Genomic DNA, 230,686 nt, shown 5'->3' on the forward strand with positions numbered 1-230,686 from the left:
CGCCCCGGGGTGCCAGCCCTGCGGTACGCCCGAGCATCCGCCGGGATGCGAGGCGCGGGGCGCTGGAGTGGTCTCAAGAGCGCGTGGCGTCAGAAGGGCCGCGCGTCAGGGCGACCGGGACTTCAAGCACGCACCGGGCGGAGGCAGGCCCGGTCGCAGAGAGGTGACGAGACGTGGCGGACTGGCGTGCCGAGCGGGACCGCGCCCTGCTGACCCTGGAGCGTGAGAAGCGTCCGGCGAGCCGGGCGGAGGCGGCGGACCTGCTGTTCCACCTGGCCTCCGAGGAGCCCTCACATGCCGAGGAGTTCACGGACGTGCTGGTGCGGCTGCTCGCGGACGCGCAGCCGGAGGTGCGCCGCTCGGGCGTGAGCCTCGCGTCCGTCATCCTGCCGCCGGAGCAGCTCCCGGACATGCTCCTGCCCCGGCTGCGCGACGAGGACACCCGCGTGCGGCTGGAGGCCACCGGACGGCTGGCGGACCTGGCGTTGCCGCACGCGCGAGGGGCGCTGGCCGGCATGCTGGAGGACCCCACGCCGGAGGTCCGCTTCGAGGCCGCGCGAGGCATCGCGGCCCTCAAGCACCCGGCGGGCCTGGACGTGCTCGTGGCCGCGCTGGACGTGGACACGCTGCGCTTCCGGGCGCTGGGCGCGCTGGCGGAGCTGGAGGACGCGCGGGCGCTGCCGGCGGTGAAGCGCCTCTTCGGCAAGTGGCTGCTGCCCGCCTTCGACAAGACGCAGGCCGCGGGCGTGCTGCTGAAGCTGGGCGACCCGGAGGGCGCGGACTGGCTGATGCAGCGCACGCGCAAGAAGTGGAGCGCGGACCGGGCGCTCGCGGTGGAGCTGTGCGGTGAGTTGAAGGTCCCGGGCGCGCTGGAGCGGCTGCGGGAGATCCTCGCGGACGTGAAGGACCCGTGCCGGGGCGCCGCCGCGCGGGGGCTGGGCCGGCTGGGGGATGCCCGGGCGCTGCCCTGGCTGCTCGCCGTGCTGGAGGACCGGAGCGCGCCGGAGGACGACCGGCTGGACGCGGCGGACGGCGTGTGGCGCCTGGGCGTGGCGGAGGGCCTGGAGCGCGTGCGCGCGGCCGTGGCCACCTTCGCCTCGGAAGAGGCACGGACGGAGCTGGAAGAGCTGTTTCAGGAGAAGCCATGAAACTGGTTGATGCGCACTGCCACCTGGAGCCGAAGGACTACGCGGACGTGGCGCCGGTGCTGGAGCGCGCCCGCGCCGCGGGGCTGGTGCACGCGGTGCTGGTGGGGCAGTTCCACGGCCCGGGGGACTGGGGCCATGCGCTGGAGGTCGCCGCCCGGCACCCGGACTTCCTGTCGCCCACGCTGGGCATCCACCCGCACGAGGCCGCCCGCGCCACGGAAGCCGACTTCGAGATGCTGGAGCGCACCTGCGCCCGCCCGGAGCTGCGCGCCGTGGGGGAGGCCGGGCTGGACTACTACTACGACCACTCGCCGCGCGAGGTGCAGGCCACCGTCTTCCGGCGGCAGTGCGCGCTCGCGAAGCGCCTGGCCAAGCCGCTGGTGGTGCACGTGCGCGACGCGCATGACGACTGCGACGCGGCCCTGGCGGCCGAGGACGTCACCCACGGCGTCATCCACTGCTTCACCGGCGACACCGCCGCGGCCCGGAAGTACCTGGACCGGGGCTTCTTCCTGTCGCTGTCCGGCGTCGTCACCTACAAGAAGACGGAGGCCCTCCAGGACGCCGTGCGCTTCGCGCCGCTGGAGCGCCTGATGGTGGAGACGGACAGCCCCTTCCTCGCGCCGGTGCCCCACCGAGGCCGCAAGAACGAGCCCGCGCACGTGCTGGAGACGGCGAAGAAGGTGGCGGAGCTGAAGGGCGTGTCGCTGGAGGAGGTGGCCCGCGTCACCACGGCGAACGCGGCCCGCCTCTTCCAGCTCAACCTGGGCTGAGCGCGCTGGCCAGGACCTCCAGCTCCTGATCCAGCTGCGGCATGTCCAGCAGCAGCGCGTCCGGGTCGTAGACGAAGTCCGCCTGCTTCAGCTTCAGCAGGGCCTGCAGCGCGGGCTCCCCCGCGTGGCCGCCGAACGCCGCGTGCACCACGCGGCCGCGCTCCAGGTGCAGCGAGCCCTCCAGCGTGTGGTGACGCAGCTGGAGCTTCCCGCTCTTCTTGCCGCCGCCCAGCGTGCGCAGCAGCTCCTTGGGAGGCAGCTCGTCGAAGCTGCCGCGCACCACCCGGCCCGGGCCGTTGTGCTGCACGCGGTCCTGGAAGAGGGACAGCACCGCGCGCGCGACCTCCGCCTTGTCGCTGGGGGAGAGCACCGCCGTCGCGCCCGCCATGAGCAGCCGCTCGCGGGCCTGGGCATCCGGCTCGCCCACCACGGCGATGGGCAGGCCCGCGCTCTCCGGCATGGAGCGCACGGCCTCCAGGAGGCCCAGCACCTCCTGCTGGCCCAGCCGCAGGCTCACCACCAGCACGTCGCAGTCCTGCCGCGCCAGGCCGTCCAGCGCGCCGTCCAGCGTGGACAGCGCGTGCGCCACCAGCTCCTGCTTGAGCACCGCCTCCAGCAGCTCGCCGCGCGTGGCCTCGTCCGGCTCCGCGATGAGGACCTGCCGGCCCTCGCTGGCCAGCCGGTGCGCCAGCAGGGCGCCGCTCTGGAGCTGCCCGACGATGTCCGCCACCACGGGGTCGTAGAGGACGCCCGCGTACTTCTGGAAGTGCTCCAGCGCCTGCGGCTTGCTGAAGACGCGGCCGAACGCGTTGCCGGGGTTCTTGGTCAGCTCCAGGAAGCTGTCCACCGCCGCCAGGATGCGCGCGCCCAGGGTGATGTCCTCGCCCTTGGCGCCCTGGGGCGTGCCGGAGCCATCCCAGGCCTCGTACAGCTGCGCGAGGATGGTGTTCACCTGCGCGGGCAGGTGCACCGTCTCGAAGAGCCTGGTGGGCGCGCGGCAGCACGCCTTCGCCTGGGCCTTCCACTCCGGGTTGGCCGCGTTGCTCGCCAGCGAGTAGTGCCGCTCCGGCGGCTTGCCCAGGTCGTGGAGGTACGCGGCGATGGACAGCGCCGCCAGCTCCTTGTGGGGCATGCCCATGCGCTGGCCGACGATGCCCGCCTGCCGCGCCAGCTGCGCGGAGTGTCCCCGGTGCCGGGGCCGGTCCTGCTCCAGCAGCCCCACCATCAGGCTCAGCGTCTCCACGTAGTCCGAGTCGCTGATGAGCCCGCGCGGGCCGCCCGGCTCGCGCCGCTGCGTGGAGACGCGCGCCACGTTGGTGCCGCTGCCGGGGCGCTGCAACCGCAGCCGCGCGTCCGTCTCCAGCCGCATGCTCAGGCTGGTGGGGCTCCGCCCGGTGGAGGTCCCTCCGCGCCCGGGCTCCGCGCCCACGTGCGTGTTCGACGGGGTGTCCGGACGGCGGGGGCCGCCGTTGGGGGAGGGGCCCTCCAGCAGCGTGGTGAACGCCGTGGGGTCGCCGTAGTAGTGCTTGCGGATGGCCGCCGCGATGGCGCTGCGCAGGCCGATGTACGCGTAGACCTCCGACATGCCGGTGACGAGGGCGATCTCGTCGAGCAGCGACTTGTTCTGCGGCTCGGCGGCCACCACCGACAGCAGCTTGCGCTCCGGATCCACGGCCAGCGGGAGCACGTTCTGCGCCTCCGCCAGCCGCACCGGCAGCTTGTCCAACACCTTCGTGTCGATGCGCGCCTTGGCCAGCTTGTCCGCGGTGACGAAGCGGGTCTGGAACTCGTTGGCCAGGAGCCGCAGCAGCGCGGCCTCCTGGAGCAGGCCCAGCTCCACCAGGCAGTCCCCCAGCTTGTGGCCGGTGATCTTCTGGTGCTCCAGCCCCTGCTCCACGGCCCCGGGTGCCACGAGGCCGGCCTCAATCAACCGCTCTCCCAGCCGCTTCGCCATGGACTTCAGCCCTCCGAGGAGCCACCGCCCTCACCACCGCCCTCACCACCGCCCTCACCACCGGCCTTCGCGGCCGGCGCCGCCAGCGCGCTGAACGGCTTGAAGGTCAGCTCGCCGGGCAGGCTCTTGGGGTCGCGGGGCGGGCGGTCCTCGCGCGGAGGCCGGGGCGGGCGGTCCTCGCGGTGGCGGTCCTCGCGAGGCGGCCGCTCGGCGCGGGGCGGCCGCGGCGGACGCGCCTCCTGGGACGGGGTCGCGGGGGCGGCGGTGCCCTCGCCCGCGGGGGCGGACGGGCCCTTGTCGGCGCGCGCCTTGCGCTTCTCCTCGCGGTGCTTGCGCCGGCCGCCCTCCACCGGGGCGCGGCCGCGGCCGGTGGGCACGAAGCCCTTCCAGAGCGACCGGTCATACGCGCGCAGGTGGTCCGTCCAGCGCTCGTTCGGATCGCGCTGCATGGCCTCCACCCACCCGGCGATGCGCGCGTCGAGCGAGCTGAGCGTGTCGATGATCTGCGCCTCCAGCGTCACCGGCGCCTTCGCGCCGGGGGCGCCGGCCGGGCCCTGCTGGGAGATCGCCAGGTGCGTCAGGTGCTGCTCCAGGAGCGGCGGGAAGCCCGGGATGCCCAGGGCCTTCTCGCGGATCTTCTGCGCGGCCAGCACCGCGTGGCCCACCAGCCGGCCCTCGTCGGACGTGTCGAAGCCCTTGTCGGACGCCGCGTCGCCGGCCTTCATCACGTCGTGCAGGAACGCGCCCGCCAGCAGCAGGTCGCGGTCCGCCATGGGGTAGTGGTCCGCCACGCGCAGCGTCAGGCGCATCACGGACAGGATGTGCTCGGCCAGTCCGCCGCGCCACGCGTGGTGCACGCCCTTGGCCGCCGGGGCCACCGGCAGCGCCGCGGCCACCTGCGCGTCATCTAGGAGGGCCAGCAGCAGCTGCTTCACGTACGGGTCGTTGACGCGCTCGGTGACGAGCTCGCGGATCTGCCCCACCGCGCGCGGGCCACCGCCGCCGCCCTCGTGGCGCTCGGCCTTCGCTTCGCCGGTCTTCGCTTCGCCGGGCTTCGCGTCGCTGGTCTTGGCCTCGGGCTTCGCGTCGCCGGCCTTGGCCTCGCCGGCCTTGGCCTCGGGCTTCGACTCGGCGGGCGGGGCGGGGGGCGGCTCGAACTCCTTGGGGTCGAGCGGCTCCGGATCCAACCGCTCCACGCCCTCCACGACGACCTGGGTGCGGCCGTGGAAGACGATGACGCTGCCCTGCACGAGGACGTAGTCACCGCTCTGGAAGGCGGGCTCGAGCGCGTCCACCTTGTCGAACACACGCGCGTCCACCGTGCCGCTCTTGTCGGCCAGGGACAGCGACAGGAACACCTTACCGCTGCGCGCGGTCACCTTCTCCTTCTTGGTGACGCGGAAGACGGTGTTGACCCGGTCCTTCTCGCGCAGGTCCGCCGCGTACACCTTGCGGACGGTCTCGACGGAAGCCTCCGGGGTGGAAGAGGTCGCGGCCTGGGACTCGTTTTCGGTTGTCATCGCGGCGCGGACACTAACACCGAGGCGGCCCGTCGAGGGCGAAACAACACCGGCGGCCGCTTCAGCTCACCTCGAGCGCCACCGCCTCCAGGTACTCGGCCCCCGGGGAGCCGACCGGCGCCGGGTGGTCCGGCGGCAGTCCCATCCGTACCAGCCGGAAGGCGATGCGCGCCTCCTGCTCGCACGCCGTGGCCACGCACTCCGTGAATGAGCCCAGCGCCAATGGTGGGTGGTAACCGACCACGAGCAGCCGTCCGCCATGGCGGGTGCGCCGCAGGGCCAGCCGCACCTGGTCGATGAAGGCCTCCTCGGACATCCCCCCCAGCGTGTCCAGCAGCACCAGGTCGAAGGTCTCCTTGAGGGCCCGGAGCACCGCCAGCGGCTCGCCCTGTTCCACCGTCACCCGGCCGAGCAGCCCGTTGGCCTCCGCGTTCTCCCGCGCCAGGTCCGCCGCGTCCGCGTTGCCGTCGAAGGCCAGGATCTGCTTCGCGCCGTGGCGCCCGGCGTGGACGAAGAGGCCGCCCACGTTGCACGCCACGTCCAGCACCCGGTCCCCGTTGCCGGTGCGCGCCAGGAAGCGGCGCAGCTCGCGGTGGTCGTACCCGTAGCCCGTGCCCCGGCCGTAGGTGAGGTCCACGGTGAAGCGCGCGCCCATCTCCAGCAGGCGGCACCAGCGCGGCGGCGTGCCGTACATCACGTGCGGGCGCTGCGCGGGCAGGCCCAGCGCCTGGCGCCGGGACGTGTCGTTGCGGAGCAGCACGGAGGCCGCCCCCGTCACCTCGCCCAGCGTGCGGGTGATCTCCTCCTGCCGCGCGTCCATGGAGCGGGTGAGCGTCTGGACGACGAAGTGCTGATCATACCGATCCACGATGAGGCCCGGCAGGCCGTCCCCGTCGTCGTTGACGATGCGGCAGAAGCGCGGGTCGTCCACCAGCCGGGCGCGCCGCTCGAAGGCGTGGCGCACGTGGCGGGGGATGAGCCCCTCCACGGACTCGTCCGGCATGCCCAGGCGGCGCACGGCGTAGGAGGCCTCGAGGTCCACGTCCCCCAGCCCCAGGACATGCCCGTCCTCGTCCTTCAGCTGCATGGGGGTGCCGGGCTGCGGCTCGCCCTCCATGGAGACGATGTCCTCGCGGCGCAGCCAGGGGGCGCCATGGCGAAGCTTGCGGGCGGCCTCTCGGGACAGGTAGGTGCTGAGCAAGGTGCGGTCCTCCTCCAGCGCGATGGGGGCACCTTCGCGGGGTGCCTCCCACCAAACATGGGCCGTGTGGGGCCTGCTGGCGGCGAGGGCCGTGCCGCTGCCCCGGAGGGCAGGGGAGGAGGCGGCCTCAGAGGACGGGCGGCGGCCGCTTGTATGCCTTGAAGGTCACCCGGGTGAGCATGCCGCTGACCACCAGGGCGAGCGCGATGCCCAACATCCGGATGTTCCAGCTCGTGCCGGTGAAGAGCAGCACCAGCGCGAGCACGCCCACCGCCACCGCGCCCGCCACCGTGAGCGTCTGGGCGCGCCTGGCGGTGTCCGTCGCCTGGGGCCTCGCCCGGGCGAGCGCCGGCAGCGAGGACGCCTTGCGCCACAGCTCCGCGCCCTCCTCGCGCACCTCGTCGTCCGGCTCCACCAGCCCCTGCACGTAGGCCCGCTCGATGTCGCCCAGCGAGGGGAACATCAGCTCACCATCCGGAGTGCGCACGCGGTACGCCATGGGTCTTCCTCCCTCCCGGCCCACCCTGCCCGGTGGGGGCGGGGACCTCAAGCCAGCTCGGTGGCAATCTGCTCAGCGGCGCGCAGTCCATCAATGGCGGAGGACACGATCCCGCCCGCGTAGCCGCAGCCCTCGCCGACCGGGTAGAGGCCGCGCATGGACACGGACTGGAGGTCGTCACCCCGGGTGATGCGCACCGGCGAGGACGTCCGGCTCTCGATGCCGATGAGCTTCCCCTCGTCGCTGATGAAGCCCTTCATCTTCCGGTCGAAGGTGCGCAGCGCGGCCTTGATGGACTGGGTCAGCCGCGCCGGGAAGAGCCTGTTCAGATCCACGTGCGCCAGGCCCGGGCGGTAGCTGGTGTCGCCCGGGTCCTTCTTCACGCGGCCGGCCAGGTAGTCCGGGATGGTCTGCGCGGGCGCGAAGAAGCGGCCTCCGCCCAGCTTGTAGGCCTCCGACTCCCAGTGCCGCTGGAACTCCAGGCCCGCGAGCGGCCCATGGAAGCCCTCGCGCGCGAAGTCCTCCACGGACACCGACACGACGATGCCCGCGTTGGCGAACCTCGCGTTGCGCCGCGAGTTGCTCATGCCGTTGGTGCACTGGAGCCCCTCCTCCGTGGGCGTGGGCACCACGATGCCGCCGGGGCACATGCAGAACGAGTAGACGCCGCGCACCTCGCCGTCCACGTCCAGGTTCTCCGCCAGCTTGTAGTCCGCGGGCGGCAGCTTGGAGTGCTTCGCGGCGGAGCCGTACTGGATGCTGTTGATGAGCGTCTGCGGGTGCTCCGCGCGGAAGCCCAGCGCGAAGGGCTTGGCCTCCACGCTCACGCGGCCGTCGGCGGCGAAGCGCTCGTACAGCTCGCGCGCGGAGTTGCCCGGCGCCAGGATGACGCGGTCGCTCTCCAGCGTGCGCCCGTCCGCCATCTTCACGCCCGCCACGCGGCCGTCGCGGTAGAGCAGGTCGTCCACGCGCTGCTCGAAGTGCACCTGGCAGCCGCCCGCGATGAGCTCCTCGCGCAGCCGGGCCACCGCGCCCGGGAGCAGGTCGGACCCGATGTGCGGCTTGCCCTCGATGAGGATGTGATCCGGCGCGCCGTACCTCGCGAAGGCCTCGATCACCTTGCGCACCATGGGGTGGTTGATGCGCGTGGACAGCTTGCCGTCCGTGTACGCGCCCGCGCCGCCCTCGCCGAAGTTCATGTTGCTCTCGCGGTCGAGCGTCCCGTCGCGCATGAGCTTCGCCACGTCCTTGCGGCGGGTGACGACCTCCTTGCCGCGCTCCAGCAGGATGCTGCGCACGCCGCGCTCCAGCAGGCCCAGCGCGCAGAACAGCCCCGCGGGCCCGGTGCCGATGATGAGCGGCAGCTTCTCCGGCTCCTTCACGCGCGCCGGCGCTTCCGGCGGGGGCGGGGCCTCGCCCACGTCCGGCGGCAGCCGCGGCGCCTTGCGGCCCGGGGCCAGCTCCACCTCCAGCGTGTAGATGTAGCGCGGGCTGCCCTTCTTGCGCGCATCCAGCACCGAGCGCACGACCCGCACGGAGGCGAGGTCGCTCCGGGTGACCCCCAGCTTCTCCGCCGCGCGCTGGCCGAGCAGCTCCTCCGGCTCGTCCAGCCACAGCCCGATGTTGTTCACCCGGTACGCCATTGTGTTCTGACTCCTCGGTGGGGGGCGCGTATGTGCTCCACCCCCCGGAGGGAATGCAAGCACTTGAAAAGACGAGCGGGCCTGTCAGCGGGGCGCCGGGGTGGTGCGTACCCGGTGATGCACCCTGCGCGGCGTTTCAGGCGGAGCGGACGCCCGGGTGCGTAACCCCCTTCGCACCATCCACGTTCCGTGCCGCCCCTCTCCGGCCTCCAACCCCTGAGGACTGCTGGGGAATCCGTTCGGAAGAGAACGGCTGGCACGGAGGTTGAACACCGGACTCCCACGCAGACGCGGCGGCCGGCCATGCGGCGCCGATTCCGGAGGCAATTCCTGTGAGCACCGACCAGAAGGGCACCCGCATCCTCGCGCGCACGTTCTTCAACCAGCTGCGCGCAAGCGGTTACACGCCGCACCAGGTCATCGGCATCGCCACGGAGCTGCTGGAGCTGGTGACGACCGACCTGAAGGAGGGAGACAAGGCCGTCGCCGCAGCCCAGGCGACGTCGCCCTCCGACGCCGGGGCGGGCTTTCAGCAGCGCGCGTAGCGCGTTAGGATCCACCACATCGACCCTCCGCGGGTGAGCGGGCTCCGGACCGGTTCCGGGGCCCCCTCCCGCGAGGTGATGGGAGCAGACCGCGCCGACTGCCAGGGGGTGATGGCGGCCATCGTGCCAGCGGGCTCCCGGCCCCGACGAGCTCCGTTCCCGCCGCGCGCTTCGAACGTCGAGCCGAATCCGCAGCACGCCGTCGCTCTCCGAAAAGCGCGCTCGTCGTCACGGTGAGCCCCCAAAGAGGGGTGGCCCGACCCAGGAACAAGTGAGAGCGAGAGCCGGCCGTTCCTCGATGCAGCGGACATGGCCGAGGCGCTGACGCCCGATGCCCGGACGCGCGAGAAGCTCGGCGTCGCCTGAGACTGGCGGCCGCCGGCCGTTGTGCCCGCGACGCACCGTGTCGTCCTCGGGCCTTCAAGGCTGGGGGTGGCGGCGGCGCTCGCGGGCGGCGGCCGCGGCGATGACGAGCAGCGCGGCGGTGAGGGCGGTGAAGACGAGGCTCGCGGACGCGGGCGCCGTCAGCGCGAGCAGGCCCATGGCCAGGAGGAACGCGAGCACGTCCACGGCGAGGGGGCGCGGCTGGGGCAGCACGAGCACCGTGGCGCAGCCGGCCAGCGGGATGCCCAGCGCGACCTGCCGGAGGATGGCGTCGGTGCTGGTGCGCACCGTCTCCCAGTAGTTGATCAGGATGGCGGCGAAGATGACCACCGTGCCGCCCGCGAGCACGAGCACGCCGGCGGCCGCCGCGTCCTTGGTGAGGCGGGCCTTCTCGTCGAACTGCTGCACGGCCAGATCCACCAGCTGCTCCAGCGCGCTGTTGAGGATCTCCGCGAAGAAGATGAGCAGCACGCAGAAGATGAGCGTGACCTTCTCCGCGAGCCCCAGCGGGATGCCGCTGCCCACCAGCCCCACCAGCACGCCGGAGATGAGGTGGATGCGCATGTTGCGCTGCCAGGCCACGGTGTGGATGAGCCCTGCCCACGCATGACCGAACGACGCGAACAGCCCGTTGCTGCGGCGGGAGGGGAACTGGGGGCGGGAGGGTGCAGGAACGGTCATCGGAGGGTGAAGAGGTGGGCAGGCTAGCACCCACGGGTTCGATTGAAGCGGGGGAGTGAAGGGGTAAGGTCGGCGGCGTGATGCGAACGCTCCCCCCGTCCTGGTCGCGCACGCTGGCGCTGACCCTGCTGTGCACCTCCGTCCTCGCGCACGCGCAGGAGGCCCCCCAGCCCTTCGAGGGCGACGACCTGGGGCTGGAGCCGCCAGGTGTTCAATACCTGCCAGCTCCGGCGCCCCGGGCCCACGAGCAGCGCCGCCTGTCGTCGGACGCACCGGCCGTGGTGCGCCGCGAGGCGCGCGACGCGAAGTCCAACCTGAAGACCGCGGGGGTGCCGCAGACGCGGCGGGGCGAGGGCGCGCTGTCCGGCAAGGTCATCTACCTGAGCCCGAGCCACGGCTTCTATCGCGACAACGCGCTGAAGCGCTGGGCGACGCAGCGGCCCAACAGCTGGGGCGTGGTGGAGGACCTCATCTCCGCGGAGGTGGTGTCGCAGGAACTCCAGCCCATGCTGATGGCCGCGGGCGCCACGGTGGTGTCCGTGCGTGAGTCGGACCTGAACCCGCTGCTCGCCATCGTGGACGACGGCGGCACGGGCTACGCGGAAGAGGGGGACGCAGGCCGCTTCCACGCCTCCGAGCAGAACGGCTGGGCCCCGCCGCCCGTGCCCATGGCCAACGACGTGGAGCCCTTCACGCTGGGCACCACGCGCACGCTGGACACGGCGGCCACCTCCACCGCGCGGGCGACGTGGACGCCGGACGTGCCGGCGGACGCGGCCTACAACGTCTACGTCTCCTATGGCTCCGACCCCACGCGCGCGACGGACGCGCACTACGTGGTGAAGCACGCGGGCGGGGAGAGCCACTTCCGTGTGAACCAGCAGCGCCACGGCGGGACGTGGGTGCTGCTGGGGCGCTTCTACTTCAAGGCGGGGCAGCGCCCGGACTCGGGCGCGGTGGTGCTGGAGAACGACTCGGCGCAGGGGGCGGGCGCGACGCTGTCCGTGGACGCGGTGCGGCTGGGCGGTGGTCGGGGCCTGCTGGGCGACGCGGCGCAGGGGCCGCTGCTGCGTCCGCGCTTCGAGGAGAGCGCGCGCTACCACGTGCAGTACAGCGGGGCGCCCTTCACCGTGTACGCGCCGACAGGGGCGAACGCGCTGTCCAACGAGCGCAACGCGGACGTGACGGCCCGGCCGCGCTTCGCCGCGTGGCTCCACGAGGAGGGCGAGGACGCCGTCTACGTCGCGTGGCACACCAACGCGGGCTCGACCGGCACGGTGCGGGGAACGGAGGCCTACGTCTACGGGCCCAACCCCGTGGACGGCACGCTCAACTTCACGGGCGTGAAGGACAGCGACGTGCTGGCGCGCGCGCTCATGGCGCAGATTGAAGTGGACCTGAAGCGCGAGGTGGATCCGAACTGGCGGGTGCGCAGCCTGCGCTCGGCGAACCTGGGCGAGGTGAACCCCACGCACAACCCGGAGATGCCCAGCGTGCTGCTGGAGATGGCGTACCACGACAACACGACGGACGCGGGGTTCCTCAAGGAGGCCCGCGTCCGCCACGTGGCCGCGCGCGCCATCGTGCAGGGGTTGATCAAGTACTTCGCGGCCCGCGACGGCACGGCGGCGCACCTGCCGCCGGAGGCGCCCGGCGCGGTGGTGGCGCGCAACGCGACGCCCGGCGCGGTGGAGGTGAAGTGGACGGCGCCTCCGCAGGTCGCCTCGGAAGAAGGGCGCGACGCTCCCGCAGGCTACCGGCTGTACCAGAGCGCGGACGGCTTCGGCTGGGACGAGGGCTCGGATGTCCAGGGCACGACGGCCACCGTCACGCTGGCGCCGGGCACGGTGCGCTACTTCCGCGTGGCGGCGGTGAACGCGGGCGGCGAGTCCTTCCCGTCCGCCACCGTGGGCGTGCGGGTGGGGGACGCGGCGCCGGTGCTGCTGGTCAACGCGTACGAGCGGCTGGACGCGACGGTGACGTGCGGCGAGGAGCTGGAGACGCCGTACGATCTGGAGGCCCCGCTGCGCGTCTACCTGGAGGCGATGAACGACGGCAGCTACCTGCGCCAGCACGGCGCGGCGTTCGCGCAGGCGGCGGTGGCGTTCGACAGCGCGACGGGCGACGCGGTGGCGGCGGGGCTGGTGTCGCCCACGGGCTACCGGCTGGTGGACTGGTCCACCGGGCGCGGAGGCGTGGCGGGCGCGGGCCCCACGCGCGCGGAGCAGGACGCGCTGCGCGCGTTCGTCTCCGGGGGCGGGCACCTGCTGCTGTCGGGCGGACGCACGGTGTCCACGCTCGCGGCGGGCAGCGCGGACGACAAGCTGTTCCTCTCGGACATCCTGCGCGCGTCCATCGCTGCGGGGGCTCCGGCGGCCCGGGTGGAGGGCTCGGCGGGTGGCATCCTCGCGGACCTGCCGGCCACGCCGCTGGCGGATGGGACGACGCCGGGCGCCTACCCGGTGGGGGTGACGGACGTCCTGGCGCCCACGGGCGGCGGCGCGGACGTGCTGCGCTACACCGGCACGTCGCTCGGCGCGGCGGTCGCCTCGGCGGGGGCGGCGCCCGCGGGGCAGGTGCTGGTGCTGGGCTTCCCGTTCGAGGGCCTTGCGTCCAACCGCGAACGGTCGCGGCTGGTGGGCGCGTTCCTGGTGCGCTCGGGAATCCTGGCCCAGGCGCCCGCGCTGCCCGTGGCGGACGTGCCGCCCGCGGTCAGCCCCTGGCCGCTGTCGTCCTGCGTGGCGGTGCGCGAGGTGGATCCGCATCCGCCGGTGAAGCCGCCGCCGGTGGACCCGCCGCCGGAGCCGACGGTCGTCCCGGCGCTCCCGAGCGACTATTCCCCCAAGGGGGACAGCGGCTGCGGCTGCGGGGCCGGGGCGGGAACGGCCTCCGGGCTCTGGCTGTTGGTCGGGGTGATTGTTCAGCTCCGGCGTGCGCGAGTGAAAGCAGCCCACGCGAAGCGTTGACTCGGCGGGGGCGCCTGCCTACGGTCGCCCGCCTTCTTTTTACGTTACGAGATTCACGACGGTGGGCCGCGAAGGCCCACGCCTTCAAGGAGACGGAGAACACCATGGCCATCAAGCTCGCCATCAACGGCTTCGGTCGCATCGGTCGCTGCATCCTTCGCGCCGCGCTCAGCCGCAAGGAAGACCTCGAGATCGTCGCCATCAACGACCTCGACAAGCCGTCGGCGCTGGCCCACCTGTTCAAGTACGACTCCGTGCACCGCACGTGGCCGGGCGAGGTGAGCCACACGGACAAGGGCATCGTGGTGAACGGCAAGGAGATCGCCGTCACCGCGGAGAAGGACCCCTCGGTGCTGCCGTGGAAGAGCATGAACGTGGACGTCGTGCTGGAGTGCACCGGCCGCTTCACCGCCCGGGACGCCGCCGCCAAGCACCTGGCCGCGGGCGCCAAGAAGGTCATCATCTCCGCGCCGGCCAAGGGCCCGGACATGACCATCGCGTACGGCATCAACCAGAACGAGTACGACCCGGCCAGGCACCACATCATCTCCAACGCCTCGTGCACCACCAACTGCCTGGCGCCCATCGCCAAGGTGCTGGTGGACAACTTCGGCGTCGAGAAGGGCCTGATGACGACGGTGCACAGCTACACCAACGACCAGCGCATCCTGGACCTCACCCACGAGGACATGCGCCGCGCCCGCGCCGCCGCGCTCTCCATGATCCCCACCAGCACCGGCGCCGCGAAGGCCATCGGTGAGGTGATCCCGTCGCTCAAGGGCAAGATGCACGGCATCTCCGTCCGCGTCCCCACCCCGAACGTGTCCCTGGTGGACCTGACGGTGAACACCACCAAGAAGGTCACCCCCGAGGAGGTCATCAAGGCGATGCGGGACGCCGCCAACGGCCCGCTCAAGGGCGTGCTGGAGTTCAGCGACGCGCAGACGGTGTCCGTGGACTACAACGGCAACCCGCACTCGGCCATCTTCGACGCCACCAACTGCTTCGTGATGGGCGACAACCTGCTCAAGGTCATGGCCTGGTACGACAACGAGTGGGGCTTCTCCAACCGCATGGTCGACACGGCGAAGTTCCTCGTGTCCAAGGGCGTGGCGTAAGCCGCGCCGCACCGGCACCCCAGGCTGACCGAGACAGGCACAAGGGACACCCAAGATGATCCGCTACATCGATGACCTGCAGTTGACCGGCAAGCGCGTCTTCATCCGCGTGGACTTCAACGTCCCGCTGGAGGGGCGCCGCGTCACCGACGACACCCGCATCCGTGAAGCGCTCCCCACCATCCGGCGCGCGCTGGAGATGGGCGGCAAGGTCATCCTGGCGTCCCACCTCGGTCGGCCCAAGGGGCCGGACCCCAAGCTGTCCACGGTGCTCGTCGCGGAGAAGCTGGCGGAGCTGCTGGGCGGCAAGCACGAGGTCATCCACGCGGACGACTGCGTGGGGGACAACGTGAAGAAGCAGGTGAATGACCTGAAGGCGGGGCAGGTGCTCCTCCTGGAGAACCTGCGCTTCCACAAGGAGGAGGAGGCGAACGACGAGGCCTTCGCGCGCGAGCTGGCGGCGCTGGCGGACGTCTACGTCAACGACGCGTTCGGCACGGCGCACCGCGCGCACGCGTCCACGGCCGGCATGGTGCCCTTCGTGAAGGAGAAGGCCGCCGGCTTCCTGATGCGCAAGGAGATCGAGTACCTGGGCGACAAGGTGCTGCGCAATCCGCGGAAGCCCTTCGTGGCCATCCTGGGCGGCTCCAAGGTGAGCGACAAGATCAAGGTCATCGAGAGCCTGCTGCCCAAGGTGGACGCGCTGCTCGTGGGCGGCGCCATGGCGTACACCTTCCTGAAGGCGCAGGGCATCGAGGTGGGCAAGAGCCGGGTGGAGGAGGGCGACAAGCTGGCGCTGGCGGCGAAGCTGCTGGACACGGCCAGGCGCCTGAAGACGCCGCTGGTGCTGCCCATCGACCACGTCGTGTGCGCGGACCCGGACGGCAACGGCCCGGTGCAGGAGACGCCGGACCAGGAGATCCCCGCGGACATGATGGGCCTGGACATCGGGCCCAAGACGCGCGCGATGTACACGCAGCGCATCCGCGACGCGAAGACGGTGGTGTGGAACGGGCCCATGGGCCGCTTCGAGGTGGCCAGGTTCGCGGAGGGCACGCGGTCGGTGGCCGCGGCGATGTCCATCAACAAGGACGCCACGACGGTGATTGGCGGCGGCGACAGCGCGGCGGCGGTGGAGCAGATGGGCTACGCGGACAAGATGAGCCACGTGTCCACGGGCGGCGGCGCGTCGCTGGAGTTCCTGGAGGGCCGGGAGCTGCCCGGCATCAAGGCGCTGGAGACGAAGTAGGGCACCACCCACGCGGTACGCACCGGGGGAGACACCACGATGGCTCGTCGGAAGATCGTCGCTGGCAACTGGAAGATGAACAAGACGGTGCCGGAAGCGCTCGCGCTGGTGCGGGAGCTTCGCGGCGCGGTGGCGGCGCTGGGCGACAAGGTGGAGGTGGCCATCGCGCCTCCCTTCGTCGCGCTGCAGCCGCTGCACGTCGCGCTGGAAGGAGCGCCCATCCAACTGGCGGCGCAGAACTGCCACTGGGAGCCCTCGGGCGCCTTCACGGGCGAGATCAGCGCGCCGATGCTGGTGGAGCTGGGGTGTGCCTACGTCATCGTGGGGCACTCCGAGCGCCGTCAGTTCTTCGGTGAGACGGACGCCACGGTGAACAAGCGGGCGAAGGCGGTGAAGGCCGCCGGGATGACGCCCATCCTCTGCGTGGGCGAGACGCTGGCCGAGCGCGAGGCGAACCAGACGCTGACGGTGGTGGAGCGCCAGGTGCGGGGGGGGCTGGACGGCTTCTCCGGGGCGGACGTGGCCGGTTTCGTGCTGGCGTACGAGCCGGTGTGGGCGATTGGCACCGGCAAGACGGCCACCACGGCGCAGGCGCAGGAGGTCCACGCGGCCATCCGGAGCCTGCTCGGCCGGATGTACGACGAGGGGACGGCTGGCCGGGTGCGCATCCAGTACGGAGGCAGCGTGAAGCCGGACAACGCGGCGGAATTGCTGGGGCAGCCGGACGTGGACGGGGCGCTCGTGGGGGGAGCGAGCCTCAAGGCGTCGGACTTCGTGGCCATCGTGAAGGCGGCCGGCTGAAGTCGTCGGGCCCGTTAGAAGTTGTCACCCGTTGACCACTTTGTGTAGGTTGCGCCCTCTTTCCACGGAGCGTCTGGAAGCCCCATGCTGACCTTCTTCACGATCGTGCACGTCCTGCTCTGCGTGTTCATGATCTTCGTCATCTTGCTGCAGCCGGGGAAGGACGCCGGCATGGGCTCCGCCCTCGGTGGCGGCGCCGCGACGAGCGCCTTCGGTGGGCGCGGAGCGGTGACCTTCTTGAGCAAGCTGACGGGCGTCTGCGCCGGCTTGTTCTTCCTGACGTCGCTGGGCCTGTCGATGGTGGGCCTGCGTTCGTCGGTGGCCGCGGGTTCGGTGGCGACGCCGCCGGCGAAGACGGCCCCGGCGACGCCGGGAGCCACCACGCCGCCTCCGGCGGCCCCGGGCGCGGTGGAGCAGGAGCGTTCCGCGACGCCGCCGGCGGAGGGCCAGGAGGCTCCCGCGCCGACGACGCCGGCTCCGGCGCCCGCGCAGTAGCCGTCAGGAAGCATCGGATTCACGCGACGGTTGAAATGGTTGTTGCGTGAATCCACGGGGTCCGGTAGATGGACCCCGCCGAATGCCCAGGTGGTGGAACTGGTAGACACACCATCTTGAGGGGGTGGCGCCGAAAGGTGTGCGGGTTCGAATCCCGCCCTGGGCACTCCGAACAAGAGCCCCCGAGTCGAAAGACTCGGGGGCTTTTGTCTTTGCAGTGCGGCTCAGCGCTCCACGTCAGGCGTGCTGAGCGGCCGGCGCTGGTGCTGTTCCTGATGCCCCGGGAACATGGAGACGAAGAACTCAGACCAGCCGCCCATGCGCACCCGGAGCACGTCGTACTTCTCCGGGTCCTTCGACGCCTGCTCGAAGGTCTCCGGGTTGGCGCAGGTGATGGTCAGGATGTTCGAGCCCTGTCCCCGGGCGAACGCGTGCAGCACCCGCTCCAGCGAGCCCACCGGGAAGTCCTCGCGGATGTTGAAGTCCGTGGGCGCTCCGCTCGTGAAGCCCTCCGCTCCCGTGCCGGTGTAGCCCGACAGCGCTCGCACGAAGCCATCCTCCTGATGATCCACTGGCTGGTCCGCGATGCTCGGTGACGGGCTCAGGTCCGAGGCCAGCGGCTCCCCGAGTCGCCGTCCATCCGCGGAGGCGCCGCAGGTCGCGCCGAACTCCACGTAGTTCTCGAAGGTGCCGGCGCCCGGTTGGATCTGGAACCCGCCGAACGGCTTCTCCGGTGTCCCGAACCTCTTCGCGAGGTCCACCATCTTCTGGGCCGTGGGCTCGGCCGGCTCCGTGAAGACTCGCACCACCGTCTCCGCCACTCGCTGGATGAAGGCATTGCCGAAGCGGTCCACCTCTTCATTTCCCCGGCCGTATCGCGGCTGCGCCAGCGCCACCTGTCGCAGGTCCCGGAAGCGCTGCGCCTTCGCCTCGATGCGCGCGGGGCCCGCGAAGGTGCTGATGAAGGGCTCGTCCATCTTGTAGCCCCAGTCGCACAGCAGCGCCTCCACCAGCTCCGGCAGGGACGTCACCGCCGTGTCCCGCTCGAAGACCATCTTCCGGATGGCGTACAGCGAGTTGATGGCCGTGGAGAGGGCCGTGATGCACGGGGCCACCATGTTGTAGCGGGCTCCACCCCCGTATAGGTCCAATCCCTTGTCGATGCAGTCGTCCACGAACACCGACAGCAACGGCGACGGGCATACGGCGCTCATTGTTCCGAAGACGCCCACCAGGCCGTCCGCCTGCTTCGCGTACATCCAGCTCAGGTGCTGGAAGAACAGGTCCTGGAGCTGCTCGAACGACTGGATGGCCGCTGGAGGAGGCGAGGAGAAGGAGACCCGCTGGCCCCGGAAATACATGGGCCCCGCCGAGCTCCAGGCCTTGCCCTGGTTGAGCGCGGCCTCCAGCGGTGACAGCGCCGTCATGCCTCCCAGCGTGAACCAGTTCTGCCCCACGATCTGTGGCTCGTAGCAGCCGTCGCAGGCGTAGTCCCTCGCGGCCTGGAGCGCCACCTCGCTCCTCCACGCGCTCCCGGCCTTCTGCGCCACCGGCGTGGCCGCCGTGGGCTGCGTGCCCTGGCCCACACGGTCACCGCTGTGCCGCATCCCGGGGATGATCTTCTCGTCGCTGAGCAGGATGGGGTGCGCGCCGCCGCTGAGGATTGCCAGCGCCGCCTCGTGCAGGTACTCAGGAGGGATGTCCTTGCGCACGCGCAACGACAGGCACGGCGCGTTGAGTGGCAGCCGCCGCGCCGCCCTCAGGCAGAGGAGGGTGACGCGGTTGTACGCGGGCCGACCCTCGCCGGGCGTCTCGTCCGCGACCGTCCCTCCCACCGTCACCTGCTGGATCCACTGGTTGTTCGCGGCGCCCTGCGGATAGTTGCCGCTCATGCCGCCCATCGCCAGGTTGCCGAAGGGCTGGTGGTCCTCCACGAACTGGCGGTTGAGCAGCACCTTCTCCCCCAGCTTCACCCAGAAGCAGTCGATGATCTCCTGCGCCTGCTCGTCATCCAGCACGCCCGCCGCCACGTCGCGCTCGTAGAACGGGTTGAGCAGCTGATCCAACCGGCCCACCGCCGTGGGCTCGCCAATGAGGTGCAGGCTCGCGTGCAGCGTGAAGAGCAACTGCGCGGCCTCGAGCATCGTCTGGGGGCGCTCCGTCGCCAGCCGCTGCATCCGCTCCTGGATCTTCAGCAGGTTGTCGCGCTCGGCGTGCTGCCCCAGGGGCAGCTCCGCGGCCAGCTTGCCCGCGAGCGCCGCATAGGCCAGGCAGTGGTCACGCACGCCCTCCAGCGACAGCACGACGCCTCGGTAGAACTGGCGCTTGCCTTCGTCCTGGGTCGCGTCGTGCCGCTTCTGGACGTCCGCCATCAGCTCGCCCAGGCCCCGGTCCAGTGCTCGCTGGAAGCCCGGCACCAGGTGGCCCACTCCCGACGCGGAGCTCAGCCCGGCGAAGAAGTTGCCCAACTCCTCGTCCTTGCGCGCGTAATCAATGACATACCGCCCCTGCCCGAGCCCCAGGTTGGGCAGGGCCCCCACGATGAGCTCCACCGGGTGGATGCGGTAGGTGTCCGCGCCGTTGTACCAGTTGCCCTGCGCGTCCTGACGGCGGCCTCGGAAGCCGTAGGCGTCGCTCGCGAAGACCTGCCCCAGGCTGACCTTGATGGTCCACCCCATGCGCTCCACGATGGAGAGCCCCATCACCTCCCGGGCCTTCGCGGGGCCGTACTGGCGCGCCACGTAGGCGCACAGGTGCTCCAGCTCCGGCTGCGTCCGGTTGACGTACCAGCTGTCCTGCCAGCGGGAGAACGCATCTGACAGCAATTGCAGCACCCGGTTGGATGGCGGCTGGTGCGTCCGGCGCTTGTCCCCGGACATCGTCGCCATCTGGAACAGGTAGTTCTTGTGGTTGTAATGCATGTATCCATTCGACGAGGCCACGTCGAAGTGCCGGTCCAGCCGGCTCCAGTCCACGCCGGGGAAGCGCCTCCAGTCCTGCTGCTCCACGCTCTGGAGCTTCACCGGGTCCAGCCCCAGGTCCGCCTGGCTGGGGATGTAATAGAAGCCTCCCAGGTTGGAGCGGACCTCGGAGAGCAGCCGGTCCCTCATGAAGCCTCGCTGGTCTCCAATCTGCTGGTTCATGATGGCTTCGAGCGCGCGGACGCTCCGGGCATAGCCCGCGAAGTAGATGCCCGCCTCGTCCCGGAGGCTGGCCCCCTTGGCGCGCAGCTCCGTGTTGTGCACCGTGTCCGCCTGCCCGAAGGGCAGTCCCAGCCGCAGCACCTGCAGCGTGTTGCCCTGGGCGTCCTGCACCCGGGCGCTCTTGATGTGGCTGCGTTGGTCCTGGCTGGGGATGAGGATGTCCTCCGTGGTGCGCCCCAACAGGTCCTCCACCTGCTGGGGGCTCATGTCCAGCAGGTGCTCCCAGTTGATCTCGAAGCGCTGTGCGAGCACGAACGAGGCGCCCAGGTGCGCGGGGTCCTCGAACCCGACCAGCGTCTGCTCCTGGATGGAGACCGGGTCGGACGGGTTGTTGAGGTTCTCCGCGAAGCGGCAGCCCAGCACCTTGCCGCCGCGCTTGTCCGGGCGCGTGGACTTGGTGGCCGCCTTCTGGTGGTCATGGGGCGTGGCGCGCACGCAGCGCGCCTGGTCCTGGAGCCGCGCGCGGATGAACTCGAAGACCGCGTCGCAGTGGGCCTCCTCATCGGACTTGATGTGGAACCACAGGTCGCCTTGCGAATCGACGAACGTCCCGTTCGAACGGGAGAACACCGAGGACCGCCAGGCCTGCGAGGACTCCTCCGGGAAGGCCAGCTTCATGCCTTCGGGGAGGTCCGTCCCTTCCTCTGCGCACCACTCCTGCCAGAGCCGGAAGCCCACGCCGACGATGGCGGTGGTGTTGGCGCTCCCGTAGCGGGTGTGGATCTCCTCGCGCACGTCCCGCATCAGCTTCTGGAGGAGCGCCCGGGTCAGCGGCTCGCCGGTCCCGTCCGGCGTGCGCCAGAACGTCGTGAACACGGCATACGGCGACGGATAGACCAGACCGCGCTGCACCAGGGACCAGAGCTCGTGGCTGAGCTGGTTGCCCTGCTGCGTGGACAGCGACTTCGCGGACGGGTGCTCTGCTGCAAGGACTGACGACGTGCGCATTCGGCGTCTCCCAGGCGGGTCGGAGGGGCATGTCTGTCCATGCTCCCCTCGGGGACGTGCCATCTATCAGGTGTGAACAATCCCTGCCATGGGGCGGGAGGCCGAAAGGCGATGTCAGGGGAACCCGCTAAGTGGTGTCCGCTATGGCAATGATTGTGGGATTTCGTTGGTCTCGGCGCATGGAAGTCGTGTGAATTTGTTTGTGTTTGATTGGACTGCCTGGGGTATGGCTGGAAATGCGTGATTGTCGATGTGTCGGGAATAATCGTGAAATTTCGGCGGGACGTCTCAGCCCTGGGGCCGATGTGAGGGGGGGCTTCGGTTTCACGGGGAGCGTGGGTTACGCTTCGGGGCGATCCGGCGGAATGGGACCGCCGGTGAGGGTCGGGGTGTTTCGTGGAAGAAGAGATCGTCTATCGGCACACGGTCGAGGGGGTGTTTCGTTCCATCGGTGACCGGCTCACTCCGGAGCTCCGGACGAAACTGAACGACGTGGGCCTGGACCTGGACACGCAGTCCCCTCGCAATACGTCTCGGACCGTCTTCGCGGACGCGCTGCGCGTCACCGTGGAGCACCTGTTCCCGGGGCTGGAGGTGAGCGAGGGCTACCGACGGCTGGGCGTGGGCATCATCCAGGGGATGGAGCAGACCGTGCTCGGCAAGTCGCTGGTGTCCATGTGGCCCATCTTCGGCCCGGAGCGCGTCGTCGTCCGCATCCAGGAGAGCTTCGACACCGTGAACAATTACATGCGGTCGGAGCTGCTCACCCAGGGGCCCGGTCACCACATCATCCGCGTCAATGAGTGCAACGGGAACCCGGGCTACCTGCGCGGGCTCATCGAAGCGGGGCTCACCAGGGCCGGTGCCCGGAACCTGCGCGTCGAGCCCTTCGACTTCGACGGCCACGCCTGCTCGTACCGCATCCAGTGGGCTCCCAATTAGAACAGCGCAGGAGCGAAGCTCCGTCGCGCTCGACACCGAGTGCTGTGTTTCACGCGGTGCGAGTCCCGCGTGCGCACCGAGGACTCCCCAGGGTCCCCCGGGGAGTCGTTCCCGGCGCATCAGGCCAGGTCGAACAGCAGGGCCTCCAGCGGCTCGGTGGCGGTGAGCACGAGGCTCGACTCGTCGGACACCGCGACGCCGTCACCGGCCTTCAGGGCCACGCCGTTGAGCGTGCCCGCGCCCCGGGCGACCTGCACCCAGGCGTGGCGCCCCTTGGGCAGCGTGTACTCCGCCTTCTCGCCCGGGCTCAGCAGCGTGCTGTGCAGCAGCACGTCCTGGTGGACGGTGAGGCTGCCTTCGCGGGCGTCCGGGCTGGCCACCACGCGCCAGTGTCCCTGTCGGTCCTTCTCCGGGAAGCGCTTCTGCTCATATTCCGGCTTCAGGCCCTTCCGGTCCGGGAGGATCCAGATCTGCAGGAAGTGGACGTCCTCGTTGGAGCCGTTCAGCTCGCTGTGCATCACGCCCGTGCCGGCCGTCATGCGCTGCACCTCGCCAGCGCGCAGGATCCCCTGGCCTCCCGTGCTGTCCCGGTGCGCGATGGCGCCGCTCAGCGGGTAGGTGATGATCTCCATGTCCCGGTGCGGGTGTGTGTCGAAGCCCTCGCCAGACTGCACGCGGTCCTCGTTGATGACGCGCAGGGCGCGGAAGCCCATGTGCTCGGGGTCGAAGTAGCTGGCGAAGGAGAAGGTGTGATGCGAGTCCAGCCAGCCGTGGTTGGCATGTCCGCGGGCTTCAGAAGGTCGAACGTTGAGCATGGTGTGTGTTTCCTTTCGCGGCACAACATGCGCCCCGGAACACCCCCTGGCCAGACGTGAACCTCGGGACACATCGTTCCATCCACGGAACGAAACGCGGCCACTGTCTCAGCGCTTCGCCCGCTTGAGTGCTCCCTGCTGCTGGGGCCAGTGCTCGCGCAGCACCTCCACGAAGGCCATCACCTTGGGCACGTGGTGGCGCGTGGGCGGGTAGACGGCGTGCACCGGCGCGCCCGCGGAGCTCCAGTCCGGCAGCACGCGCTGGAGCCGCCCGGACGCCAGGTCCTCGCCGCACTGGAGGCCCGGCAGCAGCGCCACCCCGGCGCCTTGCAGCGTCACCGCGTGCAGCATGTCCGGCTCGTTCACCACCAGCCGGCCAGAGACCTTCACGTCGACTGGGCGCCCGCTCGCGTGCAGCGTCCAGACGTTCCCCCGCAGCGAGGTGCCGAAGAAGAGGCAGTCGTGCCTCACCAGGTCCGCCGGCGACCTCGGCGCGCCCCTCGCCTGGAGGTACTCCGGCGCGGCCACGACCACGCGCTCGATGTCTCCCAGCCGCCGCGCCATCAGCGACGAGTCCGGCAGCCGTCCGGCCCGCACCGCCAGGTCGAAGCCCTCCTCCATCAGGTCCACCGCGCGGTCCGTGCAGAGCAGCTCCACCTGCACGTCCGGGTACTGCTCCATGAAGCGGGCCACCAGCGGCGCGAGGAAGCTGACCGACAGCGGCGTCGTCACGCGCAGGAGCCCGTGTGGGCCCGCCTGGAGCCGCGTCACCGCCAGCTCCGCGGCCTCCGCCTCCGCGACGATGCGCTCGCAGTGCGCGTAGTACGCGCGGCCCACCTCCGTCAGGTGCAGCGTGCGCGTGGTGCGCTGGAGCAGCTGCGCGCCCACGCGCTCCTCCAGCTCCGACACCTTCCGGCTGACGGTGGACTTGGGCATGCGCAGCGCCTTCGCCGCCGCCGTGAAGCTGCCCGCCTGGACCACCCGGGCGAAGACGAGGAGTTCGTTGAGGTCCATGGCCCGTTCCCTCGGGTGCACGGGTGACTGTTCCAGTGGTGGAACAGTGCATCCTGTCCGTCCCGTCTAATCCGGAACGTGGGGGGCCGCTACCTTACGCCTCGTTGAAACACACTGCCGCTGCCGCGGCGCCCACGACAAGGAAGACGACCATGGCCTCGACCCTCTGGAACATCGACACCACGCACACGGGCATCCACTTCACCGTCCGGCACATGGTGGTGGCGAAGGTGCGCGGCAGCTTCACGAAGTTCGGCGGCACCCTCACCCTGGATGACGCGAACCCGGCGGCGTCGTCCGTGTCCGTCTCCATCGAGGCGGCGAGCATCAGCACCGGCGTCGAGCCGCGCGACAACCACCTGCGCTCGCCGGACTTCTTCGACGTGGAGAAGTTCCCCGCCATCACCTTCCAGAGCACGAAGGTGGAGCCCTCCGGCAATCACCTGAAGGTGACGGGCCAGCTCACCATCCGCGGCATCAGCCGCGAGGTCGTCCTGGAGGCCGAGCAGCTGGGCATCGCCAAGGACCCGTGGGGCAACACCAAGGCCGCGTTCGAGGCGAAGACGTCCATCAACCGCAGCGACTTCGGCCTGACCTGGAACCAGGCCCTGGAGGCGGGTGGGGTGCTGGTGGGCGAGAAGATCGAGATCGCCCTCGAGGTCCAGGCCGCCCAGGCGCAGTCGGGCGAGAAGGCGGCCTGAACCCCGGCGGGGCTACTCGACGTCGTAGGACGTCAGGACGAAGTGCACGTCCGACTCCGCGCCCGAACCGACCGTCGCGGTCGCCGGGCGCGCGAGGTCCGTGGTGAACGACACGCCCTCCGGCCCCACCAGGTCCACCTGGTAGGTGCCGGGCAGCAGGTAGTTGAAGTCCGCCACGTAGCGGGTGTCCGTGCTGGCGCCGAAGGTCACCGTCTCGCGGCTGCCGTCGGCTGAGGCCGGCGGGAAGGCCCGTCAGGTCGCCAGCTTCGCCTTCAGCGTGATGTTCACCCCGGCGAGCGCCTTGGAGACGGGGCAGCCCTTCTTGGTCTCCTCGGCGATCTTCTGGAACTGGGCGTCGTTGGCGCCGGGGACGGCGGCCTCGGTGGTCAGCGCGATGGTGGTGATGGCGAAGCCGTCCCCCTCCTTGTCCAGGTGCACGTCCGCGCTCGTCTGGATGCGCGTCGGCTTCAGGCCCGCCTTCTCCAGCCCCACCGACAGGGCCATGGAGAAGCAGCCGGAGAGCGCCGCGCCGATGAGCTCCTCCGGGTTGCTGCCCTGCTGACCCTCGAAGCGCGTGCCGACCGAGAACGGGACGTCCGAGCCGTGGCCGGGCTTCATGGCGCCCTTGCCGTCCTTGAACCCGCCGCTCCACTGCGCACTGCCCTTGCTGATACCCATGGCGTTCGCCTCCCCATGCGTGGCGCGGCGCCCTGCCGCGTCCGGCGCGTCTTCGCGCGCAGGAAGGTAGGGCGCTCGCTGGTGCGGGGCGGTCCTGCTGGCGGATGCGCGCCGGGTTCTGCAAGGGAATGGACGCTCCCGTGCGCGAAGGCCCGGGTTCTGGACGGTGGGCGACAGCGGCGCGGCCGGAAACCGTCTGAGGACCCGCGCGCGGAGCCGCTGGAGGGCCCCGTCGTCGATGTCGGTGGCCAACCACCTGACCCGTGGGTCCTACCGCCTCCGCGAGGCTCGGCGTGAAGGAGCCCAGCCCGGCTCCACCGCGTCAGGAAATGGAACACCGCCAGCGGACGAAAGAGAGCCATTGCGAGCACTGGGGCGGAAAAGGAACAGCGGGGTCAAAGTCAAACATCCCGGTTGCGCCGGATATCGCTTTCTGCCGGACTGGGGGACGCGAGGCATTCCAGCCTCCGCCGCCTGGAGCACCCTGCATGCGAAACATGATCCGCGCCTGGGTCGTGACGACCTTCTCCGTGGGCCTCCTGACCGCCTGTGGCCCCGCGTCGGAGCCGGACGCGACGCCGCAGGCCGGTGAGGCCGCGCAGGTAGAGCAGGGCATCGGCAAGACGCCCAACTGTGCCATTGGCGAGTACCTGGCGGAGCAGGTCAGCTGGTCCTCGACCTGCGGCGCGTGTCGCGAGGTGGGCGGCGACGGAAGCTGGCACAACGGCGACTACGGCCGGAGTGGCACGCTCTACCAGACGTGCTGCGGCGACAACGGCTGCGGCAGCTGGCAGGTCATCCGGCCGGTCTGCATGGGCTGCTAGGCATTGCCGCTCCGGGCCTCGGCCGCGTTCGCGACGAAGCCCGTGAGGAGGTCCTCCGGCGGACCGGAGGGCTTCAGCGCCCGCGGGGTCAATCCGCGTTCACGCGATCGGAAGGGTCGCGGCCCAGCGTGGGAGCCTCTCCGGTCTCCGCCAGGGTCTTGAACCGGCGCAGCGCCGTCATCACCCGCTGGGTGGGGATGGCGCGCAGCCGCTGCGCCAGCGCCTCCACCAGCGCGCCTCCTGGCGGAAGGAAGCCCACGTGCAGCGTCACCTCCGTGTCCAGGTCCGCCGGGGTGGGCCGGAAGCGGACCCAGCCGCGGAGCCTCACCGCGCTGTCCTCCGTGGACTCCCAGCGGATGAGCTCCGCCGGGCGGTCCTCCACGACGCGGGAGTCGAATCGCAGCCTGCGTCCCAGCAGCTCGTGGAGCTCCCAGTGCCGGCCGTCGCCTTCCGTGGGCGTGACGTCCGCGAAGCCCGCCATCAGGTGGCTCAGGGTGGAGGGCTCACGCCACAGGCGGTAGAGCGCCTCCGCCGGACGGCCCACCGTGAGCGAGTGCTCCACCTCGATGAAGTGCCCGCGCCGCGCTCTCTCGCCCGCCCCCTCGCGGCGCGCCGTCCGGCCTTGCAGGCCCCGGTAGAGCAGGGCGCCGCCGGCCAGCGCGACCACCGTCCCCCCGAGAGAACGGCGCTTCAGGCCCAGGGACATCAGCGCCGCCGCGACCACGGCCGTGGCGGCCTTGCTCCATTGCCCTGCGCGAACCCCCTCGAAGGATTCTTCTCCCCGGGACCGGATCTCCTGCAGGGCGGTCGTCATTCGTGAGCTCTCCATGGTTCCTCCCGGCCTGACGCACAGGAGGGTGATGCAAGGGCGTCAGGCACTCCCGCGAACCTTGGGGCCGCACCGCGCGAGGACAACCGCGCCCGGGGCAGGGCCGTGGGGACCGGCGGCCCTGCGCTCCTCTCCTCAGTGAAGGGGCGCGGCGACCGGCGTGTGGATGTGCTCGGGACGGAGGCCCAGGCCCACCAGGCGCGCGGGGATGCGGCGCAGCGCGGGGATGCGCTCCACCCAGCGGAGGGCCAGCGGCAGCCGGCCGTCGCTGAAAGCGTGCTTCCGGAGCGCCGGGTCCACCACGCGGTCCTGGATGAACACCTGCGCCCGCTGGGTGAGCCGGGTGGGGAGCTCGCGGCGCCGCTGGACGCGGCGCAGGTCCTCGGTCGTGACGTGCCGGGCGAGCAGGGGCCCCGCGAGCAGGTTGGCGGCGGCCACCGCGTCCTGCACCGCCAGGTTGATGCCCACGCCGCCCACGGGCGACATCGCGTGCGCCGCGTCGCCGATGCACAGCAGGCCGGGCCGGTACCAGGTGCGCAGCCGCTCCACCCGCACGGTCAGCAGCTTCACGTCGTCCCAGCTTCGGAGCTCGCCGGCGCGGTCGGCGAGGAACGGCACGCGGCTCACGAACTGCTCGCGGAACGACTCCAGGCCACGCGCCTGAAGGGCCGCGGTGCCGCCCTTGGGGATGACCCGGCCGCACTGCCACCGGTCGCCCTGGTTGATGAGGAGGAAGAGCTCGCCGCGCTCGAAGCGGCCCAGGGGCGGGTCCGCGTCATCCGGCCTGCGCGTCACGCTGAACCAGAGCACGTCCATGGGCGCGCCCAGGACCCGCACCTCCAGGCCGGACCGCTCCCGCAGCGTGGACTTGCGGCCGTCCGCCGCCACCACCAGCGACGCGTGCACGTCCAGCGGGCCCCCGGGCGTCCGTGCGCGGACCCCGGTCACCTCGCCGTCGCCGTCGCGCATCAGCTCCGTCACCTCCGCGCGGCGGAGCAGCTGGAAGCCGGGATACAGGGCGGCCTTGCGCGCCAGGAAGTCGAGCAGGTCCCACTGCGGCATGAACGCGAGGAAGCGCGCGTGCGTGGGGAGGTGGCGGAAGTCCCCCACGGTGATGTCGTGCCCGTCGACCTGGAAGCGCAGGTCCACGACCTTCGAGTGGGGAAGCGCGAGCAGCTCGTCCAGCCAGCCCAGCTCGTGCATCAGCTCCAGCGTGGAGGGGTGGAGCGTGTCGCCCCGGAAGTCGCGGAGGAAGTCCGCGTGCTTCTCCAGCACCTTCACCTCCACGCCGGCCCGCGCCAGGAGCAGCCCCAGCATCATCCCCGCCGGGCCGCCGCCCGCGATGCAGCACTGCGTGGTGAGCGCCGGGTGGGCCATGGCCGTCCCTCCTCGATGGAAGCTTCCACCCGCCCGTCTGCGGGGCACCTGGAGGCGCGGACGATGCGGCGTGCGGTGCCCGACAATCGCACCGCGAGGCGCGGAGCGGGATGTCGCCCACCGGTCCGTTGACGTGAATGCCTTCTCCCCGCTGCGCCTGGACCCGCTTGGGTCGGGCGCCTTCCCCCAGAGCCCAGGAGCCACACGATGGAACCGGATGACAACAGCAACGCGCCTTCACGTCGCCAGGTGGTGGGCGGGCTGGCGACGGGCATCGCCGCCGCGTTCGTCACGACGCCCGCCGCGGTGGCCACTGACGCCGGGACGGCCACCGCGCCCGCGCAGCCGCTGCGGAACCCCGTCACCCTGTATCCGAAGCCGCCCTTCGAGAGGCAGTCACAGCCCTGGCCGGGCCTGGCGGGCAGGATGAACCCCCGGCCGGACTAACGACCCACGAAGTCCAGCAGCACGATGTAGTGCGTGGCGGCCGCGGCGATGACCATGAGGTGGAACACCTCGTGGTAGCCGAACACGTGGGGCACCGGATCCGGCCAACGGCGCGCGTACACCACCGCGCCCACGGCGTAGAGCATGGCCCCGAAGAAGAGCCAGCCCACCCGGCCCTGGCCCATGACCGTCGGGAGGTTCCAGAACACCGGGGCCGCCACGCAGCCCAGCGCCACGTAGAGCCCGGAGCGCAGCCCTCGCGACGCGGAGATGCCCGCGAGGGTCAGCGTGGCGCCCGCCAGCGCCGCGCCCCACATCAGCCAGAGCAGCCGCTGACTCAGGCCCCCCATGGGGTCCAGGGTCGCCAGCGGCGTGAAGCTCCCCGCGATGAGGATGAAGATGGCCGCGTGGTCGAACCGGCGGATCCGCTGGTACATCGCGGCGCTCCAGGTGGGCCAGTGGTAGCCCCCGCTCACGCCGAACATCAGCACCAGGCTGCCGCCGAACACCAGGTTCGCCGCGTACTGCATGCCCTGCACCGGCACCTGCGCCAGCCGCACGCAACCCAACAGCGCCGCCACGAACGCGATGACGTGGGACAGACCCCGCAGCCGGGGCTTCATGCTCGCTTCCATGGCGGTGCTCGTACTTCCCGCACGTCATGGCTTCGTCAGCGTCCGCGCGCCGCCGCGCCCGGACGTCGCGGGGGCGACGCATCGCCCCGGGCGAGTGTTGCCAGGTCGTCAGCGCGCGGCCCGGGATGGGACGCGGCACGCGGCGTGGCCCAGGATGACGTCCCCGTCGACGGTGCTCGTCGGCGTGGGCGTCCAGCCGGCGCGCAGCCGCGCGTCCAGCAGCTCATCGGCGGTGGGGCGGTGGTCCCACACGGAGACCGAGGTGACCCCGCCCAGTCAGGTGGTGTCGAAGACGAGGTAGCGCTCCTCTTCCCAGGGCAGCACCACGTCGTGGGTGAACTCGTCCTGGACCACCACCTCCGCCACGTCGCGCGGCGGCGTGCTCGCGAAGCCCCAGCGCACCACGTCCTGCAGCAGGGCGAGCGGCGCGAGCTGCCGCTCCAGGGCGGCGCGGCGCTCGGGCGGCAGTCCGGAGTGGTCGCTCAGGGGCACCATGGCCCGGAGTGTAGCCGAGCCGGCCGCGGCCTTCACGCGGTCTCGGGACCTGGCTGGCCGTCCAGCGTGCCCGAGCGGAGCGCGTTGCCCGCGGCGCTCGACATGACCTCCGCCAGCGCCTGCACGGCCTGGGTGACGGTGCGCGTCTCCTCCACGGCCTGCAGCGTGCGCTGCATCGCCCGGACAGCTCCTGGATGGCCAGGGCGATCTGGTGCGTGCTCGAGTCCTGCTGGGCCACGGCCTGGGTGATCTGCCGCACGCTGCCGCTGGTGTCGCCGATGATGCGGGTCAGCTCCTGCAACTGGGCGCCGGAGGTGCGGACCGCGTCCAGGCTCACCTGCACGCGCGCCTCGCCCTGTTCGCTCGTCCGCGCGGCCTCGCGCATGCTCAGGCTCACGCCGTCGAGCACGTCGCGGATGCGCTCGGTGGCGCGGATGGACTGGTCCGCCAGTCGACGCATCTCCCTGGCCTCCACAGGGCGGACGGGCCTGCGAGGGCTCGGCGTGGTGCCGCCCTCGACGGCGCGCGGAATGAAGACCGAGGCGCCTGTACCCAGGTCCCATGCGTGTCTTCAGCACAGCGCGAGCATGCCCGCCGTATCCGAGGTTGCCTGGGAACGGGAGCTGGGCCGCTCGTGGGGTAGCCGAGGTGGAGCATGGCGGGCTCCCGCCTGACTGTTCCTCCCGCGAGGGTGGGGCGGAACGCCCCGGCTGGGGCAATTCGGGCGGAGGTCTGCCCACGGGGCTCTCTCCACGGGGATGGCACGCTGGATGCTGCGTCACGTGTCGGGGGAAGCCCGGCATGTCGAAGATCCAGAGAGTCCTCACCACCGCGCTGCCGCTGTTGCTGTTGAGCGTGGCGGCGTACGTGCTGCACCGCGAGCTGTCGCACTTCCGCCGCGAGGACGTGAGCGCGGGGCTCGCGGCCGTGACGACCGGGCGGATCCTCCTGGCACTCGGCGTGACCGTCGTGAACTACGTGGCGCTCACGCTGTACGACGTACTGGCGCTGGGGCATGCGGGGCACCGGCTCCCGTACTCCCGCGTGGGGTTCACGTCCTTCGTGGGCTACGCCTTCGGGCACAACCTGGGGGCGTCGTTCCTGAGCGGCGGGTCGGTGCGCTACCGGCTGTATTCCGCGTGGGGGCTCACCGCGCTGGACGTCGCGCGCGTGTCCGCGTTCAACGCGCTCACGTTCTGGCTGGGCCTGGCCGCGGTCACCGGCACGTCGTTGCTCGTGGAGGGCGGGGGTGGGGTGCTGTCCCTGTCCACGTCGGTGGCACACGGGGTGGGGGGCGCGCTGGGGGCGCTGCTCGTGGGCTACTTCGTGGCGTGCGCCACCGTGCGCAAGCCCCTGCGCGTGCGCGGCCTGGAGTGGACGCTGCCGACGCCCGCGCGAGCCCTGGCGCAGCTGGTGGTGTCCTGCGGGGACTGGCTGCTGGCGGCGGCGGTGCTGTGGGTGCTGCTGCCCGCGGACAGCGGCGTGTCGCTGCCGTCGCTCACCGCGCTGTTCGCGCTGGCGCAGCTGGCGGGCATCGCCAGCCAGGTGCCCGCGGGCCTGGGCGTCTTCGAGACGGTGATGCTCTCCGCGCTCACGCCCCGCGTGCCCGCGCCCCAGGTCGTCGGGGTGCTGCTCGTGTACCGGATCATCTACTACCTGGTGCCGTTCATGGTGGCGGCGCTGCTGCTCGCGGGGCACGAGCTGCTCCAGCGTCGCCACCACCTCACGCGGCTGGCGAAGGTGGTGCACAGCTCGTTCGCGCCGGTGGTGCCGTGGGCCGCGTCGGCGGTGGCCTTCGTGGCGGGCACGGTGCTGCTGTTCTCGGGGGCGACGCCCGCCGCGACCGAGCGGCTCGCGTTGCTCCGTCGCCTGGTGCCGCTGCCGCTGCTGGAGGTGTCACACCTGCTGGGCAGCCTGGTGGGCGTGTCGCTGCTCCTGCTCGCGCGCGGGCTCCAGCGGCGCCTGGACGCGGCCTACGTGCTGACGCAGGTGCTGCTGGTGGCGGGCGCGGTGTTCTCCGTGGTGAAGGGCGTGGACTACGAGGAGGCCACGCTGCTGCTCGTGCTGGCCGCGGCGCTGGCGCCGTTCCACCAGCAGTTCTACCGGCACACGTCGCTGTTCGCGGAGGCCCTCAGCCCCGGGTGGCTCCTGGCCACGGTGGCGGTGGTGGGCGCGTCGGTGTGGCTGGGGTTCTTCTCCTACCGGCACGTGGAGTACCGCAATGATCTCTGGTGGCACTTCGCCTTCTCCGGGGACGCGCCGCGCTTCCTGCGCGCCAGCGTGGGCGTGCTGGGGACCATGGTCGTGGTAGGGCTCGCCGCGCTCCTGCGGCCGGCGGGGCCGCGCGCGCATCCGGCGACGGTGGAGGAGCTGCGGCGGGTGCGGCCCCTGGTGGCGAGCGCGCCGGAGTCCATGGCCTCGCTGGCGCTGGTGGGGGACAAGTCCCTGATGATCAACGACGCGGGCAGCGCGTTCCTGATGTACGGCGTGTCGGGCCGGGCGTGGGTCTCCATGGGGGATCCGGTGGGGCCGCCGGACGCGGCGACGGAGCTGGCGTGGCGCTTCCGCGAGCTGGCGGACCGGCATCACGGCTGGGCGTGCTTCTACCAGGTGGGCCCGGGCGCGCTGCCACGCTACCTGGACCTGGGCCTCACGCTGCTCAAACTGGGCGAGGAGGCCACCGTGCCGCTCCAGGACTTCGACCTGGAGGGGCCGGAGCGGCGCGGCCTGCGTCACACCCTGCGCCGCATGGAGCGCGAGGGCTGGACCTTCGAGGTGCGGCCGCGCGAGGCCGTGCCGGAGCTGCTGCCCCGGCTGCGGGCCATCTCCGACGCCTGGCTCGAGGAGAAGCACACGCGGGAGAAGGGCTTCAGCCTGGGGTGGTTCTCCCCTCGCTACCTGGAGCAGGGGCCGGTGGCGCTGGTGTGCAAGGACGGAGTCCTCACGGGCTTCGCCAACGTGTGGGCTCCGGACGCGAAGGAGGAATTGAGCGTGGACCTCATGCGCTACCAGCCGGGCAGCCCGCACGGCGCCATGGACTTCCTCTTCACGTCGCTGATGCTGTGGGGCCGGCGGCAGGGCTACCGGCGCTTCAACCTGGGCATGGCGCCCTTCAGCGGCTTCGAGGAGCGCACGCTCGCGCCGATGTGGAACCGGCTGGGCGCGCTCGTGTTCCGGCACGGCGAGCACTTCTACAACTTCCAGGGGCTGCGCCAGTACAAGGAGAAGTTCCGCCCGGACTGGGCCCCGCGCTACCTGGCCTCGCCAGGCGGGCTCGCGCTTCCAGGAGTGCTCACGGGTGTGGCCTCGCTGGTGTCGCGAGGGCTGGGTGGGATGGTGGCGCGATGAGCCGGCGCGCGGGAGGGTTCATGGTGGGCGCCGCGCTGGCGTTGACGCTGGCGCTCGTTCCGTGGGCGTGCACGTGCGCGGAGCCGTCTGGTGGCCCGACGCCCGTGGCCGGCCCCGCGCCCGAGGCCGCGCCCCGAGTGGAGACGCTGCATCCCGGAGGCCGCTTCGGTCACGTCACGGTGGTGACGCCGCCGGAGAGGCCTGGGACGGTGGTGCTGCTCCTGGCGGATGGGCCCGCGGAGCAGGGCCGCGCGCTGGAGCTGTCCCGCGTCCTGGCCTCGCACGGCGCGCTGGTGCTCGCGGTGGACGCGAGGGCGTATGTGCACGCCCTGGAGAAGGGCACCCGGTGCGCCTACCCGGCGGGAGACCTGGAGGTCTTGAGCCAGGGCTATCAGCAGCACGCGGAGCTGCCCGAGTACCTGCACCCCGTCCTCGTGGGGGATGGCGTGGGCGCGGCGGTGGCCTACGCGGCGCTGGCGCAGGCGCCGCCGGGCACGTTCCGGGGCGCGGTGAGCGTGGACTTCGCGCAGGCGCTGGAGACGTCCGCGGCCTTCTGTCCGGGCGCGGGGCTCGTGCGCTCTCGCGGGGACCGGCACACGCGGGAGCGGCTGGCGCCCTCGCGTGTGCTGAAGCAGCCGTGGGTGCTGCTCGTCGCGGACCACGATGTGGACCATCCGGTGAAGGCGGCCCACGGCTTCACCCGAGCGTTGGAGACGGCTCGCGTGTTGACGGTTCCTGGGCCGGGACTGGCGCGCATGCCGGTGGCCACCTGGCAGGGGGCGCTGCTGGCCGCGCATGACGCCGCCGCCACGCCGCTCACCGCGGAGATGCCGCAGCCAGTCGTCTCCGCGGCCGCGCCGCTTCCGGACGCGGGTGAGCGCGGGCGCGCGGGGGATGCGTCGGTGGAGGGGCTGCCGTTGGTGGAGGTCCCCGCGACGTCGAGCCTCCCGGGTGACACGCTGGCGCTCTTCGTCACCGGCGATGGTGGCTGGGCCAACCTGGACCAGTCCGTGTCCGAGTCGCTTGCCGCGCAGGGCATTCCCGTCGTGGGGTTCAACTCGCTGCGTTACTTCTGGAGGCGCCGCACACCCGAGGAGACGGCCACGGACGTGGCCCGAGCGCTGCGTCACTTCCTCTCCGCGTGGGGCAAGCAGCGCGTGGTGTTGCTGGGCTACTCGCGTGGCGCGGACGTGGTGCCGGCCATCGCCACGCGCCTGCCCGAGGAGCTACGCGGGCGCGTGCGGCTGGTCGTGCTGCTCGCGCCTGGCAAGGAGGCGGAGTTCGAGGTGCATGTCACCGATATCTTCGGCGGCAAGGGGCGGCCCACGAACGCGGTGCTCCCGGACGTGCGGGCCTTGAAGGGGACTCCCGTGCTCTGTCTTTATGGTGACGAAGAGTTGTCCGACAGCCTCTGTCCCGTACTGTCCGGCGTGCCCGGCACCCGGGCCGTGCTGCTCAAGGGAGGACACCACTTCGATGGGGACTACGCCGCCATCGCCCGGATCGTCCTGGGGGAACTCGGTATGGCATTGCCCTGATGCTCCGGGGTCGGAGGTCGAGTCGGCTGGAGGACGGGTGGCTGTCTTTGAGGTCTGATGCATTGACTTGCATGGGCGGAGCCTCTACTTCGCCCCGGCCCGGCCCTGGAGTGCCGGGTCTCGTGGGGGGCCAAACATGGTCCTGCAGTCCGCACCCGCCGTCAGCACTGTCGAAGGGCAGCTCCAAGGCGTGGTCGAAGAGGGGGTGTATGCCTTCAAGGGCATCCCCTACGCCCAGCCTCCCGTGGGCGCGCTGCGCTGGCGTCCGCCCGCCGCGGCCGTGCCCTGGAAGCACACCCGGCAGGCGTCCACGTTCGGCAAGTCCTCGCTCCAGTCGCGCGATGCCTGCATCGAGGGCGGTGGCGGGGACCCGTACCCGCTGGGCGAGGATTGTCTCTACCTCAACGTCTGGACGCCTCGCGTGGATTCCCAGGCGAGGCTGCCCGTCATCGTGTGGATCCACGGGGGTGCGTATGTGATTGGTGCGAGCGGCCTGCCCCCATACAACGGCGTACCCCTGGCGTCGCGGGACGTCATCCTCGTCACGCTGAACTACCGTCTGGGCCACCTGGGCTTCCTGGCGCATCCGGCGCTTCAGCAGGAGCCCGGGGGAGGCGCCGCCAACTTCGGCCTCTTGGATCAGGTCGCCGCGCTCCAGTGGGTGAACCGCAACATCGCCGGGTTTGGTGGAGACGCGAACAACGTTACGATCGTCGGCCAGTCCGCGGGCGCCAAGAGCGTGCTGGCCCTCTTCTGCATGGAGGCCGCGCGGCCCTACTTCCACCGGGGCGTGGCGCTGAGCGTGTACGGTCTGGACGAGATGCCGTTGGAGAATGCGCGGGTCAAGGGGGAGGCGCTGATCCGTGGCATGGGCGTGGCGGACGCGGACGCGACCCCGGAGCGCCTGCGCGAGCTGCCCGCGGAGTCCTTCTTGCAGCAGCCGCCGGAGCACTCGCTGGCGCCGGTGGCCGTGTCTGGAGACACGGTGCTACCGCAGTCCATCCTGTCTACCTTCAAGGCGCAGCAGCAGGCGCGGGTGCCGCTCATTCTGGGAAGCACCAGCGACGACGTGAGCGTGATGGAGGCCATGGGCAAGGATCCCATGGATGTCCTCTAGGCGCTGCGGGACAACAATGTGCCCATCGGCCTGCTCTATCCAGGAGTGTCGCCTGACGAGGAGCTGGCGCGCCAGGTATGCCGCGACATCGTCTTCACGCTCATCCCCCGGCAGGTCGCGGACCTGCACCAGAAGGTCTCCGACGCGTGGCGCTTCTACTTCGAGTACACAGCCGCCGAGCTCCGCCCGGAGTTCCCCGACGGCGTCCCACACGGCTCGGACGTCCCGTACTTCCTGGACACGGTGGCCCGTTGCCCGCCCACCCAGGACGTGCTCACCGAGGAGGACCGCGCGTACTCGCGTCAGGTGAGTGGTTGGGCGCTCCAGTTCGCCCGCACGGGAGCGCCCGCTTCCGAGACGGAGTGGCCGAAGCACCGGCAGGGCGAGGACCGCACCCTGCGCATGCAGCAGCCACCGAAGGTGGAGAACAACTTCATGCAGCTGCGTCTCAACACCTTCCTGCTCGCGAGCGCCATCATCAACAGCGCGGCCAGTGGCGCGGATGAGAAGTCAGGGACGCCACGCGACGTCCATCGCGCGGCCACGCCGCAGAAGAGGTCGCGGCCCGAAGGTGCGCTGTAGCCCCGAAACGAAAGAGGGGCGGCTGGCAGGGAACACTTGATGCTGGTTCTCTCCGGAGCTCAGCCGAGACCAGCCCGGGCAGGTCGCAAGAAAAGCGTTGGCAAATCCCGCGTCCCGAAATCCTCCGCGATGACGAGCACCTCGCGGAGCACACCGCTGGGCCTGATGGCGCTGTATTCGAGCAGGCGCCAACACGGCTCCACGAGCATGGACCGCCAAGCTCCGCGACGGTGTAGCCGCGAAACCGCCGAATTGGAGCTACAGGCGCAGAGGCCGCCCGGCGGGCACACTTTCCAGAAACCTGTCCGACAGTCGGACAGGTTTCACAGCCCGAAGTCCACAGCCGTTGACCCGTAGGACAGTCGAACAGGTCTGCGCAGTCTGCGACCCCGAGCGGCGAACCCGTAGGACAGTCGGATACATTTCACAACCTGCGGGGCCCCGAGCCACGAACCCGTAGGACCGTCGGACAGGTTTGTACGGCCTGGGCCCCCTACGAGCCACGAACCTGTAGGACGGTCGGAAGAGTTTGCGCGGCCTGGGCCCCCGACCCGCGAGTCTGTAGGACAGTCGGACAGGTCTTTCTCAGGTTGGGCCGTCGAACCGCGAATCTGTAGGACAGTCGGACAGGTCTTTCTCGGCTCGGGGCTCACGAGCTGCGAGCCTGTAGGCCGGTCGGACCGGGCCCGCGGTCTGGGGTATACGCTGCAATTGAATTGGATTTTCGGACGGGTCTTCACCCAATGAAGTCCGAGGCCGCGAGCGTGTCGGACAGTCAGATAGTCTTTGCAGCGTTGGCTTCTGGGGCGCGAGCATGTTTGATTTTTGGTCCGGTTCTTGCCGTATAGGGGCCGCCCGGTGAATCGGCCTGGCTGTCGGACACGTTGGCGCCGTTCGGGGCCCGGAGCTCGCGGACCTGTAGGACCGTCGGACTGGTTTTCGCCGCATGTGACCCGAGCCCGTGGGCGTGTCCGACCGTCGGACCGGTTTTCACGGAGCGGCGCTCGAGCTCGCGAACTTGTAGGACGGTTGGACAAGTTTTCCGCATGTGGCTCAGGGGTGCGCTGCCCCAACAGATGGCCTGGGTTGCGAGACCACTCGTCCATGTCAGACCCCCGTGGTTGGATGGCGATGCTGGGCCGAGGAAGGGGATGGAGATGGGACGGGGTGGACTGGTGGCGTATGTGGAAGCGCAGCTTGAACTTGATATCGCGCTGGGAAGGGTGCACCCGAGCGGGCAGTTCGGCCCTGAAGCGAAGCTGGCGCGTCGCTTTGGCGTGTGCCGGGGCACCATTCGCGAGGCACTGCGGCGACTCGCTGCGCGAGGCCTGGTGGTGCAGCACCCCGGACGCAATACGCGCGCGGTGGCGTTGGATGAGTCACTGACGCTGGAGAACCTGGGACTGGCGTTGCATGACGCACGCTCTCCGGACGCACGGTGGCTCCTGGAGGGCTACTTCAGCCTCCGGCGGCAGGTGATGGTGGAACTGCTGACCGACTGCTGCGCGAAGGCCTCCGAGAGGGACTTGAGCCAGTTGAAGGGCCTTTGCTTCCAGCTTTGGGACGCGGCCCGCTGGGAGCCGGGGGCGCGGTGCGCCCAGGTGGAGTTTGAGTTGCTGCGGCTGGCGGCAAGGGTGGCGGCTCGGCCTGGACATGTGCTCCTCGTTCAGTCCCTACAGCGGGCCTTCATGGTCGGCGCGGCCCGGCTGCTGCCCCTCTTGGGCGGTGAAGCGCTGCGCGAGTGGGCCAACTGCGCGCAGGTGACTTTGATGGAGCGTAACGTCCACGAACTCCAGCATGAGCTGCCCGCGCTGATGAAGGCTTACGACGAACAAGTCCTGGAGCAATTCGCGCCCGCCCTACGAAAGACTGCTTCCCTCGAAACCCACCGTGACGAGGAAGGCCTTGTTTGCGACACCGTGACCGCCACCTCTCCATCCGATGCGATGACGGCACGTCCCGGCACGGCGGCGCATGGTCTTGGCTGTCTCGAGCCTGTCGCCGAACCATCCTCCGCGCTGGAGACGTGCCTCGGCGTGGAGACGCCGGGGCTCGGTGTCCCTGCGCAAGCTCTTGTGCGAGACGAGGCGCTCAACACACGCCCCTGTGTGGATGAAGGAGGGCTTGCTCTCCCCTTGCCGGGTCCAACGCGGGACGCACGTCCCTCTGAGGAAGAGGAGGGAACTGTCCACCTTGCGCCGGTCGTCGAACAGGGCACGGCGGCTGCGGAACACACTCGCGTGAGAACGTGTGGCCTCGGTGGTCTTGCTCCCGTCACCGGGGACGGCGAGGCGCTTGGGGCCGCTCAGCGCCTTCGTGGCGAGGTTCTCTCGGGGGAGCCGAATGTCGCGCAGCGGCTTCTTTCCGCGTGGGGGCTCCCATTCCGTGAGGGCGGGGATTCTCCCGTCGATGCTCGCGGACACCTCCCTGGGGGGATGGCCGGGGCGGATGGACTGCTTCACGGCACATGGGGGCGCTTGGGTCGGTGGGCCATGCGCCTCTGGCGCTTCGTTGCCTGTTCCCTGGGCCCTGCGGCTTCGTGAGCGGCGGTGGTCTCCGCGTCCCGGGCACCCGTGATGCCAGGCGCGCCCTCCGTGTGGGGGGGCGCGCCTGCATCGCTGACCCTGGCGCCTCCATCCGGGCCTGGCTTCGGCGCCGGCTGGGACCGGGGACTTCTGGCTACCTGCTCAGGTGCTGAAGAGCACCAGGACGAAGGTGCTCGACTGGGGCAGTTGGAACACGGTGCCCTGGCGCAGCGAGCCCTTGAAGAAGGGCGCCGCGTCGTAGGCGGTGGCTCCCTTCAGGGCTTCACGGGTGGCCGCCGGCAGCCATCCGCCGTCATCCACCTTCACCGTCAGCCGCGTGGGCTTCAGCGTGGCCTGGAGCGCCTGGCCCTCCGCCTCCGGGTACTCCAGCACCGCGAGGAACTGCGTGTCCGTGGGCCCCAGCCCGCCCTGGATGCCTCGCGGCGACTGGCGCCACTGCACCGCCTGCGGGCGGCGCGGCAGCGTCACGGTCTTCTCCAGCGTCTCCAGGTCCGTTCCCGTCTTCGCCGCCGGCGCGGCCGTCTGTGTCGTCATGGATGCACTCCCCCCTGAGGGCTTGTCGCAGGCCAGCGAAACACACCCCGCGAGCAGGGTGGTAGCCAGCGTGCGCCTAACGGCCACCGATGGGACGCGACGTCGCATCCTCGGGGCTCCCCTGGTCCCACGTCACGTGCCGCTGCAGCGTGCCGTAGTTGGTGTACTGGTGCCCCAGGCCCGTGCGCTCCAGCCGGCCGTTGGCCGCGTCCGGCGTGCCGGTGTTGATGTCCGACTGGCCCGGGTTGAAGTTGTAGCGGTCCTCCGCGTGGAGCGTCATGTCCATCTCGAAGCGGGGCTTCCCGCCCGGCGTCTCCGGCGGATACACCGTCACCGTCGCGCTGTTCCAGATGGAGTGGCCGCCAATCGCCTTCTGCCAGTTCTCCGTCTCCGGGTACGGGAACTGCTCGCTGGCGCCCACGCCAATCTGCGAGCCGGTGATCTGGAACGTCACCGGCTTGCCGGCCAGGGACGGGTCCTGCGCGATCATCTGGTTGTACGCCGCCTCCGCCGCCTGCTGCGTGTCGCGCGTGGAGTTGGTGAGCACCGCCTGACCGGCGGGGTCCGTGCTGACGAAGCGCTCGTAGTCGAAGTGCCGGTCCGCGCCGTTGCCGTGCAGGAAGTGGTCGTACGTGTCCAGGCCATCCGGGATGTCGTTGTGCGGCACGCCCGGGATGCCCTGGACCGCGCGCGCGGCGTTGAGCTTCAGCTCCCACTCGGCCCGCGCCGCGTAGTCACCCAGCCCCGGGCTCTCCGTGGGGATGGGGTTGGGGTCGTTGGGGTCGTTGGGGTTCTGCAGGAAGCCGTTGTCGTGGTGGATGTCCGGGCGCCGGGGCGGACCCACCTGGTAGTCCGCCACCGTGGCGCCGTTCGTCTGCACCGCCGTGCCGGACGTCCCGACCGGCGTGGGCGTGGCCGCGGGCGCCTGCGCTCCCAGCGCGGGGCCCCCACGGCGGGCGGCCGGGGCGGACTCGAAGGTGTCGGACGGGCGCCGCGCGACGACCGGGGCCGGAGGCGGTGGGGGCGGGCGCACCGCCGGGGTCTGGGTCTGCTGCACACGCGCCGCGGTGGCGCCGCCAATCGACTCGCCTATTCTGGACATGTCGGGTCTCCCCCTCGAACCACCGAGACGGTGGACGTTGGTGGATTATCGACCCTTGCTGTCCGGAGTTGCGGTCCTCCCATACCTACATGTGCCCACGGTGAGAGCGGTCAGGGGGCTCCCGATAGGGGTCCACCGCGGCCAGGAGCATCTCTGTGCGCACCGGCTTGCCCAGGAGTGCCACCACCGTCCCGTGGGACGCCTGGAGGTCCGGAGCCGGGGGGCGCGCCAGCAAAGGCGGTTTCGAGGTGGGGTCCAGGCTCCGCAGCCGGGTGAGGAAGCGCGGGGCCTCCGGGCTGCGCAGCACCTGGCCGAGCAGCACCAGGGAGGGAATCCGGGGGCAGCACGTCCAGGGCCTGCGTGGCCGTGGCGACAGCCAGCACCGTGTAGCCCTCCAGCCCCAGGAGGGCCACCCGCGCCTCGCGCAGGTCGTCGTCGCTCCCGACCACCCGCGCGGTCGAGGCCTTGTCCAGGGCGTCCACCGTCAAACCCGATACCGCCCAGGTCCCGGGGCGTGCACACCCCGGGACCTGGGGACGGGGCCGCGTCTACGCGCGGGCCTTGGGGCTCAGCTGGGGCTTGAGGATGACCTTGGTGTAGCCATCCTTGCGCGCGTCGAACTTCTGGTAGGCGTCCGGCGCGTCCTGCAGCGGCAGGCGGTGGCTGACGATCATGCTGGGCCTGGCGCGGCCCGCGATGATGAGGTCGCGCAGGAAGTGGTTGTAGCGCTTCACCGGCGTCTGGCCGGTGCCCACGGTGAGGCCCTTGTCGAACACCTTGGCCCACGGCAGCGGGTAGATGCCCTGCCTGGCGTTCTCGTCCGGCGCGCCCGGATCCGGGGCGATGTAGACGCCCACGACGCCAATGGAGCCCGTGGGGTTCACCAGCTCCACCAGCTGCTCCAGCACCTGGGTGGGCTTCTCCCGGCCGCCGTGCGAGTCCGCGCCCTTGTTGTCGCGCGACTGGTAGCCCACGGCGTCGATGCCGCACATCACGCCCATGGCCTTCTCCTCGCCGGGGCGCAGCGCGCCCATGATGAGCGGGTTCTTGCGGCGCAGATCCATGATCTGCTTCACCGGGTCGCCCTTGGTGAAGTCGATGGGGGTGGCGCCCATCTCCTTCACCTTCGCCAGGCGCTCCGGGACGCTGTCCACCACGTAGACCTCCGAGGCGCCGCGCAGGAGCGCGCAGTAGCCAGCGAGCAGCCCTACCGGGCCCGCGCCGAACACGGCCACGGTGGCGCCCGGACGCACGTTGGCGAGCTCGGTGCCGTGGTAGGCGGTGGGGAACACGTCCGACAGGAGGAGGAAATCGTCCTCCAGGTCGTCGCCCGGCTGCCCCGGCAGCTTCAGGCAGTTGAAGTCCGCCCAGGGCACGCGGAGCAGCTCCGCCTGTCCGCCCCGGTACGGGCCCATGCCCGCGTAGCCGTAGCCCGCGTGCGGCGCCTCCGGGTTGGCGACGAGGCAGGACTCCGTGCGGCCTCGCACGCAGTCGAAGCAGGTGCCGCAGGCGATGTTGAAGGGCAGCACCACGCGGTCGCCCTTCTTGATGCTCCTGACGCCCGCGCCCACCTGCTCCACGACGCCCATGTTCTCGTGGCCGAACACCTGCCCTGGCTTGGAGGCGGTGCGGCCCTCATACATGTGCAGATCGCTTCCACAAATTCCGGCGGAGGTGACGCGGATGATGCAGTCCGTGGGCGCCTCCACCTTCGGATCCTCGACCTCCTCCACCTTCACCTGGCTGTTCTGCTTGTAGACGACTGCGAGCATGGGCCTCTCCCGGGTTGCGCCGTCGCGCGGCCCACCAATAGTGGGACGCAGCGCGTCCAGGGGAAGGGGGGCGGGAGAAGACGTGCCTGGCTGCCCCGTGCAGGCGTGCAGGGCGGGCACGCGGCCAAGGGCTGCGGCTGGCGCGTCCGGCGAGGGAATGCGCGGGGCCCCAGGCGGAGCTGCGGGAGCCGTCGCAGGGGACCTCGTCGTCCTCCGGGGCCATGCACCCGAGCCACACCTCCCCGTCCAGGTCGCAGCCACAGGTGGGCAGGGACTTCACCGTCCTCCCCGCGGCCCTCCCGCACCACCTGCACCGTTTCATGCGCTGAGCGTCATGGGGTGGACGTCGACGCGCTTGGGGCCGGACCCAGTGCTGCCACGGGCCGCTCGCCACGTACCGGCCGCGCCCCAGCTTGCCGCCGTCGATGAGGACGTGCCGTTCGGTACCACCCGAGGGCAACAGGCTGATGCGGGGTGGACTCCCCCTGGGGCACGTCGAAGTGGAGGATGCGCGGGCGCGCGGGCATGGCGGGGCCATCGGGGGCCCCGTGCCCGAAGCGTGTCGACGCGGCCGGCCTGCTTAGTGCGCCAGCACCACCGGCGCCTCCGCCGGGGACACCAGCGACTGGCGCTCCCACGCGCGGCTGCGCCAGCGCAGCCACATGGCCAGGCCTCGCGTCCACTCATCCGCGGCCACGGCGAGCCACACGCCCGCGAGCCCCAGTTGCAGGTGGAACACCAGGAGGTAGCCCAGCGGCAGGCTCATGCAGACCATGGAGATCATCGCCATGATGACCGGGAAGGTGGCGTCCCCCGCGGCGCGCAGCGCGTTCACCAGCACCAGGTTGAACGAGCGGCCTGTCTCCAACAGCAGGCTCAGCACCAGCACCTGCGAGGTGAGCCGCAGGATGTCGACGTCGTGCGTGAAGAGGCGGATGAGCGGCTCGCGCAGGAGGATGGCCGTCACGTCCACCGCCACCGTGATGCCGATGCTCCACTTGAGGCTCTTGAGCACCCGCGCGTACGCGTGCCGCGAGCGCTTCGCTCCCACCAGCCGGCCCACGATGATGGACGTGCCCATGCCAATGGCCAGGCTGCACAGGAACACGTACTGGGACATGGCGTTGGCGTACTGCCGCGACGCCAGCGCCACCGGGCCCAGGTACGTCACGTAGTACAGGAACACCGTCTGGCACGCGTGGTACGTCATCTGCTCCACCGCGGACGGCACGCCCACTCGCAGGATCTTGCGCACGTAATCGCGCGTCAGCGCCGCGAAGTTCCCCGGCCGCATCTTCACGTCCATCACCCGCCACAGCATCCACCCGAAGACGCCCACCGCCACCGCGCGGCTGAAGACGGTGGACAGGGCCGCGCCCGCCACGCCGTGCGCCGGGAAGCCGAAGTGCCCGAAGATGAGCACCCAGTTGCCCATCACGTGCACCACGTTCATGCCCATGGCCACGTACATGGACTGCCGCGTGAAGCCATACGTGCGGATGAGACTGGAGAAGACGTTGATGAGCGCCTGCAGGAACAGGAAGCCGCCCGCGATGTGCCAGTAGGTGCTCGCGTACGCCCGCGTCCCGGGCTCCAGGTTCATCCGCCCCAGGATGGCGTCCGCGGACAGCAGGAGCCCGCCGCTCACCGCCAGCCCCAGGAGGAAGTTCATGGTGATGGCCTGCGCCGCGATGCGCGCCGCCTCCGCGCTCCGCTTCGCGCCCAGGTACTGAGACACGACGATGGACGCGCCGTGGCTCACCACCTCCATCACCAGGATGCAGATGAAGACGTACTGGTTGACGACACCGACCGCGGACACCGCGGCGTCCGACACGCCGCTGAGCATCAGCGTGTCCGCCGTGCCCATCAGCATGAAGAGGAAGATCTCGAAGAAGATGGGCCAGGTGAGCCGGAACAGGCCCGGCTCGCGGGAGGGAGTCGTCTCGACTTCAGTGTGCATGGATGCGTCGCGTCAGGTGGCACCACTGTGCGCGCGCGATTTTTCGATTTCAACCAGAAGCACCCACGCCGCCTGCCTGGCAGGCGCGGATGCTTGGCGTTGCAAGAGTGAGGGCGGAACCTACGAAGCTGTCGGTGATGAAGGACTCGCGGATGGAGTTGTCGCAGGCGCCCTCTCTTGGGCGGGCGTGCGCCGGATGCCCCGCCGGGTGTTGCCCACAGGACGGCTCCGACGATGAAGCCGTCTGCCTTCCCCTGTCGCGCCGTCGGACGCAGGATGGTGGAGCACGTTGCGGGCCCGGAGCCCCGGCCCGGGAAGGGACACGACATGCGCGGCACCGCGGGTGAGCTGTTCGTCGATGACGGTGGAGCGGGGCAGGGGACACCGGTGGTGTTCGTGCACTCGGCTTGTGGGGACACCAGGCAGTGGACGGCGCAGCTTCAGCACGTGCGTTCGCGCCGGCGCGCGGTCGCCCTGGACCTGCGGGGACATGGCCAGTCCACGCTCACGTCGGACGCGGACTTCACCGTGGAGGACCTCGCCCGGGACGTGGCCGCGGTGGTGGAGGGGCTCGGGCTGTCGCGCGTGGTGCTGGTGGGACACAGCCTGGGCGGCGCGGTGTGTCTGGCCTACGCGGCCGCGCACCCGGAGCACGTGGCGGGCCTCTTCCTGTTGGATCCCGCGGCCGATGGCCGCCAGGTCCCGAAGGAGGCTGCGGAGGGGATGATGGCCGCGCTCGACACCGACTCCTGGGCGCAGGTGATTGCGCAGTACTGGAGCACGCTGCTGGTGCCATCCAGCCCCCAGGTGCGCGAGCAGGTGCTGGGGCAGCTGCGGCGCACGCAGCGCGCGGCGGTGAAGGCCGCCATGGGCGCGCTGCTCAAGTTCGACCCCGTCACCGCGCTGAAGCGCTATCCGGGGCCGGCCCTGTCCGTCATCACGCCGCTCAATGAGACCCCCGGTGCGTACCACATGCTCGTCCCGAGCCTTCCGTCGAAGCGCGTGACGGGCACGGGGCACTGGGTGCAGCTGGACGCGCCGGAGCAGGTCAACGCGCTGCTGGACGGCTTCCTGGCGACGGTGCCCTGAGCAGGGCATGACCTCCGGGCGGAGCCGCTGGCCGTCGTTGCTGGACCCGCTCCGCCGCGGGGCGGCGGCCCCGTCGCCGCTCCCGTCCATGACGTCCAGCACCTCGCCGAGGTGGCGCGACACCCGCCGCTAAGGCTCGTTGACCGTGGAGGGCCGTGCCTCGCGCGTGTCGACGGGCGGGGCCTCCAGGAGGCGGAGGGCGGCGGTGTGGAGCACGGTGAGCTGGCGCGTGAGGCGCTCGAGCTGGGACTGGAGCAGGGGGGCCTCGGCGCCCAGGGCCGCTCCAGCCGCGTCCGGGTGGGGGACGTTCCAGCCGATGAGCGCGTCGAAGGCGGGCAGGGGCTTGGGGCGGCGGCCGTGGTGCACCGCGTCCGCCAGGTCCTCCATGCTCGCGTCCATGGCGCGCGCGAAGCGCGACAGGGCCTCCTGCACCGCCGGGGTGGTGGGCACGGAGCGCCGCGACGCGAGCAGGGTGCAGACGGCGGCGAAGCGCCGGGTGAAGGCGAGCAGCGTCATCTGCGGCTCCACGGCCTCCGTGCGCCAGCGCGGCTCGGTGAGCAGGCGCTGGAAGGACGTCTCCGCGTTGATGGTGGCCAGCCCCAGCTTGCGGCGCACCTCCACCAGCGCCGCCGCGTCCGGCGGTCCGCCCCGCTGCCACGCGCGGGCCAGCACGCCGAAGAACTCGCGGTCCGCGCGCAGCGCGTCCGCCACCTGCGACGGGAAGCGCTGGTGCTCCGAGCGCTGCCACAGGAAGAAGGTCCCCGCGAGCGCCAGCCCGCCGCCGATGAGCGTGTTGACGATGCGCACCGGCGCCAGCGTCCAGTCCCCGCTGCCCATCTCCGCCAGCAGCACGAAGGTGAGCGTGGCGAAGATGGTGTAGAGCCCGTAGTTGAGCGGGATGAGGCTCACGCACAGGGCGGCCGTGCAGAACAACAGGCCCTGCATCGCGTGCGGGTTCTGGAGCCACGACGACACGGCGATGGCCAGCAGTCCTCCCACCACCGTCCCCAGCACGCGTTGGAGCGCCTTGAGAAAGGTGGGCCCGGTGTACGGCTGCATGATGGTCAGGACGGTGATGGTCACCCAGTAGCTGTGGTTCGGCCGGAACACGCTGGCCACATAGACCGCCACCGTGGTGGTGATCCCCGCGCGCAGCGCGTGCCGCAGCACCTCCGAGTCCAGCGTGAGGTGCGCGCGCACGGGGTCCAGCAGGGAGGCGTGGGACTCCTCGGCCAGCGCGCGCGCCGGGGGCGGGGCCTTCGAGAGCGGGCCGGGCAGCCGGCACGCGGTGTCCAGCGCCACGTCCGCGCGCTGACGCAGCTCCGTGAGCAGCCGCGCGATGTCCGACAGCCGCGCCCGCTCCAGGCGCGTCATCAGGCCCCGCGCGTCCAGGTCTCCGACCGCGTCGCGCAGCGCCCGCCCGTCCCACTCCGGCTGGGGCCTGCGGCTGCGGCCCTCCTGCTCCACCAGCCGCACCAGGTCCCGGGCCGTGTTCGCGCAGTCCAGCAGCGCCACGGCCACCGCCGCGCGAGGATCTCCCGCGGGGCCGCTCACCGGCGGGCCCAGGCTCTCCAGCTGTTCGCCCAGGGCGATGAGCCCCATGAACATCGCGTCCGCGGACTCCAGGAGCACCAGCAGCCGCTCGCCCCGGCCGCGCTCGCCCCGGCCCTGGCGCGTGGCCGCGAGCGTGGTGCGCGCCACCTCCAGCAGCTCGCGGATGCGCCCGTGCTGCTCCTGGATGAGCGCCTGCCAGGCGTCCTCGCGCGCGCCCTGCACCGTGCGCGACAGCCCCTCCGCGTAGTCCGCCACCGCGTCGAAGCACGCCGCCACCGCCTTGCGCGCGGGCCGGTAGGGGCGGATGGGCCAGAGCACCAGTGACAGCAGCATGGCCCACGCGGAGCCGCCCAGCACGGCCGCGCCGGACTCCAGCGCGGGCACGACGCCGGTCGCGGGCAGGGCCAGCGCGATGACGAAGGTGGTGGCGGCGATGTTGCCGGTGATGTTCGCCGCGGGGCCGTACACGCCCGCGAAGCTGAACGCCGTCACCCACAGCAGGGCGGCGGGGATGGCCAGGGCCGGGTGCATCCCCGCCAGGCCGCCCACCACCGCGGCCGCCGCCGCGGCCAGCGCCGTGCCGCCCATCGCGCGGAAGCGGGCGTGGTAGGAGCCGCCCTTGTCCACGAAGGACGTGTTGAAGCCGCCGATCGCGAGCCACAGGGTGCCGGGCAGGTGCAGCGCGGTGCCCACGAGGGTGGGGACGAAGAACGCGAGCGCGGCCCGGAGGCCCGCCTTCACCGCGGGCCGCACGGGCGCGAAGCGGGCCACGGCCTTCGCATGGTCCAGGAACTGACGGTGGAGCACGCCTCCCCCATAGAGCAACGCCCCTGGTCGGGCCACCGGAATCCGGGCCGGATGCCGTGAGGGCGTCACTCGCGCGCCCCGCGCCGGGGCCTGCCCGGTGCACGGCGGGGGCAGGCGCCAGGGCGGGCGCACCGGCCGTGGCGCCAGGGGCCCACGCCCAGGCCGTGGCGCCGGGCCGCGGTGTCCACGCCGCGCGGGATGCGCGCCTCGTCGCTCGGGCCGCGCGCCATGCGCCCCGCGGCCCGCCAGCGTGGTCGCGCTCGCCGGCGCTCCTCCCGGCCTCGGAAGAGGTCCTCCCGCGCGGGGCGGCGTGCCCCCACGGAAGCGCGAAGGGGACCCGGGGCGCGCGCCCCAGGTCCCCTCCGCGTGTCACTTCAGGTCACTGCCCCGCCAGCTCACTGGACGGCGAACACCAGGTCGTCGCGGTCGTTGTAGTCGTTGGGGACGCACGCGCTGGTCGGGCTGCCGCTGCTGTAGCGGAACTGCGCGCGCACGGCCTGGTTGGCGCCGGAGGGCAGCGTGTACGTGGTGGACAGCGTCTGGGCGCCCGCGACCGTCGGCGTGAGGGTGGTGAGCAGCGTCCAGGTGGGCGTCGTCGCGGTGGCGTTGGCCGTGTAGTACAGGTCCAGCCGGTCCAGCGATGGGGTCGCGTAGGCCCAGATCGTGGCCTCCACCTTCACTTGCTTGCCCGCGGCGAAGTTGGAGCCGTCCAGGGTGGACACCTTGACGGCCTCCACGGACTCGTCGCTCTTGTAGGTGCCCGCGCTGCCGTCGCCGCACGTGCCGCGCAGCGTGTTGGGGGTGTTCTTCTCCGGGCCCTTGGTGCCGCGGCCGTTGAAGAGCGTGCCGCTGTCACAGCTGGCGGCGGCCGCGCTGCAACGCACCGTCTTGAGCGTGGTGTCGTAGGTGCCGGACGTGGACACGTTGGACACCGTCACCGTGCGGGCCGTCGTGGTGGCGGTGTTGCCCGAGCCGTCATACGCCTTCGCCGCCACCGTGTGGCCGCCGTTGGCCACCGTGCGGCTGTCCCACGCGTAGCTGTACGGCGAGGAGACGACGGTGCCCTTCACCGCGCCGTCCACCAGGAACTCCACCTTGCTGACGCCCACGTTGTCGCTGGCCGTCGCGGTGATGGCGGTGGTGCCCGTCACCGTGGCGCCGCTCGCCGGGGCGGTGAGCGACACCGTGGGGGGCGTGGTGTCCGTGGGCAGGCCCGGGATGGTGCCCTTGCCCAGCTCCGCCAGGTACGCGGCGCCGATGCGCGCGAACTTCAGCGCGTTGTTGGCGTTGTTGCCGCTCTGGCCATCCGTGCTGTTGGCCAGCGTGTCGTCGGCGGAGTGGATGTAGGGGCTGTGCTGGCTCATCAGCGCCTCGAACGGCAAGGACGCCGGGTAGCCTTGCTCGTTCCACGCCGCGTGGTCGGAGCACCCGTAGCCGCACGTGATGGTGGTGCGCGAATATCCCGTGTACGTGTCGATGAGGTTGCCCAGGAACGCGTTCTGCGCCGCGTTGGTGTTGTCCGTGACGAGCGTCACCTCCCATGTGGAGCCGCGGTAGTTGGTCATGTCCAGTTGGAGCACGCCCACCACGTTGATGTTCGCGGAGTAGTGCGCCTGCGCGATGGCCTGAGAGCCTTTGAGGCCCACCTCCTCCGCCGCGTACGCCATGAACTTCACCGTGCGCGCCGGCTTGTAGCCCTTGGCCATGGCCACGCGGAACACCTCCGACAGCGTGGCCACGCCGGAGGCGTCGTCATCCGCGCCCGGCGCCGTCGCCGTGGGAAAGCTGGAGGAGCTCCCCGTGCTGTTGATGGAGTCCAGGTGGCCGCCAATCACCACCACCTCGTCCGGGTACACGGCGCCGGTGATGGTGGCGATGACGGACGGCTGCGTCCAGCCGGCGTGCGTATACAGCTGCACGCTCACGTCGTCGCGGCCGCTGGCGTAGGACGTCCAGGTGTCCTTGAGCCAGGTGGCCGCCTGCGTGCCGCCCGTGGAGTTGTTGTAGTAGCGGTTCGTGTAGCTGGACAGCTGGGTGATGATGCCGCGGATGCTGGCCTCCTGCAGGCCGGTGAAGAGCGAGTTGACCACCGGCGCGTTGTCCAGCGTGTAGCCCACCAGCGACTGCGTGGGCTGCGCGGGGGTGAGCGCCGCGAGCGCCGCCTCCTGCGTGTCGTGCGCCATGAAGCCCGCGCAGCGGTGATACCGGTCGTGCATGATGGCGGACACGTCACCCAGCTGCGACTCGGTGAGCTTCAGCACGCTCACCCCGTTCGCCTCGCGCACCAGCGTGGGCGCCATCGCCCCCACCGCGCGGAACGACGAGCGCACCGTCTCCACCGTCTCCGACCCGAGGGTGATGAACACCTCCTTGTCACGCGGCTGCTCGGCGGATGCGGTGGCGCAGCACAACGACACGACAAGGGAGGCCAGGCTCTTCAAACGCATGTTCCGCTCCGATTCCAGGCGAGGGGCGCACTGCCGGGAGGCACGACGGGGCACCCACGTCCCGGTCCGGACCAGGTGGCCAGACCTCGTGGGGCGGGGCGCATCCTGTGGAATTCAAGATGAGCCCGTCAAGCAGGAGACCGGAGTGAAACGGGATGAGACAGGTTTTTCTGCCAACCCAACGGTGACGCACGCGAGCCACGCCCGGGCGCGCCTCGGGAGGGCTCACGCGGGGGGCACGGGCTGACGCCACGTTGGAAATACGGGGGAGGCGCCGAGGGAGCGGACGGCGCTCAGGTCTGCAGGTTCATGGCCAGCGAGCGGCCGGCGGCGAAGCGGGGCTCCGCCTGGAGCTTCTCCAGCACGCGCTCCGAGGCGATGAGCGTCACCTGGGGCAAGAGGCCCGGCTCGCTCATCCACTTCACCGCGCCCAGCAGGTGGTGGGCCTTGATGAACTCCAGGACGGCGTTGTGGAAGGCCTTGCCCTCCTCGCGCCACTCCTGGGCCAGCTCCCCCCGGCCGCGCGGCTCCGAGGCCTTGGGGGCCTTGGCCGGGCGCCGCTTCGGGGACTGCTCTTCACGGGGCAGGACGATGATTTCGATGAACATCGCGGCAACCCTCCTGAAGGCAAGAACAGCGAAGTGGCGCGGACTATCGCACGAAGCTGCGTCGTCCCGCCGCCGCGCGCTCGCGCTTTTGTGGAAGTTGCTGCCGCTTTCACGACTTCCCGGGCGGGTGCACCTTGACATGCACGAATTGCCGCTCTGATGGTCGCGGGTCCGCTGCCTGCAAGACAGACAGCCCCCATCAAGTCACGGGAGGTAGACCATGGAACCGCACCACGGCCGCATGTTCGACCATGTCCACCTCCAGGTCCGGGACCTGGAGGCGAGCAAGCGCTTCTACCGCGCGGTGCTGGAGGTGATGGGCCTCCCGGTCTTCAATGAGAGCGAGCGGCACCTGGCCGCGGACGAGCTCTTCCTCAGCAACGACCGCGAGCCCACCGCGCGCGTGCACCTGGCCTTCCAGGCGAAGAACCGGGAGCTGGTGCACCGCTTCCACCTGCATTGGCCCGCGCGCGGGGACCGGGAGCTGGAGTAAAGACGGGGTGCGTCAAAACAGGAGGATGGACATGAGCCGCGTGCTGGACGAGCTGTTGGGGCTCCTGAAGCTGGAGCCCATCGAGGAGAACCTGTTCCGTGGCGCCAGCCAGGACCTGGGCTTCCGGCAGCTCTTCGGAGGGCAGGTGCTGGGGCAGTCGGTGTCCGCCGCCAGCCAGACGGTGGAGGAGCAGCGCACGGTGCACTCGCTGCACGGCTACTTCCTGCGCCCCGGGGACGCGGGCCTGCCCGTCGTCTACACCGTGGACCGCGTGCGCGACGGCGGCAGCTTCACCACCCGCCGCGTGGTGGCCATCCAGAAGGGGCAGCCCATCTTCACGCTGATGGCGTCCTTCCAGGGAGAGGAGCCGGGCTTCACGCACCAGGCCACCATGCCGGACGTGCCGCCGCCGGAGTCGCTGCCCACGGACCTGGAGCTCCTGGGGCGCCACGCGGGCCGGATGTCCGAGCGGCACCGGGAGAAGTTCCTCTCCGCCAAGCCCATCGAGATGCGCCCCGTCACGTACGTGGACCCCTTCGAGCCCAAGGCCGAGCCGCCCGTGAAGCACGTCTGGTTCCGCGCCGACGGCGACATGCCCGACGAGCCCCAGGTGCACCGCTACGTGCTCGCGTACGCCAGCGACTTCAACCTGCTGGGCACCGCGCTCCAGCCGCACGCGCAGACGTTCCTCAAGCCGGGCTTCCAGATGGCCAGCCTGGACCACGCGCTGTGGTTCCACGGCGACCTGAAGGTCAATGACTGGCTGCTCTACACCATGGAGAGCCCCTGGGCCGGCAACGCCCGGGGCCTGGCGCGCGGGCACGTCTTCACCCGCGACGGGCGGCTCGTGGCCTCCGTGGCCCAGGAGGGGCTCCTGCGCCAGCGCACGGACGCGCGCTGACGGGGCGCGGTCAGAACGGCGGGGCCGGCACCGCCCGGGGCCGGGGGCCGTCCAGGTTGATGACGCCCCCGCGGTCGTCCGGGTCCGAGCCGGTGGTGGGCTCGAAGAACATGCTCGCCACCACCAGCGACCCGAGCACCACCGCGCCGATGCCGCCCGTCAGCAGCAGCGTCTTGCCCAGGCTGAACTCGCGCAGCTGGGCGTGGTCCACCTCCGACAGGGGCACCACGAGCGCGGGCGCGGAGGCGTTGGCGGTGGAGCCCTTCAGCGGCACGCCCCGGAAGCGCTCGCCGTCCACGCCCACCGCGATGAAGCGCTGGAACTCCGCCTCCGCCTGCGCGGACACGCGCGCCAGCGCCAGGGGCGTGTCGGACGAGAACTGGTGCGGCTGGCCCTCCACGTCCCGCACCGTGCGCTTGCGCTCGGTGGGGCGGTTGAGCATCACGTCGCCCAGCTCCCGCATCAGCGCCGCGTTGTCGTCCCGGAAGCCATCCAGCCGCGCCAGCTCCGGCTTGGGAATGGCGTAGGTCGTGGTGCAGGACGCCAGCAGGGACAGCGCGGTCAGCGCGGCGCACAGACGCATGGGACGGCTCCTCCGTCAGGGACTGGCGGAAAGCCTATCCCGGGGCGGGCCCCGGCGACTACCGGGGCCCGCGGCCGGCGTGTCTCACTTCAGCTGGTAGGTGGCGTCCAGCACGTCCGCCATCGTCCGGCCCATCACCCAGCCGTCGTGGTAGACGACGCCCACCGGCGCGATGGTGTCATTCCGGTACAGGCCAATCTTCAGGTAGTTGAGCTGCCCGGAGTACTGCGTCGCGATGTTGCGCTTGGGCAGCACCAGCTTGCCGTCGTAGTACAGCTCCACGAAGCCCACGCTCGCGTTGGGGGACCACTTCACGTGGAAGATGAAGTCGTGCCACGTGTTGCGCACCAGCGGCGTCGTCCAGACGATGGTGCCCGGCGACCCGCCGATGTTGAGCCGCAGCTCCTCGCCGTAGACGTAGAACTCCACCGGCGGTGAGCCGCAGCAGCCGTCGTGGTGCCACTGGGTGAAGAGCTGCCACGTCTTCACGCTGGGGAAGTCCGGCGCGAAGCGCGTGCTCCAGCGGTACCAGTACTCGGAGCCCGTCGCCTCCTTCGTCTGCTTGAAGAGCTCGTTGCGGTTGCCGCTGGAGTTGATGGGGTCATCGCCCTGCTTCACCGTGGCCTTGAGGGCGTAGCCGCCCTCGCGCACCGGCGACGCGATGACCTGGAGCCGGTCCGCGGACATCATCTGCGTGCCGTCCCACTGGTTGCGGTTGCCGGACTCGAAGTCGCCCCGCCACACGACGCCGCTCGGGGTGGGGGACGTCGCCGCGCCGGCGCACGGACGCGCCTCCGCGATGCTGGCCCAGTCGTTGAGCGTGTTGCCCTGCACCGTGACGCGCACCCGGCGCGCGCTCACCGGCGTGAAGGTGTACGTCTCCGCCGCCGTGGTCGTGCCCTTGCTCTTGCCGCTGTAGACCTGTGTATAGGTATAGCCGTCCGGCGACACGGAGATGCTGAAGGTGTTCACGCGCGCGTTGCCTTCGTGCCAGGCCACCGACACCGCGCCCACGCTCTTGGTGGCGCCCAGGTCGTAGTCGATCCACTGGCCCTTGCCCAGGCTGCTCCAGCGCGTGGTGAGCTGATCATCCAGCGTGTTCTTCGCGATGCTGCCCGTGCCGTCGTCGCCGCTGGCCTTCACGCTGGCGGGGGTGAGCTGCGTGCAGCTGGTGGTGGTGAGGTCCTCGCCGGACGTCTCGAGCGAGGGCTGGCGGTCATCCGCCGGAAGGGAACCATCCGGGGCGCCACAGCCGACAGCGCCCAGGACGAACAACGTTTCAACCAGGAGGAGGGTTTTCTTCAAGGGGGTGGCCCGGGGGGAAAGGACAGGCAGTGAAATGCCATGCTCCAACGACAGGAGACAGGGGCATGGCCGGGGGATGTCTGGCTTTACGGCGGGGCAGTCCCCTCTCGTACTCCCGGACCTGTTCGACAGGGCCGTGTCGACGGGAGGAGAAAGACAGCGTGTCGTGTGTTCGCGTGCTCCATCCGGCAGCGTGAAAAGGCTGCCGTGCTCCAAGGTGATAAAGCGAATACCGAAGTTCTATTTCGAACACAAGCGACGTCGAGCCCGCCTGCACGCCGGGCAGGTTCGAAGGCGAAAGACAGACATCAAACTCAGACGGTCTGGGTGGAAACCTTCAGCACCCCGGCAGGGGCGATACAGCGCGTCGCGTGGGACGCGTACCGCCGGAGCACGGTGTCTCGGGCGCGCGGGCTGTGGTGCGGTGTGGGGGGCGGGTCCGTCGCATTCCGGGCAGGGCATTGTGGACCCGTGGCCAGTTGCGACGGGCCCGGGGACCTCCCCCTTTGCCGTCGACTTGCGATGACGGGAGAATCAGGCAGAACCCCCCGCTGGAATGTCCGTGGATTGCCAGGAAGCCCGCCGTGTGGCGGCCATGAGGCCGGTCGAGTGACGCACCCCATGTCGCGCCCCGCGTCCGTTCAGGTGCCCCGGAGCGAGCGCAAGCCGCTGTACGTGAAGGTGGTGACCCAGCCGGCGCTGCATGGCTGCTGGTCCGTGAACATCAGCGAGACGGGCATCGGGCTCATCGCCACGCCGCGCCGGCCCTCGGAGGGCCCGCACGAGAACGAGCCGGTGGAGATGGCCTTCTCGCTGCCGGACACGGGCGCCCACGTGCGGGTGCACGGCATGGTGCGCTGGCGCCACGACACCGCGGGCGGCGGGGGCACGGTGGCCGCGCTGGGGGTGAGCTTCGGCGCCTTCGACGCGGCGGACGGCGTGAAGCTGGCGCGCTACCTGGCCACGGCCCACCTGCAGGTGGTGGCCGCCTTCGCCTCGGACGAGGAGACCCGCGCGGTGCGTCAGGCCCTGGACGGCGTGGCCACGCCGCACTTCGCCCCCACCGAGGAGGAGGTGCACGCGCTCCTGTCTCGCGGGGACATGGCGGCGCTCCTGGTGTGCGGCCAGGACGAGTCGCGGGCGCTCGCGATGGTGGAGTCCCTGGCCGGGCGGCGCGCGGAGGTGGACCCCACGGGGGCGGGGCCGCCCAGCGACCTGGCCCCGCGCATCGTCTACTGCGCCCCGGCGGCCCCGGAGCGGCTGGTGGCCCTCTTCAACACCGGCCGCATCTACCGGGCGCTGGGGCCCTGGCCGGACCCGGACGCCGTGCGGGACGCGGTGCTCCAGGCGGGGCGCGAGCACGGCTTCCGCACGGAGCAGTGGCGCATGGCGCTGGAGCTGGAGCGCAACCTCCTGCGCGAGCGCGCGCTGGCCCAGGCCCCGGTGGTGGGCGTGGGCCGCCACGGCGAGGACGTGGGCTTCCGCAGCCCGCCCATGCAGCGGGTGATGGAGATGGTGCGCCTGGTGGCCCCCCACCGGGTGGCGGTGCTGCTGCAGGGCGAGACGGGCACCGGCAAGGAGGTGCTGGCGCGCATCCTCCACCGGCTCTCCGGCCGGGGGGACCTGCCGCTCGTCGTGCAGGACTGCGGCGCGCTCACGGAGACGCTCCTGGAGAGCGAGCTGTTCGGCCACGTGAAGGGGGCCTTCACCGGCGCGGTGTCGGACCACCCGGGCCTCTTCGTGCTGGCCAACGGCGGCACCATCTTCCTGGACGAGATCGAAAACACCACGCCCAACCTCCAGTCGAAGCTGCTGCGCGTGCTGGAGACGGGCGACGTCCGCCCGGTGGGCGGCACCCAGGTGCGTCACGTGGACGTGCGCGTGGTGGCCGCCAGCAACCGGGACCTGGGGGAGGAGGTGCGCGCCGGCCGCTTCCGCGCGGACCTCTTCTACCGGCTCAACAGCTTCACCATCGACATCCCGCCCCTGCGCGAGCGCCCGGAGGACATCCCGGAGCTGGCCCGGGCCTTCGTGGAGCAGTTCAACCGCACCCTCAAGCGCTCCGCCACGGGCGTGGCCCCGGACGCGGACGAGGTGCTGCACGGCTACGGCTGGCCGGGCAACGTGCGCGAGCTGCGCAACGTGGTGGAGCGGGCGGTGCTCCTGTCCCGGCCCGGGGAGATGCTCACCCGGCGCCTGCTGCCGCCCGCGCTCGTCAACAACACCGTGCCCCGCGCGGACCTCATGGGGGACGGCTCGCTGCGGGCCCGGCTCCAGCAGGTGGAGCGCGAGCTCATCCGCGAGGCCCTGGAGCGCCATGGCGGCGTCCTGCGCCGCGCCGCCGTGGCCCTGGGCATGGACCCCGTGACGCTGGGCCGCCGCGCTCGGCGCCACGGGCTGTGGAAGGCGGAGTAGCGCCCCTCAGCGCGCCTCCATCCACTGGAGGATGGGCCGCCACACGCGCACGCGCGCGTCCCGGGCGAGGAACAGGTCCGCGTGGCCCACGTCCAGCGCGCGCTGCGCCTCCGGGCGGCTGCGCACGATGAGGCGGGTGACGTCCGTGCTGCCCAGGAGGCGCGTGGAGTACTCCCCGTAGCTGCCCACGCCGCCCGCCGCGCCCACGTACAGCACCGGCACCTTCACGTCCTTCAGGTGGTCGTCGTAGGGCACGTCCAGGCCGCACAGCTGCGCCTCCGTCTCCACCACCTCGTTGAGGCTCTGGTAGGGCGCCGCCTGCTGGAAGTAGTCGAACAGGGTGGGCTCCGGCGTGAAGGCCGTCCTGGTGGGCCTGCCGGCGATGTCCGTGACGCTGCCCGCCAGGTGATAGCCCGGCGTCAACGGCTTGAGCGGATCGAGGAGGGCCCCGGTGTCCCCGGCGGCGATGATGGCGGCCTGCCGGTTGGTGGGGGGAGCGCCGCCCGCGAGCTTCACCGGCATGCTCGAGGGGTCGTTGGGGGCCTCGTCGGCCAGCCGGCCCAGCTCCCGCACCGGCATCCCGGGCGCGGGCCCCAGGAGGCCGCCCTCCGTGCGGCCCTCGTCGCGGGCCGTCTGGAGCGCCACGTACCGGTCGCACGCCCACTGGCGCTGGTCGACGGCGTCCGGCGCGAAGCGCAGCACCATGTCCACGGGCACGAAGCCGTCCACGCGGCGCTGTCCGCGCGGGCGCTGCGACTCCGCGTCCAGGTACGCGTAGCCGATGGTCGCCCCCCGGCTCCAGCCCAGCAGGAACATCCGGTCCTTGCCCCCGTTGCCGGACAGCCGCCGCACCCCGTCCGCCAGCGCCAGGCCCGTGCCCACGTCCTGCACGTGCGTCCCCAGGGTCCAGTCCGCCATGAACGCGAAGTCCGTCTCCGCCTGCGGCACGTTCACCCAGCGCAGGTCCAGGCCCCACACGTCCACGTCCTCGCTCGCGAGGAACGCCGCCAGGGAGCGGCTCTCCGGCGTCGTCGTCACGCGGGTGTGCGTGAGGAACGCGGGCACGAAGCCCCACAGGTCCCCGTGCACCATGAACACCGCGCGGCGGGTCCGCGCCGGAACCCACGGGTATGACTCGCGCACCACCCGGTGCACGGTGACGGCGTCGTACCGGCCCTGGCCCACCCGCACCCTCCAGGTGTAGTGCGCCAGCCCGCCGCCCAGCGCCTCGCGCTTCGCGCTGGACGCGGCCAGCCCCGCGGACACCAGCGAACGCACCCAGGGATCCACCTGGAGCGTGGCCTCGTGCGCGTCCCCCGGCGTCGCGCGCAGTGCCACGAACAACACCAGCATCGCCCACAGGCTCATTGTCCTACGCATACCGACCTCCGCTCGCATGCGGGTCCCCCACGCAGGGAAGCCCCTGGGACCGGCATCCAGGTCCAAGGTGCGGAGAGCCCCAGGAGCACCTTCCGCGCCAGGAGCCAAGTCATTGATTTCATTGGGCCTGCCCCGCAGGGCAAGCTTCACGCGTGAAGGCCACCGGGCGCCATGCTTGAGCCTCTCCGAGTGAAAAGGCGCAGCACCGCGCGTGCTTCAGGGCTGAGACATGCGGACCACGGATGGCCCAGGGGCCGCGCGAGTGAACGGAGGGCCGCCCCCGCCCGCCAGGGCGTGTCTGTTCATTCAATCCAACACATACATCTGAGACAGGCAAGTCCTGGATGTTAGGGGAGGACGGAGGGGCAATCGCCGGGGGGCGAGGGGACGGGGGACAACACCAGGCCTCACCCAGACCCCCCAACGAGGGGGAGGACCCATGCCCGAGACCGTCTTCGTCGACAACATCTGGAACGACTTCGCGCACAGCTATGATCAGATGATCCCCGAGCTGCCGTGCTACCAGCGGCAGCGCGAGAAGATCCTCCGCGACACCCGGGAGCGCGCCTACGTCATCGACGCGGGGTGCGGCACGGGGCTCGTGAGCGAGCCCATGGTGCGCCGGGGCCAGCGCGTCGTGGGGTTCGACAACAACCAGGCCATGCTCGCGCTGGCGGTGCGCCGGCGCGCCCTGGAGCCGGAGGCGGTGCGCGCCCGCTGGACGCTGCTGCCGGGGGACGTGTCGTCGTTCCCGCTGGAGGTGGAGGGGGCCGCGGACGCGGTGGTGATGAACAACGTCCTCTTCTACGTGCGGGACGCGGAGGCCGTGCTGCGCGAGGCCTGGACGCACCTGAAGCCCGGCGGCGTGCTGTGCATGACCAGCAACAAGCGGCCGCGGCCCAACCTGGAGCTGGTGCTGCGAAACTCCATCCAGGAGTGGGAGGCGCAGGGCCGGTGGACGGAGAAGCTCCAGCACGCGGTGAACCACCACCGCGCCTGCGCCCAGCGGCTCACCACGGACCCCAACGAGATGGTCACCTTCCTGGACACGGACCAGGCCGTGAAGCTGCTGGAGCAGGTGGGCTTCAGCGAGGCGCTGGTGGCCGACGGCGACGACTACTACGGCGAGAACTTCTACGTCTGCATGCGCAAGTAGGGAGGCCCTTCCATGACGAACGTGAACCCCCGTTTCCAGCGCAACCTGGGCGTCCTCCACCCGCAGACCATGGACAAGCTCGCCAGCACCCACGTGCTCGTCGCCGGCGTGGGCGGCGCCGGAGGCCAGTGCGCCGTGGACCTGGCGCGCCTGGGCTTCGGCTGCCTGACGCTCGCGGACTTCGACGTCTACGAGCGCCACAACATCAACCGGCAGGTGGGCTGCTTCGAGAGCACCCTCGGCCAGCCCAAGGTGGACGTGGTGGAGCGCATGTGCCGGGACATCCACCCGGACCTGCGCGTGCAGACGGTGAAGGAGGGCATCACCGACGACAACGTGGCGGGCGTGCTCCAGGGCCTGGGCGGCCTGCCGGCGGTGGACTACGTGGTGGAGGTCATCGACATCGCGGGCGCCCGCGCCAAGGAGTCGCTCCACCAGACGTGCCGCCAGGCGGGCATCCCCATCATGACCGGCCTCATGCTGGGCTTTGGCGCCGCGCTGCACGTCTTCCAGCCGGACGCGCCCCTCTACGAGGAGCTCTTCATCCTCCCGGACGGCCGCATCGACCTGCCGAAGATCATCCCGCACCTGGGCAGCTACATGCTCCAGGAGTACATGGACGCCTGCTACCAGGGAAAGGGCCACGCGCCCACGTGTGTGATTGGCGCCACCACCGCCGCGGGGCTGATGGTGAGTGAGATCATGCGCGGGGTGATGCTGGGGACTCGCGCGATGGTGTCCTGGCCCGAGTACCTCTACGTGGACCTCTTCGACCACCGCTACGTGCGAGGCTCCGTCGGCGCCGCCCAGCCGGCCCGGCCGGTGGGGCAGGGCGCCCGGGGCTGAGCGCGGCCCGCGCGCTTCTCCGGGGCCGGGGGCCCAATCCTGGGCCCCCGAATCCCCCGGGGACTACATCACCACGCCGCGCGAGCGCGCTTCGTTCATCACCTGCGAGCCATCCACGCCCAGCCGCCGGGCGATGAAGCCCGCCGCCCCGTCCGCGTTCTTGTGCACGCGGATGAACTGGTCGTCATACGTGCGCGTGACGATGAGCATCCCCGACACGATGACGCGCTGGAGGTTGTGCTGCAGCTCGTTGCCTTCGATGATGACGTGGATCTCCGAGAACAGCGACCGCGCGTCCGACAGCATGTTGGACAGGTGCCGGCGCTGCTCGCTGTTGGGGACCGCGGACTTCGCCCCAGCGATGGTCACCAACACCAGCGGCTGCTGATGCTGCTGGTAGGCGGCCTGCATCTTCAGGAAGACCTGCTGAATCTCTTCCGGCGTCGGCGGAGCATCCCAGCGCAGGAAGAACACCTTGTCGATGACGTCTGTCTTGTAGACCGGAAGTGCCATGGCGTTCGCGACTCCTTCGTGTCGGACCCAGCGGCCGTCCCGGTCGGTACGCGTTCCGGGCGTTCTCCCTGGGCCTGGGGGACATCCTGCGCTTCAGCCGCGGTCAAGAAACTAGCCCCGGAGGCTGACATTGCTGAGACGACACATCCGCCCGGCCCGCGTGACGTCACGGACTGTGTACTCGCCTCGGAGGTCCTCTTGGATGTCCACTGGAAGAAGCTGGACCCGGACGCCAGGGCTCCCACCCCCTGTCTGTGGATTCCGTCCCTCGCGCCAACTTTCAACAGTGACTCCCCATGAAAACAAGAAGGCCCCGGGAGCGCGGTGGCTCCCGGGGCCCTCGAGGGGCTCCAGGCCGTCAGGCGGAGGTGACTACCCGCCGGAGACGGTGGTCTCCACCAGGTGCTCGTCCGCGGCGATCTCCGCGTCCGTGAAGAGGATGGGGCGCCACTGCTTCTGGGAGTACAGCCGGGTCTGGTCCGCGTGGTGCGGGGACGCCGGGTCGCCGGACTCGCTGTAGGTCAGCACCGCGTTGGCGTGGGGGCCCGCGTCGGTGAACTGGAGCGCCATGACGAAGGAGCTGCCGTTGTTGATGGGGTAGCCCTCCTTCGCCAGCAGGGTGGTGCTGTTGTAGGTGGGCGAGTGGGGCTGGGCGAAGTCGAACACCGTGGTGCGGGCGACGCCGAAGGACATCACGTTGGTGACGCCCTCGCGGCTCATGCCGCCGTGCAGGGGGATGGGGGCGCCCGCGCGGGTGGTGAACTGCACCTCGCCCAGCGCCTTGTCCAGCGCGTTGCCGGAGCGGTTGATGGTGTAGACGGCCTGCGCCAGCTTCACGAGCACCGGGTCCTCACCCTCGGCCGGGGCGGGCGCCAGGGTGTTGGGCGTGGCGATGGGGTTGGCCGGGTCGAACTGCACGTCGAACAGCGGGCCCTTGCTCGTGAGCTGCGCGTAGGTGTACGCGCCCAGGAACTCGCGGAAGATGAACGCGCCCTTCTGGTCCAGGTCGTAGCGGCCGTTCCAGCCCGCCAGCAGCGCGCAGGCCTGGCTGATGTCCACGGAGGTGCCGTTGTAGGGCACCGTCGTCTTGCCCGTGCAGCGCTGCACGAGCGACGCGCGCAGCAGCTCCTCGATGGAGCTGCGGTTGCTGAACACGGCCGCCTTCAGCTCGTCGAACGTGAACTTGCCGTCCGCGCCGGAGGCGCCCGTCTCGCTGACCTCCATGAGGGTCATGGCGTTCATGCGCGTGCGCGGGCTCTGGGGCACGTTCGCGAAGCCGTGCAGCGGGGAGACCGGGGTGATGGGCTCGGCGGGGTTGGCCAGCCAGTAGCTGTCGTTCGCGTTGAACACGAAGTCCGTGCGGTCCAGCTTCGGCACCTTGGCGAAGGGCACCAGGCCCGGCGTGCGCGCGGTCGCGTCCGTGTCCGTCTGCCACTCATTGGCCGGGTCGCTGCCGTTGAGCAGCACGAAGCCCAGGCCCTGGTAGATGGCGTAGGTGAGGGGGTTGGAGCCCGTGGTCGCCTCGGTGGCCCACTTCGTGTAGGCGTCCTGGGTGAGGTTGGGCGTGGGCGTGGCGTCCGTGTACCAGGCGTTGCCTTCCTTGTCGGCGAACATGGTGTTCACCCAGGGCAGGCCCTGCTGGGTGGCGTAGACGTCCTTGAACTCGGCCAGCGTCTTGGCCTTGTTCATGCCGTGGAACTGGTCCAGGAACTTGGTGTTGTCGATGTTCGCGTCGCGCAGCGTGAACGCCGTCTGGGTGGTCCAGCCCAGGCCCGGCGCGACCGACTCCGGGAAGGCGATGATGGGGCCGTAGTGGCTGAAGTAGATCGTCTGCGAGTACTTGGTCAGCGAGCCCTCCGACAGCTTCACCAGGACGGTGAAGGTCTTGGAGGTCATCGGGCGCTCCTCGTTGCCGTACTTGTAGACGGTCGGCTTCCCGGGCACGAGCTGCAGCTGGTAGATGGTCGCGCGCTGGCCGGAGGAGAACGTGTGCGTCCAGCCCAGGTTCTCGTTGAAGCCGATGAGCACCGCCGGCACGCCCATGAGGCCCACGCCGTAGACGTTCATCTGGCCCGGCACGGTCAGCTGGCTCTCCCACAGGCGCAGCTCGCCCTCCCAGGGGAAGTGCGGGTTGGCCATCACCATGCCCTTGCCGTTGTCCGTGCGGTCACGGCCAATGGCCCAGCCGTTGCTGCCGAAGTCCGCCGTCTTCAGCTTGTTCAGCTGCTCCAGGGTGGGCATCCGCGGGCGCAGCGCGGCCTGCTGCGGGTCCACGGACTGGGCGCCCACGGTGGGGGGCGTGGCCGAGGGGATGGTGAGCGCCAGCGCGTTGATGCCCGCAATCAGCGTCAGGTCCGTGTTGTACGCCAGCAGGTCCACCGGCGTGATGGGGCGCACCCAGGCCGCGTTGGCGCACTCGGCGGGGCGGGCCTCCGGGGGCGTGTCCTCCAGGTACTTGTTGTAGCCGGCCGCGTAGCCGGTGACCATGTCCTGCATCTCCTGGGACAGCGTGGGGAACGCCGCCTCCGCGCGCCCCATCACGTCCATGGCCAGGTACGCCAGGTCGCTCCCCACGTACTCGTTGCCCGGGCCCTGGCCCAGGAAGCGCGCGCGCTCGCTGCGCACCTTGAGGATCTGATCCGCGAGGGTACAGACGTGGTCCTGCGCGAAGGCATAGCCCTGGCCGAAGCCCAGGCTGCCGTAGTTGTCCGCGGTGATGTGCGGGATGCCGTACGACGTGCGCTTGATCTTCGCCGTGTACTTCGGGGTCGTCGGGGTCGGGTTCGGATCGACGATCTCCTTGTCGTCGTCACATCCGGTGCTGGCCGCGACGAGGGCCAGGGAGGCGAGGAGGGAGAAGGAAAGACGGCGGGTCCGGACAGAACGGGACCCTCCGCGCGGAGGAACTGTATCGGGGGTGTGCTCGGGCATGGCGCCCGGAGACTAGGAAGGTGGCGATTCGCTGGTCAATGTTTCTGGGATTTGACTTTTCCACGGAGGTGGCACGGCCGGATGCAACGCGTCGTGGGTTTGGGAAAGCCGGAAAGAGGGTGTGTGTTACACGGGAGCCATGACGCCCGAGCCCTCGTCGCCGCCCGCGGCCCGCCGCCCGCGCCGCCACTTCTCCATGATTCGCACCTTCGTGCTGGCGGACTTCGTCACGCTCGGCAACGGCTTCTCCGGGGCGGGGGCCATCCTGGCGGCCATGCAGGCGCTGGCCACGGGCAACCCGCGCTGGCTGTGGGTGGCGTTCTGCCTGATGCCGGTGGCGCTGGCGATGGACGTGGCGGACGGCCGCATCGCGCGGTGGCGCTTCCGCAAGTCGCCGCTGGGCGCGGACCTGGACTCGCTGGCGGACGTCATCTCCTTTGGCATGGCGCCCGCGGCGCTGGCGTTCGCGGTGGGCCTGCGCGGCAACCTGGACGTGGCGGCGCTGCTCTACTTCGTGGCGTGCGGCATCAGCCGGCTGGCGCGCTTCAACGTCACCTCCGCGGAGCTGTCCGACGGCACCGGCAAGGTGAAGTACTTCGAGGGCACGCCCATCCCCACCAGCCTGGCCCTGGTGATGGTGCTGGCGGCGGCCACCTGGCACGGCCGCATCGGCGACGCGCTGTGGGGCGGCGTGTGGAACCTGGGGCCGCTCCAGTTGCACCCGCTGGCCCTGCTCTACGTGGCGTCGGGCAGCGCGATGATCAGCAAGACGTTGCGGATTCCAAAACTCTGAAGTCCTCCGCGGTCGCGGGCCCGGAGGGTGCCCTCCAGTGGACGTTCTGGAGGACAGTTCCCCTGTTCTTCCCACGGTGAGGCGGTTGGCAGTCCCGGGGTGGGTGCCTAGCTTCGCCACCTGAGCCGCGAGGGCCACCTCCGAGAGGTGTGGCCGCTGCCGCGGCCTCGAGGATTCTGGGCGAGGCGGGAGGGAGAGGGGTGGGTGCCATGACGGGGCGCTGGGGCCTGCTGGGCTTGGTGGTGGTGGGGCTGCTGTCGGGGTGCGCGGACCGGGATCGCTCATCGCTGGCGGACGGCCGGCTGACGGCGACGCCGGGCGGCATCGACTTCGCGCGGGTGGCCGTCTTCGACGCCCGCGAGTCCACGGTGACGCTGCGCAACGTGGGCCGCGCGCGCGTCACGGTGGACGAAGCCTGGGTGGAGGGGCCTGAGGGCGCCTACCAGGCCGAGTTCACCCACGAGGGACCGCACAGCCTGGTGCCGGGCAGCGAGTGCACGCTGAAGGTGCGCTTCGCGCCGCTGGCGCAGGGCGGGCTGCCCGCGGTGCTGGTGGTGCGCTCGGACACGCGCATCGAGCCGCTGATGCGCATCCCGCTCAACGGCGCCGGCGTGGACGCGTGGGCCCGGGTGACGCCGCGCGCGCTGGACTTCGGCCGCATCGAGGCGGACTCCACCAAGACGCTGGGCGTGACGCTGGACAACCCCACGGAGCTGCCGGTGATGGTGACGCCCAAGCTGGTAGGCGCGGACAAGGATGAGTTCGCCGCGGCGCCGCTGACGGTGAACCCGGGCGAGCGCGTGGAGCTGCCCCTCACCTTCAACCCGGTGCGGGTGGGCAAGAAGCAGGTGGCCCTGGCCATCTCGCCCTGCGTCGGGTGCGCGGACGTGGCGGTGCAGGTGACGGCGGAGGCGCTGGAGCGCGCGGTGGTGGCGGAGCCGGAGGTGGTGGACTTCGGCGCGGTGCCGGTGGACCGCGACGCGGTGAAGGCCTCCAGCCTGCGCAACATCAGCACGGAGCCGGTGACGGTGACGTCGCTCATGCTGGACGGCACGGACGCGTCCTTCAGCCAGAACAACACGGGCCTGCCGCTGGTGCTCCAGCCCGGCGAGGTGCGCGCCTTCGAGATCCGCTACAGCCCCGGTCACATGGGCGCGGCCACGGACCGCGCCGTCTACACCGTGGTGAGCAAGCGCCACCCCACGCTGCCCGTGCCGCTGCGCGGCTTCGGCGGCGCGTCCGAGCTGTGCGTGTCGCCGATGATGTACGACTTCGGCGAGCAGCCGCTGGGCTCCAAGGTGCGCGTGGTGGTGAACGTGAAGAACTGCGGCACGGACAACGCGGGGCCGCTCACCATCAACACGCTGGACTGGACGCCGGACGCGACGGGCGCGCAGCTCCAGTTCAACCACAAGCCGGTGGCCCTGCCGTTCACCCTGCCGGCCAACGGCGAGCTGAACCTGGAGGTCTTCTACGAGCCCCTGCGCGAGGGCAGCGCGTCCGGCTCGCTGGTGATGACCACGAGCGCGTTCTCCGCGGCCACCGTGCAGCTGGACTTCTTCGGCAGCGCGAAGGCGCATGCGCCGTGTGAGCTGACCCTCACGCCGGAGCTGGTGGACTTCGGCACCATCCCGCCGGGCCGCGGCGCGGTGCTGGGCGTGAAGCTGGAGAACAAGGGCGCGGACCTGTGCCCCGTGAAGAACATCCGCGTGGCCAACGACGGCGGCGGCGTGTTCAAGATGCCGGGCGGCGAGCTCTACGGCGGCATCATCTACCCGGGGGACTGGTTCAGCTTCCAGGTGGCCTTCCAGGCGCCCTTCACGGGCGGCAGCTTCGCGGGGGAGCTGCAGGTGGAGCAGTACAACCCGGCGACGCCGGTGCGGCAGGTGCCGCTGATGGCGAACTCGCAGGAGACGTGCCTGGTGGCGTCGCCCTGGTACGTGGACTTCGGCCTGGGCCGCAAGGACTGCCGCCCGGCGCCGCGCGAGGTGAACTACCTCAACGCGTGCACCACGCCCATCACGGTGTCCAACGTCTTCATCGGGCCGGGCACCACGGACTCGGAGTTCGAGCTGCTGGACCACCCGGCGCCGCCCGCGTTCCAGCTGGAGCCGGGCGAGTCCTTCACGGTGGGCGTGGACTACCTGGCGCAGGTGACGGGCATGAACCTGTCGCCGCTGTTCGTGGACTCCAGCGACCTGCCCATCCCGCTGATGGTGCCGCTCATCGGCGAGTCGTCGAAGAAGACGGACAAGACGGACACGTTCGTGCAGCAGGACGTGAGCAAGGTGGACGTGCTCTTCGTCGTGGACAACACGGCGTCCATGGTGGAGGAGCACCCGAAGCTCGTGTCCGCCATCCCCGCGTTCGTGGACGCCGCGCGCAACAAGGCGGTGGACGTGAACATGGCGGTGACGACGACGGGCATCTCCGCGGTGTCCGGCGCGTGCCCGGGCGGCGCGCTGGGGGGCGAGGCCGGCCGCTTCTTCCCGGCGGACAACAGCCGCCAGCGCATCCTCACGCTGGCCACGGCCAACGTGACGCAGCTGCTCCAGCAGAACGTGCAGGTGGGCCAGTGCGCCCAGGTGGAGCAGGGCTTCGAGGCGATGCGCCGCGCGCTCACCTCGCCGCTGGTGAACAACGTGGATGATCCGCGCACGCCGCTGGCCAACGACGGCAACGCGGGCTTCCTGCGCGACTCCGCGGCGCTGGTGGTGGTGTTCGTGGGCGACGAGGATGACCACTCGCCGGACGCGGTCTCCACGTACGTGCAGTGGGCGCAGCAGCGCAAGGGGGAGAACCAGCCGCAGCGGGCCACGTTCTTCGCCATCGCGCCCACCAAGACGTCCTGCGCCACGGCGGGCGGCACCGGCACCCGGTACGCGGACGCGGCGGCGCAGACCGGCGGCGAGGTGCTCAACATCTGCGCGGCGGACTACGCGCCGCTGCTCAGGCAGGTGGCCAACAAGGCGTTCAGCGCGCAGGACCGCTTCCCGCTGAGCGAGGAGCCCGACGCGGGCACGGTGGTGGTGACCGTCAACGGCACCGCCACCACCAGCGGGTGGACCTACGACGCCGCGTCCAACAGCGTGGTGTTCACCGTGGTGCCGCCGCCGGGCTCCAAGGTGGCCATCACCTACCGCCGCGCCTGCGCCAACGACTGAACGGGGGAAGCGGTGGGTGTGGAGCCCGTGACGTGCCGGCCATCCGGCCCCGAACGGCGGTGTCAGACCCCGGTGCTACAGCGCTGCATCTGCCTGTGCGGATGACCAGAAAATTGGAGGCGCTCCCTCGGTGTGTACCCTGCGGAGCGTCTGCACGCTGTTGCCCTGGAGGCGCTGTGAGCACCTGGACCCCTGATGAGCCTGTGAAGTCCACTCCGCGCGCCGGGGCGCCGGGGCTGCGGGTCATCCGTGGCGAGGGCCGGCGCAAGCAGGAGCCGCTGGCCTCCCGCGACGCGGTGGCCCGGGTGCTGATGGAGGCCGGGGCGGACCTGCTGCTGCGGCGCATCAGCCCGGTGAGGGCCCAGGAGATCGAGCGCAAGGTGGACCGGGTGCTGGACCTGTTCGACCGGGTGGACGCGGCGCCGGTGCTGATGCCGGTGCTCAAGCGGCACCTGGACGAACTGGAGGCCCTGATGCGGGAGACCCGCGAGGTCCGGGCCGCCCGCCGCTAGGGCTCACCCGGGGTGGAACCCGGGACAGCCCAGGGGGATTCGATGTTTGATTCCCCTGGCCCGGCCGCTTACGCTTGGGGTTCGCCTCCACGCGTCCGGCCGTGTCCATCGAAACCTACGGCAGCTACCAGCTCCTGAAGCGCCTCGCCACGGGTGGCATGGCGCAGATCTACCTCGCGCGCCGGCCGGGTTCGGATGCTCCGGACAAGCTGCTGGTGCTCAAGCGGATCCTCCCGCACCTGGCGGAGAACGACGAGTTCGTCCGGATGTTCCTGGACGAGGCGCGGATCGCCGCCCGGCTCGCGCACCCCAACGTGGTGCAGATCTACGACCTGGGGGCGGAGGGGGACACCTTCTTCATCGCCATGGAGTACATCCATGGCGTGGACGCGCGCCGGCTCTGGAAGCGCTCGGAGACGGCGGGGCGTCCGCTGCCGGTGCCGCTGGTGTGCCGCATCCTGCTGGAGGCGTGCGCGGGCCTGGACTACGCGCACAAGAAGACGGACGCGGCGGGGCGCCCGCTGGGCATCGTGCACCGGGACGTGTCCCCGCAGAACATCCTGGTGACGTTCGACGGCGGCGTGAAGGTGGTGGACTTCGGCATCGCGAAGGCGGCGGACCAGGCCACCGTGACGCGCTCCGGGGTGCTCAAGGGCAAGTACTCGTACATGTCGCCGGAGCAGGCCTCGGGCCAGCGCGTGGACCGGCGCTCGGACGTGTTCGCGCTGGGCGTGGTGCTGCACGAGCTGCTGACGGGGGGGCGCCTCTTCAAGCGCCACAGCGACATGCTGACCCTGGGGGCGGTGGCGGAGTGCAACGTGCCGGTGCCGTCGCAGGTGGCGCCCCGGGTGCCGGTGGAGCTGGACGCCATCGTGCTCAAGGCGCTCGCGAAGGATCCGGAGTCGCGCTACCAGCACGCGCAGGAGCTCCAGCGGGCGCTGGAGGACTGGCTGGCGTCGCAGCCGCAGCCGTGCGGCACGGTGGCGGACCTGGCCGCGTTCATGCGGGAGCTGTACGCGGACCGGCTGACCGAGGAGGCGCGCTCCGGCGAGGTGCAGGTGACGGACGAGGAGGCGGGGTCGTCTCCGCCGCTCCCCACGCCGCGCCGCCCGGTGATGCGGCCCGCGACGGCGCCGGGGCGCACGGAGAACGAGCCCACCACCACGCTGCGCCCGAACCGGCCGAGCCGGCCCAGCGGGAAGGTGGAGTCGCGCCGCGAGGACGCGGAGGCGGGCGGGGCGCGCGCGGAGGTCCGGGGGCCGGACACCCGTCCGGAGGGGCGCAACGCGGAGGCGCGGGTGGAGGCGCGCAACGCGGAGGCGTCCCGGCACGTGGAGGCCCGTCATGTGGACGCGCGGCCGGAGCCCCGCTCGGAGGTGCGCAACGCCGACCCGCGAGCGGATGCCCGCGCCGTCGATGCCCGGCCGGAGCCCCGCTCCGAGGTGCGCAACGCCGAGCCTCGCGCCGATGCCCCCCGGGGCATGACGGGCTCGCGGCGGGCCCTGGAGTCACCGCCCTCGCGGAGCACGCGGCCGGTGCGCCTGGAGGAGCCGTCCCTCCCGACGGTGACGCAGGACGAGGACGGTCCCACGCTCGCGATGGTGGACACCCAGCGGAAGCTCTCCGGTGGGTTCCAGGTGGAGGAGGACGGCCCCACGCTCGCGATGGTGGACACGCAGGGGAAGCTCTCCGGCGGGTTCCAGGTGGAGGAGGACGGCCCCACGCTCGCGATGGTGGACACGCAGGGGAAGCTCTCCGGCGGGTTCCAGGTGGAGGAGGACGGCCCCACGCTGGATCAGCGCTCCCTGACGGCGACGCTGACCCAGGATGACGAGGACGACTCGACGCTGGACATGCGCGCCGTCTCCCGCGTGGACGTGGACGAGGGCCCCACGCAGGACCTGCGCGCCGTGTCGCGCTCGGAGGTTCCGGTCCCCCGCCCAGGCGCTCCGACGCTGTCCGGTGAGCACCGCGGCCACCGGCTCCCGATGCCCGCGCCCCACGCGACCATCGAGGAGATGACCGCGTCCACCGCGCCGCGCTCCGTGTCGCGCGCGCCCGCGCCGAACGCGTGGGTGCCGCCGGCCCGCACCGGCACGGCCACGGAACACTCCGCCGTGGAGCCGCCGAAGCGCCGCGGGCTCCTGTATGGCGCCATCGTGCTCGTCGCGGTCCTGGTGGGCGTGGGCCTCGTGTGGAGCCTGGGCCCGGGCACCAGCGGGGTGCACGTGACGTCCGACCCCGCCGGCGCGCGCGTCGTCTTCGAGGACCGGGTGCTCCCGGAGCGCACGCCGCTGACGCTGCCGACGGTGACGCCCGGCCGCTACTGGGTGGTGCTGATCAAGGAGGGCTACCGCGAGTTCCGCACGCAGATCGTCATCCCTCCGTCCGGACGGCTCGACGTGGGGCCGCTGAAGCTCCTGCCGATGCCGTCCTCCGGAAAGCCCGCCACGGAGCCGCCCGCCACGGCGCCCCCCGCTCCGACGACGCCGGAGCCCGGCGTGGGGCCCTCCGGCGTGGCCACGCCCCGCGCCTCGGACGCCGTGGCCCCCGAAGTGAAGCAGGCCCAGGAGGCCCCGCGCGCCCAGGCCCCCGTGCAGGCAGCGGTGAAGGCGCCGATCGCCGCGGCGGCCACGGTGATGCCCGCGGCGGAGGCGCGCGAGCCCGCCCGCGCCGTGGAGAAGTCCGCGGCGGTGAGCTTCGTGGTGACGCCCTGGGCGGAGGTGACGTGCAACGGGCGCAAGCTGGGGGAGACGCCGTTCCAGCCGGTGAAGCTGGGGGTGGGCTCCTATGACTGCAAGTTCACCAACCCCGAGCTACAGCGCACCCTGAGCCGCCGCATCGAGGTGCGTCCCATCGACCTCAACGTGGTGACGGTCAAGTTCGAGTAGGCACGGCCGTGGACCCTTCCGCGACGCTCGAGGCAGGAACGCACGTCGGCAAGTACGTCGTGCGCCGCAAGCTCGCCGAAGGGGGCATGGCGGAGATCTTCCTGTGCACCGCGCGCGGGCCGGAGGGCTTCGAGAAGGAGGTCGTCATCAAGCGGGTGCGGTCGTTCCTCGCGAGCGACCCGGACTTCGTGCAGATGTTCATCGCGGAGGCGCGGCTGGCCTCGCGGCTCAACCACGCCAACGTGGTGCAGATCTTCGACTTCGACAAGCACGAGGACACCTACTACCTGGCGATGGAGTACGTGCGCGGCTGCTCGCTGTGGGAGCTGCGCAAGCGGAGCAAGGAGGCGATGACGCCGATGCCGCCCGTGCTGGTGGCGCACATCGGCGCGGAGGTCGCGCGCGGGCTGCACTACGCCCACCGCCTGCGGGTCAACGGCGAGCTCCTGAACCTGGTGCACCGGGACGTCACGCCGCACAACGTGCTCGTGTCCTACGACGGCGCGGTGAAGCTCACCGACTTCGGCATCGCGAAGGCGGGCAACAAGCTGACCAACCCCGGCGTGCTCAAGGGCAAGTTCGCGTACATGTCGCCCGAGCAGGCCCGGGGCGAGAGCGTGGACGTGCGCACCGACGTCTTCGCGCTGGGCGTAGTGCTGTGGGAGCTGCTCACCGGCGGGCGGCTGTTCCAGGGGGACTCGGAGATCGCCGTCCTGCGCGCGGTGCAGGAGAGCACCATCGTGCCGCCCGCGCGCCTCAACCCGGACGTGCCGCCGGACCTGGACGCCGCCATCTGCCGCGCGCTGGAGCGCGACCTGTCGAAGCGCTTCCAGACGGCGGGAGAGCTGGAGCGCGCGCTGGCGCAGTGCGTGTTGAACCACGCCCGCTCCGTCGATGACGCCGACGTGGGCGCGTTCGTCCGGAGGCTGTTCCCCGCCGCGGCCAGCAACCAGGCGCTGCCCGCGCTCCCGGAGCGCACGGCGCTGGAGGACGGAGCGCTGCCCGCCGCCCCACCGCCGCGCGAGCCCACGGCGGTGATGCCGTCGCGCGAGCACGCCTCGGGAGCGAAGCGGGTCGCCTCGCCGGACGAGGACCGTCACGGGACGACGCTGGTGCTGTCTCAAGACGACCGCGCCGGGAACGGACGTCCGCCCCAGCCCACGCCGCAGATGCCGTTGCAGTCGATGGGACGGGACGCCCCGCTCGCCGGGCGCAGCGGGTCCCGTGAGGTTCCCGCCGTCGGGGTGTCGTCCCCGGAGGATGCCGCTCGGGCTCGCGCCTCCCGAGGCGACCACGTTCCGTCCGTGAGCCGGGCGGATGACGACGTCTCATCCGTGAGCCGGACCGCGGAGGACGCGTCGCGCCTGCCTGCCTCCGCGACGCGCGGGGCGGAAGCCGCGAGCCGTGACGCGGAGCCCCTGGCCGCGCGCCGGGCCTCCTCCTCCGGCAAGGCCGACACCGCGCCCGCGCGCCGGGCCGCCGCCGCCGGCGACGCGCAGACGCCCTCCGAGCGCCGTATCGCAGCCCTGGGGAACGACCTCCGCGACACCGACGACCGTGAGCTCGACACGGTCTCCGCCACCGAGCCGGGGCCTCCCTCCGCGCCGGGCCGCAAGCGCGCCTTGTGGGCCGGCGCCGCCGCGGTGGGCCTCGCGGGCCTCGTGGGGGTCCTCGCCGTGGCCCGCTCGAACAGCGGTGCCCAGCAATCGGGGCAGGGGAGCCTGCCCGCGCAGGCGCCCGCTCCCGCGGCGACGAACCCTCCGCCGACCACGGCCCCCGCGACGAACCCTCCACCCACCGCCACGGCCCCCCAGGCTGAACCGGCCCGCACGCCGGCCGCGGAGGCCATCGACGCGGAGCTCGAAGGGCAGCGGCGCGAGGCCGCGCTGGCCCCACCTCCGTCCTCGGAGCCGGCCGCCCCCACGCAGCCCGAGGCGGACTCCGCCACCGCGCCCGCCGCGGACACGGCGAAGGCCATGGGCACGCTTCAGGTGAAGGCCAATCCGTACGCCACCGTCTTCCTGGGCTCGAAGCGGCTGGGCGACGTGCAGGGCCGCGCGACCTACAAGGTGCTGGCCGGCACCTACAGCCTGACCTTCCAGCACCCGTCCGGCTCGAAGACGTTCACCGTCGTCATCCCCGCCAACGGCACCGCGACGCAGGAGTTCCGCGCGTCCCGAGGCCGCTGACGCCGCCCGGCGCCGCCCCCAGCCCCTGAAGCCCCCGTCGGCCGGCGCCAGGCGTCGGCTGGACGACGTCCGTCCGCGCACGCCTGCTCGTCCTCCTTGACGACCGACGCGCGAATCTGGCACCTATGGCATCCATTCAGTAGCATCTATTCAATGGAATCGATGGACCTGCTCGCGCCCGAAGAACTCGAGCGCATCGAGCGCGAGAACGCGGGCGGTCTTCCCGCGAACGCGATCCTGGAAATCTTCCGGCCCCGGGGCGTGAGGCTCTCGGAGGCGACGTTCCGGAAGTACGTCCAGGCCGGTCTGCTCCCCCGCAGCCGCCGTGTGGGCCGCAAGGGGAAGCACCAGGGCAGCCTGGGCCTCTACCCGGTGGAAGCGGTGCGGCGTATCAACGTCATCAAGAAGATGATGGCGGAGGGACACACCCTGGAGGACATCCGGCGCTCCTTCGTCTTCCACCGGAACCACATCGACCAGCTCCAGCGGGACCTCTCGGAGGTGCTGGACGGGTTCCAGGAGGAGCTGGGAGGGCGGCCCCTGGGAGGAGAACGCAGGAGGTCACTCGAAGCCCAGTTGGCAACGCTCAGGCAACGGGCGCAGGATCTGGTCCGCGATGTCGCCCGGTTGGGCAGCGCCGTCACGGCGCGTGAAGACGAAACGTTCCGGCCACAATAGGATGCCCCCCAGGGTCCTGTTGAACCGGGTAGACTCCACGCATCTGGAGGACGACACATGTCGGAAGTGAAGCAGCTGCAGGAGGGCGAGGGGGGGAATGAGGAGGAGCAGCCCGCGGAACGCCGGCGCTCCAAGACGATGTCGCGCAAGGAGATGGCGCGCGACCTGCGCCGGCGCAGGCTCGCCGGCCAGCTGGACCCCGAGGAGGCGGAGACCCTCAAGCTCGTGGACGAGCAGCGGCCGCGCACCCGCGCGGACTGCATCAACGGCCCGCGCCCGTGCCTCTTCGTGTCCTGCAAGCACAACCTCTACCTGGACGTGAACCCGGAGACGGGCTCCATCAAGCTCAACTTCCCGGACAAGGAAATCACCGAGCTGGAGCACACCTGCGCCCTGGACGTGGCGGAGAAGGGCGGCATCACGCTGGAGGAGGTGGGGGAGATCATGAACCTCACCCGCGAGCGCATCCGCCAGGTGGAGACGCGGGGCCTCATGAAGCTGCGCGAGGCCACGGAGGCCGAGCCTCCCGTGTCCGCCCGTAAGCCTTGAGGGCAGGGCACCGTTTCGCGCCGGGCCTGGGGTGACGTGTTGCGTTGACACCCCAGGGGGTGGTTGCTAGGACCCGCGCCACCCCCACCCATTGCGAGGCGCACACGTGCTGGCTCTCCTGAGCGTTTCCGACAAGCGCGGTCTGGTCCCCTTCGCCCAGGGCCTGGTGCGGCTGGGTTACCGGCTGCTCTCCACGGGCGGCACCCTGGAGGCCCTGAAGGCCGCCGGCGTCCCCGCCACCCAGGTGTCCGAGCACGCGCAGAGCCCCGAAATCCTTGGCGGCCGCGTGAAGACGCTCCACCCCCGCATCCACGGCGGCATCCTCGGCCGGCCCGACCTGGAGAGCGACCGGGCGCAGATGGCGGCCCACGGCATCGAGCCCATCTCCCTGGTGGTGGTGAACCTCTACCCGTTCCGCCAGACGGTGGCGTCCGGCGCGGGCGAGGACGACGTCATCGAGAACATCGACATCGGCGGGCCGGCGATGGTCCGCGCGTCGGCGAAGAACTTCCGGCACGTGGCCATCGTGGTGGACCCGGACGACTACGCGCCGGTGCTCGCGGAGCTTGAAGGCCACAAGGCGGTGAGCCTGGAGACGCGGCGCCGGCTGATGCGCAAGGCCTTCGCGCACACGGCGGCCTACGACGCGTCCATCTCCGGGTGGCTGTCCGGCGAGGCCCAGGAGCCCTTCCCCGAGGAGCTGTCGCTCGCGTTCCGCAAGGTGCAGGGGCTGCGCTACGGGGAGAACCCGCACCAGCGCGGCGCCTTCTACAAGGAATACGCCGCGCCGAAGGAGCCGTCCGTCGCCTTCGCCAGGGTGCTCCAGGGCAAGGAGCTCTCGTACAACAACATCCTGGACCTGGACGCGGCCCTGGGGCTCGTCCTGGAGTTCCCGGAGAAGCCCTGCGCGGTGGTCATCAAGCACAACACCCCTTGCGGCGTGGCGGTGGATGACGTGCTGGAGAAGGCCTACCGCGTCGCTCGCGCGGTGGATGAGGTGAGCGCCTTCGGCGGCATCGTCGCCTTCAACCGCGAGGTGGACGAGGCCACGGCGAAGGCCATGGCGGAGACGTTCCTGGAGGCGGTCATCGCGCCTTCGTATGCGCCGGCGGCGCTCCAGGTGCTGGCGGGCAAGAAGAACCTGCGCCTCCTGGAGGCGGGCCCCGCGCTGGCGTCCCCCACGGCGGCGCCCCGGCCCCAGGTGGACGCGCGCAGCGTGTCCGGGGGCATGCTCCTGATGGACCGGGACGCGGTGGAGCCGCCCCTGGAGTGGAAGGTGGTGTCCAAGCGCGCCCCCACCCCGGAGGAGGAGCGGGCCCTGCGCTTCGCCTGGAAGGTGTGCAAGCACGTGAAGAGCAACGCCATCGTCTTCGCGGCGCCGTCCCAGCTGCTGGCCCAGGGCGGGGGGCAGACGAACCGGGTGGACTCCGTGCGCATCGCCATGACGCGGGGTGGCGAGGCCCTCAAGGGGAGCGCCGTGGCCTCGGATGCCTTCTTCCCCTTCCGGGACGGGCTGGACGAGGCGGCCCGGGCGGGGGCGACCGCGGTCATCCAGCCGGGTGGGTCCGTCCGGGACGCGGAGGTGATTGCCGCCGCGGACGAACATGGGATGGCCATGGTGGTGACGGGAGTGCGACACTTCCGGCACTAACTGCATGCGCATCGTCTGCCAGAAATGCGCGGCGGCCTACGCGATCGACGATCGGTTGATCACGACCAAGGGCGTCCGCGCGCAATGTCCTCGCTGCCGTCACCTCCAGCTCGTGAAGCGGGAGGCCTCGGCCGCGTCCGTGACGGCTCCTCCTGAAGGGGCCGCGCCCCCCGCCGCGCAAGAGCCCCGGAGCAATCCGGCGGCGGCCGCCGCGCCGGCGGCGCCCCGAAGCGCGCCCGCGAAACCCGCGGCGGCTGCGACCGCGCAGAAGGCCGCGGCGTCGGACCTCTTCGGAGACTTCGGCGAGATGCCGGAGCTGGGACCGCCGGGGAGCGTGGACCCGTTCGCGGACCTGGGCCCGCCCGCGTCGCGCACGTCGGGCGGCCTCCCCTCGGACCCGTTCGCGGACCTGGGCCCGGCGGCTCCGGCGGCGTCCACGCCCAGGGCGTCCCCCGCCGCGAAGCCCGGCCCGCCGGTGCCCGACGCTCCCGGGGGCGCGGCTCCCGCCTCGGCGGCATCCCCCCAGGTTCCGGTGGATCCGCTGCTCGACTTCCTCGGGCCGGCGCCCGGGGGCCTGGAGCCGGAAGCGCCGTCTCCCGCGCGTGCGTCCTCCTCGGCTCCCGCCGGAGCGGTGCCGCTGGGCCGCATGTCCGCCCGCACCCCCGCGCCGAACATTCCGAAGCCGGAGATGCACACCAACTGCCGCGCGTGCGGCAAGGACCTGGCGGATCCCTTCGACCAGGCCATGGGCATCTGCGAGGACTGCAAGCAGCGCGAGGCCGCGTTCCCCCGGGAGGCCACCGTGCTGGTGGCGCCCGAGGTGGCGGCCACGGCGCCTCCGCCCGACAACGGCGGCCTGGTGGAGCTGCCGGTGATGAGCGGCCTGGACGCCACCGCGTCCGGGGGCGAGCCCCGGTCCGAAGGGGCCACGGCGCTGGCGTCGGACTCGCGCGTGAGCTCGGTGAAGCCGGCGCGCACGTCGCACATCACGGCCGCGCCGGTCCGCAGCGCCCAGCGCGGCGGGAGCGGCGGCGGCAGCCGTGCCGGGGTCGTGGGGCTGCTGGTGCTGGGGATCCTCGGGGCCGGCGGCGCGGGCTACTACTTCCTCGTGCACAAGCCCCAGGAGGAGCAGCGGATCCGCGACGCGCGGCCCGCCGCTCCGGCCCCGATTCCGCAGGAGGTGCTGGCCTCGGTGGGCCGGTGGAAGCTCCAGTTCCTGGAGCTGGAGGGCACCAGCGCGGAGCACCTGGCCGCCGGCCAGAAGCAGCTCAAGCTGGATCAGCGCGTCGCGTACACGGAGGCGGAGGAGTCCTTCCAGCAGGCGCTGCTGCTGGACCCCCGCAGCACGGACGCCATCGCCGGGTACGTGCAGGCGCTGGCGCTCGGGCGCGGACCGGGCATGGACGACAACTCCTTCCAGGAGGCGCGCGAGCTCATCCAGGCCGCGAAGGGCATGGCCGGCGAGACGCCCGCGCTGCTCGTCGCGCACGCGAACCTGCTCCTGGCGCGCGCGCGTCAGCCGGGCAACCTGGAGGAGGCGGCGCGGCTGGCGACGGAGGTGCTGTCCCAGCCGGGCGCCGCGGACGCCTACAAGGCGGAGGCGCACCTGGTGCTGGGGCGCTCTCACGTGGCCACGTCGCGCGAGCTGGCGAACCAGGAGTTCGAGGCCGCGCGCAAGCTGGCGCCGAACCTGAAGCGCGTGGACTACTACAGCGCGCTCGCCCACGAGCAGGCCGGCCAGTACGGCCTGGCGCTGAAGCAGCTGAACCAGCGCATGAAGCTGGATCCGCAGGACTGGAACAGCCTGGAGGCCGCCGCCCGCATCTACGTGGAGGTGGGGGAGACCGACCGCGCGCGCAAGCTGTACGAGGACCGGCTGAAGGCGAAGGCGGGCGACGTGAGCGCCTCGCTGGCGCTGGCGGTGCTGCGCTACCAGGCGGAGGGCAACGCGCGCGACGCCGTGCGCGCCCTGAAGGAGCTGACGAAGAACGCTTCCCGCTACGGCTCGCGCGACGCCTCCGAGATCTACAGCCACCTGGCCGCGGCGCAGCGCACGGCGGGCAACGACGCTGGCGCGGAGGAGGCGGCGTCGCAGGCGCTGAAGGTGGTGCCGGCGATGCCGGAGGCCCACCTGCAGTGGTTCATGGTGGCGCTGTCCCGGAAGGACGCGGCGCTGGCCCGCGAGCACCTGAAGGGCTTCCAGGGCCGGCTGCAGGACGCGGCGCTGGAGAAGGTGCTGGAGGGACGGGTGCTCCTCCTGGAGGGCGACGCGGCCGGCGCGCAGGAGCGCTTCCAGCAGGCGGTGCGGCTGGACGACCGCCGCATGGACGCGAAGCTGCTGGAGGGCGTGGCGGCGGCGAGCGCGAAGAAGCGCGACGAGGCCTACCGCATCTTCTACCCGGTGCTGGAGGCGCGCGAGTGGGATCCGCTGAGGCTCGCGCCCCGGCCCGCGCTGTCGCGCTTCTGGCTGCGGCCGGGCGACACCCTGATGGGCGTGGAGAACGTGGTGAAGGCCCTGAGCGAGCGCCAGGAAGACGTGCAGCCCCTGCTCTACGAGGGCCTGGTGCGCTTCCACCAGGGGAACCGGCAGGCGGCGGAGCAGCTCTTCGAGTCCGTGGTGGAGGTGAGCCCGAACAACGGCGGCGCGCAGGCGTACCGGGCGCTCATCGCGCTGGGCACGAAGGGGGCGCAGGCGCGTCCGCTCGCGGAGCGCGCGGTGGCGGTCGAGCGCGGGCTGCCGGTGGCGCGCCTGGCGCTGGGGCTCGCGCAGGCGGCGGACGGGAGGGTGCCGGAGGCGATGCGCACGCTGCAGTCCACGCTGGACGTGGCGCCGAAGATGCTGTCCGCGCAGGCGAAGCTGGCGGAGCTGCAGGTGAAGTCGAAGCCGCAGGAGGCGCGCGCGGTGCTGGAGAAGGTGGTGGGGCTGGACCCGTCCTACTTCCCGGCGAAACAGCTGCTCTTCAAACTGGACGAGCGAGGTTGACGTGAAGGTCCTGTTGCTGGGGTCGGGCGGACGCGAGCACGCGCTCGCGTGGAAGCTGGCCCAGAGTCCCCGCCTGTCGCGGCTCCTGGTGGGCCCGGGCAACCCGGGCACGGCGCGGTGGGGCACCAACGTGCCCCTGCAGGCGGACTCGCCGGAGGCGGTGGTGTCGCTGGCGCGCCGCGAGCGCGTGGACCTGGTGGTGGTGGGCCCGGAGGCGCCCCTCGTCGCGGGCGTCGCGGACGCGCTGGCGCAGGTGGACATCCCGTGCTTCGGCCCCGTCGCCGCGGCCGCGCGCATCGAGGGCTCCAAGGCGTTCGCCAAGGAGGTGATGGCGGAGGCGGGCGTGCCCACCGCGGCCTTCCGCGTGTTCACCGACGCGGCGGAGGCGGAGGCATACGCCGTCGCGCAGGGCCGCATCGTGGTGAAGGCGGACGGCCTGGCCGCGGGCAAGGGCGTCATCGTCGCGCCGGACGCGGAGGCCGCGCGGGACGCGGTGCGCGCCGTGGCGCAGATGGGGCAGGCGGGCCAGCGGATGGTGCTGGAGGAGCTGCTGGAGGGCGAGGAGGTGTCGCTGATGGCCCTGTGCGACGGCGAGCGCTACGTGCTCCTGCCGCTGTCGCAGGACCACAAGCGCGTGGGCGAGGGCGACACGGGCCCCAACACCGGCGGCATGGGCGCGTACTGCCCGGCGCCGTTCCTCACGGAGGCGCAGCTGGCGAAGGTGGGCGAGCAGGTCATCGCGCCCACGCTGGCGGCGCTCAAGCGGCGCGGCACGCCGCTGCGAGGCGTGCTGTACGCTGGGCTGATGCTCACGGCGTCCGGCCCGAAGGTGCTGGAGTTCAACGCGCGCTTCGGGGACCCGGAGACGCAGGTCCTGATGATGCAGGTGGACGAGGACCTGCTGCCGCTGATGGAGGCGTGCGCGAAGGGCGCGCTGGAGCCCCGGCCGCTGAAGCAGTTCCCGGGCGCGTCGGTGGGCGTGGTGCTGGCGGCGGAGGGCTACCCGGAGGCGCCGAGGAAGGGCCAGCGGATTGAAGGGCTGGACGCGGTGGCGTCGAACGCGCCGGTGTTCCTCGCGGGCGTGGCGAAGCAGGACGGCGCGCTGGTGACTGCGGGCGGCCGGGTGCTGACGGTGTGCGCGCGGGGCGACAGCCTGGCGACGGCGCGGGAGCGGGCCCTGGCGGCGGCGGACGCCGTGCGCTTCGAGGGCAGGCACTTCCGCCGGGACATTGGCGCGCGGGGGCTGCGGGCGCGGCCGTGAAGCTGCTGGCGCGCTACCTGCTCAAGGAGCTGCTCGTCCCCCTGTGCGTCTGGGTGGCGTTCATGTTCCTGCTGCTGTTCGTGATGCAGTTCCTGCGCGGCACGGACGTGCTGCTGGGCTCGGCGGTGACGCTGGTGGACCTGGGCCGGCTCATCGCGTACCTGGCGCCGCACTTCCTGGTGATGGCGCTGCCCATCGCGTTCCTGCTGGCCATCCTGCTGGGCCTGGGGCGGCTGGGGGAGGACCGGGAGCTCACGTCGCTGCAGGCCCTGGGCATCAGCCCGCTCCAGTTGCTGGCGGCGCCGCTGGGCGTGGGCCTGGCGCTGAGCGCGTTCATGGTGCTGCTCACGTCCACGGTGGAGCCGTGGGGCCTCACGGGCGTGAAGGACCTGGTGGGCGAGGTCATCCAGAAGAACGTCGCGGGCGACGTGAAGTCCGGCGTCTTCTACGAGGACCTGAGCGACCTGACGCTGTACGCGCAGAAGGTGGCGCCCAAGGGCGGCGGGTGGACGAACGTGCTGCTCCACGACGACCGCGACCCCAGCTCGCCGCTGCTGGTGCTGGCGCACCAGGGCCGCGTGGGCACGTCCGAGCGGGGCGAGGCGCTGCGAATCGAGCTGCGGGAGGGCGAGGTGCACCGCGCCAACCGCTCCTCGGTGGACGCGAGCGTCGTCGCCTTCGAGAAGGCGGAGATCAACGTGGGGCTGGGCGGGTCGCTGTCGCGGCGCAACCGGTTCCGCTCCCCCAAGGAGGAGCTGACGCCGGCGGAGCTGCTGGCGGCGGCGAAGGACGCGGAGGAGCGGAGGGAGGACCCGCGTCCCTTCCTGATGGCGCTGCACAGCCGGCTGGGCAACGCGGTGGCGCCGGTGGCGTTCGCGCTGCTGGGCACGCCGCTGGCCATCGGCCGCCGGCAGGCGGGCCGCGCGTGGGGCTACCTGCTGACGCTGGGCGGCTACGTCCTCTACTACCTGTTGAGCCGGGCCTTCGAGCAGATGGGGCAGAAGGGGCAGCTGCCGGTGCTCGTCGCGGGGCAGCTGGCCAACGTGCTCTTCATGGTGGTGGGGGCGCTCGCGCTGTACCGCGTGACGCGTTCGGGGACGGTGCGATGAAGGGCACCCTCTTCGGGTACGTGGTGCGCGCGTACGTGCGCCAGACGCTGGGCATCCTGGCGGGCGTGGTGGCGGTGTTCCTGGTGGTGGACTTCGTGGACCGCGCGAAGGCCTACGGCGGCGAGGGCTGGGTGCGGGACGTGCTCAAGCTCTACGGCTACAAGGCGCTGGTGTCGGTGCAGCAGCTGGGGCCGGCGGCGCTGCTCCTGGCGGCGGGCACCACGGTGTCGGCGCTGCGCAAGCGGGGCGAGGTGACGGCGCTCCGGGCGCTCACCTTCGGGCCCGCGGCGCTCTACCTGCCGGTGGGGCTGTGCGCGCTGGTGGCGTGCGTGGGGCTGGTGGCCTTCGACGAGACGGTGGCCGCGCGAGCGGGCCGGCGCGTGGATGAAATCACCACGCAGCGCTTCAACCGCTGGGGCGACTGGCGGATGTACTACACGCCCAAGCAGTGGTTCCGGCGGGGGGACTCCATCTTCTTCCTGCGCGGCGGCGACCCGCAGGAGGGCTTCGAGAACGTCTCCATCTTCACGCTGACGCCCGAGTTCAAGCTGCGCCGCCGCGTGGACGCGGGGCGGATGCGCCCGCTGGAGGGGACGCGCTGGGAGCTGACGGACGTGGTGGAGCGCACGTTCACGGAGGACGGGCGCACGTCGGTGATGCAGCGGCCCACCGCGGAGTACGAGCTGGGCGTGGGCGCGACGACGTTCCGCATCCGGCCGGGCCGTCCGGAGCAGATGCGCCTGGGAGAGCTGGGCGAGCAGATCGCCGCGCGGGAGGAGGTGGGCCTCGCGACGAAGGCCTTCCAACTGGCGTGGCACAACCGCTTCGCGTACCCGCTGGCGGGGCTGCCGGCGGCGCTGCTGGCGGTGGGCCTGGCGCTGCGGACGAACCGGCGGGGACACCTGACGGCGGCGGTGGTGGAGGGGCTGCTCATCGCCGTGGCCATGTGGGGCCTGATGGTGGTGTCCCGGACGCTGGTGCTCACCGAGCGCCTGGCGCCCGCCGTGGCCGCCTGGATGCCCACGACGCTGCTGACCCTGGTGGCGGCGGCCCTGTGGCTGCGCCGCGAGGGCCTGCTGCACCTGCCGCGCCGGAGCGTCACACGGCCGGCCTGAGGGCGCTCACCCGCGGAGCAGCCGGCGCGTGTGACGGGCGAGCTGCACCTCCTCATCGCTGGGCAGCACGCGCACCGGGCACGGTGCGCCGTCGGTCGTGATGACCTCCGCGCCCGCTTCGTTCCGCCGGGCATCGAAGCGGATGCCCAGGTGGCCCAGCCTCTCGCACACGCCCTGGCGGACCCGCGCGCTGTTCTCCCCGATGCCGCCCGTGAACACGAGCAGGTCCAGCCCGCCGAGCACCGCCGCGTAGGCCCCCACCGTCTTCGCGATGCTCCGCGTGAAGACCTCCACCGCCAGCGCCGCCGCGGCATCTCCCGCCGCCGCGTCGCGCGCGAGGGCCTGCATGTCGCTGGTCCCGTCCGAGAGGCCCCGCAGCCCGGCGTCGCGGTTCACCAGCGTCTCCAGGGCGTCCGCGTCCATCCCGCGCGTGCGCATCAGGAACAAGAGCACGCCCGGATCCAGGTCGCCCGTGCGCGTGCCGCTGGGGATGCCGCCCGTGGGCGTGAAGCCCATGGACGTGTCCACGGAGCGTCCGTTCTCAAGCGCCACGAGGCTCGCGCCGTTGCCCAGGTGGGCCACCACGGTGCGGGCGGGCACCTGGGGCGCGAGCCTGGCGACGATGGACTCATACGACAGGCCATGGAAGCCATACCGCTGCACGCCCTGCTCGCGCACGGAGCGGGGCAGGGGGAGCGTCGACGCGACCTCCGGCAGCGTCGCGTGGAAGGCCGTGTCGAAGCAGACGAACTGCGGCACGCCCGGGTAGCGCTGCTGCGCGGCCCGGATGAGCCGGAGCGCGGGGGGGATGTGCAGCGGCGCGAAGTGCGTCGCGTCCTCCAGCGCCTTCATCACCTCCGGCGTCAGGGCCTGGTGCTGGCGCAGGTGGGGACCGCCATGCACCACGCGGTGCCCGAGGGCCCGGGGCCGCGCTCCGCCCAGCTCCTCCAGGTGGCGCACGGCCTCATGGAAGGCGTCCTCCTGCGACGGCTGCCGCACGTCCGCCGCGCGCACCTGCTCCCCGGCGCCGTCCTTCACGACCAGCCGGCCCTGCTCCGCGCCGATGCGGGTCGCGCTGCCCTTGAACCGCACCGCCTCCTGTCCGTCCTGCTCGACGTAGAGGCCGAACTTCAGCGACGACGAGCCGCTGTTGATGACCAGCACCGGGCCCGGGTCGCTCATCGCGCGGTCCACTTCCAGCTCGCCACCTCGGGCATGTCCTCGCCGTGCTCGGACACGTAGAGCTTGTGCCGCTGGCGCACCTCGGAGAAGCGCTGCTCCGCGTCGTCCAGCCGGTGGCGCACGGACTTCGAGTGCCGGATGGCATCCAGCGCCAGGGTGAAGCGGTCCATGTCGTTGAGCACCGTCATGTCGAACGGCGTCGTCGTGGTCCCCTCCTCCTTGTACCCGTGCACGTGGATGTTGGCGTGGTTGGCCCGGTTGTACGTGAGCTTGTGCACCAGCGTGGGGTAGCCGTGGAACGCGAACACCACGGGCTTGTCCACGGTGAACAGGCGGTTGAAGTCCTCCTCGTTGAGGCCGTGCGGGTGGACGTGCACGGGCGCGAGCGTGAAGACGTCCACCACGTTCACCACGCGCACCTTGAGCTCCGGGGCCCACTCGCGCAGCAGCGTCACCGCGGCCAGCGTCTCCATGGTGGGCACGTCGCCCGCGCAGGCCATCACCACGTCCGGGTCGCCGTCGTCGTTGCCGGCCCAGTCCCACGCGCCGATTCCGTCCGAGCAGTGGCGCACCGCGCTCGGCATGTCCAGCCACACCGGCGCGGGCTGCTTCCCCGCGATGATGAGGTTCACGTAGTTCTTCGAGCGCAGGCAGTGGTCCGTCACCGACAACAGCGTGTTCGCGTCCGGCGGCAGGTAGATGCGCACCGTGTCCGCCTTCTTGTTGGCCACGTGGTCGATGAAGCCCGGGTCCTGGTGGGAGAACCCGTTGTGGTCCTGCCGCCACACGTGCGAGCTGAGCAGGTAGTTCAGCGACGCGATGGGCTTGCGCCAGGGCAGCTCCCGGGCGCTCTTGATCCACTTGGCGTGCTGGTTGAACATCGAATCGATGATGTGGATGAACGCCTCGTAGCAGGAGAAGAAGCCGTGGCGGCCGGTGAGCAGGTAGCCCTCCAGCCACCCCTGGCAGAGGTGCTCGCTCAAGACCTCCATCACGCGGCCATCCACGGAGAGGTGCTCGTCCGTGGAGAGCTGCTGCGCGTCCCAGCTCTTGCCGCTGACGGCGTAGACGTCCTGGAGCCGGTTGGACGCGTTCTCGTCCGGGGCGAACATGCGGAAGTTCTTCGTCGCCAGGTTGTTGCGCATCACGTCCCGCAGGTAGCCGCCCAGGACCTTCGTGGCGCTGACGTGCTGGGAGCCGGGCACGCCCGGGTCGATGGCGTAGTCGCGGAAGCTCGGCAGCGCGAGCGGCACCAGCAGCTGGCCGCCGTTCGCGTGCGCGTTGACGCCCATGCGCAGGCGGCCCTTGGGCGCGATGTCCGCCAGCTCCTCGCGGAAGGTGCCGTTCGCGTCGAACAGCTCGCGCGGCCGGTAGCTGTGGAGCCACGCCTCGAGGATCTTCAGGTGCTCGGGGTTGTCGCGCACCGCCTCCAGCGGCACCTGGTGGGCGCGCCACGTGCCCTCCACGGGCTTGCCGTCCACGACCTTCGGGCCGGTCCACCCCTTGGGGGTGCGCAGCACGAGCATGGGCCAGCGCGGGCGGGTGGCGTCGTTCTGCTCGCGGGCGTGGCGCTGGATGCGGGTGATCTCCGCGTAGAGCGCGTCGAGCACCTCCGCCATCCGCTGGTGCATGTCCTTCGGGTCGTCGCCCTCCAGGAAGTAGGGCTTGTAGCCGTAGCCCTTGAAGAGGGCCTCCAGCTCGTCGGCGTCGATGCGGGCGAGCACCGTGGGGTTGGCGATCTTGTACCCGTTGAGGTGCAGGATGGGCAGGACGGCGCCGTCGGTGATGGGGTTGATGAACTTGTTGGAGTGCCAGCTCGCGGCGAGCGCGCCCGTCTCCGCCTCGCCGTCGCCGACGACGCAGGGGACGATGAGGTCCGGGTTGTCCAGCACGGCGCCGTACGCGTGGAGCAGCGAGTAGCCCAGCTCGCCGCCCTCGCTGATGGAGCCGGGGACCTCGGGGGCGTCGTGGCTGGGGACGCCGTAGGGCCAGGAGAACTGGCGGAACAGGCGCTTCATGCCGTCGCGGTTGCGCTCGATGTTGGGGTACAGCTCCGTGTAGGAGCCTTCGAGGAACGTGTTGGCGATGATTCCGGGCGCGCCGTGGCCGGGGCCAATCAGATACATCATGTTGGCGCGGTGGTTCCGGATGATGCGGTTCAGGTGCACGTAGATGAAGTTGAGGCCGGGCGTGGTGCCGAAGTGGCCCAGGAGGCGGGGCTTGATGTCCTCGCGCGTGAGGGGCCGCTCCAGGAGCGGGTTGTCCTTGAGGTAGATCTGCCCGACGGACAGGTAGTTCGCCGCGCGCCAGTAGGCGTCCATCTTCTCCAGCTCTACGTCACTCAGCGGACCCGCCATCTTTCAGCTCCCGGGGTGAAGGTCGTGCGTCCCGGGGCGGATGCGACTCCACCTGGCCTGCTCCATGCAATGTCTGTGATGGGAAAAGTCGGGCGCGTCGGCTTCCCGACAGCGGAGCGACGGTTGCGTGACGGTTGCGTCTGCCGCGAGCGCTGGCGCCGCTGGAGCGCATTGGCCGCCAGCGGACACCCTGGCTCCGAGGAACCCCGGGCGTCAGTGGGAGACGGTGACGTCGGACAGGTTCACCGGCGTGGTGACGCGCTTCATCCTGGGGAAGAACAGGCCGGCCGTGAACGCGGCGAGCATCGCCGAGCACATGATCCAGAAGTTGATGGACAGGCCGGTGTTCAGCGCGCTGCCGAGCGACTCCACGATGGCGGGAGCCAGGCCGCGCCCGTGCTCGGGGCCGAGCAGCTCCGTGGCGGCGCTCACGGGCACGTTCGGGTCCTTCATGAGCTGATTCACCAGCACGCCGCCCATCACGCCCACGCCGAGCGACCCGCCGATGGTGCGGAAGAACATGCTGCTCGCGGTGGCCACGCCGCGAAGCTCCCAGCCCACGGTGGTCTGCACGGCGACCATGGTGGCCATGGCCGCGAAGCCCAGGCCCACGCCGAACAGCCCCATGGCGAACTCCGGCACGAGCATGGAAGCCCCCGGCTTGAGCAGCAGCGCCATGAGCGCGGTGCCGATGGAGGCCAGGCCCAGCCCGCCGACGATGAGCGGCCGGAAGCCGGTGCGCACCATCACCTTGCCGCCGATGAGGCTCGCCAGCGGCCAGCCGACGATCATGGGGGTGATCATCCCGCCCGCCATCGTGGCCGAACCGCCGAGCACGCCCTGCACGTACAGGGGCACGTAGGTGGTGGCGCCGAACTGGGCGGCGGAGAAGAGGGCGCCGGCCACGTTGGAGATGGCGATGGTGGGGATCTTGAAGATGCTCATCGGGATGATGGGCTCGGCGGCGCGGAGCTCCACGAGCACGAACGCGGTGAGGAGCAGGGCGGCCACGGGCAGCGCGAGCAGCGTCGTCCCAGAGCCCTGCACGCCGAACAGCAGGGCCACGACGCCCGAGGACAGCAGCGCGGCGCCGGCGTAGTCGAGCCGGGCGCGCTCCTTGCGTTGGAGCTGCTCGTGGAAGAACCCGATGAGCAGCGCCATGGACGCGATGCCGATGGGGATGTTGATGAAGAAGATCCAGTGCCACGTGAGGTACTTCACGATGAGGCCGCCGGTGAGGGGGCCCGCGAGGCCGGCGATGCCCCACACGGCGCTGAACGCGCCCTGGACCTTCCCGCGCTGCTCCAGCGTGTAGATGTCCCCGATGATGGTGAGCGCGATGGGCTGCATGGCGCCCGCGCCCAGCCCCTGGAGGACGCGGAACACGATGAGCATGTTCATCGACGTGGAGAACCCGCACGCCAGGGACGACAGCAGGAACAGGCTGGAGCCGAAGAGGATGATGGGCTTGCGGCCGTAGAGGTCGGCGAGCTTCCCGTAGATGGGGACGGTGATGGTGGAGGACAGCATGTACGCGGTGAAGACCCACGCGTAGTGCTGGATGCCGCCCAGGTCGCTGACCACCGTGGGCATGGCGGTGGAGACGACGGTCATCTCCAGCGCGGCCACGAAGAGGCACAGCGCCAGAGCCAGGGTGGTGAAAGGTCGATGGGTGGTGCGCATGTCGGAAGGAGGACCCGGGGAAGGCCCCTGGGTAACGCGTGCCCGTCCGGAGCGCCAACGTCAAGCGCGTGAAAAGGGGGGCCGGGGCCCGCCGCCGGGGATTCCAGGTCCAGTCCGGAAGGGCAGGCGCCCACGAGGTGGGATAGGGTCCGGCGGCCTCGCGAGGTCGAGGCGCACGGCATGGGCACGGAAACGAAGACGGTCGAAGCAGGGCGCTGGAGGGCGGCGGTCGCCGCGGTGTTGGGGCTCTACGCGGTGGGGCTGGTGCTGGCGGAGGCGGTGCTCCAGGCGGGAGCCATCCTGGCCACGGCGCTGGCCCTGGCGCTGGCGGTGACGAAGCGCCTGCGGCTGGAGAAGGACGTGAGGGCGTTCGTGCTGGCGAGCGCCGCCCTGTGCGTCTGGCAGCTCCTGTCTCCGGCGGTGGCGCTGATGACGGGCGCCGCGGCGAGGTGGCCGAGGGGCGCGAGGTACGGCCAGGCGCTGGACACGGTGGCGGGAGCGGCGGTCGCGTGCATCGGGACGCTGGGCGTGCCGTGGCTGCTGCTGGGAGGACTCGTCGCGGGAGGCTGGCTGGTGGCGGCCGCGCTGGGCTTCTTCCAGCACCGGGTGCCCTGGCCCTGGGAGCCGCCGAAGTTCACGAAGCTGAACCTGTCGCGCCTGCACGAGAACTTCGGGACGGAGGAGCACCCGAGGTACGCGGCCGGAGGTTTCTTCTTCCACCGGCTGCGGTTCGCCCACGGGGCGATCGCCGTGCTGGGGCCCGCGCTGGCGGTGCTGGGGCGCTCGAAGGTGACGCGGCAGCGGGTGCTGGCGGGGGCGGTGGTGCTGGGGCTGCTGCTGTCCATCTACGGCGCGTTCGCGCGCGCGGCGCTGGGCGCGGCGCTGGGCGTCTGCGTGCTGGCGCTGCTCTTGTTGCTGCGGGGGACGGCGAGGAAGGCGGGGCTGGGCGTGGCGGTGGCGCTGGTGTGCGGGGTGCTGCTGACGCCCGCGTGGAGGGAGCGGTTCGGCAAGGCGGTGGACAACCTCTTCGGCGGCGGGGAGCGCTCGCTGGCGATGTCCGTGGGGTGGCGCCTGGTGCGTGAGCACACGTGGGTGGGCGTGGGCTTCGGCAATCACAAACCCGCGGCCCTGGCGACGCAGGCGGAGACGGGCATCACGGACCTGCTGGCCACGGACTCGCACAACCTCTGGCTGACGGCGTGGGCGGAGACGGGGCTGGTGGGGCTGGTGCTGCTGGCGACGATGCACTTCCTGCTGGCGAAAGCGCTGGTGCGAAGGCACCGTGCGGGTTCGATTCCCGCCACGGGAGCGCTGCTGTCCTTCGTGGGCTTCCACGTCCTGGCCCTGGTGCACTACCTGCCGTTCCACCCCAGCGTGCACCTGTCGTTCATGCTCGTGTGGGGGCTGGGGCTGTGTGCGTACGGACGGGACGGTCAGGAGCCCGTGAAGCCCGGGTAACGGCTTCAGGCTCGATCAGAGTCCAAGCTCCAGGCCGATGCCCGGGGCCACGGACCAGAGCGTCTTCCTGGGGCCCGTGCCTGGATACCACTCGCCGACCAGCTGGGCGCGGAGGAACTCCAGGAAGGTGATGCCCACGAGCCCCTGGACCACCGGTCGGGAGCACGCGGTCACGTGGCTGGCGCCGCCGTCCGGGCAGCTGTTCGTGCCGTAGCGGTCGTTCGCGCTGAACAGCCACCCCGCGCGAAGCGCGAGGCGACTCTGTGAGAGGAAGGTCTGTCCCGAGCGGGGCTGGAACTCGAGCCCCCCGGTCAGCGCCACGCCAAACGGATCGCTGCTGCTGCCGGAGGAGAGGACGTCCTCGAGGCCCCGGAACCCGACCGTCCCCGCCAACCGGAGTCCGGACGACAAGGGCATTTCGGAAACCCCGACGCTCAGCCCCACCTCGCTCACCGTGGGCCCCATCGTGACGTGCAGCACCAGGCGCTGGGGCTCATAGCTGATGCTGTCCACCGCCAGCTTGCTGGCGAAGCGGACCGTGGGCCTGTCGGACGCGGGCTGCACCGCCGCGAGCCGGCCTGCCGCGTTACCCAGCGCATGGCGGATGCGCTGGACGGCGAGGTCGCCTCGGCCCTCCGGCACGCCCAGGTCGCGGAAGCTGAAGCCATAGGCCCCCAGCAGCCGCATCGCGTACGACAGCTCCGATTCGTCCTGGTCCTGTCTCCAGTCCGGCCACGCGTCGGGCTGGAGGCCCGGGACATGGGGCGGCGACTGGCCCGCCATGGCCCGGTCACAGTGCGCGTTGCGCCAGGTGCCCTGGGGAACTGCCTCGGCTGCCTTGCTGCATGCGTCGTAGAGCTGGTCCAGCGACATCTGCAACAGCGCCCGGAAGTCCGCCAGCGCCTCGCCCTGACACCGCTGCTCCGCGCCCGGCGAGGAGTCATATACGGCGCTCATGCAGGCGAAGGGCTGCCATCCGCCAATGCCGTCCATCGCCGCCGCGTGAGGCTGCTCCGCTTGCGACCTCCCTTCCCGGAAGGCGTCATCCATCATCCGGCGGGCGTCATACATGCCGAGGTAGAAGTCAAAGACCCGGAAGCTCCTTTCAAAGAAGCCCAGGAACGCGAAGAGGGGCGCACCGGCCGCGGGGAAGTGCCGGCGGGGCAGGGTGAGGCGCTGGGCGATCTCCGGCTCCTCCTCCAGGAGCATCGCGAGCTCCTTTGAACGCGCGGTGTCTACGAATGCAGCCAGGAGGTCGGCGAGTGTTCCGGGAAGGGAGGGCGGTCTTGCTCCGGCCGGCGTGGAGCGGGAGACGGGGTACTCGGTTGCATCCGGATCGATGAAGGCGAAGGCGATGCCCGCGGGCGTCGTGCGCACGTCGGGCTGGGGAACGGGGCGCCACGCCAACGTGCCATTCGCTGTTTCGCGCAGGCCATCGCGCGCCAGCCTCACGGCCAGGCGGAGGGGCGTGTTGTCGAAGACGCCGCCATCAATGAACAGCTCGCGCCGCGCTTCTGAAGGCAGGCACACGCCCGGCGTGGCGGAGGACTTCGCCGCGCAGGTCCGCAGGGGTTGGGGCGGGAACGCGATGGGGAAGGACATGGACGCGAGCAGCAGCTCGCGGAGGTTCGCGAAGGGGATCTCCCCGTGCTCGTCCGTTTCGAGCATCAGCTCCAGCCGACGGCCCTCGCGAGTGGTGTAGTTGGTCGCGCGCGGTGGGCGCCCACGCCCGCGCCCCTGGATGCGGATGGCGAACTTCTCTTCGAGCCGGGGCAGGTCCAGCCGTCCGTTCGCCGCCTGGAGCGCGCGCGGTGAGAGCCGCGTCGTCGAGACCCCGAGCACCACGTCGCAGGAACGCTCCAGGCCGCGGTTCCAGGCCTGTTCGACGTGGGAGGCGCGTCGCTCCAGCGCCTCCCGGGAGAAGACCCCGAGCGGCGTCGTCGAGGTCGGGACGAAGAGGTCGTTGAAGCCGATGGGAACCCAGATGTCCCAGAACAACGACTGGCCCGGCGTGGACGCATCCACTCCGCAGGTCGCCATGATCGCCAGCAAGGCATTGAGGCTCCCCGCGGAGGCTCCCGTCACGAGCCGCAGGTCCACGGCGCGCTCGCCCTGCGAGGACGTCCCTGAGTAGTAGAGAAACCCTGCCTCGTACGTTCCCAGGGACACGCCGCCGCTCACGGTGAGCGACACGGCTTTCGGATCCGGAGCCTGGAGCGTGCCGAGCGTCTGGGCTCGCGCGTGTGTAGCAATCAGAGACAGCACGCAGGCGAAGATGCGGGCCAGGTGGTGGGTCATGTCTCTGACGACCCGTGTCATGGTCGTGCCTGCTGTCTTCCCTGGAGGGCCCGCCTGAAGACGCCCATCGTCTGTTGAGCGCATCGGTCCCAGGTGAATCGGGCCGCGCGCTCTCGTCCCAGCTCCATCAGGTTCCGACGCAGGTTTTCGTCCCTGAGCACCCGCAGCGTTGTCTCATGCCAGGACTTCGCCTCGCCGGGCGGGACTCGCAGCGCTGCGTCCCCTACGACTTCCGGCAAGGCCGTCGTGTCCGCCGCGATGACAGGGCACCCGGAGGCCATGGCTTCCAGCGCTGGCAATCCAAATCCCTCGTACTTCGACGGCAGGAGCAGCGCCGTGGCCGCTCCATAGAACAACGGCATCTCCGACTCCGGAAGTTGCTCCAGGTCGATGACGTTCTCGTGCAGGCCCACCTCATGGGCCACCGCCCCCCTGCCCGCGAGCAGCACCAGGGGCACCGGGAGGTCCGCCGCGAACTTCCCCAGCATCGCCAGGTTCTTGAACGGCTTCGCGTTGCCCACGACCGCGATGTACCGCTCCGGCAACTCGTGCCGCTCCCGGAACGCCTTGGCTTCGCTCATCGTGGGCGGCTGGAACCTCGAATCCACGCCGTTGTGGATCACCTGGAACCGGTACGGCGACAGCTTCAAATACTTGCCCAGCTCCTCCCGGGAGAAGTCAGACACGGTAATCAATGCCGTCGCCAACCGCGCCCGCGGCCCCACCACGACCTTGTAATAGAGGGCCTGCACCGGCGTGTATTGGTCCGCCAGCGCCAGGTGGTTCGCGTCATGCAACGTGGCTACCAGCCGGCCCGGCCAGAACAGCGGCAGCGAGAACGACGTCGCGTGGAACAGGTCTGGCTTCAGCTTCGTCAGCTCGTATGCCAGCAGCGGCTGCTCGGTCGGTGACAGATAGCCGGCCCGGGAGCGGTGCAGCGGAATCCTCGGCGTCAGCGCGCCCAGGTCGTCCGGCAGGCCCTGCGCCGGCACCAGCGCGGAGAACTCCAGGTCCGGGGCCAGGGCGGGCAGCCGGCGCGCCAGCTCCAGCGCGTACCTCGCGATGCCGTGGAGCTGACCACGCACCATTCTCAGGTCGAGGAGGACAGAAGGCACGCTCCCTGGCCTACCACACGCCGCCTACCCCCGCACCGCCGCGCCAGTGCTAGAAGGCCCACCCGTGAAGGTCGCCCTCGTCCACGACTGGCTCGTCACCCACCGCGGCGGAGAGCGCGTCCTCGACGCCCTCTGCGAGCTGTTCCCCGACGCGGACCTCTACACCCTCATCCACCAGCCGGGCAGTCAGTCCCCGCGCATCGAGAACCGACGCATCACCACGTCGTTCCTCCAGCACATCCCCGGCATCCACGCGCGCTACCGGCACTTCCTGCCGCTGTTCCCCCGCGCCATCGAAGCCCTGCGCATCACCGGCGACTACGACCTCGTCCTGTCCTCCAGCCACTGCGTCGCCAAGGGCATCCACGCGCCTCCCGGCGTGCCCCACCTGAGCTACGTCCACGCGCCCATGCGGTACATGTGGGACCTGTTCGACGAGTACTTCGGCCCCGGCCGCGCCCGCCTCCCCGTCCGCGCCGCCGCGCTCGGCCTCCGTCCCTACCTCCAGCGCTGGGACCGCGCCTCCACCCGCGGCGTGGACCGCATCGTCGCCAACTCCCAGCACATCGCCGGGAAGATCCGCCGCTTCTGGGGTCGCGACGCCTCTGTCATCCCGCCCCCGGTGGAGCTCGACCGCTTCACCCAGGTGCCGCTCGAAGGGGGAGGGCAGGGCGGCTACTTCCTGTGGCTCGGCGCCTTCGCCCCCTACAAGCGCCTGGACGTCGCCCTCGAGGCCTTCCGCACCCTGGACACCCCCCTCTGGGTCGTGGGCACGGGACAGGAGGCCTCGCGCCTCACATCCGGACCGCTTCCGCCCCACATCCGCTTCCTCGGCAACGTGCCCGACAGCGCGCTCCCCGCCCTCTACCGCGACGCCCGCGCGCTCCTCTTCACCCCCGAGGAGGACTTCGGCATCACCCCCCTGGAGGCCCAGGCCACCGGCCGCCCCGTCATCGCCTTCGGCAAGGGCGGCGCCCTGGAGACCGTCACCCCCAGGACGGGCCTCTTCTTCCCCGAGCAGACCCCCGCCTCGCTCGCCGCCGCCGTGCGCCAGTTCGACGCCTGGGAGCCCTCCTTCCGGCCAGCCGACGCCCGCGCCCAGGCCGAGCGCTTCAGCCGCGCCCGCTTCCAGCAGGCCCTCCAGGCGGAGGTGGACGCCCTGCGGGGCCTGTCCCCGTCCTCCCCAGCGGTGTGACAGCGCTGTCCACCCCGTCCCCAGTTTCCCGAGGCCTGCCCGCCCGGGGGGAGGGTTGGGGGCTGTTCGCGAGCGCTGCCCCCCGGGGTAACCCGTTGGATTCACGGAAAAGCCCGTGCTAGTACGCCGCGCCGGGGGCGGGGCCCGGGCGGATGAGGGTGCCTGGGGCGCAGGGTGCGTGTCTTGCATCCAACGGGCGGTTCTCGTCCCCCGACAGGAGTCATCGCGGTGTTCGGTCGCCTGCAGCGCTTCTATACGTCCATCAAGGTCGCCGCCGACGCGGGGATGCTCGCGGTGGCGTTCGTGCTCGCGTACTTCACCCGCTTCAGCGGCGTGTTCCCCATCACCGAGGGCATCCCGCCCATGGGCGAGACGTTCGTCTCGCTGGTGATGGTGCTCGTCATCTTCCCGATGACGTTCCATCGGGCGCGGCTGTACGCGACCAACCGCGCGCGCTCGCACATGGGGGAGCTGTTCGAGCTCTTCAAGGCCACCATCACCGCGACGCTCGTCCTGGTGGCGCTGACGTACTTCATCCGCGAGCGCTACTCGCGCCTCACGCTGGCCATCTTCGTCGTCTACGCCTTCACGCTCATCGCGCTGTCGCGCATGGTCATGCGCCACCTGCTCAGCGAGGTGCGCCGGCGCGGCTACAACCTCAAGTCCATCCTGGTCATTGGAGAGGAGGAGCTGGGCCTGCGCACCATCGAGACCGTGGAGAGCCACCGCGAGCTGGGCTTCCGGGTGACGGGCGTGCTGGCGCTGAAGGAGGAGAAGGTCGGCCAGTGGGTGGGCGGCGTGCGCGTCGTGGGCCACGTGGGCGAGGTGGAGGCCTACCTGGACGCCCACCCCGTGGATCAGGTCATCATCGCCGTGCCCCTGGAGGACCAGGCGCGCGTGAAGCCGCTGATGGAGCAGCTGGCGCTGCGCACCGTGGACGTCAAGGTGGTGCCGGACCTGTACCAGTACATCACCCTGTACGGCGGCCTGGAGGAGTTCGGCGGCCTGCCCATCATCAGCCTCCAGGGCGACCCCATGGACGGCTGGAGCCGCGTGGCCAAGCGCGTGTTCGACGTGCTGTTCTCCCTGGTGGCCATCGCCCTCACCGCGCCGCTGATGCTGGTGACGGCCCTGGTGGTGCGCCTCACCAGCAAGGGCCCCATCCTCTACCGCCAGGAGCGGATGGGCATGGACGGGCGGACCTTCTCCATCCTCAAGTTCCGCACCATGCGTGTGGATGCCGAGGCCCAGGGCGCCACCATGGCGAGCGCGGTGGACGCGCGCCGCACGCCGGTGGGCACGTTCCTGCGCAAGTACTCGCTGGACGAGCTGCCGCAGTTCTTCAACGTGCTCCGCGGCGACATGAGCCTCGTGGGCCCGCGCCCGGAGCGGCCCGTCTTCATCGAGGAGTTCAAGCGCCAGATTCCGCGCTACCACCTGCGCCACAAGGTGAAGGCGGGCATCACCGGCTGGGCGCAGATCAACGGCCTGCGCGGCCAGACGTCCATCCAGAAGCGCATCGAGTACGACCTCTACTACATCGAGAACTGGTCGCTCCTGATGGACCTGAAGATCCTCCTGCGCACCGCGCTGGGGGGGTTCCTGTCGAAGAATGCGTATTGACCCGGGCGGCCCCTGACCCCCGGTCGTCGGGGCGGGGCCGAGGCAGGCAGGCGTTCAGGGCCGGCGCGCAGGTCGTATTCGCGCGCACCCTCTCATTGGCACCGCGAAGCTGTTTAGACTGCGGGCCGACATGGCCGACAAGCTGGGAGTGACGCTGGTCCGCAAGGGCCTCCTGACGCAGGCGCAGCTCGACCAGGGCATGAGCGCGCAGCTCGTGCATGGAGGCCGGTTGGGCTCCCGGCTCGTGGAGCTGGGGTTCCTGGACATCGAGACGGTGGCCATGGTGCTGGGCGAGCTGACCCGGACGCCCGTCGCGATGGAGGCGGACTTCGACGCCGTCACCGAGGCGACGCTGAAGCTGCTCACCGAGGATCAGGCGGAGAAGCACCAGGCGTTCCCGCTCGCGGTGGAGGGCCGGCGGCTGAAGGTCGCGATGGCCAACCCGCTGGATCTCCAGGCCACGGACGCGCTGAGCTTCATCACCGGCATGCGCATCGTGCCGTACGTGGTGCCGGAACTGCGGCTGTTCCACTATCTGAACCTGCGCTACGGCATCGACCGGCCCACGCGTCCCCTGAAGCCGGCCATTCCGCTGCCCACGCGCCGCTCGATGTCCATGGCGGCGGTGGCGCCTGTCGCCATGGCGCCGCCGGTGGTCGTGCCGCCGCCGGCCATGCCGCCGCCGCCCGCGCCCGTGCGCGCGGAGCCCGAGGTCGCGGGCATGTTCGGCGGGCTCGCGCCGGGACAGTTCCTCAGCGATGACTCCGAGGAGCAGGACGCCGAGGCGGACCTCGACGAAGCCGCCATCGTCGGCGAGGAGCTTCCGGACATCGTGATGGGCGAGCCGGTGCGCGCTCCGCCCGTGTTGGAGGCGGCGCGGGCCGGTGGCGGTCCTCCGGTCACGCCGCCCCGGTTGCCCATGGCGGCACAGCCTCCAGGCATGGTGGCCCGGCAGGGCGCGGTGCCTCCGTCGGGGCCGGGCGTGCCCGGGATGGGGGCGGCGCCGGGGATGCCCGTGCCTGTCGCGGCGGCTCCGGGAGCTCCGTCGGCCGGGGGCGCGCCCGTGGGGCGTGCGCCGGGACTCGTTCCTCCGGGGGCCGCCCCGTCGTCGGCCGCTGCTCCGGGGGGGATTCCTCCTGGAGCCGGGGGGCCTCCGCGCGCAGGGGGGCCGGGAGCGCAGCCTCCTGGGATGATTGGGCGGAGCAGCCCCGTGCCGCCGGGGGCTCGGCCTTCTGGCGCGGGGATTCCCGCCGTGTCGAGGCCGCCGCCTCCGGGGATGCATCCCGCCGCGCCCGGAGCACCCGGGCCGCGTCCGGTGGGTCCTCCGGGAGCACCGATGCCGCCGGGGATGGTCCGCGCGGGACCTCCGCCGGGAGCAGTGCCTCGGCCCGCGCCGGGCACGCCCGCGCCTGTGATGATGAGTCCGGGGAGGGCGGGGCCTGTTCCTCCGGGGCAGCGGCCTCCGATGGCGCCTGGGGTTCCGGGCGCCGGTGCTCCTCCAGGTGCGCGCCCGATGGGGCCTCCTGGGGCTCCGGGCACCGTGCCTCCGAACATCGCGCAGGGCCGGCCGGGGGGGCCACCGCCAGCGCCGGGGGCACCGCCGCGTCAGGGGCCTCCGTCTGGAGCCGTGCCGACGGTGGCCGTTGGCGTGACGGGTCCCGGTGCGCCGGTAGCTGTTCCGAAGCGACCCAGCGTGGCGGTTCCTGTCGCCGTGCCTCCGTCGGGAGGCCCTGCGGTGATGGCCCAGGGCGCGACCGCGACGGCTCCAGGGCAATCTGGCCCGCCGCCGGCAGCCCCCGGAAGCGTACTGCCTGCCGTGGCTCAAGGCTTGTCCGGGGCACCGAATGCCTCTCATGGCAGTGCGCAGGGGGCCGTGGGGGCTGTGAATCCCTCTCAAGGCGGCGCGCAGGCCCCTGCGCCTCGAAGCCTGTCGGTGGCAACGCCCGCCAACGTGGTGGCGGATTCCTTCGAGCGGGCTCCGCCGACAGGGATTGCCCATGACGTGGCGGGCGCTGCAATGCCGGTCATGCAGTTGTCTCCGAGTGGGGCCCAGCTCCCCGCGGCTCGACGCCCGTCCGGGGTGACTCAAGCGGTTGTGGCGACCCCTTCAGGTGCGCCTCCCACGACCGCTGTCGGAGCGGTGTCGGGCCTCGCGGGCGAGTGGGCGGATGCCTTCGCGGATGCCTCTTCCTTGAAGCCGTCGGCGCTGGACGTCAGTGTGCCAGCGGCCGCCACGGCTCAACCGCCCCCGACCTCGTCATTTTCCGAACTCACGCTGGACGCCGATCTTCTCGATGTCGTCGACGTCAGCCCGAGCCCTGAATCCGTCGCGTCCGCGGCATCAGCTTCAGCCACCGCCGAGACGGCTCCCGAGCCCGCCGCGGTCCTCACCGGAGATGATCTCTCCGACGACGACGTCCTTGATACCGCTGATGCCACGGCTTCGGAGCCGGCCGCCACGGCCGAAGCCGCGGACATCCTCGAAGTCGATGACGTGATGTCCGCCGACCCACTTGAGGCCACTGAGGCCAAGGCCGTCCACGCTGAAGTGTTGTCTGCGGAGCCGCTGGAAGCCACCGAAGCGAAGGACGTCCTTGACGCTGCGGACGTGCTGTCCGTGGAGCCGCTGGAATCCGCCGACGCCAAGGACGTCCTTGACGTTGCGGACGTGCTGTCTGCGGAGCCGCTGGGAGTCACCGACGCCAAGGACGTCCTTGACGCTTCGGACATGCTGTCCGCAGAACCAAGCGAGGTCGCGGAGGCCAGGGCAGTCCACGCGGACCTGGACGAGACATCCGCGGTGTCGCTGGAAGCCATTGAGGCCAAGGCCGTCCACGCAGACGGGGACGTGCTGTCCGCTGAGCTGCTGGACGCTACCGAAGCCAAGGCAGGCCACGCGAACCCGGACGTGATGTCCGCCGAGCCTCTCAATGTCACCCAGGCCAAGGCTGTCCAGGCAGACGAGGACGTGTTGTCCGCCGAGCCGCTTGCGCCCCCCGAATCCAAAGACATCCTCGACGTTGATGCCGCGCCATCGGCCGAGTCGGGTGAGCGCCGCACCGCCGAATCCAAAGACATCCTCGACGTCGAGGACGCGACGTCTGGCGAGTCGGGTACGCGCCGCTCCACCGAATCCAAAGACATCCACGACATCGAGGCTGTGCCGTCCACCGGGTCGGGTGAGCGCCGCGCCACCGAAGCCAAGGACGTCCTCGACATCGAGGACGTAGTGTCCGCCGAGCCGCAGGCCGCTCAGGACATTCCCGAGGCGGATTCCGTCTGGGACTCCATGCCCGATGCATCGGCGGTGGACGCGAAGGAATCCCCGGCGAAGGAGCCCGTCCCTGCACCCGCCGCTGCCGCCCTGACAGTCGACGAGAGCCCAGCGGCAACAGAGCCCGAAGCCGCTCCGGAGCCGCCCGTCGCCGTCGAAGCCGCGAAGCCGGAGCCCGCCCCCGTCGAGCCGTCCGCTCCTGATGCGAAGGAGCCAGAGAGCCCCGCCTCCGTGGACACGCTGGACGCGTCGGTCATCGCCGCTCCTGTCACGCCGGACGCAGACGCCGACGCGCTCGAATTCAGCCTGGCGGGAGACTCACCGAAGCCCTCCGCGCCTCCGGAAACCGAGGCCACCGAGTCCTGGCAGGTCGCCGCCGCGCCGAAGCCTGAAGCCGCGCCCGCCGCGCCTCCGCCTGAGTCCCCCAGCCCCGCGCCCATCGAGGAACACCGCGCCGAGATCCCCCCGGAGTTCGAGGTCGCGCTCATCGCCAGCGCGGACGTGGCCCCCAAGCCCGAACTGGAGTCCACGCCCGAACCCGCCGCACCGTCCGAGGACGCTCCCGACTCCGCGCCCGCCGAGGAGCCCGTGGCTCCGCCGAAGCCGCGCCTCGTGGTCGCGCCTCCAGCCCCGGTCCGCGACCGGACGCCCATCGCCCTCGACGACCTGTCCTCCTCGTCCACCGAGGAGCCCATGCAGCTCGCCTCCACGTGGGAGTTCGTGGGCTGGCAGGGCGGCGGGGAAGGGGAGGGCTCCGTGGGCCACAGCGCGGAGACCACGTGGGCGGACCGCGTCGTGGACCTGGACGTCCCCGCCGCCGCGCCCTCGGCCTCCGAGGACGGCGTGGCCCTGGCCTCCGCGTGGGAGTTCATGCAGCACCCATGGCAGCCGCAGGCCGCCGCGCCGGTGGACCCCGCCCAGGCCCTGCTCGCCGCCGCCAGCGCGTCCACCGATACGTCCACGGACGGCCCCGCCGTCACCGCGGAGCAGGTCCTCTCCGCGCTCGACACGGCGGACTCGCAGGGCATGGTGGGCAAGGTGCTGCTCGCCTACAGCGCGGGTCGCTTCCGCCGGGCCTTCCTCCTGGGGGACAGCTTCGGGCTCGCGCGCGTGGGTCGCGCCTGGGGTCCGGGCAGCGACCGTCCGGAGGTCTCCGCGCTCAAGGTGGACATGGACGCGCCGTCCCTCTTCACCTCCGCGCTGAACGGCCCCAGCCCCAGCGTCTTCAGCGCCCCGCAGTCCCCGCAGGACGAGGCCATCTTCTCCGCGCTGTGCGGCGAGTCCGAGTCCCACCTGCTCGTCTTCCCGCTCCATTCGCGCGGCCAGCCCGTGGCCTTCTTCGTCGCCGAGCACGGCCCCGCGCCCCTCGACGTGGCCATGCTGGAGGAACTGGGCCGCATCGCGGACCGCGCCGTGGAGATCTGCGCCCGCCTCCACCGCTTCCCCTGAAACACGAAGGGCCCCGGAGCCTGGACGCCCCGGAGCCCTTCCTCACGGCATGACCGCGGTGGCGCTCAGCTGCAGCCCGTCGTCGTGCCGCAGTTCGTGCACTTGTAGCAGGCGCCGCTGCGCACGGTGATGGCGCCGCACTGGTGGCAGGGCGGGGCGTCCGCCTGGTTCAGGTACGTGCTGCGCGAGTTCATCGCGGACAGCTGCAGCGTCCCCGCCTGGGCCGGCACCGCCGCCTGCGTCACCGGCTCCGGACGGGCGTCCTCCACCGGCGTCACCTCCACGTCGTCCGCGCAGGGCTCCGTGGGCAGGAACTTCAGAGACAGCCACCGGAAGATGTAGTCGGTGATGGACTTCGCGATGGGGATGGCCGGGTTGCCCGTGAAGCCGCTCGGCTCGTAGCGGGTGTGGCAGAACTTGTCCGCCAGCACCTGGAGCGGCACGCCGTACTGGAGCGCCAGCGACACGCTGGTGGCGAAGCTGTCCATCAGGCCGCTCACCACCGAGCCCTCCTTCGCCATCACCACGAAGAGCTCGCCCGGCTTGCCGTCCTCGTACATGCCCACCGTCAGGTAGCCCTCGTGGCCGCCGATGGAGAACTTGTGCGTGATGGACTGCCGCTCGTCCGGCAGCCGGCGGCGCAGCGCCTTGGGCTCGGGCGTCACGGCGGGCGCGGGCTCGGACACCGCGCGGCGGGCCTCCGGGGCCTTGTCCTGCGACGTGTTGAGCGGCTGCGTGCGCTTGCACCCGTCGCGGTACACCGCGATGGCCTTCAGGCCGCTGCGCCACGCCTCGATGTATGCCTTCTCGATGTCCTCCACCGAGGCGTCGTTGGGCATGTTCACCGTCTTGGAGATGGCGCCGGAGAGGAACGGCTGCGTCGCGGCCATCATCTCGATGTGGCCCATCCAGTGGATGCTGCGCTGGCCCTTGGACGGCTTGAACGCGCAGTCGAACACCGGCAGGTGCTCCGGCTTCAGGTGCGGCGCGCCCTCGATGGTGTCGTGCTTGTCCAGGTACGCGATGATGTCCTGCGCCTGCGTCTGCGGGTAGCCCAGCTTCTCCAGCGCCAGCGGCACCGTCTGGTTGACGATCTTCAGCATGCCGCCGCCCACCAGCTTCTTGTACTTGATCAGCGCGATGTCCGGCTCGATGCCCGTGGTGTCGCAGTCCATCATGAAGCCGATGGTCCCCGTGGGCGCCAGCACCGTCACCTGGCTGTTGCGGTAGCCGTGCTCCATGCCGCGCGCCAGGGCGTCGTCCCACGCCTCCTTCTGCGCCGCGTGCAGCTCCTCGCTCACGCCGGCCACCGGCAGCTGGTACGCCGCCTTGCGGTGCTTGCGGATGACGCCGAGCATGGGCTCCGCGTTGTTGCCGTAGCCCGCGAACGCGCCCTGCTTCTCCGCGATGCGCGCGCTCATCGCGTACGCCTCGCCGCACATGAGGGAGGTGATGGCCCCCGCCAGGTTGCGGCCCGCGGGCGAGTCATAGGGCAGGCCAGACGCCATCAGCAGCGCGCCCAGGTTCGCGTACCCCAGGCCCAGCGGACGGTAGTCGTGGCTGTTCTTCGCGATGCGCTCGGTGGGGTAGCGGCTGAAGCCGACGATGATCTCCTGCGCCAGCAGCACCACGTCCACCGCGTGCTTGAAGGCGGCCACGTCGAAGCCACCCTCCAGCGTGCGGAAGTGCATCAGGTTCAGCGACGCCAGGTTGCAGGCCGAGTCATCCAGGAACATGTACTCGGAGCAGGGGTTGGACGCGTTGATGCGCGCCGTGCCGGAGCACGTGTGCCACGCGTTCACCGTGGTGTCGTACTGGAGGCCCGGGTCGCCGCACAGGTGCGCCGCCTCGGCGATCTCTCGGAACACCTCCCGGGCCCTGTAGGTCTCCATCACCTGGCCGTCGCGCACCGCGCGCGTCTGCCACGGGCCGTCGTTCACCACCGCCTTCATGAAGTCGTCGGTGACGCGCACGGAGTTGTTGGAGTTCTGGAAGAACACCGACCCGTAGGCCTCGCCGTTGAAGGACGGGTCGTAGCCCGCCTCGATGAGCGCCCAGGCCTTCTTCTCCTCGCTCGACTTGCAGCGGATGAACTCGAGGATGTCCGGGTGGTCGGCGTTGAGGATGACCATCTTCGCCGCGCGCCGCGTCTTGCCGCCGCTCTTGATGACGCCCGCGAACGCGTCGAAGCCGCGCATGAACGACACCGGGCCGGACGCCGTGCCTCCGCCCGCGAGCAGCTCCTTGCTGCCGCGGATGGTGGACAGGTTGGAGCCCGTGCCGCTGCCGTACTTGAAGAGCATGCCCTCCGTGCGCGCCAGCCCCAGGATGGACTCCATGTTGTCGTCCACGCTGTTGATGAAGCACGCCGAGCACTGCGGGTGTTCCTCCACGCCCACGTTGAACCAGACGGGCGAGTTGAACGCCGCCTTCTGGCGCAACAGCAGGTGCGTCAGCTCCGCGTGGAACGCCTCGCGGTCCACCGCCGACGCGAAGTAGTGCCCCGCCTCACCCCAGCGGGTGAGGGTGTCCACCACGCGCGCCACCAGCTTGCGCACGCTCGTCTCCCGCTCGGGCGTGCCGGGCGTGCCCCGGAAGTACTTCGACGCCACGACGTTCGTCGCCAGCATCGACCAGGACTTGGGGACCTCGATGTCCTTCTGGTCGAAGACGACCTTGCCGTCCTCGCCCTTGATGCTCGCGCTGCGGTACTCCCACGCCAGCTCGTCCGCCGGGTCCACGCCGGGCGTCGTGAAGAAGCGCTCCACCGTCAGCCCCGTGGAGGCCACCGCCGCCTTGCCCTTCGCGCGTCCGCCGCGCCGCGACTCCCTGCCCCCCACCACCGGCTTCCCGCTCAGTTCCTTCTCCATGACGCCCGCCTCCAGATTCACTGAGAGTGCTGATGCAAAGTTTGCAAAATGGCCAACGCCGCGAGATCCCAGAGGATCCGTTGATCAGTTCCAGGTACGGGGACGGTGACGTTGGGATGGGCAGGCGCCAGCGGGTCCGCCGCTGGAATCCGGGCCCGGGCCTGACTGCCCACCCGCCGGGCGGGCGGATCCATATGATCGCTGGTGGGGTCCGTCAACATCCCCTGCTCCCCTATATCTAGTGTCAGGGCGCCGCTTACACACTTCATTTGGTGGACATTCTGAGGCGTCCGGAGCCGCGCCCAAGGCTGATCTAATAACCCTCGCCCGGGTGGCAATGGCTGCTGTGGCTGGCAACGTATCGTCATGACCCTGTGGTGACGGCCCGGCAACGCAGGGGGCGTGTCCAAGCGCTCGCGATCACTCGCGGATATTTGCTGCCAGTCTGTGTGGCGAGCGGAGGAGCGCGGGCGCGCCCCTGCGGCAAGGCGGCCGGGGAGGGGTGGGCTGGCCGGCCGCCTGCTGAACGGCGGCGTCGATTTCGACGCACGGTCGCGTTAGGAGGCAAACCATGCCGCCTCCCTTCCAGCGCCATGTCTTCGTCTGCACCAACCGCCGTCCGGACGGTCACCCCAAGGGGTGCTGCGCCACCAAGGGTGGGGAGGAGGTGCGGGCCGCCTTCAAGGAGGAACTCGACAAGCGCGGGCTCAAGGGCCGCATGCGCGCCAACGCGGCGGGCTGCGTGGACACGTGCGCCTTCGGCGTCTCCGTGGTCGTCTACCCGGAGGGGACCTGGTACGGCGGCGTGAAGGTGGAGGACGTGCCCGCCATCGTGGAGGAGCACTTGGTGCAGGGCCGCCCCGTGGAGCGGCTCCTGATGCCCTTCAACAAGAAGGCGGAGCGCTGAAGGCGATGTCCCGCCTCGCGCCCCGCCCTGGGGAACCGCGTTGAACCCCGCCGCCTGGCGCTAGTCGCGGCGCTTGCCCATCAGGCGCACCAGCGAGAGGAACAGGTTGATGAAGTCCAGGTAGAGCGTGAGCGCGCCCACGATGCTCACCGTCGCCGTGCTCTGGAAGCCGGTGCCCGCGTGGTACTCGCGCAGCTTCTGCGTGTCGTAGGCGGTGAGGCCCGCGAACACGAGCACGCCCGCGCACGCGCTCACGAAGGACACGGCGCTGCTCTGGACGAAGAGGTTCACCACGCCCGCGATGACGATGCCCACGAGCCCCATGAAGAGGAACGTGCCCCAGCCGCTCAGGTCCTTCTTGGTGACGGTGCCGTAGATGGCCATCGCGCCGTACGTCGCCGACGTGACGAAGAACGCCTGGGCGATGGAGCCGGCCGTGTAGATGAGGAAGAGCACCGACAGCGTCACCCCCGTGAGCGCCGCGTAGGCCAGGAACAGCACCGAGGCCACCGCGCCGGACAGCCTGGGCGCCAGGATGGACAGGAAGAACACCACGCCCAGCTCCACCAGGAACAGGGCCATCCGGTTCTGCACCGCCACGCGCAGCAGCGCCTCGTTGGCGAGCGTCACCATCGCCATCACGCCGGTCAGCGCCAGGCCCGCGAACATCCAGCCATGCACGCGCGACATGAACGCGCGCTGCGACTCCTGCACGAGGACGTCATCCACCGAGCTCGCCTGCCCGCTCTGCCACCCGCCTGAAGATTCCCACGCCATGTGTTCCGTTTCCTTTCAAGCCGGAGCCACCTTCGCCCCGGCGTCTCTTTAACGAGGACCCCTGGAGGACGCCTTAAAGGGCCTTCCAGGCCACCAAAAGCTTCGACGCGACTTCCGTCGTGATGAGCGGCAGCACCCCCCCGCCGCCCACGATGTTGACGATCTCCGACATGGACCCACGGCACACCCCGCCCCACGCGGGCTGCTTCCCGAGCCCAACAGACGCATACGCCGAGTAATCCACGAAGAAGGACGTGGGCAGCACCTGGTTCGTCCCGCAGAGCAGGTGGTCCTCCGGCTGCGTGTCCACCCGCTCCTGCACCACGAAGCCGCCGCCTTGCGTGTCCGAGGCGGCGCGCTCGCACAGCTGGGCCCACGTGTGGGATTCGCCGTAGGCGCCCTTCACGCGCTCCTCGTAGGGCACGGTGCCCACGGAGCGGCCCAGGAAGACGGCCTTGCCGCCGTAGTCCCAGGCGCGCTTGAGCACGAAGCGCGCGGGCTCCGCCGCCACGCGCGCCACGATGTCGTCCACCTCCGCGCCGTCGGGACCCACGCCGGGCCCGTGGCGGAAGGGGCGCGTCCAGGGCACCGACGCGCGCACCGCCTCCAGCTCCTCTAGCGCGAGGCCCGCGCGCTCCGCGAGCGCCGCGTCCGTCAGCGCCTGGGACAGGAGCGCGAAGGTCGTCTTCACCTCCACCTGCGAGGCGGGCGGGTTCAAGAACACGGCCTTCCTGCCCGGGACGACGCCGAGGAAGTCCTCCACCCACGGGGCGGGGTGCTGCTCCAGCCGGCGCACGAAGAGGTGGCGGTAGACCAGGTCGTACCGCTTGCCGTTCACCGTGAAGGCGTCGTCGCCGGACACGTCCTCCGGGTGCACGATGTCCGCGTCCGCGCCGAACTCGCGGAAGCGCTCGCACAGCCAGCGCAGCTCCGAGATCTGCGCGTCGTTCTTGCGGCACAGCAGCGCCACCGTGTCCGGCAGCTTCCCGTCGCGCTCGGCCGCGTAGCCGTCCAGCAGCCCGCGGTAGAGCGCCAGCGCGTTGTTGCCGTTGAGCGTGAGCAGCGCGGGGATCGCCTTCTCCGGGTAGCGCACGTGCCGCGCGAAGACCTCGATGAAGGTGCGCGCCGCGATGTCCGAGTAGCCCTGCATGGCCGGGATGGTGGCGTTCACCTCCAGCGCCCAGGGCTGGCCGCCGGACACGAAGTAGTCCACGCGCGCGGTGGCCAGCTTGCGGCTCGCCTCCCAGGTGGTCTCGGCCAGGCGGCGCTCCAGCGGCGACAGCGCGCCCAGCAGCAGCTCCGCGTCCGGGCCTCCCAGGATGGCGCGCGCCATCTTCATCGTGGCGGAGGCCAGCTTCGCGGACAGCAGCGCGCGGCGCTTGATCTCCTCCGCGTCCAGGATGACCGGCGTGGCGGTGATGGGGATGGGCTGGGTGCTGCCATCCGGCTTCGTCACCGCGAGGCCGCGCTGGTAGGCGGTCTTCGCCAGCTCCGGTCCGAAATAGTGTGCCTGCCTGCGCAGGACATCCATGAGCTCGTGCACGCGCGGGAACCTACGACCCCCGGGGCTCATGGGTCCACCACCCGAAGCGCGCGCCGCGGTGGCCCTCGTCCGGCGCCTCGCCTGCCAGGCCGGGGCGGGCGTGTCCCGGCTTGCGCGGGGCAGGGGAGGTCGCTTAGAAACAACTCAGTTGCTTTTCGAGATCGAGTGGATGTGAGCCGCCTTCGACGCCCCCCCAGCCCGAGTCGCTCCCTGCCGCGCCTGCTGGCGCTGCCGTGGGTGCTCGTGTGCGTGCTGGTGTATGTGGGCAGCGTGCTCCACTTCGCGCTCGTGCAGCACACCACGTGCCTCGTGCACGGGGACGTGATGCACGTGAGCGAGCCCACCCACGACGGCCCGTTGGAGGAGGAGCTCTCCTTCGACGACGCGCGCGTGGCGAAGGCGCCGGTGTCGAAGGCCGCGCCCCACGGTGGTGAAGCCCACTGCCACCACGCCTTCTTCCGCCGCGAGGCCCCGCCTCCGGTCGGGTCCGCGTCCGTCATGGCCGCGGTCTCCACGCGCTCTAGCCCCGCGCTGGCGGTGTTCCGCTTCCACGCGGCGCCCGTCGCGCTGTTGAGGCTCGCGCCCAAGTCGTCGCCACCGCGCGCCTGAGCTCCGCCGTCGAAGCCCGCCGTCCCGGCCCCACGTGTCCGCGTGGGGCGGGGTGCGCCGTGGCCGCCGGAGTCCGGGTCGTGCGCGCTCCCGTTCGCTGAACGGAGCCGCCGCACGCACGTGGACCTCCGGCCACGCGCACGGGCGCGCGCTTCGTCTCGCGGCCCCACCTTCCAGCCCCGTCCGGTCCCGCGCGGCCGCTCCTCTCACGGCAGCGGTGCGCGTGTGGCCCGTGCGGCTGGAGTCCCCGCAGTCCATCCCCGTGTCACTGGAGTCCCCATCATGAAGAAGAAGCTTCTGTCCGCCCTGCTGCTGTCCACCGCCCTCCTCGCCGCTGGCTGCGGTGGCGACGACGAAGAGGAAGGCAACATCGACGAGGAGGGCTGCGAGCACCTGCAGAAGGGCCCCGGCGTCGCCGTCACCGCCGCGGTCAGCGGCGCGGGCCCGGCCGTGAGCAACGACCACAAGCGCTACGACATCGCGCTGGCGGACGTCGCTGGCGGCAAGGGCGGCGCGGTGTCCTTCGCCGTCTCCGAGGCCACCGACTACATCCTCTACACGAGCGCCACGGTGCCGGTGACGGTCACCAACAGCAGCGGCGCGGCGGTGGAGTTCGAGGAGAGCGCCACCAGCTCCCCGCTCTGCACGGACATCCAGGGCCGCTACGTCGTGCCGCTCACCGTGGGCACGCACACGCTCACCTTCGGGCCCTCGACGATCTCCTCTGTGTCGCTCGTCATCGAAGAGGCGGGCGAGCACGACCACGACCACGAGTGACCCCGCCCCTCACAGGAGTTCCCCATGGGTACCTTCCAGCAGTTCCTCGACAGTCAGAAGATCTCCCCCGCGGTGTTGCTGCGCCGCTCGCGGCAGCTCGAAGCGCACTCGGAGGAGGACCGCGTCCTCGTGCGCAAGCGCGCCACGCACCGCCGTGACAAGGACCCGCAACAGAAGCCCTACGCGGAGCTGGGCCTGGGCAAGCCGCGCAGCGGCCGGGGCCTGAGCGAGCAGCAGCTCGCCGCCGCGCGCGAGGACAAGCCGCTGTCTCCTCGCGTGCGCGCCAAGCTGGTGCGCGCCGTCAACGCGCTGCTCACCCAGGCGGGCGCCGCCGCCGTGGACGCGAAGGCGCTCTTTGGCGACGTGCCCGCGCGCGTGGGCCCCACCGCGAAGAAGGCCGCTTCCTAGCGCGAACGAGAGGCGCCCCATGTCCAAGGTCTCTTCTGGCAGTGCCGGTTCCCTGCTCCCCTGCGACGTGCGCCGCGACGGCGACCGTCTGTTCGACGTGGCCATGTGGTGCCTGGGCCAGGACGTGCGCTGCCCGGACGGCAACGTGCTGCTCCGGCACGGCCTGGTGCGCGAGGCACGCCCGCCGGGGGTGGAGGGGCAGAGCGCGTATCAGGGGCGGCTCCTGGACGGGGGGCGCCTCACGCTGTGGGGCTTCGGCGCGCTGTGCGAGTCGTGCGGCGCCACCGTCTTCGTGCCGCGCGACGGCTTCGTGCCCCGGTGGGTGGAGGGCGCGCGCGGCACGGCCTTCCGCGTGGAGGACGTGGGCGTCCGGAGGGACGCGGCCACCGGGCCGGAGCGCAGGGCGGCGCGGGCGGGGCTCGCGCGGCTGGCGGACTGGCTCGCGGAGTACGAGGCGTGGGTGGCCCGCGACGTGGGCCTGGCCTGGCGGCGCCAGTGTCTGGCGGCGCGGCGCAAGGCGGCCCCCATCGCTGCGGAGGAGCTGTCCAACGCCTGGAGGCGGCTGGCCGTGCGCGTGCGCGCGACCGACGCCGCCGTCAACACCCATGTCGCTCCGATGGCCGGAGCGTGAGGAGGACACCATGCTGGCACGTCTGTTCCGAGCCGATGCCCCGTCCGTCCACTCCCACCTCGCGTGGGAGGACCTGCCGGACGAAGCCCTTCCCACGCCGTCGCTCATGGCTGGACTGGGAGACGCACACCTCCCCGTGACGACGCGGGTGCCGCTGGCGCAGGCGTACTTCGATCAGGGCCTGCGCCTCTTGCACCTGGGCTGGGCGCTGGAGGCGCGGCGCGCCTTCGCGGAGGCTGCGCGTCAGGATCCGTCCCTCGCCATGGCGTGGTGGGGGCTCGCGCTCGCCCGGGGCGTGGGGCAGCGCTTCACGGCGGACCGCGCGGAGGCCATCCGCAAGGCGCTGACGCTCGCGGAGGGCACCACCGACATGGAGCAGCGGCTGGTCGTCGCGGCCAGCCTCCTGGCGGACAAGGGCCCCGCCAATGGCAGGCACGCCTTCGTGCGCGAGATGGAGTGCCTCATCGACCGTTTTCCCCAGGAGCCCGAGCCGCGCCTGCTGCTCGCGGGCTTCCTGCTGGACGGGTACGAGTCCGACGGGCGCCCCGGACAGGGGCAGCCCTACGCGCAGCTGATTCTCCGCGACCTGCTGCGGACGCACCCGGACCACGCGGGGGTGCACCTGGCCTGGGTGCAGGCGTGGCTGCCCAGCGCTCGTCCGGAGATGGCGCTGCAGAGCGCGGAGCTGCTGCCGTCGCGCGTGCCCGCGGGGAGCCCCGCGCTGCTCACCGCCGGACGCCTGCTCTTGCGCGTGGGCAAGGCCGCGGAGGCGAACCGCGCCCTGGAGGCGGCGGTGGCGGCGGACGACGCGTACCTCGCGCGGGAGTCGCTGCCCCTGGAGGTCGCGCCGGGCGCGGACGCCGCCCTGCGCCTGCTGAGCGAGGGCTGCGCGGAGGTGGGGCAGTACCGGGGCGCGCAATCCTGGGCGCGCAAGCTGCGGCAGCGCGTGGAGGCCTCGGGAGGTCAGCCGCAGGCGGTGCTCTTCGCGGCCACCACGCTCGTCGCCGCGCACCTGCGCTTCGGCTTCTACCGGGCGGCGGCGGAGGTCCCCATGGAGCTGGGGGACCGCGCCACCGTCGCGGAGGCGGGGCTGCGCGACGGCGTGCGCCTCTACACGCGCGGCGTCTGTGCCCTGGAGACGGGCCGGCTGGGAGACGTGGAGCGCGCGTGCGGCGCGCTGGACGCGCTGGTCCTCACCCTGTTGGAGGCGCCGCGCTCCGAGGGCCGCGCCCTCTGCCCCCGCGACGTGGCGCGCACGGTGGAGGTCGCGGCGCAGGAGCTGCGGGGCACGCTGGACGCGAGGCGCGGCGACTGCGGCCGGGCGGAGGCCGCGCTCACCCGGGCGCTGCGCCTGGAGCGACGCCTGCGCCCCGTGGGGCCCGCGCTCTTCTGCCGGCCGCCCCGGGAGACGCTGGCCCGGGTGCGCCTGCGCTCCGGCCGCGAGGAGAAGGCCCTGGAGCTGGCGCTGGAGCGGGCCGGAGAGCGGCCCGGCTGTGGCCACTGCATGCTCCTGGTCGCGGAGGCCCACGTCGCCTGCGAATGCATGTCCGAGGCCGAGCGCGACTTCGCCGTGGTGCTGGACCTGTGGCGCGACGCCGACCCGCACCTGCCGGGCCTGCAACGCGCGCGGGGCTTCAAGGCCCGCGGGCACCGGGGCCGGACCGTCGCGCTCCGACGGGTACCGGATGCACCGGTGGACACCGCGCATGACCCCCGGGGCGGGGGAGCGACCTGGACCGTGCACGGGGGCTGAGGGGCCACGCCGCCGCGCTTGACGCGGGCGCGGCGTTCGCGTCACTTGGGCGGCGTCCTCCAAGGAGCCGCCCCATGCCTTCGTTCCGTCTGAAGCCCGAGCAGGCCGCGCTGCTCGTCATCGACATCCAGGAGCGCCTGTGCGCCGCGATGGAGCGCGACGCCCTGGACCGCATGCTCGCGCGCACCGGCGCCGCCGTGGAGGGCGCGCGGGCGCTGGGCCTGCCCGTCATCGTCACGGAGCAGTACCCGCAGGGGCTGGGCCGCACGCACTCGCTCCTCAAGCTGCGCCTGGGGGACTTCAAGCCGCTGGAGAAGATCGAGTTCTCCGCCGCCACGCCGGACGTGCTGGCCGTGCTGGGGGACCGCAAGCAGGTGCTGCTCACCGGCATGGAAACGCACATCTGCGTCTTCCAGACGGCGCGCGACCTGGCGGACAGCGGCCGGGAGCCGTGCCTGCTCGCGGACGCCGTGCTGTCCCGCGCGGAGGAGGATCGCCGCGTGGGCCTGGAGCTGTGCCGCGGCGCGGGCGCGCGCGTCCTCACCGTGGAGTCGGCCCTCTTCGACATGCTGGGCCGCGCGGGCACGCCCGAGTTCAAGAAGGTCTCCGCCGCCGTCCGCTGAGCCCGGCCGGGACGACGGCGGAGCCGCCGCTCACGCCCTGCGCTGGAAGGGCAGGCGCAGCAGGCGCACGAGCATCATCAGCAGCACCAGCACCCCGGACAGGACGGTCTGCGAGCCGCCCACCGGGAAGTCGTAGAAGTACGCGAACAGGTAGCCGCCCGCGCCCGCGATGCCGCCCAGCACGGTCGCCGTGAGGAAGGTCCACGGCAGCCGCAGGTCCAGCACCAGCGCGGCGATGGCCGACAGCGTGGAGAACGCGAAGACGGGCAGGGCGCCCAGGGCCCGCGCGCACACGCCCACCATGACGCCGATGGACACCATCAACACCGTGTCCAGCAGCTTCACCGGCAGCCCCTGCACCGTGGCGCCCACGCGGTCGAAGCTCACGAAGGTGATGCCCCGGAACCACCACAGGTGCAGCGCCATCAGCACCGCGCCGGCCACCGCCACCGCGTGGAGCTGATCCGGCGTCACCAGCACCGCGGTGCCGAAGAGGATGCCCTGGATGTCGTGCGCCTCCTGCGCGATGCGGTCACCCACCAGGATGGCCGCGCCGCCCGCGAAGGCGAACGCGCACCCCAGCAGGCTCTCCCGCGACAGCCGCAGCCGCGCGGGCTCGATCATGAGCAGCAGCGTGGACGCGACGGACAGCGCCACCGCGCCCACCAGCGGATCCACGTGCACGCCCAGGTGGATCTCCGCGAAGAAGGCCAGCGCCACGCCCAGGCCCGCGGTGTTCGTCACCGCCGCGCTGACGAACACCATGCGCCGCAGCACGACGTAGACGCTGAGGAAGCCCAGCACGCACCCGGCGATGAGCGCGCAGAGGATGGGGTCCCGGAACAGCTCCCAGCCCGCCTGGAACTGCTCCCACTTCGAGGGCTCAAGCAGGGTTGTTTCCACGGTGGGGTCCCTGGGGCGCGGTGTGGCAGTAGTCGTCGCCGTACTGGCGGCGGAAGGCGGGGTGGCAGAAGACGGTGCGCGCGTCGCCCGTGACGAAGCAGCGGTGCTCGCGGTCCACGAAGAGGATGACGTCGGCGTGCTCGGCGGCGACGGACAGGTCGTGGCTCACCACCACCACGCCCAGGCCCCGGTCGTGCGCGAGCGCGCACAGCCGCAGCATCGTCTGCTTCTCCGCCACCGCGTCCATCGCCGCGGTGGGCTCATCCAGCAGCACCACGTCCGCCTCGGTGGCGATGACCCGCGCCAGCAGCGCGCGCTGCTTCTCGCCGCCGGACAGGTCGCGGAAGGGACGCCTGGCGATGCCGCGCGCGCCCGCCGTCTCGAGCGCCGCCTCCACCTTGTGCCGGTCCGTCTTGCTGGGGAAGGGCCGCAGGAAGTTCCAGCCGGACAGCCGCCCCCAGCCGGTGAGCTCCCGCGCGTGCACCGGCAAGAGCGAGTCGATGGCCGAGGTCTGCGGCACGTACGCGCTGCGGATGTGCGGCGCGCCCGGGGTGATGCGGCCGGACACCGGCGGGATCAGCCCCAGCAGCGTCTTGAACCAGGTGCTCTTGCCGGAGCCGTTGCGGCCCACCACCGCCACGAACTGGCGGCGGCGCACCACCAGGTCCATGGGCGGCAGGATGTCCTTGCCTCCGTAGCCGATGACCAGCTGCTCGCACTTGAGCAGCGGCTCGCCCGGCTCCGGCGGCGGCGCGGCGCGGTGCCCCCGGTCGAGCTCCGTCTCCGGGTCACCGTGCGCCACGGCTCACCTCCGCGGTGGGGCTCAGCGCCGCCACCTTCTCCAGGAGCCCGGCGCGCACCGCCGCGTTCTCGGGCGCGTCCAGGTCCACCACGCCGTCGGCGCCCACCGTCGCGGCGGACCAGTCCACCGCGTCGAAGAGGGCCGGCGTCAGCTCCAGCTTCAGGCCCAGCGCCACGCGTGGCGCGTTCTCCCGGTCGGACGGCACGTCCAGGTCGCCGGTGAGCACCGCCACCGGCTCGGCCTCCGCGCCCGTCACCGTCGCGGTGAAGCGGAAGGGCAGGGCCCCCGCGAAGCGCGCCGGGACGCGGCCGTCCCGCACGCTGCCCGTCAGGCGCAGGCCCGTGACGGACCAGCGCCCGCGCGACAGCGACGTCCTGCCCAGCTCGCACCCGGGCTCGCAGCCGAGGCCGCGCGCGGCGGGCGACAGCAGGTCCAGCTCCGCGTCCACGGGGAGGCTGGCCACCGTGACGGTGGTGCTGCCGCCACCGCCGTTCAGCTCCGCCTGGACGTCCTCGTAGTCCACGAGCGCCCCGTCCTCGCGGTGGCAGTGTCCGCCGTGGCACAGCGTGTAGCCCGGAGGCGGCGAGGACGGATCGAACGTCGTGGCTCCGCCACCGCCGGAGCTGGCCTGCAGGTCGATGCTGCCCAGGCTCACCGCGCCGGTGTCCATGCGCAGCTGGAAGTCGGACGCGAGCGCCTGGTAGCCCTCGCCCGCGTCGCGGCCGGACTGCGGCGTGTAGGCGGCCTCGACGGAGGGCTCCAGCACCGCGAAGCCCTCGCCCGCGTCGAACGCGCACCCGGTCAGCAGCGCGACGGGGAGCAGCCAGGCCTTGAAGGGAATGTGCTTCATGGTGTCATTCCCCCTTCCCGGTGAGGCCCTTCTCCAGCCGGCCCACCATCAGGTCCATGCGCTGCACGTACGTCTGGCCGGAGCGGAAGTCCGCCCCGCCCGGCAGGATGACGAGCGCGGCGGGGATCTTCGACGCCACGAGCTTCGCGATGTTGTCCGGGTAGTAGTCCTCCTTGAGGACCAGCTTCACCTTGCTGGCCTTGCCCTGCGCCAGCACCTGCGCGACGTGGGACGGGTTCGGCGGGATGCCCGGCTTGGGCTCCAGGAACGCGAGGGTCTTGAAGCCCAGCCAGTCCTGCAGGTACGCCGTCGTGCGGTGGTACGCGATGACGGGCATGTCCTTGAGGCCCGCGAGCCGCTGCTCCCAGCCCGCCTGCGCCGCCTGCAGCTCCTGCGTGAACTTCGCGAGGTTGGCCTTGTAGGTGGCGGCGTTCTTCGCATCCAGCTGCGACATGCGCGCCTCGATGGCGATGGCCACCTTGAGGGCCTGCCGCGGGTCATAGAGGTAGTGCGGGTTGCCGCCGGGGTGCACGTCGCCCTGGCTGCGGTCCACCGGCGTGGTGGGCACCTCCAGGAGGCTCACGGACCGGGACGCGTCCAGGTAGCCCGCGTTGCCCGTCTGGATGCGGTTGTTGCGCGCGCCCAGCTGGAGCGTGGGCAGCCAGCCGATCTCCAGGTCCAGGCCCGCGACGATGAGCAGGTCCGCGCGGTTGAGCGCGAGCGCCAGGTTCGGCTTGGCGTCCACGAAGTGCGGGTCCTGCGTGGGCAGCGCGAGCGCGGTGACCTCCGCCTTGTCCCCGCCCACGGCCTTGGCCAGCGCGGCCAGGTCCGGGAGGGTGGCGACGACCTTCAGGTCCGCGCGAGCGGGAGCGGCGGTGAGGCTGACGACGGCGGCGCACAGGGCCGCGAACAGACGGAGGGGACGCATGGAAGGGCTCCGGAAGCAGGGGTCAGAACGCATGGGCACCGTGGGCGCCGGTCACGACTTCGAGGGCGAGGAAGGCCGAGTAGTCCGGCGACTCGCGCCAGCCCACGCGGTCCGTGGCGGCCTGCAGGCGCAGGCGGGAGAACTCCGTGGGCCAGAACGTCACCGACGCGGTGATGCGCTGGCGGTTCGCGATCCACTCGGGGTCCAGCGGATCCGTCGCGATGCGGCCCTCCTGGGTCTTCGCGGCCGTGCCGAACTCGTAGCGCACGCCCGTGGCCCAGCGGTTGGAGAAGCGCCACACCGTCTGCGCGTAGCCGCCCCAGTCGGACAGCACGTCCTCCGGCACCTGCCTGCGGCGGTAGAGCACCTCCGCCTGGAGCACCAGCTGCTGCGCGCTCTGTGACGTGATGGGCCGGAACTTCAGGTACACGTCCGTGCCGTAGATGCTGGAGTGGTTGCGGTAGCCCGTGGCGTTGGGGCCCGTGGCGGCGGACAGGCCCCACATGAGCGACACGTCATCCGACAGCGGGAAGAACTGCTTCACCGCGCCGGTGAGCTGGAAGTCCAGCGGGGACAGCACGCGTTCGGCGGAGGCGCCGAAGAAGCTGCGCGCGGTGGCCTCGCCCGTCGCGTCGGTGGCGCTGCCAATCACCTCCACGTACCAGGGCAGCGGCGTGAGCCATGAGCCCTCCACGCCCAGGCCGCGGTTGCCCTCCGCGCCGAAGTAGCGGCTCATCACGAAGGGCTGATCCACGAAGTCCCACGCGTGCGGGTGCGTGGCGTTGAGGCGCCCGAAGCGGGTGAGGAACTGGCCCGCGCGCACCTGGAGGTTCGCCGGCAGGTCCAGCGTGGTGACGTAGGCCTCCTCGATTTCGACGCCGAACTGGCTGAAGACGATGTTGCTGTCGAAGCGGAAGTACGGATCCACCACGGAGCCGATGGACAGCTCCAACTGCTGGAGGTTGAAGCCGTTCTTCGTCGGGTCGTGCCCGCCGCCCTGCAGGGGCTCCTTGCTGGAGAAGGCCGCCAGGGCCATGTCCAGGATGAAGCTCAGATGGAGGAAGTCGGTGCCGCCGGCGGCGATGGCGTTGGGCAGCTTGAGCGGCGTCACGCCGGAGTCGTTCGTCGCGGTGGGCGACGCGGGGGACGTGTCGCCGGACGGACGCGCGCGCGTGCTCGTGTCCGAGCCCAGCGCCTTCTCGATCTCCTCCATCTCCTCCGGGCTCAGCGCGGGCGCCTCCTCTTGAGCTTGAGGCGTGGCAGGGGCGGGGGACGCAGCGGGAGGGGGGGACGCGGTGGAGGGAGGGGAGGACTGCTGGGCCCACGCGGCGCTCGCGGACAGCTGCGCGGCGAGCACGACGGCGAGGGCGCGGGGATTCCTGCGCGGAAGGGATGACACGGTGGGGAGCTCCTCGAAACCGGCCGTTCGTGGAGCACACACCTGCGCGCCACGCGACGACCGTCGACCTGATGACCTGCTTCACGGACACGACACGCGGAACTACGCGTGCGTCGGAGGCGAGGCCTTGGGCGCGGTGTCGAGGACGGCGAGCGGCGCGAAGGAGCGCGGCGGCGCGGTGGCGGGGTGGTTGCTCTCCACGCACGCCGGAGCCGGGACGAACGCCCCGGCGACGAGCGCCTCCACCTGCGGGGCGGCCGTGAGCAGCGGGCACGTCTCGTGGTTGAGGCCCGGCGCGTCCGTCCCGCCCGCCGTGGCGGACGCGACGACGGGGGCGCGCTCGGTGAAGCGGGACAGCGCCGGGTTCGCGCGGCGCGCGTCCTCCTCGAACGTCTGGTGCTGCGGGCAGAACCGGTGCGCGTGCTGCTCCAGGTGCAGCGCCAGCCCCAGCGGCTGGGCACCCCAGAGCGCGATGAGCAGCATCGCGGTGAGGCGGGCAAGGCTGTGAGCGCGCGAGAGCATCAGAGGGTCCCGGCTGGCTTACTGTCGGCCCCCGGGAGTGTCAAGGCAGGTGGGGGGCCTCCGTCTCCTGGGGCTCCCGGACACGGACGATGAAGCGATGCGGCGATTCAACGTCGGCGCGCGGACGTCCGCCGCGAGCCTTCCGTCGGAACACGATGACAACGGAACGGTGCTTTCATTCCGGACGTCCCTTCGCACCGCATCGGTTAGGTTGGGTGCGCACCCCGTCACGCCCTTCGCGCCAGGAGCTCCGCCGCCCGTGCCTGCCTCCCGCCCCCGCCGCCGCGCCCCCGCCGCCAAGGTCCCGGCCCCTCGCGCCGTGCGCCCGGACCCCGCCGCCATGGCCCGGGCGGTCCGCGACTTCCTCGCCGCCGCGGGGCTCGACCTCCAGGACGTGAACCTGGTGGACACGCCCACGCGCGTGGCGGACGTGTGGTCCCACGGCTTCCTCGACGGCTACGGCCGCACGCCCGAGGAGGTGCTCGGGAAGACCTACCCCGCGCCCGAGGACTCCTCCGGAGAGCTGGTGGTGGTGACGGACCTGCGCTTCCACGCCATGTGCCCGCACCACCTGCTGCCCTTCACCGGGCGCGCGCACGTGGCCTACGTGCCGGGCTCGCGCGTGGTGGGCTTCGGGCGCATTGGCGCGCTGGTGGACTGCTTCGCGCACCGGCTCATCCTCCAGGAGGACCTGGCGCGGCAGGTGGCTCGCTCGCTCGCTCGTGTGCTGGGCAGCCCCGCCACCGCCTGCATCCTGGAGGCGGAGCAGGCCTGCCTGCGCCTGCGGGCCGACCACCAGCGCGACGCCGTCACCCACGCGGAGGCCTATGAAGGCCGCCTGCGCCGCGACGGCCCCCTGCGTCGCGAGCTGTGGGCCCGCCTGGCGGCACGCCCGGCGACGACGAGGTCCCGCCGATGAACCCCGCCGCCCAGACCTTCGAGCGGGTGGCGCCCGAGCGCGTGGAGGAGGTGCTGGCGGCGCTGGCGGGCGTGCTGGCCCAGGGCCAGGTGAAGCGCGACGCGGACACGCTCGACGCCTACGCGCGCGACGAGTCCGACAGCGGCGCCTACCGGCCCGACGCCGTCCTCCTCCCGGAGACCACCGCGCAGGTGTCCGCCATCTTCAAGGCGTGCCAGGCGCACGGCGTGCCCTTCACCCCCTGTGGCGCGCGCAGCGGCAAGAGCGGTGGCTCGCTGCCCCTGAAGGGCGGCATGGCGGTGAGCCTGGAGCGCATGAACCGGATCCGCTCCATCTCCCGGGAGGACCTCACCGCGGTGGTGGAGCCCGGCGTGGTGACGGGCGACCTGATGAAGGCGGTGGAGGCGCAAGGCCTCTTCTATCCCCCGGACCCGAACTCCTGGGAGTTCTGCACGCTGGGCGGCAACGTGGCGGAGAACGCCGGCGGCCCGCGCGCCCTGAAGTACGGCGTCACGCGCGACTACGTCATCGGGCTGGAGTGGGTGATGCCGGACGGCGAGGTGCTGCGCGTGGGCCGGCGCACCATCAAGGGCGTGGCCGGCTATGACCTGGTGGGGCTGTTCGTCGGCTCCGAGGGCACGCTCGGCGTGGCCACCGAAATCACGGTGCAGCTGATCCCGCTGCCCCGCCAGGTGATGACCGCGCTGGTGGTCTTCCCCTCGGTGCTGGACGCGGCGAGGGGCGTGTCCGCGGTGCTCGCCGCCGGCGTCCTGCCGCGCTGCCTGGAGCTCATCGACGAGGTCGCCGTCCAGGCCATCGTGCACCGGGGCAGCTTCCAGTTCCCTCCCGGCGCGGGCGCCGCCCTCATCGCCGAGGTCGATGGCAACACCCCCGAGGGCGTCTTCGCGGAGCTCCAACTGTTGGGGGACCTCTGTACCCAGCACGGCGCCACGCAGACCCTGGTGGCCCAGGACGACGGCCAGCGCGAGAAGCTGTGGGCCGCGCGGCGCGTGATCTCGCCCGCCCTGCGCGCGCTCAAGCCCGCGAAGATCTCCGAGGACATCGTGGTGCCCCGCTCGAAGATCCCCGAGATCATCGAGCGGCTCAAGCGCATGGGCGAGGAGCTGGGGCTCACCGTGGCCACGTATGGCCACGCGGGCGACGGCAACCTGCACGCCAACATCCTCTACGACGGACCCAGCCAGCGCTCGCTCGTGGAGGAGGCGCTGCGCCGCATGCTCGTGCTCACCGTGGAGCTGGGAGGCACCATCACCGGGGAGCACGGCGTGGGCCACGCGAAGCGGGAATATCTGGCGCTGGAGCAGTCCCCGGCGCTGCTCGCGCTCCAGCGCCGGCTGAAGGCCTTTTTTGATCCATCAGGCCTGCTCAATCCCGAGAAAATCTTCCCCGCGCCCAAGCGTTGAATCCTTCGTGGCCGGAAACGTAGGTGGTGTCCCACCCGTCGCGTCGCGTGCCCGGAGAGGCCCGGAAGGGCGAGCGCGTGACGGGCTTTTGACAAGGGTAAGCGGGCGAAATGCCCTTCTTGGAAGGAATGAGAAACCCTTTCCGTCGTTGCGCGTCCTAGTGACAGGTGGGCGCGGTTCGTCGGGGGACACATCGCGTCCGGCAGTTACGAACGGAAGGACGGGAAATCATGGCCAACTCGACGAAGTACGCGGCAGAGGGCCTTTCGCATTACCTGCGTCACCTGGGCGGGCACCAGCAGCTCACGCGTGAACAGGAGTACGAGCTGGCCCGGCAGGCCCGCAAGGGTGACGAGAGCGCCCGACAGACGCTCGCCAGCTCCAACCTCGCTTTCGTGGTCGCCGTGGCGAAGAAGTTCGCCAACCGGGGGGCCCGCCTGGACGACCTCATCCAGGAAGGCAACGTGGGCCTCATGAAGGCCATCGAGCACTTCGACCCCAAGAAGAACGTGCGCTTCGCCACCTATGCCGTCTGGTGGATCCGGGCCTACATCACCCGCTACCTGAAGGACAACCGCAGCCAGGTGCGCGGCGGCGAGGCCGAGCGCGGCAGCATGGTGGACTTCTCGCTGGACGCCACCATCGACGAGGAGGGCGAGACGACCTTCCTCGACCGGCTGGAGGACGGCGGCCCCTCGCCCCAGGAGTCGTTCCTGTCGCGCGAGCAGGACACGGAGATCCAGGAGGCCCTGGCCAAGGTGCGCAAGCGCATTGGCGACCTGGGCTGGGACATCCTCCAGGAGCGCCTCACGCAGGACAAGCCGCTGACGCTGGAGGAGCTGGGCCAGCGCTGGGGCGTGTCGCGCGAGCGCGTGCGCCAGGTGGAGCTGAAGACGAAGAACTTCCTGGAGCGCTACCTCGTCGCCTTCAACGAGAACGAGGAGCACCCGGCCACGGCGGTCGACGCGGCCTGAAGCACAGGGAGTGTTGCGCCGGTGACGGGGTCTGGCGGGGTGTTCGCACCTTGCCTGCCCCGTCTTCTTTTTTGCCGCGCTGCGTCTTCCGCGTTCGGTTGATGGTGGGCGAGCGTGCGTGCTAAGGCATTTCGATGCGCTTGAAATTGCTTGCCCTTTGGGTGCTTTGGGCCCTCCCGGCACACGCTGCGGATCCCGCGCTGCTCGACCAACTCGACGCGTTGTACGCCAGGCGCAACGAGCCGGAGTCCCTCAAGGCGCTGGACTCGGGCCTGTCAGAGGCGCTGAAGGCCGCGCCGGACGACTTCGACCTGGCGTGGCGCAAGGCGCGCATGCTCCAGTGGCAGGCGGACGGCGCCACGGAGAAGAAGCTCAAGATGGTGCTGGGCAAGCAGACGTGGGAGGCCGGCGACAAGGCCGCGAAGCTCCAGCCCGCGCGCGTGGAGGGCTACTACTTCGCCGCCTGCGGCATCGGCTCCTACTCGCAGGCCGTGGGCATCATGAAGGCCCTGGGCGACGGCCTGGAGGGCAAGTTCAACGAGCGCCTGGACACCGCGCTGAAGCTCGACCCTACGTACGAGCTCGGCGGTCCCTGGCTGGTGAAGGGGCGATATTTCTATGAGCTGCCCTGGCCGAAGCGCGACCTGGGCAAGTCCGCGGAGTTTTACCAGAAGGCCATCGCCAAGTTTCCGCAGTCGCTGCGCGCGCACTACTACCTGGCCGAGACGCTGCTGAAGGACGGCAAGGCGAAGGAGGCGAGCGCCGCCATCGAGAAGGTCAAGCAGGGAAGCACCGCTTACAACCCCGCGGAGGGGCAGCGCGTGCAGCAGTGGGCCAAGAAGGTGGATGCCGACATCCAGGAGGAGCTCAAGTGAGGGCAGAGAGTCAGGTCACGACGGCTTCCGCGGCGGGCGGGACGCAGGAGCAGAACCTCGTCCAGTTGCTCGTTCAGCGGGCCCAGAACGCCTCCAAGGTGGGCGTCACCCACAAGAAGGACGGGCGCTGGCAGGACGTCACCTATGCGCAGGTGCTGGAGGACGTGAAGGCGCTGTCCGCGGGCCTCATCGCCCAGGGCATCCAGCCCGGCGACCGGGTGGGCATCTTCGCCAACACCAGCCTCCAGTGGATCATCGCGGACCTGGCCATCAGCGCGGCCCAGGCCATCACGGTGCCCATCTATGGCTCCAACACACCGGATGAGTGTCGCTACATCCTGAACCACTCGGAGACGAAGCTGCTGCTCGTCGACAACGACGAGAAGGACACCAAGCAGGCGGGCCGCCTCACGCGCGTGCGCTCCAAGCTGGGGGACATCCCCTCGCTCCAGAAGATCGCCGTCTTCGAGGGCCCCGTCTCGGGCGACAAGGAGATGACGCTCGCGGACCTGGTGGCGTCCGGGAAGGGGCAGCCGTATGCCGCCGAGTCCGCGTTCGCCGAGCGCGTGGCGCAGGTGAAGCTGGATGACACCAACCTGCTCATCTACACCTCCGGCACCACGGGCGACCCCAAGGGCGTCATCCTCACCCACGGCAACTGGGCCTACGAAGCGAAGGCCACCCAGTCCATGGGCATGATGAAGCCGGAAGACTCGGTCATGCTCTTCCTGCCCCTGGCGCACGTGTTCGCGCAGGTGGTGAAGGCCGCGTGGCTGTCCATGGGCTTCCGCCTCATCATCGCGGAGTCGGTGGACAAGCTGCTGGCGAACCTGGCGGAGACGCGCCCCACGGTGCTGCCGTCCGTGCCGCGCGTGTTCGAGAAGGTCTACAACAACGTCGTGGCCAACGGCTCGGCGGCGCCCGGCATGAAGGGCAAGCTGTTCAAGTGGGCCTTCGGCCTCTTCGACGAGTACGCCGAGGCCAAGGGTCAGGGCCGCGAGTACGGCTCGCTCCAGTTCAGCCTGGCCAAGAAGCTCGTGTTCTCCAAGGTGCGCAAGACGCTGGACGAGAAGCTCGGCGGCAACATGCGCATCTTCATCTCCGGCGGCGCGCCGCTGTCCCGGAAGATCGCCTACTTCTTCGACCTGCTCGACCTGAAGGTGCTGGAGGGCTACGGCCTCACGGAGACGAGCGCCCCGTGCAACGCCAACCGGGTGGAGAAGATCAAGATCGGCACCGTGGGACCGCCGGTGCCCGGCACGGAGATCAAGATCGCCGCGGACGGGGAGATCCTGGTGCGCGGCCCCTGCGTGATGAAGGGCTACTACAAGAACCCCGCCGCCACCGCGGAGGTGCTGGACGCGGACGGCTGGTTCCACACCGGTGACATCGGCGAGGTGGACTCGGACAACTACCTGCGCATCACCGACCGCAAGAAGGACATCATCGTCACCGCGGGCGGCAAGAACGTGGCGCCGCAGAACATCGAGAACACGCTCAAGACGTACCCGCTCATCAGCCAGCCCATGGTGTACGGCGACAAGCGCCCGTTCCTGGTGGCGCTGATCACCGTGTCCGAGGAGCCGGCGCGCAAGCTCCTGGAGGAGAAGGGCCTCCCGGTGGGCAGCTACGAGCAGAACGCCCAGCGGCCGGAGATCCGGGCGGCCGTCGACGAGATCGTCAAGAAGGTGAACTCCGAGATTCCCCCGTACTCCACCATCAAGAAGTTCGAGGTGATGAAGGCGGACTTCACGCAGGAGTCCGGCGAGCTCACGCCCACCCTCAAGGTGAAGCGCAAGGTCGTCAGCCAGAAGTACATCAAGCTCATCGACGCCATGTACGAGGGCGGGAAGAGCGGAGACTGACCTCCCGCCGCCGGGGCTCCCCGGGACCTGGAGGTCTCGGGGGGCACGGCCCAACGCCCGACGCCCGTCCATGGCCGCTTCGGAGCGGTCACGGTACGGGCGTCACGGGAAACGTCTCGAGCTGTCTGCTGTCCGCCGGGGCGGGGCCTTCCCGGGCCCGCCCGGAGGAAGTCAGGCGTTGTGGCTGGGCGACTTGGCGGCGACGTCCTTGTCCACGGGGGTGGACGCGGACAGCGTGCCGGGCCTCTTCTCGCCGGCGTCGTCCTTCTCGTCGCCGGAGAAGCCGCGCTTGAAGTTGCGGAGCGCGCTGCCCAGGGACGAGCCGAGCTGCGGCAGCCGCGAGCCGCCGAACAGCAGCAGCAGCGCCGCGAAAATCAGGAGAATCTCAGGAAGCTTCAATCCCATGGCTTCACTCCTCACGAAATGCGCGGGGGAGCATACCGGTGGGAGGTGGGGCGCGCTAGCAACTCCAGCGGACAGGGCTCACGCCTGCCAGCCCGCTGGATGCCCGAGTTCCTCTGGCAGCGATAAGGGCAACGTCAGGTAGAGGGTGGTGCCGCCCGCGTCCGCCCGGGCGCCCACCTGGCCCCCGTGGGCCTCCACCTCCTGCCGCGCCAGGAAGACGCGCAGCGGATCCTCCAGCTTGCGCTCGCGGAAGGCGCGCGCCTCGCACTGGAAGACGGCGTGGATGTCCTCTTCTGGAACGGCCGCGCCCTCGCGGCGCACCTCCACCCGCACCTGGTGCCCCAGGCGCTCGGCGCGCACGTGCAGGGACTCGCCCGGCTGCGCGCGCCCCAGCAGGTGGTGCAGGAAGGCCTCCACCGCGTGCTGGATGCGGCCCGCGTCCACGCGCACGTCGGGCAGCTCCGCGGGCGTGTCCAGCACCAGGTCCACGTTGGCGGCGGCGGCGGCGGTGCGCATGCGCTCCACCGCGGCGTCCAGGATGGGCAGGAGCGGCTGTCGCTCGCGCTCACAGGCCAGCGCGCCCAGGTTCGCGCGGCTGGAGTCGAAGAAGTCCTGGGCGAAGGAGATGGCCCGGTCCGCGTTGCGCAGGATGGTCTCCACGTAGCGCTGCACCTTGGGCTCCAGCGGGATGCGGCCGTTGAGCAGCAGCGCCGCGTACGAGCGGATGTTGGCCAGTGAGCCGCGCAGGTCGTGCGACGCGAGCGACAGGTAGCGCACGCGGTCTGCCACGCGCTCGCCCGCCGCCGGATCCAGCGGGCCATCCGGGTGGGTGCTCCAGGGCACGGGCAGCGCCCACACCAGCCGCCCGCCGTCCTCCAGGGGCTCCTCGCCCACCAGCAGGGTGCGGTCCTCGCGCTCCCAGAGGTTGCGCTCGCCGTTCTTGCGCTGGAAGCCCGCGGCGGCCATCAGCCCGTCGATGCCCGTCACGCCCGGGGCGGGAGGCAGGGCCTCCAACCCCAGGTAGTCCAGGAGCAGGGGGCCGAGCAGGCGCGGCGTCCCCTGGCGGGGCATCAGCGCGAGCCCCGGCGCGGCTTCGTTGCCTCCTCGCGTCTCCCCCGAGCGCGTCACTCGCACCTCCCCTGGTCGTCCCTCGAATCACCGGAAGGGTGTGCAGTGACTGTCGGTTTTGCAACGGGCTCCCACGCTGGCCGGACGCCCCTTGATTTCTTGCACCCGGGGGGCCAGTGATGGTGAAGAATCAGCCCAGGTAGCGGCATCGAGGAGACACCTCTGACCTCGCTCAACGCACAGCATGCTGGCGCACCCGTGGTGCTCGTCGTGGACGATGATCCCGACATCCTCGAGGCGCTCTCGGAGATCCTCGAGGCCGAGGGCTTCGAGATCCGCCGGGCGCGCAACGGCAAGGAGGCCCTGGAGCGCCTGGAGCCGGAGCCTCCCGACCTCATCCTGCTGGACCTGATGATGCCGGTGATGGACGGCTGGGAGTTCGCCCAGCGCATGCGCCAGAAGCCGGACGTGGCGGGCATCCCGCTCATCGTCCTCAGCGCGGACCGCAACGTCGGCAGCAAGGCGAAGGACATCGGCGCGGTGGGCCACCTGGCCAAGCCCTTCGAGCTCAACGACCTGCTGTCGATGGTGCGACAGTCCCTCAGCCCCGCGGTGGACACGTCGCGCGTCTGAGGACGCCGCGCGGAGCCGCGCTTGACCCGACGGTGGGGCGCCACTACGGTCCACGCGGGCTTGATTCACCAATCAACGCTGCTCAAATAAGGAGCGAGTCATGGCGACCGCGAAGGACATCATCGAGACGCAGATTCCGGGCAAGCTGCAGGAGAAGCCGGAGCTGGCGAAGGAGATCAACGCCATCATCCACTTCGACGTCTCCGGCGAGGGTGGCGGCAAGTGGACGCTGGACACCACCAAGCCCGAAGGCTGGGTGTCCGAGGGACACAACGGCGCGTCGAAGATGACGGTCTCCGTCAGCAACGACGACTTCGTGAAGATCCGCGAGGGCAAGCTGAACCCGCAGATGGCCGCCATGTCGGGCAAGCTCAAGTTCAAGCCGATGGACATGGGCCTCGCCATGAAGCTGGCGAAGCTGCTGAGCTGAGCCTCTCCGTATCGTGTCGTACCGACGGCGCGTCACCCTCGAGGGGACGCGCCGTCTGCGTGTCTCCACCTCCCCCTGGAGCCCCCTCTCATGTCCGAGCCGTCTTCCCCCCTCGCCGGCCTGCGGGTGCTGGACCTGTCGCGCCTGCTGCCCGGCCCGTACGCGACCCTGGTGCTGGCGGACCTGGGCGCCACCGTGGACACCGTGGAGGACCCGGACGTGGGGGACGCCACCCGCCACATGCCGCCGCACCGCGACGGGGAGGGCGCGCTCTACTACGGGCTGCACCGCAACAAGCGCTCGCTCACGCTGAACCTCAAGTCGCCGGAAGGGCGTGACGCGCTCCTGCGCCTGGTGACCCGCTACGACGTGCTGGTGGAGAGCTTCCGCCCCGGCGTCATGGACAAGCTGGGCCTGGGCGAGGCGGTGCTGCGCCAGAAGAACCCGCGGCTCATCTACTGCGCCATCTCCGGCTATGGCCAGACGGGGCCGGACCGGCTCAAGGCGGGGCACGACCTCAACTACGTGGCCCGCGCGGGGCTCCTGGGCTACGGCGGAGACGCTGGCGGCGCGCCCGCGTTCCCGGGCGTGCAGGTGGCGGACATCGGCGGGGGCAGCCTCTTCGCGCTGGTGGGCATCCTGGCCGCGCTGCACGAGCGCGAGCGCACCGGCGTGGGCCGCGTGGTGGACGTGTCCATGACGGACGGCGCGCTGGCGTTCCTCCACCTGCACCTGGCCTCGCGCCTGTTCATGGGGCCCCACGGCTCGCCGCTCCAGCGCGGGATGGAGGCGCTCAACGGCGGCTATCCCAGCTACGGGCTGTACCGCACCGCGGACGACCGCTGGCTCGCCGTGGGCGCGCTGGAGCCCAAGTTCTTCGGCGCGCTCTGCGCGAAGCTGGGCCGCCCGGAGCTGCTCGACGACGCGTATGCGGGCGGCGCGGCCAGCGCTCGCGTGAAGGCGGAGCTCGCCCGCATCTTCGCGGGCCAGCCGCTGGCGCACTGGCGCGAGCAGCTCTCCGGCGCGGAGTTCTGCGTGGAGCCGGTGTCCGAGGGCGACGAGGTGCTCGCGGATCCGCAGCTGCGCGCGCGCGGCCTCTTCGTCGAGGCGGAGGATGCGCAACGCGGCATCCGCGTGACGCACCTGCTCACGCCGCTGCGCATGGGTGACGTCGCACTGCGTCCACCGCCCACGCTGGGACAAGACTCGCGCGTCATCCTCGAAGACGCGGGTTTCACCGCTGAGGAAATCTCGCGCCTGATTGCATGAATGACGCGTGAAACGAACCCGTGAGGACGGGTTCGTGAGCGGAGCCAAAGTGACCCGTTGCTGGTTGACAGCTCCGGCGTCACAGTTAGTCTTTCCTGTTTTCTGACTGGGAAATCGACTTTCAAGCCCTGGGAAGGAAGGTCCCCCGTGCCCGACGCACAGGAACTCGAGTCATATATCCGGCGGAAGTTCTCGGAAAACGTGGGTCTCACGGAGTCGGAGTTATTCTCCGAGGACCTCACGCTCGCGGCGTTGATCACGCGCTCCGAGCGCATGACCAACAGCGTCGACTTGATGGAAGCCTTTGCCCGCACCTCCAACGGGCTGCGCAAGGACTTTGGGCTCAGGGTTCGGCTCCCGGCGCTGTCCCTGGACACGCCGGTGTCCAAGGTCCTGGCGGTGTTCATGGGCGAAGTCACCAACCCGGAGCGGAAGTCGGCATGAGCGTCCTGGCGCGAAGCCTCGAGCACGAAGCAGGCACCGTCGTCCCCTCGCAGGACCTCCCCCGCGAGGGCCGCCCGGCCATCCAGGCGGAGCTGTACGAGGCCCTCACGCAGCGGGGCCAGTCGTTGGTGGACGTCACCTGGGAGCAGCAGCGGCTGCACGAGTCCCGGCGCTGGAGCGTGGTGGAGCTGCTCTCCCACGTGGACTTCGCGCACGTGGGGGAAGCCGACCGGCACCTGGTGTGGAACGCGGGGCGGGCGGAGCTGACGACGAAGCCGGGCGCGGACCGGCTGGAGCGGCTGGCGGACCAGGAGTGCCGCCGGTGGCAGGAGAAGAACCCCACGGTCGCGGCCATCATGCAGGCGTGCGGCACGTGGAGCCGCTACTGGAACGAGGAGGAGGCGCACCACGAGACGGCGTTCAACCGCCTGTCCACGGTGCTGGGGCTGGAGCCCATCACCGACGCGACCTTCATCGAGTTCCGCAAGGTGTTCCCCGACGACGACATGCTGCGCACGCTCACGCTGCTGTCCATCTCCGAGGTGGTGGCGGCCGTGGACTACGGCCAGTGCTCGCAGATGGTCCAGGACCCGGGCCTGCGCGCGCTGTTCAAGCAGGTGGCGGCGGACGAGGTGCAGCACATGAACTACTTCATCTCCTTCGCCAAGGCGCTGGTGGACAGCGGCGCGTACAAGGCCAAGGAGGCGTTCGCGGTGGCGCACCTGTTCCTTCGCGAAGGCGGCGAGGTGCACGGCAGCAAGCGCGAGCGGGTGGAGACGCGCGACACCCACGTCAACTGGTGGGATCAGCTGGAGCACCGCGAGGGCCTCTACGCCCCGGACGCGCTGCGCAAGAAGGAGCAGCTCATCTTCCACGCGCTCAAGCGCATCACTGGCATCACGGTGAACTCGCGCGAGGAGCTGGAGGACACCTGGATGGACCTCGTCGGGTGCTGATGGGCCTGGGCCACGACCTCCAGGCCATCTCGGAGCTGGAGGCCGCGCGGTCCCTGCGGGAGCCGGACGTCTTCTTCACCGCCGCGGAGCTCGCCCACTTCGAGCGCGCGGCCAACCCAGCGCAGAGCCTGGCGGCGGGCTTCAGCGCGAAGGAGGCTCTCTTCAAGGCGCTGCCCGAGCTCGCCGGCTGGTTCTGGACGGACGCCGAGCTCGTTCACGACGCCCGGCACGCGCCGCGCTTCCGGTTTCATGGCCTGCTCGCGGAGCACCTGGCTCGCGAGGGCCTGCAGGTCTCGGTATCGCTGTCGCATAGCGGAGGGTTCGTCTCGACGGTGGTCCTCGTGACGCGCGCTCCGTCCCCCTGAAGTCGCTGGCCTCTCCCGGCAGCCGAAGGACATCCCCCGTGCACTTCGAAGAGTCGTCGCTCACGCTGCGCGTGCGCCCCAATGACCTGGACAGCCTGGGGCACGTGAACAACGCCACCTCGCTGGAGTACCTGGAGGCCGGCCGTTGGGCCTGGCTGGAGCGGCAGGGGCTGACGCGCGGGGGGGCGGTGGTGGCCGTGGTGTCGCGCGTGGAGGTGGACTACCGCCGGGAGATCCCCCCGGGCGACGTGGTGGTGCACACGGAGCTGGAGTCGCCCGCGGCGGACGAGCTGGAGCCGGACGGCATCAACTACCGCGCGCGGTTTCGTCAGCGCGTGCTCCTCTTCCCGGGCGGGCCGGTCGCGGTGGAGGCGCTGGTGAGCGTGGCCTTCCTGGACGCGCGGTCCCGGTCGCTCGCGTCGCTGCAGCAGTTCCTGGACGCCGCGCGCGCGCCGGTGGCCCCCGTCGAGGAGCCGCTGCCGTGAGCACGAACGCGAAGCCGGAGTTCACGTCCCAGGAGCTGTGGGTGCCCACGTCCCAGGAGCACGCCCTGCACGTCGTGGAGGCGCGCCTGTCCGGGACGCCGGACTCGGCGCCCGGGGTGCTCTTCGTGCCGGGGCTGTTCTCCGACGGCCGCTTCTTCCTGGGCGCGCAGGGCGAGGGGGCCGCGCGCACGTTCGTGGACGCGGGCTGCGTGGCGTACGTCGCCTCCCTGCGCGGGCACGGGAAGAGCCGCTGGCCCGCGAAGCGCGCGTACGACTGGAGCTTCGACACGTACGTGCGCCACGACATCCCGGACCTGGTGCGGGCCGTGCGCGCGCGTCACGCCGGGCCGCTGTTCCTCCTGGCCCACAGCATGGCGGGCTACGCGGCGCTGGCGGCGCTGGGGGTGGACCCGTCGCTCCAGGCGTCGCTGTCCGGCGTGTGCACGTTGTCCTCGGCGGTGAACGACTACAGCGACGGTGGGTTCAAGAAGCGCTTCCAGCTGCGCTTCTCGTCCGCTGTGGCGGGGATGTTGGGCCGCTTCCCGGCGAAGGCGCTGAAGCAGGGGCCCTGGGACGAGCCCGCGGGCGTGATGCGGCAGTTCACGGACTGGGCGCCCACGGGCTCGTTCCGGAGCGCGGACGGCGCGACGGACTACTGGAGCGCGCTGCGTGACGTGACGCTGCCGGTGTTCGCGGGCGTGGGCTCCGCGGACCTGTTCCATGCGTCACCGCAGCGCGCGCAGAAGCTGGTGGCCCACCTGGGCAGCGCCCACAAGGACCTGTTCGTCCTGGGGCGCGCGCAGGGGCTGAGCTGGGACGCGGGCCACTTCGACGTGGTGCGCGGAGAGCGCGCCCGCGCGGAGGTGCTGCCCCGCGTGCTCGCGTGGATGCGCCAGGTGGCGCCCGCGCACTGAACGACCCGGAGGAGGGGAGGTTTTTCGCATGCTCGACATCATCCAGCGGCTGGAGTCGGCGGATCCGCGGCGCGGCCTGTTTCTCTACGACGACTTCGTCGGTCCGCCGGAGTTCGTGCCCTACCGGGAGTTCGCCTCCCGGGTGGCCGGGGCGGCGGAGCACTTCCGCGCGCGCGGCGTGGCACCGGGAACGCGTGTGGTGCTGCCCTTCGAGACCTCCTCGGCCGTCATCTTCGCCTTCCTGGGGCTGATGGAGCTGGGCGCGGTGCCCCTGTCCGTGAAGCCGTACATCCTGAGCACGCCGAAGGGGCCCTACCGGGACTTCCTCGCGCGGATCCGCGAGCGCTACAGCGCCGCACTCATCCTGGACGCGCCTGGCCTGGCGGGGCTGGAGCTGCCCCTGGAGCGGCTGCCGTTGCCGCCCGCGGGCGCGAAGCGCTCCGGGGTGAAGCTGCGTGAGGTGGCGCCCGGGGAGCTGGCGTTCGTGCAGTTCTCGTCGGGGTCCACGTCGTTCCCCAAGGGCGTGCCCATCACGCAGGAGAACCTGGCCGCCAACCTGCGGATGATCATCCGGCACGACGGCCGCACGGCCGAGGACCGGGTGACGAGCTGGCTGCCGCTCTACCACGACATGGGGCTCATCGGCGGGCTGCTCACCTGCGTCACGGTGGGCAATGACCTGCTGCTGTCCCAGCCCGCGTCGTTCCTGATGGACCCCCTGGGCTGGCTGGAGCTCATCTCCACCGAGAAGGTGATGGGCTCCGTCATCCCGAACTTCGCCATCGACTACGCGCTGAAGTCGCTCAAGTCGGCGGACGCGGACGACCTGAAGCGGCTGGACCTGTCGCGCGTGCGGAGCATCTACCTGGGCAGCGAGCCCATCAACATCCCCAACCTGGAGCAGTTCCTGGACCTCCTCGCGCCGTGCGGCCTCCGGCGCGACGTGTTCATGCCCTGCTACGGCATGGCGGAGACGGTGCTGATGGTCGCGAGCGTGCCGCCGCGCCAGACGGTGCGCGTCATCACCGCGCCCAACGGACAGCCGGCCATCTCCGTGGGGCGCCCGTTGACGGAGTTCGAGGTGCGGCTGCGCGCGGAGGACGGCCAGCTTTGTGGCGAAGGCGAGCTGGGAGAAATCGAGCTGCGCGGCGGCAGCCTGGCGCCGTCGTACTTCCTGGACGACCGGCCCCTGCGCGGTGAAGACGGCTTCTACGCCACGGGCGACCTGGGCTTCCAGAAGGAGGGCGAGCTCTTCATCACCGGGCGGATCAACGACCGCATCAAGGTGAACGGCCAGAGCTTCTTCTCCGCGGACTTCGAGCAGGCCGTGGAGCGGCTGGGCTTCATCCGCCCGGGCCGCACCGCCGTCATCCAGGTGAAGGGCCGCCTCGTGGTGCTGGCGGAGGTGAACCACCCGTCCGCGCTGGAGCGCCTGGAGGACAGCCGCAAGCAGGTGTGCCGGTCGGTGCTGGAGTCGGTGGGGGTGACGCTCGCGCAAGAAGACGTCCTCTTCATCCGCTACGGCCAGCTCCAGAAGACGAGCAGCGGCAAGCTCCAGCGCCGTGCCATCACCGAGGCCTACGAGCAGGGTCGCATCCGCACCGTGACGCCCATGGAGCTGCGCGCGGACCTGCTGCAGATGCGCGCGCAGCGGCTCGTGCTGGGCTCGGTGATGGTCGCGCGGCAGCGGGGCCGCCGGTGGGTGGCCTCCGGGAAGGCGGCGCTCTCCGCGGGACTCCTGAAGCTCAGGCCGGGAGGCCAGCGCCGGGACGGGCCCTGAGCCTCGGGGTCAACGGGTCTTCGCGGAAGCCCACAGGTCCCAGCCGCGCGCCGCATGGCACGCATCGCCCACCAGGTCCAGGGCGAGCTGGGGCTGCTTCCGGGACAGCGCCTCCGTGTCGCGGAGCGCGCCCGTGGCCTCCAGCCGGAGCGTGGCGCGCTCCAGCGCGGCCTGCGCCTCCGCCACCGCGCGGGCCTGCGCGGGCGTGGGCTTCCAGCCCGCCTCGTCACGGTAGCGCCCCAGCGCCTCCAGGAGGTGGCCGTAGAACTTCACCATCTGCACCAGCACCGGGACGCGGAACGCGGGCGCGGCGGTGAGCGCGGCCTCGTACTGGCGCGACTCCGAACCCAGCCGGTACACCAGCACGTCCACCTGCGCGTCCAGCCGCGCGCCCCACGCCTTGCGCACGGCGGGGAAGCGCGCCCAGCCCGCGACGGCCTGGAAGAAGTGGAGCCCGCCACACGGGTGCGCGTAGATGCCCTGCTTGTTCTTGGGCACCTGCGGCAGGCCCGCCCTCATGCCCTGCATCAGCTCCGCGTTCGCGGACTCCAGCGTGGCGAGCGCCGCGTCCATCACCGCGTCGATGCGCACCGTCTCCCCCGCGCCGTTGACGAACGAGCCCCCGGGCTCCAGCACGTGCGACAGCGCGTCCAGCGCCCACGCGCCATCCGGTGACGTGGCGAGCCCGGGGCGGAAGTCGTGCTGGAGCGACGCCACCAGCTCCCGGAGCGTCACCTTTCCCCACGCGGCGGGGAAGGCGTGCGAGCGCGGGTAGCCCGCGAGCAGGAACGTCTTCACCTGGAGCGCCGGGTGGGGCTCCACGGGCGTGCCGTCCGGGGTGAAGGCGTCGAAGAAGTAGCGGGCCGTGCCGCCCGCGTCGGGGGACTCGCGGCGCAGGAACCCCGCGACGATGGCGTCCGCTGCCGGGCGGCCATCCCTCGCGCGGAAGGCCTTCCCGTCCAGGTCCATGCTGTGCGCGAGCGCCCAGGGACGGGCGGGGTCCGCCCCGTGCGTGCGGCACTGCGCGTGGAGCAGCGCGGACGCGGAAGGGGCAGCGGGAGAGGGTGGGGGAGCGGCGCTCAGGCCAAGCCCGAGCAGGGCCACGAAGGAAGGGAGCATGGGCGCGGGCAGTGTCGCAGCCCGCGCCCCTCCACGCACCTGCCGTGCCTCTTCAGCGCGGCGGGGCGCTGGCCTTCATGCGGGCGATCATCCGCTCGATGATGCCGAACAGCGCCTCGCGGTCATCCTCGGGGAGCAGGCCCATCAGGCGGCGGATGCCGGCGTCCGTCATCAGCTGGATGAGGTGGTAGACCTCACAGCCCCGCTCGGTGAGCTTCGCGGTGACGGCGCGGCGGTCCTCCGCGTCCCGACCGCGCGCCACCATGCCCATGTCCTCCAGGCGGTCCACCACGCCGGTGATGGTCTTCTTGGTGATGCCGATGCGCTGGGCCAGCACCCCGACCTGGATGGGGCCGTCCATGCCCAGCCACCCCAGCGCGTGCACCTGCGTCGGGGTCAGCCGCATGTCATCGCAGAGGCTGGCCAGCGGATCCCTCAGGGAGCGGAAGCGGGCCAGCTCCCGGATGAGCCCCATGAAGCGGCGCGAGTCCGGCGTGGACTGGTCCCCTTCCTGGAGCAGGCGCTCCATCGCGGCCTTCGCGTCGGCGGCCTCGTCCTTCCCCTCGGAGCGCTCTTCGAGCTCCGAGGGAGACGTGATGGAGGTGGGGCGGCGCATCAGGCTGTCTCCACCCGGGCCGCCGCGGCGGCGGCCTCCCGCTCGCGGTCCTGATTGACGGGACCATGCGCCGCGCCGGAGCCACCCGCGAAGCCGGCGTCGCTGCCCTTGTTGCGCTTGAAGCGCGCGGCCAGCTGATCCAGCAGCGAGTACACCACCGGCACCACGCCCAGCGTCAGGAACGTGGAGGTGATGAGGCCGCCGATGATGGTGATGGCCATGGGCGCGCGCGTCTCCGCGCCGTCGCCCTTCGCCAGCGCCACCGGGATCATGCCGGCGATCATCGCGATGGTCGTCATGAGGATCGGGCGCAGGCGGACAGGGGCGGCCTCCAGGAGCGCCTCGTGCGCCGTGCGTCCCTTCTCACGGACCTGCAGCGTGAAGTCCACCAGGAGGATGCCGTTCTTCACCACCAGGCCCATGAGCATGATGACCCCGATGAGGGCGAACATGGACATGTACTGGCCGGTGATGAGCAGGCCGCCAATGGCCCCGATGAAGGCGAAGGGCAGGGACAGCATGATCGTGAACGGGTGGATGAGGCTCTCGAACTGCGCCGCGAGGATCATGTAGATGAGGATGATACCCAGGAGCAGCGCGGTGCCGAACGCGGCCACCGACTTGCCCAGCTCCTTCGCGTTGCCTTCCAGCTCGCCCACGACGCTCTTGGGCAGCTCCGTGGAGGCGTAGCTCTGCATGTAGGAGATGGCGTCGGAGAGCGCGTAGCCCTCCTTCAGGTTCGCCAGCATGGTGATCTGCCGCCGCTGCGACTGACGGTCGATCTGCACCGGGCCCTCGGCGGGGACGATGCGGCCCAGGTTGCGCAGCTCCACCAGCTGCCCGGTGGGGGCGCGCACGGCCAGCTGGCCGAGCGCGTCCGCGGAGGCCAGCGTCTCCGGCGGCAGGCGCAGCTTCACCTCATACGTCTCGCCGCCCTCGCGGTAGTCCAGCACCTTGTCCTGGCCCAGGTAGGCGCGCAGCGTGGCGCCCAGGGACGCGGCCGGCACGCCCAGCGTGGCCGCGCGGTCGCGGTCCACCTGCACGTCGTACTGCGGCTTGCCGGAGCGGTACGTCATGTCCACGTCGGTGAGGCCCGGGTTCTTGAGCATCGCCTGGCGCATCTTCTCCGCGGACTCGGTCAGCTCCTTCCAGTTGTCGCCGCGCAGGTTGAACTGCACCTGCTGCGAGCGCGAGCCGGCGCCCGACACCGCGGCCACGTCCTGCACCGCCACCGTGACGCCCGCGGGCGGCTTGATGGCCTGGCGCAGGTAGGCCTTGAGCTCGCTCTGCTTGAAGGCGCGGTCCTTCACCGGCTTCAGGTTGATGAGCACCTCGCCCTTGTGGACCTCCTCCTGCACGCCGCCACCGGCGGTGGTGAACGTGGAGTCGATGCCCGGCAGGGCGCGCACCTGGGCCGCGAAGGTGTCCAGCTGCGACTGGGTCTGCTGGATGGTGGACCCGATGGGCAGCTCCACCGTCAGCTTGATGTTGCCGTTGTCCTGCTCCGGGATGAACGTGAACTTGAGGAAGCGGGCCAGGCCGAAGGTCGCGAAGAGCACCACCACCGCGACGATCATCGTGAGGGCGCGGTGGCGGAGGATGCCACCCAGGATCTTCCGGTAGCCGCTCTCCATGCCCACCAGCACCTTCTCCACGGCCGCGGAGATGCCCGTCGGGTGCCCGTGCTCACGCAGCAGGCGCGAGGACAGCATCGGCGTGAGCGTCATGGACACCACGTAGGAGATGAGCGTGGCCACCGCCACCGTGACGCCGAACTGGTAGAAGAACTTGCCGATCATGCCGTCCATGAAGGCCACCGGGATGAACACCGCCACGATGGCCAGCGTCACCGCGAGCACCGCGAGGGCAATCTGGCCGGCGCCCTCCAGCGCGGCCTGCATGGGCGAGGCGCCCTCTTCCATGTGACGGACGATGTTCTCGATGACCACGATGGCGTCGTCGATGAGCAGACCGATGGACAGGGTCAGCGCCAGCATCGTGATCATGTTGAAGGTGAAGCCCAGCGCCGCCATCACCGCGAACGTGCCGATGACGGACACCGGCAGCGCGATGGCCGCCACGATGGTGGAGCGCAGGTTTCGCAGGAACACCAGCACGATGAGGACCGCGAGCACGCCGCCCAGGATGAGGTCCTCCTGCACGGCGTGGATGGACGAGCGGATGAACCGCGCGTTGTCCGTCACCGTCTCTACCTTGATGCCCGCGGGCAGCGTCTTGTTGATGTCCGCGAGCGACTCCTGCACCAGGTCCGCCACCTGCACCGTGTTGGAGCCGGACTGCTTGCGCACCACCAGCGCCACCGCGCTGCGATCGCCGCTCTTCGCGCCCGAGCGCTGCTCGGCGGGGCCGTCCACCACCTCCGCGACGTCGCGCACGCGCACCGGCGCGCCGGCCGTGCTGGTGATGATGATGTTGCGGATGTCCTCCACGCTCTTCGCCTCGGAGGTCAGGCGCACCACGCGCTCACGGCCGCTGTCCATGCTGCGGCCGCCGGGGACGTCCAGGCTCTGGGCCTTGAGCGCCTGGCTGACGTCGCTGATGGCCAGGCCGAAGCCGCGCAGCCGCTGCGGGTCCACCACGAGCTGGATCTCCCGCTCACGGCCACCGACGATGTCGATGCTGCCCACGCCCGGGTTGCGCTGGAGCGCCGGCTTCACGACGTCGTCCGCGACGCGCGTCAGCTCCTCCACCGGCAGGGGGCCCGCGAGCGCCAGCGTGATGATGGGGGCGGCGCCGATGTCGAACTTCTCGACGACGGGCGTCTCCACCTCATCCGGCAGCTTGCTCAGCGTGGCCTGGACGCGGTCGCGCACGTCCTGCGCCGCGATGTCCACCTTGGTGGACAGCTTGAACTGCACGACGATCTGCGAAACGCTCTCCAGGTTGATGGACTTGAGCACGTCCACGCCGTTGAGCGTGTTGAGCGCCTCCTCCAGCGGGTCGGAGACGTTCTTCTCCATCGTCTCCGGGTCCGCGCCCGGGAGGACGGTCGTCACGGTGACGACGGGGAAGTCGACGTCGGGGAACTGATCCACGCCGATCTTCGGATAGGCGAACAGGCCGAACACCACCACCGCCAGCATCAGCATGGCGGTGAAGATGGGCCGTGAAATGAAGGTCTTGAGCATTCAGATACCCAGGGAAGAAGAGGGGAGGAGGGGGCGCTACTGCGCGACGCGCACGGCGGTCCCGTCCTTGACGTCCAGCGAGGCGTCGGCGAGCACGCGCTCCTCCGCCGTCAGGCCCTGCAGCACCTTCACGTAGCCCGGCAGCACGCGCTGCACGCGCACGTCGCGCTTGCGCACGGTGCCGTCCTGCACCACCCACACGAAGCCGTCCTGGCCCCGGGCGCTGACCGCCTGCGCCGGCAGGAACAGGCCGTTGCCCGCGTCGCCCGCGGCCTTGGAGAAGTCCATCTCCACCAGCGCGCCGGGGCGCAGCGGGTGCTCCGTCGTGCCCGTCACGTCCGCGAGCACCTCCACCGTGCGGCTCTGCGCGTCGATGACGGCGCCCACGTTGGTCACCTTCGCCTCGAAGCGCATGCCGCTGGGGTTCACCGTGCCCGGCGTCACGATGCCCGGCGTCACGTTGTCGATGACGGACTCCGGCACCATCATCCGGACCTCCAGCCCGTCCGTGTCCACGATGCTGAACACCGGGGTGGAGGGCGTCATCGCCACGGAGTCACCCACGTTCTTGTTGCGCGCGGTGATGATGCCGTTGAAGGGCGCCACGATGGAGTGGTCCCGCAGGTTCTCCACCGCCAGCCGGTAGGCCGCGCTGGCCTGGGCCGCCTGGGCCGCGGCCTGCTTCTGGGCGATCTCCGCCTGCTCCAGCGCGTTGGCCGCGACGCCGCCGGACTCGGCCACCTTGCGCGTGCGCTCCAGGTTGCTGGTGGCCAGCTGCAGCGCGGCGTCCGCCATGTCCTTGGCCGCCTTCGCCTGGTCCACCGCGATGGCCACGTTGGACGTGTCCAGCTGCGCCAGCACGTCGCCCTTCTTCACCTTGTCGCCCACCCGGACGTTCACCTTCGCCAGGGTGCCGGTGGCCTGGGGACCCAGCACCGCCTCCTGCTTGGAGCGGACCTGGCCCGTGACCCGCGTCACGTTCTGCTCCAGCTCCGTGGCCGGGGTGATGGCCTTGACGCCCAGCGCGTTGGAACCCTCCGCCTGCGTCGGAAGCTGCGCCTTCTCCGCGCCCGCCTTCGAGCACCCCGCCGTCGACACCGCCACGGCCACCACGGCAGCCAAGATTCGCTGATTCACGCGTCCGAACTCCTGCCGGTTCGCCGGCGGGACACCCGCCCTGGCACCTGCTCCGGCTAATTCTTTGTGGGCTAGAAATTACCGACACTCGATTATCTGTCAAGAGGATACTCCGGAGTGCGGACTATCCACTCTCCAGTCATCCCGCGGGGTTGGCCGCTCGCTGTGCAGGGCTTCAGACTTCTTCACAACCCCTTCACTGCGCGCTGCGTCACCGGAAAGGGCGGGTGCCGGGCGGGGTGTGGGGACGCGGCGCGTCGCTTGTGGCTGACGGCGGGCGCCTGTTATTGACTCGCGAATCAACCCACAGCGGGACAACCCCCGAGGACTCGCGATGCTCAACCCGTTCACCGAGGAGCACGAGGCGTTTCGCAGGTCGGTGCGCGCCTTCGTGGAGAAGGAGATGGCGCCCTACGGCCTGGAGTGGGACCGGGCGGGCATCTTCCCGCGCGAGCTGTTCAAGAAGTGCGGCGAGCTGGGCTTCCTGGGCATCAACCACGACCCGAAGTTCGGCGGCAGCGGCCTGGACTACTGGTACGTGACGGCGTTCGCGGAGGAGCTGTCGCGCAGCCGCAACGCGGGCGTGAACATGGCGCTCCTGGTGCAGAGCCAGATGGCCACGCCCATCATCAACGAAATCGGCACGGACGAGCAGAAGCGCGAGTTCCTGGAGCCCGCGCTCAAGGGCGACCGCATCGCGGCGCTGGGCGTGAGCGAGCCGGGGTGCGGCTCCGACGTGGCGAGCATCAAGACGACGGCGCGCCGGGACGGCGACGACTACGTCATCAACGGCTCCAAGATGTGGATCACCAACGGCACGCGCGCGGACTTCATCACGCTGGCGGTGCGCACGGGGGAGCAGGGCTACGGCGGCATCTCGCTGGTGACGTTCCCCACGGACGTGAAGGGGTTTGGCGTCTCCAAGAAGCTGGACAAGGTGGGCAACCTGTCCTCGGACACGGCCATCCTCTACTTCGAGGACTGCCGCATCCCCGCGCGCTACGTGCTGGGCGAGGAGAACCAGGGCTTCTACCACATCATGACCAACTTCCAGGGCGAGCGCCTGGTGGGGGCCATCACCACGGTGGGGGGCATGGACCGGATGCTGGAGGACGCCATCCAGTACGGCAACGAGCGCGAGGCGTTCGGCCGGCCGCTGATCAAGTTCCAGGTGTGGCGCCACAAGTTCGTGGAGCACCTGGCGGCGGTGGAGGCGGCGCGGCGGCTCACGTACTTCGCGGTGGACCTCTACGACCGGAAGCAGGACCCGGTGAAGGAGATCTCCATGGCGAAGCTCTTCGCCGGAGACCTGGCCCAGCGCGTGGCCTACGACTGCCAGCAGTTCTTCGGCGGCATGGGCTACATCGAGGAGACGCCCATCGCGCGGATGTGGCGCGACGTGCGGCTCATCACCATCGGCGGCGGCACCTCCGAGGTGATGAAGGAGATCATCTCCAAGCTGTACGGCTTCTAGCTACTTGCGGCCGAAGAGGGCCTCGGCGGCGCTGAGCAGCGCGTCGCGCGAGGCCTTCTCGTGCAGGCCGCCTTCACCCAGCTGGAAGAGCTCGCAGAAGTTGGCCTCGTCCTTGTCGCGGGGCACCTCCGCGAAGGGCTCCTTGCAGGCCTTGGCCACGGACTCGTCGAAGTGCCGGCAGTTGCGGCACGAGCGCAGGTCCTCCTCGCAGCCGGGACACGTGTCGCGCCGGCCCACCTGGTTGGCGATGATGTCGAGCGTGCGTCCGCAGTGCGCGCAGCCGGGCATGGCGGTCCTCCCGTCAGACGGTAACGGGGCGGCATCCTGCCAGAGTCCCGCCTAACGCTGGACGCTGGGCGCGAGCGCCGGGGTGGGCAGGGAGGAGGCCTCCTGGGGCCGGCGCAGCTCGCCGGTGGCGTCCAGGAGCTGATCGTCCAGCCGCTTGAGCAGGAAGAGGACGTAGGAGGACAGGGCGGACAGGACGGCGGCCATGATGCCCAGCAGCATGCCGCGCTGCCAGCGGTGGGCCTGCTCCATCACCCCGCGGCGCTCCTTGAAGGTCTTCAACTGGGCGTCCACAGAGGTGCCGTCCAGCTTCTGGGCGAAGTCCGAGGCCTGGGCGCTGCCCCGGGCCATCAGCCAGCGCCCCTCGGCCTGGAGGGCCTCGGAGCGGGCGTAGCAGAACGCGGCCCCACCCGCGCAGAACAGGGAGATGCACAAGGCCGCTGTCACGCTCCGGGTGCCCATGCCACCAACCCTCCGGAATTCCGTTGGCGCGGCCGACGACAGGCCGCGACTGCTCCGGCTTTCCGAAGACAGTAGCGGATGCTAGGGACGGCTTCTGACATGGGCAAGCCCTACCGTCCTAAAGACCACTATTTCCAGAAAGCCAAGCAAGAGGGCCTGCGGGCGCGGTCCGCGTTCAAGGTCGATGAGATCCTCAAGCGCTTTCCAGGCTCCGTGAAGAAGGGCGCGGCGGTGCTGGACCTGGGCGCCGCGCCGGGCGGGTTCCTCCAGATCCTGGCGGACGCGGTGGGGATGAACGGGCGCGTCGTCGGCGTGGACATCGTGGCCATCCGGCCGTTCTCCCAGAAGTGGGTGGCGACGGCGGTGCTGGACGTGCTCGCGGACGACTTCGACGCGAAGCTGGCGGCGCTGTACGACGGCCCCTACGACGCGGTCATCTCCGACATGGCGCCCAAGACGTCCGGCATCAAGAGCACGGACGAGGCGCGCAGCCTGCGGCTCGCGGGCAAGGCGCTGGAGGTGGCCGCCACGCGCGGCCGGCCCGGCGGCACGTTCGTGGCCAAGGTCTTCATGGGCGGCGACTTCGAGGCCTTCCGTGACGAGGTGCGCCAGCACTTCGAGGAGGTGAAGATCGTCCGCCCGGAGGCCACGCGCGGCGCCAGCATGGAGGTCTACGTGGTGGGGCTGCGGCGCAGGGCCCCGGCGCCGTCGCCCCCCTGAAACGGCGAAGGGAACGCCAGCGGCGCGGGCGGCGTCTAGAGTGCCGCCCCTATGTCTCCTCCACCGCGCCCGAGTCCATCCGCCGTCGTGTCGTGCCTGCTGGTCCTCCTCGTCTCCTCCCTGTCCGTGGCGGCCCCCGCGGCGAAGGCCCCTCCGACATGGAAGGCCATCGACGCGCTCGTCGCCGACGACAAGGTGGAGTCCGCCGCGCAGGGGGCCGAGGCCCGGCTGGCCGAGGCGAAGGCCCAGGGCGACGCGGACGAGTGGACGCGCGCGCTGGTGCGCACGGTGCAACTGCGCACGCGGCTGCACGGCTATGAGACGACGGTGCGCTTCCTGCGCGAGCAGCCCTGGCCGGAGGGGCCTCGGCAGCAGGCCACGCTCCAGCTGTTCTACGCGGCGGTGCTCGCGAACTACCTGGACGCCTACGGCTATGAGATCGGCCAGCGCGAGCAGGTGGCGACCACCGGGCCGGTGGACCTGAAGGCGTGGACGAAGGATCAGCTGGTGGCGGAGCTCCAGCGCGCCTACGCCGCCGTCTGGGCGCTGCGCGAGAGGTTCGGCACCGAGCCCGTGAAGGTGCTGTCCGAGTACATCGAGCCCAACACGTATCCGGAGGGCATCCGCTCCACGGTGCGCGACGCGGTGACGTACCTGTGGGTGGCCTCGCTGGAGAACACGCGGCTGTGGCGCCCGGAGCAGGAGCAGGGCGTGTACCGGCTGGACCTGGGCGCGCTGCTCTCCGGCGCGCCGAAGGTGGAGCTGAAGGACCCGTCCGTGCATCCGCTGCTGAAGGGGGTGGCGGTGCTGGGGGACCTGGAGGCGTGGCACCTGGCGGCGGGCCGGCGCGAGGCGGCCCTGGAGGCGCGCCTGCGGCGCTACGAGGTCCTGGCCACGTCGTTCACCGACGCGGCGGAGCAGCGGCGCATCCGGGAGCACCTGGCCGGGCACCTGAAGGGCTTCCGGGACCTGCCGTGGTGGTCCATGGGGCAGCACCAGCTCGCGAAGATGGAGGCCGCGGCGGGCCGGCCCATCACGGCGCACGCCCTGGCGAAGGCGGGCGCGGAGGCGTGGCCGAAGTCCCTGGGCGGCGCCCGGTGCCGGTCGATGATGGCGGAGCACGAGGCCCCGGAGCTGTACGCCTCCGTGATGCAGGTGGACGGGCCGGGGCAGCGCTCCATCCAGTTGCAGCACCGCAACCTGGGCACGGTGTACTTCCGGGCGTACGCGCTGGACGTGGAGGCCCGGCTCGCGAAGCCGGACGCGGACCTGTCGCTGTATGCCTCCAACGCGGAGGCGCTGCGCCTGGTGGCCTCGCGCAAGGCGGACGCCGCGTGGAGCACGGCGCTGCCGCCCACGCCTGACTTCCAGCGGCACCAGACCTTCGTGACGCTGCCCGCGCTCAAGCCGGGCACCTACGTCATCGTCGTGTCCACGCGCGAGGACTTCGCGAAGAAGGACAGCAAGCTCCTGTCCCTGCCGATCTCCGTGTCGCCCTGGGCGGTGACGGTGCGCAAGGCCCGGTCCCATCAGGCCGAGGTGCGCGTGGTGGACGGGGCCACGGGCGCCGGTGTCCCGAACGTGGAGGTGCGCCGGGTGAAGCAGGACTACCGCACGCGCCGCTTCAACGTCGTCAGCCGCCGCACCGACGCGAATGGAGACCTGGTGCTGGAGGGGACGGAGGCGGACCGCTACGAGGACATGCTGCTGGTGGTGGGCCGGGGGAAGGGCGCGATGGTGTTCCCGGGCTCGGTGTACCTCTCGCCCTCGTACGAGGTGCCCTCGCAGCCCCAGACGCTCATCTACACGGACCGCTCCGTCTACCGGCCGCAGCAGAAGCTCTTGTGGAAGGTGGTGGCCTACCAGGCCGAGGAGGCGTCGAAGCGCTACCGCGTCCTTCCGGATTCGCCGGTGATCGTGACGTTCTTCGACCCCAACGGCCAGGAGGTGGCGAGGCGCGAGGCGCGCACCAACACCTTCGGGTCCGTGGCCGGCGAGTTCGAGATCCCCTCCGGCAGGCCCCTGGGCCAGTGGAGCGTGCGCACGAGCCCCAACGGCTCCACCTGGGTGCGCGTGGAGGAGTACAAGCGGCCCACCTTCGAGGTGACGCTGAAGGACGCGCAGGAGGCGCTGCGGATCAACCGACGCGCCACGTTCCAGGGCGAGGCTCGCTACTACTTCGGCCTTCCGGTGACGCGCGGCGCGGTGAAGTGGCGCGTGTCGCGCGAGCCGGTGCTCCCGCGCTGGTGGTTCTGGGAGCGCATCCCGACCACGTCGGAGCTGGTGGCCTCCGGCACCGCCACGGTGGGCGAGGACGGCGGCTTCACCGTGGCCTTCACCCCGGAGGCGGACGAGCGGCTCGCGAAGACGCAGGGCATGTCCTGGCGCTACCGCGTGGAGGCGGACCTGACGGACGAGGGCGGCGAGACGCGCTCCGCGAGCCGGTCCTTCCGCCTGGGCTTCGTGTCGGTGGAGGGCCGCGTGGAGTCCGACGCGGGCTTCGTGCGCGAGGACCTCCCGTCGGAGATGCGGCTCGTCCGCTCCAACCTGGATGGCGCGCCGCAGGCCGGCCCAGGCCGCTGGCGGCTCATCGCCTTGAAGGCGCCGGGCCGTCCGCTGATGCCGTCGGAGGCGCCGGTCGAAGTGCCCCGTCCCCTGGAGGCGGAGGCGCAGGAGCGCAAGGAGAAGTCTCCCACGCCGGGTGACGCGCTCAGGGCGCGCTGGGACACGAACTTCGACGTGGAGCAGACCCTGCGGCGCTGGGACGACGGCGCGGAGGTGGCGCAGGCCGCGGTGACGCATGGCGCGGACGGCGTCGCCACCGTGAAGCTGCCGGCCCTGCGCGCGGGCGCTTACCGCCTGCGTTACGAGACGACGGACGCGTTCGGTCAGAAGGCCACCGCGCAGCAGGACTTCCTGGTGGCGGGGGCCCGGGCGCCGGCGGGGGTGCCCGCGGTCCTGGAGGCGGAGCGCACGTCCGTGCGCGTGGGCGAGGTGGCGCGGCTGCTGGTGGCCTCCGGCTTCGAGGGCCAGCCGCTGGTGATGGACGTGTACCAGGGGCGCCAGCGCATCGAGCACCGCCAACTGAAGGCGGGGCAGGGGCGCGCGGTGGTGGAGCTTCCGGTGACGGAGTCCCTGCGCGGCGGCTTCACGGTGGTGCTGTCGATGGTGCGCGACTGGCAGACGCTGAGCTTCCAGCAGACGGTGGCCGTGCCCTTCGACGACAAGGAGCTCAGCGTGGAGTTCGCCACGTTCCGGGACACGCTGCGGCCCGGCGCGAAGGAGACCTTCCGCGTGACGGTGAAGGGGCCGAAGGGCGCGAAGCTGGAGGCGGGCGCCGCGGAGCTGCTCGCGTACATGTACGATCAGTCGCTGAACGTCTTCGGGCCGCACACGCCCCCGCAGGTGGCGCAGCTGTATCCGCAGCAGTCGGTGTACGTGGACGTCCGGTCGTCCGGGGGGAGCTTCGGCGCGGACTGGCTCTTCGACGAGCTCGACTCGGGCAGGACCGCGGTGCTGGAGCCCCGCGAGGACGCGCTGAAGTTCGAGGACGGCTACGGGCTGGGAGGGCCGGGCTACCGACGGTTCGGCGTGGGAACCCGCCTGCGCGCCATGGCCGCGAAGCCCGGGGCCGTCCAGCGGGAGGCAGAGGATCGCGCTGCGGCGCCGCCGCCTCCTCCCGCCCCCGCGCCGTCCGCCGCGGAGGCCATGCCCTCGGGCGAGCGAGTGCTGGAGCAGAAGCGGCGCGAGATCATCCAGGTCATCAAGGGAGCGCCCGGGCCCGATGAGGCGGGTGGGCAGCCCCTGCGCTCGAACTTCGCGGAGACGGCGTTCTGGATTCCGCAGCTGCTCACCGGACCGGATGGCGCGGCGGTGCTGGAGTTCACGGTGCCGGACTCGGTGACGGCGTGGGACGTCTGGGTGCACGCGCTCACGCGCGACCTGCGCGGGGGCTCCACGCAGAAGTCCACCCGCAGCGTGAAGGAGCTGATGGTGCGCCCCTACCTGCCGCGCTTCCTGCGCGAGGGAGATCGCGCGGACCTGGAGGTCGTGGTGAACAACGCGGGCGCCCAGACGCAGCAGGGCCAGCTCACGTTCGACATCGTGGATCCGGACACGCAGAAGAGCCTGCTCGCGGACTTCGGCGTGAAGACGGCCACGCAGGCCTTCACGGTGGCGGCGGGGAAGGGCACGCACCTGCGCTTCCCCATCATCACGCCCGCGCGCGTGGGGCCGGTGGCCTTCCGCGTCGTCGCGAAGACGGGGGCGTTCAGCGACGGCGAGCTGCGGCCCCTCCCGGTGCTGCCCGGCCGCATGCACCTGTCGCAGTCGCGCTTCGCGATGCTGAACAACCAGGACCGCCGGACGCTGACGTTCGACGACCTGAAGAGGTCGGACGACCCCACGCGCGTGAACGAGCAGCTTGTCGTGACGGTGGACGCGCAGCTCTTCTACTCCGTGCTCCAGGCGCTGCCGTACCTGGTGGACTACCCCTATGAGTGCACGGAGCAGACGCTCAACCGCTTCGTGTCCACCGGCATCGTGTCCAGCCTCTTCGACAAGTACCCGGCGGTGGCGAAGGTGGCCAAGGACCTGAGCCAGCGGAGCACGCGCTTCGAGACCTGGGACGACGTCGACCCGAACCGGAAGATGGCGCTGGAGGAGACGCCCTGGCTCAACGAGGCGAAGGGCGGGACGGGCTCCGACGACGCGCTCCTGCGCGTGCTGGATCCGAAGGTGGCCCAGGCCCAGCGCGTGTCGGCGATGGCGAAGCTGCGCAAGTCGCAGAACGCGGACGGAGGCTTCCCCTGGTGGCCCGGCGGTCCGTCGTCGCCGTACATGACGCTCTACCTCCTGCACGGCCTGTCGCGCGCCATGGAGCACGGGGTGGAGGTGCCGCCCTCGATGACGCAGCCCGCGTGGGGCTACCTCACCTCGCACTTCCGGAGCGACTACGCGAACCGGCTGATGACGAAGGACCAGGGCTGGGAGTTCCTCACGTTCCTCAACTTCGTGGCGTCGGCCTATCCGGACGCGCGCTACACGGGCGAGGCGCTCACGGTCGCCGAGCGGCAGCGCATGCTCGACTTCTCCTTCAAGCACTGGAAGCAGCACTCGCCGTACCTCAAGGGCTACCTCGCGCTGACGCTGAGCCGGGCACGGCGCACGAAGGACGCGCAGAAGGTCTGGGACAGCGTGATGGACTCCGCGAAGACGTCGCGGGACCTGGGCACGTACTGGGCGCCGGAGGACCGGGGATGGCTCTGGTACAACGACGCCACCGAGACGCACGCCTTCGCGCTGCGCACGCTGTCGGAGCTGCGCCCGAAGGACCCTCGCCGCGCGGGCCTGGTGCAGTGGCTGCTCCTGGACAAGAAGCTGGGCCACTGGAAGTCCACGCGCGCCACGGCGGAGGCGCTCTACGCGCTGGTGAACTACATGGAGGCGGAGGGCTCGCTGGCCGCGCGCGAGGATCTGAAGGTGACGGTGGGCCCGAAGGTGGTGACCATGACCTTCTCGCCGGACGTGTACACGGGGAAGAAGAACCAGGTGGTCCTCTCCGGGCCGGAGGTCAACGCGAGCACGGCGTCGACGGTGGTGGAGAAGACGACGCCGGGCTTCGCCATCGCCTCCGCGACGTGGCACTTCTCCACGGAGGAGCTGCCGAAGGAGGAGCGCGGGGACTTCTTCCAGGTGTCGCGCCGCTACTTCGTGCGGATCCGCGAGGGCAACCAGACGCTGCTGCGCCCGCTGTCCGACGGCGCGACCCTCCGTCCCGGCGACGAGGTGGAGGTGCAGCTGTCCCTGCGCACGAAGCACGCGGCGGAGTACGTGCACCTGAGAGACCCACGCGCCGCGGGCCTGGAGCCGGAGAACGCGCAGTCGCGCCACAAGTGGGACCAGGGCATCGTCTGGTACGAGGAGACGCGCGACTCGGGGACGAACTTCTTCTTCGAGGCGCTGCCGGCCGGTGAGTACACGTTCAAGTACCGGCTGCGCGCGAACCTCGCGGGCACCTTCCGCGTGGGCCCGGCGACGCTCCAGTCCATGTACGCGCCGGAGTTCACCGCGTACTCCACGGGCGCGGTGCTCACCGTGGGCAAGGCGCCGTAGGCCTCAGCAGGGGAGGGGGCCGGCGCTCCAGGCGGCGCCGGTCCGCTACTCCGCGCAGGTGGCGGCTTCGTCGGTGGGGTGCAGCGTGGCGATGCCGTAGGTGCCGTTGCGCGTGCCGCACCAGATGCGCCAGTTGCCGCCGCCCACGTCCGGCGCCGAGTACACGCCGCCTTCCTTCTTCGCCCCGCCGCGCGCACAGCAGCGCGCGAACGCGCGGGTCCCGATGGCGGCGATGGACACCGCGTCCTGCGACGTCGAGAAGCCCCCTGTCCGCTTCACGCCGCAGGACCACGGCGCCAGGCCCTTGAAGCGGATGAGGTACTGGTCGCCCGTCACCGCGGCCTCGCCCTTCACCGGGCCCTGGTAGCAGACCTTCCCCTCCGCCTCGAGCTGCGCGTAGCGGGGCAGGAAGTGGAGGCCGCCAATCGGGCCCCGCTGCCAGTCGTCTCCGCAGAAGACGTGCGTGAACGCGTTGCGCGGACCGGTGCTCACCCACAGGCTCGTGAGCCACTCGATGTTCGCCTGCCGGGAGCCCGGACGGCCCGCGGCGGACAGCGCGCGCTGCACCCGCGCGTCGTCGTAGTGCTTCGCGAAGAAGCGCTGCACGTCCGCGGCGCTCACGCTCGCGTCGGGACGCGCGGGGCACAGGTCCAGCACCTCGCGGTCCAGCGCGGACAGCGCCGGGGTCCTGGCGAAGAGGGGCGGTTGATCACACGTGCTCGCGCAGGCCGGGCCCTCGCCCGGAGCCGCAGCGCGGCCCGCGGGTGCGCGCACCGCCACCGCGACCGCTCCCTCGTCGTCCGGCGCCGCCGCGGGAGCCGCCGCACCGGCTCCGCTCCCGACGGGCCTGACCTCCGCGAGCGATGCCCCACCCCCTCGCGACGCCAGCTGCTGGCGCGTGTTCTCACGGTCCGCGCGCACGAGCGCGTCCGTGTCCGGCGCCTTCTGCACGGCGTCGGTGGGCGCGCCATCGCACGGCACCCAGCCCTCCGCCTTCGGCCCCTGGAGCTTGCACCACGCGCGGTTGGGGCCTCCCTTCTTCATGAGCGGATAGGACACACCCGGCTGCACGGAGAAGACGACCTTGGAGGACTCGGGCTGCTCCACCGCGTCCACGGACTCGTCGGTGACGAAGACGCCGCTGCCCGCGTGGGCAACGGGGGACACGGAGAGGGCCAGGACGAAGCAGGCGAGCGACCCGGAGAGGCGCATGGTGCGCCGGACTCTAACAGGCGCGCCCGAAGCCCGCTGTTCCCCGGTTGCGCCCGGCGCCGCGCCGCGAAATAAACGCGCCCGATATGAAACCGATGAATTTCCGAGGCCGCTGGGTGCTCATTACCGGCGCGTCGTCCGGCCTGGGGCTGGAGATGGCCCGCCTGCTCGCGAAGGAGCACGGCGCCCACATCATCGCCGTCGCCCGCCGCGAGGACCGGCTCACCGCGCTCCAGGCGGAGCTGGAGTCCGCGCACGGCGTGCAGGTGCTGCCCCTGGCCGCGGACCTCACGAAGCCCGGTGAAGCCGCGCGCGTCTTCGAGACCGCCACCTCAGGCCGCGCCGTCGACGGCGTCATCCTCAACGCCGGCGTCACCTACTTCGGCCACGCGCTGGAGCAGCAGCCCGAGTCCTTCGACGCGCTGCTGGCCACCAACATCACCAGCGTGGTGCGCATGTCCCAGCTCTTCGGCGCGCACTTCGCGAAGCAGGCCGGGGGCGGGGCGCTGATGCTCGTGGCGAGCACGGCGGGCTTCGCGCCGCTGCCGTACCAGACGGCCTACGCGGCCTCGAAGTCCTTCGTCATCAGCTACGGGCGCGGCCTCGCCTACGAGCTGCGCAAGAAGGGCGTGTCCGTCACCGTCTTCGCGCCCGGCGGCATCGCCACGGAGATGCTGTCGCTGTCCGGCCTGGACCGGAAGTTCAAGGCGGGCGACCTGGGCATCATGTCCGCGGAGGCTTGCGCGCGCATCGCCGTGGAGGCCTTCGCGCGCCGCCGAGAGCTCGCCGTGCCCGGCGTCCTCAATCGCTTCCTCGCGACGATGATGAAGCTCCTGCCCCATGGCTTCATGATGGGGCGCTCGGCCGCGCTGTACGAAGGCGCGATGCCCAAGGAGCCGCCCGCGCCCTGAGCCCGGGTCCGGGCGGCACCCGCCGCGGCGCTCAGGCCAGCTTCACCCGCGCCGCCTTCAGCTTGCCCACCTGCACGGTGTACTCGCCGGCCCCCAGGTCCGCCTTGGGGTCGGTGACCTTCTCGCCGTTCACCCGGACGCCGCCCTGGGTCATCAGCTTGCGCGCCTCCGTGGCGGAGGCGACGAGCTTGGTCTCCGGCAGCAGCTTCGTGACGAGCAGCTTCTCCGCGCCCGCGAGCGACACCTCCACGAGCGGCAGGTCCTCCGCCGACAGCTCCTTCTTGGCGAAGCGCTTCTCGAAGTCCTCCGCCGCCTTGCGGCCCGCCTCTGCTCCCTGGAAGCGCGCGGCCATCTCCTGCGCGAAGGCGACCTTCGCGGCCTTGGGGTGGGCCTGGCCGGACTTCGTCTTCTCCTCCAGCTCCAGCACCTGCTTGAGCGGCATGGACGACAGCAGCTTGTAGTACCGCCACATCAGGTCGTCCGTGATGCTCATCAGCTTGCCGAAGATGCTGTCCGCCGGCTCGTCGATGCCCACGTAGTTGTCCAGGCTCTTGGACATCTTCGCGCCGCTGATGACGCCGTCCACCAGCTTCGCGTCCAGGCCCTCCAGGATGGGGCCGGTCATGATGACCTGCGGCTCCAGGCCCTCTTCCTTCATGAGCTGCCGGCCCACCAGCAGGTTGAAGAGCTGATCCGTCGCGCCCAGCTCCACGTCCGCCTTCAGCGCCACGGAGTCGTAGCCCTGCAGCAGCGGGTAGAGGAACTCGTGGATGGCGATGGAGAGGTTCTCCCGGTAGCGCTTCTTGAAGTCGTCGCGCTCCAGCATCCGCTGCACGGAGTAGCGCGCCGCCAGGCGGATCATCCCCTCGGTGCCCAGCGCGTCGATCCACTCGGAGTTGAACTTCACCACCGTCTTGTCCGGGTCCAGGACCTTGAAGACCTGCTGCTTGTAGGTCTCCGAGTTCGCCTTCACCTGCTCGCGGGTGAGCGGGGGGCGGGCCGCGTTCTTCCCGGACGGGTCACCGATGAGCGCGGTGAAGTCCCCGATGAGGAAGACCACCGTGTGGCCGAACTCCTGGAAGCGCCGCATGCGCGTGAGCAGCAGCGAGTGGCCCAGGTGCAGGTCGGGACGGCTGGGGTCGAAGCCCGCCTTGATGACCAGCGGCTTGCCCTGGTCATACGAGCGCTGGAGCTTCTTCTTGAGGTCCTCGGGCACGTGCAGGTCCACCGTGCCGCGGGTGACTTCTTCGAACTGTTCTTCGGGGGTTGCCTTGCGCAGTGCGTCCGGGTTCATGGCGCCGCGGACACTAGCCCAAAAAAGACGACGGGCAGGGCGGGACTTCCATGTCCGCCCCGCCCGTGGAGGTCCGCCCCGAGGCTCGGGAGCCGCTCAGGTGTCCAGGAAGTCCCAGCTGCGGTAGAGCCCGCGCAGCGTCTGGCTCTGGGTGACGATCTGGTCCATGTCCACGTCGTCGCTCGTGGTGGGCAGCACCTGGACGATCTGGTCGTCGAAGGCGAGCCCCACCCGGCGGCTGCGCGGGCTGGCCGCCTTGAGGGTGGCGTCGTAGTAGCCGCCGCCTCGCCCCAGCCGCTTGCCGTCCGGGCTGAAGCCCAGGCCCGGCACGACGAAGAGGTCGATTTGATCCACCGGGATCAGGTCCGAGGAGTTGGTGGGCTCGCGGACGCCCAGGCGCCCCGGCTCCAGCTCGCTCTCCGACTTGATGGCCCGGAAGGCCAGGATGCGCCCGTGCACGTGGGACAGCGGGTAGCAGACGATCTTCTCGTCCTGCAGCGCCGCGATGAGGATGTCCCGGGTGGGCACCTCGCCCCGGATGGGGGCGTAGAGGGCCACCGTGCGTGCGTTCTGATAGTAGGGCGACGCCAGGAATCGAGACTGGACCTTCAGGCCCCGCTCATCGATGAGGTCGTTGGTCATCGCCTTTCGGCGCGCCGTCAGTTCCTCACGAAGCGTCACCTTCTTCTCCGCCGCCGCCGCCGTATCCACCGCCGTCTCGCTCACCGCCGCCGCTCCAAAGAAAGAGTCCCCCGCCGAGCCGTGTGTCCAGCGTCCATTGAACCCTTGGAAGCCAGGTGGGGACCGAAATCATGTCACCGCAGGCTTCCCTCATCCCCGGTGAAGGGGGAGGGCTTGCACATGGCGACCGAAACGGACCCCGGAATGGACGTATCGGTTCGAATTTCTGCTGGGCATCACGCACCCCGCAGGGAACAGACCTTTACTGCTCAAATCTCGCTACAAGTCCTTAGAATCACAGGGAAATTCCCAGGATGTTCTGGGAAAATGATAAGGATGGAGAAGCGTGCGGTCAAGCCGTCCTCGCGCGTTTACAAGCCGCCCCGTGGACTTCTATGATGCCCGAGTCCCCGACATGTTGCGTCCGACCCCAACATTGGCTCTCGCGGCGGTAGCCTGCCTCACCTCCGGATTCGCCTGGGCGGGTCCGCAGCTGAACGGTACCTACCAGGGGGAGGCCTTCGGCCCCATCGAGTTGCGCTCGAGCGGGGATCGCCTGGACGGCACCGCGCCGGCCGGGGGGCCCTGCCAGCGCCAGGTCGCCGAGCGGATCCTGACCGGGGAGTTCCAGGGCAACGTCTTCCTGGGGGAGATCACCCTGTGTCAGACGGGGGACACCTGCACCCCGTCCCAGACCTTCCCGGTGATGCTCGTCTACAACGTGGACGAGGGCGTGCTGGGCGGGGTGGTGAAGCTGGAGGATGAGTGCGACTCCCCGGCCCTGCTCAAGAACCACATGCTGGTGCTCCGGGCCAAGGAGCAGGGCGCGTCCCTGACGCCCGCGCCGCCGGCGGCTCCCGAGCCTCGCCAGGCGCCGGAGCAGCGCCAGGTCCAGGCCCCGGCGCAGCCCCCGCCGTCCGGTGGGGCCGCGCAGGTGGCGGCGCAGCGCCGGCTGGAGCCGGTGGACGTGGCGGCCACGCTGAGGCAGGGGCAGGCGTTCCTGGCCGCGCGGAACCCCATCGCCGCCTCGCAGCAGTTCCAGCTGGTGCTGGCCCAGGAGAAGGAGAAGAACAACGCCTGGGCGCTGGTGGGCATGGGCGTGTCGCACTACCTGCGCAAGCAGCAGTCGGAGGCGCTCAGGTTCCTGGAGCAGGCGCGCAGTGTGGGCAGTGGCCTGGCGCGCGCGGAGGCCTTCTTCTGGACGGCGTGCGTGAAGCGGGCGGCGCAGGAGTCGGGGTTCGCCCAGATCGCGCTGCGCCAGGCGGTGCAGGGGGGGTGGACCGCGCCGGAGGGCAACGCGCTGGTGGAGCACGAGCTCCAGCAGTTCTCCAAGGAAGGAGCGTTGTACGAGGCGCAGGTGAAGCAGGCCCGCGGTCGCAAGCGGGTCCAGGGCCGTGAGTCGCAAGGAGCTGGAAGCGCCAGCCCGTGAACGCGCCGAACTCCGCCTCGAAGCCCGTCCGGGTCTTCGGCAACTACGAGATCCAATCGCTGCTGGGCAAGGGCGGCATGGCCGAGGTGTACCGTGCGCGCGTGCGCTCCGGTCCGTACGAGGGCTGGACGGTGGCGCTCAAGCGGCTGTTGCCCGCGCTCACCCGGGACCCGGCGTCGGTGGACCTCTTCCGGCGCGAGGCGCAGCTGTCGCGCCAGCTGGACCATCCGAACATCGTGAAGGTGCTGGACGCCGGGATGCTGGACGACGTGTCCTTCCTGGTGATGGACTTGGTGGACGGGCGCGACCTGGGCCACATCCTGCGCCGGTGCAAGGCGCGCGGGATTCCGCTCCCCGTCGACTTCGCGGTGTACCTGGCGAAGGTGCTGCTGGAGGCGCTCGCGTACGCGCACACCGCCACCGGGCCGGACGGGACGCCGCTGGGCATCGTTCACTGCGATGTGTCCCCGTCCAACCTGTTCATCTCCCGCGTGGGGGAGATCAAGCTGGGCGACTTCGGCGTGTCGCGCGTGCTGGTGGACGGCAAGCTCCAGGGCGGCGAGGTGCTCGGCAAGCCGTACTACCTCTCCCCGGAGTCGCTGCAGGGCGCCGTCACGCCGGAGGCGGACCTGTGGGCCGCGAGCGTGGTGCTCTATGAGCTGCTCACGCTGAGCCGGCCCTTCGTGGGCTCGACGCCGGAAGAGGTCTTCGCGGGCATCCTGTCGCGCAAGTACCGGCCCCTGCGCGCCGCGCGTCCGGACGTCCCCCCCGCGCTGGACGACGTGCTGGCGCGCGCGTTCGCGGAGAACCCCGAGGACCGCTTCCCGTCCGCGGAGGAGTACGCGAAGGCCCTGGCGCCGCACTTCGACGAGCGCGTGGGGACGCCGCTGGCCATCGCGGCGGTGGTGCGCGGCCTGTTCGGCACCACGGATGAGATGCCCGTGTACCGGAGCTCGCCGTCCAACGGCGCCCCGGACGACAACGGGTAGCCGGGCGGGCAGGGCCCTGGCGTGCGGCCTCCCAGCCGGTGGAGCCCGCTGCGGCGCCTGCCTGGGATGATGACCTTTCCTCCCGCGGACACGCACCGGGAGGAGTCCATGGCGACCGAGCGAAAGCAGCAGCCCGAGCAGAACGAGCCCACCCGCGAGACGCGCCGGGGCGACGAGCGGCTCCCGCCCAAGCGCGACGAGGCCCAGGAGGATGGCCTCCCCGGCTACGGACAGCCCGACCCGGAGGTGCGCGAGAAGAGCCTGCCGGATCAGAAGTGGTGACCGGCCCCTGATGGCTCGGACGCGAGCAGGCACCGACCGCGCCTTCCGTCAGCGCTCGTCGAGCTCGCGCCGGGGCTGGGGCGAGGCGGGGCTCAGCCTTCGAGGGCACGCACCCTGGGCACATGCGTGCACAGCGCGTCCACGACGCGAGCGACCTCCGCGGCGGTGGTGCTGGGGCCCAGGCTGAAGCGCAGGCTCCCGCGCGCTGCTGCCGGGGACAGGCCCATGGCGCGCAGCACGTGGGAGGGGGACAGCGTGCCGGACGCGCAGGCCGCGCCCGACGAGACGTGGATGTCCTCCAGGTCCAGCGCCATCAGCAGCGCCTCGCCCTCCACGCCGTCGAAGCGCAGGTTGCTGGTGTTGGGCACGCGAGGCGCGGCGCCTCCATTCACCGTCACCCCGGGCAGTCGCTGGAGCACCTGCTGTTCGAAGGCATCGCGCAGGGCGCCGACCCGCGCGGCCGTGTCGGCCTGCTCCGCTGTGGCCAGCTCCAGGGCCAGGGCCAGGGCCTCCGCGTAGGGGACGTTCTGCGTGCCCCCGCGTCGGCCTCCCTCCTGGTGCCCGGGCGTGAGCGCCCGCACGTCCACGCCCTTGCGCACCACGAGCACGCCCACGCCCTGGGGGCCGCCGAACTTGTGCGCGGAGAGGGAGAGGAGGTCCGCGTCCACCTCGCGCAGGGTGAGCGGCACCTTGCCCGCGGCCTGCACGGCGTCCGTGTGGAAGAGGATGCCGCGCTGGCGGCACGCGCGGGCGGCCTCGGCCACCGGCTGGAGCACGCCCGTCTCGTTGTTGGCCCACATCAGCGAGCACAGCGCGGTGTCCGGCGTGAGCGCCTCCAGCACCGCGTCCAGCGGCACGCGGCCATCGGCGCCGGGGGCCAGCCGCACCACCCGGGCGCTGTCCTGCTCCAGCTGCGCGAGCGCCCCGAGCGCCGACGGGTGCTCCACCGAGCTGGACACCACGCGGCGGCGCTCCTTCATGGGGCGGGCCGCCCAGGCGCCCAGGAGGGCGAGCGCGTCCGACTCGCTGCCCGACGCCGTGAAGGTGAGCTCCTTCGGCTCGCAGCCCAGGACGCGCGCCACCTTCGCTCGCGCCGCGTCCAGCCGGGCCCGGGCCTCGCGCCCGCCACCGTGCACGCTGGAGGGGTTGCCGAAGCCTCCTCGCGTGAAGGCCCGGGCGAGCAGCGCGCCCACCTCCGCGCGCACCGGCGCGGCGGCGTTGTGGTCCCAGTAGATCACGTGTCCTGCGCGGACAGCAGCGACACCGGCCGCTCCTCGGCGACGCCGAAGGCTTCGAGGAAGCGCGACACCACCTCGCGCTTGAGGGCCTTGCGCTTGGCCGCGCTGCCGGACAGGGGCAGCCGCGCGCCCGCCATGCTGCCGTGGCCGCCGGAGGAGCCGCCCAGGTCCTCGCACAGCTCGCGGATGAGGCGGCCCGCGTTCATGCGCCGGTCCTTCACCCGCAGGCTCAGGAAGAGCTGGTTGCGGAACGTCCCGTACGCCAGGGACCACTTCATCCCTTCCAGGTACATCATCCGCTCGGCGACCTCCGCCACCATGTCCGGGGAGTAGACCTCCTCCAGGTCGGTGATGATGGCGGTGCCGTAGACCTTCGCCTTCTCGATGGACGTGTGGAACAGCTGGAAGAAGCGCGCGGGCAGCTCCGGGTGCTCGATCTGCCCCAGCAGCTGCTTGTCGCAGCGGGGGAACAGCCACAGGTAGCTGTCCACGTCCGTCTGGGTCGTCTCGCGGCCCAGGTCCCGCGTGTCCGCCTTGATGCCGTAGAAGAGCGCGGTGGCGATCTCCACGGACGGCTCCAGCCGGGCGGCCCGCAGGTACTCCACCAGCATCGTGGAGGTGGCGCCGAAGTCGCCGCCCACGTCCGCGAAGGGGGCCAGCAGGCTCTCCTCTCGCAGCGGGTGGTGGTCCACCACCAAGTCTGCGCGGTACCGCGCCGGCAGCGAATGGTTGCGCACCGGCGGCTGCGTGTCCACCAGCCCGAAGAGGTCGTACTGGCTGAAGTCGATCTGCGACACGTGCGACACGGGCAGCCGCAGCACGCGCACGAAGGCGACGTTCTCCGCGCGGCCGATGATGCCGCCGTAGCCCACGTGGGCCTCGAGGCCGGCCTTGCGCTCCAGCAGGTGGGCGAGCGACACCGCCGCCGCCATGGAGTCGGGGTCCGGGTTGTCGTGCGTGAGGATGAGCGCCCGGCGATGGCCCTTGGCCACCTGGAGCAGGCGGCCCAGCTTGTCGGCAGCCGGCATCTTCGCCAGCCGCGCTGGCGGAGGCTCCGAGAGCTCGCCTCCCGCGGAAAGCTGGGCGCGGCGGCTTGGGAGTGAGGGGGTGACAGGCATGGGGGCTCTTCTTTTACTTCCTCCGGCACAGGGATTCGAGAAGTCGGATGTTCTCCCCATAACGTTCCGGAAAAGGTGTTTCCAACACCCCAATGGTGTCGACGAACCGCGCGGCCTTCACGCGAGAGCGGAAGGCCGTCAGTCCGGGTGCTCGCTCGCCTGGTGTTGGGGGCCGGTCGCGCTCGTCCAGCACCGCCGGGTGGCGGTAGCGCGCGTCCAGGCCGCGCGCCGTGCGCGCCGGGGGACCCGATGCGCACGGCTCCGACTTCGCTTCCCGCGACTAGACGGTCTTGTACTTGCGGCCCAGGTCGCGGAAGTACTTCACGCCGTTGTCCAGCGAGTTCTCCATCGCGTCCATCAGCACCGTGCGGAACGTGGCCACGGGCGCGCGGAAGGACTCGTAGTAGCGCTGCCGGTCGATGGAGTGGATGACCGCGGGCATGTAGCCGTTGCGCAGCAGGATGAGGTTGCTGCACATGCGCCCCACCTTCCCGCTGTGCTCGGTGAAGGGGAAGATCTGCAGGAACTCGTGCTGCACCACCGCCGCCTGCTTGATGGGGTGGAACTCGCGGAACTCCGCGCTGGCCGTGTGGTCCACGAGCTTCTCCAGCCGCGCCTGGATCTTCGCGGGCTGGGTGATGTCGTGGAAGTAGGTGCGGTGCAGGGGCATGTCCTTGCGCAGCCCCGCGCGGTCGCGCTCCTTGGCCAGCTCCTTCTCCGTGCGCTCGCGGCGCTCCATGCGCGCGCGCTCCGCCAGGGCCTCCGGCGTGTTGCCCAGGAAGAGGTCGTGCATCCGCTTGATGGTGGTGAGGGTGAGCGCGGACTGCTTCTTCGCGCCCGCGGCCTCCTCGCGGATGTAGTCCGCCACCGCCTTGTGGTTGCGGATCTCCAGCACCACCGGGATCATGGAGGCTTCCGCCGCCGTGCGCTCCGGGAAGAGCGCGGCCATCAGCTCCTGGTGCGTGTACACGACGCCTTCGAGCGCGGCGTCGTGGTAGATCCACGACATCTCGAACCGGTCGAGGAACTCACGCGCGGGCTGCTTGTCCTTGTAGATCTCGAGGTACTCGCGCAGCTGCTCGTTCTTCTCGTCGATGTCCTGGTAGCGTTCCTTCACGGACTGCGGCTCCTTGTCGCCCCGGCCCGCCCCGGGCGCTGATTCCCGGAAGACAGCGCCGGGAGGTACAACGGCACGCGGATTCTAGAAATTCCGCGCGGTTGGAACAAATAAAACCCGACTACAGATTCACCAGGAACACCTCGCACGCCTGATCGAGGAGGTCTTTTGAAAGGGCTGGCGGGATTTGCCGGTATCGGGCCGCGTCGCGGATGAGGGAGACGAGGTCGCGCGGGTGGCACGAGCGCATCTCCATGCTGCGCGGCTTGTAGTAGTGCTCCACCAGGTAGGTGATGGCCTGGTCCACGTAGGGGATGCCTGCCGCCTCGCAGACCCGGCGGAAGATCTCCCGGTAGGACTCCTCGTCCGGGTTGCCCACTTCAATCTTGTACTTGATGCGGCGCAGGAAGGCCTCGTCCACCAGCTCCTTGGGGTCCAGGTTGGTGGAGAAGACGAGGAGCTGATCGAAGGGGATCTCGAACTTCTTGCCGGTGTGCAGGGTGAGGAAGTCCACCCGCTTCTCCAGCGGGACGATCCACCGGTTGAGCAGGTCCGTGGGGTGGACCTTCTGGCGGCCGAAGTCGTCGATGAGGAGCATGCCGCCGTTGGCCTTCACCTGGAACGGCGCCTCGTAGAAGCGGGTGCTCTCCGAGTAGATGAGGTCCAGCGTCTCCAGGGTCAGCTCACCGCCCACCACCACCGCGGGGCGCCGGCAGAGCGACCAGCGCTTGTCCATCTCGAAGGTCTGCCGGCGGCCGTTGGCGTCGCGGCCCATCTCCAGCGACACGGGCGTGTGGATGATGCGGTCGAAGACCTTGATGATCTGGTTGTCGATCTCCAGGCAGTGCGGGACGAAGACCTCGCCGCCGAACATGTTGGAGATGGCCTCCGCCAGGCTCGTCTTGCCGTTGCCCGGCGGGCCGTAGAGGAAGAGCGAGCGGCCGGAGTTCACGGCCGGGCCCAGCTTGTCCATCAGCTCCGCGGAGACGGTGAGGTGGCTCAGGGCGGAGACCAGGTCCTCCTGGCCCACGACGGGCGTCTCCTCCGTCTGGCTGCCGATGAGGGCGTTGTACTGCTCGATGGGGACGGGGGCGGGCCCCACGTAGGTGGAGCGGGTGAGGGCGTCGCGGGCGTACTCGCGGCCCTTCTCCGTGAGGGCGAACTCCACGGACGCGCGGCCAAAGCCCTTGCCGCCGCGCAGGTCCACGAGCTTCTCCGCGGCGAGGAAGTCCACCACGTGCTCCACCACGCCGGACCAGGGCAGGCACATGCTCTCCGCGATGGCCACGCCCGTGCCGGTGCCGGCGTAGTAGAGGAACTTGAGGCCCAGGTCCGACAGCAGACCCATCCTCAGTCCCGTGTCCTCCAGCGACTTCGGCTCCCCTGGAGCGATGTCGAGGATGGACGGGTTCTCCAGCTTGAAGGGATTGTCTTCGTACGCGTAGCCGGCGGGAGGCATCGGGTACAGGTTCTACCCGATTCCCCCGGCCGCCGGGACTTCGCGTCCGCCGACTGTCCTCAAACGTAGGTCAGCCAGTCCGCATAGCGGGCTTCCTGGCCCCGCACGACGCGGAAGTACATCTCCTGGATGAACGAGCCGATGGGGCCCGGCTTGCCGGTGCCCACCTGGCGGTTGTCCACCTCGCGCACGGGGGTGATCTCCGCCGCGGTGCCCGTGAAGAAGATCTCGTTGGAGATGTAGAGGGCGTCGCGGGTGAACGTCACCTCCTCGATGTAGTGGTTGTGGTCGCGCAGGAGGCGCAGCACCGTGTCGCGGGTGATGCCGTCGAGGATGGGCGAGGAGAGGGGCGGCGTCTTGATGACGCCCTTCTTGTTCACCATGAAGATGTTCTCGCCGGAGGCCTCCGCGACGAAGCCGCTGACGTCCAGGAGGATGGCCTCGTCGTAGCCGGCGAGCACCGCCTCGCGCTTGGCGAGGATGGAGTTGACGTACTGGCCCGTAATCTTGCCGCGCACCATGTTCACGTTCACGTGGTTGCGCGTGAAGGAGCTGACCTTGGCGCGGATGCCCTCCTTCATGCCCTTGTCGCCCAGGTACGCGCCCCAGTCCCAGGCGGTGATGCCCACGCGGGTGGGGTTCACCGCGCCCAGGCCCATGGCGCCGTCGCCCATGAAGGCCACCGGGCGCAGGTACGCGCCGTTGGCGAACTGGGCCCGCTGCTTGCGCAGGAGCTCCAGCGTGGCCTCCACCAGCTCGTCCTCGGTGTAGGGGATCTGCAGCATGATGATGTGCGCGGAGTCGAGCAGGCGGCGGATGTGCTCGCGCAGCCGGAAGACGGCGAGCCGGCCATCATGGGTCTTGTAGGCGCGGATGCCCTCGAAGACGCCCAGGCCGTAGTGGAGGGCGTGCGTCATCACGTGCACGTTGCCCTCGTCCCATTTCATCAGCTTCCCATCGAGCCAGATGTGTTCGGCGCGCAGCACGGTGGATGAGGTCGAGCTCATCGGGAAGTTCCTCTCGGGCTAGGGGTGGGACGGCTTGCGGACTTGTACCCAGCTACAGCGGGGACGCAAAGCGTGAAACACCAACGAAGGGATCCGCGGCCCCTCGAATGCGCCGCTCTGCGTCAGGCCTGCGCGATGGTGGGGAGGTTGGCGCGGGCCTTCTCGATGTCGCCCTCGTATTTGAGGACGAGGTTGAGCGTGGCGGCGACGACGTCGGCGCTGAGCGCCTCCGCGTTGAGCAGCGCCAGGCTCTGGGCCCAGTCGAGCGTCTCGCTGATGGACGGGGCCTTCTTCAGGTCGAGCGCGCGGATGGCGGCCACGGCCTCCACCACCTGCTCGGCCAGCACCTGGGGGACCTCGGGGAGGCGCGCGCGGACGATGCGCAGCTCGCGCTCGCGGTCCGGGAAGTCGATGTGCAGGTGGAGGCAGCGCCGCTTGAGCGCGTCCGACAGCTCGCGGGCGTTGTTGCTGGTGAGGATGACGCGCGGGATGTGCTTCGCGCGGATGGTGCCCAGCTCCGGCACCGTGACAGCGTTGTCAGACAAGACCTCCAGCAGGAAGGCCTCGAACTCCGGATCCGCCTTGTCGATCTCATCCACCAGGAGCAGGGCCGGCGTGTCCGACAGCTGGGCCTGGAGGATGGGGCGGGGGAGGAGGAAGCGCTCGGAGAAGAACACCGCGTCCCCGGACGCGAGCCGGTCCGCGGCCTCCGACAGCGTGGCCGTGCCCTGGGTCAGCTCGCCAATCTTGTCCCGGAGCAGCTGGGTGTAGAGCAGCTGCTTGGCGTACTCCCACTCGTAGAGGGCCTTGGCCTCGTCCAGGCCCTCGTAGCACTGGAGCCGGAGGAAGGTCCGGTCCAGCGCCTGGGCCAGGGCCTTGGCGAGCTCCGTCTTGCCCACTCCCGCCGGGCCCTCCACCAGGATGGGCTTGCCCATCCGGTCCGCGAGGAACACCGCCGTGGCGATCTCAGGGGACGACAGGTAGCCCACCGCCTCCAGGCGACGCGCCGCGTCCTCCACGCTGGTGAACGAGCGAATCTCCGAGGTCGGTCGAGGGGGGCTCACGCGCGTCAACTTAACCGACGGTTCCGCGGCCACTGCGGCAAAAATGCCAGGGTTGTGGGGACGCCGTCCGCACTCTTGAGGGCCTTGGGAGCCATAACCCCTTGGAATCTGGGTGCGTAATTATTTTCGCACCCTGGGCACGCACTGTGCATCCAAGTGAGCGTATCTCAGGACGACGAGGGCGCAGGTCATGTGGGCGTGGCTGAAGTTGGCGATGGCGGTGCTGGTGGTGGTGATGCCGGGGGGCTTCCCCCTCGTGCTGGCGTACATCGCGACGCGGGCGCTGCTGGAGCGCTGGCGGGTGGCGCAGGCGCAGGCCCGGGAAGAGGGCCGCCCGGTGTCGGTGGCGCGGGACGTGGTGGGCGCGCTGCACTTCCGGGACCTCATCCGTGAGGCGAAGGCGGCCACGGCGCTGTAGCTGGCGGGACAGCACCCTGAGCGCGACGAAGGGCCCGGCACTCCACGGAGTGCGCGGGCCCTTGTCGTTTCCGGAAGGCCCCGGCCCTCCCGGGTGAGGGGAGGGCGGGGCGGAAGCGGCTACTTGTCGAGCTCGTCGACGAGCGCCGTCCAGTCGTCCTCGCCGCCTTCGGGGGTGGTGGGCAGCTGCATGACCATGGTGCGCTCGGGGCCGTCCTCCTCCTGCGGCACCGGGGCGGGGGTCGGGGCGGCCTTCTTCGCGGCGGGCTTGGCGGCGGCCTTGGCCGGGGGCTTGGCGGCGGCCGGGATGACCGGGCTTGCCTGGACGGTGGCGGCCAGGTGCTCTTCCTCGGTGGGCCTGGCGGCCGCCTTCGCGGCGGAGGCGGCCGGGGCCTTGGTCTTGTAGCGGGCCAGCTCCAGCTCGGCGACCTTGAGCGCCTTGCTCTTCTCCTGGACGGACGTCTGGAGGCGGGCGACCTCCTGGGCCTTAATGGCCTCGCGGCGCTCGAGCTCCGCCTTCTGCTTGGCGTTGAGGTCCTCCAGCTCCTTGGCCTGACGCGCCTCCAGGTCCTTGCGCTCCTTCTGCGCGGTGGCGAGCCTGGCGGCCGCCTCGTTGGCCTTGGCCTCCGCCGCGGCGACGCGGGCGTTGAGCTCCTTCTCCGCGCGGGCGCGGGTGCTCTGGGCGTTCTCCAGCGCGAGCTCCAGGTCCTGGGCCTTCTTGGTGCGGGCCTGTAGCTGGGCCTGGGACTCCTTGAGCTTCGCCTCCGTGTCGGCGGCGAACTTCTGGGCCTCCTGGGACAGCTGCGCGATGCGCTGCTCCGCCTTGGCCAGCTTCGCGGCGAGGTCGTCGGAGTGCTTCTTCGCCTCGGCGGCGGCGGCCTGCGCCTGCTGGGCCTGCTGCTGGGCCTGGACCTGGGCCTGCTGGAGCTGTCCGGCCAGGCCGTCGCGCTCGCTGGTGAGCTTCTTCTGCTGCTGCCCGGCCTGCTGCAGCTGCGAGTCGCGCTCCGCGATGGCCTTGCGCGCCCCGTCCAGCTCGCTGGAGACGTGGGCGATCTGCTGGTTGAGCGCGTCCACCTGCTTCTTCGCCTCGGCGGCCTGGGCCTCCAGCTGGCCTTCCAGCTGCTTCACCTGCTCCGTGCGGGTGGCGACCTCGCGGTTGAGCACCTCCGCCTGACGCATCTTCTCCTGCGTCACGTGCGTGAGCTTGCGGAGCGTGTCCGACAGCTCCTTGCCCTTGGTGTCCACCTCGTTCTGGAGGAGCTCCTCGCGGCGCTGCGACTCGTGGGTGAGCGTCTGGAGGCGGTCCTCCAGGTGGTGCCGCGCGTCCTCCGTCTGCGCGAGCGTGGAGGACAGCTGCGTGACCTCCGACACGCGCGTGCCCAGCTCGTGCTTGGTGACGATGAGCTGCTCGGCCAGGTCCTCGCCGTAGGCCTGGGCCTCGGTGAGCTGGCGCGTGAGGTCCGCCTGGGTGTTCGCGGCGGCCTGGCGGGACTGGGCGTGGGCCTGCTCCTCGCGGGCCAGCGCGTCCTGCGTGGCGGCGAGCTGGCCCTGCGTGTCCGCCAGCTGCTGGGACGTGGCGCCCAGGTCCGCGGTCAGCTGGTCGCGCTCGCCGGTGAGGGCGTGGATGCGCGCGGTGGTCTCCTCCGCGAGCGCCGCGTGGGCGGTGCGCTCCGCTTCGTAGAGCCCTTGCGTCTCCGACAGGTCCGCGCGCAGCTGGCCGATCTGGCCGGTGAGGTCCTGCTCCAGCGCGTCCTTGGCGGCGCTGAGCGCCTGGAGCTCCGCGATGCGCTGGTCGCGCTCCTCGGTGGTGCGGGCGAGGAGGCCGTTGGTCTCCTGGAGGAGGTCTCGCGTCTCGTGCAGCTCCGCGTCCAGCTCGTCGCGGTGCGTGGTCATCTTCGCCAGGTCGGCGCGAGTGACCTCCAGGGTCTCCTGGGTCTGCGTGAGCGTCTGGCTCGTCGCCTCCAGCTCGCCGCGCGTCTCCGCGAGCGTGCCCTCGGTGCTGGCCAGCGTGTTCTGCGTGTCCGCGAGCGTGGCTTCCGTGCGCGCCAGCGTGCCCTGCGTGTCCGCGAGGGTCGCCTCGGTGCTCGCCAGGGTCTGGCTGGTGGCCTCCAGCTCGCCCTGGGTGGTGGAGAGCGCCTCCTCCGTCTGCGCCAGCCGGGACTGGGTGTCCGTCAGCGTCTGGGTGGTCGCCTCCAGCTCGCCGCGGGTCTCCGAGAGCGTCCCCTCCGTGCGGGCCAGCGTGGCCTGCGTGTCGGAGAGGGTCTGGCTGGTGGCCTCCAGCTCGCCGCGCGTGGTGGAGAGCGCCTCCTCCGTCTGCGCCAGCCGGGACTGGGTGTCCGTCAGCGTCTGGCTGGTGGCCTCCAGCTCGCCGCGCGTCTCCGCCAGCGTGCCCTCGGTGCTGGAGAGGGTGTTCTGCGTGTCGGCGAGCGTGGCCTCGGTGCGGGCCAGCGTGTCCTGCGTCTGCGCGAGCGTGGCCTCGGTGGTGGCCAGCGTCTGGCTCGTCGCCTCCAGCTCGCCGCGGGTGGTGGAGAGCGTCTCCTCCGTCTGGGCGAGGCGGGTCTGCGTCTCGGAGAGCTGCTGGCTGGTGGCCTCCAGCTCGCCGCGCGTCTCCGCGAGGGTGGCCTCCGTGTTGGAGAGGGTGCCCTGCGTCTCGGAGAGCTGCTGGCTGGTGGCCTCCAGCTCGCCGCGCGTCTCCGCGAGGGTGGCCTCCGTGCTGGAGAGCGTGCTCTGCGTCTCGGAGAGCTGCTGGCTCGTCGCCTCCAGGTTGCCGGTCAGCTCGGCGATGCGGGCGTCGCGGTCGGCGACGTCGGTCTGGAGGCCCTCGATGGTGCTGTCGCGCTGGGCGACGGTGTCCTCGAGCGAGGCCACGCGCGCGGAGAGCTGCTCGCCCTGGCGCTGGGCCGCGTCCAGCTGCTCGGTGAGGGCCTGGATCTGGCCGTTGAGGTCAGCCTCCAGGGCGTCCTTGGCGGCGCGCAGGTCCTCCATCTGGCTGGTGAGGTCCTGCTCCAGGGCGTCCTTGGCCTGCTGGAGCGCCTGGAGCTCCGCGGTCAGCTCGTTCTCGCGGTCCTCCAGGTGCGTCTTGACGGCCTCGACCTCGCCCTCCAGCTCACCGATGCGCTCGCGGTGCTGCTGGATGGTGGCGTTGAGCTCCGCCTCGCTGTTCTCGTTGCGGGCGATGGTCTCCTGCAGCTCGCGGTCGAGCGCGGCGAGCTTCCCGTCCCGCTCCTCCACGCGCTGCGTGAGGTCCGCCTCCAGGGCGTCCTTGTCCAGCCGGAGCTGGTCGCGCTCGCCGGTGACGCGCGCGACGTCGGACTCCAGGTCCGCCACCTGCTGCGTGAGGCGCTGCTCCAGCGCGGCGCGCTCGGCGGTGAGGCGTTCGATCTCCGCGTCCGAGCGGCTGGCGTGCTCCTCCGCCGTGGTGGCCCGGGCCTCCAGGCCGCGCACGGTGGCGTCGCGCTCCTGCTCGGTCTGGGTCAGCCGCTCCTGGAGGGCCTGGAGCTCCCCGCCCAGCTCGGCGTAGCGGTTGTCGCGCTCGCTGACGGTGCGGGACAGCTCGGCCTCGAACTGGTCGCCGCGCTCGCGCAGCTGGAGGATGTCCGCCTCGTTGGCGCGGACGGTGTCCTGGAGCTTCTGCTCCTTGACCTCGAACTCCAGCGTGACGACGCCGAGGTGCTTCTCCAGCTTGTCGTACTCGGTGCGCCAGTTCTCCAGGTCCGCGCCGCGCCGGGCCAGCTCCTCGTCGCGGAGGTTGACCTCCTTGCGCAGGACGTTGATGTCCTTCTCCTTGGAGGCGACGACCTCGATGAGGTCCTTCTCCGAGGAGAACTTCTGGAGGAGCAGGTCGTCGACGGTGGCGCCGTGCTCGCGCTCCTTCTGGACGATGGACTGCTGCGCGTCGTTGAAGCGCCGCAGCAGGTCGTCCACCTGCATCTTCAGGCCCTGCAGCTCCACGTCCTTCTCGTGGAGGCGGTCCTCGACGGAGAGCAGCTCGCGCTCGCGGACGCTCCAGATCTCCGACAGGCGCGCGAGCTGGGCTTCGCGCGTCTTCAGCTCGTCCCGGAGGATCTGGATCTTGCCCTCGGGCGTGCCCATCAGCTCGCGGCGCGGGGGCGGGCGCTTCAGCTGGCGGGACTCCGCGAGCAGCTCCGCCTTGCGGTCCGCGATGGACGAGAAGGCCCGGTCCATGAAGGCCTTGTCCTCGTCCGTCATCGCGCTGCGGCGCTCGCGCTTGGGCAGCTTGGGCGGGGCGCCGGTGCGCACGCCGGGCATGGGCGGCGGGGCTTCCCGTGGGGCACCGGAGAGCGCGGCGTCCAGGTCCGCGTCCGAATCATCGGAGCCGGGAGGCACGATGCCCGCGCTCATGGACGCCAGCTCGCCCATCTCGAACGGGATGACGAGGTAGCCGTCCGCGGCGGCCGGCGTCTCACGGTGTTTGTTCAGACCCTCCACACCCGAGTCGGAGGAGAGCAGGAGGACCTTGAGGTTCTGGCCCCACTTGCCCTTCTTGATCTGCCCGCAGAGGGCGAAGCCGGACTGGTCCGGCAGCTCCGCGCGCACGACGACGAGGTCTGGTCGGCGCTTCTCCAACTCCCGCTGCGCGTCTGACGCAGTGGTGGCCATGGCCGTGTTGTAGCCCGCGCTCTTGAGCACGGAGGCCATGCTGAGTGCGAAGTCGTTCTGGCTTTCGACGATGAGGACGCGACGCTCCATGAAGCCCTTCACCCAGCAAAAAGTGCAGTGAAAACCGCCACATCCTAGCGGGCGGGGCCGAGGCTTGAAAAGTTTCCGAGCAGCGCTCGGTCGGCTGCCTCACGAGTTCTTGCCGCGAACCGCTCCCTGGCCGACAGGCGGGACCGCCCCCGGGGGCACGTCCGTGTCCGGATCCCGCCCGGGAAAGTTGGTGGGCGGGGTGTGCCGGGCGAAGCGGGCGCCCTCGGGGGGACAGTACCCGTGCGCGAGCTGCGCGAACCACGGGTTGAGGGTGGAGTCGGGGGGCTGGGGCGCGGGCCCCGGGTCCTCGGCGTCCGCGGCCTCCACCTCGAGCGCGTCCGCGTCGTGGACCTCGTCGTTGTCGATCTCCTCCGCCTCGTCCAGCGCCGCGCTGGCGTTGGAGGGCGTGTGCCCGACGTCGTCGTCCAGGGACTGGGCCTCGTCGGCGGCGATCTCCTCCGGCTCGTCGTCCGTGGACGCGGTCTTGGACGGCGACAGCACCGGAGGCGTGGGGACCAGCCGGGGCGGTCCCTGACGCGGAACCGGCGGCGGCGCGGCCGCGCGGGGCGGCAGCTGCGGCGGGCGGTCCGCGTCGGAGCCTCCTCGGATGGGCGGCTTGTCGGACTCCGCGAGCACCGGGGGACGGGAGGCGGGCCGCCCAGGATCCGCGGCGAGGCCGCCACGGATGGGCGGTTTGTCCGCGTCGGCCATGGGAGGAGAGGAGGGAAGGAGGCGGGGAGGTTCCGAGGAGGCCGGCTCCGACGAGCGCTGCGGCCGGCTGGAGCCCGTGCCCCGAGCTCCGCTCAGCAGGGAGCGCATGGGCACGATGGGCGTGGGCGCGGGGGACTCCTCCTCCCGCATGACCTCGGCCCGGCGCACGATGGGCGTGGGGGCGCGCTCCTCGTCCTCGCTGAGGGAGGTGGGCCGACGGACGACGGGCGTGGGGGCGGGGGCTTCTTCCTCCAGGGGCCGACGGACGACGGGCGTGGGGGCGCGCTCCTCGTCCTCGGGCGCTGGCCGGCGCACGATGGGCGTGGGGGCCGGCGTGCCCGTGTCGTCCTCCCGCATCGGCCGGCGCACCACCGCCGTCGCCCCAGAGGAGGGATCCTCGGAGGCGTGGGGCTCCTCGTCCGGATCCCCGGCGGCGTCCCCGTCGGCATTCTTCAAGCCGAGGGCCTTCGCCAGGGGGCTCGTCACCATCTCCGTGGGGGGAGCCAGCTCCGGGCCACGCCCTCCCAGGGGCTCCGGCTCCTCGTCCTGCTCCACGGGGGCGGCGGGCAGCGACGTCCTCGCGGTGTCGTCCGTCGCCTTGGCGGCGGCCGGGGGCGCGGGCTCCGGCGGAGGCGCCGCCTCCTGGGGCTGCGGCGCGGGGGCCCGGGCGGGCGCGGCGGTCTCGCGCAGCGGCAGGCCCAGGACCATGGGGACTTCGTCGGGCCGCATGTCCGGCTCGGTCTTGACGAGCCGCGTGTCCATGCCGTCCTCCAGGGCCATGCCCATCACCAGGGGCAGGTCCTCCCCGTTCTCCTTGGTGGCAGGGGACGCGGCGTCGGACGTGGCCTGTGCGGCGGGCTTCGCGGGCGGCCTGGGCGCGGGGGCGGGCTTGGACGCCTCTGGCATGCCCAGGCTCGCGAGCCGGTTGGTGGGCGTGCCCGTCATCGTGACGTCGGGCGGCTCGCTGGCGGCCTCCACCGGCACGTGGCCCCGCTTCTCCAGGAGCGAGTCGTAGAGGTCCAGCAACTGGCCCCGGATGAGGCCCGCGTCCAGCACCTGCTCCGCGAACGCGCGCCCGGCCTTGCCCAGCGCGATGCGGCGGGGCACGTCGCGCGCCAGGTCCAGGATGCGCTCGGAGAGGGCGCGGCTGTCGCCCGGGGGGAAGAAGACGGCCGCGTCCTTTGGGATCAGCTCGCGCGTGACGGGCAGGTCCGCGGCGATGACCGGCCGGCCGGCGGCCAGGTACTCGGAGACCTTGGCCAGCGGTCCGCCCTGGATCCGGTTGCGCTCCGAGTCGTCCAGCGGGAGCACGCCCACGTCCGCCAGCGCCAGCACCTTGACCAGGTCGTCGTGGGACACGGGCGGCTGGAAGTCGACCTTCTCCTTGATACCCAGGTCCTTGACCAGATCCTCCAGGTGGGGCTTCCAGTCCGGGTGGTGCGCGCCCACCAGCGTCAGGCGCACGTCCACCTGCTGGGCCGCGAGCGCGGTGGCGCGCAGCAGGGTGGGCAGGCCCTGCCAGCCCACGTGGCTGCCCAGGTACATCATGCGCAGGGGCGAACCGTCCGGGGCGCCGAGCACCTCCGGGTCGTACGGCTTCAGGTCCACGGGCGCGCGAATCGTGCGCAGCTGGTCCTCCGCCGCGCCCAGCCCCTGGATGTACGCGCGCGTCGTCTGAGAGCCGGTGACGACGAGGTCCGCGTTCATCAGGCAGAACAGCTCCTGCCGGCGGATCTTCGACAGGAAGCGGCGGTCCCCGTCCGTCTGCGGATGGGTATAGCGCAGCTCCTGCGAGGGGAACGTCTGGGCCTCGTAGATGAGGCGGTAGCCGTAGTCCGCCTTCAGCTCGCAGAGCGCGTAGCCGCCGAAGGGGTCCGTGAAGTGGGCGAGCGCGTAGTCCTCGCTCTCCAGCTGCCGACGCACGGCCCGTTCGAAGGATTGGATGCGCGATGCCAGGTCCCCGGAGCCTACCGGGACGCGGAGCAGCCGGGCGCCCTGGTACTTCTCGATATGGGAGTGGTCCGGCGTCTTCGCCGACAGCACCACCACCGAGAAGCGATCAGGCAAAGCCTTCAGATACTCGGTCAGTCGGCGTGAGGAGCCAGACGGGCCGGGGATGACGTCGAAGCTGCACAGGAGAAGTCTGGGCAGGTCACTCAAGCGGCCGCAGGATACTTGGACAGGGGGGAGGTGTCATCGGGCGTGAAGGAAAGAAGGGGGTCGGCGGAACAACACATCCCGTGACGGATGCGTTGACCCCCTGTATGCCGCGTCATAACGAGGCGAGGTGTCCATGGATGAGCGGAAGGGCATCACCGTGAGCTACCTGCGGCAGCTGGCCCGGAGAATCCTCCGGGAAGGGGCTGGCGCGTCCCGCGGGCGGGAGCTGGTCTCCTCCCTGGCCGAGCGCATTCCCGCCCTGGGGCGGCTCGCGCGCATGGCCGGGCTGGCGACGTCCCGGCGCGGCTCCGGTGACCTGGGCGGCGAGGAGCGGACCCTGGACTCCGGCCGGGCGCCTCCCCGTCCCGCTCCGGAACCGGCGTCCGAGTCCGTGCCCCTCCCTCCGCCCGAGGCCGCCGCGCCGCAGGCACGAGAACTTTCCGAGGAGCCCATCACGGAGCCCGGCGCTGGCCCCAGGACGCGGCCCGCGAAGGTGGTGACGTTCCCCGCGCGCGCGAAGCCGCGCCGCGAGCCCGAGGATGAGGACACGGTGTCGCTGGCGCCCACGCCGCGCCCGTCGAGCTCCCCCAAGGACGAGGTGCCCGCCACGCCGCCCGAGCCACCGCACGCCGCCGAGCCCCTGATGGAGGGGTTCTTCGTGACGAAGATGGCGGGGGAGGAGGAAGCGCGCCGCCACCATCTCCTGGAGGAGCAGGCGCCGCGCCTCCCACCGGCGGACGCATCGCCCGAGCGCGACGAGCGCCTGGGCACGCTGCCCCTGGACTACCACGACGACGCGATGGTGCTGCTCGCGAGGGATCCGCACACGCTCTTCGTCTTCTGGGACTTCAGCGATGCGAGCCGGAGCCGGGCGCTGGACGACCTGCCGGCGCCGCGCGCGGTGCTGAAGGTGTTCGAGGGCGAGGGCGTGTCGCGCGAGGTGGACTTCGCGCTGGAGTCGCGCAGCTTCTATCTGCAGGGCATGACACCCGGGCGCACGTACCGGGTGGAGGCGCACTTCGTCGGTGCGGATGGCCGGTCGCGCCGCATCGGCCATTCCTCCAATCGGGCCACGCTGCCGCCCGCGGGGCCGTCGGCGGACACGTCCATCCGGTTCCTGCGCATGCCGCCTCCGCCGGTGGTGGACCGGCTGCGCGCGGAGGCGGTCCCCGCGTCGGCGTCCGCGCGCGTGCCCCAGGTGGAGGAGCGCGAGTACGTCACCTGGCGTCGGGTGCAACTGCCGGGGAGCGCCGGCCTGGTGGACGTGCCGGAGGTCCACCGCGAGCGCACCGAGAAGCATGGCGCTGTGCCGCGCGTCCCCGGCGCCTCGGACCTGCGCTACTCGGAGGTGGCCTCCTCGCGGGGCGAGCCGCGTGCGCCGGGCGCTTCGGATCAGCGCTATGTAGAAGAGGAGTACCTGGAGCGCGCGCCGCGGATGCCGGCCGCTTCGGACCTCCGTTACTCGGAAGAGGTCTACCTTGAGAGCGCGCCGCGTGCGCCCGGCGCGTCGGACCAACAGTATGCGCGCATGGGCGAGGCGGCGTTGGGAGCAGGCGCCGTCCTGGCTCCGTCGCGGGCGGTCGGCTCGTCGGAGGAGCGCTACCTGTCCGTGGCGCGGGCTCCGGGGGCTTCGGATCAGCGCTACGGGCAGGCCGTGGGCGTGACGGACTCTCCGTATCTGGAGGTGCCGCGCGCCCCAGGGGCTTCTGCGCAGCGGTACGGGCAGACGCTGCTTCCGGGCGGTGTTTCGGAGTACCGCTATCTGGAGATACCGCGCGCGCCGGGCGCTTCGGACCAGCGCTACGTCGAGGGCGCGGGCGGGCAGGGGGCGCGAGAGGTCCCGCGCGCGCAGGGGGCCTCGGACCGTCAGTACCTGACGGTTTCTCGTGCGGCCGGGGCCTCGGACCAGCGGTACTTGAGCGTGCCGCGCGCGGCTGGAGCGTCGGACCAGCGCTATCTGTCCGTGGAGCGTGCGGCTGGGGCTTCGGACCAGCGGTACTTGAGCGTGCCACGTGCGGCTGGGGCTTCGGATCAGCGCCATCTGTCCGTGGATCTCGCGTCGGGAGTTTCGGATCAGCAAGCTCGCGCCGTGCCTCGGACGACCGGGACCGCGGATCAACACCACCTGTCCGAGGATCGCGCGACGGGTGCTTCGGATCGGCCGCGCCTTGGTGGGTCGCCCGCTGACTCCTGGTCTCCGGAGGGACCGGTCGCGCAGGCACCTGCCCCTTCGTCTCGGGCGGATGTGCTCGAAGCGCGGGACCTGCCGTCGTCGCGTCCGGCCGACGGTGCACCAGCTCAAGCCGCCTCCACGGACTCGTGGCGGCCCGCGGAGCCCGAGCCTCCCCAGAACCCATGGGCCATGAGCGTGGCGCGCGGCCCCACCGCGTCTGAGCAGCGTGCCCTCGACAGGGCCCGCGAGGTCGCGCGCAAGGCCGCACCGGCCGCCGAGCCTCCGAGCCGCCCCGCGCCCGCGAAGGTCGAGCCCTCCGCGGCGCCTCCAGCCACCCCTGAAACCCCGACCCCTTCGAGCCCCGCAGCAGCCAAGGCGGACGCTCGGAAGGCGGCCCCGAAACCCTCCAAGTCCCGGTCTTCGCGCCGTGGACGGAAGTGAACCCGCACGGCCTCTCCGACCGACCTATGAGCCTGGGCTCCCTCGCGCTGGTCCTTCACGCGCACCTGCCGTTCGTCCGCCACCCTGAATACGAAGACTTCCTCGAGGAGGACTGGCTCTACGAAGCCATCTCCGAGACGTACCTGCCGCTGCTGCGCGTGTTCGACAGGCTGGTCGAGGACCGCGTCCCCTTCCGGGTGACGATGACGCTCTCGCCCACGCTCGTGTCGATGCTCAACGACGACCTGCTGCGCGAGCGCTACGCCCGGCGGCTGGACCTGCTCTGCGAGCTGGGCGCCCGCGAGGTGCATCGCACGCGGGAGGACCCCACGTTCCACGCGCTGGCCGTCTTCCACCGCGACCACTTCGAGTCGCTGCGCCTCGCGTACCACAACCACTACCGGCGCGACCTGGTGGCCGCGTTCCGCAGGCTCCAGGACTCGGGCCACCTGGACATCCTCACCTGCAACGCGACCCACGGCTTCCTGCCGCTCATGCAGCAGACGCCGGAGGCCGTGCGCGCCCAGGTGACGGTCGCCGCGAACCACTACCGCCAGAACTTCGGCCGCGACCCCGCCGGCATCTGGCTGGCCGAGTGCGGCTACTTCCCGGGCCTGGAGCGCATCCTCGCCGCCGAGCGCATCCGCTACTTCTTCGTCGACACGCACGCGCTCACGGACGCCACGCCCCGCCCGCTGCACGGCCCCTACGCGCCCATCTTCACGGAGCCCGGCGTGGCGGCCTTCGCGCGCGACCCGGAGAGCAGCCAGCAGGTCTGGAGCACCGAGCACGGCTACCCCGGCGACCCCGTCTACCGCGAGTTCTACCGGGACATCGGCTGGGACCTGGACCTGGACTACATCCGGCCCTTCATCCAGCCCACCGGCGACCGCAAGAACACCGGCTTCAAGTACTTCCGCATCACCGGCAAGACGAACGACAAGCAGCCCTATGATCCGGCCGCCGCCCGCGAGCGCGCCTGGGTCCACGCGGGCAACTTCCTCTTCAACCGCGAGCGCCAGTTCGAGTACCTCGCGTCGCGGATGGGCGGCCGCAAGCCCGTGGTCGTCGCCCCCTACGACGCGGAGCTCTTCGGCCACTGGTGGTTCGAGGGCCCCCACTTCATCGACGCGCTCATCCGCCAGGCCGCGCGCAACCCCAGCCGCATCCAGCTCATCAGCCCGCTGGACGACCTGCGCGAGCACCCGGAGAACCAGGTGGCCACGCCGCCCATGTCCTCCTGGGGCGCGGGCGGGTACGCGAACATGTGGCTCGACGGCACGAACGACTGGATCTACCGCCACCTCGACCACGCCGCGCGGCGGATGGCGGAGCTGGCCCGGGACTTCCCGGACGCGCCGTCCCTCACGCGCCGGGCCCTGAACCAGGCCGCGCGCGAGCTGCTCCTCGCGCAGGCCTCCGACTGGGCCTTCATCATGAAGACCGGCACCATGGTGGACTACGCCGTGCGCCGCACGAAGGAGCACCTGCAGCGCTTCCTGCGCCTGCACGACCAGGTGCGCGCCGACGCCGTCGACGAGTCCTGGCTCTCCCACGTGGAGGGCCGCGACAACCTGTTCCCCGAGCTGGACTACCGCGTCTACCGGCCCGGTTGAGCGGTCCGGGAACAGGCGGCCGGCCCGGGGGTTCACCTCCTGTCACCGGACGAGGTCGTTCCGGTTGCGGGGCTTCGTTTCCGCTTTAGCTTGAAGGAAATCCATGACCCACACGCTCCCTCCGTTCCGTCGCAAGCTCGTGGCCGCCGTGCTGGTGTTGGCGTCGCCCACGCTCGCCCTCGCGCAGGCCCCCGCCGCCAGGCCCGCAACGCCCCAGACGCAGCGGGCGGTCTCCGGTCAGGCCAGCAACCTCCAGCCCGCCACGACCGAGGCCCAGTCGCTCGCCTCGCTGGCGCCGCTGGTGGATTCGGTGAAGTCCGCCGTGGTGAACGTGGACGTGCAGGCGAAGCCGGAGATGCCGGCGGGCATGGAGGACAACCCGCTCTTCGACCGCTTCTTCGGCGGCAACGGCCGGGGCCGCGGCCGCAGCGAGCGTGAGCAGATCCGCCAGGGCGCCGGGTCCGGCTTCATCATCGACCCGAAGGGCATCGTGCTGACCAACAACCACGTCGTCGAGGACGCGGTGACCATCACCATCCGCCTGGACGACGGTCGCTCGTTCACGGGAGAGGTGGTGGGGCGCGACCCGCTCACCGACGTGGCCGTGGTGAAGATCAAGGAGAAGGTGGATCAGCTCCCCACCGTGAAGCTGGGCGACTCCGACGCCGTGCGCGTGGGGGACTGGGTGCTGGCCATCGGCAACCCGTTCGGCCTGGCCTCCAGCGTGAGCGTGGGCATCCTGTCCGCGCGCGCCCGTGAGATTGGCGCCAGCGTTTACGACGACTTCCTGCAGACGGACGCGGCCATCAACCCTGGCAACTCCGGCGGCCCGCTCTTCAACATGAAGGGCGAGGTGGTGGGCATCAACACCGCCATCGTCGGCGGCGGCACGGGCATCGGCTTCTCCGTGCCCAGCAACCTCATCAAGGCGCTGCTGCCGCAGTTGGAGAAGGAGGGCGCCGTCACGCGCGGCTGGCTGGGCGTGGGCATCCAGCCCCTCACGCGCGAGCTGGGCCAGGCGCTGAAGCTGCCGGTGAGCGAGGGCGCCATCCTCACGCAGATCACCCCCGACTCCCCGGCGTCCAAGGCCGGCCTCAAGCCGGACGACGTGGTGGTGGCCGTGGACGGCAAGCAGGTCCGCTCCGACAGCGAGCTCACCCGCACCGTGGCGCTCAAGCGGCCCAACACCGTCTCCACGCTGACCCTCTACCGCGACGGCAAGAAGCAGGACGTCAAGGTGACCATGGGCACGCGCCCGGACCTGGAGGGCCTGTCCAAGAAGAAGCCGGAGGTCACCGACGAGCAGGACAGCTCGCGCCGCGTGGGCGTGTCCCTGCAGGACCTGGACGCCCGCACGGCGTCCCAGGCTGGCTTCACCGAGCGCGCCGGCGCGCTGATCACGGACATCGTCCCGGGCTCGCCCGCGGACCGCGCGCAGCTGACCCCGGGCATGCTGGTGGTGGAGGCGAACAAGAAGCCCATCGCGAGCGCGAAGGAGCTGGCCGCGGTCATCCGCGCCGCGCCCAAGGGCAGCACGCTGCTCCTGCGCGTGGCCGGCCCCGGCGGCGGGCGCCTCCTGCGCGCGCTGACCGTGCCCTGAGGTCGGACGGCGGGGCTTGGGGACTCACGACCCCGACTTGAACGCGGAGGTGGGCGAACGTCGATGAGCGTCAACTACGTCTCGTTGGGTGACAGCACGGCGGTGGGGGTGGGGGCGTCGCAGGGCGGGGGCTACCCCGACCGGCTCGCCTCCCGCCTCCGGAAGGACGGCCTCCCCGTGGGCCACACGAACCTGGGGCAGAGCGGCGCGCGCGTGCGCGACGTCGTCAACAACGCCCTCAAGCGGGTCATCGCGTTGCAGCCCACGCTCATCACCCTGGGCGTGGGCACCAACGACATCTGGCGCGGCACCGAGGTGGCGGAGTTCCAGGACGACCTGGATCGCATCGCCCGGCGGCTGAAGCAGACCGGCGCGTCCATGGTCGTGGTGAACATCGCGGACATGGCGCTCGCGCCGGTGGCGAAGATGGTGCCCAGCGCGCTGTACGAAGGGCGCATCGACCCGTTCAACGCGGCCATCGCCTCCGTGGCCCGCGCGCACGGGCTGCACCTGGTGGACCTCTACACCGCCAGCCGGGAGATGATCCCCCGGCGCCCGGACTTCTTCTGCCCGGATGGCTTCCACCCGTCCGCGGCGGGCTACGAGGAGTGGGCGGACCTGATGCTCCCCGTGGTCCGCACGCTCGTGCGGCGGTAGTCCCCGGGCCGCCGGGGCCTCCTGCCGCTCAGGCCTTCGCGATGCCCGTGGGGGCGGCGGGCGTGGAGGGCGCGTCCGCGGGCGGCGCGTTGATGCTGCGCTCGCGGCCGGGGTGCACCTCCATGCCGGGCTCGAACGCCGTCACGCGGTTGCGCCCGGTGCGCTTGCTGCAATAGAGCGCCGCGTCCGCGGAGTCCACCAGCGTGTCCTGCGCCGCCGCGTCCGTGGGGAAGTGCGAGACGCCGATGGACACCGTGACGTGGCCTCCGGGCAGCCCCGGGCGGTTGAGCGTGACGGCCTCCGCCACCGCGCGGCGCAGCGTCTCCGCGACCTCCACCGCCGTGGCCTTGGACACCTGCGGCAGCAGCAGCACGAACTCCTCGCCGCCGTAGCGACCGAGCGTGTCCACCTTGCGCGCGCGGGTCCGCAGGACGTCGGAGACGCGGCGCAGGGTCTCGTCGCCAGCGCGGTGGCCGGCCAGGTCGTTGAGCCGCTTGAAGTGGTCCACGTCCACCATCAGCAGCGCCAGCGGCGCGCCGAAGCGCTGGGCCCGCGCCAGCTCCAGGTCCAACCGCTGGAAGAGGTGGCGGCGGTTGGGTATGCCCGTGAGCGCGTCCGTCAGCGTGAGCTTCACCGTCTCCGCGTGGAGGCGCGCGTTCGTCACCGCCGTCGCGGCCTGGTCGGCCACCGCGGTGAAGAGCTCGATCTCCTCCTTGGAGAAGCTCGCCGTCTCCGGGCGCTGGAAGTTGATGACGCCGAGGAGCGTGTCCGCGTGCACCATGGGCACCGCCAGCAGCGAGCCCTGCTCGGAGCCGCCGCGCAGGCCGCGCCGCTCGAAGATGCTGGTGCTGTCCGTGAGGTCCGGCAGGTACACCGCCTTGCGCGACTGCGCGGCCCGGCCGCACGCGCCCTCGCCGATGGCGAAGGTGTGGCCCTCCAGGCCCCGGCCCTGCGGCCACGCGTGCTTCACCTCCAGCACGCCCTCCTCGTTGAGGAGCATGATGGAGAAGTCCTGGATGTGCAGCTGCTCCACCACCATGCGGGTGATGCGCGACAACAGCTCGTCCAGCTCCAGCGTGGCGTTGAGCGAGCGCGCCACGTCGAACAGCAGCGACAGCTCCCGCAGGCGCTCCTCCAGCTCGTCCTTCAGCGCCAGCTTCTCCTTCACCAGCTCAAGGTCGCGGTGCGTGTCGATCTCCTCCACCTTCATGGAGGTGAGCCGCGCGAGCATCTGGTTGAAGGCCGCGCCCAGCCGCGAGATCTCATCCGGGCCCCGGGCCTCCGCGCGCACCAGCAGGTCGCCGTCCGCCGCGCGCCCCATGGCCTCGCTCAACCGCTTGAGCGGCGCGGTGAGCACGAAGCGCAGCGACAGCCAGGTGACGAGCCCCAGGATGCCCACGAAGAGCACCATCGCGCCCAGCGCGTCCTGGAACACCGTCTGGAGCTGGCGGTTCAGCGCGGGCTCGCCCAGGCGCACCTGGAGCACGCCCATGCGCTGCGCGGCCTCGCCGGTGTGACAGCCGGAGCACTCCGGGCCGCCCAGGGGTCGCACCACCTCCGTGCCCTGGTCGCTGGAGCGCGCCGTCTCCGGCCCCGTCGCGGACAGCCGAGCGGCCTCCGGATGCGGGTGGCCCTGCTCGGCCGGCTTCCGGCTCCAGCGGATGCGCCCGTCCGGGGTCAGCACCCGCAGGTCCTCCACGGAGCGGAACAGCCGCGTGTCCGACGCCAGCACCTCCGCCACCGCGCTGTGCGGCGCCGCGCCCGGCGCCTGCGGGAGCATGAACGTGGAGGCGACCGCCTCCGCCAGCGCGAGCGCCTCCAGGTGCGTGCCCTCCCGCACCGCTTGTCGCGCCTCGCGCGAGAAGTGGCCCACGCCCAGGAGCGCCACCACCAACCCGGGCAGCGCGATGCTCCACAAGAGCTTCCTGCCAATCGTCTCGGAACCGAGGGCCATGTGCGGGGCGCAGTGTGCTCCGCGCTCGTGCGTTCTGCCCGCGAGTCACGGAGTGTTCAAAATTGTCAGGGGCGTGACACGCCCTGTCAAACGTGCCGGCGTCGAAATATTGAAACGAGGGTGTTGTTCTCCGGCATGTTCTTGTTTTCAAGGGCTGCGCCCGTGGCACGGTGGACGCACCGCTGAGGGCCGCGGGTGCCCGGAGTCAGGAGAGCCGCCCATGTCCACGCCCGAGTTCATCAGGTCCGCGCTGCTGCCGGTGCCGCACGGCTTCGCCACGCGCGCGGGAGGGGTGTCCGAAGGGCCCTACGCGTCGCTGAACCTGGGCTTCTCCGTGGGCGACGAGCGCCCCCGGGTGGAGGAGAACCACCGCCGGCTGGCCCGGGCCGCGGGCGCGAGCCTGGGCGCGCTCTGCCGGGTGTCGCAGGTGCACGGCGACACGGTGCTGGAGGCGCGCGGCGAGGCCGACGACGTGCTGCGCCCGACGCTGGGGGAAGCGGACGCGCTGTGGACGGAAGGGGAGGGGAGCTGGGTGGCGGTGGGCACCGCGGACTGCGTGCCGGTGCTGCTGGTGGATCCGCGCGGCCGGCGCGTGGCGGCGGTGCACTCCGGGTGGCGGGGCACGGACCTGGAGATCAGCGCCCGCGCGGTGGAGGCGCTCGTGGCGCGAGGCAGCCGGCCGGAGGACCTGCTGGCGGCGGTGGGCCCCTGCATCCAGGCGTGCTGCTACGAGGTGTCCGCCGAGCTGGGCGACCGCTTCCGCGCGCGCTTCGGCGAGGAGGTCGTCCGCGCGGGGGACACGCCGCACCTGGACCTACCGCGCGCGGTGAGGGCGTCGCTCGTGAAGGCGGGGGTGCGCGCGGACCGGGTGGACGTGCTACAGGCCTGTACGGCGTGTGATCCGGAGCGGTTCTTCTCGCACCGGCGGGACGCGGGGCGCACCGGGCGGCACCTCAACTACGTGCTGCACCGCTTCTAGCGGGGCCTGGCCGGGGTCGTTTTCTTGACGGTCTCCGACCGGCCTTCCTATCCTCGACCCGGAGTTCCCTCCGTCCAGGCCCGTGCCGGTGCGTCCCTTCCTCTTCCGCCTGTTTGCCGCCGTCGCGCTGTCCGCGCCGACCGCTTGCGCCACCACCGCTGCCTCGCAGACGGAAGTGGGCCGGCTGGAGGCGGAGGTGCGCACGCTTCGCGCGGCCCAGGCGTCGCTGCTGGAGCGCCTGGAGCGGCTGGAGAACCGCGACGCCGTCTCCCGCGCTCGGAGCGTCACCCCGGCCCCCGCCGCGACCCCGGCGGCCACCGCGAGCGCGAAGCCCCAGGCCGCTTCGCCCGAGGGCGGCGAGCCGCTGGGCCTGGCGCCCGCGGAGCTGACGGTGGTGCGGCTCAAGCCGAAGAAGGAACCCGCGCCGCGCATCAACACGGCGGTGGCGGTGGTGGAGCCGGACGAGGATCAGATGGAGATGTTCATCTCCCCGGTGGAGGGCTCGTCGGGGACGGGCTCCGTCACGCCGTCCCGCCCGGAGCCGCCGGAGAAGGATCCGGACATCCTCGACGCCGAGTACGAGCGCGCGGTGGCCATGCTGCGCACCGGCAACGTGGAGGGCGGCGTGGAGACGCTCACGCGCTTCGCGGCGGAGAACCCGCGCCACCCCCGCGCCGACAACGCCCTGTACTTCAGCGGCCTGGGCCAGATGGGCCTCCAGGACCCCGCGGGCGCGGCGAAGACGTTCGAACGGCTCATCAAGACCTATCCCGCCGGGGACGCCGTCCAGGACGGCATGCTCCGGCTCGCGGAGTGCCGGGTGCGGCTGAACCAGGCCGTGGACGCCCGAGCCCTCTATACCCGCGTCGTCACCCAGTTCCCGGGGACGGCCGCCGCCACGCAGGCGGAGCAGCGGCTCGCCGCGCTCTCGCCGTAAGCCCTTTTGTGAAAGGACGTCGTCCGATGCGCTCCCGGATCCTCGCCTCCCTGCTCGTGCCCCTCACCGTCGCGCCGGCATGGACGGCCTTCGCCCAGGACGCGCAGGAGGATGAATCCCAGTCTTCCTCCGAGACGGAAGGGCAGGACATCTCCGACGACGTGGAGCAGCGTCCCACGTCCGTCACGCTCCCGCCCGGCGCCCCGCAGGGCCGTGAGAGCGCGCCCGGCCAGGTGCACACCGTCGAGACGGGCGACACGCTGTGGGACCTGTCCCAGCGCTACCTGGGCAGCCCCTGGTACTGGCCCAAGGTCTGGTCCTACAACCCGCAGATCGCCAACCCGCACTGGATCTACCCGGGCAACAACGTGAAGTTCTATCCGGGCGGCGAGGAGGTCCCGTCGCGCGTGGAGTCCACGGAGCTGCCGGCGGACGACGTGACGGCGCCCACGGACGTGAGCGGCTCCAGCCTGGTGTCGGTGGTCGGGAAGATCGGCTACGACCCTTCCAGCGCGCGCCCGGTGACGACCAAGGGCTTCGTGACGCCGCGCGAGCTGGACGAGGCGGGCAAGATCGACGGCTCGGCCTCCGAGGCGCTGATGCTCTCCGCCCCGGACAAGGTCTACCTGCGCTTCAAGAAGCGCGGCGCCGCGAAGATCGGCGACCGCTACGTCATCTTCCACACCGTGGAAGAGGTGAAGCACCCGGTGACCCACGCGCGCACGGGCTACCTCACGGAGCTGCTGGGCACGGTGCAGGTCGTCGCCATCAACGACGACGTGGTGACCGCCCGCATCACGGAGACGTGGGACGCCATCTCCCGCGGCGACCTCGTCGGCCCCTCCAGCGAGAAGCTGGCGGAGCGCGTCGCCCCCAAGCCCAACAGCAAGGAGATCCCCGGCTACGTGCTCACGCCGATGACGCCGGGCCAGACGCTCCTGGGCGAGCACCACTTCGTCGTCGTGGACCGCGGCACCGCGGACGGCGTGCAGGTGGGCAACATCTTCACCATCGAGCGCCGCGGCGACCCCAGCCTGGATGTGCTCGGCCGCAGCGACTACAAGATGGGCGACGCGGGCAAGGGCCAGAAGACCTACCCCTGGGAGGCCGTGGCCCAGTGCATGGTCACGGAAGTGCGGGAGCGCACCTCCAACTGCCTGGTGACCCGCTCGCTGGTGGAGGTCTCCGCCGGCGACCGCGCCACCATGCGCAAGGACGGAACGCCCACCGCCAGCCGCTGAGGCCCGGGCGCGCGGGAACGGCAGGAATGCTGCATTCCGGCCCGCCCGGGAGGGGCGGGTCGCTTGACCCCCGAAGAACCGGTGTTATGTGTCACGCCCCTCTCGTGGCCACCTCTATATAGGTGGGAAACAGGCGGGGGACGGCATGGCGGACACGAACACGGACACGCACCTACACTGGGACGAGCAGCGCGCCACCCTGGCGCTCTGGGCCATTGCCGGCCTGGGGCCCCGGACGCTGGCCGCGGTGCGCGCGTTCGCGGGGGGCGCGCTGGCCCGGCTCGCGGCCGCGCCCGTGCGGGACTGGGTGGCGGACGTGCCGGTGCCCGCGACCGTCCGCCAGCGGCTGGCCGCCGTCGCGTCGCTGGACGCCCTGGCGTCCCGGACGGAGGAGGCCTGTGCCCGGGCGGGCCTCCAGGTGGCGTTTGCGGGCACGCCGGCCTACCCCGACCGGCTGGTGGGCGTGGAGGACGCGCCTCCGCTGCTGTTCTACCTGGGCGTTCCGGGGCCTCCCCGGCGGCGCCTGGCCATGGTGGGCAGCCGCCACCCGGATCAGGGCTTCCTTCCGTTCGCGCGCACCTTCGCCCGGAGGGTGGCCGAGGCCGGGGTGGGGGTGGTGTCGGGCGCGGCGGAGGGCGTGGACCGGGCCTGCCACTGGGGCGCCCTGGACGTGGGCGCGGAGACGTGGGCCTTCCTGGGCTCCGCGCTGGACGCGCTGGACCCCGCCCAGGCCCGGCTGCTACCCCACTTCCTTGAGCGGGGAGGGGTCTACTTCAGCGAGCTGCCGCCCGGGGTGCGGGCGAGCACGACCACCTTCCCCCGGCGCAACCGGCTCATCGCTGGCGCGTCGGATGCGGTGTTGGTGATGCGGGCGGGGGTGGACTCCGGGGCCCTCTACACGGCGGAGGCGGCCCAGGCGCAGGGCCGGCCGGTGTTCGCCCTGCCGGGGGACGTCTGGCAGCCGGGCGCGGCGGGCTGCAACGCCCTGCTGGCGGACGGGCGGGCCCGCGCCTGCACGTCCCCGGAAGCAATCTGCGCGCTGGTGGGCGTTGACCCGGTCCGTGCGGTCCCCGCGGGGCGGGACGCGGGGTGGTGGGAGGCGCTGTCGGCGGAAGCGCGCGGGGCCTACGGGCTGTTGGAGCGGGTCCCCCGCTCCTTCGACGAGGTGCTCGCTGGAAGCCCGCTGTCACCCGCGGCGCTCACGAGCGCCCTGGTGGAACTGGAATTGTCGGGGCTGGTGGTCCAGCACCCGGGTAAACGGTACGAGAAGGTTTAAAGGCAGTTCGAGGTAGGAGAGCCATGGCCACGCGGAAGAAGACACAGGCGGCGCAGACGGAGTCGGCGGTGGAGGAGACGCCCAAGAAGGCGGCCTCCAAGAAGCCGGCGGCCAAGAAGTCCGCCAAGAAGAAGACGGCCGCGAAGAAGACGACCGCCAAGAAGAAGACGGCGGCGCGCCGCCGTGGCGCGGACGGCGACGACCTGCCCACCGTGGACGCGGACGCGGAAGCCGAGGCGGAGGTGCCTGAGCGCCGTGGCAAGGGCCCGCACTACCTGGTGGTGGTGGAGTCTCCCGCCAAGGCGAAGACCATCAAGAAGTACCTGGGCTCCGGCTACACGGTGAAGGCGTCCGTGGGGCACGTGAAGGACCTGCCCAAGAGCAAGATGGGCGTCGACGTCGAGGACGACTTCAAGCCCGAGTACACGGTCATCAAGGGCAAGGAGAAGGTCCTCAACGAGCTGAAGAAGATGGCCAAGACGGTGGACCGCGTCTTCCTGGCGACGGACCCCGACCGCGAGGGCGAGGCCATCGCCTGGCACATCAAGGAGGAGCTGGGCCACCCGGACTCCCTGCGGGTGACCTTCAACGAGATCACCAAGCGCGCCGTCCAGGACGCCATCGCGCAGCCGCGCCAGCTCAACCAGGACAACTACGACTCGCAGCAGACCCGCCGCATCCTCGACCGGCTCGTCGGCTATCAAATCTCGCCGCTGCTCTGGAAGAAGATCCGCCGGGGCCTGTCCGCGGGCCGCGTGCAGTCCGTGGCGGTGCGCCTGATCGTCGAGCGCGAGGCGGAGATCAAGGCCTTCCAGCCCGAGGAGTACTGGACGCTGGACGCGCTGGTGCAGGGCCCGCAGGGGCCGCCGCCCTTCAAGGCGAAGCTGTCCCGCGTGGACGGCAAGAAGGTGGAGCTGAAGGACCGCGCCACCACGGACGCGCTCGTCGCGGAGCTGAAGGACGCCCCCTTCACCGTGGCGAAGGTGGACCGCAAGGAGCGCCGCCGCAACGCGCCCGCGCCCTTCATCACCTCCAAGCTCCAGCAGGAGGCGGCGAACCGGCTGCACTTCACCGCCAAGAAGACGATGACGCTGGCGCAGAAGCTGTACGAAGGCGTGCCGCTGGGCGAGGAGGGCCAGACGGCGCTCATCACGTACATGCGCACGGACTCCACGCGCCTGTCCGACGACGCCGTGACGCAGGTGCGCGACTTCATCGGCAAGAAGTTCGGCGCGGACTACCTGCCGCCGGAGCCCATGGTCTACAAGAGCCGCAAGGGCGCCCAGGACGCGCACGAGGCCATCCGGCCCACGTCCCTGGAGTACCCGCCCGAGCGCGTGCGGCCCTTCTTCGAGGCCATGGACGAGCTGGACATGTTCCGGCTCTACGAGCTCATCTGGAACCGCTTCGTCGCGTGCCAGATGAAGGCCGCCGTCTATGATCAGACCAGCGCGGACATCACCGCGGGCCGCGCCACCTTCCGCGCGTCCGGCAGCACGCTGAAGTTCCCCGGCTACCTGGGCGTCTACGGCTCCGGCCTCACGCCGGAAGAAGAGGCCGCGGCGGAGAAGGCCAAGGCCGCCGGTGAAGAGGGCGCCGAGGACGCGGTGGGCGAGCTGCCGCCGCTCAACGAGGGCGAGCGGCTCACGCTGGAAAAGCTGCTCAACGAGCAGCACTTCACCCAGCCGCCCCCGCGCTTCAGCGAGGCGACGCTGGTGAAGGAGCTGGAGGAGCGCGGCATCGGGCGCCCGTCCACCTACGCGGCCATCCTCTCCAACATCCAGGACAAGAAGTACGTGGAGAAGCTGGAGGGCCGCTTCCGCCCCACGGACCTGGGCCAGATGACCAACGAGATGCTGGTCAAGCACTTCCCCCACGAGATGGACGTGACGTTCACGGCCAGCATGGAGGAGAAGCTGGACCAGATCTCGGACGGCGGCGCGTCCTGGAAGGCGGTGCTGCACGACTTCTACGGCCCCTTCAAGGAGACCCTGGAGAAGGCCGAAGCGGAGATGCGCGACGTCAAGCGCGAGGAGATCAAGACCGACATCGCCTGCGAGAAGTGCGGCAACCCGTTCGTCATCAAGTTCGGGAAGATGGGCCACTTCCTCGCCTGCTCGAACTACCCCGACTGCAAGAACACCAAGGACTTCAAGCGGGACGCCGAGGGCAAGATCGTCATCGTGGAGGAGGAGACCACGGACGAGACGTGCGAGAAGTGCGGCAAGCCCATGGTGATCAAGCGCGGCCGGTTCGGGCGCTTCATGGCGTGCTCGGGCTACCCGGACTGCAAGACGTCCAAGCCCATCTCCATCGGCGTCAACTGCCCGGAGTGCAAGGTGGGCTACCTCACCGAGCGCCGCAGCGGCCGCGGGAAGATCTTCTTCGGCTGCAACCGGTATCCGGAGTGCAAGTTCGCCGCGTGGGACCGGCCGCTCGCGGAGGCCTGCCCGCAGTGCGCGTCGCCCTACCTCCTGCAGAAGTTCTCCAAGCGGGACGGCGCCTACATCGCCTGCCCCAACAAGGCGTGTGACTACCGCCGCGAGGTGGTGGAGCCCGCCGTTCCGGGGGCTTCCGCGGAGGCCGCGCCCGCTCCCACGCCCACCGTGGGAGCCTGAGCGGAAAGCCCAGTCATTCCAGGGGGGTACGTCCTACCCCCTGGCTTGACACCCTCGCGGGCGAAGTCCTAGAAGTCCGGATTGTTCCCGGCCCACCAGCATGCCTCCCGTCCGTCTCGCGGCGGGGGTGCGCGCGGGGGCGGCGAAAGGACGCGATCCGAGATGATTCCCTCTGTCAGTGAGTTACTGCGCGTGGTGGTGGCCGAGGCCGCCCCCGCGGCGGCGGGCCATGCTTCTTCGGGAGGCCTGGGGGACTTCATCGTCGGCGCGTTCAAGGCCGGCGGCCCGTTCATGTACGTGAACCTGTTCTGGCTGGCCGCCTCGCTGACCGTCATCGGCGAGCGCGCGGTGACGCTGCTCTTCCGCTACCGCCTCAACGCGGCGGCGTTCATCGAGCAGGTCCACAAGATGGTGCGGAGCGGCAACCTGGACCGCGCGGTGAAGTTCTGCGGGATGGCGCCGCGCTCGCCGCTGGCCCGCGTCATCCGCGCGGGGCTCATCAACGCGAACCGCGGTGAGCTGGAGGTGGCCAAGGCGGTGGAGGAGGCGCTGGCGGAGTACACGCCGCACGTCTCGCGCCGGGTGCAGTGGCTGTGGTCGCTCGCGAACATCGCGACGCTGGTGGGCCTCGTGGGCACCATCGTGGGCCTCATCGGCACCTTCCGCGCGCTGGGCAACGTGCCGGCGGAGCAGAAGCAGGCGCTGCTCTCCAACGGCATCTCGGAGGCCATGTACAACACGGGCTTCGGCCTCTCCATCGCGGTGCTCTGCATCGTGTCCCACCTGTTCTTCAGCAACTACGCCAAGAACATGGTGGAGCTGGTGGAGCTCAACGCCCTGAAGCTGGAGAACCTGCTGTCGCGCCGGGGCTCGCTGGAAGTCGTCCCCGCGGACTCGGACGTCCGCGCCGCGTCGTAGGCCGCGCGGTCGAAGGGCACCGGACACGCCATGGCGTTCCACTACTCGCGACGCAAGCTGAAGCCGAGGGAAGAGGAGGAGGCGGGCGAGCTGAACATCGTCCCGTACCTCGACATCCTCATGAACCTCATCATCTTCATGCTGCTGTCGATCACCGGCCTCACCGCCTTCGGCGCGCTCAACGTGAACGCGCCCAGCTACGGCGCCGCCGCGGGGGCGGGTGGGGACGCGGACGCGCCCAAGCTGAACCTGTCCGTGCTCATCTCCCAGAAGGGGCTCATCGTCCGGGGCAACAGCGCGGAGATCCCCGTCACGGAAGGCGGCGCGCCCACGCTGCCCCTGCGCGCGGACGGCACGCAGGACTTCGCCGCGCTGAACGCGCAGATGGTGAAGCTCAAGGCGGCCTTCCCGCAGGAGACGAAGGTCATCGTCGCGGCGGATCCGGACATCCCCTACGAGTCGCTGATCCAGACGATGGACGCCCTGCGTGAGACGACGGGCACCGCCGCCGAGCGCAAGCTGCTCTTCCCCGACGTCACCCTGGGCGTCCTCTAGCCATGTCCGAACCCGCGCCCCTGTCCGCCGAGGAAGCCGACCAGCTCGCGCGCATGCGCTACCGCCGGGCCCTGGCGCGCAAGAAGCGCAAGGAGCGCGAGGCCGCCAGCGAGGTGAAGGAGCTCAACATCACCGCGATGATGGACATGATGACCATCATCCTGGTGTTCCTCCTGAAGTCCTTCGCGTCGTCCTCCGCGGCCATCACCGCGTCGGAGGACGTCCGGCCGCCGGTGTCCTCCACGCGCGCCACGCCCAAGGACACGGTGGCCATCACCATCACCCCCAAGAACATCCTGGTGGGGGACCGCGAGGTGGTGCGGCTGAAGGACGGCCGCATCCCGGAGAACCAGCTCCAGGGCCGCCTGGTGCTGGGGCTGAATGAGCAGCTGAAGAAGGAAGTGGCGAAGCTCAAGTACATCGCCGACCGCAACCCGGCGGCGCCCTTCACCCACGAGCTGTCGGTCATCGCGGACAAGATGGTCCCGTACGACCTGCTGCTCACGGTGCTCTACACGGCGGGCGAGAACGAGCTGCAGAACTACCGCTTCATCGTGCTCCAGCGCGACGCGGAGTAGCCCCCGGACGCACGACTCCCCCGCGCGGGATGGACGCACGGGGGAGCGCTGGGACGGCCCCGCTAGAGGGACAGGCTGCCCACGTGGCGCGCGGCCTCTCGCGTCTCCTGCTCGTGGATGGCGGCATCCTCCTCGCAGCGGATGGCGAAGGGCATGGCCTCCAGCCGGTCTAGCGAGATCTCATTGCCGCAGTCCACGCACTCGCCGAACACGCCGGAGTCCATGCGGGTGAGCGCCGCGTCGATGAGCATGATCTCCCGGCGCTGCGCGTCGATGAGCGTGGACAGCGTGTAGTCCGCCAGCTCCGCCTGCGCCTGCTCCTCGTACTCGGGGTCCCGCTCCTGGTCCTTCAGGGCGGCCAGCTCCCGGAGGGCGCCCTTCTGGGCGGTCTCGGTGGTCCTGCGACGCTCCTGCAGCAGGTCCCGGATCTTCAGCAATTCGTCGGCTCGGCTCATGGCTGCGTCACTCCCATCCCAGGTTCGCGGTTGAAGGGCGCTCGCTCGGACGCTTCCCGCTTCGAGCGAAGACCGCGAGAAACCTAGGGTTGGATCCCAGGTGGGGAAACCTCGCCTCTCATTCCGCACGCATGGTGGGACGCAGGGCAGGCGGGCGGACGTGAAAGGGCGGAGCCTCTCTGCTACAGGGCCCTCTGGGCGCCCGGTGCGGGGTGCCGGAGGCATGCATGTCGGACGTGAAGCAGCAGCGGGTGACGGTGATTGGTGGCGGCCTGGCGGGGACGGAGTGCGCGTATCAGCTGGCGCGGCGCGGCGTGCCGGTGGTGCTGCGGGAGATGAAGCCGCACAAGCGCTCTCCCGCGCACAAGTCGGACGCGCTCGCGGAGCTGGTGTGCAGCAACTCGCTGCGCTCGGACAACCCGGAGAGCGCCATCGGCCTCCTGCACGCGGAGCTGCGCGCGCTGGGGTCGCTGGTGCTCGCGAGCGCGGATCAGCACCGCGTGCCCGCGGGCGACGCGCTGGCGGTGGAGCGCGAGGGCTTCTCGCGCGAGATCACCACCCGGCTGGTGTCCGGGGTGGGCGTGGAGGTGGTGGGCGGCGAGGTGGAGCGGCTGCCGGAGGACGGCGTCGTGGTGGTGGCCACGGGGCCGCTGACGTCGGAGGCGCTCACGGCGGACCTGGAGCGCCACGTGGGCACGAAGCTCTACTTCTACGACTCCATCGCGCCCATCCTGTCCGGGGACTCCATCGACATGGGCATCGCCTTCCGCCAGAGCCGCTACGGCAAGGGCGGCGGGGACGACTACCTCAACCTGCCCATGTCGAAGGACGAGTACCAGCGCTTCATCCACGAGGTGAAGGCGGGCCAGAAGGTGGTGCCGCACAGCTTCGAGGAACCGAAGTACTTCGAAGGGTGTCTGCCCATCGAGGTGATGGCGGAGCGCGGCGACGACACGCTGGCCTACGGGCCCATGAAGCCGGTGGGGCTGAAGGACCCGCGCACCGGGACGGACCCGTACGCGGTGGTGCAGCTGCGCATGGAGGACCGGGCGGGCACGGCGTGGAACATGGTGGGCTTCCAGACGCGTCTGACGTGGGGTGAACAGAAGCGCATCTTCAGCACGTGCATCCCGGGCCTCCAGAATGCGGAGTTCCTGCGGATGGGGCAGATCCACCGCAACACGTTCATCGACTCGCCCCGCCTGCTGGCGGAGGACCTGTCGTTGAAGACGGAGCGGCGGGTGTTCTTCGCGGGACAGGTGACGGGCGTGGAGGGCTACGTGGAGAGCGCGGCGTGCGGCTACATGGTGGCGCTGGCGGTGCACGCGCGGCTGACGGGCAGGCCGTTCGCGCCGCCCCCGGCGACGACGGCGCTGGGCTCGCTGTACCGGCACCTCACCGGGGAGGCGCACCCGCCGGATCACCCGCACCAGCCCACCAACGTCATCTACGGCCTGTTCCCGCCGCTGTCGGGGCGGATGAAGAAGGCGGACAAGCGCGCGGCCTACTCGGCGCGCGCGAAGCAGGATCTGGCGGCCTGGCTGCCACTCGCGGGCGTTGTCGCCCAGACGGAAGGACAGACGAGCGCATGAAGCGAACCGGGATGGTGGGCCTGGTGGCCCTGCTGGCGGTGTCGGGGTGCAAGAAGGGCGAGGACAGCGGCGCGCCCTCGCAGCGCAGCGCCGCGCAGGGCGACACGGTCCGCAGCGCGGCGAAGGGCACCGCGGTGGTGGGCGGGCAGGGGCAGCTGCTCGCGCCGGGGCGCGCGGCGGACCTGCGCCTGTCGCCGGACGGGCAGTTCGCCACGTTCCTGCTCAACGGGCAGAAGCCCCGGCTGGACGGCATCCCGCCGCAGATGCTGGTGGGCTCGCTGTACGTCGTCCCCGTGGCGGGCGGGAAGGCGCGCGCGCTGGGCGACGGCGTGACGAACGTGCCGGGCAGCCTGCTGTTCTCCCAGGACTCCAAGCACCTGCTGTACGTGACGGGCTACAACCCGGCCTCTCAGTCCGGCGAGCTGAACGTGCTGTCCCTCGCGGACGCGGCCGCGGAGCCGGTGAAGCTGGGCACGGCGGTGAGCTACCTCCTGCCGTCTCCGGATGGCGTGAACGTGGCCTTCGTGGACGCGGGCACGCTGAAGTTGGGCCAGCTGCCGCAGGGGCCGTTCCAGGCCGTGGCGGGCGAGGTGAGCACCGCGCAGTTCACCCCGGACGGCAAGACGCTCCTCTTCAAGCGCAAGCTGTCCGCCGCGGGCGGGCTGGCGGCGGTGACGGTGGGGGCCAACGAGCCGCCGCGCAAGCTGGCGGATCAGGTGGGCGACTACCAGGTGTCCTCGGACGGCAAGCACGTGGCCTACCAGGTGCGCAGCGAGGCCGTGCGCGGGATGTATGACCTGTACCTCGCGGACGTGCCCGCGCTGAAGGGGCAGAAGCTGGCGACGGGGACGAAGGCGTTCGCCTTCTCGCCGGATGGCAAGTGGCTGGCGCGCACGGAGAACGGCAAGCCGGAGCAGCTGGGCGACCTGTACGTGGGCCCGGCGTCCGGCGGCGCGGGGCGCAAGGTGGGCGAGGCGGTGGAGGAGCTGGCGTTCGCGCCGGACTCCAAGGCGGTGGCCTTCCTGGAGAAGTATGATCAGCCGTCGCGCGCGGGCGCGCTGGGCGTGGCGTCGCTGCCGGACGGCGCGCCCAAGCGGGTGGGGGACCGGGTGCCCAACTTCGTGTGGGGCTCGGACAGCCGCTACGTGGCCTTCCTGTCGCGCTTCCTGAAGCCGGTGTTCTCCGTGGACCTGATGCTGTACGCGCTGGGCCAGGAGAAGGCGGAGAAGGTGCAGCCGGGCGTGTTCGGCTACGGCTTCACGCCGAAGAACGGCGCGGTGGTGTTCCGCACCAACTGCATCCGCAACGGCCGTGCTTGCGACTTCAAGGCCGTGGACCTGAACGCGAAGCAGGCCGAGGCGAAGACGTGGCTGCAGGGCATCTTCAGCTACAAGTTCTCCGAGGACGGCTCCCGCGTGCTCGCGACGTACGCGCGCATGGACTCGGACACCTACGACGTGGCGGTGTACGACGTGAAGTCGGGGGCGCGGAAGACGCTCGACCAGGGCGTGCAGGTGCCCGTGCTCTTCGCGGGCCCGGATGACGCGCGGGCCGTCTACATCATCGGCCAGGGGCAGAACCCCGGGGTCTACAGCGCCGTCGCCACCGCGCAGTAGGGCGTGACCCGGGGTTGGGAGGCCGCCGGGCCCTCCCTTCCCGGGGGTGGGCTGCTGTTGAGGCGTGCACACACGCACAGGGTGTGCTGTCTTCGCGCGCCGCATGGCACAGCTCGTCTATCGCCGCTACGGCGGCTCGCTCCAGGTTGACATCCCCGACTTCAACACCCTCACCGAGGCGGTGAGGATTCCCGCGACGCAGTGGATGGCGCTCGCGTGTCCCATGGAGGGCATCGCGTGTGATCCCCGCTTCCTGGCGCTGATGGACGCGGACGGCAACCGCCGCATCCGCGTGGAGGAGCTTCGCGCCGCGGTGGACTGGACGGCGGCGCGGCTGAAGGACCGCAAGGGCGCGGACGAGGGCAGCGACGTGCTGGAGCTGTCGGCGCTCTCCGACGCGGCGTCCAACCTCAAGGAGGCGGCGGAGCTGGTGCTGCGCACGTTGAACGCGCCGGACGCCACGCGCCTGTCGCTGGAGCAACTGCGCACCAGCGACAAGGCGCTGCGAGACGCGGGCAAGAACGGCGACGGCCTCATCGCGCCGGCGTCGCTGCCGGAGCGGCTGCGGCCCCTGGCCCAGTCCATCATCGCGGCCTTCCCGCAGGTGACCAACCGCGCGGGGCTGGCGGGCGTGGACGCGGGGCTGGTGACGCGCTTCCGCGAGGAGCGCGCGGCCCTGCTCGCGCACCTGGGCGGGCGGGATGCCGTCTTCACCTGGGGCACGGCGAGCCTGGAGCAGGCGAAGCGCGTGCATGACGTGGCGCCGCTGCTGGAGGGCTACTTCGTGCAGTGCAGGCTGGTGGCCGCGCAGCCGGAGGCCGCCGCCAGCCTGCGCCTGCGCGCGGACCGGGTGGAGGGCGCGCTGGGCGACCTGGGCGCCATGGGGAAGGCCGCGAACGAGCTGCCCATCGCCCCGCCGGACCCCTCCGGCGTGCTGGTGTGGGCGCGGCTGTACCGCGGCGCCGGCTACGAGAAGCTGGAGGCCTTCCACCAGGAGGTGGCGACGCCGCTCCTGGGGGACGGCGCGAAGCTGACGGACACGGCCTGGCGCGAGCTGTCCGCGAAGGCGGAGGCCATCCTCGGCTGGCAGGCGAAGCGCGACGCGAGCCCCCTGCAGGCGATGGCGGACACGCTGGGCGCGGTGCCGGACGAGGACCTGGACGCGCTGGACGCGGCGAGCCGCGAGGACCTGGCGCTCAAGCCCACGCTGGACGTCATCGCGGAGCTGGAGCGGCTGGTGCTGTACCAGCGCTGGCTGCTGCTGTTCGCCAACAACTTCATCAGCATGCCCAGCCTGTACCTGCCCAAGCGGCGGGCGCTGATGGAGAAGGGCACGCTCATCCTGGGCGGGCGCAAGTACACGCTGTCCGTGCTGGTGACGGACCGCGCGGCGCACGCGGCGCTGACGGGGCAGGGGACCACCTGCATCCTCTACGTGAAGGTGCTGCCCCGCGACGCGGCGGAGGCCTACGAGGTGGCGGTGCCCGTCACCGCGGGCCGCAGCACGGAGCTCGTCGTGGGCAAGCGCGGCGTGTTCTACGACGTGGACGGCAAGGAGAGCGACGCCATCGTCACGCAGGTCATCCGCCAGCCCGTGTCGCTCTGGGAGTCGATGACCATGCCCTTCATGCGCATCGGCTCGTTCATCACCAGCAAGGTGGAGGGGCTGGCCGCGTCGGGAGAGAAGGACTTCGACGCGTCGCTGGAGTCCGGCTACACGAAGACGGTGACGGCGCCACCGCCGGCGGCGGCTCCGGCCGCGCCAGGTGCGGCGCCCGCGGCGGGAGGCGGCCTCGCGGGCGTGCTCGCGGCGGGCGGCATCGCGTTCGCGGCGCTCGGTTCGTCGCTGGCGTTCATCCTCACGCAGGTGAAGTCGCTCACGCTGGTGGACGTCATCACCGCGGCCACCATCCTGGCCATCGTGGTGATGGCGCCCGCGGGGCTGCTCGGGTGGCTGAAGCTGCGCCGGCGCAACCTGGCGCTGCTGCTGGAGGGCTCCGGCTGGGCGCTCAACGACCGGCTGATGCTCACGCGCGGCGTGGCGACGCTCATCACCCGCAAGCCGAAGCTGCCCCAGGGGGCGCGGGTGGACCACGTGGACCTGGTGCGCGGGGCGCTGCGCAACACGCGCGACGACGACGAGACCGACCGCATGTCGCTGGGAGCCCGCCTCGGCCTCACGCTGCTCATCCTCTTCGTGCTGGGCTGGCAGGTGCGCGTGCCCGTCACGGAGTGGCTGTGCACGCACCAGTGGCTGTCCCAGGACGCCTGCCGCATGCTCCTGCCCAAGCTGGTGCCGTCCGAGCTGCCGGGCGCGCCCGCTCCGTCAGGGGCGGCCCCGGCCGCCGCGCCCGCTCCGGCCCCCGAGAAGTAGGGCGGGCTCGCGGCGCGACGCGAATCTTGCGAGGCTCGGGGAGGCCCCTAGGCTTCCCCGACCATGTCGACCCTGTCCCCGCTGCTGGAGCAGTTCAAGGTCCACCTCGAAGGCGAGAAGAGCGCGTCCCCTCACACGGTGCGCAACTACCTCATCGACCTGGTGGACTATGAGCGCTACCTCGTGGAGCGGATGAAGCTGTCGCTGCTGGCGGGCACGCACGCGGCCATCCGCGGCTACCTGGGCACGCTGGCGGTGGACCACGCGCCTTCAAGCCGCGCGCGGCGGCTGGCGAGCATCAAGTCGTTCTACAAGTACCTGGTGCGGCAGAAGCTGCTGTCGGCCAGCCCCGCCAAGCTGGTGAAGAGCCCCAAGCTGCCGAAGTCGCTGCCCAAGGTGCTGCCGGTGGAGGAGGTGTTCGCCATCCTCGACATGCCGGACGTCAAGACGGTGCTGGGGCTGCGCGACAAGGCCATCCTGGAGATGCTCTACGGCGGCGGCCTTCGCATCAGCGAGCTGTGCGGGTTGGATCTCCTGGGCGTGGACCGGAGCAGCCGCATCGTCCGGGTGATGGGCAAGGGCAGCAAGGAGCGGCTCGTGCCGCTCAACGCGAAGGCCATCCAGTGCCTGGAGGCATATCTCCAGCGGCGCGGGGAGCTGCTTGCCACGGTGCACGACGGGCAGGACCCGGACGCGCTGTTCCTCAACTTCCGCGGCGGGAGGCTCACGCCCCGGAGCATCGCGAGGCACCTGGACGCGTACGTGCTCAAGCTGGCCCTGGCGCGCAAGGTGAGCCCGCACGCGATGCGCCACTCTTTCGCCACGCACCTGCTGGGCGGCGGCGCGGACATCCGCAGCATCCAGGAGCTGCTGGGGCACGCGAGCCTGTCCACCACGCAGAAGTACACCCACGTGACCTTCGAACAGCTTCAGGAGGTCTACGACGCCGCGCACCCCCGCGCGTGAAGCCGAATCAGCTCATGTTCCACCGGGGCGCGAAGACGACTCGGGCCTGGTGGCGTGGCTGGCGCCGGACCGGGGCGCCGTCTCGCTGCCGGACGCGAGGGCGGTCAAGGCGGAGAAGGTGGCCCTGGTCACTCGGGTGGGCCGCTGGGTGCAGGCGACCGCGACCTGAGCGCTCCCCCAGGGTGCGGGAGCGGACAGCCAGGCAGTTTTTGTGGGTAGCGACCGGGCGGTCTTGTTAAACCCCCGGTCATGTTCCACGGCACCACCATCCTCTGCGTTCGCCGCGACGGGAAGGTCGTCATCGCGGGCGACGGCCAGGTCAGCCTCGACAAGACCATCATGAAGAACACCGCGCGCAAGGTGCGCAAGCTCGGCGAGGGGCAGGTGCTCGCCGGCTTCGCGGGCAGCACCGCGGACGCCTTCACGCTCTTCGAGCGCTTCGAGGCCAAGCTCAAGGCGCACCAGAAGAACCTGGCCCGCGCCTGCGTCGAGCTGGGCAAGGACTGGCGCACCGACCGCTTCCTCCGCCGCCTGGAGGCGCTGCTCATCGTCGCGGACAAGGAGAAGACCTTCATCCTCTCCGGCGCGGGCGACGTCATCGAGCCGGACCACGGCATCGCCGCCGTGGGCAGCGGAGGGCACTACGCCCTGGCCGCCGCGCGCGCCCTCCAGGCGCACTCGCAGCTGTCCGCCCGCGACATCTGCGCGCAGGCCATGGCCATCGCCGCGGACATCTGCGTCTACACCAACGCCAACGTCACCTACGAAGAGCTCTGAGAGGACCGCCCCGTGGCCGAATCGCGCAAGTTGTCCGCCTTCACGCCTCGCGAGGTCGTCAGCGAGCTGGACCGCTACATCGTCGGGCAGAACGACGCCAAGCGCGCCGTCGCCATCGCGCTGCGCAACCGGTGGCGCCGCCAGCAGGTGCCGGACGACCTGCGGGATGAGATCTACCCGAAGAACATCATCATGATCGGCCCCACCGGCGTGGGGAAGACGGAGATCGCCCGCCGCCTGGCGAAGCTGTCCCAGGCCCCCTTCGTCAAGGTGGAGGCCAGCAAGTTCACCGAAGTGGGCTACGTGGGCCGCGACGTCGAGTCGATGATCCGCGACCTCGTCGAGGCCTCCATCGCGCTCGTGCGCGAGGAGGAGACGGAGAAGGTCCAGCCGCGCGCGGAGGAGCTGGCCGAGGACCGGCTGATGGAGCTCATCAAGAACGGCGGGCAGGCGCGCACCACCACCTCGCCGCCGTTCGGCTTCTCGCCTCCGCCGCCCCCCGCGTCCCCGCACCTGGGCGACAGCGAGCGGGAGAAGCTGCGCGCCCAGCTGCGCGCCGGCACGCTGGATGATCAGACCGTGGAGGTGGAGACCAGCGAGAGCACGCCCACCTTCATGCGCAACTTCAGCGGCCAGGGCATGGAGGAGATCGGCGTCAACCTCCAGGACCTGTTCAAGAACATGCCGGGCATGAAGAACACCCGGAAGCGCCGCCTGCGCGTGCCGGAGGCGCTCCAGGTGCTGCGCGCGGAGGAGGCGCAGAAGCTGGTGGATCCGGACCGCGTCCAGCGCGAGGCCGTGGCGCGCGCCGAGTCCAGCGGCATCGTCTTCATCGACGAAATCGACAAGATCGCCAGCCGCGAGGGCGGCAAGGGCGGCGGGGGCCCGGACGTCTCGCGCGAGGGCGTGCAGCGCGACATCCTGCCCATCGTGGAGGGCTCGGCCGTCAACACCAAGTACGGCCAGGTGAAGACGGACCACATGCTCTTCATCGCCGCGGGCGCCTTCCACGTGTCCAAGCCGTCGGACCTCATCCCGGAGCTCCAGGGCCGCTTCCCCATCCGCGTGGAGCTGGAGCCGCTGTCCGGCGACGACCTGGTGCGCATCCTGCGCGAGCCGAAGAACTCGCTCCTGCGCCAGTACACCGCGCTGCTCGCGACGGAGGGCGTGCGCCTGTCCTTCACGGACGACGCGGTGGCGGAGCTCGCCCGCATCGCCCAGCAGGCCAACGAGCGCACGCAGAACATCGGCGCCCGGCGGCTGCACACCGTGCTGGAGCGCCTGCTGGATGAGGTGTCGTTCACCGCCAGCGAAATGGGCCCGCGCGACTTCCAGGTGGACGGCGCCTATGTGCGCGAGCGCCTGGCCGCCATCGTCCAGGACGAGGATCTGTCGCGCTACATCCTCTAGCGCGCTAGGGTCCGCCGCGTCGTCCCACCGCGTCGTCGGGAAGAGAGAGGTACCCCACTTGCACACGCCGTCCCCCGCATCCGCCCCTGGCAATGAAGCCCTCATCCAGAAGGCGAAGCAGCACCTGCTGCAGAACTACAAGCAGCAACCCATTGCCCTGGTCCGCGGACAGGGCACCCGGGTGTGGGACGCGAATGGCAAGGCGTACCTGGACTGCATCGGCGGCATCGCGGTGTGCGCCTTGGGCCACTGCCACCCGGAGGTCGTCGCCGCGGCCAAGGCGCAGCTGGACACGCTGTGGCACGTGTCCAACGTCTTCTACTCGCAGCCGCAGATCGACCTGGCCGCGCGTCTCTCCGACTGGGCCGGCCTGCCGCGCGCCTTCTTCTGCAACTCCGGCGCGGAGGCCAACGAGGCCCTCATCAAGCTGACGCGCAAGGTGATGAAGGACCGGGGCACGCCCGAGCGCTTCGAGATCCTCTCCTTCGAGAAGAGCTTCCACGGCCGCACGCTGGCCACCGTCACCGCCACCGGCCAGCCGAAGTACCACGCCGGCTTCGAGCCGCTGCCCCAGGGCTTCCGGCACCTGCCGTACGGCGACCTGGAGGCGGTGCGCCGCGCCGTGGGGCCATCCACCGCCGCCATCCTGGTGGAGCCCATCCAGGGCGAGGGCGGCGTGCGCATGGCGCCCCCAGGCTTCCTCCAGGGCCTGCGCGCCCTCTGCGACGAGCAGGGCCTGCTGCTGCTCGTGGACGAGGTCCAGACGGGCATGGGCCGCACCGGCCAGCCCTTCGGCTTCATGCACCACGGCATCCAGCCGGACGCCATCAGCATCGCCAAGGCGCTGGGCAACGGGTTGCCCATCGGCGCCATGCTGTGCCGCGAGGACCTGGCGGCCAGCCTCTCGCCGGGCACGCACGGCTCCACCTTCGGCGGCAACCTGGTGTCCGCCGCCGCGGGCAACGTGGTGATGCGGCTCTTGAGCGAGCCCGGCTTCCTGGCCGAGGTGCAGGCCAAGGGCGAGCACTTCCTCGCCGGCGCGCGCTCTCTCCAGGCCGCCCTGCCGGAGGGCCGCATCAAGGCCTTGCGCGGGCTGGGGCTGCTGCTGGGCGTGGAGCTGGACCGGGAGGCCGCCCCCGTCATCGCGAAGCTGCGAGAGGCCGGATTGCTGGTGAACTCCGCAGGGGACGTCACCCTGCGGTTCGCCCCGCCGCTCATCATCACGCGACAGGAACTCGACGAAGCGCTGGGGCTCCTCCAGCGCGTCCTCTCCGCGCTGTAGAATGGGAGGGTTTTCGGGCACCCGGGAAGGTTTGACGCCTTGCTTCCTGGGCACCTACACTTGGGGATTCGCCAGCCTGCGGAATGTGACACCTTGAGCGCGCCCAACCCCATCGTCGGCCTGGGGGGCAGGACCGACCACATCGCCACGGTGCCCCACCTGGACCCGGCCCGTCTCCAGCTCAGCCCGGAGGAGGGCTCCGTGCTGGCGCTGGTGGGCCGCGTGGAGCGCATCGACGCCGTGCTGTCCCGCTCCTCGCTGGGGGAGGCGCGCACCATCGCCGTGCTGCTGTCGCTGCGCGCCAAGGGGGCCATCGTGCCCGCCCGGGTGGTGCAGCGCGCCCCGCCGGCCACTCCGGTGCTGGACGCCGCCCTGTCGGAGGAGGTGGACCTGGAGCCCGAGCAGAAGCGCGACATCATCGAGATGGAGCGCTCGCTGGACGGGATGGACCACCACGCGGTGCTGGGCCTGTCCCGGGGCGCGACCCCGCAGGAGGTGAAGCAGGCCTATTACAACGCGTCCCGCCGCTTCCACCCGGACCGCTACTTCGGGAAGAACCTGGGCAGCTTCCGCGCCCGGCTGGAGCGCATCTTCAAGCGCCTCACGGACGCCCACAACGCCCTCAGCCGGCAGGAGCCCCCGCGCCCCGCCGCGCCGCCGCCCCCGGCCCCGCGCGCCCCCGCGCCGCCCCCGGCCGGGCGCACGGTGTCCGGCAGCGCCTTCGCGGCGGTGACGCCCCCGCCCCCAGCGGCGCCGCCGCCCGCCGCGCCGCCCCCGGCGGACCCGGAGTCCGAGGCCCGTCGCGCCGAGCGCCAGGCCCGCCTCGCGCGCCACCCGTACATGGCGCGCAGCCACAAGCTCACGGAGCTCATCGCCCGGGGCAAGGCGGCCACCGCGCGCGGGGACTTCGAGCGGGCCTACCAGGACTTCAACCACGTGCTGGGCCTGGACCCGAAGAACCGCGAGGTCACCCAGCTGCTGATGGAGGCGCGCCGCAAGCACGACCTGTCGCGCGCGCAGGCGGAGGTGGAGCGGGGCCAGGAACTGGAGATGAGCGGGGACTTCGCCGGGGCGCAGGCGGCCTACAAGCTGGCCGTGTCGCTCAACCCGGACAACCCGGAGGCGGCCTACCAGGCGGCGCGCGTGGGACGGGAGCTGACGCAGGACGCGCAGGAGGTGCTGAAGCTCGCGCAGCGCGCGGTGGAGCTGAAGCCGGGGCGGGCGGACTACCAGCTGCTGCTGGCCCAGGTGCTCCTGGTGGCGGGGCAGAAGAAGCAGGCCAAGCACCACTTCGAGGAGGTCGCGCGCCTGGATCCGGACAACTCGGACGCTCGCGCCGCCCTCAAGAAGCTTCGCTGGACGTTCACGTGATGAGGTGCACGCGTCCCCATGCCTGCTGAGTCCGAACCGCTGATTGGCATCGACCTGGGGACGACGAACAGCCTCGTCGCCACGGTGCAGGACGGTCAGCCCCTCATCATCAAGAACCGCACCGGCCAGCCCCTCACCCCGTCCGTGGTGGCGGTGTCGAAGAACGGCAAGCGGCTGGTGGGCGGCATCGCCAAGCGGCAGGCCATCACCAACCCGCAGGACACGGTGTCCGCGGCGAAGCGCCTCATCGGCCGCAAGTTCTCCTCGCACCCGGTGCAGGACGCGCTGCGCGCGCTCACGTATCAGGTGGTGGCTGGCCAGCACGACGACGTGCGCATCCGGCTGGCGGGCCGCGACCTCGCCGTGCCGGAGGTCAGCGCCATGATCCTGGCGGAGCTGAAGGCGGACGCGGAGGCGCACTTCGGCCGGCCCGTCACCCAGGCCGTCATCACCGTGCCGGCCTACTTCAACGACGGGCAGCGCCAGGCCACCAAGGACGCGGGCCGCATCGCGGGGCTGGACGTCCTGCGCATCATCAACGAGCCCACCGCGGCCGCGCTGGCCTACGGCTTCGGGCGCACGGTGAACGGGAAGATCGCCGTGCTGGACCTGGGCGGCGGCACCTTCGACGTGTCGGTGCTGGAGATCAACAACGGCGTCTTCGACGTGGTGGCCACCGGCGGTGACACCTTCCTCGGCGGCGAGGACTGGGACCACCGCATCATCGAGTGGATGGTGTTCGGCTTCGCCAAGGAGCACGGCATCGACCTGCGCAAGGACCGCATGGCGCTGCAGCGGCTGAAGGACGCCGCGGAGAAGGCGAAGGTGGAGCTGTCGTCGGTGAAGGAGACGCAGGTGCACCTGCCCTTCATCTGCACGCCGCCGGGCGGAGGCGCCGCGCTGCACCTGCAGTCCACGCTCACGCGCGAGAAGCTGGAGGAGCTCACGGCGGACCTGGGCGAGCGCCTGGTGGGCATCACCTCGGAGGTCCTGGGCGAGGCGAGGGTGCGCCCCTCGGACCTGAAGGAGGTCATCCTGGTGGGGGGCATGTCGCGCATGCCCCGCATCGTGGAGCAGGTGCGCCAGTACTTCCGCCGCGAGCCCTGCAAGGGCGTGCACGCGGAGGAGGTGGTGGCCCTGGGCGCCGCCATCCAGGCGCACGCGCTGGTGGGGCAGCAGAGCGAGCTGCTCCTGTTGGACGTCACGCCCCAGAGCATGGGCGTGGCCATCGCGGGCGGCTACGTGCGGCGGCTGATCCCTCGCAACACCACCGTGCCCACGTCCGCCACGGAGGTGTTCGCCACCTCCAAGGACTTCCAGCGCACGGTGAAGATCATGGTGCTCCAGGGCGAGCACGAGCTCGCGCACCACAACGAGCTGTTGGGCGAGTTCCTCCTCACCGGCCTGCGCGAGGCGCCGCGAGGCCAGGTCGAGATCGAGGTGACCTTCGACATCAACGCGGAGGGCATCGTGTCGGTGTCCGCGCGCGACCGGGACACGGGCCTGCGCCAGTCCATCACCGTCACCGCCTCCAGCGGCCTCACCGAGGATGAGCTGCGCCGCATCATGGACGAGCAGCGCGACTGGCTGGTGACGGCGCGCAACACGGAGGAGCTGAAGAGCCGGCGCATGGAGCTGGACACCCTGGCCCGCGATCTGGTGGACGCGCTGTCCCGCGTGCGGCTCATGCCCGGGGCCGGGGGCCTTTCTCCCGACGTCGTCGCCCGCGCGGAGGCCGCGCTGGACCATGCGCGCCAGGTGCGCGGCGGCGAGGACGTGGGCGCGCTCACCCGCGCCTGCGAGACCCTGGCCCAGAGCCTGCCGCAGTTGCGCTCGGCGGGCGGGCGCGCGGGGAGGTAGTCCGTGAGCGCGCTCCGCGCCAAGGCGCTGGTCGAAGCCGGACTCCTGCTGCGCCTGAGTGGCGACACGGCCGGCGCGGAGAAGCTCTTCGCCCGCGCCCTGGAGCTGGATCCACACAACGCCCGCGCCCGCCGGCTGCTCGGGAGGGACGGCCCGGTGGAGCCGGGGGCCACGGGCGGGGACACCGGGTGGAACCTGGCCAACCCGGAGCAGGAGGCGGACTGGGGCGCCTGGGCCGGCCCCTCCGCGCCTGGGCCGGTGGAGGCCCCGCTGAGGGAGCCCGTGAGCCTGCCGGAGGGCACGGGGATGCGCGGCGACGCGCTGGACCTGCTCGCGGAGGCGCACCGCACGCAGGAGTTCGGCCTGCCGGACACCTTCTCGCCGGTGGGCGGATTGCCGGAGGGCTCGGAGGTGGAGAGCCTGCTGCGCGGCGCGGAGGACCTGCTGGCGCTGGATGACCACACCGGGGCGGTGGAGCTCCTGCGCCGGGCCCAGTCCCTGGCCCCGGAGAACCCGCGCGTGGAGGCGCTGCGAGACCGGAGCGAGCGCATCCTGATGTCCATGCTGGAGGCCCGGCTGGGAGACCTGAACCGCATGCCGCGCGTGCGGCTGCAGCCGGACGACATCATCTGGCTCAACCTGGACCACCGCGCGGGCTTCGTGCTGGCCCAGATCGATGGCGCGGTGAGCTTCGACGACCTCTTCGCGCTGTCCGGCATGTCGCGCCTGGACACCGCGCGCATCCTCGCGCAGCTGCTCGACGAGGGCATCATCGCCCCCGGCGAGTAGGCCGCGCGCCGCCGGCTCACGCGGGGCGGATGACGGCCGTCCACACGCCGCGCACCACGGGCTCGCCCTTCGCGTTGCGCGTCTCCGTGGTGACGACGAGGAAGTCCATGCCCGCCTTGCGGTAGAGCTCCGTGATGGAGCCCGTGGTGGTGAGCACGTCCCCGGGGCGCATCACGCCCAGGAACTCCAGCTCCTGCTCGCCGTGCACCAGCCGCACGCGGTCCACGCCCAGCTCCGGATCCGCGATGGCGGCGCTGAAGGGGCGGATGGCGAACACCACCGCGAAGCTGGGGGAGGCGATGACGTCGCCGTAGGGGCCCGCCCGCGCCGCGTCCTGCGAGTAGAGCAGGGGGCTCACGTGCGCCGGGGGCTCGCCGAAGGTGCCCGCGGAGGGCACGGCGCCGCCGAGGATGAGGGAGAACTCGCGCAGCTTCTCCAGGCCGACTTCGTAGGTGAAGGGGCCGTAGGCACGGCCGACGAACTTGGGGTCCAGGGCCATGGCTATCCGAGCGAGGTTTCCACGACGGCGCCCCGGAGGACGGGCTCGCCGCGCTGGTTGGTGGCGGTGACTTCCGTGGTGAGCCGGCCATCCGCGATGGTGGTGACGCGGCCCTGGAAGGTGACGGTGTCCTCGGGCAGCACGGGCCGGGAGAAGCGCACCTTCACGCGGCGCACGAGCCCCGGGTCCCCCACGAAGACGGCCACGGCCTCCACGGCCCAGCCCAGCGTACAGAGCCCCTGGAGGATGACGCCGTTGAAGCCGGCGAGCCTGCCGACCTCCGGGTCGATGTGGATGGGGTTGTAGTCCCCGGAAGCGCCCGCGTAATACACCGGCCGCAGCCGGTCGCACTGGCGGACGTGCGTGAAGGTGTCTCCCACCTGGAACGTGCGTGCCATGAGGCGCCGAAGCCTACCGCATCCCCGGGCGTGGACGTCCCGCCGGAAACGAAGAAGGGGGCGGCCCCCACCTCAAGTGAGGACCGCCCCCCGTCACTTCAGGGCTTCAGGGCGAAGCGTCCGCCTTACGCCTTGCGACGGCGCGCGAGCGCCATCGCCGCGAACATCGCCATCAGCGGCGCCATGCCGCCAGCGGAGCCGCCCGTGGACGAGCAGCCGCCGCCGTCGTCCTCGGCCTTCGGCACGGAGACCTTCACCTCGGCGGTGCTGGTCTCACCGGCCGCGTCCTTCACCGTGACGGTGAAGGTGTAGGTCTCCAGCGTCTTCTTCGCCGGGGGCGTGAAGCTGGCCTCGGCGGAGCTGGCGCCGGTCAGCGTCACGGACGGGCCACCCGTCTGGGCCCAGGCATAGGTCAGCGTCTCGTTGTCCGGATCCGTGGACGTGGAGGCATCGAGCTTCACCAGCTCACCGCCGCGCACGCCCGAGATGACCCGGGCCTTGGCGACCGGCGCCTGGTTCACCTGCTTCACGTTGACCGTGTAGATGAACGGGCCCGAGGAGGCGCCGTCGGAGTCGGTCACGGTGAGGCTGAAGGCCACGGCCGTGTCGGCCTGGACCTGCGGCGCCGTGAAGCTCAGCTGCGCCGTGTCGGCGCCCGTGGTCTGAACCGGGGAGCCACCAACCTGGGCCCAGACGTAGGTGAGCACGTCACCGTCCGGATCCGTGATGCCGGAAGCGTCCAGCGTCACGTTGCTGCCCTCATCCGCATCGATGGTGGCCGGAGCCTCCCCCACCGGGTGGCGGTTGGCCTTGTGCACCGTCACGTTGACCAGGTCGGACGCCGACAGGCCGGCCGAGGTCACCGTGAGCTTGAAGGTAAGCTCGGTGGGGGTGTTGACGTCCGGCGCCACGAAGGTCGCCGTCGCCTTGTCCTCACCCGTCAGCGTCACCGCCGCACCCGCGGTCTGCACCCACTGGTAGGTGACCGCCGTGCCGTCCGGATCGGAGCCGGAGCCGGTCAGCGTCACCGTGGAGCGGGCATCCGCGTTGATGTCCGCGCCGGCGTTGGCCACCGGAGCACGGTCCACGTTCTTGACCGTCACGGCCACGGACTTGGTGGACTTTGCGCCGCTGCCGTCCGTCACGGTGACGGTGAAGGTCAGCTGCGTGTCCGCCGCCACTTCCGGAGCCGTGAACGACGCCTTCGCCTTGGTGGCGTTGGTGATGGTCACCGCGGGCGTGGTGCCACCCGTCCGGGCCCAGGAGTACGTCAGCTCATCCGCGTCGATCCGGTCCGGATCCGTGGAGGCCGAGGCGTCCAGCGTCACGGCGTCGCCCTCGTTCACCGTCGTCGGCGCGGAGGCCGCGGCCACCGGCGGCTGGTTCACGTTGACGATGGTCACGTTGACCGTCTTCGGGAGGCTCGTCTTGCCCGCCGCGTCGGTGACGACGAGCTGGAAGGCGAGGATGTCGTTGTAGTCCACGTCCGCGATGAAGCTCGGCGTCGCGGTGTCCGGGTCGGTCAGCGTGATCGGCGTGGCACCACCGACCTGCGTCCAGCTGTAGGTCAGCGTGTCGCCCGCGGCGGCATCCGGGTCGAAGCTGCCCGTGCCGTTCAGGGTGATCTTGGTGCGGTTGAGGACGCCGCCCACGAGGGTACCCTCGTAGACGCCCTGCGCCGCACCCGCGTTCGCCACCGGACGCACGTTGCACGTGCCCGTGGAGGCCGGCTGCTCCGCCTGGCCGGTGAACGCCGGCGCGGCGCCCGTGAACTTCACGTCATCCAGGTCCAGGCCGTACCCGCCCACGGCGACGTCGCCGCCGATGCGGAAGCGGAAGCGGATGTTCTTGAAGCCCAGGCTCTGGAAGAAGTCTCCGAAGTTGAGCTCCGCCGTGGTGAAGGCCGGGAAGCCCGTGCTCACCAGCGCGATCGCGGGGAGGCCCTCGATGGGGTTGCCGCCGCCCGTGGCGATGAGGGCCGTGTAGCCCGGATCCACGTCCACCGCCGGGTAGAGGTCGAGATAGGGATCGATCCACTCGACGCCGTCGACCGTGAGCTCCAGCACCGCGCCGTCGTAGGCGGCGCTCGAGTCGAACTCGAACGAGTGGCGGTACTTGTAGCTCATCACGAACTCGGCCGCGTCCTCGATCCGCAGCCAGGGGCTGGTGACGATGGTCTCCACCGCCGTGCCCGGATCGCCGCCGTGCAGGTAGCGGTTCTCAGGCGAGCCGGACAGCGTCCAGTCACCGGAGGACGACAGGTTCTGCGACACCGTCCACCCGGACAGCCCGGACTCGAACGTCTCCGTGTCGCTGGTGCTCGGCACGTCGTCGTAGTTGACGCGCGGATCGTACGTCACCGTCTTCGACTCCGCCGGGATCTCGGTGGAGTCGAAGGTGACCTTCAGGCCGGCGCGCGCGGGCGAGTCGGACACCGCGGTGAGGTTGACGGGCACGGTGATGGTCTTCTCCGCGCCGCGCGACAGGGCGGGGATGCTGATCGTGGTGCCGCTCGGGAACTGGAGCGTGGCCGTGGTGCTGGTGGTGCTGACGGTGCCCTGGAAGGCGCTCAGCCCGGTGCCGCCCACGTTGCGCACGGTGATCTTCAGCTCGCCCTGCTCGCCAACGTCGAGGACGCCGTCCTGGTCGCAGCCACCCGCGGTGTCGGCCAGCGTGATGCTGGTGACCTCCAGGTTGCCGCCCGCGGCGAAGCTCTCCGTCACGCCGATGTGGTCGAACGCGTCGCGGTCCGGCGACTTGGCGCCGAAGCCCAGGCCGCGCTTGGCGAAGGCCGCCACGAAGCGCTGGTAGTCCGCCGGATCGCTCGCCAGCGCGACGGCCAGCACCGCGTCACGGGCTTCCGTGAACGTGGGGGCGTTCGGCGTCGCCTTGTAGGCCGCGATGAGGTACCGCTTCATCCGGTCCTGCGCCTCCTGGAAGGGGTGCGCGTTCAGCAGGCTCGCGTAGCACTCCCACAGCATCGTGGCCCACACCTCACCGCTGTTGTGGACCTCGCTGTTGATGTCCGTCCGCGCGGTGCTCAGCTCGCCGGGCAGGGTGGTGAAGTTGGAGATGTGCTTGAACGTGTAGCCGTTCTTGCTCATGTCCGTCGTGTAGGGCAGGCGACGGATGCCGTAGTAGTAGCCCTGGTTCTTGCCACCGCTGGTGACGTAGCCCGCGGTGCTGTAGACGCCCTGCCAGTTGCCGTTGCCCTGCTTGGCCTGGTCCTCCGCGCGCACCTGGAGCAGCATCGCGTGGAAGTCGCCCCAGCCCTCGCCCATCGAGCGGCCCTGGTTGTTGCTCAGGCCCGCGGCGTTACCGATGAGGCGGTTGCTGATGTAGTGACCCCACTCGTGCGCGATGATGCCGTTGTCGAGCGTACCGTCGCGATCCTGGTTCGCCTCGCGCAGGAACTTCACGGTCAGCGTCTCGGTGGCGAGCTCCGCCCGCCACGCCGCGCCCGCCTCCTGGGTGATCATCAGGGCCGGGGTGGTGACCGCGGCGTTGGTGCCGCCCATGGCGATGGGGCTGCCCGCGGCGTTGTTGACGATGACCGTGGCGACGGCGCCCGCCTGCTGGGCGTTGTTCGCCTTGGCGACGAAGTCGCACGCACCGCGGTCGATGAGCGCGATCTTCCCGGTGAAGTAGCCCGCCTCGAAGGCGGCGCAGCCATTCAGGTTGGCGGCAGGGGCGTCCTTGACCTCGCCCGACGTGTCATAGGCCTGCTGGCCGAAGCTCGCGGAGGAGGCTTCGTACACGCCAGCCAGGGACGCGGGAGCGGTCACGGACAGCTCGGGCGTGCCGTCGAACACGTACATCTGCATGCGCGGCGACGCACCGTCGGCCGGCGTGCTCATGTTCGCGTTGTTGCGGCCGCCGTAGTCCTGCGCCTGGGCCTGGAGGGGGTCGCCATCCAGACCGCCGCGGCCGAAGTTGAACGACTGGGCGTTGCCCGCGGCCTCGTCGAAGCCGGAGTCGTAGTACCAGTCGTGCAGGAAGTTGTTCACGTAGAACAGGTTCACCACCGAGGCCTTGATCTGCTCGGGGCTGATGCCCGGGGCCTTGGTCGTGTCGTAGACGTACGCGAAGGTGTTGTCGCTCGTCGTCTCCGCGCGGATGTCGGCGCTGCCCGGCTGGAAGCCGTCCGGCGAGGACAGGTCCGCATACGCATCCACGTTGTTACCCGTGGTCTGCGTGGCGTTGGCCGGCAGCCAGGGGTCGTTCCGGCTGTAGGGGCTGTTGGCCAGGGTGATCTGCTGCTGCGGACGGTTCAGCGGGGCCTGATAGCCGTCCTTCAAGCCCGTGGGGTGCGGGGTCGCGTCGGTGCCCTGGGGACCGTCGTCCGGGAGGTACGGGGACTGCTGGCTCGCCCAGACCTGGTACGTGAACTCCGCGCCGGCGTCCGCCGTCAGGTTGTTGCGGAAGAGGACCTGGCCGGTGGCCGCGGACACCACGTAGGCATAGTAGTCGCTGGAGCGCGCGGCCTTGGGGCCGGCGTTCACCTCCACGTACCACGCCGGCTCCAGCTTGCCGGCCAGCATGAAGTACACCTGCCGGGCGCGGGCCGGGGTGGCCAGATCCTGCGGCAGCGCGGACTTCGCGTTGGGGGCCAGCTCGAAGAAGGTGAAGTCACCCTGCGTGCCCGCGTTGATGAACGAGGTGGCCTGCGTGCCGGAGCCCGTCAGGTCCTTGAACGCGCCAGACACCGCGTCCGCGGCGCCCAGGTTGAAGCCGGTGCGCGCCTTGGACTTCGCGGTGAGCGCCAGCTCGGACGGGGCGAGGTAGCCGCTCACGGCCACCAGGCGCAGGTCCTGGCCCATGACGACCTTGACCTCATTGCGGAAGACCGGGATGCCCCCCACCGACTGGTTGAAGGTCGCGACGATGGCGCCCTTGCCGGTGTTGTGCAGCGAGCGCAGGCTGGCGCCCGCGACGTCGTCGCGCGTCAGGCGGTAGCTGTCCGCCACCGACTGCAGGTGCGCACGCGCCGCGCTCTCCGGCGTCATGCCGGAGCGGATGACGGACTTGGACTGCGCACCGTCCTGCGCCGCCCACGCGAACGTGGGGACGCCGAGCCGCCGCTCGGTCTGCTCGATGCGAAGCCCGCGGGACACGGCCGTGTTGGAGTCCACGGCGAGAGAGCGGGAGTCCCGCTGCTCCAGGAACGCGTCGTAGTTCGACCGCTCCTTGGCCCACGCGCTGGTACCCGCGAGGGGCACCAGCAGCAGGCTGGTCAACAGCTTTTCCCTGAGACGCATGCGCCTTCCTTCTTGGGGGTGATGTACTGCCGGACGAGGGGACTGCGAGTGACGACGACTGCACGAGGAGGGGTCCGCCGGGGGGCGGGCCGCTCCTTACGGATGGCGGACCGTGGGTGGACAACAGCCCGATAGGAAACGCTGCCCAACGCCCCAGGTCGCATGAACGACGCGAGCGCGGAGGGCCGCGGAGGAAGGCGTGCCGCGCGAGGCGGGCAGGGCAGGGGCAACGCGCTTCGACGGTCCGGACAGCCGGGGCGCCACACCCGAACCCGGGGCGACCCACGCGAGGCGACTGTCAACGGTTTCCGGCAAGCGCTGCTCTCCAACTCACTCGTCCGGGCGCGGTCGTGTCTACCGCGCTGGATTCAGTGGGAGCGCATGCTAACCAGGACACTGTTTCGTTGAAAAGAGGGGGGCCTGCGTAACTTTGCGTTAGCAACCCAGTAACAATTGTCAGTCTGGAATAAGCCGTAGCAGCCAGGCGGACGCGAGCGTGAAACAGGTGCCGCGCCGCACCTTGCGTGTGGGAGGAAACCCTGCTCAGCGGCGCGAACGGGGCGCGGCGGGGCCTTCGTCGCGCGAGGGCAGCGGGCCGTGGTCGAGCGGATCCTCCACCTCCGCGCCCTCCTTGCGCTGCTTGTACTGCTCGCGCACGTAGGCGACGAGCTGATCCAGATACGAAGACAGCGGTGGGCAGCGCACGCCGGTGCCGTCGAGCAGCTCCAGCGTGTTGTGGCAGTTGTAGATGGCCAGGTGGTTCACGTAGCTGATGGCGGCGCGCTGGGGCCGGGCCAGCTTCTCCAGCACGGGCATCCGCAGCATCACGTCCGCGGCGCGCGCGGACAGGTTGAAGCGCGGCAGCCGCTTGTGGGCCTTCTCCGCGATGAGCTCGTACACGCGCCGCGCGCTCATGGGGTTGGGATCCACCAGGTGGAAGGTGCGCCCCTTCGCGCGCGCGTCGCGCGACAGCCGCCACACGGCCTCCACCACGAAGTCCACCGGGACGACGTTGAGCGGCGCGACGCCGTTGCCCGGCAGGGGCAGCGGCACCACCAGCGGGGACGTGACGAGCAGGATGCCCAGGTAGTAGGGGCCCTCGAAGCGATCGATCTCGCCCGTGCGCGAATCACCCACCACGCTGGAGGGACGGAAGATGGTGACGGGGAGGGTGGCGGCGGCGCGCTGCACCAGCCGCTCCGCCTGGAACTTGGTCTCCTCGTAGGCGTTGCGGAAGGACTGGCCCCGGTCCAGCTCGTCCTCGGCGATGACGCCCACGCGGTCGCCGGACACGTAGCAGGTGGAGAAGTGGTTGAAGCGCGAGAGGTTCTCGCAGTCGCGCGCCAGCTCCAGCATGTTGCGCGTGCCGTCCACGTTCACCCGCCACGCGGTCTCCTTGGGCACCCCCAGCTGCGACACGGCGGCCAGGTGGAAGATGTCCGTCACCCGCTCGCACAGGCGCTGATACTCCTCGCCGGACAGGCCCAGGTGCATGTCCACCGCGTCGCCGGTGAGCAGCTCCACGCGCGCGCCCTTCACCTTCGCCGCGAGCGCCTGCGCCTCCTTGAAGGCCTTGGGCTGCACGAGCACGTAGATGTGCCCCCGCGGGTCCTCCCGCGCGATGTGCTCCACCAGCCGCTTGCCAATGAAGCCCGGGTAGCCGGTGAGGAAGTAGGTGCCAGGGCCCTGCCGCGTCGTCGCCGTGTCGCTCATTCGCGGCGCAGCATAACCGCCCGTCAGCCGCGCGCGAGCATCGCCCGCCAGACCGCCTCCACCTGGGGACGGGTGGCCTCCGGCGCGCCGCTGTTGTCGATGACCCACGTCGCGTGCGCGCGCTTGTCGTCCAGCGGCATCTGCGCCTGAAGCCGCGCCTCCGCCTGCGCCTCCGTGAGGCCGTCGCGCGTCATCAGCCGCGCCTTCTGCACGTCCCGGGGCACCCACACCACGGCCACGCCCTCCATCGCCGTGTGCAGGCCCGTTTCGATGAGCAGCGGCACGTCGTAGACGGCGTGGGTGACGCCCTCGGCCTCCAGCGCCTGGAGCTTCTGGAGGAAGAGGGCCCGGACCTCCGGGTGCACGATGGCGTTGAGCGCGGCTCGCTCCCCGGCGTTCGCGAAGATGTGCGCGCCCAGCTTCACCCGGTCCAGGCGGCCTTCGGGGCCCACCACGCCGGGGAAACGCTCGTCGATGCGCTTCAGGCCGGGGGTGCCGGGCTCCACCACCTCCCGGGCGAGCACGTCCGCGTCCAGCACGCGCGCGCCCAGCTCCCGGAGCATCCGGCTCACCGTGCTCTTGCCGGAGGCGATGCCGCCCGTCAGGCCGAAGACGTGCACGGGCTACTTCGCGGCCTTGGGCGTGGTGAAGACGAAGGACTGCACCGTCTTGCCGTCCTCGTTGAAGAAGATGGCCACGCCCAGCTTCACGTAGAGGAAGTAGGTGCGGAAGTCGTCCGTCAGCTTGCGCAGGTAGCAGGGCGTGGCGGGCATGGCGCCCCCCGGGCACGCGGGGCCGTAGCTGTTCTCGACGGTGTCCTTCTCGATGACCGGCCCGGGGAACACGTCGATGCGCTCCACCAGCTGGGTGGCCGGGTCCACCTTGAACTGGGCCTGGGTGGTGCCCTTGATGGCCTCCTTCTGGAAGTAGGCCAGGATCTCCTTGCCGTCCTGGGTCATGGTCCGGGACGGCTCCCCGAACTTCTTCAGGACGTCCTCCTTCTTGGAGGACCCGGGCTCGATGCCCTGCCACGGCTTGGCGGAGGCAGGCAGGGAGACGGCAAGCACGGCGACGGCGAACAGGACGGCAATCACGGGGGTCCGCATCACGACTCCTCCCTAGCGGATCAGGCAGGCACGCCTCAAGGTCCGTTACCTCAAGCCACGCACCTGTCCACCCGGTATTCAATCACGAACGAGACGCCTTGCCCCCTCCAGGGGCCTCTGCTACGTGCTCAAGGCATGTCTTCTCGTGCCTTCCGGGTCTTTTCCGCCCTCCTGCTCGCCCTCTGCGGCGGCCTCGCCGGCGCCGCGGACTTCACGGGCCCCGACAGCTGCAAGGGCTGCCACCCGGAGGCGTACGACGCGTGGATGAAGTCCAAGCACGCCCGGGCCACGGAGACGCTGGCGGAGACGCAGAAGAAGGACGCGCGGTGCCTGTCCTGCCACGCGCCGGACCAGGCCGAGCAGCAGCTGTCCGCCGTCACCTGCGAGACGTGCCACGGCGGTGGGCAGTACTACTCGCCGTCCTACGTGATGAAGGACCCGGAGCTGGCGCGGCTGGTGGGGCTGGTGGACCCGTCGGAGAAGCAGTGCCGCACCTGCCATGACGCCTCCTCGCCATCCCTGCGCCCGTTTGACTTCAAGGAAGCGCTGAAGGCCATCGACCACTGGTCCGCCGAGCGCGCTCGCAGGCAGCAGCCCCGCGCGGACGCGGCCCCCTCCACGCCGGCTCCCGCCACGGCGAAGAAGTAAGTGACCTCCGCTTGATCAAGATCCTCGACGCCCGCTTCGTCACCACCGCCGTGGAGCTCAAGGGGCTGCCCACGGACCACGCCGCGGAGGTGGCCTTCGTGGGCCGCTCCAACGTCGGCAAGTCGTCCATGATCAACGCCCTCACGAACCGGCGGAAGCTGGTGCGCGTGTCCAACACGCCGGGGCGCACCCGCACGCTCAACTTCTTCGACGTGGACCTGGACCGCGACGGCGTGCGCCACACGGTGCGCCTGGCGGACCTGCCCGGCTACGGCTTCGCCAAGGCGAGCAAGGCGGACAAGGCCCAGTGGCAGGAGATGATCACCACCTACCTCAAGAACCGGCACCGGCTGGAGGTGGTGGTGAGCATCATCGACGCGGAGGTGGGGCCCACGCCGGAGGACCTGCAGACGCTGGACTACCTCCAGGAGCACAACCGCCGCATCCTCGTCGTGGCCACCAAGGTGGACCGGCTGACGAAGGCGCAGCGCAAGCCCCGGCTGCAGAAGGTGGCCGAGCAGCTGGAGCTGCCCCGCGAGGCGGTCCTCCCGTTCTCCTCCACGGAGAAGCTGGGGGTGGAGGAGGTGTGGGGCACGCTGCTGGACACCTTCGGCAAGGCCACCCGCGTCTGAGGCTGCCGGAACAGGGCCGCTGTGGTAGCACCCCCGGCGTGTCCCAGAACGGCAAGACGAATGGTGGTGGTTCGCCCCTCGCGCCCCGCGAGGAGCGTCAGCGGTGGATGCGCCTGGCCCCGCGTCAGCGGGTGAAGGCGCTCTTCGACGCGGAGGACACGGCCGCGCTGGTGCGCTCGCTGCCCGCGGAGGACCTCTACGTCACCATCCAGGAGGTGGGGCTGGCGGACACGACGGAGCTCGTGCAACTGGCGTCCCCCGCGCAGTTCCGCACCTTCGTGGACCTGGGCGGCTGGGCGAAGGACAAGCTGGAGCCGCACGCGGTGCTCACCTGGCTGCGCGCCGCGCGCGGTGACGAGCTGGAGGACTTCCTTCGCAAGGTGCACGCGGTGGACCTGGAGGTGGTGGAGACGCTCCTCAAGGAGTTCACCGTCGTCCACGACCTGGAGGAGAACCCGGACGTCAACCCGCAGGGCGTGACGGTGGAGACCCCGGAGGGGCGCTACCTGGTGGAGCTGAAGGCGGAGGGCGTGGAGATGTCCGCCATGCGCGCGCTCCTCAACGACCTCATCGCGGAGAACCCCTTTGAAGCGGTGCGCCTCTTCGAGGCCGTGCGCTGGGAGATCCCCTCCGAGCTGGAGGAGACCGCGTTCCAGTTCCGCCGCGCGCGCCTGGCGGACCTGGGCTTCCCCTCGCTGGAGGACGCGCTGTCCCTCTTCAGCCGCGTGGACGTGCCGCCGCGCCCCCTGGGGGCGGGGACGCCCGCGCTCACCGCTACGGGCGGCCACGTGGACTACCTGGAGGCGGCCTTCCGGGACCTGTCCGACGTGGAGCGGATGAACGCGGAGGACGAGCTGCGGGAGGTGGCCAACGCGGTGCTCGTCGCGGAGCTGGGCGACCCGGGCGACCTGGACGCCGTGCGCCGCGTGGGCGAGTGGGTGCGCGACTACCTGTCGCTGGGCCTGGAGCACCTGACGGGGGCCGACCCCGCGAAGGCGCCGGACGCGCTGCGGGACACGCCGCTGCGCCGCGTCTTCCAGGTGGGCTTCACGCTGACGCTCCAGCTCAAGTACCGCGCGGACCGCCTCTTCAAGGCGCCCTTCGTGAAGCTGGACGACGTGCCGCTGGTGCTCCCGGAGGAGGCCGCCGGGCTGGAGGCCCTCCGGCGCAAGCGTCCCCGGCGCGCGCTGCGCGTCCCCGGCGCGGAAGCCGTGCCGTTCCGTTCGCTGCGCGAGGTGGCCGGTTCGGAGGCGCTGCTCGCGCGGGCGGAGGCGCAGGTGGCGGCGCTGGCCGCGGTGCTGGGCGGCTCCGAGGACGCGGCGCGCACCGTGCTGGCGCGCTTCGGCGTGTCGCTGGACGTGCTGGGCGTGGAGCGGCTGTGGGCGGCGGTCGTGTCCATGGCCGTGCTGGAGGAGCGCGTGGACGTGCGGCCCGTGCCGCTGGGGCGCACGGTGGAGCTGGGCCAGCGCCTCTTCGAGGGCACGCCGGACGCCCCTCGCCTGCGCGCGAGCGCGGCGGAGCGCGCGGTGGCCGCGCTGTCGCCCGCGGTGCCGGAAGGCGCGCGCGAGGAGCTGCGTCGGGTGGTGAACGTCACGCTGGCGCGCCTGCTGTCGGAGCTGGGCCCGGCGTGGCTGCGCGAAGGCCGCCTGGACCTGATCGCCTCCGCGGTGCTTCCGATGGAGAGCGCGCCGGTCCCGTAGCTTTTTCAGCCTTACGCCGCCCGGCGGTTCAGGGCGATCCCGCAACTGCCCGAAGATACGGGCGATCCCCGACGCCAGTCCCTGGCACGCGCGCTGCTTTGCCCCTTGCCCGCCAGCTGTTCGCAATCCGCGAGCGGCTGACGGCAATCCACGAGGGCCAGGGGCAGGCGTGTGACGGGACGAGCGACCGACAGCGAAGGGGTGGCGTACATGGGACCGGGCGCGGTGGGGCAGCGTCGCGACGTGCTGGCTTTCTTCATGCTCACGGCGTTCGCGGCGGTGATGTACGCCGTGCCGGGTGAGTGGATCCCCGCGCTGGAGCCGCTGCGGCTCGCGCTGCTCACGTCGGGGCTGGGCGCGGGGCTGATGGTGATGCGCCGCATTGGCAAGGCGGAGCCCCTCTACTTCGACGGCGCGCGGGGCATCGCGCTCCTGGCGTTCTCGTCGCTGGCGTTCTGCTCGGTGGCGTGGAGCGTGAACCCGGAGGTGACGCGCTTCCAGGGCGTGGAGCTGCTCAAGCTCACGGCCATCTACCTGACGCTCGTCAACGTCCTCACCACGCCCAGGCGGCTGGCGGTGGTGTGCGGCGCCATGGTGCTGGGCGCCATCGTGACGTCCATTGGCGTCATCAACTGGTACATCGTCGGCGTGGACATGGTGGAGGGCTTCCGTTCGCGCTGGGTCGGCGTGTACGCGGACCCGAACCACATGGCCATGAACATGGTGCTGGTGGTGCCGCTCGCCGTGGCGTTCCTCGCGCGCAAGAGCACCCCGTGGGTGTTCCGCGTGCTGTGCGCGGTGTCCGCGGTGCTGGCGGTGGTGGCGATCGTCCTGTCGCACTCGCGCGGTGGCTTCATCGGCCTGTCGGTGGCCATGGCCATGTGGGCCATCCGCGAGAAGCGCCGCATGCAGGCCATCGTGCTGGGCACGGTGTTCGTCGCGGGCCTGGCGGTGTTCGCGCCCAAGAGCTTCTGGGAGCGCAATGAGACGGTGGCGGCGTTCCACGAGGACGCGTCCGCCATGGGCCGCGTCTACGCGTGGCAGGTCGCCAGCCGCATGAGCCTGGACCGGCCGCTGTTGGGCGTGGGCGCGGGCGGCTTCCGCTACGCGTGGTTCCAGTACGCGCCGCCGGAGGCGCACCGCGCCTACGTGGCGCACAACATCTTCCTCGACGTCATCGGGGAGCTCGGGTGGGTGGGCCTCCTGTGCTTCCTGGTGTTCTCGGGGGGGGCCGTGGGCGGGGCGGCGGCCGCGTCCTCGGACTCGGAGATGGGATGGCTGGCGCGCGCGCTGTTGGCGTCGGTGGCCGGCTACCTCATCTGTGACTTGTTCTCGGGCTACATCCTGTCCGCGCACTGCTACGTGCTCTTCGGCCTGGCCGCGAGCGCGCACCGCATCGCGCAGGCACGGGAGCGCGCCCTGGCGGTGGGGAGGCAGCCGGCGATGAAACCCGCGCCGGTGGCCACGTGGGAGGGGTCTGGGCATGCGGCGTGAGGATGCGCGGATGGGGCAGGAGCCCCTCCGCCTGGTGCAGTTCACCCGGTCGTTCCACATTGGCGGCACCGAGGTGCAGGTGCTGGAGCTGCTGCGAGGCCTGCCCTCCAGCTACCGGTTGCAGGTGTCGGTGCTGGATGACGCCGGGCCCCTGATGGGCGCGGTGTGGAAGCTGGGCCACGCGCCGGAGGTGTTCTCCCTCAAGGGCTCGCTCGCGCAGCCCAACACGCTGTTGCAGATCCACCGGATGGCCCGCTGGCTCAAGCGCCACCGCGTGCAGCTGGTGCACGTGCACGACTTCTACTCCAGCATCGTCGCGGTGCCGGCCGCGAAGCTCGCGGGCGCGAAGGTCATCGTCGGCCGGCTGGACCTGTCCCACTGGCAGGGCAAGGCGCGCCGCCTGCTGCACGCGCGGGTGACCCGGCTGGCGGACCACGTCGTCGCCAACGCGGAGGCCATCCGCCAGATGCTGATCCACGAGGAGGGCCTGCCCGCCTCGCGCATCTCCGTCATCCACAACGGCCTGGACCTCCCGCGCTTCGACGCCCGCGCGGCGGAGGGGTTCAAGGACACGCTGCCGGACACCGGCGGTGTGCCCACGGTCATCCACGTGGCCAACATGAACCACCCCGTGAAGCGGCAGGAGGATGTGCTCCTCGCGCTTGCCATGCTGCGTCATGAGGGGACGCGGCTGAACGCGTGGTTCGTGGGAGACGGGCCACGCCGGCCGGCGCTGGAGAAGATGGCGCACGAGCTGGGGGTGTCGGACGGGGTGCACTTCCTGAAGCACCGCACGGACGTTCCGGCCCTCTACGGGCAGGCCACGTTCGGCGTGCTGTGCTCCACCGCGGAGGGCATGTCCAACGCGGTGATGGAGGGCATGGCGGCGGGGCTGCCCATGGTGGTGACGCGCGTGGGCGGCAACCCGGACCTCATCGCGGACGGCGAGCGCGGGCTGGTGGTGGAGCCGGAGCGGCCCGCCCAGCTGGCCCAGGCGTTCCGCCGCCTGCTGGCCCAGCCCCAGGAGGCCCGGAAGATGGGCAAGGCCGCCCGGGGCTTCGTCGCCCGCGAGCTGTCCCTGGAGAAGCTGGTGCGCCGGCATGACGCGCTGTACCGCCAGGTGGCAGGACTTCCTCCCGGCTGAAACCCGCCCCAGGGGGCCGGGAAATGTCAGACCGATCCGGATAATCCACGCCCGCTCCCAAGAAATTGGGGGCGGGCGCGTTCGTAGGAGGGGGAGGGCGCACTTTCCGCCGGGCCCTTCGTGTGCGCAGGTTATAGATGGGAATAGTGCGATTTTCGTGGAGTTTGGAGGGCAGGCTGTGGTAATGGCGCCTCGGGTGTTGCCGGAACCGGTGAGCGTGCTCACCCTGGTCAAGGCGGATCAGGTGGGTGGCGGAATCACCGCTGGTGCGTAGGGGTTGTGAAGGAGACGGACGCCGAGCGCGGGGCCCGGTAGCGATGGGACGCGGGGCGGACGGCAGGACACATGAAGGTGGCGTGGGGCTGGCCAGCGGGCCGCTTCACATCCGCCGCGACTTTACGAGGCCCTGCCAGTCGGCACGAGGCCCGGGGCGCTCGCCGGTAAAACTCCAAGGTGCCGGCGAGCGCTCTCTTTTTTGCCTCACAGCTCCGCACTCGTGTGTCCTCCGGGTTGTTTCCGTGAGGAGGACGCACCGGGTGGGATGCGCCGGAGGGCCGCGGAAGCGGGCGCCCCGGGTCCACCTCAGGCTTCGTCGACGAGGTCGAAGCGCTGGCCCACGCCCTTGGCCAGGGCGACGTCGTAGAGCGCGCGGGCCAGGGCCACGTCCTGCACGGCGAGGCCGGTGGAGTCGAAGAGGGTGACCTCGGTGCCGGTGCGGCCGGGCTTGCGGCCCGCGACGACCTCCCCGAGGGTGCCGGCGAGCTGCTCGGGCCGGAGGAGCCCGTCGTGGAGCGGGACGTTCACCTCGCCGGAGTGGAGCGCCTGATCCGCGTCATCGATGAAGACGCGGCCTTCGACGAGCAGGCGCGGATCCAGCTCCTGCTTGCCGGGGGCGTCCGCGCCCATGGCGTTGATGTGGGCGCCGGCCTGGACCCACTCGCGGCGGACCACGGGGGCGCGCGCGGGGGTGGCGGAGCAGACGATGTCCGCGCCGGAGGCCTCCTGGAGGCTCACCACGCGGCCGCCCTTCTCCTTCTGGAGGGCCTCGGCGGCCTGGGGGGAGGCGTCCGCCAGGAGCAACTCCAGGTCCCCGAAGAGGGCGCGGTGCGCGTCGATGAGGACGCGCGCCTGCACGCCGCAGCCCACGAGCCCCAGCGTGCGGGGCTGCTTCCTGGCCAGGTACTTGGACGCGACGCCGCCGGCCGCGCCGGTGCGCCACGCGGTGAGCAGCGTGCCGTCCAGGATGGCCAGCGGGGACGCGGTGTCCGGATCGCTGAGCACGTACACGGCGCGCACCGTGGGCAGGCCGTGCTTGCGCGGGTTCTGGGGATGGGCGTTGACCCACTTCACGCCGGCCGCGCCGTCGAGGAACGCCGGCATGGCGCGGAAGTCGCCGTCGTACTTCGGCAGGGACAGGTACACCTTGGGGGGCATGAGCGCGTCGCCGCGGCCATGGGCCAGGAAGGCACGCTCGACGGCTTCCAGACCGAGCTCGACGGTGTAGAGGCCGCGCAGATCCCTGGCGCTGAGGAGGAGGGTGGGCATGGGCGCGCTATACCCAAGAACGCAGGGGACCCCAAGGGCTGTCCCGCCGTGACGTCTGGCCAGAGGCGCTCCGGGCGGGGAGGTGGGCATGTCTGGGATTGGCAGGTGGCGCAATCCGGACGGCTCGGGCTGCGGGGAATGCACGACACGGGCCGGAGGACAGCCATCGCGTGCCGCCCGCCGTACCATCCGTCACCCACCTGCCCCGTGGAGGCAAGGCCGTTGCTCGAAGGACGACGGAGGCGGGACTCCTCGGACGCGTCCACGCCAATGGTTCCGCAGGCCGCTCCTCGCGGCTCAGGCATACAGCTCGCTCAGCGGTCCTGGCGCGATGCGCGTGCTGCCCTCCTGCCCGAAGGTGTTGAAGTCCGCGTCTCCGAACGCGTGGCCGAGCGTGTTGAAGAGGTTGGAGACCTGCCGGTTCCGGGCTGCGTCGTACTTCGGGTACACGACCGTGCGCCCGTCGGTCTTCAGGCCCAGCGCGTTGCCGCCCACCACGAGCTTCGGCCACTCACGCGAGGTGGAGTGGTGCTGCTCGCCGTTGTCGGACATGAAGACGATCGCCGTGTGATCCAGCATCGAGCCGCTCGCGCCAATCTCGGGCGTGGCGGCCAGCGTCCTCGCCAGGTTCGCCACCAACTGTACGTGGCGGCGGGTGACCTCGGCGACGCGATCCCAGTTCTGCCCCGCATCCAGGCTGTGCTGCAGGTTGTGTCGCGGGATGTCGCTCACGTCCGGGCCGTAGGCCACGTCGAAGCCCGAGCTGCCCGTCGCCAGCACGACCGTGTTCGTCAGCCCACCCAGGAGGGAGGCCGTGGCGATCTGGAACTGCGCCTCGAACCACTTCAGCGAGTCGGGCGGTGAGCCCGCTCCGGTGAGCAGCGGGTTGTCCTTCGGCGCCAGCGGTAGGTAGGGCCGCACTCGGTCCGCCATGCCGGTGAGCTGATCCTCCCGCGTGCGCAGCGACTCGAGCGAGGAGACGTAGCGCTCCAGTTTCAGCCGCTCGTTGGAGTTGCCGCTGAACGCCGCCAGCGCCTTGCGCGAGTCGGCCAGCGCGAAGTCGAAGAGCATCTTGCGATCGCGCCCACTCGTCGAGCCGCCGAGCAGCGAGCCGAAGGTGCTGTCGAACGCGAGCGACGGGTTGACGATGATGCCCGCGGGCTTGCGCGGCCCGAGCGCGCAGGTTTCGTACACGATCGACACGCGCGCGGAGCTGGTGCCCAGGCGCAGCACGTCGAACGGGGCGCCCCGGCGCAGGCGAGGCGCGATCACCGCGTCGAAGGTCGCGCCCGCGCCGTTCACCGCGCAGCTCAGCCCGCCCGTCCCGCTGGAGTGCCCGCCACCCGCGATGAGGTTCGAGAGCCCCAGCAGCACGGCGGAGCGGCTCACCAGGTCGATGTTGCCGGAAGACGCCGCCAGCGGCCCGAGGCTGATCGCGCTGGCGAGATCGTCGCCCTCACGCACCAGCGGCGTGTCCTTGTACGCGTCCCAGAAGAGGCGGTCGGAGGTGTTGGCGCGTCCCCCCAGCGCCGCGCGGGTGCCCGTGCTCAGGAGCGCGCGGGGGTAGACGCCATTGCACTCGAGGACCAGCACCAGGCGCGCCGGCAACGCTGACGACTGGGCGTAGACGTCGCGGAAGTAGGGCGCGAAGAGGCCGGCGGCCATGCCCTTCAGGACGGTTCGTCGCGAGAACATGGCAGTCACTCTCCAGCCTGCGGCACACGCCGCGTCTTCCAGGTGTCGCTTGTCATCAGCGTGGTCAGCATCTTGGAGAACGAGCCTTGGTTCTGATCATAGGCCTGCTCCATCTGCGTCAGCGTGCAGGCGTCGCTCAGGTTCTCCGGGCGTCCCATGAAGTAGCGGAAGGCCTGTCGCACGAAGCAGCGTTTCGCGTACTGCGAGGTCGCCAGGCGCTCGCTCAACTCCACCGCGTCGCGCACCGGGCCATCCAGCGCGGGGTCCGGCATCGACGTGAGCGTCGAGCTTCCGTCTGGCGTGGTCCAGCCTCCGCTGGGCGAGTGATCCCGCGCGCGCAGGAAGCCCGCGTGGTTGTAGATCTCGAAGGGCAGGCCGAGCGGCTCCATGAGGCGGTGACAGCCCTGACACTGCGCTCCGGCGGTCGCCTCCTGCAGGCGGCGGCGTGCGTTCTTGTCGGCGGCGTGAGCGCCGACCTGGGCCGCCACCTGTACGCTGCTGAGCGGCGGGACGAAGCCGCATAGGAGGTTCTCGCGCACCCACTTGCCGCGGTGGACGATGGACGGATCGTCCTCGAAGTTGCCGCCGTGCGCGGCCAGCCACACCGGGTGGGTCAGCACGCCCGCGCGCTCCGTGGCAGGCAGCGTCTTCCAGCGGCCCTCGACGGTCGCCGGGAGGATCTCGCTGACGTTGTAGGGGTGGGAGAGGCCCTTGTGCGAGTCGTACGCCGCGTTCTGCATGGAGGGGACGTAGAAGGTGCGCGTGGTGAGCAGGTTCGCCAACACGTCCTGATCCTCGACGACCACCCGTGCGATCAGATCGTCGAACTGCTGGATGAAGGTCGGCTCCAGCGGATGGAAGTTGGTGAGCAGGTTGTCGTACGAGACCGAGCTGATGTAGCCGAGCCCCTCGAGCTCGAAGCGCGAGGTCGCCGCCGGGGACTCCTTGAACACCGCGGACACGTGCCCGTAGCCGAGCCACTCGCGGAAGAAGCCCGCGACGCCGTCACCCAGCCAGTACTGCCCGCGCTTGGAGCGCTGCTCCTCGTTGTAGTCCTGCACCAGATCGAAGCGCGGTGTCCCGTTCTCGTTGGCGTCGACGCCGCCCAGGTGCTTCTTGATCAGGGCGGTGGTCGTCGCATCCTGCGTGAGCGAGCCATCCTTCGCGGCGAGGGCCACGTCCGCCAGGTGCCCCTCGAGGGGCGCGGAGTAGTACGGCCACACGAAGCTCGGCGTGGCCGAGGGCGCGCGCCCTGCCAGCGCGTAGGCCAGCTGCGAGCCCAGCTCGAGGCTGGTCAGCTCCACGCGCCCGTCGGCCGGCTCGCCGCCCATCTCGCGGCGGAACATGGCGCCGGTCATCATCCACGCGGCGTTGGAGATCCGCGTGATGGAGTCCGCGCGGTTTTGAGGGGAGTAGCTCGGTTCCTGGGCGATGACCGCGGTCGCGAAGGCGGTGAGGCGGGTGAGCTCATCCTCGGTGGGCGGGCGGAAGAAGACGCCGAACTCGAGCATCTGGCCCAGGTGGAAGCGCTTGCAGGCGTCGCTCGGGTTCGCGTCGTCGAACATGCAGCGGAAGCGGCTGTCGGTGAAGACACGCTCCATCCGGTTGCCGTCCGGGTAGTTCATCGTCCATGGCGAGGCGGCCTCGCCGACCACCGGCAGGAAGAGCTCCACCGTGGCCTCGTCCAAACTCTCGTCCGTGGCCCAGGAGCTGTACTGCTCGATGGCGCTGGGATCGAGCGGGTTGTCGTAGAAGCTGAACCCGGTCCAGCTGCGCTCGACCGAGCCACCGACGTTGCGGGTGAACTCGCGCCGGCTCATGCGGCGGATGCGCGTCGGCGCATCCGAGCGCACGCCTTCGGTGCAGGTGAAGAGCGCGGACTGATCGAGCAGGTTGGGCTCGGGCACGACGGTCACCGGCGGGCCGTCCGTGCCACTGCAGAGGGGCATCCCCTCCCCGATCCAGGTCTTGAGCGCGGCGAGCTCGGCCGAGCTCGCGCGCTCATGCGGGGCCGGCGGCATCGGAGCCGCGTCGTCGCTCATTCGGATGAGCGCGCGCTGGGCGTTGCTGAGCTTCCCATCCACCGCCGAGCTCACCCGCATGTCGTGCAGGGTGCGCAGCGGCATCGTCGCCCCCTGGGTCGGCAGCGCGCCGTGACAGCTGGCGCAGCGATTGGCGAGCACCGACTGCACCACGCACGCGGCGCCCACGGTCTCCCCGGGCCCGCCGGGATCCCCGGCGTCGTTGGGGCCTCCGTTGTTGGTGTTTGGCCCGATGTTGCCCTTGCACGCAACGAGGCTCAACAGTCCGGCCAGCAGGAGGACGCGGTTCATCCGGCCAGTCTGGCACGGACGGCAGGTGGAATAGCAAGCAAGCCCGGCCAGACGGGCTCGGCCGGGACGGGCTCGTGCGTAAGCGACTACGCGGACGCGTCCACGCCAATCACGTCGCGCACGGAGGCGAAGCCCTCCCGGGCCAGCAGGGCGCCCAACTCGGGGAGGATGCGGTCCACCATACCCGGGCCCTCGTAGATGAAGCCCGTGTACACCTGCACCACCGTCGCGCCCGCGCGCAGCTTCTCGTAGACGTCCTGCGCGGTGAACACCCCGCCCACGCCGATGAGGGGCAGGGCGCCCTTGCTGCGCTGGTACGCGCGGCGGATGACCGCGTTGGACAGCTCGCGCACGGGGGCACCGGACAGGCCGCCGGCCTCCTTCGCGTGCACGTGCTCCACGGGGCGGGTGAGCGTGGTGTTGGTGGCGATCAGCCCGGACAGCCCGCGCGCCATCGCCACGTCCACCACCTCGTCCACGGCCTCGGGCGTGAGGTCCGGGGCGATCTTCAGGAACAGCGGCGTGCCCCTGGCCACCGCGTCCATCCGCTCACGCACCGCGAGCAGCAGCGTGGACAGCTGCTCCGGCTCCTGTAGCTTTCTCAGGCCGGGCGTGTTGGGCGAGGACGCGTTGACGACGACGTAGTCCCCCAGCGGCGCGAGCGCGTCCACGCACGCCACGTAGTCCTCCACCGCGCGCTCCAGCGGCGTGTCCTTGTTCTTGCCGATGTTCACGCCCAGCGGGCCGGGCTTCCACGTGCGGGCCTTGAGGCGCTCCGCCGCGGTGGCCGCGCCGTGGTTGTTGAAGCCCATGCGGTTGATGATCGCGCGGTGCTCGGGCAGGCGGAACAGGCGGGGCTTCGGGTTGCCCGGCTGGGGCTTGGGCGTGACGGTGCCAATCTCCACGGCGGAGAAGCCGCAGGCGAACAGCCCGTCCACGGCCTCCGCGTCCTTGTCCAGCCCGGCGGCGAGCGCCACCGGGTGGGCGAACTTCAGCCCCGCCAGCTCCACGGACAGGTCCATGGGGGCGCGGCGCAGCGTGCGCTCGCGCATCGCGCGGCAGCGGGCATTCCACGTCCCCAGGGCCGCGAGCCCCGTCATGCCCAGCCGGTGCGCGGGCTCCGGGGGCAGGGTGAAGAGCAGTGCGCGAGTCAGGCCGTACATGCGTCAGGCCGGGATGAAGGACGCCTCGCGCGCCCACGCAAGCGCCTGGTCCACCTGCTCGGTGGTGAGCAGGCCGTTGGACTCGACGATCTCAATCTCCCGCCGCATGTCCGTCTCCAGCAGGTAGGGGCCGTCCGTGTTGATGGTGAACTTCACCTTGCGGTCCCAGAACGTCTGCATGATGTGCTTGAGCTCCTGCAGGTCCGCCACCGCCTTGGTGTGGATGTTGGACGTGGGGCACAGCTCCAGCGTGATGTTGTTCTCGCGCAGCACCTTCATCGCGGACTCGTCGTAGGCGGCGCGGATGCCGTGGCCGATGCGGTGCGGCTTGAGCTTCTCCACCACCGCCATCAGGCCGTTGGCGCCGGTGCCGGCCGTCTCGCCGGTGTGCACGGTGCACTTGAGGCCCGCCTTGCGGGCGCGGGCGTACAGGTCCTCGTACTCCGCGAGCGAGGGCTTGTGCTCCATGGCGTCGCGCTCCGTGCCGGCCAGGTCGATGCCGTACACCCCGCGCGAGCGGTACTTGATGGCCTTCTCCACGATGATGCTGTTGAGCTTGTGGTCGAACTCGCGGGCCAGGCAGAAGATGAGGCCCACCTTCACGCCGTACTCCAGCGTCGCGCGGTCCATGCCCCGCAGCGCCGCGTGGATGATGTGGTCCAGGTCCAGCTCGCTGGAGAGGTTGCGCTTCATGGGGTTGAAGCGCAGCTCGATCTGCGTGACGCGGCTGCCCCGGTACTCCTTGCCAATCACCTCGTAGACGGAGCGCTCGATGGCGCTGGGCGAGGATTGGATCTTCTCCGTCCAGGTGTGGAGGATCTTCAGGTAGTCGTCGAGGCTGCCCACCTTGCCCGGGCGGGAGGTGATGAGCTCGACGAAGTCGAAGTAGTTCTTGACGGGGAGCTTGAAGCCCTGCTGGTGGGCGATGGACCACAGGATGTGCGGGGCCACCGCGCCACCCACGTGGATGTGGAGGTCAATGAGGTCGCGAACCATGGCGGCATGTATGCACAGCCACGGCCACGCGTAAAGCTATCGGCGCAGCAGCACGTAGACGGCGCCGGCCCCGCCGTCCTGCGGGCGCGCGGTGGCGAACGCCAGCACCATCCGCTCCAGGCGCTTCTGAGAGAGCAGGTCTCTCACTGCATCCTTGAGCACCGGGAGCTGGTCCTTGGAATTCAAACCGCGCCCATGGACGATGAGCACGCAGCGGCGCTTGGCGCGGCGGCTGTCGGACAGGAAGCGCTCCACGGCGGCCTGGGCCTCGCGCTGCGTCTTGCCGTGCAGGTCCAGCCGGTCCTGCACGGAGAAGTCGCCCCGGCGCAGCGAGCGCAGCAGGTTGGGGTCCACGCCGGGCGAGGCGCCCTCGAAGGACTCGTCGGACCCGGTGAAGGACAGCGGGCCGTCCACGGCGACCAGGTCGGACAGCTGCGCGAGCGCCTCCGCGTTGTCGTCGATGATCTCCGGCAGGCGCGGGTTGACCTGCGGGGCCTGGCCGCGGTTCGTCACCTGCTTCACGCCGTCCATGGCGGCGAAGAAGAGGCCCACGTCGTCGTCTTCCGGGCGGGCCTTGGCGGGCTTCGGCGCGGCGGCCTTCTTCTTCGCGGCCTCGGCGGCGGCAGCGGCCTCCTTCTCCTGCTTCTGCTGGTCCTGAAGCGTCTTGATGGCGGACTTGAACGGGTTGTTCTGGAACTCCGCTTCCTTCTTCTTCGGGGGCCGCTGGCTCATGGGATTCCTGTCTTCTAACCCGGGCTACAGGCCGCGCAGCCTGCGGATTTCCTCGTAGGCGTCGCGGACGGCCTGGAAGCGGCGGGCGGCCTGCTCGGCGGCCCGGGGCGCCAGGTGGCTGGCCTTGTCCGGGTGGAAGCGGGCGGCGAGCTTGCGGTAGGCGCTCTTCACCTCCGCGTCGGTGGCGTCCGGAGGGAGGCCCAGCGTCTGGTAGTGAGCGGTGGCGTCGCCCAGGTGCTGCTCGGCCAGCGCCTGGGCCTTGGCGTCGGGGACGTCCAGGCCTTCGGCCACGCGCTTCAGGGCCTCGCGCTCCGAGCGCTGGAGGGGGCCATCCGCCAGGGACATCTCATAGAGCGCGTCCAGCAGGCGGAGCCGCTCGCCGGAGGGGAGGGCGTCCCGGCAGGAGGCGAGGGCGGCGGGGGCGTCCAGGGTGGCGGGGTGGGTGAGGAAGTCCTTGAGGTAGCGGCGCACGGCCTGGACGGTGTGGGCGTCGGAGTGGAGGACCTCCTCGAAGTAGTGGCGGACCTCGCGGACCTCCTCGCGGCGCATCTCGCCGTCGGCGCGGGCGACGTCCACGAAGAGGGCGGCGATGTCGCGATCGAGCGGGTCCTCGTCGGGGGCCTGGACGAGGGGGAACTCGCCCGGGCCCTGGGTGAGGGGGGCCTGTTCAGGAGGAGGCTCGAAGGCGGCGGGGAAGTCGCTGAAGATTTCGGGGAAGTCCGGGGGAGCGGCGTGCTGTTCGTCGAAGTAGTGCCCCAGGGCCGTGCCCACGATGAGGCCGAGCACGATGGCCCAGGGCCCGCCGAGGAGGAGGCCGGCCATGAGACCCAACATCGCCCCGAGAACTTTTCCAGCACCCATGCCGACGCTTCGCTCCCTTGAACCGGGCCAGTTTTGCATAAGGTGGGTCGCATGACGGCCCAGTTGATTGACGGAAAAGCGGTGGCGGCGCGCGTGCGGGCGGAGATCAAGGAGGAGGTGGCGCGCCTGAAGGCGGAGCGCGGCATCACCCCGGGACTCGCCGTGGTGCGCGTGGGGGAGGACCCGGCGTCCAAGATCTATGTGACGAGGAAGAAGGAGGCCGCCGCGGAGGCGGGCTTCAATTCCTGGGAGCACCACCCGGACGAGAACATCACCCAGGAGGAGCTCCTGGCGCTGGTGCACCGGCTGAACGAGGACCCGGCCGTGCACGGCATCCTGGTGCAGCTGCCGTTGCCCAAGCACCTCGACGCGGAGGCCATCATCTCGGCGGTGAAGCCGGAGAAGGACGCGGATGGCTTCCACCCGGTGAACGCGGGCAACCTGCTGTTGGGGCGGCCGGCGACGCGGGCGTGCACACCCTACGGGGTGATGCGGCTGTTGGAAGAGGTGGGGTGCGATCCGGCGGGCAAGCGCGCGGTGGTGGTGGGCCGCAGCAACATCGTGGGCAAGCCGCAGGCGCTGATGCTCTTGCAGAAGGACGCGACGGTGACGGTGTGTCACCGCAAGAGCGACCTGCCGGCGGAGGTGGCTCGGGCGGACATCCTGGTGGTGGCGGTGGGCGTGCCAGAGCTGGTGAAGGGCGCGTGGATCAAGCCGGGCGCGGTGGTGATTGACGTGGGGATGAACCGCAAGGCGGACGGCAAGCTGGTGGGGGACGTGGAGTTCGCCGCGGCGGCGGAGCGCGCGTCGTTCATCACGCCGGTGCCGGGTGGGGTGGGGCCGATGACGATCGCGATGCTGATGAAGAACACGCTGGAGGCGGCTCAGCGCGCGGGGAAGTGATTGGACGGTGGTGCGCGGCCGGCCCGGGTTGTGAGAATGGATTGCACGACCCGGTCCCAGTGTCGATGCGCCGGGTGCCGCGCTCCGCCATTCTCCTTCGCCCCTGACGGGACCTGACGGAAGATGCGCGCATGGGTCCGGCCTTGCACCGATGCGCAGTGCGCGGAGCCGCGCTGGGGCTGCTGCTGCTCGCGACCCCCACGCGTGCCCAGGCCGCGACGCCCTTGCCCACGTTCTCCCTGGAGCGCCTGGACCCGAATCCGGGGCTGGGGCCCCTGGCGCTCGGAAACGGTGAGCTGCTCGCTCCTGGGGAGCTGCGCATCTCCCTGATGGCGCACTATCAGCACTCCGCGCTGCGGATCCCGAACGGACTGCTGGAGCCCTCGCTGGTCCTGTCCCGGACCACCGGACTGGTATCGCTGGCTGTCGGCGTGCTGCCCTGGCTGGAGCTTCAGGCCCAGCTTCCAGGCGTCATCCATCAGCGCGGCGCGGACCTGAGCACCTCGCTGTCCATTGCCTCGCCGTCGCGCAGCGGGCTGGGGGCGCTGAGGATCGCGGCCCGGCTGGGCCTGCTCGGGACCTCCGCTCCCGAGGCCTTCAAGCTCGCGGTCGACCTGGACATGAGGCTCCCCGTTGGCGGCTCTGGCGCGCTCGCTCGTGACCGGGGTGTCCGCGGCCAGGGGCGGATCATGATGGGAAAGCGCTGGGGGGCCGTGGCTCCGGCGCTGGAGCTGGGCGTGCTCCTGCGTCGCGCGGTGACCGACTCCAGCGTCGACCGCGTCAACGGCGTGGGCAACGAGCTTCGCGCCGGTGCGGGCCTGACGGTGGGCCATGCCTTCCGCGCGGAGGCATCCGTGCTCGGGGCCTACTCCTGGCGACAGCAGCGCGTCAGCGGCGAGCTCCTGGGCGGCCTGCGCTATGCCGCCGTCCGGCCATGGGAGTTCTTCGCCATGGCCGGAGCGGGCCTGGGCTCGGAGCCGGGGTCGCCGCGCTTCCGGGTGCTCGCGGGGCTGGCCCTGCTCTTCGACAAGCCGCCGCCTCCGCCCCCGGAAGACATCGTCTACGAGCTCGTCCAGGGGCTGCCGCGCGCCCCCGTCGAACCTCAGCTCGAACCCGAACCCACACCTTCCGAGCCCCCCAGGCCCGAGCCGTCCACGGAGCAGGCCTGGAGCGAGACCGACACGGATGGGGACGGCGTCGTGGACGCGCTGGATGCGTGCGTTCATGCACAGGGAACCCGTGAGCACGGCGGTTGCCCCGAGGCCGACGACTCGCTCGTGACCCTGACCCGCGAGCGACTCGTCCTCCATGGCCAGGTCTTCTTCGAGGTCGGCGCGACGACGCTGCCGGGCCGCTCGCGAGTCCTGGATCAGGTGGCGCGGGTGCTGCTGGAGCATCCGGAGGTGGCGCGCGTCGTCATCGAAGGGCACACGGACGCGGAGGGCTCGCCTGCCTCCAATCAGCGCCTGTCCCTGGCCCGAGCCGAGGCGGTGCGTGACTACCTCGTGCGTCAGGGAGTCCCCGCCGAGCGGCTGGAGGCGCGAGGACTCGGTGCACGCCGGCCCGCGGGCTCCAATGGAACGCAGGCCGGCCGTGGCGAGAACCGCCGCGCGGAGCTGCTGTTGATTCTGGGCGAGCCCACCTCGGCCCGGTCCATCCCCGCGCCACCACCTCCCTGAGCCCCTGCTTTCAAAGCAATAGTGTTCATTGTACACTATGATGGGCTCAAGGACCTGAGAGGAGGGGCGTGATGAACCGTGAGGAGCGCATTGCGGGAGGGTTGTATGGGTTGCTCATCGGCGATGCGTTGGGCGTCCCCTATGAGTTCCACCGGCCAGAGACGATTCCGCCTCCCGAGGCCATCGAATACGACCCACCGTCAGGGTTCGACCGCGCGCATGACCGCGTCCCTCCAGGCACGTGGTCGGACGACGGCGCGCATGCGCTGTGCCTGCTGGATTCATTGACGTATCAGAAACGGCTCGACTGCGAGGACCTGGGCCGGCGGCTGGTGAACTGGCAGGACTGGGGCTACCTCGCCGTGGATGGCGACGTCTTCGACGTGGGCATCCAGACCAGCACCGCCCTGCGCAGGCTGCGCGACGGCACGCCCGCGATGCTCGCCGGGCCCAATGGCACCCTGGACAACGGCAATGGCTCACTGATGCGGGTGCTGCCATTGGCCCTGTGGCACCAGGGCAAGGACGCGGCGCTCGTCTCGGATGCCATGGCACAGTCGTGTGTGACGCATGGCCATGTGCGCGCCCAGGTCTGCTGCGCGCTGTACTGTCTTTGGGCGCGTCGCGTCCTGGAGGGCGCGTCGGACCCGTGGGCCGAAGCCGTCTCCACCTTCCGCGACCTGTACGTCGAAGGCTCCCCGCAGCGGGAGGAGCTGGAGGCCCACATCCGTCCGGACGACCCCGCGCCGGGCAGGGGCGGCGGTTACGTCGTGGACTGCCTGCGCTCCGCTCGGGCCTGCGTGGCGAACGGGAAGACCTATGAAGAGGTCGTCAAAGCCGCCATCCGGCTGGGCCACGACACGGACACCACGGCCGCGGTCGCGGGCGGCATCGCGGGGCTCATCCATGGCTTGAAGGGCATCCCGCACCGCTGGCGCTCACAGCTGCGGGGCCAGGGGCTCGTGGAGCCACTCCTGGAGCGCCTCATGACGTCCCTGGGCTGAAACCCAGCCCAGCAGCGGCACGCCCACGTTGCGCGGGCACGTGAGCACGAGGCGCACCGTGCGGACGGCGCGCGGGTTCAGGGCGCGAAGGCCTCGCGCACGCCCTCACGGCGCAGCGTGAAGAGCATCCACACCGCCACGGGCACGCCGATGAAACAGCCCGGCGTCAGCGTATACATCGCGCAGATGGCGCCCACCGTCGCCAGGCCGTAGCCCTTGAGGTTCATCGCGTTCAACGCGCCCCAGATGGCGAGCAGCCCGCAGAGGATTCCGCCCACGATGGCCAGCGAGAAGCCCGTCGTGAACTCCAGCACCACCGGCGCCTGTCCCGGCGTCGAGAAGGGCGACGCCACCTTCAGCGCCGCCAGCGTCGCGCCCAGCAGGCTGAAGGCGACGTGCAGCACGCCCACGATGAGCAGGAAGAACGCGGGGAAGCGCACGATCTGGAAGATCTTGAAGCGCGGGTCGCTCGGCGCCAGCTGAGGGCCCGGGCCGCTCATGACCGCCCCTTCAGCGCGCCTACGATCATCCGCGTCGCGGGGGACTTGTTCAGCGTGTAGAAGTGGATGCCCGGCACGCCGCGCGCCAGCAGCTCCATGCACTGCACCGTGGCGTGCGCCACGCCCAGCTGCACCACCGCGTCCGGCTGATCCTTCACGCGCTCCATCTGCAACGCCAGACGCATGGGCACTGTCGCGCCGCACATGCGCGTGAAGCGCTGGACCTGCTCGTAGTTGGTGATGGGCATGATGCCGGGAACGATGGGGACATTGATGCCCACCCGCCGCGCCCGCTCCACGAAGTCGAAATAGAAGGCGTTGTCGAAGAAGAGCTGCGTCACCACGAAGTCCATCCCCGCATCCACCTTGGCCTTCAGGTGCTTGAGGTCGTCCTCGCGCGACGCCGTCTCCACGTGGCCTTCCGGATAGCACGCACCCCCGATGCAGAAGTTGAAATCCTCTTCTCGGACGAATCGGACCAGCTCCTCCGCGTAGCGGAACCCCCCGGGCACCGGCTCGAACGCCGCCTGCCCCTGCGGTGGGTCCCCGCGCAAGAGGAGCACGTTCTCGATGCCCGCCGCTTCGAGCTGGCGCAGCATGTCACGCAGCTCATCGCGGGTATGACCCACGCAGGTCAGGTGCGCCATCGCCTCGATGCCGGTGTGCTGCTTGATGTGGGTGACGAGCTCCACCGTCCGGTCGCGCGTGCTCCCGCCCGCTCCGTACGTCACCGACACGAACCCCGGCTCCAGCGGCGCGAGCTCCTCCACCGTGCGCAGGAGCGAGGCCACGCCCGCGTCCGTCTTGGGAGGAAAAAACTCGAAGGAGAAGCTCGGCTTGGAGGGGTTGAGGCAGTTGCGAATCTTCATGTCGGGAGGAGTCTAGTCCCTTCCGCGTCGGCCTTGATCGGAGAAGGTGCGCCGCTATAGTCCGCGCCGTTTCGCCACCCCCTGCCCATGGAGAAGTCAATGACCCGGCGTACGCCCCTCAACGAGGCCCACCGCAAGTTGGGAGCCCGCATGGTTGACTTCGTCGGCTGGGACATGCCGGTGCAGTACTCGTCCGTCATCGGCGAGCACGAGGCCGTGCGCAACGCCGTCGGCCTCTTCGACGTCTCCCACATGGGCGAGATTGAATTCAGCGGCCCCGGCGCGCTGGAGACCGTGAACCGGCTCATCTCCAACGACCTCGCCCGGATCCAGGACGGCCAGGCCGTCTACGCGGGCCTGCTCAACGACGTGGGCGGCTTCGTGGACGACGTCGTCGCCTACCGCTTCAGCCCCGAGCGCATCCTCATCTGCGTCAACTCCAGCAACCGCGAGAAGGACTTCACCTGGATGAAGGCGCGCGCGGAGGGCGTCGCGCCGGTGGACCGGAGCGACGAGTACGCGCAGATCGCCATCCAGGGCCCCAAGGCCCTGGGGCTGGTGCAGCGCCTGACGCAGGCGGACCTGTCCAAGGTGGGCACCTACCGCTTCACTGAAGGGGAGGTGGCCGGCGTGAAGGCCATCATCTCCCGCACGGGCTACACCGGCGAGGACGGCTTCGAGCTGTACTGCGCCGCCGGCGACGCCGTGAAGCTCTGGGACGCGCTCCTGGAGGCCGGGCAGCCGGACGGCGTGAAGCCCTGCGGCCTGGGCGCGCGCGACTCGCTGCGCACGGAGATGAAGTACGCGCTGTACGGCAACGACATCGACGACTCGCACACCGCGCTGGAGGCGGGCCTGGGGTGGATCGTCAAGCTGGACAAGGCGGGCGGCTTCATCGGCAAGGACGCGCTCGTCGCGCAGAAGGCCAAGGGCGTGGAGCGCAAGCTCGTGGGCTTCGAGCTCACCGGCGCCGGCATCCCGCGCCACGGCTACCCCATCCTCAAGGACGGCGCCCGCGTGGGCGAGGTCACCAGCGGCACCATGGGCCCCACGGTGCGGAAGCCCATCGGCATGGGCTACGTGCCGGCGAGCCTCGCAGCCGAGGGCTCCACGTTCGACGTCGAGATCCGCGGCCGCGCCGTGCCCGCCGTCGTCGTGAAGACCCCCTTCCTCAAGAAGTCCTGATCCCTTCCTTCCACACCCGTTGTGAGGAGCTGAACTCCCATGGCCAACATCCCGCAGGACCTGAAGTACACCCAGGAGCACGAGTGGGCCCGCGTCTCCGGCAAGAACGTGGTGGTGGGCATCACCGAGCACGCCTCGACCACGCTGGGCGACGTCGTCTACGTGGAGCTGCCCAAGCTGGGCGCCCAGGTGACGGCCGGTGCCTCGTTCGGCACCGTCGAGTCCGTCAAGGCCGTGTCGGAGCTGTTCGCGCCCGTCTCCGGCAAGGTGGTGAAGGTGAACGACAGCCTCGCGGAGGCGCCCGAGACCATCAACGCGGAGCCGTACGGCAAGGGCTGGCTCGTGGAGATCGAGCTCTCGGACGCCGAGCAGCTGGGCAAGCTGCTGGACGCCGACGCCTACGCGAAGCTCATCAAGGAGTAGTTCGAGCCGTTCCGCGCGCAAGAAGTCGCGCGTCCCGGTTGTTAGAGACGCTCCATGGAGCGCCGAGCACGCTCGGACGCCGAACTTCCTACCGCACCTCACGCGAGCCCTTTCGACCATGTCCCTCAACTGGAAGTACCAGGAGTCCTTCGCCGGCCGGCACATCGGCCCGGAGACCCCTGACGTGAAGCAGATGCTGTCCACGCTGGGCGTCACCTCGCTCGATGGCTTCATCGAGAGCGCC

Annotated in this window: 180 protein-coding genes, 1 tRNA gene, 1 other RNA gene and 1 pseudogene (1 of these 183 running past the window's edge); 102 read left to right on the plus strand and 81 right to left on the minus strand. The window is 71.0% G+C overall.

Features of this window, described 5'->3' with window-relative positions; translation table 11 throughout:
* The first annotated feature begins 173 nt into the window (after nt 1-173).
* Together U8525_RS05040 and U8525_RS05045 are read left to right on the plus strand one after the other, a co-directional pair.
* Nucleotides 174-1,148, plus strand: a complete 975-nt coding sequence (locus tag U8525_RS05040; RefSeq protein ID WP_374261780.1) for a HEAT repeat domain-containing protein — start codon at nt 174-176, stop codon at nt 1,146-1,148.
* Nucleotides 1,145-1,921: a TatD family hydrolase gene (locus U8525_RS05045; protein ID WP_374261782.1), complete on the plus strand. Its 777-nt coding sequence runs from the start codon at nt 1,145-1,147 to the stop codon at nt 1,919-1,921. Before U8525_RS05040 ends, U8525_RS05045 begins: the two co-directional genes overlap by 4 nt.
* Here U8525_RS05045 and U8525_RS05050 read toward each other — a convergent pair.
* The 5 genes from U8525_RS05050 to U8525_RS05070 all read right to left on the minus strand — a co-directional run bounded on the left by U8525_RS05050 (nt 1,908) and on the right by U8525_RS05070 (nt 8,738).
* Nucleotides 1,908-3,875 carry an HD domain-containing phosphohydrolase gene (locus U8525_RS05050; RefSeq protein WP_374261784.1) on the minus strand — a complete coding sequence of 656 codons (1,968 nt, stop codon included), beginning with the start codon at nt 3,873-3,875 and terminating at the stop codon, nt 1,908-1,910. The two genes, U8525_RS05045 and U8525_RS05050, sit on opposite strands and share 14 nt — an antisense overlap.
* Before the next feature lie 5 nt (nt 3,876-3,880).
* The gene (locus U8525_RS05055) at nt 3,881-5,395 is read right to left on the minus strand and encodes an HD domain-containing protein (RefSeq protein ID WP_374261786.1); all 1,515 of its coding nucleotides are present in this window, start codon (nt 5,393-5,395) and stop codon (nt 3,881-3,883) included.
* A gap of 61 nt (nt 5,396-5,456) precedes the next feature.
* Nucleotides 5,457-6,596: a class I SAM-dependent rRNA methyltransferase gene (locus tag U8525_RS05060; RefSeq protein WP_374261788.1), complete on the minus strand. Its 1,140-nt coding sequence runs from the start codon at nt 6,594-6,596 to the stop codon at nt 5,457-5,459.
* Nucleotides 6,597-6,723: 127 nt separating this feature from the next.
* A complete protein-coding gene (locus tag U8525_RS05065; protein ID WP_374261790.1) occupies nt 6,724-7,095 on the minus strand; it encodes a hypothetical protein in 372 nt (123 codons plus the stop codon).
* A 47-nt stretch (nt 7,096-7,142) separates the two neighbouring features.
* Nucleotides 7,143-8,738, minus strand: a complete 1,596-nt coding sequence (locus tag U8525_RS05070; protein WP_374261792.1) for an NAD(P)/FAD-dependent oxidoreductase — start codon at nt 8,736-8,738, stop codon at nt 7,143-7,145.
* Nucleotides 8,739-9,070: 332 nt separating this feature from the next.
* On the opposite strand from U8525_RS05070, the gene U8525_RS05075 reads away from it, so the two are divergent.
* Complete coding sequence (locus U8525_RS05075; protein ID WP_374261794.1) at nt 9,071-9,283, plus strand: hypothetical protein; 213 nt, start codon at nt 9,071-9,073, stop codon at nt 9,281-9,283.
* 420 nt (nt 9,284-9,703) lie between these two features.
* Here the strand turns inward: U8525_RS05075 and U8525_RS05080 are convergent, their stop codons facing one another.
* A complete protein-coding gene (locus U8525_RS05080) occupies nt 9,704-10,348 on the minus strand; it encodes a diacylglycerol kinase family protein (protein ID WP_374261796.1) in 645 nt (214 codons plus the stop codon).
* Nucleotides 10,349-10,428: 80 nt separating this feature from the next.
* Here U8525_RS05080 and U8525_RS05085 point away from each other — a divergent pair, with 80 nt between their 5' ends.
* The 6 genes from U8525_RS05085 (at nt 10,429) to U8525_RS05110 (ending at nt 17,143) form a co-directional block, all read left to right on the plus strand.
* Nucleotides 10,429-13,314 (plus strand): N-acetylmuramoyl-L-alanine amidase, encoded by a 2,886-nt coding sequence (locus U8525_RS05085; protein ID WP_374261798.1) that lies wholly within the window; start codon nt 10,429-10,431, stop codon nt 13,312-13,314.
* Between the two features lie 104 nt (nt 13,315-13,418).
* The gene (gap, locus tag U8525_RS05090) at nt 13,419-14,432 is read left to right on the plus strand and encodes a type I glyceraldehyde-3-phosphate dehydrogenase (protein WP_374261800.1); all 1,014 of its coding nucleotides are present in this window, start codon (nt 13,419-13,421) and stop codon (nt 14,430-14,432) included.
* A 55-nt stretch (nt 14,433-14,487) separates the two neighbouring features.
* Complete coding sequence (gene pgk, locus U8525_RS05095) at nt 14,488-15,681, plus strand: phosphoglycerate kinase (protein WP_374261802.1); 1,194 nt, start codon at nt 14,488-14,490, stop codon at nt 15,679-15,681.
* Between the two features lie 39 nt (nt 15,682-15,720).
* Nucleotides 15,721-16,482 carry a triose-phosphate isomerase gene (tpiA, locus tag U8525_RS05100; protein ID WP_374261804.1) on the plus strand — a complete coding sequence of 254 codons (762 nt, stop codon included), beginning with the start codon at nt 15,721-15,723 and terminating at the stop codon, nt 16,480-16,482.
* 84 nt (nt 16,483-16,566) lie between these two features.
* The gene (gene secG / locus U8525_RS05105) at nt 16,567-16,977 is read left to right on the plus strand and encodes a preprotein translocase subunit SecG (RefSeq protein WP_374261805.1); all 411 of its coding nucleotides are present in this window, start codon (nt 16,567-16,569) and stop codon (nt 16,975-16,977) included.
* Nucleotides 16,978-17,061: 84 nt separating this feature from the next.
* Nucleotides 17,062-17,143, plus strand: a tRNA-Leu gene (locus tag U8525_RS05110).
* 58 nt (nt 17,144-17,201) lie between these two features.
* On the opposite strand, the gene U8525_RS05115 is transcribed toward U8525_RS05110, so the two are convergent.
* Nucleotides 17,202-21,128: a Dyp-type peroxidase gene (locus U8525_RS05115; protein WP_374261807.1), complete on the minus strand. Its 3,927-nt coding sequence runs from the start codon at nt 21,126-21,128 to the stop codon at nt 17,202-17,204.
* A gap of 396 nt (nt 21,129-21,524) precedes the next feature.
* Here U8525_RS05115 and U8525_RS05120 point away from each other — a divergent pair, with 396 nt between their 5' ends.
* Nucleotides 21,525-22,070 carry a DUF2378 family protein gene (locus U8525_RS05120; protein ID WP_374261809.1) on the plus strand — a complete coding sequence of 182 codons (546 nt, stop codon included), beginning with the start codon at nt 21,525-21,527 and terminating at the stop codon, nt 22,068-22,070.
* Nucleotides 22,071-22,189: 119 nt separating this feature from the next.
* Here U8525_RS05120 and U8525_RS05125 read toward each other — a convergent pair whose 3' ends face one another.
* Together U8525_RS05125 and U8525_RS05130 are read right to left on the minus strand one after the other, a co-directional pair.
* A complete protein-coding gene (locus U8525_RS05125; RefSeq protein WP_374261811.1) occupies nt 22,190-22,885 on the minus strand; it encodes a pirin family protein in 696 nt (231 codons plus the stop codon).
* 108 nt (nt 22,886-22,993) lie between these two features.
* Entirely contained in the window at nt 22,994-23,899 is a 906-nt protein-coding gene (locus U8525_RS05130) for a LysR substrate-binding domain-containing protein (protein ID WP_374261813.1), read from the minus strand.
* 152 nt (nt 23,900-24,051) lie between these two features.
* Here U8525_RS05130 and U8525_RS05135 point away from each other — a divergent pair, with 152 nt between their 5' ends.
* On the plus strand, nt 24,052-24,600 hold the full coding sequence (locus U8525_RS05135) for a YceI family protein (protein ID WP_374261815.1): 549 nt from the start codon (nt 24,052-24,054) through the stop codon (nt 24,598-24,600).
* Between the two features lie 12 nt (nt 24,601-24,612).
* Here U8525_RS05135 and U8525_RS05140 read toward each other — a convergent pair whose 3' ends face one another.
* Together U8525_RS05140 and U8525_RS05145 are read right to left on the minus strand one after the other, a co-directional pair.
* Nucleotides 24,613-24,810, minus strand: a complete 198-nt coding sequence (locus U8525_RS05140; RefSeq protein ID WP_374261817.1) for a hypothetical protein — start codon at nt 24,808-24,810, stop codon at nt 24,613-24,615.
* A 42-nt stretch (nt 24,811-24,852) separates the two neighbouring features.
* Nucleotides 24,853-25,278, minus strand: a complete 426-nt coding sequence (locus U8525_RS05145; protein WP_374261819.1) for an OsmC family protein — start codon at nt 25,276-25,278, stop codon at nt 24,853-24,855.
* Nucleotides 25,279-25,766: 488 nt separating this feature from the next.
* Between U8525_RS05145 and U8525_RS05150 the strand changes: the two genes are divergently transcribed.
* Nucleotides 25,767-26,102: a hypothetical protein gene (locus U8525_RS05150; RefSeq protein ID WP_374261821.1), complete on the plus strand. Its 336-nt coding sequence runs from the start codon at nt 25,767-25,769 to the stop codon at nt 26,100-26,102.
* An 88-nt stretch (nt 26,103-26,190) separates the two neighbouring features.
* Here U8525_RS05150 and U8525_RS05155 read toward each other — a convergent pair whose 3' ends face one another.
* The gene (locus U8525_RS05155; protein WP_374261823.1) at nt 26,191-26,916 is read right to left on the minus strand and encodes an SRPBCC family protein; all 726 of its coding nucleotides are present in this window, start codon (nt 26,914-26,916) and stop codon (nt 26,191-26,193) included.
* A 150-nt stretch (nt 26,917-27,066) separates the two neighbouring features.
* Complete coding sequence (locus U8525_RS05160; protein ID WP_374261825.1) at nt 27,067-28,308, minus strand: FAD-dependent oxidoreductase; 1,242 nt, start codon at nt 28,306-28,308, stop codon at nt 27,067-27,069.
* A gap of 207 nt (nt 28,309-28,515) precedes the next feature.
* Between U8525_RS05160 and U8525_RS05165 the strand changes: the two genes are divergently transcribed.
* Nucleotides 28,516-28,755, plus strand: a complete 240-nt coding sequence (locus tag U8525_RS05165; RefSeq protein ID WP_374261827.1) for a hypothetical protein — start codon at nt 28,516-28,518, stop codon at nt 28,753-28,755.
* Here U8525_RS05165 and U8525_RS05170 read toward each other — a convergent pair.
* The 4 genes and pseudogenes from U8525_RS05170 to U8525_RS05185 form a co-directional block, all read right to left on the minus strand.
* Nucleotides 28,752-29,378 carry a hemolysin III family protein gene (locus U8525_RS05170; protein ID WP_374261829.1) on the minus strand — a complete coding sequence of 209 codons (627 nt, stop codon included), beginning with the start codon at nt 29,376-29,378 and terminating at the stop codon, nt 28,752-28,754. The two genes, U8525_RS05165 and U8525_RS05170, sit on opposite strands and share 4 nt — an antisense overlap.
* A 120-nt stretch (nt 29,379-29,498) precedes the next feature.
* Complete coding sequence (locus tag U8525_RS05175; RefSeq protein ID WP_374261831.1) at nt 29,499-29,642, minus strand: hypothetical protein; 144 nt, start codon at nt 29,640-29,642, stop codon at nt 29,499-29,501.
* Nucleotides 29,643-29,666: 24 nt separating this feature from the next.
* A complete protein-coding gene (locus U8525_RS05180) occupies nt 29,667-29,921 on the minus strand; it encodes a hypothetical protein (protein ID WP_374261833.1) in 255 nt (84 codons plus the stop codon).
* Nucleotides 29,918-30,360 (minus strand): annotated as a pseudogene (locus U8525_RS05185) (methyl-accepting chemotaxis protein); the annotation flags it as partial. The gene U8525_RS05180 and the pseudogene U8525_RS05185, both read right to left, overlap by 4 nt.
* Before the next feature lie 326 nt (nt 30,361-30,686).
* Here U8525_RS05185 and mprF point away from each other — a divergent pair.
* The 5 genes from mprF to U8525_RS05210 all read left to right on the plus strand — a co-directional run bounded on the left by mprF (nt 30,687) and on the right by U8525_RS05210 (nt 39,013).
* Nucleotides 30,687-33,233 carry a bifunctional lysylphosphatidylglycerol flippase/synthetase MprF gene (gene mprF / locus U8525_RS05190; RefSeq protein ID WP_374261835.1) on the plus strand — a complete coding sequence of 849 codons (2,547 nt, stop codon included), beginning with the start codon at nt 30,687-30,689 and terminating at the stop codon, nt 33,231-33,233.
* The gene (locus U8525_RS05195) at nt 33,230-34,771 is read left to right on the plus strand and encodes a virulence factor family protein (RefSeq protein ID WP_374261837.1); all 1,542 of its coding nucleotides are present in this window, start codon (nt 33,230-33,232) and stop codon (nt 34,769-34,771) included. The genes mprF and U8525_RS05195 overlap by 4 nt, the downstream gene beginning before the upstream one ends.
* A gap of 136 nt (nt 34,772-34,907) precedes the next feature.
* Nucleotides 34,908-35,888: a carboxylesterase/lipase family protein gene (locus tag U8525_RS05200; RefSeq protein WP_374261839.1), complete on the plus strand. Its 981-nt coding sequence runs from the start codon at nt 34,908-34,910 to the stop codon at nt 35,886-35,888.
* An 18-nt stretch (nt 35,889-35,906) separates the two neighbouring features.
* A complete protein-coding gene (locus tag U8525_RS05205) occupies nt 35,907-36,470 on the plus strand; it encodes a carboxylesterase family protein (protein ID WP_374261841.1) in 564 nt (187 codons plus the stop codon).
* Nucleotides 36,471-37,654: 1,184 nt separating this feature from the next.
* The gene (locus tag U8525_RS05210) at nt 37,655-39,013 is read left to right on the plus strand and encodes a FadR/GntR family transcriptional regulator (RefSeq protein ID WP_374261843.1); all 1,359 of its coding nucleotides are present in this window, start codon (nt 37,655-37,657) and stop codon (nt 39,011-39,013) included.
* 144 nt (nt 39,014-39,157) lie between these two features.
* Here the strand turns inward: U8525_RS05210 and U8525_RS05215 are convergent, their stop codons facing one another.
* The 5 genes from U8525_RS05215 to U8525_RS05235 form a co-directional block, all read right to left on the minus strand.
* Nucleotides 39,158-39,550, minus strand: coding sequence for a hypothetical protein (locus tag U8525_RS05215; protein WP_374261845.1), 393 nt, complete (start codon nt 39,548-39,550; stop codon nt 39,158-39,160).
* Nucleotides 39,551-39,626: 76 nt separating this feature from the next.
* Nucleotides 39,627-40,652, minus strand: a complete 1,026-nt coding sequence (locus tag U8525_RS05220) for a hypothetical protein (protein WP_374261847.1) — start codon at nt 40,650-40,652, stop codon at nt 39,627-39,629.
* 85 nt (nt 40,653-40,737) lie between these two features.
* Nucleotides 40,738-40,974, minus strand: a complete 237-nt coding sequence (locus U8525_RS05225) for a hypothetical protein (protein ID WP_374261849.1) — start codon at nt 40,972-40,974, stop codon at nt 40,738-40,740.
* 226 nt (nt 40,975-41,200) lie between these two features.
* Complete coding sequence (locus U8525_RS05230; RefSeq protein WP_374261851.1) at nt 41,201-42,424, minus strand: glutathione-independent formaldehyde dehydrogenase; 1,224 nt, start codon at nt 42,422-42,424, stop codon at nt 41,201-41,203.
* 580 nt (nt 42,425-43,004) lie between these two features.
* Nucleotides 43,005-44,387, minus strand: coding sequence for an MATE family efflux transporter (locus U8525_RS05235; RefSeq protein WP_374261853.1), 1,383 nt, complete (start codon nt 44,385-44,387; stop codon nt 43,005-43,007).
* Nucleotides 44,388-44,714: 327 nt separating this feature from the next.
* On the opposite strand from U8525_RS05235, the gene U8525_RS05240 reads away from it, so the two are divergent.
* Complete coding sequence (locus tag U8525_RS05240; RefSeq protein WP_374261855.1) at nt 44,715-45,476, plus strand: alpha/beta fold hydrolase; 762 nt, start codon at nt 44,715-44,717, stop codon at nt 45,474-45,476.
* A gap of 129 nt (nt 45,477-45,605) precedes the next feature.
* On the opposite strand, the gene U8525_RS05245 is transcribed toward U8525_RS05240, so the two are convergent.
* The 3 genes from U8525_RS05245 to U8525_RS05255 all read right to left on the minus strand — a co-directional run bounded on the left by U8525_RS05245 (nt 45,606) and on the right by U8525_RS05255 (nt 50,892).
* Nucleotides 45,606-47,837 (minus strand): FUSC family protein, encoded by a 2,232-nt coding sequence (locus U8525_RS05245; protein ID WP_374261857.1) that lies wholly within the window; start codon nt 47,835-47,837, stop codon nt 45,606-45,608.
* A 395-nt stretch (nt 47,838-48,232) separates the two neighbouring features.
* Entirely contained in the window at nt 48,233-50,284 is a 2,052-nt protein-coding gene (locus U8525_RS05250) for a M20/M25/M40 family metallo-hydrolase (RefSeq protein WP_374261859.1), read from the minus strand.
* Nucleotides 50,285-50,577: 293 nt separating this feature from the next.
* Entirely contained in the window at nt 50,578-50,892 is a 315-nt protein-coding gene (locus U8525_RS05255) for a hypothetical protein (RefSeq protein WP_374261861.1), read from the minus strand.
* Between the two features lie 220 nt (nt 50,893-51,112).
* On the opposite strand from U8525_RS05255, the gene U8525_RS05260 reads away from it, so the two are divergent.
* Together U8525_RS05260 and tesB are read left to right on the plus strand one after the other, a co-directional pair.
* Complete coding sequence (locus tag U8525_RS05260; RefSeq protein WP_374261863.1) at nt 51,113-51,385, plus strand: VOC family protein; 273 nt, start codon at nt 51,113-51,115, stop codon at nt 51,383-51,385.
* 31 nt (nt 51,386-51,416) lie between these two features.
* Nucleotides 51,417-52,286 carry an acyl-CoA thioesterase II gene (gene tesB / locus U8525_RS05265; RefSeq protein ID WP_374261865.1) on the plus strand — a complete coding sequence of 290 codons (870 nt, stop codon included), beginning with the start codon at nt 51,417-51,419 and terminating at the stop codon, nt 52,284-52,286.
* A gap of 10 nt (nt 52,287-52,296) precedes the next feature.
* On the opposite strand, the gene U8525_RS05270 is transcribed toward tesB, so the two are convergent.
* Nucleotides 52,297-52,869 carry a hypothetical protein gene (locus U8525_RS05270; protein ID WP_374261867.1) on the minus strand — a complete coding sequence of 191 codons (573 nt, stop codon included), beginning with the start codon at nt 52,867-52,869 and terminating at the stop codon, nt 52,297-52,299.
* Nucleotides 52,870-52,953: 84 nt separating this feature from the next.
* On the minus strand, nt 52,954-54,174 hold the full coding sequence (locus U8525_RS05275) for a heparin lyase I family protein (RefSeq protein ID WP_374261869.1): 1,221 nt from the start codon (nt 54,172-54,174) through the stop codon (nt 52,954-52,956).
* Nucleotides 54,175-54,795: 621 nt separating this feature from the next.
* Between U8525_RS05275 and U8525_RS05280 the strand changes: the two genes are divergently transcribed.
* A complete protein-coding gene (locus tag U8525_RS05280) occupies nt 54,796-56,589 on the plus strand; it encodes a sigma 54-interacting transcriptional regulator (RefSeq protein WP_374261872.1) in 1,794 nt (597 codons plus the stop codon).
* A 6-nt stretch (nt 56,590-56,595) separates the two neighbouring features.
* Here the strand turns inward: U8525_RS05280 and U8525_RS05285 are convergent, their stop codons facing one another.
* On the minus strand, nt 56,596-57,969 hold the full coding sequence (locus U8525_RS05285) for a hypothetical protein (protein WP_374261874.1): 1,374 nt from the start codon (nt 57,967-57,969) through the stop codon (nt 56,596-56,598).
* Between the two features lie 439 nt (nt 57,970-58,408).
* On the opposite strand from U8525_RS05285, the gene U8525_RS05290 reads away from it, so the two are divergent.
* On the plus strand, nt 58,409-59,125 hold the full coding sequence (locus U8525_RS05290; RefSeq protein WP_374261877.1) for a class I SAM-dependent methyltransferase: 717 nt from the start codon (nt 58,409-58,411) through the stop codon (nt 59,123-59,125).
* Between the two features lie 12 nt (nt 59,126-59,137).
* Nucleotides 59,138-59,971, plus strand: a complete 834-nt coding sequence (locus tag U8525_RS05295) for a ThiF family adenylyltransferase (RefSeq protein WP_374261880.1) — start codon at nt 59,138-59,140, stop codon at nt 59,969-59,971.
* Between the two features lie 63 nt (nt 59,972-60,034).
* Here U8525_RS05295 and U8525_RS05300 read toward each other — a convergent pair whose 3' ends face one another.
* Nucleotides 60,035-60,484, minus strand: a complete 450-nt coding sequence (locus U8525_RS05300) for a DofA protein (RefSeq protein WP_374261883.1) — start codon at nt 60,482-60,484, stop codon at nt 60,035-60,037.
* A 372-nt stretch (nt 60,485-60,856) separates the two neighbouring features.
* Nucleotides 60,857-63,415, minus strand: coding sequence for an acylase (locus tag U8525_RS05305; RefSeq protein ID WP_374261886.1), 2,559 nt, complete (start codon nt 63,413-63,415; stop codon nt 60,857-60,859).
* A gap of 139 nt (nt 63,416-63,554) precedes the next feature.
* Between U8525_RS05305 and U8525_RS05310 the strand changes: the two genes are divergently transcribed.
* The 12 genes from U8525_RS05310 (at nt 63,555) to U8525_RS05365 (ending at nt 82,310) form a co-directional block, all read left to right on the plus strand.
* Nucleotides 63,555-64,208: a phosphatidylcholine/phosphatidylserine synthase gene (locus tag U8525_RS05310; RefSeq protein WP_374261889.1), complete on the plus strand. Its 654-nt coding sequence runs from the start codon at nt 63,555-63,557 to the stop codon at nt 64,206-64,208.
* A 209-nt stretch (nt 64,209-64,417) separates the two neighbouring features.
* A complete protein-coding gene (locus tag U8525_RS05315; RefSeq protein WP_374261892.1) occupies nt 64,418-67,372 on the plus strand; it encodes a choice-of-anchor D domain-containing protein in 2,955 nt (984 codons plus the stop codon).
* A 176-nt stretch (nt 67,373-67,548) separates the two neighbouring features.
* The gene (locus U8525_RS05320) at nt 67,549-67,884 is read left to right on the plus strand and encodes a hypothetical protein (RefSeq protein WP_374261895.1); all 336 of its coding nucleotides are present in this window, start codon (nt 67,549-67,551) and stop codon (nt 67,882-67,884) included.
* A 101-nt stretch (nt 67,885-67,985) separates the two neighbouring features.
* A complete protein-coding gene (locus tag U8525_RS05325; protein WP_374261897.1) occupies nt 67,986-70,775 on the plus strand; it encodes a protein kinase in 2,790 nt (929 codons plus the stop codon).
* An 8-nt stretch (nt 70,776-70,783) separates the two neighbouring features.
* The gene (locus U8525_RS05330; protein ID WP_374261900.1) at nt 70,784-72,964 is read left to right on the plus strand and encodes a serine/threonine protein kinase; all 2,181 of its coding nucleotides are present in this window, start codon (nt 70,784-70,786) and stop codon (nt 72,962-72,964) included.
* 153 nt (nt 72,965-73,117) lie between these two features.
* Nucleotides 73,118-73,642, plus strand: coding sequence for a MerR family transcriptional regulator (locus U8525_RS05335; protein WP_374262298.1), 525 nt, complete (start codon nt 73,118-73,120; stop codon nt 73,640-73,642).
* Nucleotides 73,643-73,699: 57 nt separating this feature from the next.
* A complete protein-coding gene (locus tag U8525_RS05340) occupies nt 73,700-74,191 on the plus strand; it encodes a sigma factor-like helix-turn-helix DNA-binding protein (protein ID WP_014397952.1) in 492 nt (163 codons plus the stop codon).
* A 106-nt stretch (nt 74,192-74,297) separates the two neighbouring features.
* A complete protein-coding gene (gene purH / locus U8525_RS05345; RefSeq protein ID WP_374261905.1) occupies nt 74,298-75,842 on the plus strand; it encodes a bifunctional phosphoribosylaminoimidazolecarboxamide formyltransferase/IMP cyclohydrolase in 1,545 nt (514 codons plus the stop codon).
* Between the two features lie 4 nt (nt 75,843-75,846).
* A complete protein-coding gene (locus tag U8525_RS05350) occupies nt 75,847-78,825 on the plus strand; it encodes a zinc-ribbon domain-containing protein (protein ID WP_374261908.1) in 2,979 nt (992 codons plus the stop codon).
* Between the two features lies 1 nt (nt 78,826).
* Nucleotides 78,827-80,086 (plus strand): phosphoribosylamine--glycine ligase, encoded by a 1,260-nt coding sequence (gene purD, locus U8525_RS05355; RefSeq protein WP_374261911.1) that lies wholly within the window; start codon nt 78,827-78,829, stop codon nt 80,084-80,086.
* Nucleotides 80,083-81,195 carry an LptF/LptG family permease gene (locus tag U8525_RS05360; protein ID WP_374261913.1) on the plus strand — a complete coding sequence of 371 codons (1,113 nt, stop codon included), beginning with the start codon at nt 80,083-80,085 and terminating at the stop codon, nt 81,193-81,195. Before purD ends, U8525_RS05360 begins: the two co-directional genes overlap by 4 nt.
* Nucleotides 81,192-82,310: an LptF/LptG family permease gene (locus U8525_RS05365; RefSeq protein WP_374261916.1), complete on the plus strand. Its 1,119-nt coding sequence runs from the start codon at nt 81,192-81,194 to the stop codon at nt 82,308-82,310. Before U8525_RS05360 ends, U8525_RS05365 begins: the two co-directional genes overlap by 4 nt.
* Before the next feature lie 6 nt (nt 82,311-82,316).
* Here U8525_RS05365 and U8525_RS05370 read toward each other — a convergent pair whose 3' ends face one another.
* From U8525_RS05370 to U8525_RS05380, 3 genes are all read right to left on the minus strand, one after another.
* Nucleotides 82,317-83,492 (minus strand): acetate/propionate family kinase, encoded by a 1,176-nt coding sequence (locus tag U8525_RS05370; RefSeq protein ID WP_374261918.1) that lies wholly within the window; start codon nt 83,490-83,492, stop codon nt 82,317-82,319.
* The gene (locus U8525_RS05375) at nt 83,489-85,849 is read right to left on the minus strand and encodes a phosphoketolase (protein ID WP_374261920.1); all 2,361 of its coding nucleotides are present in this window, start codon (nt 85,847-85,849) and stop codon (nt 83,489-83,491) included. Before U8525_RS05375 ends, U8525_RS05370 begins: the two co-directional genes overlap by 4 nt.
* Nucleotides 85,850-86,062: 213 nt before the next feature.
* On the minus strand, nt 86,063-87,532 hold the full coding sequence (locus U8525_RS05380; protein WP_374261924.1) for an MDR family MFS transporter: 1,470 nt from the start codon (nt 87,530-87,532) through the stop codon (nt 86,063-86,065).
* A 180-nt stretch (nt 87,533-87,712) separates the two neighbouring features.
* Here U8525_RS05380 and U8525_RS05385 point away from each other — a divergent pair, with 180 nt between their 5' ends.
* A complete protein-coding gene (locus U8525_RS05385; protein ID WP_374261927.1) occupies nt 87,713-88,990 on the plus strand; it encodes an O-antigen ligase family protein in 1,278 nt (425 codons plus the stop codon).
* Nucleotides 88,991-89,005: 15 nt separating this feature from the next.
* Here the strand turns inward: U8525_RS05385 and U8525_RS05390 are convergent, their stop codons facing one another.
* Together U8525_RS05390 and U8525_RS05395 are read right to left on the minus strand one after the other, a co-directional pair.
* Nucleotides 89,006-91,309 carry a patatin-like phospholipase family protein gene (locus U8525_RS05390; protein ID WP_374261930.1) on the minus strand — a complete coding sequence of 768 codons (2,304 nt, stop codon included), beginning with the start codon at nt 91,307-91,309 and terminating at the stop codon, nt 89,006-89,008.
* The gene (locus U8525_RS05395) at nt 91,306-92,376 is read right to left on the minus strand and encodes a glycosyltransferase family 4 protein (RefSeq protein WP_374261932.1); all 1,071 of its coding nucleotides are present in this window, start codon (nt 92,374-92,376) and stop codon (nt 91,306-91,308) included. The genes U8525_RS05390 and U8525_RS05395 overlap by 4 nt, the downstream gene beginning before the upstream one ends.
* A 91-nt stretch (nt 92,377-92,467) precedes the next feature.
* Here U8525_RS05395 and U8525_RS05400 point away from each other — a divergent pair, with 91 nt between their 5' ends.
* From U8525_RS05400 to U8525_RS05410, 3 genes are all read left to right on the plus strand, one after another.
* Entirely contained in the window at nt 92,468-93,598 is a 1,131-nt protein-coding gene (locus U8525_RS05400; RefSeq protein ID WP_374261935.1) for a glycosyltransferase, read from the plus strand.
* A gap of 228 nt (nt 93,599-93,826) precedes the next feature.
* Nucleotides 93,827-95,221, plus strand: coding sequence for an undecaprenyl-phosphate glucose phosphotransferase (locus U8525_RS05405; RefSeq protein ID WP_374261938.1), 1,395 nt, complete (start codon nt 93,827-93,829; stop codon nt 95,219-95,221).
* A 130-nt stretch (nt 95,222-95,351) separates the two neighbouring features.
* A complete protein-coding gene (locus U8525_RS05410; RefSeq protein WP_374261940.1) occupies nt 95,352-99,944 on the plus strand; it encodes a hypothetical protein in 4,593 nt (1,530 codons plus the stop codon).
* Between the two features lie 65 nt (nt 99,945-100,009).
* Here U8525_RS05410 and U8525_RS05415 read toward each other — a convergent pair whose 3' ends face one another.
* On the minus strand, nt 100,010-102,814 hold the full coding sequence (locus U8525_RS05415; protein ID WP_374261943.1) for a vitamin B12-dependent ribonucleotide reductase: 2,805 nt from the start codon (nt 102,812-102,814) through the stop codon (nt 100,010-100,012).
* A gap of 571 nt (nt 102,815-103,385) precedes the next feature.
* Here U8525_RS05415 and U8525_RS05420 point away from each other — a divergent pair.
* Nucleotides 103,386-103,721 carry a ferredoxin gene (locus U8525_RS05420; protein ID WP_374261945.1) on the plus strand — a complete coding sequence of 112 codons (336 nt, stop codon included), beginning with the start codon at nt 103,386-103,388 and terminating at the stop codon, nt 103,719-103,721.
* A 60-nt stretch (nt 103,722-103,781) separates the two neighbouring features.
* Here the strand turns inward: U8525_RS05420 and U8525_RS05425 are convergent, their stop codons facing one another.
* Both U8525_RS05425 and U8525_RS05430 read right to left on the minus strand, forming a co-directional pair.
* A complete protein-coding gene (locus U8525_RS05425; RefSeq protein WP_374261948.1) occupies nt 103,782-104,498 on the minus strand; it encodes a Bax inhibitor-1/YccA family protein in 717 nt (238 codons plus the stop codon).
* A gap of 73 nt (nt 104,499-104,571) precedes the next feature.
* Nucleotides 104,572-106,029: a hypothetical protein gene (locus tag U8525_RS05430; RefSeq protein WP_374262300.1), complete on the minus strand. Its 1,458-nt coding sequence runs from the start codon at nt 106,027-106,029 to the stop codon at nt 104,572-104,574.
* A gap of 183 nt (nt 106,030-106,212) precedes the next feature.
* Here U8525_RS05430 and U8525_RS05435 point away from each other — a divergent pair, with 183 nt between their 5' ends.
* The 6 genes from U8525_RS05435 to U8525_RS05460 all read left to right on the plus strand — a co-directional run bounded on the left by U8525_RS05435 (nt 106,213) and on the right by U8525_RS05460 (nt 110,842).
* Complete coding sequence (locus U8525_RS05435) at nt 106,213-106,650, plus strand: hypothetical protein (RefSeq protein WP_374261951.1); 438 nt, start codon at nt 106,213-106,215, stop codon at nt 106,648-106,650.
* A gap of 282 nt (nt 106,651-106,932) precedes the next feature.
* Entirely contained in the window at nt 106,933-107,427 is a 495-nt protein-coding gene (locus U8525_RS05440; RefSeq protein ID WP_374261954.1) for a hypothetical protein, read from the plus strand.
* Nucleotides 107,428-107,451: 24 nt separating this feature from the next.
* On the plus strand, nt 107,452-107,835 hold the full coding sequence (locus U8525_RS05445) for a hypothetical protein (RefSeq protein WP_374261957.1): 384 nt from the start codon (nt 107,452-107,454) through the stop codon (nt 107,833-107,835).
* Nucleotides 107,836-107,854: 19 nt separating this feature from the next.
* A complete protein-coding gene (locus tag U8525_RS05450; RefSeq protein ID WP_374261959.1) occupies nt 107,855-108,466 on the plus strand; it encodes a hypothetical protein in 612 nt (203 codons plus the stop codon).
* A 10-nt stretch (nt 108,467-108,476) separates the two neighbouring features.
* Nucleotides 108,477-110,219 carry a hypothetical protein gene (locus tag U8525_RS05455; RefSeq protein WP_374261962.1) on the plus strand — a complete coding sequence of 581 codons (1,743 nt, stop codon included), beginning with the start codon at nt 108,477-108,479 and terminating at the stop codon, nt 110,217-110,219.
* A 74-nt stretch (nt 110,220-110,293) separates the two neighbouring features.
* Nucleotides 110,294-110,842, plus strand: a complete 549-nt coding sequence (locus U8525_RS05460) for an isochorismatase family protein (protein WP_374261965.1) — start codon at nt 110,294-110,296, stop codon at nt 110,840-110,842.
* A gap of 30 nt (nt 110,843-110,872) precedes the next feature.
* Here U8525_RS05460 and U8525_RS05465 read toward each other — a convergent pair whose 3' ends face one another.
* The 6 genes from U8525_RS05465 to U8525_RS05490 all read right to left on the minus strand — a co-directional run bounded on the left by U8525_RS05465 (nt 110,873) and on the right by U8525_RS05490 (nt 116,246).
* Nucleotides 110,873-111,745 carry a metal ABC transporter permease gene (locus tag U8525_RS05465; protein WP_374261967.1) on the minus strand — a complete coding sequence of 291 codons (873 nt, stop codon included), beginning with the start codon at nt 111,743-111,745 and terminating at the stop codon, nt 110,873-110,875.
* On the minus strand, nt 111,726-112,547 hold the full coding sequence (locus tag U8525_RS05470; RefSeq protein ID WP_374261969.1) for a metal ABC transporter ATP-binding protein: 822 nt from the start codon (nt 112,545-112,547) through the stop codon (nt 111,726-111,728). The genes U8525_RS05465 and U8525_RS05470 overlap by 20 nt, the downstream gene beginning before the upstream one ends.
* Complete coding sequence (locus tag U8525_RS05475; RefSeq protein WP_374261971.1) at nt 112,534-113,397, minus strand: hypothetical protein; 864 nt, start codon at nt 113,395-113,397, stop codon at nt 112,534-112,536. The genes U8525_RS05470 and U8525_RS05475 overlap by 14 nt, the downstream gene beginning before the upstream one ends.
* Nucleotides 113,398-113,401: 4 nt before the next feature.
* Nucleotides 113,402-114,325 carry a metal ABC transporter substrate-binding protein gene (locus tag U8525_RS05480; protein WP_374261973.1) on the minus strand — a complete coding sequence of 308 codons (924 nt, stop codon included), beginning with the start codon at nt 114,323-114,325 and terminating at the stop codon, nt 113,402-113,404.
* A gap of 22 nt (nt 114,326-114,347) precedes the next feature.
* Nucleotides 114,348-115,724: a zinc-regulated TonB-dependent outer membrane receptor gene (locus U8525_RS05485; RefSeq protein ID WP_374261975.1), complete on the minus strand. Its 1,377-nt coding sequence runs from the start codon at nt 115,722-115,724 to the stop codon at nt 114,348-114,350.
* Nucleotides 115,725-115,826: 102 nt separating this feature from the next.
* Nucleotides 115,827-116,246: a hypothetical protein gene (locus U8525_RS05490; protein ID WP_374261977.1), complete on the minus strand. Its 420-nt coding sequence runs from the start codon at nt 116,244-116,246 to the stop codon at nt 115,827-115,829.
* A 340-nt stretch (nt 116,247-116,586) separates the two neighbouring features.
* Here U8525_RS05490 and folE point away from each other — a divergent pair, with 340 nt between their 5' ends.
* The 5 genes from folE (at nt 116,587) to U8525_RS05515 (ending at nt 122,303) form a co-directional block, all read left to right on the plus strand.
* Nucleotides 116,587-117,165: a GTP cyclohydrolase I gene (folE, locus tag U8525_RS05495; protein ID WP_374262303.1), complete on the plus strand. Its 579-nt coding sequence runs from the start codon at nt 116,587-116,589 to the stop codon at nt 117,163-117,165.
* On the plus strand, nt 117,162-118,589 hold the full coding sequence (locus U8525_RS05500) for an FAD-binding oxidoreductase (protein WP_374261979.1): 1,428 nt from the start codon (nt 117,162-117,164) through the stop codon (nt 118,587-118,589). Before folE ends, U8525_RS05500 begins: the two co-directional genes overlap by 4 nt.
* Before the next feature lie 230 nt (nt 118,590-118,819).
* A complete protein-coding gene (locus tag U8525_RS05505; RefSeq protein ID WP_374261981.1) occupies nt 118,820-119,563 on the plus strand; it encodes an RNA polymerase sigma factor RpoD/SigA in 744 nt (247 codons plus the stop codon).
* A 134-nt stretch (nt 119,564-119,697) separates the two neighbouring features.
* Entirely contained in the window at nt 119,698-120,438 is a 741-nt protein-coding gene (locus U8525_RS05510; RefSeq protein WP_374261983.1) for a tetratricopeptide repeat protein, read from the plus strand.
* A complete protein-coding gene (locus U8525_RS05515; RefSeq protein ID WP_374261986.1) occupies nt 120,435-122,303 on the plus strand; it encodes a long-chain fatty acid--CoA ligase in 1,869 nt (622 codons plus the stop codon). The genes U8525_RS05510 and U8525_RS05515 overlap by 4 nt, the downstream gene beginning before the upstream one ends.
* A 171-nt stretch (nt 122,304-122,474) precedes the next feature.
* Here the strand turns inward: U8525_RS05515 and U8525_RS05520 are convergent, their stop codons facing one another.
* Complete coding sequence (locus U8525_RS05520) at nt 122,475-122,708, minus strand: twin-arginine translocase TatA/TatE family subunit (protein ID WP_374261989.1); 234 nt, start codon at nt 122,706-122,708, stop codon at nt 122,475-122,477.
* Nucleotides 122,709-122,786: 78 nt separating this feature from the next.
* Entirely contained in the window at nt 122,787-123,836 is a 1,050-nt protein-coding gene (locus tag U8525_RS05525) for a sensor histidine kinase (protein WP_374261992.1), read from the minus strand.
* Nucleotides 123,837-124,034: 198 nt separating this feature from the next.
* On the opposite strand from U8525_RS05525, the gene U8525_RS05530 reads away from it, so the two are divergent.
* The 9 genes from U8525_RS05530 (at nt 124,035) to U8525_RS05570 (ending at nt 131,052) form a co-directional block, all read left to right on the plus strand.
* Nucleotides 124,035-124,409, plus strand: a complete 375-nt coding sequence (locus U8525_RS05530) for a response regulator (protein ID WP_374261995.1) — start codon at nt 124,035-124,037, stop codon at nt 124,407-124,409.
* A 100-nt stretch (nt 124,410-124,509) separates the two neighbouring features.
* Complete coding sequence (locus U8525_RS05535) at nt 124,510-124,839, plus strand: SCP2 sterol-binding domain-containing protein (RefSeq protein WP_374261998.1); 330 nt, start codon at nt 124,510-124,512, stop codon at nt 124,837-124,839.
* A 90-nt stretch (nt 124,840-124,929) separates the two neighbouring features.
* Nucleotides 124,930-126,108, plus strand: a complete 1,179-nt coding sequence (locus U8525_RS05540; RefSeq protein ID WP_374262001.1) for a CaiB/BaiF CoA transferase family protein — start codon at nt 124,930-124,932, stop codon at nt 126,106-126,108.
* A gap of 147 nt (nt 126,109-126,255) precedes the next feature.
* Entirely contained in the window at nt 126,256-126,552 is a 297-nt protein-coding gene (locus U8525_RS05545; RefSeq protein ID WP_374262004.1) for a hypothetical protein, read from the plus strand.
* Nucleotides 126,549-127,508, plus strand: a complete 960-nt coding sequence (locus U8525_RS05550; protein ID WP_374262007.1) for a ferritin-like domain-containing protein — start codon at nt 126,549-126,551, stop codon at nt 127,506-127,508. Before U8525_RS05545 ends, U8525_RS05550 begins: the two co-directional genes overlap by 4 nt.
* Entirely contained in the window at nt 127,508-127,873 is a 366-nt protein-coding gene (locus tag U8525_RS05555) for a holo-ACP synthase (RefSeq protein ID WP_374262306.1), read from the plus strand. Before U8525_RS05550 ends, U8525_RS05555 begins: the two co-directional genes overlap by 1 nt.
* A gap of 38 nt (nt 127,874-127,911) precedes the next feature.
* On the plus strand, nt 127,912-128,358 hold the full coding sequence (locus U8525_RS05560; RefSeq protein WP_374262009.1) for an acyl-CoA thioesterase: 447 nt from the start codon (nt 127,912-127,914) through the stop codon (nt 128,356-128,358).
* Nucleotides 128,355-129,272 carry an alpha/beta fold hydrolase gene (locus U8525_RS05565; RefSeq protein ID WP_374262012.1) on the plus strand — a complete coding sequence of 306 codons (918 nt, stop codon included), beginning with the start codon at nt 128,355-128,357 and terminating at the stop codon, nt 129,270-129,272. Before U8525_RS05560 ends, U8525_RS05565 begins: the two co-directional genes overlap by 4 nt.
* Before the next feature lie 28 nt (nt 129,273-129,300).
* Nucleotides 129,301-131,052 (plus strand): AMP-binding protein, encoded by a 1,752-nt coding sequence (locus U8525_RS05570; protein ID WP_374262016.1) that lies wholly within the window; start codon nt 129,301-129,303, stop codon nt 131,050-131,052.
* Nucleotides 131,053-131,061: 9 nt separating this feature from the next.
* Here the strand turns inward: U8525_RS05570 and U8525_RS05575 are convergent, their stop codons facing one another.
* From U8525_RS05575 to U8525_RS05590, 4 genes are read right to left on the minus strand one after another with little or no spacing between them, the layout of a single operon-like run.
* Nucleotides 131,062-132,171 carry a hypothetical protein gene (locus U8525_RS05575; protein ID WP_374262019.1) on the minus strand — a complete coding sequence of 370 codons (1,110 nt, stop codon included), beginning with the start codon at nt 132,169-132,171 and terminating at the stop codon, nt 131,062-131,064.
* Between the two features lie 52 nt (nt 132,172-132,223).
* Nucleotides 132,224-132,787, minus strand: coding sequence for a MarR family winged helix-turn-helix transcriptional regulator (locus tag U8525_RS05580; RefSeq protein WP_374262022.1), 564 nt, complete (start codon nt 132,785-132,787; stop codon nt 132,224-132,226).
* Nucleotides 132,787-135,936 carry an efflux RND transporter permease subunit gene (locus U8525_RS05585; protein ID WP_374262024.1) on the minus strand — a complete coding sequence of 1,050 codons (3,150 nt, stop codon included), beginning with the start codon at nt 135,934-135,936 and terminating at the stop codon, nt 132,787-132,789. Before U8525_RS05585 ends, U8525_RS05580 begins: the two co-directional genes overlap by 1 nt.
* A 36-nt stretch (nt 135,937-135,972) precedes the next feature.
* On the minus strand, nt 135,973-137,073 hold the full coding sequence (locus tag U8525_RS05590; RefSeq protein WP_374262027.1) for an efflux RND transporter periplasmic adaptor subunit: 1,101 nt from the start codon (nt 137,071-137,073) through the stop codon (nt 135,973-135,975).
* A 334-nt stretch (nt 137,074-137,407) separates the two neighbouring features.
* On the opposite strand from U8525_RS05590, the gene U8525_RS05595 reads away from it, so the two are divergent.
* On the plus strand, nt 137,408-138,547 hold the full coding sequence (locus U8525_RS05595; RefSeq protein WP_374262030.1) for an acyl-CoA dehydrogenase family protein: 1,140 nt from the start codon (nt 137,408-137,410) through the stop codon (nt 138,545-138,547).
* On the opposite strand, the gene U8525_RS05600 is transcribed toward U8525_RS05595, so the two are convergent.
* Together U8525_RS05600 and U8525_RS05605 are read right to left on the minus strand one after the other, a co-directional pair.
* A complete protein-coding gene (locus U8525_RS05600; RefSeq protein WP_374262033.1) occupies nt 138,548-138,835 on the minus strand; it encodes a hypothetical protein in 288 nt (95 codons plus the stop codon). It abuts the gene before it with no gap.
* Nucleotides 138,836-138,886: 51 nt separating this feature from the next.
* Nucleotides 138,887-139,294 carry a hypothetical protein gene (locus U8525_RS05605; RefSeq protein WP_374262036.1) on the minus strand — a complete coding sequence of 136 codons (408 nt, stop codon included), beginning with the start codon at nt 139,292-139,294 and terminating at the stop codon, nt 138,887-138,889.
* 78 nt (nt 139,295-139,372) lie between these two features.
* On the opposite strand from U8525_RS05605, the gene U8525_RS05610 reads away from it, so the two are divergent.
* Nucleotides 139,373-140,014 carry an SAM-dependent methyltransferase gene (locus tag U8525_RS05610; RefSeq protein WP_374262039.1) on the plus strand — a complete coding sequence of 214 codons (642 nt, stop codon included), beginning with the start codon at nt 139,373-139,375 and terminating at the stop codon, nt 140,012-140,014.
* Nucleotides 140,015-140,101: 87 nt separating this feature from the next.
* Nucleotides 140,102-146,128: an alpha-2-macroglobulin gene (locus tag U8525_RS05615; protein ID WP_374262041.1), complete on the plus strand. Its 6,027-nt coding sequence runs from the start codon at nt 140,102-140,104 to the stop codon at nt 146,126-146,128.
* Nucleotides 146,129-146,173: 45 nt separating this feature from the next.
* On the opposite strand, the gene U8525_RS05620 is transcribed toward U8525_RS05615, so the two are convergent.
* The gene (locus U8525_RS05620) at nt 146,174-147,340 is read right to left on the minus strand and encodes a hypothetical protein (protein WP_374262044.1); all 1,167 of its coding nucleotides are present in this window, start codon (nt 147,338-147,340) and stop codon (nt 146,174-146,176) included.
* Nucleotides 147,341-147,435: 95 nt separating this feature from the next.
* Here U8525_RS05620 and U8525_RS05625 point away from each other — a divergent pair, with 95 nt between their 5' ends.
* Nucleotides 147,436-148,251 carry an SDR family NAD(P)-dependent oxidoreductase gene (locus U8525_RS05625; protein WP_374262047.1) on the plus strand — a complete coding sequence of 272 codons (816 nt, stop codon included), beginning with the start codon at nt 147,436-147,438 and terminating at the stop codon, nt 148,249-148,251.
* A 31-nt stretch (nt 148,252-148,282) separates the two neighbouring features.
* Here the strand turns inward: U8525_RS05625 and tyrS are convergent, their stop codons facing one another.
* The 3 genes from tyrS to ssrS form a co-directional block, all read right to left on the minus strand.
* Nucleotides 148,283-149,545, minus strand: coding sequence for a tyrosine--tRNA ligase (tyrS, locus tag U8525_RS05630; protein WP_374262050.1), 1,263 nt, complete (start codon nt 149,543-149,545; stop codon nt 148,283-148,285).
* A gap of 96 nt (nt 149,546-149,641) precedes the next feature.
* Nucleotides 149,642-150,271, minus strand: coding sequence for a 5-formyltetrahydrofolate cyclo-ligase (locus U8525_RS05635; protein ID WP_374262053.1), 630 nt, complete (start codon nt 150,269-150,271; stop codon nt 149,642-149,644).
* 19 nt (nt 150,272-150,290) lie between these two features.
* Nucleotides 150,291-150,483, minus strand: a non-coding RNA gene (gene ssrS, locus U8525_RS05640) — 6S RNA.
* Between the two features lie 158 nt (nt 150,484-150,641).
* Here ssrS and U8525_RS05645 point away from each other — a divergent pair.
* The 3 genes from U8525_RS05645 (at nt 150,642) to U8525_RS05655 (ending at nt 152,926) form a co-directional block, all read left to right on the plus strand.
* Nucleotides 150,642-151,655, plus strand: a complete 1,014-nt coding sequence (locus U8525_RS05645) for a hypothetical protein (RefSeq protein WP_374262055.1) — start codon at nt 150,642-150,644, stop codon at nt 151,653-151,655.
* A gap of 77 nt (nt 151,656-151,732) precedes the next feature.
* Nucleotides 151,733-152,644: a serine/threonine-protein kinase gene (locus U8525_RS05650; RefSeq protein ID WP_374262308.1), complete on the plus strand. Its 912-nt coding sequence runs from the start codon at nt 151,733-151,735 to the stop codon at nt 152,642-152,644.
* Between the two features lie 108 nt (nt 152,645-152,752).
* A complete protein-coding gene (locus U8525_RS05655) occupies nt 152,753-152,926 on the plus strand; it encodes a hypothetical protein (protein WP_374262057.1) in 174 nt (57 codons plus the stop codon).
* Nucleotides 152,927-153,018: 92 nt separating this feature from the next.
* Here the strand turns inward: U8525_RS05655 and U8525_RS05660 are convergent, their stop codons facing one another.
* From U8525_RS05660 to U8525_RS05685, 6 genes are all read right to left on the minus strand, one after another.
* A complete protein-coding gene (locus U8525_RS05660; RefSeq protein WP_374262059.1) occupies nt 153,019-154,164 on the minus strand; it encodes a cysteine desulfurase family protein in 1,146 nt (381 codons plus the stop codon).
* Nucleotides 154,161-155,282 (minus strand): bifunctional oligoribonuclease/PAP phosphatase NrnA, encoded by a 1,122-nt coding sequence (locus U8525_RS05665; protein ID WP_374262062.1) that lies wholly within the window; start codon nt 155,280-155,282, stop codon nt 154,161-154,163. Before U8525_RS05665 ends, U8525_RS05660 begins: the two co-directional genes overlap by 4 nt.
* A gap of 280 nt (nt 155,283-155,562) precedes the next feature.
* Nucleotides 155,563-156,399, minus strand: coding sequence for a Fic family protein (locus U8525_RS05670; protein ID WP_374262065.1), 837 nt, complete (start codon nt 156,397-156,399; stop codon nt 155,563-155,565).
* Nucleotides 156,400-156,520: 121 nt separating this feature from the next.
* Entirely contained in the window at nt 156,521-157,858 is a 1,338-nt protein-coding gene (locus U8525_RS05675; RefSeq protein ID WP_374262068.1) for an AAA family ATPase, read from the minus strand.
* Between the two features lie 59 nt (nt 157,859-157,917).
* Nucleotides 157,918-158,865 (minus strand): branched-chain amino acid transaminase, encoded by a 948-nt coding sequence (locus U8525_RS05680; protein ID WP_374262070.1) that lies wholly within the window; start codon nt 158,863-158,865, stop codon nt 157,918-157,920.
* 122 nt (nt 158,866-158,987) lie between these two features.
* Complete coding sequence (locus tag U8525_RS05685) at nt 158,988-159,929, minus strand: AAA family ATPase (RefSeq protein WP_374262072.1); 942 nt, start codon at nt 159,927-159,929, stop codon at nt 158,988-158,990.
* A gap of 190 nt (nt 159,930-160,119) precedes the next feature.
* On the opposite strand from U8525_RS05685, the gene U8525_RS05690 reads away from it, so the two are divergent.
* The gene (locus U8525_RS05690) at nt 160,120-160,347 is read left to right on the plus strand and encodes a hypothetical protein (RefSeq protein ID WP_374262075.1); all 228 of its coding nucleotides are present in this window, start codon (nt 160,120-160,122) and stop codon (nt 160,345-160,347) included.
* A 119-nt stretch (nt 160,348-160,466) separates the two neighbouring features.
* Here U8525_RS05690 and U8525_RS05695 read toward each other — a convergent pair whose 3' ends face one another.
* Entirely contained in the window at nt 160,467-165,056 is a 4,590-nt protein-coding gene (locus tag U8525_RS05695; RefSeq protein WP_374262078.1) for a response regulator, read from the minus strand.
* A gap of 99 nt (nt 165,057-165,155) precedes the next feature.
* Nucleotides 165,156-167,927 carry a glycosyltransferase gene (locus U8525_RS05700; protein ID WP_374262081.1) on the minus strand — a complete coding sequence of 924 codons (2,772 nt, stop codon included), beginning with the start codon at nt 167,925-167,927 and terminating at the stop codon, nt 165,156-165,158.
* Between the two features lie 133 nt (nt 167,928-168,060).
* On the opposite strand from U8525_RS05700, the gene U8525_RS05705 reads away from it, so the two are divergent.
* The 4 genes from U8525_RS05705 to U8525_RS05720 all read left to right on the plus strand — a co-directional run bounded on the left by U8525_RS05705 (nt 168,061) and on the right by U8525_RS05720 (nt 174,414).
* Entirely contained in the window at nt 168,061-170,541 is a 2,481-nt protein-coding gene (locus tag U8525_RS05705; protein ID WP_374262083.1) for a DUF4912 domain-containing protein, read from the plus strand.
* A 26-nt stretch (nt 170,542-170,567) separates the two neighbouring features.
* A complete protein-coding gene (locus tag U8525_RS05710) occupies nt 170,568-172,157 on the plus strand; it encodes a glycoside hydrolase family 57 protein (RefSeq protein ID WP_374262086.1) in 1,590 nt (529 codons plus the stop codon).
* Nucleotides 172,158-172,260: 103 nt separating this feature from the next.
* Nucleotides 172,261-173,757 carry a Do family serine endopeptidase gene (locus U8525_RS05715; RefSeq protein WP_374262089.1) on the plus strand — a complete coding sequence of 499 codons (1,497 nt, stop codon included), beginning with the start codon at nt 172,261-172,263 and terminating at the stop codon, nt 173,755-173,757.
* Nucleotides 173,758-173,820: 63 nt separating this feature from the next.
* The gene (locus tag U8525_RS05720; RefSeq protein ID WP_374262094.1) at nt 173,821-174,414 is read left to right on the plus strand and encodes an SGNH/GDSL hydrolase family protein; all 594 of its coding nucleotides are present in this window, start codon (nt 173,821-173,823) and stop codon (nt 174,412-174,414) included.
* Nucleotides 174,415-174,442: 28 nt separating this feature from the next.
* Here U8525_RS05720 and U8525_RS05725 read toward each other — a convergent pair whose 3' ends face one another.
* Nucleotides 174,443-176,368: a diguanylate cyclase gene (locus tag U8525_RS05725; RefSeq protein ID WP_374262096.1), complete on the minus strand. Its 1,926-nt coding sequence runs from the start codon at nt 176,366-176,368 to the stop codon at nt 174,443-174,445.
* 220 nt (nt 176,369-176,588) lie between these two features.
* Between U8525_RS05725 and pgeF the strand changes: the two genes are divergently transcribed.
* The 8 genes from pgeF (at nt 176,589) to U8525_RS05765 (ending at nt 185,470) form a co-directional block, all read left to right on the plus strand.
* Nucleotides 176,589-177,347, plus strand: coding sequence for a peptidoglycan editing factor PgeF (gene pgeF / locus U8525_RS05730; RefSeq protein ID WP_374262098.1), 759 nt, complete (start codon nt 176,589-176,591; stop codon nt 177,345-177,347).
* Between the two features lie 88 nt (nt 177,348-177,435).
* Nucleotides 177,436-178,284 (plus strand): tol-pal system YbgF family protein, encoded by an 849-nt coding sequence (locus U8525_RS05735; protein ID WP_374262101.1) that lies wholly within the window; start codon nt 177,436-177,438, stop codon nt 178,282-178,284.
* A gap of 26 nt (nt 178,285-178,310) precedes the next feature.
* On the plus strand, nt 178,311-179,525 hold the full coding sequence (locus U8525_RS05740) for a LysM peptidoglycan-binding domain-containing protein (protein WP_374262103.1): 1,215 nt from the start codon (nt 178,311-178,313) through the stop codon (nt 179,523-179,525).
* Between the two features lie 145 nt (nt 179,526-179,670).
* Nucleotides 179,671-180,801 carry a DNA-processing protein DprA gene (locus tag U8525_RS05745; protein ID WP_374262106.1) on the plus strand — a complete coding sequence of 377 codons (1,131 nt, stop codon included), beginning with the start codon at nt 179,671-179,673 and terminating at the stop codon, nt 180,799-180,801.
* Between the two features lie 23 nt (nt 180,802-180,824).
* Nucleotides 180,825-183,419: a type I DNA topoisomerase gene (gene topA / locus U8525_RS05750; RefSeq protein WP_374262109.1), complete on the plus strand. Its 2,595-nt coding sequence runs from the start codon at nt 180,825-180,827 to the stop codon at nt 183,417-183,419.
* Between the two features lie 162 nt (nt 183,420-183,581).
* Nucleotides 183,582-184,337 (plus strand): MotA/TolQ/ExbB proton channel family protein, encoded by a 756-nt coding sequence (locus tag U8525_RS05755; protein ID WP_374262112.1) that lies wholly within the window; start codon nt 183,582-183,584, stop codon nt 184,335-184,337.
* A 30-nt stretch (nt 184,338-184,367) separates the two neighbouring features.
* Nucleotides 184,368-184,892, plus strand: a complete 525-nt coding sequence (locus tag U8525_RS05760) for an ExbD/TolR family protein (RefSeq protein ID WP_374262114.1) — start codon at nt 184,368-184,370, stop codon at nt 184,890-184,892.
* A 2-nt stretch (nt 184,893-184,894) separates the two neighbouring features.
* The gene (locus U8525_RS05765) at nt 184,895-185,470 is read left to right on the plus strand and encodes an ExbD/TolR family protein (RefSeq protein WP_374262117.1); all 576 of its coding nucleotides are present in this window, start codon (nt 184,895-184,897) and stop codon (nt 185,468-185,470) included.
* 62 nt (nt 185,471-185,532) lie between these two features.
* On the opposite strand, the gene U8525_RS05770 is transcribed toward U8525_RS05765, so the two are convergent.
* Entirely contained in the window at nt 185,533-185,925 is a 393-nt protein-coding gene (locus tag U8525_RS05770) for a TraR/DksA family transcriptional regulator (protein ID WP_374262120.1), read from the minus strand.
* A gap of 227 nt (nt 185,926-186,152) precedes the next feature.
* Between U8525_RS05770 and trmFO the strand changes: the two genes are divergently transcribed.
* The 10 genes from trmFO (at nt 186,153) to U8525_RS05820 (ending at nt 199,962) form a co-directional block, all read left to right on the plus strand.
* Nucleotides 186,153-187,517, plus strand: coding sequence for a methylenetetrahydrofolate--tRNA-(uracil(54)-C(5))-methyltransferase (FADH(2)-oxidizing) TrmFO (gene trmFO, locus U8525_RS05775; protein WP_374262123.1), 1,365 nt, complete (start codon nt 186,153-186,155; stop codon nt 187,515-187,517).
* A complete protein-coding gene (locus U8525_RS05780) occupies nt 187,514-189,133 on the plus strand; it encodes a gliding motility protein (protein ID WP_374262125.1) in 1,620 nt (539 codons plus the stop codon). Before trmFO ends, U8525_RS05780 begins: the two co-directional genes overlap by 4 nt.
* Before the next feature lie 103 nt (nt 189,134-189,236).
* Nucleotides 189,237-191,507 carry a kinesin gene (locus U8525_RS05785; protein WP_374262127.1) on the plus strand — a complete coding sequence of 757 codons (2,271 nt, stop codon included), beginning with the start codon at nt 189,237-189,239 and terminating at the stop codon, nt 191,505-191,507.
* Nucleotides 191,508-191,570: 63 nt separating this feature from the next.
* Nucleotides 191,571-192,473: a tyrosine recombinase XerC gene (locus tag U8525_RS05790; RefSeq protein ID WP_374262129.1), complete on the plus strand. Its 903-nt coding sequence runs from the start codon at nt 191,571-191,573 to the stop codon at nt 192,471-192,473.
* Between the two features lie 249 nt (nt 192,474-192,722).
* Entirely contained in the window at nt 192,723-193,250 is a 528-nt protein-coding gene (gene hslV / locus U8525_RS05795) for an ATP-dependent protease subunit HslV (RefSeq protein WP_374262132.1), read from the plus strand.
* Nucleotides 193,251-193,262: 12 nt separating this feature from the next.
* The gene (hslU, locus tag U8525_RS05800; RefSeq protein WP_374262134.1) at nt 193,263-194,660 is read left to right on the plus strand and encodes an ATP-dependent protease ATPase subunit HslU; all 1,398 of its coding nucleotides are present in this window, start codon (nt 193,263-193,265) and stop codon (nt 194,658-194,660) included.
* A 58-nt stretch (nt 194,661-194,718) separates the two neighbouring features.
* Nucleotides 194,719-195,942: an aspartate aminotransferase family protein gene (locus U8525_RS05805; RefSeq protein ID WP_374262136.1), complete on the plus strand. Its 1,224-nt coding sequence runs from the start codon at nt 194,719-194,721 to the stop codon at nt 195,940-195,942.
* Between the two features lie 93 nt (nt 195,943-196,035).
* Entirely contained in the window at nt 196,036-197,313 is a 1,278-nt protein-coding gene (locus U8525_RS05810) for a tetratricopeptide repeat protein (protein WP_374262138.1), read from the plus strand.
* Nucleotides 197,314-197,331: 18 nt separating this feature from the next.
* Entirely contained in the window at nt 197,332-199,173 is a 1,842-nt protein-coding gene (dnaK, locus tag U8525_RS05815; RefSeq protein ID WP_374262141.1) for a molecular chaperone DnaK, read from the plus strand.
* Nucleotides 199,174-199,176: 3 nt separating this feature from the next.
* Nucleotides 199,177-199,962, plus strand: a complete 786-nt coding sequence (locus U8525_RS05820; RefSeq protein WP_374262144.1) for a tetratricopeptide repeat protein — start codon at nt 199,177-199,179, stop codon at nt 199,960-199,962.
* Nucleotides 199,963-199,978: 16 nt separating this feature from the next.
* Here U8525_RS05820 and U8525_RS05825 read toward each other — a convergent pair whose 3' ends face one another.
* The 6 genes from U8525_RS05825 to U8525_RS05850 all read right to left on the minus strand — a co-directional run bounded on the left by U8525_RS05825 (nt 199,979) and on the right by U8525_RS05850 (nt 208,936).
* Entirely contained in the window at nt 199,979-200,461 is a 483-nt protein-coding gene (locus tag U8525_RS05825) for a MaoC family dehydratase N-terminal domain-containing protein (RefSeq protein WP_374262147.1), read from the minus strand.
* Nucleotides 200,462-200,463: 2 nt separating this feature from the next.
* Nucleotides 200,464-200,859, minus strand: a complete 396-nt coding sequence (locus U8525_RS05830; protein ID WP_374262149.1) for a MaoC family dehydratase — start codon at nt 200,857-200,859, stop codon at nt 200,464-200,466.
* Between the two features lie 125 nt (nt 200,860-200,984).
* Nucleotides 200,985-206,117 (minus strand): myxosortase-dependent M36 family metallopeptidase, encoded by a 5,133-nt coding sequence (locus U8525_RS05835; protein WP_374262152.1) that lies wholly within the window; start codon nt 206,115-206,117, stop codon nt 200,985-200,987.
* Nucleotides 206,118-206,660: 543 nt separating this feature from the next.
* Nucleotides 206,661-207,830 carry an SDR family oxidoreductase gene (locus U8525_RS05840; RefSeq protein ID WP_374262155.1) on the minus strand — a complete coding sequence of 390 codons (1,170 nt, stop codon included), beginning with the start codon at nt 207,828-207,830 and terminating at the stop codon, nt 206,661-206,663.
* Nucleotides 207,831-207,853: 23 nt separating this feature from the next.
* Nucleotides 207,854-208,450 carry a dephospho-CoA kinase gene (gene coaE, locus U8525_RS05845; RefSeq protein WP_374262157.1) on the minus strand — a complete coding sequence of 199 codons (597 nt, stop codon included), beginning with the start codon at nt 208,448-208,450 and terminating at the stop codon, nt 207,854-207,856.
* A gap of 3 nt (nt 208,451-208,453) precedes the next feature.
* Nucleotides 208,454-208,936, minus strand: coding sequence for a hypothetical protein (locus tag U8525_RS05850; RefSeq protein ID WP_374262159.1), 483 nt, complete (start codon nt 208,934-208,936; stop codon nt 208,454-208,456).
* Between the two features lie 135 nt (nt 208,937-209,071).
* Between U8525_RS05850 and U8525_RS05855 the strand changes: the two genes are divergently transcribed.
* The 5 genes from U8525_RS05855 (at nt 209,072) to U8525_RS05875 (ending at nt 214,554) form a co-directional block, all read left to right on the plus strand.
* Nucleotides 209,072-209,584 carry a multiheme c-type cytochrome gene (locus U8525_RS05855; protein WP_374262162.1) on the plus strand — a complete coding sequence of 171 codons (513 nt, stop codon included), beginning with the start codon at nt 209,072-209,074 and terminating at the stop codon, nt 209,582-209,584.
* A gap of 11 nt (nt 209,585-209,595) precedes the next feature.
* The gene (gene yihA / locus U8525_RS05860; protein ID WP_374262165.1) at nt 209,596-210,216 is read left to right on the plus strand and encodes a ribosome biogenesis GTP-binding protein YihA/YsxC; all 621 of its coding nucleotides are present in this window, start codon (nt 209,596-209,598) and stop codon (nt 210,214-210,216) included.
* A gap of 38 nt (nt 210,217-210,254) precedes the next feature.
* Nucleotides 210,255-211,916: a DUF6178 family protein gene (locus tag U8525_RS05865; protein WP_374262168.1), complete on the plus strand. Its 1,662-nt coding sequence runs from the start codon at nt 210,255-210,257 to the stop codon at nt 211,914-211,916.
* Between the two features lie 210 nt (nt 211,917-212,126).
* Nucleotides 212,127-213,410, plus strand: a complete 1,284-nt coding sequence (locus U8525_RS05870; RefSeq protein ID WP_374262311.1) for an O-antigen ligase family protein — start codon at nt 212,127-212,129, stop codon at nt 213,408-213,410.
* On the plus strand, nt 213,400-214,554 hold the full coding sequence (locus U8525_RS05875; protein ID WP_374262170.1) for a glycosyltransferase: 1,155 nt from the start codon (nt 213,400-213,402) through the stop codon (nt 214,552-214,554). The genes U8525_RS05870 and U8525_RS05875 overlap by 11 nt, the downstream gene beginning before the upstream one ends.
* A gap of 582 nt (nt 214,555-215,136) precedes the next feature.
* Here U8525_RS05875 and U8525_RS05880 read toward each other — a convergent pair.
* The 7 genes from U8525_RS05880 to U8525_RS05910 all read right to left on the minus strand — a co-directional run bounded on the left by U8525_RS05880 (nt 215,137) and on the right by U8525_RS05910 (nt 223,840).
* Nucleotides 215,137-216,099: an ornithine cyclodeaminase family protein gene (locus tag U8525_RS05880; protein ID WP_374262173.1), complete on the minus strand. Its 963-nt coding sequence runs from the start codon at nt 216,097-216,099 to the stop codon at nt 215,137-215,139.
* A gap of 297 nt (nt 216,100-216,396) precedes the next feature.
* Complete coding sequence (locus U8525_RS05885; protein WP_374262176.1) at nt 216,397-217,794, minus strand: DUF1552 domain-containing protein; 1,398 nt, start codon at nt 217,792-217,794, stop codon at nt 216,397-216,399.
* Between the two features lie 5 nt (nt 217,795-217,799).
* Nucleotides 217,800-220,127 (minus strand): DUF1588 domain-containing protein, encoded by a 2,328-nt coding sequence (locus tag U8525_RS05890; RefSeq protein ID WP_374262179.1) that lies wholly within the window; start codon nt 220,125-220,127, stop codon nt 217,800-217,802.
* Nucleotides 220,128-220,213: 86 nt separating this feature from the next.
* A complete protein-coding gene (locus U8525_RS05895) occupies nt 220,214-221,290 on the minus strand; it encodes a quinone-dependent dihydroorotate dehydrogenase (RefSeq protein ID WP_374262181.1) in 1,077 nt (358 codons plus the stop codon).
* A 3-nt stretch (nt 221,291-221,293) separates the two neighbouring features.
* Nucleotides 221,294-222,286: an adenosine deaminase gene (gene add, locus U8525_RS05900; RefSeq protein WP_374262183.1), complete on the minus strand. Its 993-nt coding sequence runs from the start codon at nt 222,284-222,286 to the stop codon at nt 221,294-221,296.
* A 36-nt stretch (nt 222,287-222,322) separates the two neighbouring features.
* The gene (locus U8525_RS05905; protein ID WP_374262185.1) at nt 222,323-223,018 is read right to left on the minus strand and encodes a Smr/MutS family protein; all 696 of its coding nucleotides are present in this window, start codon (nt 223,016-223,018) and stop codon (nt 222,323-222,325) included.
* A gap of 24 nt (nt 223,019-223,042) precedes the next feature.
* A complete protein-coding gene (locus tag U8525_RS05910; RefSeq protein WP_374262188.1) occupies nt 223,043-223,840 on the minus strand; it encodes a TerB family tellurite resistance protein in 798 nt (265 codons plus the stop codon).
* Between the two features lie 90 nt (nt 223,841-223,930).
* On the opposite strand from U8525_RS05910, the gene folD reads away from it, so the two are divergent.
* The 3 genes from folD to U8525_RS05925 all read left to right on the plus strand — a co-directional run bounded on the left by folD (nt 223,931) and on the right by U8525_RS05925 (nt 227,465).
* Nucleotides 223,931-224,782 (plus strand): bifunctional methylenetetrahydrofolate dehydrogenase/methenyltetrahydrofolate cyclohydrolase FolD, encoded by an 852-nt coding sequence (folD, locus tag U8525_RS05915; RefSeq protein WP_374262191.1) that lies wholly within the window; start codon nt 223,931-223,933, stop codon nt 224,780-224,782.
* A gap of 143 nt (nt 224,783-224,925) precedes the next feature.
* Nucleotides 224,926-226,461, plus strand: coding sequence for an OmpA family protein (locus U8525_RS05920; RefSeq protein ID WP_374262194.1), 1,536 nt, complete (start codon nt 224,926-224,928; stop codon nt 226,459-226,461).
* Between the two features lie 68 nt (nt 226,462-226,529).
* On the plus strand, nt 226,530-227,465 hold the full coding sequence (locus tag U8525_RS05925) for an ADP-ribosylglycohydrolase family protein (protein ID WP_374262197.1): 936 nt from the start codon (nt 226,530-226,532) through the stop codon (nt 227,463-227,465).
* A 77-nt stretch (nt 227,466-227,542) separates the two neighbouring features.
* On the opposite strand, the gene U8525_RS05930 is transcribed toward U8525_RS05925, so the two are convergent.
* Complete coding sequence (locus U8525_RS05930) at nt 227,543-227,965, minus strand: hypothetical protein (protein WP_374262200.1); 423 nt, start codon at nt 227,963-227,965, stop codon at nt 227,543-227,545.
* On the minus strand, nt 227,962-228,834 hold the full coding sequence (metF, locus tag U8525_RS05935) for a methylenetetrahydrofolate reductase [NAD(P)H] (protein WP_374262203.1): 873 nt from the start codon (nt 228,832-228,834) through the stop codon (nt 227,962-227,964). The genes U8525_RS05930 and metF overlap by 4 nt, the downstream gene beginning before the upstream one ends.
* Nucleotides 228,835-228,933: 99 nt before the next feature.
* On the opposite strand from metF, the gene gcvT reads away from it, so the two are divergent.
* The 3 genes from gcvT to gcvP all read left to right on the plus strand — a co-directional run.
* Nucleotides 228,934-230,019, plus strand: a complete 1,086-nt coding sequence (gcvT, locus tag U8525_RS05940; RefSeq protein ID WP_374262206.1) for a glycine cleavage system aminomethyltransferase GcvT — start codon at nt 228,934-228,936, stop codon at nt 230,017-230,019.
* A 39-nt stretch (nt 230,020-230,058) separates the two neighbouring features.
* Nucleotides 230,059-230,442 carry a glycine cleavage system protein GcvH gene (gcvH, locus tag U8525_RS05945; RefSeq protein WP_374262209.1) on the plus strand — a complete coding sequence of 128 codons (384 nt, stop codon included), beginning with the start codon at nt 230,059-230,061 and terminating at the stop codon, nt 230,440-230,442.
* Nucleotides 230,443-230,560: 118 nt separating this feature from the next.
* Nucleotides 230,561-230,686 carry the start of an aminomethyl-transferring glycine dehydrogenase gene (gcvP, locus tag U8525_RS05950; RefSeq protein ID WP_374262212.1) on the plus strand. Its footprint extends 2,778 nt past the window's final position, so only the first 126 of its 2,904 coding nucleotides appear in the window; the start codon lies at nt 230,561-230,563; its stop codon lies off the right edge, out of view.

Origin of the sequence: Corallococcus sp. RDP092CA (assembly GCF_041903675.1) — a bacterium.
Classification (GTDB): domain Bacteria; phylum Myxococcota; class Myxococcia; order Myxococcales; family Myxococcaceae; genus Corallococcus.

Coding starts and splice junctions, on each gene's coding strand:
- U8525_RS05420 (WP_374261945.1), top strand. CDS start 103,386: ATGCCGCCTCCCTTCCAGCGCCATGTCTTCGTCTGCACCAACCGCCGT.
- U8525_RS05270 (WP_374261867.1), bottom strand. CDS start 52,869: ATGCGTCTGTGCGCCGCGCTGACCGCGCTGTCCCTGCTGGCGTCCTGC.
- U8525_RS05780 (WP_374262125.1), top strand. CDS start 187,514: ATGAAGCGAACCGGGATGGTGGGCCTGGTGGCCCTGCTGGCGGTGTCG.
- U8525_RS05930 (WP_374262200.1), bottom strand. CDS start 227,965: ATGAGCGGCCCGGGCCCTCAGCTGGCGCCGAGCGACCCGCGCTTCAAG.
- U8525_RS05675 (WP_374262068.1), bottom strand. CDS start 157,858: ATGCCTCCCGCCGGCTACGCGTACGAAGACAATCCCTTCAAGCTGGAG.
- U8525_RS05300 (WP_374261883.1), bottom strand. CDS start 60,484: ATGGCACTTCCGGTCTACAAGACAGACGTCATCGACAAGGTGTTCTTC.
- U8525_RS05145 (WP_374261819.1), bottom strand. CDS start 25,278: ATGGGTATCAGCAAGGGCAGTGCGCAGTGGAGCGGCGGGTTCAAGGAC.
- U8525_RS05295 (WP_374261880.1), top strand. CDS start 59,138: ATGACGAACGTGAACCCCCGTTTCCAGCGCAACCTGGGCGTCCTCCAC.
- U8525_RS05135 (WP_374261815.1), top strand. CDS start 24,052: ATGGCCTCGACCCTCTGGAACATCGACACCACGCACACGGGCATCCAC.
- U8525_RS05510 (WP_374261983.1), top strand. CDS start 119,698: ATGCGCTTGAAATTGCTTGCCCTTTGGGTGCTTTGGGCCCTCCCGGCA.
- U8525_RS05260 (WP_374261863.1), top strand. CDS start 51,113: ATGGAACCGCACCACGGCCGCATGTTCGACCATGTCCACCTCCAGGTC.
- U8525_RS05605 (WP_374262036.1), bottom strand. CDS start 139,294: ATGGGCACCCGGAGCGTGACAGCGGCCTTGTGCATCTCCCTGTTCTGC.
- U8525_RS05365 (WP_374261916.1), top strand. CDS start 81,192: ATGAAGGGCACCCTCTTCGGGTACGTGGTGCGCGCGTACGTGCGCCAG.
- U8525_RS05840 (WP_374262155.1), bottom strand. CDS start 207,830: ATGAGCGACACGGCGACGACGCGGCAGGGCCCTGGCACCTACTTCCTC.
- U8525_RS05500 (WP_374261979.1), top strand. CDS start 117,162: ATGAACCCCGCCGCCCAGACCTTCGAGCGGGTGGCGCCCGAGCGCGTG.
- trmFO (WP_374262123.1), top strand. CDS start 186,153: ATGTCGGACGTGAAGCAGCAGCGGGTGACGGTGATTGGTGGCGGCCTG.
- U8525_RS05460 (WP_374261965.1), top strand. CDS start 110,294: ATGCCTTCGTTCCGTCTGAAGCCCGAGCAGGCCGCGCTGCTCGTCATC.
- U8525_RS05745 (WP_374262106.1), top strand. CDS start 179,671: ATGGCGGACACGAACACGGACACGCACCTACACTGGGACGAGCAGCGC.
- U8525_RS05215 (WP_374261845.1), bottom strand. CDS start 39,550: ATGACGACACAGACGGCCGCGCCGGCGGCGAAGACGGGAACGGACCTG.
- U8525_RS05585 (WP_374262024.1), bottom strand. CDS start 135,936: ATGCTCAAGACCTTCATTTCACGGCCCATCTTCACCGCCATGCTGATG.
- U8525_RS05650 (WP_374262308.1), top strand. CDS start 151,733: ATGGCCGAGGTGTACCGTGCGCGCGTGCGCTCCGGTCCGTACGAGGGC.
- U8525_RS05070 (WP_374261792.1), bottom strand. CDS start 8,738: ATGGCGTACCGGGTGAACAACATCGGGCTGTGGCTGGACGAGCCGGAG.
- U8525_RS05695 (WP_374262078.1), bottom strand. CDS start 165,056: ATGGAGCGTCGCGTCCTCATCGTCGAAAGCCAGAACGACTTCGCACTC.
- U8525_RS05160 (WP_374261825.1), bottom strand. CDS start 28,308: ATGGCCCACCCGGCGCTCACCACGCAGTGCTGCATCGCGGGCGGCGGC.
- U8525_RS05740 (WP_374262103.1), top strand. CDS start 178,311: ATGCGCTCCCGGATCCTCGCCTCCCTGCTCGTGCCCCTCACCGTCGCG.
- U8525_RS05720 (WP_374262094.1), top strand. CDS start 173,821: ATGAGCGTCAACTACGTCTCGTTGGGTGACAGCACGGCGGTGGGGGTG.
- U8525_RS05445 (WP_374261957.1), top strand. CDS start 107,452: ATGGGTACCTTCCAGCAGTTCCTCGACAGTCAGAAGATCTCCCCCGCG.
- U8525_RS05045 (WP_374261782.1), top strand. CDS start 1,145: ATGAAACTGGTTGATGCGCACTGCCACCTGGAGCCGAAGGACTACGCG.
- U8525_RS05890 (WP_374262179.1), bottom strand. CDS start 220,127: ATGAACCGCGTCCTCCTGCTGGCCGGACTGTTGAGCCTCGTTGCGTGC.
- tyrS (WP_374262050.1), bottom strand. CDS start 149,545: ATGAACCCGGACGCACTGCGCAAGGCAACCCCCGAAGAACAGTTCGAA.
- U8525_RS05380 (WP_374261924.1), bottom strand. CDS start 87,532: ATGCGCACCACCCATCGACCTTTCACCACCCTGGCTCTGGCGCTGTGC.
- U8525_RS05310 (WP_374261889.1), top strand. CDS start 63,555: ATGACGCCCGAGCCCTCGTCGCCGCCCGCGGCCCGCCGCCCGCGCCGC.
- U8525_RS05575 (WP_374262019.1), bottom strand. CDS start 132,171: ATGCTCCCTTCCTTCGTGGCCCTGCTCGGGCTTGGCCTGAGCGCCGCT.
- add (WP_374262183.1), bottom strand. CDS start 222,286: ATGGTTCGCGACCTCATTGACCTCCACATCCACGTGGGTGGCGCGGTG.
- U8525_RS05125 (WP_374261811.1), bottom strand. CDS start 22,885: ATGCTCAACGTTCGACCTTCTGAAGCCCGCGGACATGCCAACCACGGC.
- U8525_RS05665 (WP_374262062.1), bottom strand. CDS start 155,282: ATGCCTGTCACCCCCTCACTCCCAAGCCGCCGCGCCCAGCTTTCCGCG.
- U8525_RS05395 (WP_374261932.1), bottom strand. CDS start 92,376: ATGGTGCGTGGTCAGCTCCACGGCATCGCGAGGTACGCGCTGGAGCTG.
- U8525_RS05600 (WP_374262033.1), bottom strand. CDS start 138,835: ATGCCCGGCTGCGCGCACTGCGGACGCACGCTCGACATCATCGCCAAC.
- U8525_RS05905 (WP_374262185.1), bottom strand. CDS start 223,018: ATGAGCCAGCGGCCCCCGAAGAAGAAGGAAGCGGAGTTCCAGAACAAC.
- U8525_RS05540 (WP_374262001.1), top strand. CDS start 124,930: ATGTCCGAGCCGTCTTCCCCCCTCGCCGGCCTGCGGGTGCTGGACCTG.
- mprF (WP_374261835.1), top strand. CDS start 30,687: ATGTCGAAGATCCAGAGAGTCCTCACCACCGCGCTGCCGCTGTTGCTG.
- gcvH (WP_374262209.1), top strand. CDS start 230,059: ATGGCCAACATCCCGCAGGACCTGAAGTACACCCAGGAGCACGAGTGG.
- U8525_RS05770 (WP_374262120.1), bottom strand. CDS start 185,925: ATGAGCCGAGCCGACGAATTGCTGAAGATCCGGGACCTGCTGCAGGAG.
- U8525_RS05830 (WP_374262149.1), bottom strand. CDS start 200,859: ATGGCACGCACGTTCCAGGTGGGAGACACCTTCACGCACGTCCGCCAG.
- U8525_RS05535 (WP_374261998.1), top strand. CDS start 124,510: ATGGCGACCGCGAAGGACATCATCGAGACGCAGATTCCGGGCAAGCTG.
- U8525_RS05875 (WP_374262170.1), top strand. CDS start 213,400: ATGCGGCGTGAGGATGCGCGGATGGGGCAGGAGCCCCTCCGCCTGGTG.
- U8525_RS05760 (WP_374262114.1), top strand. CDS start 184,368: ATGGCGTTCCACTACTCGCGACGCAAGCTGAAGCCGAGGGAAGAGGAG.
- U8525_RS05715 (WP_374262089.1), top strand. CDS start 172,261: ATGACCCACACGCTCCCTCCGTTCCGTCGCAAGCTCGTGGCCGCCGTG.
- gcvT (WP_374262206.1), top strand. CDS start 228,934: ATGACCCGGCGTACGCCCCTCAACGAGGCCCACCGCAAGTTGGGAGCC.
- U8525_RS05370 (WP_374261918.1), bottom strand. CDS start 83,492: ATGAGCGACCCGGGCCCGGTGCTGGTCATCAACAGCGGCTCGTCGTCG.
- U8525_RS05425 (WP_374261948.1), bottom strand. CDS start 104,498: ATGGCGTGGGAATCTTCAGGCGGGTGGCAGAGCGGGCAGGCGAGCTCG.
- U8525_RS05305 (WP_374261886.1), bottom strand. CDS start 63,415: ATGCCCGAGCACACCCCCGATACAGTTCCTCCGCGCGGAGGGTCCCGT.
- U8525_RS05625 (WP_374262047.1), top strand. CDS start 147,436: ATGAATTTCCGAGGCCGCTGGGTGCTCATTACCGGCGCGTCGTCCGGC.
- gap (WP_374261800.1), top strand. CDS start 13,419: ATGGCCATCAAGCTCGCCATCAACGGCTTCGGTCGCATCGGTCGCTGC.
- U8525_RS05710 (WP_374262086.1), top strand. CDS start 170,568: ATGAGCCTGGGCTCCCTCGCGCTGGTCCTTCACGCGCACCTGCCGTTC.
- U8525_RS05490 (WP_374261977.1), bottom strand. CDS start 116,246: ATGCTCTCGCGCGCTCACAGCCTTGCCCGCCTCACCGCGATGCTGCTC.
- secG (WP_374261805.1), top strand. CDS start 16,567: ATGCTGACCTTCTTCACGATCGTGCACGTCCTGCTCTGCGTGTTCATG.
- U8525_RS05610 (WP_374262039.1), top strand. CDS start 139,373: ATGCTAGGGACGGCTTCTGACATGGGCAAGCCCTACCGTCCTAAAGAC.
- U8525_RS05520 (WP_374261989.1), bottom strand. CDS start 122,708: ATGGGATTGAAGCTTCCTGAGATTCTCCTGATTTTCGCGGCGCTGCTG.
- U8525_RS05285 (WP_374261874.1), bottom strand. CDS start 57,969: ATGCGTAGGACAATGAGCCTGTGGGCGATGCTGGTGTTGTTCGTGGCA.
- U8525_RS05440 (WP_374261954.1), top strand. CDS start 106,933: ATGAAGAAGAAGCTTCTGTCCGCCCTGCTGCTGTCCACCGCCCTCCTC.
- U8525_RS05790 (WP_374262129.1), top strand. CDS start 191,571: ATGTCGACCCTGTCCCCGCTGCTGGAGCAGTTCAAGGTCCACCTCGAA.
- U8525_RS05430 (WP_374262300.1), bottom strand. CDS start 106,029: ATGGATGTCCTGCGCAGGCAGGCACACTATTTCGGACCGGAGCTGGCG.
- U8525_RS05195 (WP_374261837.1), top strand. CDS start 33,230: ATGAGCCGGCGCGCGGGAGGGTTCATGGTGGGCGCCGCGCTGGCGTTG.
- U8525_RS05835 (WP_374262152.1), bottom strand. CDS start 206,117: ATGCGTCTCAGGGAAAAGCTGTTGACCAGCCTGCTGCTGGTGCCCCTC.
- U8525_RS05880 (WP_374262173.1), bottom strand. CDS start 216,099: ATGCCCACCCTCCTCCTCAGCGCCAGGGATCTGCGCGGCCTCTACACC.
- U8525_RS05250 (WP_374261859.1), bottom strand. CDS start 50,284: ATGCGTTTGAAGAGCCTGGCCTCCCTTGTCGTGTCGTTGTGCTGCGCC.
- U8525_RS05155 (WP_374261823.1), bottom strand. CDS start 26,916: ATGACGACCGCCCTGCAGGAGATCCGGTCCCGGGGAGAAGAATCCTTC.
- tesB (WP_374261865.1), top strand. CDS start 51,417: ATGAGCCGCGTGCTGGACGAGCTGTTGGGGCTCCTGAAGCTGGAGCCC.
- U8525_RS05580 (WP_374262022.1), bottom strand. CDS start 132,787: ATGCGCCGCCCCACCTCCATCACGTCTCCCTCGGAGCTCGAAGAGCGC.
- U8525_RS05280 (WP_374261872.1), top strand. CDS start 54,796: ATGTCGCGCCCCGCGTCCGTTCAGGTGCCCCGGAGCGAGCGCAAGCCG.
- U8525_RS05240 (WP_374261855.1), top strand. CDS start 44,715: ATGCGCGGCACCGCGGGTGAGCTGTTCGTCGATGACGGTGGAGCGGGG.
- U8525_RS05410 (WP_374261940.1), top strand. CDS start 95,352: ATGGCCGACAAGCTGGGAGTGACGCTGGTCCGCAAGGGCCTCCTGACG.
- U8525_RS05550 (WP_374262007.1), top strand. CDS start 126,549: ATGAGCGTCCTGGCGCGAAGCCTCGAGCACGAAGCAGGCACCGTCGTC.
- folE (WP_374262303.1), top strand. CDS start 116,587: ATGGCCCGGGCGGTCCGCGACTTCCTCGCCGCCGCGGGGCTCGACCTC.
- U8525_RS05385 (WP_374261927.1), top strand. CDS start 87,713: ATGGGCACGGAAACGAAGACGGTCGAAGCAGGGCGCTGGAGGGCGGCG.
- U8525_RS05315 (WP_374261892.1), top strand. CDS start 64,418: ATGACGGGGCGCTGGGGCCTGCTGGGCTTGGTGGTGGTGGGGCTGCTG.
- U8525_RS05115 (WP_374261807.1), bottom strand. CDS start 21,128: ATGCGCACGTCGTCAGTCCTTGCAGCAGAGCACCCGTCCGCGAAGTCG.
- U8525_RS05595 (WP_374262030.1), top strand. CDS start 137,408: ATGCTCAACCCGTTCACCGAGGAGCACGAGGCGTTTCGCAGGTCGGTG.
- pgeF (WP_374262098.1), top strand. CDS start 176,589: ATGTCCACGCCCGAGTTCATCAGGTCCGCGCTGCTGCCGGTGCCGCAC.
- U8525_RS05825 (WP_374262147.1), bottom strand. CDS start 200,461: ATGGCCCTGGACCCCAAGTTCGTCGGCCGTGCCTACGGCCCCTTCACC.
- U8525_RS05170 (WP_374261829.1), bottom strand. CDS start 29,378: ATGAAGCCCCGGCTGCGGGGTCTGTCCCACGTCATCGCGTTCGTGGCG.
- U8525_RS05480 (WP_374261973.1), bottom strand. CDS start 114,325: ATGCGTCCCCTCCGTCTGTTCGCGGCCCTGTGCGCCGCCGTCGTCAGC.
- U8525_RS05085 (WP_374261798.1), top strand. CDS start 10,429: ATGCGAACGCTCCCCCCGTCCTGGTCGCGCACGCTGGCGCTGACCCTG.
- U8525_RS05080 (WP_374261796.1), bottom strand. CDS start 10,348: ATGACCGTTCCTGCACCCTCCCGCCCCCAGTTCCCCTCCCGCCGCAGC.
- U8525_RS05200 (WP_374261839.1), top strand. CDS start 34,908: ATGGTCCTGCAGTCCGCACCCGCCGTCAGCACTGTCGAAGGGCAGCTC.
- U8525_RS05755 (WP_374262112.1), top strand. CDS start 183,582: ATGATTCCCTCTGTCAGTGAGTTACTGCGCGTGGTGGTGGCCGAGGCC.
- hslV (WP_374262132.1), top strand. CDS start 192,723: ATGTTCCACGGCACCACCATCCTCTGCGTTCGCCGCGACGGGAAGGTC.
- U8525_RS05340 (WP_014397952.1), top strand. CDS start 73,700: ATGTCGGAAGTGAAGCAGCTGCAGGAGGGCGAGGGGGGGAATGAGGAG.
- U8525_RS05220 (WP_374261847.1), bottom strand. CDS start 40,652: ATGTCCAGAATAGGCGAGTCGATTGGCGGCGCCACCGCGGCGCGTGTG.
- U8525_RS05570 (WP_374262016.1), top strand. CDS start 129,301: ATGCTCGACATCATCCAGCGGCTGGAGTCGGCGGATCCGCGGCGCGGC.
- U8525_RS05255 (WP_374261861.1), bottom strand. CDS start 50,892: ATGTTCATCGAAATCATCGTCCTGCCCCGTGAAGAGCAGTCCCCGAAG.
- U8525_RS05690 (WP_374262075.1), top strand. CDS start 160,120: ATGTGGGCGTGGCTGAAGTTGGCGATGGCGGTGCTGGTGGTGGTGATG.
- dnaK (WP_374262141.1), top strand. CDS start 197,332: ATGCCTGCTGAGTCCGAACCGCTGATTGGCATCGACCTGGGGACGACG.
- U8525_RS05725 (WP_374262096.1), bottom strand. CDS start 176,368: ATGGCCCTCGGTTCCGAGACGATTGGCAGGAAGCTCTTGTGGAGCATC.
- U8525_RS05150 (WP_374261821.1), top strand. CDS start 25,767: ATGCGAAACATGATCCGCGCCTGGGTCGTGACGACCTTCTCCGTGGGC.
- U8525_RS05235 (WP_374261853.1), bottom strand. CDS start 44,387: ATGCACACTGAAGTCGAGACGACTCCCTCCCGCGAGCCGGGCCTGTTC.
- U8525_RS05230 (WP_374261851.1), bottom strand. CDS start 42,424: ATGCTCGCAGTCGTCTACAAGCAGAACAGCCAGGTGAAGGTGGAGGAG.
- U8525_RS05050 (WP_374261784.1), bottom strand. CDS start 3,875: ATGGCGAAGCGGCTGGGAGAGCGGTTGATTGAGGCCGGCCTCGTGGCA.
- U8525_RS05415 (WP_374261943.1), bottom strand. CDS start 102,814: ATGGAGAAGGAACTGAGCGGGAAGCCGGTGGTGGGGGGCAGGGAGTCG.
- U8525_RS05645 (WP_374262055.1), top strand. CDS start 150,642: ATGTTGCGTCCGACCCCAACATTGGCTCTCGCGGCGGTAGCCTGCCTC.
- U8525_RS05765 (WP_374262117.1), top strand. CDS start 184,895: ATGTCCGAACCCGCGCCCCTGTCCGCCGAGGAAGCCGACCAGCTCGCG.
- U8525_RS05705 (WP_374262083.1), top strand. CDS start 168,061: ATGGATGAGCGGAAGGGCATCACCGTGAGCTACCTGCGGCAGCTGGCC.
- U8525_RS05450 (WP_374261959.1), top strand. CDS start 107,855: ATGTCCAAGGTCTCTTCTGGCAGTGCCGGTTCCCTGCTCCCCTGCGAC.
- U8525_RS05680 (WP_374262070.1), bottom strand. CDS start 158,865: ATGAGCTCGACCTCATCCACCGTGCTGCGCGCCGAACACATCTGGCTC.
- U8525_RS05850 (WP_374262159.1), bottom strand. CDS start 208,936: ATGCGGACCCCCGTGATTGCCGTCCTGTTCGCCGTCGCCGTGCTTGCC.
- U8525_RS05620 (WP_374262044.1), bottom strand. CDS start 147,340: ATGCGCCTCTCCGGGTCGCTCGCCTGCTTCGTCCTGGCCCTCTCCGTG.
- metF (WP_374262203.1), bottom strand. CDS start 228,834: ATGAAGATTCGCAACTGCCTCAACCCCTCCAAGCCGAGCTTCTCCTTC.
- U8525_RS05055 (WP_374261786.1), bottom strand. CDS start 5,395: ATGACAACCGAAAACGAGTCCCAGGCCGCGACCTCTTCCACCCCGGAG.
- U8525_RS05335 (WP_374262298.1), top strand. CDS start 73,118: ATGGAATCGATGGACCTGCTCGCGCCCGAAGAACTCGAGCGCATCGAG.
- U8525_RS05885 (WP_374262176.1), bottom strand. CDS start 217,794: ATGTTCTCGCGACGAACCGTCCTGAAGGGCATGGCCGCCGGCCTCTTC.
- pgk (WP_374261802.1), top strand. CDS start 14,488: ATGATCCGCTACATCGATGACCTGCAGTTGACCGGCAAGCGCGTCTTC.
- U8525_RS05475 (WP_374261971.1), bottom strand. CDS start 113,397: ATGAAGCACATTCCCTTCAAGGCCTGGCTGCTCCCCGTCGCGCTGCTG.
- U8525_RS05290 (WP_374261877.1), top strand. CDS start 58,409: ATGCCCGAGACCGTCTTCGTCGACAACATCTGGAACGACTTCGCGCAC.
- folD (WP_374262191.1), top strand. CDS start 223,931: ATGACGGCCCAGTTGATTGACGGAAAAGCGGTGGCGGCGCGCGTGCGG.
- U8525_RS05555 (WP_374262306.1), top strand. CDS start 127,508: ATGGGCCTGGGCCACGACCTCCAGGCCATCTCGGAGCTGGAGGCCGCG.
- U8525_RS05130 (WP_374261813.1), bottom strand. CDS start 23,899: ATGGACCTCAACGAACTCCTCGTCTTCGCCCGGGTGGTCCAGGCGGGC.
- U8525_RS05390 (WP_374261930.1), bottom strand. CDS start 91,309: ATGACACGGGTCGTCAGAGACATGACCCACCACCTGGCCCGCATCTTC.
- U8525_RS05855 (WP_374262162.1), top strand. CDS start 209,072: ATGTCTTCTCGTGCCTTCCGGGTCTTTTCCGCCCTCCTGCTCGCCCTC.
- tpiA (WP_374261804.1), top strand. CDS start 15,721: ATGGCTCGTCGGAAGATCGTCGCTGGCAACTGGAAGATGAACAAGACG.
- U8525_RS05895 (WP_374262181.1), bottom strand. CDS start 221,290: ATGTACGGCCTGACTCGCGCACTGCTCTTCACCCTGCCCCCGGAGCCC.
- U8525_RS05350 (WP_374261908.1), top strand. CDS start 75,847: ATGCGCATCGTCTGCCAGAAATGCGCGGCGGCCTACGCGATCGACGAT.
- U8525_RS05870 (WP_374262311.1), top strand. CDS start 212,127: ATGGGACCGGGCGCGGTGGGGCAGCGTCGCGACGTGCTGGCTTTCTTC.
- U8525_RS05065 (WP_374261790.1), bottom strand. CDS start 7,095: ATGGCGTACCGCGTGCGCACTCCGGATGGTGAGCTGATGTTCCCCTCG.
- U8525_RS05375 (WP_374261920.1), bottom strand. CDS start 85,849: ATGGCGGGTCCGCTGAGTGACGTAGAGCTGGAGAAGATGGACGCCTAC.
- U8525_RS05785 (WP_374262127.1), top strand. CDS start 189,237: ATGGCACAGCTCGTCTATCGCCGCTACGGCGGCTCGCTCCAGGTTGAC.
- U8525_RS05655 (WP_374262057.1), top strand. CDS start 152,753: ATGGCGACCGAGCGAAAGCAGCAGCCCGAGCAGAACGAGCCCACCCGC.
- U8525_RS05455 (WP_374261962.1), top strand. CDS start 108,477: ATGCTGGCACGTCTGTTCCGAGCCGATGCCCCGTCCGTCCACTCCCAC.
- U8525_RS05910 (WP_374262188.1), bottom strand. CDS start 223,840: ATGGCCGGCCTCCTCCTCGGCGGGCCCTGGGCCATCGTGCTCGGCCTC.
- U8525_RS05165 (WP_374261827.1), top strand. CDS start 28,516: ATGGAACCGGATGACAACAGCAACGCGCCTTCACGTCGCCAGGTGGTG.
- U8525_RS05505 (WP_374261981.1), top strand. CDS start 118,820: ATGGCCAACTCGACGAAGTACGCGGCAGAGGGCCTTTCGCATTACCTG.
- topA (WP_374262109.1), top strand. CDS start 180,825: ATGGCCACGCGGAAGAAGACACAGGCGGCGCAGACGGAGTCGGCGGTG.